We start from the raw sequence: 218,418 nt of genomic DNA on the forward strand, positions 1-218,418 counted from the left end.
ATATCTACCACGTCGAGTTCGACATGCCCGACGACGAGGAGGTGCGCGAGCGACTCGTCCAGCGCGAGGACGACACCGAGGAGACCGTCCGCGAGCGCATCCGCGTCTACGAGGAGAACACCGAACCCGTCGTCGAGTTCTACGACGAGGAAGGCGACCTCGTCCGCATCGACGGCGAGCAGACTCCCGACGAAGTGTGGGAGGACGTGAAGGACGCCATCGAAGCGAACGCCGACGCCTGAACGCCCGTCGGCAGAACGTCCGAATTCACGGTCGCCACTCTTCCGGACTCGCGTTTCTTCACATCTGCTTCCTCGCATCTACTTCTTCGAGTGTCTCGGCAGTGGAGTCGGTCGAATTCTCTCCGAACCCCGGTCTCTCCGGAGTCGGTCAGGCCGACCACGACACGAAGACGTCGCCGTCGGACGAACAGCGCACGGAGAGTTCGCCGGCGGACGCGTCGTCGGGGACCTGAAACACCAGCCATCCGGTGTGGGTCGCTCCCGGGTCGGACTCTGATTCGGGGGCGTAGAATCGGCCATCGACGGGCGAAGCGAGTCCGTCGCCGTCGTCGGACGACTGGTGGAACACCGAGTAGGACTGGCCGCCGACGGCGACCGAGAACGCGCTCGCGTTCGGGAACTCGACCGACTCGGCCGCGGTGTTCTCGGCCGTCACGGAGACGAACGCGAACGTCTTGCCCGGCGGTGCGCGGTACGTCTCGTTCCCGCCCGCGTCGTAGATGTACGAGGCGAGCAGTCCGTCGAAGTGGTCGTTTCCGAGTTCTACGCGGAGGTTCGCTCCCTCCGGCGTCGTGAACGACTCCGTCAGCGCTCGCGTCGCCGGGTGAACCGCCACGCTCGCCGCGGCCGACCCCGGCCGGAGACGATACCGGGCACTGCCGGGTTTCGGCGGTTCGACTTCGGTCGTCCGCGTCGCGCTCGCCCCGGGGGACAGGTCCAGTTCGAGCGTCTCGCTCGGGTGCCAGTCGGTCGCGTCGGCGTATCGGTGTTCGAGACCGCCGCGGTACGTCCCCGCCACCGACCCAGCGTTCTCGACGGTCGCAGTCGCGGTGACCGACTCGCCGAACTCCACGTCGGTAGGCATCCGCAGTTCGGTGACCTCGAACCGCGGAAACTCGACTGGGTCGAACCGCCACCGCGCCTCCGGAATCGGGTCGCCGTCCGCGCTCGTGCCGTCCGCGGTGGTGCTGTCGGCGGTCGTTTCGCTGGCGACCGCCGTTTCGCCGCCGACGGTCGTCTCGCTCTCGTCGGCGTCCTCGCCCGCGGGCGAGACCGTCTCGTTTCGGGTTTCCGACTCGGTTCGCGCTCGATTCCACGCGAACTCAGGTCCCGCGGTCGCCCGCTCGCGGGGGACCTCCGCGAGGAGCCATCCCGTTCGCGCCTCGTCGGGTTCTATCGCCCCCCGGGCCAACGGCCGCCGTCGATGCCGTCGAGGCTCGCGAGGTCGCCTTCGGTCCGGGCGAGGACGGCGATTACCTCGCCTCCAGCGACGGAGAAGTCCTCGGGTGAGACGCGAACGCGGCTATCGCTTCGGTTCTCCACCGATGCCTCGACGGTCACGAGGACCGAGTCGGAGTCCAGTGCGAGGACGGACCGACCGTTCGCGGTGTCGTAGAACAGGCCCGAGTGCGAGGACAACCCCGTGAGGACGACCGCGGGACCGCCGTCGAGGGCGAACTGCTCGCCGCCGCGCAGCGACCGACCCGAAGCCGAGACGAGGTGAGACGCGCCGGTCTCGGCGAGTTTGAATCGGTAGTCTCCGGCGTGCCCGAGCGAGAACGGGCCTGTCTCGACCGTTCTGGACTCCGAGGACGCCACGTCCGAGATTCGGACTCGCGTCCCGGACGCGGCGGCGTCGCCGCCGACGGTCAGCGCGTCGGCGAAATCGCCCGACTGTCCGCCCGCGTTCGTCACCGACACCGACAGCGAGAACCGTTCGCCGACCACGACGTTGTTCGGACCCGACACCGTGACGTCCTCGAACCGAGCAGGATTCTGACGGAGCGCACCGCCGAACGCCTGACAGCCCGCGAGAGACGGTAGAGCGGTCACACCGACGAGGGAGAGTACTTTCCGACGGTTCATACGCCCACGTCTGACAGCCGACGTATAATTCCATTGGCCATCGACGGCGAAGGACGGTCGGCAGGCAGTGAGTCGGCGGTTGGAGTCGGGCACAGAGCGAAAGTTGATTAACCGGGGGATTCCAAATCTGTCACAATGGCACGGACCGCGGACAAGATAGAGTCGCTCATCGCCGACGATTCGGGGATGGCCGACGCCTTAGCGGTCGTCTACGACCGCACCGACGCCGGCTCCGAGCGAATCGCGTGGGCCGACGTGAACGACGAACTCACGAGCGGTCAGTGGGGTCGCCTCATCGAGAAGGACGTCCTCGAAAGCGTGGGCGACGAGTTCCGACTCTCGGACCCCGACGCGGTCGAGGCGGCGCTGGACGACGAACCGACGACCACCGTCACGACGACCGACGTGGACACCGACGTCGCGGACGTGGACGCCGACGAGTCGTCGTGGACGAAGTGGGACAAACTCGCGGCGGTCGGGGCCGGCGGCCTGTTCCTCGGCTACTCTCAGACGTCGGTCCGGGACGTCGTCGGCGGGACGGTCGATATCGTCCTCGGCCCCATCGACGCGGTGGTACCGTTCTACCTCGTCGTGCTGACCGTGGCGCTACTGACGGGGCTGTTCACCACCCTCCTGCAGGCGAACCTGATGGACATGGACAAGATGAGCCAGTATCAGGAGCGCATGAAGGCCATTCAGGAGAAGCGCAAGGAGGCCAAGGAGCGCGGCGACGACGAGGCGCTCGAACAGATTCGCGACGAGCAGATGGACGCCATGGGCGACCAGCTCGGCATGTTCAAAGAGCAGTTCCGCCCGATGGTCTGGACGATGTTCTTCACCATCCCGGTGTTCCTGTGGATATACTGGATGGTGCTGGACGGCCACGTCAGCACGGGCGAGTGGACCATCGTCGCGCCGCTCATCGGCGAGGCGCGGTGGACCTCGAAGATTCTCGGCCCGATGCAGCTCTGGATTGTCTGGTACTTCCTCTGCTCGATGAGCTTCACTCAGCTCATCCGGAAGTCGCTGAACATCCAGACGACGCCGACGTAGACGACTGCTTCCGCGTTCGTTTCTGAGTCGCTCGACGGTGCGGCCCTCTTCTACGGAGTTTCGCGACACGCGGTAGGATTTCGTTCGAAGCGCGGCCGACGCGTCGGCGGCGTCAGTGTCGGCAGTCGGAGGAGGTCGCGTTTCGAGGAACCCGGGGAACGCGACGAGTTCAAAACCTCTTTCATACCTCCACTCGGAGATGAGATATGCTAATTACAGTCTCCGGACCGCCGGGGAGCGGGAAGAGTACGACCGCCTCCAAACTGGCGGACGCGCTCGACCTCGACCACGTCAGCGGCGGCGACATCTTCCGGGAACTCGCGGACGAACGCGGCTACACCACGCTGGAGTTCAACAAACTCGCCGAGGAGGACGACCAGATAGACCGCGACCTCGACCGACGCCTCCGGTCCATCGCGGCCGAGCGCGAGGACGTGGTGCTGGAGTCCCGACTCGCGGGCTGGTTGGCGGGCGAACACGCCGACTTCCGCATCTGGCTCGACGCGCCGCTGGACGTGCGGGCCGAGCGTATCGCCGAGCGCGAGGACAAGTCCGTCGCGGAGACCCGCGAGGAGACCGCCGCGCGGCAGGGGAGCGAGGCCGACCGCTATCGGGAGTACTACGACATCGACATCACCGACCTCACCATCTACGACCTCTCGGTGAACACCGCGCGGTGGAACGCCGACTCGGTGCTGGAGATGCTCGTGACCGCCGTGGGCGACTACGACCCGGCCACCGACGAGGGGAAGTATCCCGTCGAAGCAACCTACGACTTCTGACGCCATGCTCCGCGGACCTCCAGACGAACGAACCCCCGACGAACTGCTCGCCTTCGGCGTCGTGAACCTCGACAAACCGCCCGGTCCCTCGGCCCATCAGGTCGCGGCGTGGGTCCGCGACCGAGCGAGGGTAGACCAAGCCGCCCACGCCGGGACGCTCGACCCGAAGGTCACGGGCTGTCTGCCGGTGCTGACCGGCGCGGCGACCCGCCTCTCGCAGGTGTTTCTGGAGGGCGCGAAGGAGTACGTCGCGGTGCTGGAACTCCACGACGACCCGCCGGGCGACGTCGAGGCCATCGTCTCGGAGTTCGAGGGACCGCTCTACCAGAAGCCCCCTCGAAAGAGCGCGGTGGCGCGCAAGCTCCGCGTGCGGGAAATCTACGACTTGGACGTGTTGGAGGTGAGAGACCGTCAGGCGCTCCTCCGCATTCGGTGTGAGAGCGGGACCTACATCCGGAAGCTCTGTCACGACCTCGGTCTCGCGCTCGGGACCGGCGCGCACATGGGCCACCTCCGCCGGACGGGAACCGACCCCTTCGACGACTCGACGCTGGTGACGATGGAGGACCTCACGGACGCGCTCGCTCGATGGAGAGAGGATGGAGAAGACGACTGGCTCCGGGAGGTCGTCAGTCCGGCCGAGCGCGCGCTGACCCACATCCCGGCGGTCACCGTCGCGCCGAGCGCGGCCGAACAGGTCGCGCAGGGCGCGCAGGTGTACGCACCGGGAGTCATCGACGCCGAGGAGGCCGACGAGGGGCAGTTGGTCGCCTGCTACACGCCGGACGGGGCCGCGGTCTGTCTCGGGACGATGGTCGGGGACCCGGACGCCGAGTCCGGCGTCGTCGTGGAACTGGAACGCGTGCTGGTGTAGTCGGGATTCCGAGTTTCGATTTCTGTGTTCGGAGAGCCGCGCGGAGATAGTTCGAGACGGACTGTAAGTCGGGGGAGACTGTGGGTCGGGGCGGACTGTAGGTCGAGACGAAGACCGACTACGGAGACGGAGGAGTCGTGGAAGCGAGCGTCAGACTCGAAACACGGAGTCGACCGCCCGGCACCGCGACCACGAGGACCTCGCGCCTCCCCAACCGCTTGCGTTGCTCGCTTCGCTGTCGCCGAAAATCGAAGCGTTTTCGGGGTGACGAGGGAGCTTCGCTCTCTCGAACCACGCTACTCAGCCCTCGCGCGATGGGCGCGTCGCCCACAGCGACGCGCCCGCACGCGCCGGGCGGGAGTATCGAACCGGCGTCCGCTTCCCCGGTTCTCCCCTGCCGCCAAACTCAGCTTTTTCACGCCGCCCGGCCACCTGCAAGGCATGCAACTCGGTACCGCCGAATCCGAACCCGGCGAACTCGTCACGGGGTGGCTCGACGCGACCGACCTCCCGACCGGCACCCCCGAACGACTCCCCGTCCTCGTCGCGGAGGGCGAGGAGGACGGCCCGACGCTCTGGATTACGGCCGCCATCCACGGCAACGAGGTGACTGGCCTCGCAGTCGCGCAGGACGTGATGACCGACGACCTGCCCGGCGAAATCCGGGGCACCGTGGTCTGCATCCCGACCCTCAACCCCGCGGGCCTGCGCCGCAACACCCGCACCTCCTACTACGACGACGAGGACCCCAACCGCTACTTCCCGGACCCCGAGACCGAGAGCAGTCGCCCGCCGAGCGTCCAGCAACTCGTGAACGAGCGCGTCTACGAGGCGTTCGCCGACTCCGCCGACGCGCTCGTGGACCTCCACACCGCCCACGTCGGGTCGATGCCGTTCCTGATTCGCGACAGGGTCCTCTACGGGGAGAAGCGGACCGAGGACGAGGCCCGGGACCTCGCGGCCGACCTCGAATCGCTCGTGGACGCCTTCGGGATGCCCGTGGTCAACGAGTACGCCGCCGAGGAGTACACCGAGCAGAACCTCCAGCGCTCGACCGCGGGCGCGGCGCTGAACAACGCCGGAATCCCGGCGTTCACCGCGGAACTCGGCGGTCACGACGTCGTCGAGGAGGACACCCGCGAGGCGGGCGTCGCGGGCGTCCGGAACGTCATGCGCGAACTCGGCGTCCTCCCCGGCGACCCCGACCCGTCCGCGGTCGGTCCCGAGGCGCCGGTCGAGTACCCGGTCAAGCGCGCAGTTCACCCCCATACCGACGCGCCCGGTATCGCGCGCCACCGCGTCGAAGCGGGCGACATGGTGGCCGAGGGCGACGTAATCGCCGACGTCTGCACGCCCCACGGCGACCGGAAGACCGCGGTCGAGACCGACCACGACGGCTACGTCCTCGGTCGGATGCACGGCGTCGCGGTCTACGAGAACGACGCGCTGGCGAGCGTGGCGGTCCGCGACGACGGCGACCTCGTAGTCCCCCGCGAGTCCAGCGGGGATGGGTCGGACGGGAACGAGGCGAAATAGCGATTCGGCGTGTCGGTTCGGAGTGTACTCTATTATACTTCTGCCGGTGCGGTCGATTTGCCGCGGTCCATTCCGAGCGAAATCGCTCGACGTGAAACGAAGCGCTTAACTCAGGGACGGGCTTTTGTGGAAATGCACACGGAGTGCACTGCGGGACCGTGGGGTAGCGGTATCCTCAGCCGATGGGGTCGGTTGGACCTGAGTTCGAATCTCGGCGGTCCCATACCAAACTGAAGGGTAGCGGCGCTCATCGCCGCTTTTTCACTGAATTATGGTGTCAGCGTGAGCCGCGCGTCCGGCTCCGACACCATCTGCGAGTTCTGTGGCTTCGTCATCGACAGACCCGAGAAGGACTGTCCCGCTCTCGCCGACGGGAGGTGCCAGCCGTGAGGCGACACTCTCCAATTTCGGCGATTCGATACTGTGTTCCATCGGGGCGTCTGTAGTTGGTCTTCGCGAAATCCCTTCCTCATAGTTACTTTCATGTGTCCACTCTCCCGAGCGTCTCGTAATCGTGTTCGATATGCGGGCTGTCGCCGTCGTCGGTCTCGTGCTTCTGGCCGGGTGCAGCGGCGCGCTTCAGGAGACGACGCCGACTCCCACGACGGGAGAGACGACTACTTCCTCGGTCGATATCACTGTGACCGAGACGGCGGCGACGACCGCGGGCGCGACGACGACCGCCGAAGCGGAGGACGTCGAGAACCCGTGGGGAAAGCGGAACGTGACGGTCGCGGTGTGGAACACCGTCAACCAGTCCCGGAATATCGCACCGCTCGTGAACCGGACGCTGGCGTACTGGAACGGTAACGGGAGCGAGTACGCGGAGTACGACGTCACGTTCGTCCCCACGACGAACGTGTACGAGGCGGACATCACCGTCAGACTCGTCGCTCGGATTACCGAGTGCGGCGACGGCGGGACGGACTCCACGGTCGGGTGTGCGCCGAAACTCGACTCGTGGGAGACGCCCGACGACCCCGTCCGGGTCGATATCGTCGCGGGCTACTCGAACCAATCGACGAGGCAGATTCTGCGACACGAGTTCGGCCACGTCGTCGGTCTCGACCACGGCGAAGAGCCGATGCCGACGATGCAGGCGATAGCCCGGCACACGTACCTGTCCCAACCCGACGTCGCCGACCGGCCGGTCCCGTGGCGCAACAGCACGCTCTCGGTCCACGTGGACGTCTCGACGCTCCCCGGCCACGACCGCGAGGACGCCCGCGAGCAGATTCAGCACGCGCTCGACTACTACGAGTCGGGTGCGGAGGGCGCGGTCCCGACCAACGTGTCGTTCGTGCGGACGTCGAATCAGTCGGCGGCGGACGTCCGAATCAGCTTCCCGGACGACCCGTTCGACTGTGCGGGCGAGCGCACTCGCGAAGGCTCCTGCGGACTGCCGTGGGTGTACGACACGGACACGGACGACGCGCCCGAGTACTTCTCGGACTACGGAATCAAGCTACGCGGTCTCGACGCGGACGCGGTCGGCTGGCACGTCGGCTACTGGCTCTCGGACGCGATGGGTCTTCGCGGGGACGAGTTGCCCGACCCGTTCGTCGATGGCGGTCGGGGCCAGCGCCAGAGCGACTGGTGGGAGAGCTAGCTGAGACCGCCGAACTCGATGCCCCAGAGTATCGAGACCGAGTCCGACTCGGGACGCGGTAGTCCCGAAACGCTCCGTCACGACCCAGAGTAGGCCGCGAGACTCGCGTCCGTCCGGTCGGCGAGGTACCGCGTGATATCGTCGCGCCGCCAGCCGACCGGCGAGAGGACGCTCTCGGCCGCCCGAAGCAACGCCTCGGCGTAGAACTCCGCGTCGTACGTGGCGGCCTCGCTCGCCAACCGGACTCGGTCGCGCGACCGCTTCGAGTCGTCGGCGACCACGTAGCCGATTCTCTGCCCGGGCGAGAGGTCCCGGCCGCCGTCACCGGCGCGTTCCGCGGCGGCGACGGTGCGCGTCGAGCGGGCGTACTCCTCGGCGCGCTTCGAGGCCCGCTGCTCGACGACCAACTCCTCGGGGGCCACGCTACCGGCACGTAACTGGTTCAACGCCCGTCCTAAACGGTCGCAGACGGCCTCCGGGGACCGATACTCGTCGAAGGTCTCGACCAGCGTCTCCTGCACGTCGGCGACGAACGGCGGGGTGCTCCGCTGGCGGCACTCGACGCCGCGATACTTGTACTCGTCCGCCCCGGCGAGCGACCCGAAGTACTTCGTCAGCGCGCCCACGTCCGAGTCCCGCCGGGGGACGAACGCCACCCAGTCGTACTCGGCCTCGCGTTCGAGGCGAATCCCCGTGTCCGCGGTAATCTCCTCGGCCAGCGCGTCCAGCGACTCCTGTTCGACGCCCTCGCGCGGCGTCACCCAGATGCTGTCCACGATGCCGTGGACGACGCGCCACCCGCCGTCCTCCAGCGCCTCCTTCGCGTCGAGCAGAATCTCCCGGGCGAACGCGTTGATGGCCTCGTGGCACTCGATGCGCCCGAACTTCGCGTTCGAGAAGCCCTGATAGCCGAAACACGAGACGAGAATCCACTTGATGGCCGCGGACCGCCCCTCCAACTCGGCCAGTCGCTCGGGGTCGTCGGTCTCCCGAATCTCGGCCTTGATGTCGTCGCGGTCGTCCACCAGCGGTTGCAGGACGTCCGGCAGGTAGCCGCGCTCGTCGCAGATGCCGTAGCCCAGTCCGGGAACGTCCTCGCGGTCGGCGTGACAGTCGCACCGAACCGTCTCGGGCGAGACGTTGTACTCGCAGATGATGTTGGGGTAGAGCGACGAGAAGTCGAGTTCGTGGACCGCCTCGTGAACCCCCGCGTCCGGCGCGAACGTGAACCCGCCGCGGTCGGCGTCGTGCAGTTGGCTCATCGTCTTGAACCGCTCCGAGCGCCACGCCTTCCAAGGCACCAGCACGTCGCGCGCCAGCGCCTCGCGTATCTGTATCGCGGTGAGGACGTTCCCGATGGACGCCCACGACAGTTCCTGTAAGGGTTTCCCCGACCGTTCGACGAGGTCGATGCATCCGGCGACGTTCGTCTCGTCGTAGAAGAACGTGTTCGAGCGGTCGATGACGACGCGGCCGGGCACGTTGTACCGGGCGGGCGAGTGGCCGACGCGTCCGTAACTGGTGTACGTCGATTCCCGGGCGAGTCGCTGGAAACCGGGCCGCCGACCGAGTCGGAGGTCGTAGCCCAGTCGGTCCGCAAGGTCGTGTAACTCGGCGAGGAGTTGCGCCGAGTCCACGACCAGCACGTCCGGGTCCTCGCGGTCGAGTATCTCCTCGACGCGCGGGAGCGCCATGTCCGGCGACCGCCCGACACGCTCGCCGCCGACCGTCAGCGGCGGAACCTCCCCGTCGCCGAACTCGTGCGCTCGGCCCTCGACCGAGAGCGTCGTCGGGGTCCTCGCGGGCGTCGGCGAGCGACCGCGTTCGAGGCAGTACCGGAACTCCCGTGAGAAGTCCACGTTGAAACACCGGAACTTGCCGGGGTCGCCCCACTCGTGGACCCACCGCGCGAGGCGAGTCACCGACTCGACGCTCGCGCAGTCCACGCGAAGCGTTCGCTCGGCCTCGTGACGGAACCCCGGTCGCCACTCCTCGACGCGCGTCCGAGCGACGGTCGGGAACTGTTCCAGCGTTCGCCGGGCGTCTTCGAGCGATTCGTCGTCGCCTTCGCCGACGCCCACGTAGAACGTGGGCGTGTAGTCCGATACCCGCTCGCTGGTCGCGCCGTCGTCGGTCAGCGACCACTCTACGACCGCACCCTCGACGAAGTCGATTTTGTACGGCATCGGGCGGCGTTACGTCGCCGACCGGTCGTCGGAGTCGTCGGAGTCGGCGCTCGTCGCCGCGGTCCGAGAACCTTCGAGTTCCGCTTCGAGGTCCTCGATGCGCTGCTGTTGGGCGAGGAGCATCGAGAACAGAACCACGACCATGGGGTTCTGATGGTTCAGATAGCCGCCCGCGTCGGCGTGTTCGTGGGCGTCCTCCCAGAGTCGGTCGAACCGGTCTTGGTCGGGACGCCGAAGCGCCCGCCGGTAGTCGGCCCAACTGTCCTCCAGCGACCGGAGCACGTCGCGGAACGTCGGGTTAGTACGCCCCATCGACAGTCACCTCCGGCGTCGGGGTTTCGGCGGCCCCCGGGGCCGACACGCGGGCCTGCAGGACTCGTTTCCAGAAGGCGAGCGTCGTCTGCACCCCGCCGTTCGTCGTCGGGTAGACGAGGGTCTCGAACTCGTCGGCGACGAAGCGCGGACCGAACTTCGTCTGCTCGCACCGAATCGTCTCGTCGGCGGCCGCGGCGAGCGGTTCCGAGAACGAGTCGTGCGTCGAGCGAGTCACGAGGACCGGCACGTCGTGGCGGTGGGCGACGCCCGCGACCGTCGCTAGCGCCCGGAGCAGCAGGTCCTCACCTTCGTCGGCGTACGTTTCGGTCTCGCGGTAGAACCGGTCGAACGCCGGACAGACGACCAGCGATGTGTCGTCGTCTACCTGTTCGGGGAGTTCGCGGACGAGGTCGTAGTGCTGGTGGGCGGTGAACCCGCGGGCGACCCAAATCCGGTCGAGGGTCCGGGGACTCGGCGCGAGCGAGGCGAGCGACTGCGAGACCGCGTGGCCGCCCGCGTCCACCCACACCGCGGTTCCGCCGTTCGTCAGCAGGTGGTCGAGGACGAGCGAGTGTAGCGGCCCGGTCGCTCGTTCTTCGTCCGCCACGTCGAGGAGTCGAACTCCGGACGCTAACTCGGGCAGTTCGGGTTCTGGTCTCCCACCACTCCGTCGGTTTGCTGGCATACACACGACTACTTCGGGTATCCCGATAAGCCTCGGCGCGCGTCTTCCGGAAGTTCCGGACCGAGACCGTTCGTCCATCGAGGACCGCTGTGAACGGTCAGACGGGTACTCGCGGCTACTTCCGGACGTTTCCAGATACGGGTCTGTGAACCCTCGCCCGCGTGGAGGACCGACTCGGCGATGGTCGAGAGTCCGGTTCGACCTGGCAGTTCGTTTTCACTGATGATAATCGTACCACCATAATTATGCGTGGGGATTGTCTCTCACGGCGTAGAAACCGAATGAGCCGGATAGCCGGAGGGAGTATTCGCGTTCTCCACGTCGACGACGAACCTGCCTTCGCGGACACGGCCGCCGAGTTCCTCGAACGCGAGGACGACCGGTTCACCGTCGAGACGGCGAGCAGCGCGGGTGCGGGCGTGGCGCGACTCGCCGAACGGGAGTTCGATTGTATCGTGTCGGACTACGATATGCCGGGGAAGAACGGTCTGGAGTTCCTCGAAGCAGTCCGCGCGGACCACCCCGACCTGCCGTTCATCCTGTTCACCGGCAAGGGGAGCGAGGAAGTCGCCAGCGACGCTATCTCGGCGGGCGTGACCGACTACCTCCAGAAAGAGCGGGGAACCGACCAGTACACGGTGCTGGCCAATCGCGTCCAGAACGCCGTCGAGCGGACCCGCGCCGAGTGGGAGCGCCAGCGCCAACTCGACGCCATCGAAACCGCTCGGGAGGGCATCGGAATCCTCGACGAAGACGGTCACTTCCTCTACGTCAACGAGGCCTACGCCCGACTGTTCGGGTACCAGTCCGAGGAACTGCTCGGCGAACACTGGGAGTTGATATACCCCGACGAGGACGTCTCGCGGGTTCGTGAGGAGATTCTCCCGACGATTACGGAGACGGGTTCGTGGCAAGGGACGACGACCGGGCGGCGCGCCGACGGCAGTACGTTCGTCGCGAACCACACGCTCGCGACGACCGACCGGGGGGAACTCATCTGCACCGTCCGCAAGACGTCCGACTGCGAGGGGTTACAACAGAAACACGAGTTGGTGGTACGAGCCTCGACGGACGCGTTCTTCGACTGGGACCCGGAGACCGACGAGGTCACCCGCAACGACGAGTATCTCGCGCAGTTCGGCTACGACGCGTCCGATATCGAGAGCGACACCGACTGGTGGCGCGACCGAATCCACCCCGACGACCGCGACCGCGTGTTCTCGGCGGTGGAACGGGCCGTAGAGAACCCCGAGATTTCGTACGACGAGACGTACCGCTTCCGGAAGAAAGACGGCACGTACGGCTTTCTCCGCACGCGCGGATACGTCGTCTACGACGAGCACGACGACCCTCAACGGATGGTGGGCGTCCACATCGACGTCACCGACCGTAAGGAACACGAGCGCGACCTCAACCGTCTCCACGACGCGACGAGCGACCTCATACAGGCCGACACTCACGAGGCCATCGCGGAGACTGCGGTCGAGACCGTCCGCGAGGTCCTCGACATGCCCAACAACGCGCTCTGGCTTCACGACGAGACCGACGACACCCTCGAACCGGTAGCCCTCACCGACGAGGCGGCCGACCTCGTGGGCGAACCGCCCGTCTTCGAGCCGGGCGAGAGCCTCTCGTGGGAGGTGTTCCAATCTCAGGAGAGCGAGGTGTTCGAGAACGTCGCCTCACAGCCCGGACGGCACAATCCCGAGACGCCCATCCGCAGCGAAATCATCCTGCCGCTGGGCGACCACGGCGTGATGAACATCGGTTCGACCGCGGTCGGCGCGTTCGACGAGACGGACGTCTCGCTGGCCCGGATTCTCGCGACGAACGTGGAGGCGGCACTGACTCGCGCCGACGGCCGCCGCGAACTGGCCCGGCAACACGAGCGACTCGACGAGTTCGCCAGCGTGGTCAGCCACGACCTCCGGAACCCGCTCAACGTGGCCAACGGACAACTGGACTTGGCCCGGAAGGAGTGTGACAGCGACCACCTCGACGAGGTGGCGGACGCCCACGACCGGATGCAGACGCTGATAGACGACCTGTTGACGCTCGCCCGCGAGGGAGACTCGGTCGTCGAGACGGAACCGGTCGCGCTCCGGGCGATAGCCGACACCTGCTGGGGAACCGTCCCGACGGACGGGGCGACCCTCGTCACCGACGCGACGCGGACGGTCCGGGCCGACCGCGGTCGCCTCGGGCAGTTGCTGGAGAACCTCTTCCGGAACGCCGTCGAACACGGTTCGACGAGTCCTCGTTCACAGGTTCACGAGGACGTTCATCAGACTTCGTCTGATGCAGCCCATCAGAACGCGAAGCGTTCTGAGGACGCCGTGGAGCATGGCTCCACGAGCAATCGTCCACGGGACGATGGCGCCGTCGAACACGGTTCGACGGACGTGCGGGTGACGGTCGGCGGATTAGACGACGGGTTCTTCGTCGCCGACGACGGGCCGGGAATCCCCGAGAGCGAGCACGGCGACGTGTTCCGGCGGGGGTACTCCACCGCGAGGGAGAACACCGGGTTCGGTCTCGCCATCGTCGAGCAGATTGCGGAGGCCCACGGCTGGAACGTCCGCGTCACCGAGAGCGCCGACGGCGGCGCGCGATTCGAGATTACCGGCGTCGCGTGCGTCGAGTAAACGGGACGCGCCCGAAATCGCGCCGACGAACGGATAGGTACTCTCCGGCTACTCCACGTTCTCGAACGTCTCCGAGACCGACCGATACGTCCGGTCTCGACTCGTTCCCTCCGCCCGTATCACGTCGTACTGGTCCATCTTCGAGAGGTAGTTGCGGACCGTGCGGTCGGTCTTGGGGTCGTCCATCCGTTCGCGGTACTCCTCGTACAACTCGCTCGGCGAGACGGCGTCGCGTTCTTCGATGATTTCGTATAGCGTGCGCTGGTGGGGCGTCAGCGTGTCCACGTCCTTCTCGTGGCGCTCCGCGCGCGCTTCCGGAATCGACGCCGCCACGATGTCGTCCGTAATCTGCGACTCGTAGCTCTGGTGGGCCTGTCTCGCGGCGGTCCGGAGGATGCTGAGCGCGACCCGCGCGTCGCCTCCGGCGGCGTCGGCGATAGTCGCGAGTTGGTCGCGGTCGATAGCGCCCTCTTCGAGTCCGGACTTGACGCGGGCGTCCATGATGGAGACGAGTTCGTCCGAGTCGTAGCGGTCGAAGCGCACGCGCTCGCACCCCGTCAGCCGACTGGTGAGGCGCTCGTCGGCGTTTCCGAACAGTTCTCGCTCGCGGTTGGCGACCAGCAGCATCGAGAACTGCGGGAGTTCGTGGAGGTGGTACAACAGACTCTTGTCTTCGAGTTGGTCGGCCTCGTCGAGGATGACGACGCACGGCGGCCCGTCGTACTTGCGGAGACGCTCGTAGAGTTCGTCGCGGGGCGTGGACTGGCGGTGAATGTCCACGGTCTTGCCGAGTCCTTCGAGGATGCGATAGAGGGTGCGGAACTCCGAGAAGTTCTGCCAGCAGTTGACGTACTGGTACTCCACGTCGAGGACCTCCTGACGGAGTTGTTCGGCGGTGTACTTGGCGAGACACGTCTTTCCGACGCCCGAGGGGCCGAGCAGGAGTGTGGTATCGGCGGGGTTGCCGTCGGTGAGCGGGGCGAGGATTTCGGTGAGGTGGGTCACTTCGGCGTCTCGATGCTCGACCTCTCGGGGGACGAAGCCTGTTCGGAGAACGCGAGCATCGGTTATCATTAGTTCCGGTATCAGGCCGACGGGACTTAAAGGAGAAGGCTCGTTTCCGGAAATTCCAGAAGTGGACGAGTCAGGGTTTCGAGCGGCGAACGCTCGGTGCCGAACCTCGCGTCGCTCGTCGCCCGCAACTGTTCGCCGCACGGTAATAGCACCACACCGGACCGACTGCCTGTTATTTTCACTATAGAAAATATTTAAGTATACCGTCGGGGAAGTCGATATGTAATGTCTCCGCATAGGTCGAATTCGGACGCCGATAACGGTCGGCCGGACGGGAAGTCGCTCCACAGGAACCTCTACGACGACCTCTCGTTCGACGAGTTAGAGCCATCGTCGACGTTCACCGAGGAGGTCGCCAAGCAGTTCTTCCCGGTCCACGAGGAGGACCGAATCGAGACGATGGATAGCCCGGTCGTCGTCGAGTGCGCGTATCCGGGGTGGCAACCCGGCGGGGACCACTATCCGGCGGTCCCCGAGTCCAAAGACGAGCAGATTCGGGAACTCGTCGAGAGCGTCGAAGCGGGGGCCGCCGCGGTTCACGTCCACCCGCGCGACGAGGACGGCCGCCCGCAGTGGAACGACAACGACCTGCTGGTGGAGATTCTCGACCCGGTGTTCGAGGAGTGCGGCGACGTGGTGACGTTCAGTCAGGGGTGGACGACCAGTCCCCACGCCGACTACGTGTCGGGCGTCCGCGACCTGCTGGAACGCGGCGACGGCAACAAGTACTGTCAGGGCGGGGTCGTCCTGCCCCCGGGACTGTTCGGCGCGGGGTCGCTCCACTCGATTTCGACCATCAAGGAGGCCGTCCGCTACTACGAGGAGAACGGGGTGAAGCCCATCTTCCAACTGTACGACACCCACGTCCTGCGCGACCTGAAACACCACCTCATCGCGGACGACGAGTTGGAGTGGGACCCATACGTCTTGTGTCTGCGCGCCGGGTCTCACCACTCACAGACCACGACCAACGACCCGTGGTCGTACTTCAAGGTCATCTCCGAGATATACAACGTGCGCCAGTCCGTCGAGGACAGCGTGGTCGGACTCTACCCCGGCGGACGGAACTGGCTTCCGATGCTGATGATGGGCCTAATCGCCGGGGCCAACGTCGTCCGGGTCGGTATCGAGGACGCCTACTGGATGTATCCCCACGAAGACGAACTCGTCCGGAAGAACGCCGAGGTCGTCGAGACCGCCGTCGAAATCGCCGAGATGCTCGGCCGCGAGGTCATCACCGACCCCGACCGCGCGCGGGAGTTCCTCGGCATGAAGTACACGTCGCCGCGCTGACGCGACGAGTCGCCCTCACCAAGACACTTGGAAGGTGCAGGTCGTTCCCTCGCTGGTCTGTTCGACGCGAACGAACGCGCCGTCGTCACTGAACTTCTCGGCGGTCGCCTGAATGAGTCCCTCGTCGAGTTCCGGCGGGTAGGGGTTCTTGCACTCCATCACGCCGCCGGAGTCGCCGGTCTTCTCGAACTCGTAGTAGCCGATTTCGCCGCCGCGGTGGTTCATCTGGTACACGTCGTCGAGCGCTTGCATCGCCGCTTCGACCGTCTCGACGTCCGATGGCCACTCGACGACCTGCGGAATCTCGGACCCAATCTTCGCCACCGTCTTCGGGCCGACCGTCTCGGCGAGTTCGGCGAAGGCGTCGAGGTACGACTGCATCGAGTACCACTCGCCATCGGTCGGGTTGGGCAGGCCGTGGTTGTCGAGGATTTCGAGGACTCGCTGTTCGTACGTGCTGGAGAACTGTCCGACGCCGTCCACGATGGAGCGAACTGACCGTCCGTTGACTTCCGCTTCGGAGTTGAACGCTTCGTACTGAGGCATAGTCACGAGTACGTGTTTATTTTACTTATTCTTACTGTTGTGATTTTATCAATTATGATAATTGATAACCTGAGCCTGAATGAGATTATTATGTTCGGACTCATCGACGCCACCCGTTCGCCAGCCGGCGCTTACCACTTTTCCTAGATTAAATTTATAATGAAAAATATGCATTCGATACGCATGGGTAGTTCCGACAGGTACGCAATCGACGACGTGGCATTCATCGGTCGGACGGTGGCGGAGTACGGGCGCATGTTCGACCTCGACCTCGCGGCGTGGGAGGGGAAGTCGGTCCTCGACTGTCCGGGCGGAGCGTGTGCCTTCGTCGCCGAGGCCAACGCGCGCGGCATCGACGCGGTCGGCGTCGATATGCTGTACGACACTCCGCCCGAGGAACTGCGCGCGCGGTGCGAGGCGGACATCGACACGGCTATCGCCGGATTCGAAGGTGTCGAGGACCAGTTCGTCTGGGAGTTCTACGACGACGTGGCCGACGTGCGCACCCACTGGACCGCCGCCGCCGAGCGATTCGTCGCGGACTACGCCGACCGGTTCGACACCGACCGCTACGTCGCGGCGCGACTGCCGGACCTGCCGTTCGCCGCCGACTCGTTCTCGTTGGTCCTCTCGGCACACCTCCTGTTCCTGTACATGGACGAACTCGGCGACGAGTTCCACGAGCGGTCGCTGCTGGAACTCGCCCGCGTGGCGAGCGAGGAGGTCCGCATCTACCCCCTCGTGCGCTTCGACGGGAAGCGATACCCTCGACTGGACGACCTGCGAGCGACGCTGGCCGACGAAGGGTACGAGACCGAGATTCGGTCGGTCCCGTTCGAGTTCCAGCGAGGGGCCGACGAACTACTGCGCATCGACGTCTGATACTCTCACTCCTGACATTTATTGGTGGTCGATGTGTCGTGCGAACGCAATGTCCGGACCGACCTTCCTCGAAGGCGACCGCGTGACGCTTCGCGTCCCCGACGAGGACGACCTGACCTTCCTGCTCGAACACGAGAACGACCCCGACGTGCGCGCGACCCGGAGCGTCTCCCTTCCCAAGGGTCCCGACGACGTTCGCCGCCGGTTCGGCGGAACGCTCGGTCGGAACGACGACACGCTCGCGCTCGTCGTCCACGCCGACGGCGCGCCCGAGGGCGAGGCGACCGGTTCGCCGGACGACTCCGCCGCCGACAGAGTCGGTCACGTCTACCTCCTCCGCGAGCGACCGAACGACCGGACGTATCGGCGCGCCGAACTCGCGTACTGGGTCGCGCTGACGAGCAGGGGAACGGATACGCCACCGACGCCGCTCGGGCAGTCCTCGACCACGGGTTCGACCGCCTCGGTCTCAACAAGGTGACTGCCGAGCGTTCGCCTCGAACGAGGCGTCCGCTCGGGTGTTGGAGAAACTGGGATTCGCCGAGGAGGGTGTCTTCCGGGAAGAGGCGTTCGTCGGCGGCGAGTTTCGAGACGTGACTCGCTTCGGACTGCTGGCCGACGAGTGGCGCGACACCGAGCGAGATGGCGGGACCTGATGCAGTGCGCTGAGAAGCAGTTCGCGGGACGCCGAAGCGGCCACGCTCGCTCGTCACGTCGCGGAGTTCGGCGTTTCGGTACCTCTCTACTCGTCGCGCTTCACGCCCGGGTTCGTCACCGCACCGTTCGCCGCGGAACCGAACGTCGCGCCGTACTTCGCCAGCACGCCGTTCTGGTAGGACAGTTCCGGCTCCTCGCGGTCGGCGAGGCGCGACTCGATTTCCCCGTCCGAGAGGTCGGCTTCGAGGGTCCGGTCGGGGATGTCGATGGTGACGTGGTCGCCGTCCTCTAACGCGGCGATTGGGCCGCCGTCGAACGACTCCGGGGCGACGTGGCCAATCATCGGTCCCCGGGTCGCGCCCGAGAACCGTCCGTCGGTCACCATCGCCACGTCGTCCTCGTGGCCCGCGCCGACCACCGCGGAGGTGACCCCGAGCATCTCGCGCATGCCGGGACCGCCCCGCGGCCCCTCGTTGCGGATGACGATGACGTCGCCCGACTCGATGCGGCCCTCTTGGACGTACTGCATCGCGTCCTCCTCGGTCTCGAAGACCCGCGCCGGTCCCTCGTGGTGGAAGTCGTCCTCGCCGGTGACCTTCAGAACGCCGCCGTCGGGCGCGAGGTTGCCGGTGAGAATCTTGATGGCTCCCTCCTCGTGGAAGGGGTCCTCGACCGGGCGGATGAACTCGGCGTCGATGTCGTCGTCGGCGGGCAGGTCGAGTCGCTCCAACTCCTCGGAAATCGTCCGGCCCGTCACGGTCGCCGTGTCGCCGTCGAACAGGCCCGCTTCGACCAGTCGCCGAATCACGACCGGGACGCCGCCCTGCTCGTAGAGGTCGAGCATCGTCTTCTGGCCGCCCGGCTGGAGGTTGGCGATTTTGGGCGTACGTCGGGATATCTCGTCGAACTCCTCGATGTCGAGGTCGATACCCGCCTCCGCGGCCAGCGCGAGCAAGTGGAGCACGGCGTTGGTGGACCCACCGATTGCGACCTGCAGCGCGATGGCGTTCTCGAACGACCGCTTGTCGAGGATGTCGGAGGGGCGGCGCTCGTTCTCGATGGCGTCGAGCGCGAGTTCGCCCGCGCGCTCGGCGACCTCGTAGCGCTCGTCGGACTCGGCGGGAGCGCCCGCACTCCCGAGCGGCGCGAGACCGAGCGCCTCCGAAATCGACGCCATCGTGTTCGCGGTGAACATCCCGCCGCAGGACCCCGCACCGGGGCAGGCGTGGCGCTCCAGTTCGTCCAACTCCTCCTCGCTCATCTCGCCTTCGGCGACGGCACCGACGCCCTCGAAGACGTTCTGGACGGTGACTTCGCGGCCGTCGTGTTCGCCCGGCATGATGGACCCTCCGTAGAGGAAGACCGAGGGCAGGTCGGTCCGAATCGCGGCCATCATCATCCCCGGCAGGTTCTTGTCGCACCCGCCGACCGTGACCAGACCGTCCATGCGCTCGCCGAACGCTACCAGTTCCACCGAGTCGGCGATGACCTCCCGCGAAATCAGCGAGGCCCGCATCCCCTCGGTTCCCATCGAGATGGCGTCGGAGATGGTGATGGTGCCGAACTCGATGGGCATGCCGCCCGCCGAATCGACGCCCTCGTACGCCGACGCGGCCACGTCGTCCAGATGGACGTTACACGGCGTGATGTCGGCGGCCGGGTTGGCGATGCCCACCATCGGCGACGAGAGGTCTGCGTCGTCGTACCCCATCGCTCGGAACATCGCGCGGTGAGGTGCGCGTTCGACTCCTTCGGTGACCTCGTTACTCGGGAGGTCGGCCGGTTTCTCGGACATATCCGGGGGTAGCCCCGGAGGGGCTTAAGTTCCCCCACTCGAACAAACGTTGCTGTCTGACTCGAACAGGTTCGGCCGCTGAACGACGTTACTGCCGCGAGGGAGGACCGCCGACTCGGCGCGGCGACTCTCGACGCGGCACGCTGACCTCTCGGTTGGTCAGACGCTTCGACGACTCGTACTTCGTGTTATATAACAGATACGTAGTGTGGTCTGTATTACATGTATCGGCTCCTCGTATCGAATACGAACCCGACGCACGCCGGACGACGATTCGAAGCCTAATCCGCACCGAGCCGACGAAATCCTAGAATAGGAACATACTTTTCGGGCGGCCGTCGAAGGGACGGCATGGACCAGACGGTCGCGTCGCCCACTATCCCGAAGGCGCTGGCCACGCGACTCGCATGCTGGCAGTCGCCCAAGCCTTCGAGGACGCGGGCGCGGAGGTCGTCCTCGCCGGCGGCGGTCCCGGTTCGCGGTTCATCGAACACAACGGGTACGAGGTGTTCCGGGCCGCGCCGGTGGACTACATCGGCGATTACCAGCAGGGGTCGCTCTATCGCGTCCTCACCCGAAGCCTCCCGTACAGCGCCAAGCGCGTGGTGGACCTCGTCAGGTGGCTCCGCCGGGAGGACCCCGCGGCGCTGGTGACCGACGACATGTTCGGGGCGATGGCCGCGTCGCTGACCGGGACGCCGCTCTACGTCGTCACGCACAACGCGGCTTCGTTCTACGACGCGGCCGTCGAACAGGTGTTCACGTGGCTGCTCAACCGCTATCAGTTGCGCACGGCCGAGTCGTTCCTCTACCCTGCGGTGTGGCCGCCCGACGAGGGCGACCCGCCGGGCGTGACTCACGTCCCGCCCATCGCGCTCGACCCCGAGGGGTGTCCGCCGCCCGAGAACGACATCGAGGTGCTGGTCGTTCCGAGCGTCTACTCGACGAACTTCGACGTCCTCGCCGAGACCCTGCGCACCGAGGGTCACGACGTGACGCTCGTGGGCGACGACCGCTGGGAGGCGGTCCCCGCACTCCTGCCGTGGATTCGGGCCGCCGACGTGGTGGTCTGCTCGGGCTACTCCACCGTGATGGAGGCCGCGGTGGGCGGCACGTCCTGCGTGGTGTATCCGTTCACCGACGAACAACACGGCGTGACGCGCGTCCTCGAACGCCGGGGCGTCCGCGGATTTCAGGTCGAACACTCGGTCGCGCACGTGGCCCGTGCGGTCCGACACCCTCCAGAGAACCCCGGCCACGAGAACGGCGTCGAGCGCATCGCGGACCACGTCCTTGCCGACCTGACGTGACCTGACCAGTTTTTGCCACTGTCGGAACGACGAACCCCCTTCCGCGCGAACTCGCGAGCATGGCTCGGGTCTCGGCCGGAGCGCGACTCCACTTCGGCTTCCAGAATCTCTCGTTGGCTCACGAGCGTCTCTACGGGTCGCTCGGCGTCGCGCTCGACTCCCCGCGCGTCGCCGTGACCGCCGACCCCGCGGAGACGGTTCGCTGCGACCACGAGACCGCCCGCGGACACGTCCGACGAGCGGTCGAACTGCTCGGCGTTCCGGGCGCCGACGTGACCGTCGAGCGAACGCTCCCCCGCCACGTCGGACTCGGGAGCGGGACGCAGTTGGCACTCGGGGTCCTCGCCGCGGTCGCACGCGCCTACGACCGCGACCCGCGGGTCCGCGAGCGCGCCCCGAAACTCGGCCGCGGCGGGCGGAGCGGCGTCGGAGTCGCCACCTTCGAGTCGGGCGGGTTCGTCTTCGACGCCGGGCATCCGACCGAGCGGTTCACGACGACCGGCCCCGCGCGGGGAGTGGTCGGTCCCGGAAGTCGTGGCCCGCCACGAGGTCCCCGACGACTGGCGGTTCGTCGTCGTCCTCCCGGACGCCGACCCCGGCCGGAGCGGCGACGACGAGGACGCGAGCATGCGGTCGGTCGTCGAACGCGCCGACCCGGCTATCGGCGACGAAATCGCCGGCGTCGTCACTCGCCGCGTCCTCCCGGCCGTCGCGGCGGGCGACGCCGAGGCGTTCGGCGCGGCGGTCGCGGAGGTCGGCCGACTCAACGGCGCGTGGTACGCCGACGAGCAGGGCGGCGTCTATCGCCCGCCGGTCGGCGAACTCGTCTCGGAACTCGGCGACTCGGCGGCCGTCGCCGGCGCTGGCCAGTCGTCGTGGGGTCCCGCGGTGTACGCCGTGACCCGGGAGCGGTCGGCGGCCGCGGCCCGAGACGCGGCCCGCGAGGCGCTCTCCGCGGTCGGTGTCGGCGGCGAGGTGTCGGTCGCCGAACCCCGGAACCGGGGTGTCCGAATCGAGGCGTCCGATGGCGCAGTCCTCTCGGAGTAGTCGGACTGGCGGTCGCGGGGTGGGCGGTAGCGCCGCGTCGCGGCACCGCCGCGGTGACCGTGCTGACTGACTCGCCAACTATCTGCCCGCAACCGCGCGAAACGTCCAGTCGAGGTTCGTCCCGTCTTCGGCCGTAAACCTTCGCGACGCGAGTCCTGACGACGCTAGTCACCGACGTACCACCGGACGCGAATTATCCCCGGCGCTCCGAAAAATACCTCGCACCGACTCGCGTACCGAAACCCACTTCGGTACGAACGGACAACTCCCCCTTGCGCGAGGGTTGCCCAGCCTGGCCAACGGCGGCGGGCTTAAGACCCGCTCTCGTAGGAGTCCATGGGTTCGAATCCCATCCCTCGCATTTCTCTCGGCGCGCGACACTCCGAACGCCTCGTGCGCTCGTTATCTCACTACGCTCGTTCGCTCACGGCGTTTCGTCGTTCACGGACGAGACGAGTCGGGCGCGATACCGGATGCGCCAGACCCAGTCGAAACCCACATTCCCCCGACCCCCCTACGCACGCCCAATGACCGACGAGCGAGTCGAACGCGCCTTCCGACAGCATCCGCACTTCGAGCGAACCGGAGACGGCGAGTTCGGGACCCCCGAGAAACCCTTCGAGAACGTCGTCACCGTGGCCGACGCCGACGAGGGGTCTCACCGCTACGAAGTCGTCGCCCGAACGCCGATGCTCGACGCCGTGGTCGAAGGCGAGACGGTCGCGGACGTCGTGGAAGACGGTTGGTTCGAGACGCTGGAACTCCGACTGGAGGACGCCCACACCGTCGCCAACGCCGACGCCGCGCCGCCCGAAATCGAACGCGAAGGCGACGAGGTCGTCGCCACGGTCGAGTTCGAGTCCGCGGACCCCGAGCAGGCCGCCGAGGACGCGCTGGCGATAGCCGAGTTCGTGGAAGGGACGTGGGTGCAGGGAATCATCCCCGGGTACGAGTATCGGGAACCGGCCGCGGGCCTGCGCGAGCGCGCCCAGCAGAACTACAACGAGAACGGAGTGGAAGGGGCGGACGGCGCGGGCGGACCCGGTAGCGCGAGTGGGTCGGGCGACGCGGGCGGACCGCCGCGTTAGTCCATCGCGATGTAGGTCTGGGTCCCCTCGACACCCTCGATGCTCTGAATCCCGTTGGCCGCGATTCCCTTCACGTCGGCGGGCGAGTCCACGTCGAGTTTGGCGATGATGTCCACGTCGCCCGCGACGATGTGGGCGTCTACCACGCCGTCGAGGTCGAGAATCGAGTTCTTGAGCCTGTCGGCCTCGCCGGTGTTCGCCTTGACCATGACGTACGCGGTGACCACGTCAGCTCCCCCCTCTCATGGCTTGGGCGCTCGCTCTACTGGCGTCGCCGACCAGAATCCGGCGCACGTCCTCTAACACGTCGAAGTCGGCCAGCACCGCCACCCGGTCGCCTGCCGCCAACGAGTCGTCCGGGAGCGGAATTCCCATCGGTTCGTCGGCCTTCCCGAACGCCAGAATCCGCGAGTCGGCCGGAATCGAGAGTTCGCTGATGGAGTAGCCCTCGACCGGCGAGTCGTCGGTGATGGTGAGTTCCACCACCTGCAGGTTGTGGGCGATGTCGGCGATGGCGCGGATGTTCCCGCCGAGGAGCGCGTTCTTCGCGCCGATGGCTCCGAGTCGCTCGGGGTAGACCACCTCGTCCACGTCGCTGGCGAACTTCCGGTAGATGTCCTCGCGGTAGTCCTCGTCGATGCGCAGGACGGTCCGACAGCCGTAGTGCTTGGCGACCATGCACGCCGCGAAGTTGACGTTGAGGTCGCCCGTGAGCGCACCGACGGCGTCGGCGGACTCGAGGTCGGCCCGATTCAGCGTCTCCTCGCGGCCGCCGTCGCCCTCGACGACCTCGAAGTCGTCGTTGCGAGCGCGCTCGACCTTGTTGGCGTCGCGCTCGACCAGCGTAACCTCGTGGCCCTCCTCTCGCAGGACGCGGGCCGTGCGAAGTCCGACCCGCCCCGACCCAATGATAACGAATCGCATGGTAACGCTTACGCGGCACTACCTGAATAAGTTTTCTCCACCCCAAAGGTTTTTCTCGCATGGTACTATATCACACAGTGCGATGGTTCACGCGTTTATAATGGTGAAAACGGCCGCTGGACGCTCCGAGGACGTGTTAGAGGCGGTCCGGAAACTGGACCGCATCACCGAGGCGCACATCGTCGCGGGGGAGTTCGACGTCATCGCGGAGGCCGACGCCGACGAGGTGTACGACGTACTCCACGCCGCCTCGTCGGACATCTCGGGGATGGACGGGGCCGCCGACACCAAGACGTACATGGCGCTCGACTGAGCGCCAGCATCGATTCTTCGGACCCGCTGTCAGTGGTCGATTTCCTGCACGTCGTGGTCGGCGAGGAACGAGTCCAGCCACGCCTTCTGCTCGCTGAGTTTCGGCGGGAGGTCCTCGTACACCCGGTCGAACACGTCGTGGGGGTCGCCGGGGTCGGCCGACTCCGCGGTCTCGACGGCCTCGTCGAGTTGCGCGTCCACCTCGTCCTCGACTTCCGCGACGAACTCGTCGTCAAGTACGTCCTGCTCGCGGAGGTACTCCTCGTAGCGTTCGAGGGGGTCGGCGGTCCGCCAGTCGGGCAACTCGCGGGCCGCCTCCTCGTACTGACTCGGGTCGTCGCTGGTGGTGTGGGCACCCTGCCGGTAGGTCAGGCTCTCGACCAACACGGGGTCGCCGTCGCGCGCCGAGTCGAGCGCCTCGGCGACCGTCTCTCGGACCGCCAGCGGGTCGTTGCCGTCCACCTGCACGCCCTCGAACCCGTAGGCGTCGGCCTTCTGAGCGATGGTGTCCGAGGCGGTCTGGCGCTCGCGGGGGAGACTGATGGCCCACTCGTTGTTCTCGCAGAAGAAGACGGTCGGCGCGTCGAAGACGCCCGCGAAGTTCAGGCCCTCGTGGAAGTCGCCCTCGCTGGTCGCGCCGTCGCCGAAGTAACAGAGGACGGCCGAATCGTCGTCGCCAGCGCCATCGTCGCGTGCGCCGTCTCCCTTGACGCGCTTCTCGTAGTTCATCGCCATGCCGACGCCCGCGGCGTGGGGAATCTGGGTGGCGATGGGGACCGCCTGCGGGAAGTTTGGCACGTCGTGACCCGAGTGAAACTCGGGCATGCCCCGCCGGAACAGCAGGATGTCGCTCATCGGCACGTCGCGCGCTATCTGCATCGCGTTCGACCGGTAGGTCGGGAACAACCAGTCGTCGTCGGCCATCGCCAGCGCGGCCCCGACCTGCGAACCCTCCTGTCCGCGGTAGGGCGGCCAACTGCTCATCCAACCCCTGCGCTGGAGCGCCAGCGCTCGCTCGTCGAACGCCCGCGCCCGCACCAGTTCGCGGTAGGTCGCTCGCGCGTCGTCGGCGGAGAACGGCGTCTCCGAGAGGTCGCGTTCACCGATGATACGGTTCATGCGCCGCGGTTTGACCGCCCGTCGCATAGTGGTTGCGGAACGAACGAGTCGGGTGCGAACTCGGGTCGTGCGCCCGGCGAACTCGGGGTCGAAAACCCCCGCCGCAACGACCTTATCGGTCGCCGGTGACACGCGAGGACATGAGCGTCATCGCGGAGTTGTCCGTCCCCGTCGAGGAGTTTCCCCTCGGCCGGGCGCTCGCGGCGACGCCCGACATGGAGATAGAACTCGACAGAATCGTCCCGACGGGCGACGGTGTCCTGCCCTTCTTCTGGGTCTGGGGCGACGACGTGGAGACGTTCGTCTCGGAGTTGGCTGACGAGAGCGGCATCGACGAGGTCGCAATGCTGGACCGGGTGAGCGACGGCGCACTCGTGCGCGCGACGTGGACCGACGAACCGGGAATCGTCGAAGCCATCGTCGAGTCCGAGGCGACGCTGCTGGAGGTGGCCCGCCGCGACGAGGTCTGGAAGTTTCAACTCCGGTCGTCCGACCGGGAGTCGGTCGCGGGCATTCAGCGATACGCCGCCGACAACGACATCGACCTCCGACTCGACTGGATTCACACGCTCACGGAGGTCGAAGCGGGCGACCAGTACGGCCTGACCGGCCAGCAGCGCCGGACCATCGTCGCCGCCTTCGCGGCGGGGTACTTCGACGAACCCCGCGGGACGACGCTCGAAGAACTCTCGGAGGAGTTCGACATCTCCCCGCGGGCGGTCGCGAAGCGAATGCGTCGGGGCCTTCGGAATCTCGTCGCGGCGACGCTCGTCGGCGAGGAGTAGCCCCCATTTAAAGACGTTCAGAAACGAACCAGATAGGGTACCTCCCCGGAGTCCTACCTTCAGGTAGCGAATCCTCCCGGAGAGACGTACTCCGCGAGACCGAGTTATTCATGAGCGAGAACCAATCAGCGGCACGTCGCGGGACGGTACTGAGTTACGAAGTGAACGAAGACGAACGGACGAGCGAGGGAGTCGTCGCGGCCGTGGCGGCGGCCGCCGACGCCGACCCGGTGCAGATGGACCCGCTGGCGGCGACCATCGACCCGGACGCGCTGGACGCGCTGTTCGCGAGCCACCACGACGGGACGCCTCGGAACGCCGGGCGCGCCCAGTTCTCCTTCTTCGGGTACGAGGTCGTCGTGAGCGGCGAGGGGTGCGTTACGGTACTCGACCCGACCTCGTAGCCGAACTCCTCTGTCGGCCGCCCGGTCGCCGGTTCCCCAACGGTTATCGCCTCTCCGACGCACGTCTCGGACATGACCGCGGCGGCAGACTACATCTTCACGAACGCGGAACTCCACACGCTCGGCGACCCCGACGAGGTCGCCGAGGCGGTGGCGGTTCGGGACGGCGAAATCGTACGAGTGGCCGACGCCTACGAGGTCGAATTTCTGGAAGGCACCGAGACCGAGGTGGTGGACCTCGGTGGACGGGTCCTCCTGCCTGGTTTCATCGACGCCCACACCCACCTCCAGCACCTCGGGCGCTCGCTGGTGTACGCCGACCTCGCCGAGGCCGACTCGCCCGCCGACTGCGTGGCCGCGCTCCGGGAGTCCGGGGACGACCGCGACGGACCGTCCGACGAGTGGATTCTGGGCTTCGGCTACGACGAGAGTACGTGGGCGGAGTCCCGGTACCTCACCCGCGAGGACCTCGACCAGGTCTCCGAGGAGCGTCCGGTCGCGGCGTTCCGCGAGGACATGCACATCGCGGCGGTCAACTCGGTCGCGCTCGACCGACACGCCGCCGAGATGCCCGACGACGACGTGCGGACCGAGGGCGGCGACCCCACCGGCGTCGTCGTCGAGGAGGCGGTGGACGTAATCTACGAGACCATCGAACCCGACGCCGAGGAGATGCGCGAACTGCTCGACGCCGCCCAGCGCGAGGCCCACCGGAAGGGAGTCACCGGCGTCCACGACATGGTTCGCCAGTCGCGCGCCCCGGCGGTCTACCGCCGGATGGAACTCGACGGTGACCTCGCGCTCCGGGTGCGACTCAACTACTGGTCGGACCACCTCGACGCGCTGGTCGAGACCGGTCTCCGGACCAATCACGGGAGCGAGTTCGTCCGGACCGGCGGCGTCAAGACCTTCACCGACGGGAGTCTCGGGGGGCGGACCGCGAAGCTCTCGGAACCCTACGCCGACGCCGAGGTCGCGGACGAAGACGGTGCGGGCGACCCCGAGGAGGCGACCGGCCAGTGGGTCGTCTCGCCCGAGGAACTCCGGGACCTCGTCGCCGAGGCCGACGGCGAGGGCTTCCAGTTGACCGCCCACGCCATCGGCGACGAGGCGGTGGACGAGGTCCTGTCGGCCTACGAGGCGACCGGCGACCCCGCGAGCGCGCGCCACCGGGTCGAACACGCCGAACTGACCGACGACGAGGGCGTCGAGCGATTCGCCGAGACTGGGGTCGTCGCCTCGGTCCAGCCGAACTTCCTCAAGTGGGCGCGGGAGGGCGGTCTCTACGACGACCGACTCGGGACCGAGCGCCGGAAGCGGTCGAACCGCTACGCCGACCTGCTGGAGGGGGGCGCGAACCTCGCGTTCGGGAGCGACTGCATGCCGCTGGACCCGCTGTTCGGCGTCCACCAGACGGTCAACGCGCCCGAGGAGGGCCAGCGCCTCTCCGTGACGGAGGCGCTCCGCGCGTACACCCGCGGCGCGGCCTACGCCGGATTCGACGAGGACCGACTCGGTACGATAGCGGTCGGGAAGAAGGCGGACTTCACGGTGCTGGAGCGGTCGCCGTGGGACCACTCTGACGACATCGAGAACATCGACGTGGCGCTGACCGTCGTGGACGGCGACGTGGTGTACGACGGGCGGAACTGAGCTTTTCGCGCGCTTCGTCTCTCGGATTCTATCCCTTCGGGGCCTGATTTTTGTCTTTTTTATCTACCACCCAGTGGTAAATAGAGGATATTCAAATTCGGACGCGTTCTTCATCGGCCAGAATTCACTCACAACCAGGTACAAACGCAAATGAAGTTCACCGAGTGGCTATGAAGAGAAAATATTTTCAATACTGTCCGTCGAAGTCTGTGACAACCGCAGGTGGCTTACTGTGCCAAAAATGGAAACGGCGGACATCGAAACCGACCTGAGCCTCTTCAAGTACGACAACCTCGAACAGTTACCCGAGGCGTACCGGGAACTGGAGGAGGGAGAGCGACGGGACCGAATCGAGGCCGCGAAAGAGGAGTTGGGCGACGACCTCGTCGTTCTCGGCCACAACTACCAGCGCCGCGAAATCGTGGAACACGCCGACTTCGTCGGCGACTCCTACCAACTCAGCGTCGAGGCCGCAGAGGCCGACGCGGAGTACGTCGTCTTCGGGGGCGTGACGTTCATGGCCGAGTCCGCGGACATCATCACCGACGACGACCAGACCGTGATTCTGCCCTCGATGGAGGCGTCGTGTCCGATGGCCGGGATGGCCGAGGCCCTGCAGGTGGACGCCGCGTGGGCCGAAATCACCGAGGCCGCGCCCGACGCTGACATCGTGCCAATCACGTACATGAACTCGTACGCCGACCTGAAAGCGTTCTGCGCCGAACAGGGCGGGGCGGTCTGCACCTCCTCGAACGCCCACGAGGTGTTCGAGTGGGCCTTCGAGCGCGGCGACAAGGTGCTGTTCCTCCCCGACAAGCACCTCGGCGAGAACACCGCCCACCGCCTCGGCATGGCCGAGTCCGTCGCCGAGTGGGACCCGTGGGACCCCGAAGGGAAGGACGCCGCGGAGGTCGCCGAGAGCGACATCATTCTCTGGGACGGCTACTGTCAGGTCCACGAACGATTCGGGACCGACCACGTCGAGCAGGTCCGCGCGGAGTACGACGACGCCAACGTCATCGTCCACCCCGAGTGCCGCCGAGAGGTCGTCGAGGCCGCCGACGTGGCCGGGAGCACCGCGACCATCTGCGAGACAGTCGCGGAGGCCGACCCGGGCGAGACGTGGGCTATCGGCACGGAGATTCACCTCACGAACCACCTCCAGCGGTGGCACCCCGAAGTGAACGTCGTCCCCCTCTGCGGGGAGGCCTGCATGGACTGCAACGCGATGCGCCAGATAGACCCCAACTACCTGACGTGGGTGCTGGAGGAACTGGTCGCGGGCCGCGAGCGCAACGTCATCGAGGTCGCGCCCCGCGAGGCCGAACTGGCGAACGTGGCGATGGAGCGCATGCTGGAGATATGACCGGGGAGACGGATACCGCGACGGAGACCGACGTGCTCGTCGTCGGGAGCGGCGTCGCCGGTTGCTCGGCCGCGCTCGCGGCGGCCCGAGCGGGCGCGGACGTGTTGGTCGTGACGAAGGCGACCTGCCCCGAGGAGACGACCTCCCATTGGGCGCAGGGCGGAATCGCCACCACTCGAAGCGACCCCGAGTCGTTCGAGCGCGACGTGCTGGCCGCCAGCGCCGACACCGCCGACCACGACGCGGTCGAGGTGCTGGTCGAGGAGTCGCGCGACGCGGTCGAGGACGTGCTGGTCGAGACTCTCGACGTGCCCTTCGACCGCGAGGGCGGGGAGTTGGACTACGGCCGGGAGGCCGCCCACTCCGAACCCCGAATCCTCCACGTGGACGCCAGTACCGGCAAGCACGTCCTCGGCCCGTTCCTGAACTACCTCGACGACCACGAGCGCGTGACGGTTCGGTCCGACACCGCCGCGCTCGACCTGCTCACCGACGAGGGCAGGGTTCACGGCGCACTCGTAGACGGAGGCGGCGACGGAACCGACCCTGAACCCGTCTTCGCCGGGGCCACCGTTCTCGCCACGGGCGGCATCGGCGCGCTCTACGAGAACTCGACCAACCCCGAGACAGCGACCGGAGACGGCATCGCCATGGCCGCGCTCGCGGGGGCCGAAGTCGAGGACATGGCCTACGTGCAGTTCCACCCCACGGCCTACTCCGGCGACGACCCCTTCCTCGTCAGCGAGGCGGTCCGCGGGGAGGGCGCGATTCTGCTGAACGCGGACGGCGAGCGCTTCATGCCCGACTACCACGAGGACGCCGAACTCGCGCCTCGCGACGTGGTCGCCCGCGCGGTTGCCGACGAACGCGAGCGCACCGGCGAAGTCCTGTTGGACGTCTCCCCGCTCGACTTCGCCGCCGAGTTCCCCGACCTCGCCGAGAAGTGCGAGGCCCGCGGCGTAGACTGGAGCGAGGGGATTCCGGTCGAACCGAGCGAACACTTCCTCTGCGGCGGTATCGCGGTGGACGACCGCGGCCGGACCGACCTCGACCGCCTGTTCGCGGTCGGCGAGTGCGCCCGGACCGGCGTCCACGGCGCGAACCGCCTCGCCTCCACGAGTCTGCTGGAGGGACTGGTCTGGGGCCTCCGCGCCGGGGAGACCGCGGCCGGATTCTCGCCCGAGCGCGTCGAGGTCCCGGACCTGCGCGACAGCGACCCCGACCTCCCCTCGGGGTTCGCCCGCGAGAAGTTCGTCCGCCTGCGCCGAGTGATGGACGAGTACGTCGGCCTGCGCCGGACGCCCGAGGGACTGAAGCGGGCGACCGCGGTCCTGCGGCGACTCAAGGGCGAGGTGGACGCCTACACCCGGACCCGGACGAGTCGCAGTCTCTACGAACTCCGGAACGCCAGCGTGGTCGCCCTGCTGGTGGCCCGCGGAGCGACGGAGGCCGACCCCGTGGGGTGTCACGCGCTGGCTGACGAAGCGCCGGAGACCGACGACGCCGACTCCGAGGAGGTCGATGCCCGTGCGAGTGACTGACCGGAAAGTCGAAGAGTGGCTTCGGGAGGACGTGGGCCACCGCGACGTGACCAACCACGTCCCCGGCGAGACGACGGGGCGACTCGTCGCCAAGCAGTCGGGCGTCGCCGCCGGACTCGACGCCGCGACGGCCGTCTTCGACTATCTCGACGTGGGGTGCGAGGCGACCGTCGCGGCGGGCGACCGAATCGAACCGGGCGACGTCCTCCTCGAAGTCGAGGGGGCCGCGGAGTCGGTCCTCCGGGGCGAGCGCGTCGCGGTCAACGTCACCGGCCACGCTTCGGGCGTCGCGACGAAGACCCGGCGGGCGGTCGATGCGGCCCGCGAAGTCAGCGACGACGTGGCGATAGCCGGGACGCGGAAGACCACGCCGGGCCTGCGCGGGGTCGAGAAGCGCGCCGTCGCCGCGGGCGGCGGCGACACCCACCGCCTGACGCTCTCGGGGATGGTGATGGTCAAGGACAACCACGTCGCCGAGATGGGACTGGAGAGTGCGGTCCGCCGCTTCCGCGCGGAGAAGTCGTTCGCGACGAAAATCGAGGTCGAAGTCGAGCGCCCGGCAGACGGGGTTCGCGCCGCGGAGGCCGGGGCCGACATCGTCCTGCTCGACAACATGCCCCCCGACGAGGTCCGAGAGAGCGTCGAGATGCTCCCGGACGGCGTGCTGGCGGAGGCCAGCGGTGGCATCGAAATCGAAGACGTGCCGGCGTACGCCGCGACCGGCGTGGACGTGATTTCGATGGGGTCGCTGACCCACTCGGCCGACGCGCTCGACCTCTCGTTCCGGACCGGCGAGTAGAACTACTCGGCGTCTTCGTCCGGCCGGTGTAGGTCGGTCTCGGGTGGGTCCTCGGCCGAGCGATAGAGGTTGACGCCGAGACCGACGACGAACGCCAGCAGTCCGGTGACGACTATCCAGAGCAGGTTGGGATGCCCGAAACCGACGTGAAGCGGCGGGAACATACCGCGTTCTTCGAAGTCGATGACCCAAATGCGTTCGGACTCGGACCGGGGGCTGTCGCGCCGCCGACGCGTTCGACTACTCCAGCAGGTTCTCGCCGGTCATCGCTTCGGGTTGCTCCACGCCGACGAGCGACAGCAGCGTCGGCGCGACGTCGCAGAGCGACCCGCCCTCTCGGACGCGCTTGCCGCCGTTATCGCCTTCGGGCGTCAGATAGACGAACGGAACCGGATTGTAGGTGTGGGCGGTGTGGGGGTCCTCCAGGGTGCCCATGTCGTCGGCGTTGCCGTGGTCGGCGGTGACGAGGACGTGCCCGCCCGCGGCCTCGACGGCCTCGACGAGTCGCGCCAACTGGGCATCCACGGCTTCGACCGCTTGCACCGCGGCGTCGAAGTCGCCCGTGTGGCCGACCATGTCGGGGTTCGCGTAGTTGAGGACCAGCACGTCCGGGTCGTCGCTCTCGACGGTGGCGATGGCGGTGTCGGTGACCTCCTCGGCGCTCATCTCGGGTTGCTGGTCGTAGGTCGGCACGTTGGGACTCTCCACGATTTCGCGGCGTTCGCCCTCGAACTCGACCTCGCGGCCCCCGTTCAGGAAGTAGGTGACGTGGGCGTACTTCTCGGACTCGGCGATGCGGAGTTGGGTGAGGCCGCGGTCCGAGAGGACCTCGCCCAGCACGTCCTCGGGTCGGTGGGGCGGGAACGCCACCGGGAGGTCGAACTCTTCGTCGTACTGGGTCATCGTGGCGAGTCGAATCTCCGGGGGGTCCGTCTCGAAGACCCAGACCGGGTCGATGTCCGCGAGTATCCGCGTCAACTGGCGCGCGCGGTCGGCCCGGAAGTTGAAGAAGAGGGCCGCGTCGCCGTCGTCCATCGCGGGGCCGCCTTCCACGAGGGTCGGTTCCACGAACTCGTCGGTCTCGCCGCGCTCGTAGCTCTCTTCGACCGCTTCGACCGCCGAATCCGCGGAGTACTCGGCGTCGCGGTTCACGATGGCCTCGTAGGCCCGACGGGTTCGCTCCCAGTTCTGGTCGCGGTCCATCGCGTAGTACCGCCCCGAGACGGTCGCCACCTCGCCGGTCCCCTCGCGGTCGATTACCTCCTGCAGGTCGCCGAGGAACGCCGCGCCGCTCTTCGGCGGGGTGTCCCGACCGTCGGTGAACGCGTGAGTCACGGCGTCCACGCCGCGCTCGGCGGCCAGTTCGACGAGCGCGTAGAGGTGCTTCTGGTCGGAGTGGACCCCGCCCTCGCTCACCAGTCCCATGAAGTGGACCCGACCGTCGTTCTCGTCGGCGTACTCGAACGCCGAGTCGATGGCGTCGTTCTCGCCAAGTTCGCCGTTCTCGATGGCGTCGGAGATGCGGGTGTACTCCTGTCGGACCACCCGGCCCGCGCCGATGTTGAGGTGGCCCACCTCGCTGTTGCCCATCTGGCCCTCGGGCAGGCCGACGCGCCGCCCGGTCACGTCGAGCGTGCCGTACGCCCCCGCGTCGGCGAACCGGTCGAAGTTCGGCGTGTCGGCGGCTTCGATGGCGTTGCGTCCGCCATCCTCGCTTCCGAGACCCCAGCCGTCGAGGATTATCAACGCGGCCTTCATGGGCGAACGGAAGGCGTCTTGTCGTAACTACTCTTCGCTTGGCGAGAAATCGGCCGGTCGGTCCGAGGGTTCGGCCGGCCAGTCGTCGTCTCGGACGGGCGGCACGTGACAGGAGACGGACAGCCGGAGCGTTCAACAAGACCTTTGGCCGACCGCGGTGAACGCTGTGGTATGAAAGGTGTCGTCGGTGGGGGAATCGCGGGTCTCGCGGCCGCCTACCGCCTCCAGCAACACGGTCACGACGTGCAGGTCTTCGAAGCCAGCGACCAAATCGGCGGTCTCGCCGCGGTGTACGAGACGAAGGGCGACCCGATAGAGAAGTTCTACCACCACCTCTCGGCGACCGAGGAGACCATCGTGGACCTCATCGAAGAGTTGGAACTGGAAGACGACCTCCAGTGGCCCATCGGGAAGAACGCCTACTACACGGACGGAACGGTCTATCCCATGGACAAGCCGTGGGAGATTCTGGCGTTCCCGCCGCTGAGCGTCTACGACAAGTTCCGACTCGGGATGCTCACGCTCGACGTGGACGTGCGCGGCGGCGTCCCGAAGTTCGACACGTACGAGAGTCTGGAGACGTTCGACGACCAGTCGGTCAAGGAGTTCGCCATCGACCACACGACCCGGAACGTCTACGAGAGCTTCTTCGACCCCCTCCTCGACGGAAAGTTCGGCGACCGCAAGGAGGACGTGAGCGCGGCGTGGTTGCTCGGCCGCATCAAGTTCCGCGGCGAGCGCGACATCCTCAGAGGCGAACCGCTGGGCTACCTCGAAGGCGGGTTCGGCCGCTTGCTCGACGCGCTGGTGGAAGCGGTCGGCGAGGAGAATATCACCACGAACGCCCGCGTGACCGACCTCGACCTCGAGGACGGGGCGGTCAGCGAGATGACCGTGGACGTCGCGGACGCTCCGGCCGCCGCGGAAGGGCCGGAGGCCGAAGCGGAGGCCGACGGCGGAGCCACCACCGAGACCCACGATGTGGACGACGTGGTGGTCGCTGCGATGCCCAACGTCCTCGAAGACCTCTGTGGCTACGAGTGTGACATCGACTTTCAGGGCGCGGTCTGCGCGCTGATAACGATGGACGAACCGCTCACCGACACGTACTGGCTCAACATCGGCGACGACGCGCCCTTCGGCGCGCTCGTCGAGCACACCAACTACATGCCGCCCGAGAACTACGGCGGGGACCACCTGCTGTACGTCGCCAGCTACATTCAGGACTACGAGGAGGACCTCTGGCAGATGGACGAGGACGAAGTCGAGGACCTGTGGCTCGGCCACGTCGAGGAGATGTTCCCCGAGTGGGACCGCTCGCACGTGAAGGAGTTCCGCCTCGCGAAGAACCCACGCGCCGCGCCCATCTACGAGCGGGGATACCTCGACATGGTGATTCCCTACGACCTCTCGGCGGACGTCGCGGACGGTCTCTACTACGCCGGGATGGCGAGTAGAGCGCAGTACCCCGAACGGAGCCTGAACGGCGGTATCGTCGCGGGCTACGAGTGCGCCGACCGCATCGCGGGCCGCAAGGAAGTCGTTCGGCCAGAGTAGACCCCCGAGTGGGCCGACCCGGTCGGTCGTCGGAGACGGCGTGGCAATCAGCGTTATGCCCGTCCCGGCCGACGATTCGATATGGCACACGTCACTGTCGAGAAGCCAGGACTCTCGTTAGACGCGCCGACGCTCGTCGACGGGTTGCCCGGCGAAGGGTTAATCGGGAAACTCGTGACCGACCGTCTCGTCAGTGAGTTCGAGATGGAGTACTACGCGGGCGCCTACTGCGAGGGCGTGCCCCCAGTCGCCGCCTACCGGGCGGGCGACTCGGAGGTCCGTCCCGGGATACAACTGTACGCCGACGTCGACCGCGACCTGCTGGTACTCGTCAGCGACATCCCGGTTTCGACCTCCAGCGCCCCGGCGTTCGCGGGGTGTCTCACCGACTGGCTCCGCGACAACGACGTGACCCCGATTTACATCAGCGGTCTCTCGAACGCAGGGACGGACGACGAGGACGGGTCGAGAGCGCTATACGGACTCTCGATAGGAGACGGCGACCGACTGCTCGACGAGGCCGACGTCGCCGAACCGGAACACGCTGGCATGGTCACGGGACCGACGGGCGCGCTCCTCAATCGAACCAGCGACGAGGACATGGACGGGGTGGGACTGCTCGTCGAGACCGACGGCTCGTTGCCCGACTACGACGCCGCACAGGTCGTCCTCGAACGCGGTATCGAACCGATAGTTGGAATCGACGTCGATACGGAGGCGTTCAGCGCCGACGCCCACGAACTGTCGGCGGTCGCCCAGTCGGCGCTCCAACAGCTCGGCGGCGACGGCGACGGGAACTCCCGCGCGCAGCCGACTCCGACGTTCTACTAACGGAAGACGGAACTGACGAAACGGCAGAAAACGGGCGACTATCGGGGCGGTCCGGCCGAGCGTGCGGTGACTGAATCGGCGCGAATCTCGGAGTCGGAATCGGCCGAGCGGAACCGCCACGCCGCCGAAAAGGCCCAGAATACTTTTCCGCGATTTTCACGTATCTTCGCTGGGGAGAACCATGAGTAGTATTCTGTCACAGGAGTCGCAGGAAGGGGGAACGAAACGAACCGGCAGCAGCGGGAGCAGTTCGCTGATGGACGCGTTCGAGGTGAAGATGGAAGAGCCAACCGGACACTCGTCCGGGTCGGGCGGGAACGGCACGGTCGGCCCGTACTTGGTCGTGGACCTCCGTGCGTTACTCGGTCGGATAACCGGGAGCGGCGGCGGCGGCAGTAGCGGAATGAAAGGGACCGTCGAGAGTGCCGCCGAGGAGACGCTCGAAACGGCGGCGAAAGACGCCGTGAAGAAGACCGTCGGAAGTAGCGGCGGCGGTGGAAGCGAGAGCGGTGGCGGCCGAAGTAAAAGGAGCAAAAGCGGAAAGAGTAGCGACGGTGGCGGAAGCGGTATCCTCACGAAACTGTTCCTCGTCGGCGCAGTCGTCGGCCTCGGCTACGTACTGCGAAAGCGGTCGGGGTCGGTCGAAAAGGCAGTCACCGAAGCGACCGACCGCGCCCGCGACGTCGCCGACGAAACGCAGATGCGTTCGGGCGAGGTCGCACAGCAGACCGAGTCGGCCACCGGAGAGGTCGCCGACCAGATTCAGGAGACCGGTGAGACGGTCGCCGACGAGGCCGCCGAGCGAGTGCGCGAGAGCGGGGAGATGGCCGCCGACCGCGTTCAGGAGGGCGGCGAGAAGGCGGCCGAGGAAATCGAGGAGACCGCCGAGACCGCCGAGGAGAAGGCAGAGGAATCCTCGGACGGGTCGAACGAGGGCGGCGAAAATCAGGGGAGCGAGCAGAGCGGACAGTGACGGTCGTCCCGTCCCGGTAATCGAGGCGAACCGGATTTCACCGACCCGACCACGGTTCGGTCGAAGCGACGCTCGTCCGAGTAGCGTCGATTACGCCTCGGCGTCCTCGTCGCTGACGCCCGGCGCGTCCGTGACGTTCACGTCCGTGGGTTCGTCCTGACCGCCGACGTGGACGTTACCCTCCTCGTCCTCGACGTACACGTCGTCGGCGAACCCGCCTTCCGCGTACGGGTGCTCGGGTTCCTCCAGTTTCTCCGGCGTCGAGGGCGCGGCCGGGAGACCGGCGGGCGGTCCGAACTCCCCGAGCGGGTCGTCGATGGTGATGCCGTGGCGCTCGAAGAAGGTCTCGTAGCGGTCGTAGTGGTCGCCGAGTTCGTCCACGGGGAACTCCATCATCTCGGTCCAGCCGTGGTTGTAGAAGTCGAAGTTGGCTTGGACGTGCGTTATCTCGCGGGCCTCGGCCTCGGGCGCGCCCTGCTGGAGCGCCGCGAGGTAGGTGTCCATCGTCGCATCGAAGAAGGCGTCGAGGTGTTCCCGGCGCTCCTCGCGGTGGTCGGGGTCGGCCTTCCCGAGGAAGATGCGGGTGTGCATGTCCACGAGTTTGTTCTTGACGAGGTCCGAGACCACCGGCAGTTCCAGCGCCTTCCGGGACGCGAAGTGGCGGACGTTCTGTTTTATCTTCATCGTGAAGGGATTGGGACGCGACGCCCAAAAGCCCGTCCGTTCGTGAATCGCACCCACGATTTACAGATAGCAACCCACTTTAACCCCGAAGATGAAGTTCCGGTTATGAGCGAGTCGTACGTGATAATCGGTGACGGGGTTGCGGGCAGTTCCGCCGCGGAGACCATCCGCGAGGAGGACCCGGAAGCCGACGTATCCGTCATCACAGACGAAGGTGAGGCGCTGTACAACCGCATCCTCATCAAAGAATTCGCCAAAGGAAAACTCCCCGAAGCGCCGATTTCCATCCACGAAGAGGACTGGTACGCCGAGCGGGACATCGACCTCGAACTCAACACGTTCGTCACGGACGTAGACCCGGACGCTCACGAGGTTCACACCCACGACAGCGGCACGTTCGAGTACGACAAGCTGCTCGTCGCCACGGGTGGCACGCCGACTCAGCTTCCGGTGGACAACAGCGACGCCGAGGGCATCCATCACTTCTGGACGTTTCAGGACGCCCGCAAGATTCAGGAGCACGCGGACGAGGCCGACACCGGCGTCGTCGTCGGCGCGGGCCTGCTCGGCATCGACCTCGCGGCGGTCTGTGCCGCACAGGGCGTCGATGCGAAGTACATCATGCGGGGCAACCGCTGGTGGCGCTACGGCCTGAGCCTCGACGGCGCGGAGATTATCCACGACGCGCTCGAAGAGAAGGGCGTCGAACCGGTCCTCGAGAGCGGCGTCGAAGGCTTCGAGACCGACGACGACGGTCACGTCGTCTCGACCATCGACGCCAACGGCGAGGAGTACGAGAGCGACTTCGTGGGCGTCGCCATCGGCCTGAACTTCAACACCGAGTACCTCCAAGGCACGGGCATCGAGGAGGACAGCGGCATCGTCGTCGACGAGTACATGCAGACCAACGTCGAGGACATCTACGCGGCCGGTGACATCACCCGGTACTACGACACCATCCTCGACCAGTACGCGCAGAACGGGTCGTGGGGCAGTGCCAAAGAACAGGGCCAAATCGCCGCGAAGAACATGGTCGCCGACGGCGAGGAAGAGGAGTTCCGTTGGGTCTCCTCGTACTCCATCACCCACTTCGACTTCCCGTTCCTCAGCTTCGGCTTCCCGACGCTGGGCGACGACGAGTGCGAGCGCAAGTACAGCGACACCGAGTGGCGTCGCCTCGCGTTCAAGGACGGTAAACTCGTCGGCGGCGTCCTCATCGGCGACATCGCGCCGCAGGGCCGGTACAAGGACCTCATCCGGAAGGAGGCCGAGGTCGCCGACCAGAAGGAGGTCCTGCTGGAGAAGGATTTCGACCCCGACGAACTGGCGATTCCGCAGGAACAGTAGGTCGTCCGATACCGCCTCGTTTTTTCGACGTGCTCAGTCGCCCCTTAGCGTCGTGACTCCGCCACCGTCGGCCACCACTACCGTCTCGTCGGCGAGAACGGGTCCAGAAGCGCCGTGTTCACCGATGTCGTGCGCACCGAGTCGTTCGCCGGTCTTCAGGTCGAACCGGAGCAGTCGGGTCGAACCCCGCACTCGCTGGTACTCACAGACGTACGCCTTCTGTCCGGCTATCGTCGGTAGCGACAGGGAGAGCAGTTCCGGCGAAGTCGGTTCGAACCGCCAGCGCGTCGCTCCGGTCTCCGTGTCGATGGCCCACATCGCGTCCGCGTTTTCGAGGTGTCTGGACTCTATCGCCAGCAGGACGCCGTCGCTCAGTGCGCCGGCGGTGAACCACGCTGGGGCGTGAGTGCGTCCGTCCCGTTCGACCAGCGCGGTCCGACTCGACGTCGTCGTCCACTGGACGTCGCCCGACGCCGCGTCGAGCGCGAGCAGTCGTCCGCCGAAGGTCGTGACCAGCACGCGGTCGGCGTCCGCGACTATCCGCCCGCGGACGGCGTCGGTAATTGCCGAGTCGGGAGCGTCGTTGTTCGGATGGAAGTACTCGGACACGTCGCCTCTCCACGCCTCCGCGCCGGTTCGGGCGTCGAGGGCCAGCAGTTCGCCTTCGGTGCCGACGTTGTAGACGAGGCGGCCGCCCGTCACCGCGGGGTCTCCCCGGACAGACCGGGAGAGCGTTCTCTCCCAGCACCGTTCCCCGGTCGCGGCGTCGAGAGCGTAGACGCGCTCCCCGTCGTGGCCGACGTACTCGGTCAGGTGGACTAACCCGGCCGCAATGGTCGGGTTCTCGCGCTCGCCGACCGCGCGGGTCCAGCGTTCGCTCCCGTCGGCCGCGGCGAGCGCGGTGACGACCGTTCCCGACTCCTCGGTGGTCGTCGCGTGAAACACGGAGTCGCCCATCGCCACGGGACTGGTCGAGCGCTCGTCGTTGCGAAATCGGACCTCCCAGTCAGAGCGCCCGTCTCGGATATCGTACGCCCGGACGAACTCGACTTCTGCCGCCCGGTTTCCGGTCGCGAGGAAGACCCGGCCGTTCGCCACCACCGGGCGGGCATCCTCTCGAATCTCGAACGCTCGGTGCCAGCGTTCCACGAGCGGGCCTGTCGGCGCACTCGCGGCGGGGACCGACCGGGTGTTGCCACGGTCGGAGTGGGGCGACGGCCACTCGGTCGGAGCGGCGGTCAGCGGTGTGGGGTCGCAGTCGCCACCGTTCGAGAAGCGCCCGTAGAGGCGACCGCCTGCGAGTCCAAGTCCGGTCGCTCCGCCCCAAAGCGCCAGTAACCGTCGACGCGATAGTTCGACGGTCGAATCTCCGGAGGGCATCGGTTTCCCGCACTAACGTCAGGAGGATAAGTATTTCTCTGTCGTCGTTTCGGCGAGGACTTCCGACTCCGATTCTATCGCGCGAACCACGAATCGTCCGGAATGTCGTACCCCTCTCTCTCGCAGATGTCGCGGCCGAGCGACCGCACCGACTGCTCCTGCGGGAGGGTCTCGGACTTGCGTATCGACCGCTTCAGGTCGTCCGCGAATCGGTCCACCGCCGACTCCCCGCCGAGCGCGCGCATCGCCTCCAACGCCGCTCGGTACTCGTGGTCCTCGGGCGAGGACCCCGAGCGCTCGTCGAGTTTCTCGTCCGCGAGTGCGGCGATACGCCGGAGATGAGTGTCTACGCTGGCCATGCGTCGGCAGACGTCCCGGACGCCCAAATCCTTGGTCGCCGCGCGGTATCGGAAGAGACGGGATAGTCCCCAACGTTGTTGTAGGTGGAACCGTTACCCGACGTACATGCCCCAACTCGAAATCGCCCTGTCGGACGACGTAGACATGCAGATTGACCAACTCGTCTCTCAGGAGGAGTTCGTGGACCGTCAGGAGGCCCTCGAGGAGATACTCTCGCTCGGCATCAAGGAGTACCAGACCACGATGGAGACCGACACCCGCGACGAGATGGAGTTCGCCGACGAGATGATGGAGACTACCGAGCGCTCGCTGGGCGACGAAGACGACGCCTATCGCTTCTGACTCTCCGTTTCGACGTTCTCTTCGGACCGATTCGTTTCTGATGCCCGCGTTCGGGAGGTACATCTATCGACGGCGCCGGTTGGTTCCGCTCGCCAGAAGGTTTAAGATTCTGTGAGTCATTTGGTACCGTGTAGCATAATGTCCTCGAACACGACTTCCGGAGCAGAGGGTGACGGGCGAACCCTCCACCTCCGCCCGACGACGACCGTCCCGCCCGGCGCGCCCGTCCGACACTTCGACGAGTTACCCGAGACCGCCAAGCAGTTGGTAGCCGAGTACGACGACCGAACGACCGTCACGGTGACGCCCGAACTCGCCACCGAGTTCGCGGACGAACCGGTAGTCGTGTTCTCCGAGTATCTGCGGGTCGAACTCGCCTGAGTCCGGACCCCGTCTGATTTCGGTTTCGTCCGCGTCAGAACTCACCCGAGAGTCGCCAGCGGCGGCGACGCAGGTCGGCCCAGACCGAACACGCCACTCCGATTCGAGGTGGTTGACTCCGGACCGAAGGCGTTTTGGCCGCCACGGGCCGAGAAAGGGATATGAACGGAAGCGGCGAGATGACTCTCGCCTTCGAACTCTCGGCGCTGGAGGAGTTGGCCGAACCCGGCACGGTGTTCGACGACGCACGCAGGTGGAGCAAGTACGTCGGCGTCGTCTCGGACAAGCCCACCTACGTCGTGACCAACTTCACCCGGAAGAACCGCATCCGACAGGACTTCTTCTCCGGGCCGAAGGGGAAAGGCGAGAGCCTCGAGAGTGTCCGCGAACAGTTCGACACCGACCGCCACGTCTTCGTCGGGACGACCGATGCGGACCGAGACCTCGCCGAGGACCACGAGTGGGAGTTCCTCGACGTGAGCGAGGCCGCCGAGGCCGCCGACTGGCAACTCGCCGAGGAGACCGACGACGAAAGTGCCGCGGTCGAAGAAGACCAGCGCGACGACTGGCCTTGAACCGGCGACGGTCTCGGGAGTAAACGCCGATTACGATTCCTCGGGACGGGTCCGACTCCGAGATGGTCGCACACCGACCGAGTGCTTTAGTTTCGAACCGGGACGTTCTCACGTAATCGTTCGGTAACTTTCGAACGGTTCGAACGACTGCTGTTGCTTATCCGTCTGACACGACTACGTCGAGTCGGAGTGACCCATGGTAGACAACGACCCGTACGACGGTGACCACGACGAGGACGAAGTCGGTTTCGAAGACGAGGATGCAGAGTACGACGACACGGAGTACGTCGAAACGCTCGACGAGAACCCCGAAGAAGAGGGGAAGTGGACGGCGGGACTCAACGTCCTGCTGGGACTCTGGCTGATAGCCGCGCCGTTCGTGTGGGACGCAATCGTCGCCGGAGAGATATGGGCCGACGGTGCACTCGACGGTGTACTCGCCGCGAACCCGTGGAACGGCATGATAGTCGGCGCGGCGATAGCGGTCCTCGCGGCGTACAACTACTACGAGGCCGCCAACGAGGAGGCCATCAGCGTCGGCGTGGCGTCGCTGGTCGCACTGCTCGGTCTCTGGATGATAGTCGCCGCGTTCTTCTTCGAGACGGTCAGCGTGCTGAGTTTCTGGAACGACGTCATCGTCGGAGCGCTGGTCGCCGCGCTCGCGGGCTACAACATTTACACTGCCCGCGACGTCGAGACGACCACGACGACCGAGACGTGAGGTCGGTCTCGTCCGCTGCCGTCTTCTTCAGTTGCGTTCGGTACCCGCGTCCGAGTCACCGGTAGCGGTAGTCGCGGCCTTTAAACACCCGAGAGCCTAAGCGCCTCGCATGGCAGAACCGCGCGTTCCGGGTGGTCGGGGGGCCGAAATCGACCTCCCCTGTGGTGAGTCAGTACACGTTCACGACCTCGACATGGGCATGCGCGAGTACGAGTGCGCGTGCGGCGAGAGCCACGCGGTCGTGACCGACGTACACCCGCCGTCCCGGTTCGTCCCCGAGTTCCTCGTGGACGTTCTCCGGGCGACTATCGACACCGACGACGATTTGGGCGAGTTCGGCACGCCCCACGTCATGGGCGTCGTGTTGGAGGAGTTCCCCGAGGAGGTCGTCAGCGAGAACGTCGAGGAGGACCAAGACGTGGGCTACACGCTCGTGTGGGTGACCGACTTCGACTCGCGTCGCCTCCACGAAATCGTAGTCGAACTCCTCGTGGAACTGATGGAACACGCCGTCAGTCACGCCGACGACGACAGTGCGATGGCCCAGTTCGAAGACGACATGCTCGACTTCGACGTGACGGAGTTCGTCGAGCAGTACCGGCGCGAACGCGACTTCTCCGGGCCGCACGACCAAGCGGTCTGAGACCGGTGGTCGCCGAATTGTATCAGACTATTCAATCCTCGAATAATCGTCTGACGCTCGTCTGACTGAAGATTAAGTGGTAATCACTCGCATACCGGAACGGACGCATGGCCCACTGCGCGAGGGAATACGACCGGATTCGAACCGTCCTCGCCGAAGCCGACGCCGACGAACCGTTGACCGCGCGCGAAATCCTCCAGTTGCTCGAGGCTCACGGCGAATCGTTCGAGAGTGCCCACAGCGTCGCCACCATCCTCGGACGGCGCGCCCGCGACGGCGACGTGACAGTCATTCGGTCGTCGCCGTATCGGTATCGGTTGGAGGCGTAGCGCGAACGACTGCCGAGATAAGCGTCGGTTACCCTCCTCCGAGTCACGTCTGGATTTGGTGACGACCTCGGAGTCGTCTCCGGGAGGTTAGTTTCGGAGAAATTTACGTACGTACTACACGAATTATCATAAAATTTCGTCTTCGTTTCGGGAGTCGAGCTCGAGTAGCCGCTGATTAACTAACTCTAACCGAGACAATTCTCAAATCGGTCTACACCATGAGACAAACTACGGGAGACGACGCTTCGGACTCGAACCGAAACGACCGCTTGTCGATGGACCGCCGCCGACTGCTACAGGCCGCTGGCGTCGGAATCGGTGGACTGTCGCTCGCCGGATTCGCCGGCGAAGTGGCGACCGCTCAGACCGACTGCGCCGACGGTCCCTTCGAGCGGACGTACACCGGCGCGACGGTGAACCTCGGACAGATTCGGTCCGAGCAGGCACGCGGGGAGACGCCCGGTTCGGTCGCCGCGTCGAGTCCGGGCGGCGACGAGGCCGCGACCGACCTCCGTCGGGCCGCCAGCGACGCAGAGGGACGACAACCGCCCCGGAAGGCCGCCCAAGAGTCGAACGTCGAGGACCCCGGTCCGCTGGGCGTCAGGGCCGAGTACGACGGGGTGAACGCCGGCGAGACGCGGGGCGGCGTCCCCTCGGACTCGCAGGTCGCCGCGGGCGACGGGAAGGTCCTCCACGCCCTCAACCGGCAGGTCGCCATCTTCAACAAGCAGGCCGGGCGACGCGAACACCAGTTCCCGCTCGAACGGCTCTGGGAACCGGTCATCACGGAACCCGAAGGCGGGTTCGTCTACGGCGCACCGTTCGTGTTCGACCCGCGGGCGCGCTACGACCGGGAGTCAGACCGATTCGTCGTGGCCGCGACACAGTACGAACCCGGTCTGACGACCGACGGCGAGATTATCGACCGCGAGGAACTCGAAGAGGGCGAGTTGGAGGACGAACAGGTGAGTCGGCCACCCCGGGGCTGGTGGATGGTCGCGGTATCGGCCACCAGTAACCCGAACGGCGACTGGTACGTCTACCGAATCCCGCCGATTCGCAACGAGGGGCTGGTCGATTATCCGACGCTCGGACTCGACCGCGACGCCGTCTACCTCGCCCAGAACTTCTTCGGCGACGTGTTCGAGGTGACGATGGTCGCGCTGGACAAGGCCGCGATGTACGCGGGCGAGGACGTGACCGGGAACCACTTCACCGGGATGAGCGACCCGAACGCCGACGGCCAGACCTTCACGGTGCAACCGGCGCTCCAACCGTCCTCGGGCGGGAGTTCGGGGACGTACTACCTCGTGAACAGCGACTTCCCCACGCCGAGTTCCGGAACGCTCACGCTCTGGGAACTGACCGACCCGGTCGGCGACCCGACGCTGGAGTGTTTCACCCTCGACGTGGACCCCTACAGCTATCCGCCCGCGGCCCGCCAGAAGGGCGGCGACGAGACGGACTACGTGGACACGCTCGGCACGCGCCTGATGAACGCCGACTTCGACGACGGGTCGCTGTGGACCGCACACACCATCCAGTACGACTGGGACGGCGACGGGCGGGCGGTCGCGGCGATTCGGTGGTACGAAATCGACGTGGCCTCGCGGTCGGTCGTCCAGAGCGGCGTCTACGGCGAACCGGGCACCTCCTACTACATCCCGACGGTCGGGGCCGACGACGGTACGGCGGTCATCGCGCACAACGTGAGCGGTCCCGACACCTACATTCAGTCGGTCGTCGCGGGCCGGACCGAGGACTTCCCGGCGGGGCAACTGGAGGACGCGCTGGTCGTCCAAGAGGGCGCGTCGAACTACGACTTCGGCGAGGGCTTCGGCACCGTGGAGAACCCCCTGCGGTGGGGCGACTACAACGGCGTCTCGGTGGACCCGCAGTCAGGCCGGTTCTGGACCGTCAGCCAGTACTCGCCCGAGACCGAGATTCCGTCGGAGGCCGAGGAACGCGACCCCTATAACACCCGCATCGCCGAGGTGAGCTTCGACGCCAGTTCGAACAGCGGTAACTGAGGACCGTCGAATCCGCCGACGCTCGACTTCGAATCGCTCGTTTTTCGGCCCGTGAAACCGCAGCGGTCGAGAGGCTTCGCCGGTTGGTCGCGCGCGGATTCTCCCCGTTCACCCGGCGCGTGCGGGCGCGGTCTCGTGCCGCGCCCGTCCGCGCGAGGGACGAGCGAGCGACGCGAGCGAGGAGGTTGGGGAGGTACGAGGCCGCGGTTGCGGTGCGTACGCGGCGGTGAGGTAACTCCGTTGCTCAAGCGTGTAGCTAGCTTCTTTCGTCCGACCACATCCGCCTGACCGAATCGTTCGTCTGACCACATCTCTCGTCTGACCACACACCTTCGAACTTCCGATACGTTCGCGGAGCTACGAACTACGCCCTACGAGACGGACAGACGACGAACCTATCCGAGTTTCTCGTCCAGAATCAGTCGCGTCTTCGTGTTCACTACTTCCTCCAGTTCGCGCGCCTTCGTGATGAGTTGGTTCACGCTCTGGGTGTCGGCCGCGTCCACGACCAGCACGATGTCCTCCTCGCCAGAGACCTGCCAGACGAAGTCCACCTGCTCCCAGTCGGCCACGCGCTCGCCGAGGTCGGAGGTGTTGACGTCCACCGCCACGTCGAGTTCTATCATCGCCTTCACGTTGCCGGTCTGGGTAGCGATGGTGAATCGCTCGATGACTCCCTCGTCGGTCATGCGCTCGACGCGATTGCGAACCGTTCCCTCGCTGGTCCCGACCTGCTCGGCGATTTCGGTGTACGGTTTTCGGGCGTCTCGACGTAAGATGCTCAAGATTTCGCGGTCCAGTTCGTCCATCGAGATGCGTAGATAGACGGGGACCCCACTTGACGATTACGAAATTCGTAATCTCGCTACGAAAGCAAGGTTTATACTCCCGTGTTTCGTATGAATCTCGTAATGGTGGCCGCATACGTCGCACTGGAGGGTGGCAGTGTCGTGGAGGCACGCTGTCGCGCTCCGGGCACGTCCCACGGCGAACTGGTATTCACGACCGCGTACACGGGTTACGAGGAGAGTCTGACCGACCCCTCTTACGAGGAGCAGGTCCTGACGTTCTCGTACCCCCTCATCGGGAACTACGGCGTTCGTCCCGAGCGATTCGAGGACGAACGAGTTCACCCCCGTGCGGTCGTCGCGCGCGAACTCACCGACGACGTGGCCGATTGGCTCACCGAAGAGGGCGTCCCCGCGGTGGACAAACTCGACACGCGCGACCTCGTGGGCCAGATTCGGGAGGGCGGAGCGATGAAGTGCGGCATCTCGGCCGGACCCGACGCCTCGCCCGAGGCGGCCAAGGAGGCGCTGGCGGACTGTCCCGGCATGAGCGACCACACCGACATCGGCGCGCAGGTCAGCGTCTCCCAGCGCGAGACCTTCGAGGGCGGGGACGGTCCCGACGTGGCGCTCGTGGACTGCGGCGCGAAGGGGAGCATCACCGACTCGCTGCTCGACCGCGGCGCGACGGTCCACGTCCTGCCGTACGACGTCTCGCCGGGCGAAGTCGCCGACCTCGACCCCGACGTGCTGTTCGTCTCGAACGGACCGGGCGACCCCGCGAACTTCGAGACCGCCCAGTCGCTGGTCGAGGAGTTCGTCGGCGAGATTCCGCTCGCGGGCATCTGTCTCGGCCAGCAGATTGTCGCCCGCGCGCTCGGCGGCACCACCGAGAAGATGGACTTCGGCCACCGCGGCGTCAACCAACCGGTCCGTGACCTCCGGACCGACAGGGTCGTGATGACCACCCAGAACCACGGCTACACCGTCGCCGAACCCGGCCCGAAGCTCGACGTGACGCAGGTCAACGTCAACGACGACACCGCCGAGGGACTAGAGAGCGACGACCTGAACGTCATCACCCGCCAGTACCACCCCGAGGCCAACCCCGGTCCGCACGACAGCCTCGACTTCTTCGACGACGTGCTGGCGATGGCCGGCGACGAGCGTCGAACCCCCGTCGCCGCGGACTGACTCGGGCGACTGCGGCCCGCTTCTGATATTTTCGACGCTTCGAGCGATAGCTTTACCGTCGTGATGCGACGAACCGCGGGTATGATAGAGTTCCTCCTCGGCTTTCTGGTCCTCGTCGCCGGTTCCTACGTCGGCACGATGCTCGCGCTCAGGGCGTTCTTCGGCCGGGACCGGTACGACCCGCCAGCGCGCAACGAGTCGAACGGTCGGTCGGGACCCGGCGACTCGTCGAAGCCAAACGATGCGCAGAGAACGGACGGCGCACAGAGACCGGACGACGTGCCCAGAGCCAACGACGCGACGGACGACACCGAAGACCGGTGAACGGGAGCGCCGAGAGCGGGTGAAGGACACCGCCGTCAACGAGTGCGAACCCCCATCGCCACGGCCGCCTTTTTCACCGTTCGCGTGGTGTGTAGTCGCATGCCGACCGACCTGTTGCTTCCGCAGACGGCCGACCGGGACACCACCGAACTCGGCGTTCGGGCCGAGGAACTGGGCTACGACGGTCTCTGGCTCGGCGAACTCTGGGGGACGAGCGCCGTCGTCCGCCTCACCGACATCGCCGCCCGCACCGACGAGGTGAAGCTGGGGACGGCCATCGTCAACGTCTTCTCGCGCACGCCCGCCGTGCTGGCGATGACCGCCGCCACGCTCGACCGGGTCTCGGACGGCCGATTCCGTCTCGGAGTCGGCACGTCCACGAGGAAGGCCGTCGAGGACCTCCACGGCGCGGAGTGGGAGGACCCGAACCCTGTCCGGCGCGCCCACGAGACCATCGAACTCGTACGGGCCTTCCTCGGCGACGAGGGTCGGGTGAACTACGAGGGCGAGATATTCGAGGTACGGGACTTCCCCTCGCTGGACGCCGACGTGCCCGTCTACCACGCGGCGCTCGGGGAGGCGAACCGGCGCGTGGTCGCGCGTCTGTGCGACGGATGGATTCCGCACAACGTCCCGTTCCCCGACCTCGACGAGAATTTCGCGTACATCCGCGAGAAGATGGAGACGGCCGGGCGGGACGCGACCGTAGACGTCGCGCCGTACGTCCCCGCCGCCGTCAGCGACGACCCAGAAGGGGCGAGAGACGTCATCCGGGGCCACGTCGCGTACTACGTCGGGAACGGCCGGGGGTACCAGCGCGCGGTCGGCCAGCGGTTCCCCGACGCCGCGGACGCGGTCGCCGAGGCGTGGCGGGAGGGCGACCGGGACGCCGCCGCGGCGAGCGTCACCGACGAGATGGTCGCGGCGCTCGGGGTCGCGGGCACGCCCGACCGAGCGCGCGAGCAGTTCGCGGCCGTCGCCGACATCGACTGCGTGACGCGACCGATGGTGACGATTCCGAGCAACGCCCCCGCCGAGATGGCCGAGCGAACGATAGAAGAGTTGGCACCCTCGAATCGGGACTAGTCGGCCGGGCGTAGTCGGCCGACGAACCCTATCGTTCGTCCACCAGCGGCAGGTCCGACAGTTGGGTCTCGACCATCTCGCAGATGTCCGCGCTCCGCTCGGAGTGGTTCTCGGCGAGTTCGCGGGCCTCCTCGACCCCCGTCTCGTCGGCCACGGGAACCAGCCGAAGCGTCGTGCCCGCCGGTCCGACCTCGGCGAGGACGTACGCCTGCGGGAACGACGAGAGCGCGGGACAGACCAGTCCTCGCACATCGCCCCCTCGCTGGTCTCGTCCGTTCGCAGTTCCGGACGTCGCCGCCCCGCTAACGGCGGCGGGCAGGTGGACGTGACCCGAGAGGTGGAGCGCGTCGTGGCCCGCGAGTGCGTCCACGAACGCGGGCGCGTCGCCGACCGGCGGGTGGGGCGCGTAGCCCTCCTCGCCGACGCACGAGTCGAGTCCCGGTAGGTTGTGGTGGCTCACGACCAGCGCGGCGTCGGTCTCGGGGAGCGTCGATTCGAGCCACGCCAGTTGGTCCTCGGAGACGGCACCGTCGTGGGTGGCGTCGAGTTCGCCGTCGGGCGCGGACGCCGAGTTCAGACCCAACACGTCCACGCCGCCGAACCGCTTGCGGAACGGGAACTCGTCGGGCGCGAAGCGCTCGGCGAACTCCTCGACCGGCGGCGTGTCGTGGCTCTTGAACGACTTCGGCACGTCGTGGTTGCCCGGCACCGCGACGAACGGCGCGTCGAGGTCGGCCAGCGCGTCGGCCGCGCCGTCGAAGTCCGCGGGGCGGCCGTCCTCGGTCAGGTCGCCCGCGACCACGACGCCGTCCACGTCGCGGTCGTTGGCGTCGGCGACCGCGGCCCGGAGGCGGTCCTCGGTCCGGTGGTAGGCCTTCCACGTCCCCTCCTTGTCGGTCGAGAGGTGCGGGTCGGCGAACACCGCCAGCGCGGTCTCGGTGTCTGCGCTGGGAGCGGCGAACCGAGCGAGCGTGACCGGTTCCCCCGGCGAACTCCACTCGGCCCAGTCGCCGATTTCGGCGTCCTCTCGTACCGTCTCGTCGGATTTCGATGCGCGACCACGGGACCGCCGAACCCCACTTCCCTCTGTCATTGGTTGGTCGAGCGTAACCGCCTGAAGCCCATAAACGTAGCGCAGAAAGTATATATTTGACACCCAAAAATATATAGATATTGCGGGACCGATGCGTTTTGCGCCACTGCCCGACCCCAAGCAGAAGCTACAAGACACCTCCGCCCGCTGTTTCCGCCGAATGCTCGACCAGTTGCTCGGGCGCGCGGCGTTGAAAGACCGCATCGCCGACCTCGAAGACGAGAAGCGCCACCTCGAACGCCAACTGGAGGCCGAGGAGGAGCGCCGCGCCGAGGCCACTACCGCCCGGCAGGAGGCCGAACAGCGAGTCAACCGGTTGGAGGACCGCGTGACCGAGTTGGAAGACCGGGTCGAACGAACCGAGTCGGGGGACGGCGACCCCGACCTCGACTTCCGTGGCGTCGGCGGGCCGCGCCGGTCCACCGCGGAGTCGGCCTCGCCCGGCGTCGAGACCGTCCGCGGCGACCGACTCGCGGAGGTCCTCTCGCGCCTCGAATCCGTCGAGACAGACTCCGAGGGCGCGCTGACCACGATGGTCGGCGACGACGGCGACCTCCCCGAAGCAGTCGAAACCGCGTTCGGCGACCACGCCGCGCTGGTCGGCCGGGCCGCTCCCTGCCTCGCGGTCACCGACGACGCGGGTCTCGTGAGCGCGGCGCTCGCCCCTCCCGTCGCGCCCGACCCCTTCGCGGAGTGGAGCGACGGCTTTCGCCTCGACCGCGAGTGGTTCCTGCCGACCGGGTCGTTCGCGCTGGCGCTGGTCCGGTCGGACCTGTTCGCGCTCGGCGTCTACGAGGGCCGCGAACGCCGCGACTTCGAGGGATTCGAGAGCGACGTGAAGTCAGACCACTCGAAGGGCGGGTTCTCGCAGGGGCGGTTCGAGCGCCGCCGCGACGCCCAGATAGACGAACACCTCGACGAGTGCGAGGCGGCTATCGAGGCGGCGCTGGCGGACTCGGCCGCCGACCGCCTCTACGTCGTCGGCCAGCGCACCCTCTTGGGGGAGTTCGAGGAGCGCGCCGACGCGACCAGCGCCGTGGACGCGACCGGCGACCCGAGAGACGCCCTCGACGACGCCTTCCACGAGTTCTGGACGACGCGACTCTACCGGATTTAGGCCCGGCGCGCCAGCGCCGTTTCTCTCCTTCCTGTCTTCGGGTTACCGCTCGCGCCGACCCGCGATTCAGGGTCGAACCGCCGAGACGCTCCACCGGCGCGCGACTCGGGCCGCCCGAGTCACGTCGCCGACCGTGCGCCGGGCGACCCCGCGAACGTCGGCGTCGATGGCGAGCAGGACGGTTCCGTACGTCACGAGTCCCGCCGCGGCCAGTCCGGCGAGTCCGTACCACGCGGTCGTCGCCACTGGAACCGCGGTCCGGACTGCCAACACCGCGACGACCAGCGTCGCCCCGGCCGCGAACTGCGAGCGGACCTGCGTCGGCACCCGCGAGACGGTCGCGCCCTCGGCCGCCAGCACGCGGTGGAGGAGCACCCAGCGCACGAGTTCGGCCGCGATGGTGGCCGCCACCGCGCCGAGCGCCGACCCGTACCAGACCAGCGGAACGCCGACGACGATATTGACCGCGAGCGCGATTACGCTCACCCGGAACGTGGCGTCCGGGCGGTCCAGCGCCTTCGCGGCGTCGTTGAGGGGTTCGCGCTGGGTCTGGACGACCCGATAGACGCCGAGACCGGCCACGAACCCGGCGGCGCTCGCGTACTCCGGACCGTAGACCGCGGTGACCGCGGGCCGAGCGAGTGCGAGCGCCAACCCGCAGACGGGAACCGCCAGCAGACTGCTGTAGGCCAGTCCTCGCGTAATCTCCGGCCCGACGTCGCGGTCTAAGCTGGCGAGGTTGCTGACCCGCGCGAGCAGACCGTCGAGGATGACGTTCGAGAGTATGGTCGCGGGCACCGTGAGTTCGAGCGCGACTTCGTAGCCGCCGACCACGCTCGCCGACACGAGCGCGCCGATGAGGAACACGTCGAACCGGGTGTAGGCCTTGCCGGTGAGATTCGTCAGGATGTTCCACCGGGCGTGAGACCACACCGAGGCGGCGGTCTCGCGCGACGGCCACTCCGGCCGGACGCCCAGACAGTAGAGCGTGGCGGGCACGCAGACCGCTGTCGCGGCTATCAGACCGCCAGCCATCCCGGCCGCGCCGAATCCCAGCGCGACCAGCGTCAACTGGAGCGGAAGCCGAACCGCGGTTCGGCCGAGGTCTATCCAGTTGGTCACGCCGACTCTGCCGGTGCCCGCCAGCAGGAACTGCATCGGGACGAACGTCGAGATGGCGACGAACAGCGCCACCGCGAGCAGGGGCGCGTCGGCGACGCCGGTGTACTCCCGGAGCGGTCCGGCGAACGCCGCGGCCCCGACCGCGACGACCGCGCTGTTCAGGCCTATCGTGCCGAGGGTCAGGCCGAGAATCTCGCCGTTTGGGGTGTCGGTCTCGGCGAGTCGCTTCTGGCTGGCACCCGCGAAGCCGTGGGTGAACCGGGCCGCGAACTGCGCCAGCGACAGCAGGAGGTAGAACCCGCCGTACACCGCGGGACCGACCGCCCGCGCCATGTACATCGACCCCGCGAGACCGACGACGAACATCAGGAACTTCGCGGTCGCGCCCTTCAGTACCTCGACCCGGAACGACACCTCGCTGGCGTCCGGGCCGGTCGCGGGGTCCGAGTCCGTCGGGGGGTCCGCGTTCGAGGCACTCGCCGAGTCCGGGCCGGTTCCGCTGTCCGTGCTCGGACCGGTGACGTCGGACTTCGAACCGTCGGCTGTTCGGTCGCTCGATTCGTCGGCCGAGTCGGGTGGGGAGGGTTTCTCGCTCATGGGGACGGGGACGCCGCCCGCCCGCGGTCGGGTCCGCCGCGCGTCTCCGAGACGCGCGGCTACCGACCCCTGTAAACCCGGAGAACGGGCGGGAACGGGCGGGAGAGCGGGCGGCGTCCGGAACTCGTCCGGCGCGTTTCGATACCACCGAGAAAAGAGTACCGTTCACCGTCGGCGGTGGGGCCGGGTGACACGCCGCGTCTCTCCTCAGATGCCGGTCGGCGGGTGGCCCCGAACCTCCCGGAACGCGCCCTGCACGACCTCCGAGAGCGCGGGGTGGACGTGAATCGCCTCCGCGATGGCGTCGGCGTCGCCCCCGGCGGCGACCGCGGTGGCGACCTCGTGGACCAGCATCGAAGCGTGAGGGCCGACGACGTGGAAGCCCAGCACCTCACCGTCGGGGGCCGCGATGGCCTTGGCGAACCCGTCCTCGGCGAGCGCCGACCCGAGCGCGGTGTCGTCGTACTCGAAGGTCCCCACCTCGTAGTCGTCGCGGTCGAGTTCCTCCTCGGTCTTCCCCAGACTCCCGACCTGCGGCGACCCGAAGATGGCGTGGGCCATGCCGGGGTACTCGACCGCCGCGTGCTCGCCGCGGACCGCGTTCCGGACCGCGTACTCGGCCTCCTTGTCGCCCGAGTGCTTGAACATGTAGTTGCCCGCGGTGTTGCCGGACGACGTCCGGCCGCCAGCCAAGCTTTGCTTGGCGATGTCGCCGATGGCCCAGACGCCGTTGGCCGACGTCCGGAGGTACTCGTCGGTCTCCACGAACCCCTTCTCGTCGGTGTCGATGCCCGCCGCCTCGACGTTCCACGAGTCGGAGTTGGGCCCGCGGCCGGTCGCTATCAGCACCTCGTCGCCCCGGAGTTCGATTTCGTCGCCGTCCTCGGACTCGGCCCGGACGAGTTTCGATTCGGTCCCGTCGCCCGCCTCGCCGTCCTCGGCGAGTTCGGTCACCTCGTAGCCGGTGTGGACCTCGTGGCGCTCGGCGTAGGCGTCGGTCACGAACTCGGCCACGTCGCGGTCCTCCCGGTCTACCAAGCGGTCGGCGTGGCCCACGACGACCACGTCGGTCCCCATCGCGCCGAAGAAGTGGCCCATCTCGGCCGCGATGTACCCGCCGCCGACGACCACGAGGCGGTCCGGGCGCTCCCGGAGCGCGAGGGCGTCCGCGCTCGTCAGAAACCCGACCTCGTCGGTCCCGTCGATTGAGTCCGGAATCCGCGGTCGGGACCCGCCCGCGAGGACGACGCGCTCGGCGGTGAGTTCCTCGGTGTCGCCGGACTCGGTCTCGCTCCCATCCCCGCCATCGACCTCGACGGTCCGTTCGTCTACGAATCGGCCCTCAGTCTGATAGAAGGTGATGCGGTCGTTCTCGCGGGCGCGCTCGGCCTTCGACTCGGCCGTCGCGGTCACCGCGGCGTTCACCTCGTCCACGATGTCGGCGAACGCGACACTCTCGACGCTAGCCTCGACGCCGAGCGACCCCGCGGTCCGGACGGTCTCGGCCACGTCGGCCCGGTGAATCAGCTTCTTCGAGGGGTTACAGCCCCGGTTGAGACAGGTTCCCCCGAGTCGCCCGCGCTCGACCAGCGCCACGTCGAGTCCCTCTTCGGCCGCGGCCGACGCCACGATGTTGCCGGTTCCCCCGCCCAAGACGATGATGTCGAACTCGGTCACGCACGTACCGACGCGAGCGAGAGCAAAGAAACTCCCCGCCGGGAGCGCGTCGCGTTCGGTCGCTACTCGTCGAGCAACCGCTCGGCGTCGGACTGCAGCGACTCGTCGAGTCCGCCGTCCTCGGCGAGTGCAGAGAGGACGTCGGCACACTCCGCCCGCCCCATCGCGTTCAGCGCGCGCCGGCGAAGCGGTCCGTCGAGTCCGCTCATCTGGGCGAGGACGGCCAGTTTGTCGCACTCGCCGTCGTCTGCGAGCGCGTCGATGGCGTCCTCGCGCTCGTCTCGGTTCAGGTTCTTGCTGACCGCGGTCTGGAAGTTCTGGCTCGGGGAACTCATCGCGCCACCGATACGGCGTCGCCGCGGATAAGCGTTCGACGTACGGAATCGGACCGTTTCGGACGGCGGACGTGACCCTGCTCCCGAGCAAACACGTTTATTCGACTCCCTGCCGTCGGCTTCCCCATGGCCGAATCACCGCGAACGAATCGCCTCCGCCGTCTCCTCGACGGCGACGACGTGGCGCTCGGCGTCCTCGACAACACGTACAGTCCGACGCTCGTGGAGTTCTACGGCGAACTCGGTCTCGACTTCGTCTGGACCGACCTCGAACACGCCGGGCCGAGTCCGTGGGACGGCGAGCGACTCGACGACCTGCTCCGGGCCGCCGACGCGACGGACATCGAACTGCTGGTGCGGATTCCGTCGCCCGACCCCGCGCTCGTGCGGAAGGCCCTCGACGCCGGCGTCCGCAACCTCTTCGTCTCGCGGGTCGAGACGGCCGAGGAGGTCCGGCGAGCGGTCCGCGCCTCCCGGTTCCGGTACGACGGCGACGCGGGCGACCGGGGGTTCGCCAACCCGCGCGCGAGTCGCTGGGGGACTGCCGACGACTACGTCCGGACCGAGGACGAGGAGACGCTCGTCGGCGTGACGATAGAGAACCGGACTGCGCTCGACAACCTCGACGAGATTCTCGACGTGCCCGAACTCGGCTTCGCGTTCGTCGGCCCGCTCGACCTCGCGGTGTCGTTCGGCCACCCCGGCGAACCGAACCATCAGGAGGTTCAGGACGCCGTGGCGGAGATAGAGCGGGCGAGCATCGACGCCGGAGTCCCGCTCGGCGGACTCGGGTTCGGAATGGCGGACGTGAACGAGAAGGCCGACTCGGGGTACCAAATACTGAACCTCGGTAGTACGACGGGAGCGGTCAAGCAAGTGGTCACGTCGTGGCTCGACGACTACGACGGGTGAGAGCGCGGCCACCACGCGGACGTCGACGGTGAATTTAGCAGTCGGCGACCACCGTCGGCCCGCAGGAATATTGGGTTCGATGTCCAACAGCCGTTGTCCCATATGAGTACACCAGCAGACCACTTCGAGACCGCACTCGACGAGTCGAGCGACGCGGCGGCCCGCGAACGAGCTATCGGCGAACTCGAAACCGCCAACGAGTGCGACAGACTCGCGGACCTCGCCCGCGAGGACGACCTCGACGAGACGTATCGAGAACAGGCGCTCTCCGGTCTCGCACATCCCCAGTGCAAGTCGATGTTGCGCCAAGTCGCCGAAGACGGAGACCTCCCGGAGTCGCTGCGCGACCGGGCCGAGACGCTCCTCGAAGACACGCCGGACGACTCCGGGGCGGGTCCGTAGCGGTTTCTCTGCCGACTGTTTCGGACGACGTACTGAAACGTCGGTACCGGAGTCGTGAATCGTCGCGCGAAAAAGGGAAGAGCGTTCGTTACTTCTGAGACCGGAGCTATCCGAACATCTCGCGCATCATCGGGTGCATCTCCATCAACTGCTCTTCGGCAATCTCCTCGTAGAGCTTGTACGTGATGGAGACCGTCAGCAGCAGGCCCGTTCCGGAGACGCCGCCGATGGTGCCGAGCATGTTCGCCAGCACGGCCAGCAGGCCAACGAGCGCACCGCCGATGACGGTGACCTGCGGGATGTAGCGCTCCATGACCTTCTCGATGACGCCGGTGTTCTGGCGGAAGCCGGGAATCTGCATCCCGGAGTTCTGAATCTGCTTGGCGGTCGCCTCCGGTCCCATGTCGGTGGTCTCCACCCAGAAGACCGCGAAGATGGCACCGCCGACGACCATGAACGTCAGGTCGATGAGGACCCGGAGGATGACCTGCCACGGCTCCTGCCCGATGGTCCCGGCCCACCACATCCATTGGCTCGGTTTCTGAATCGGTGCGAGGTAGTAGAACAGCCCGCCGGTGGGCGTCCCCTGCGAGTACGTCCCGAGCCAGTTGGGCATCCCGCTCGCGCCGAGCTGGTTGTAGAGGATGCGGCCGAGGAACTGGAGGTTGGCCTGGAGCGCCCGGACGAGAATCATCGGCAGGACGCTGGCGTAGATGAGCTTCACGGGGAAGCGACCCCGAGCGCCCTTGACGCGGGCGTGGCTCAGGGGAATCTCGACCCGGACGCTCTCGGCGTACACGACGACGGCGAAGATGAGGACCGTCGTGACGAGCGCGATGACGTCACCGTCGCCGATGAGCAGGTACTGAATCCCGCTCGCTGTCAACAGCGACGGTACGTTCTGAGCGCTTCCGGTAATCAGCCCTATCCACGTCGGGATGAGACCAGTGCGTCCCGGGAGGCTCGGCCACGCGAACAGACCGCCGAGGAGCTTCTGGCTGACCCCGGCGATGATGAATAGACCGATACCACTCCCGACACCCCACTTGCTGATTATCTCGTCCATGAACAGGACGAGGATGCCGCCGACCGCGATTTGGGCGAAGATGAGCCACTTGACGCCCATCGTACCGAACGGGAGACTCTGGGCGACCTGCGGGTCCACCTGCAGGAAGCCGCCGGCGAACACCATCGGCAGGCCCGTCAGGAAAATCATCGCGACCACCAGCACCTTCTGGAGACCCTGATAGAGCACTTGGTCCCGGGGGTCGTCAGTGTCGAGTCCGAGCAGGTCCGCGCCGCCAAGCAACTGGAGGACGATGGATGCGGTGACGATTGGACCGATGCCCAGTTGGAGGACAGTACCCTGATTGCCTGCCAGAATCGAACGGAACTGACCGAAGGCGTCCGGACCTCCGATGTTGACCCCGTACAGGAAGACGTTCGTGAGGAAGAAATACAGAACCAACACGCCCGCGGTCCATCCAAGCTTCCGCTTGAACGGAACGTGGCCCTCCGGACGCCTCACGGATGGCATCCGGGTGAGTACTGGTTCTGCTGCTTCTTTCCAACTCATATATCGCAATACATCGGACGGGGGCTTGTATGTGCTTCGCTTTGAACCACGGCACGAGCGTGACGAAATACCACGGCCGTCCGACGGACGAGGGCGTTTGGCACGCCGTCGGTTCGACCGGATATCGGATGCGAGTGCTTTTCCCGTTCACCGGACCTACCCGAGTTCGTGAACGACATCTGGGACTCGGACGACGACCGAACCGCGGACGACTCGACCGGCGACGGCGAGGACAGGTCCGCCGAGGACGCGGCGACTTCGGAAGACGGTCGGGCCACCGACGACGAACGGAGCTACCGCGTACTGGACGCCCCCGAAGACGGCGGGGTTCGACTGCTTGACCGCCAGACCTTCGAACCGGTCGTCACCGCCGAGACGGGCCACGACGCGCCGGTCGAAGACCTCCGGCCGGGATACCTCGTCGATGCCGACCTCGACTGGACGAGACCGGAGCCGACGGTCCAGTCGCTCTCGGTGCGACGCCCGACGCTGTACGTCTTCGCCGACGGCGTCGAACCGATGTTCGAGGCGGCCCGCGAGACGTGGACCGACGCGCGCGCCGCCGGCGACTCCATGAACAGCCGCGTGACCAGAAATACCGACAACGAGGTCAACGGCGTCCTCTACGTGTTCGCCGAGGACCCGACTAACGGTACGTTCGAGGCGTTCCGAGACGGGACGCGACCGCTCGAACCGCTGGTCGATAGGGTGAACGAGCGCGAGGGCGCTACGTCACGGGAAGTGTTCGTGCTTCGACCCGAAGGCGGGGAGTTCGTCGTCGTCACCATCGCGCTCCAGAAGGGCGGGCAGTTCGCCGACACGCTCCGGGAGACGTACGACGCGTCGCGGCCGTCCGAACCGCTCGAATAGCCGTGGACTGCTCTCGTGACGCCGTGGCTCCACGTCTGGGTCTCGCGCTCCCGCCATCAGTCGTTCCCGAGGAGGACCGCTCCGAGAACCCGACGCTCGCCGCGGCGCAGTATTTCGCTCGCGGTGGACTTGTCGATTTCCAGCGTCTCCGCGAGGTCGGCCAGCGTACACTCGCGAGGCACCTCGAAGTAACCCTCGCGGAGCGCCGCGTTGAGACACTCTCGCTGGCGGTCGGTCAACAGGCCGCCGTGACCGGTTAGCCCGCCCTCGCGGTCGGTCCGACTGTCCGTCTCGTCGCCGGTCTCGACCACTGACAGGAGGTCGTAGTCGAAGGCGCTCTCGTCCAGCGCGGTTCCGACCGCTTCGAACTGCTCGCGGGTCGCGGTCAGGTCGAACTCGAAGCGCCCGTCGGTGACGACGACGGGGAACTCCGGCGGGAGTGACGACCGGCCCAGAAAGTCGTAGAGTCGCTGGTCGGTCACTTCGTACTGGGCGAGCGTGCGCTCGTCGGCGGTGTAGAGCAGGTCGTACGCGACGACGTCTGGGTGGGACCGAATCGCCTCGCTCGCCGACACCGCCTCGTCGCCGACGATTTCGCCCAGTTCCATCGCTCGGTCGTCGACCGGAACGCCGGTGAGCAGTCGAAACGTCGCGTCCGGGAACGACCGCGAGACCGTCGAAATCCAAGAGTCCTCGGGGAGCGCCATCCGGAACCGCCCTCGAATCACGGCGACTCTCCGCTCGTCGTCGCGTCGTTTCGTCGCGCCGCCCCCAACATGTTGGTGCAAGCTCTATCGACCAGCGGCATAAATCCCCGTGTATGACCGATTCGTCTCACGGGACGCCCGACGAGGGCCGAATTCACACCGAGCGAACGACTGCGCAACTGGACGGCGAGTTCGTCGTGTTCGTCATCGGGATGCGGCTCAACCGTCTGTGGAAGGTCCACAAGTGGCTCCCGGTGGCGGCGGCGATGCCTCGGATGCTCCGGGAACTCGACGCCGACCCGGAGTCCGGTCTCCTACACCACGAGAGCCTGTTCGGATGGCGACTCCTCGTCTCGGTGCAGTACTGGGACTCCTTCGAGGAGCTTCGAGCCTACGCGCGGGACCTCGACCGGGAACACGTCCCGGCGTGGGCGTCGTACAACGAGTCGAGCGCCGGCACCGGCGACGTCGGCATCTTCCACGAGACGTACGTGGTCGAGGGCGACGACTACGAGAGCCTCTACAGCGACATGCCGCAGTTCGGTCTCGGGGCGGCCGGACGGCTCCGCTGGGCCGACGACGAGGCCGAAACCGCGGGCAAGCGACTCGGGGTAGCCGACGACGACCTGCTGGTCGGCGACGACGGACGCGTCGGCCAACGCGACCGATAGCTCTCGGCGAGCGAGGTCGGCGACGAGGCTCAGGCGCTACAGACTCTGTGGAGGTCGTCCAGACACTCTATCTCCCACGTGGCCAGACGTTGAGTTCCCAGTCGCGGCGGTGGGGTCGTCGGATGAACGCGGAGTCGATGCCCGCGTTCTCGGCGGCCCGGATGTCGGACTCGTTGTCGCCGACGAACAGCGCCGAGTCGGCGTCCAAGTCCGACAGCGCCCGGTCGATGTAGTGGGAGTTGGGCTTCCGGCGGTCGAGGCTCTTGATGGTCGCCTCGCGGCCGTACGCTGTCTCGAACATGTGCGAGACGTCGAAGTGGTCGAGGAGGAAGTCGACCGTCTCCTGCTGGTTCGAACTCACGATGCCCATCGAGGCGTCGAGGTCACCCAGCGTGTGGATGTCGTCGTAGGGCGTCTTGCGCCCCTCGCGGGCCTCCATCTGCTGGGCGCGCGAGGCGGTGCTGTCGAGGGCCTTCCAGAACGTCTTCGGCGCGAGGTCGTACTCGTTACAAATTTCGTCGACTCTGCCGGGGGTCGCTCCCACGGTCATGTCGTCGACGTGGTCGGGGTCCGGGTCGGTCACGTCGAACTTGGCGAACGTCTCCAGGGTGGCGTCCCGGAGAACATCGAAGCTCGTGCGACCGACGAGGACACCGTCGTTGTCGAAGACGACGGTATCGTAGGTCATAGTTGTTGATAGGGGGGCGGAGTGATAAGTGTTTCAGTCACACCCCAAGTCAGAACGACGCCAACGCCACGCCTCAGGCGGCGAGGGGCGCGTTGCCGGTCGGTTCCCGTCCGACGTACGTCGTCCCGAATCGGAAGAAACCGAGGTCTCCCCTCCGAATGTCGAGATTATCTGATTTCCGTCGGCACATGGACCCGACGCTGTCCGGTCGGAGAACGGAAAAGAACCGCAAAACCGCAGACCGCGATTACTCGTCGTCGTCCGAGTCGGCTTCTTCCTCGTCGGCCTCTTCGGCGCGGTCGCTGAGGACGGCGTCGCCGCCTTCCTCCTCGATGAGTTCGACCGCACTCGCCGAGAACGCGTCGGCGGTCACTTCGAGCTGGTTGCGGACCTGACCGTCGCCGAGAACCTTCACGGCGTCGGCCTCCCAGCCGTCCTCGACCACGTCGCGGGCATCGACGCGGTAGCCGAAGTCGGTCTCCTCGGCGACGCCGTCGGCGGCCAGCAGGGCCGCGTCCTCGTCGAGCTTCTGGACGGTGACGGTCAGAATCTCGTCCTTGACCTTCTCCGGTCGGGAGAAGCCGTGTTTGCCGAGCGGTTCGTAGTTGTGGAACTCGTGTTTGGCGCGACCCGCGCGTCCGCGTCCGCCGCGGTGACCGGCACCGCGCCGGTTCTTGTGACTACCGCCGCCGTGCGTGCGGGAGCCGCGTTGTCGTCGTTTCTTGTCGGTCATGGTTATCGCATCGCCTTCAGGAGCGAATCGATTTCCTCGGTGTCGTGCTTGCCGAGTTGGCCACCCTCCTTGGTGGGGTGCTTGAGTCCGTCGTGGCCGCCCCGCGGCGGGTGAAGACGGAGAACCGGGGAGAGACCCTGCTCGCGCAGCGTCGTCTCTTCGTCCAACAGCGCCGCCGCGAGGTCGGCTACGTCGTCGTAGTCGGTCTCGTCGGCGACCCACTCGTCGTCGATGTCCGCGGAGCCTTCGAGCGGTTCGGCGCGGCGTTCGATGAGCGTCTCCAGGACGTCCTGGCTCGGCTCACCGTACGCGGTGTAGTCGTTGACCTTGGTAATCATCCCGCGGTAGGCGTCGGTGTCCTGAACGAGCGTGGCGTGGTTCACGCGGTGGAGGTTCAGCATCTCCAGCGTGTCCTGCGTATCGCCGCTCATGTCCACCTCACCGCGAATCTGGACGACAGCCTTCATTACTCGGCCACCTCCTCGAAGTCGGACGTCTGGCCTCGCGGGCCGCGCGACTCGGCGGCGTTCTCGAGGGCGTTGTAGGTCGCCTTGGCGAGGTTGAGCGTGGTCCGGGTGTTGCCGTGACTCTTGGTCCAAGCGTTCTCGACGCCGCCCAGTTCCAGAATCTTCCGGACGGTGTCGGTCGCCGCGAGTCCGAGTCCGGTCGGGGCCGGAATCAGTTCGACCTCGACGCTCCCCGCCTTGCCCTTCGTTCGGCGGGCCAGCGAGTGCGGTCGTTCGCTTCGGTCTTCCCACGACCCCGCGCCGCGGTTGACGTGAATCAGATTCAGCTTGGCGATGTCGATGGCCTTCTGGATGGCACCGCCGACCTGGTCGTCGCGGCCCTCGGCGTAGCCGACGTAACCGTCGCGGTTGCCGATGGCGACGACGCAGCGGAACTTCACGCGGCGACCGGAGTCGGTCATGCGCTGGACCATGTTGATGTCCAGCACCTCGTCTTCCAGTCCCGGCAGCAGCTGGTCGACCAGCTCGGACTCCTTCAGCGGGAGTCCGGAGTTGAGGGCTTCCTCCATCGTGTCGATGTCGCCCTCGGCGACTTTGCGGCCGAGACGGGTCTGGGGTTCCCAGCCGTCGTGGTTAGCACACATACGTTAGTCCTCCATGATGGTTTCTCGCACTTCGTCGAAGTGCTCGGGTAGTTCGGTGGCGTCGAAGTCCCCGCTGTAGAGCGGTTCGTCCAACTGCTCGGCGTACTCGGCGATGTGTTCGCCGCGGTTACGCGACCAGTCGGCCAGCACGCTGTCGTTGTGGGGGACGTCGAGTCCTGCGTCGATAGCGCCTTCCTGCACTGCGAATACTTTACCTCCGGGTGTTGCGGTGTTGAGACCGATGTCGAGGACTGCCTCCTCGAGTCCGGCGTCGAGCGCTCGCTTCCCGGCCAGCAGCCCCGTGAGGTACGCACTGGGGAGGTTGCCCGTGGGGGCTTCCCAGCCGTACTCCTCGAGGTCGCCGGAGAAGGCGCTCGCAACAGTCTCGTCGCCGTCGGGACCCATCGTGACCAGCTGCGCCCTGATGTGCTGGTTGCTCTTACGAGCGACCAGCCGGGGCTTGCCCGATTTCAACAGGCGCAACCTCTGATGGTAGTCAGTCCGGACCTCGCGGCGGCGGCGCATCGGCACCGTGTATCGTGGTCCTGTTGCCATTGTTAGTAGTTACTCTCGATGTAGTTCAGCAGGTACTGGACGCTACGGAACTCCCCGCCTTTCGCCTTGTCGTAGAGGTCGCGATACTGCGACTGGGTAATCTCACCCTCGGCGCGGAGTTCGCGGAGCTTCGTTCGCTGCGCGCGAATCGTCTGCTGCCACTGTTCCTTTCGCTGTTGGCGGCCGCCCGACTTCCCCTTGCGGGTGCCAGCGCCGGTCTGGTGACCGTAGTCGCGCTTGGCCTTGCGTTTGCGGGCACGGCCGCGGGAGTTGCCTTTCTTCTCTTCGGCTCGAATCGAGCCGTCGTCGACGAGTTCGCGGATGTCCTCGCGGGTAATCGCCTCCGCGATGGCTCCCTGCGCGTCCGGGTCGAACCAGACGCGGCTCTCGCCGACGTCGAGGACGTCCGACGCGAGTCGCTTCTGTGCGCTCAGGTCAGTCATTCTTCGACCTCCACTTCGACGTAGGTCGGGTTGAGGACGCGAATCCCGTTCTCTTCGGCCTGTTCCTCGATGCGCTCGCGCTTGCGGGCACCGACCTTCGAGGCGATGCGGACCGCTTCGCGGTCGCCGTCGACGCCTTCGAGGTCGTCGGTGTTGTGAACGCGGACTTCCTCGAAGCCGCTGGGGTGCTTGCCGCGCACCGCTTTCGGCGTTCGGAAGCCGGCCTCGACCGTGTCGCCCTTGCCCTTGACGCCGCGGCGCTGCTTCGAGAGCGTCCCCTTGGGACGTCGCCACGACTTCGGCGTGCGCTTCTTCTTGTGGTAGTCCTGCCGGTTGAACTGCGGCTTACCGACGCGCTTGCGCTGCGTGAGGAGTTCCTCTTCGCGCTCGGTGAGGTCGGGGGTCTTGTTGACCAGCCCTCGGGGCTGGAGTTCCGTCTCGACCTCCGTCTCGTCTTCCGCAGCCTCTTCCGGTTCCTCCTCCTCGATTTCGGCCTCGGTCTCCTCTTCGACTTCGAGACCGCCGACGTCGGCCTTGATGCGGGCCGCGAGGGCGTTCCCGATGCCTTCGACCTCGGCGAGATCGTCTTGACTCGCGGCCTTCACGTCCTCGACGGACGAGAGACCGGCGTCGCGGAGTGCGTCGGCTTTGCTCGCGCCGACACCGCTGATGTCTTCGAGTTCTTGGGGTTCGTCGTCTGCCATCCGTTAGACACCTCCAGTCTGGGGCTTCTCGGTGATGTAGACGCCGTCCTGGAAGACGCGAGTGTCCTTGCCCTGCACGCGAGTCAACTGCTCGATGTCCGCGGCCGTCTGGCCAACGTCCTCGATGCTCGGTCCGCGCAGGTGGAGAACTTCGTCGTCCACTTCGACCGTCGTATCGCCGTGAATGTTCGTTCGTCGCGGGGCCTTCTCACCGAGGAAGTTCTCGATGACGACCTCGCCGTCGTCGGTACGGACCTGCATCGGGAAGTGAGAGTAGAACACCTCCATGGTGTACTCCCACCCGTCGGTCACGCCGTGGAACATGTTGCGAACGTGGCTCTCGAACGTGCCCACGGTCGCGTTAGTCTTGGCGTCCTCGACGTCGCTCTCGATGACAACGGTTCCGTCGTCCACTTCGACCGATACGTCGGGGTACCAGAGGCGTCGCGTAACGGACCCTTCGGGACCCTCGACGCTGAGTTCGAGGTGGTCCTTCTCTGCGGTCACGTCGTCCGGAATTTCGAGTTCTGTTCGTGCCATTGTTAGTAGACGTACGCGATGACCTGACCACCGACGCCCTTCTCGCGGGCCTCGTAGTGGCTCATGACGCCGCGGCTGGTCGTGACGACGAGTGCCCCGTAGTCGCGGGCGGGGAGGAATCGCTTCTCCCACTTCTCGAACTCGTCTGCTCCGGCCGAGTACCGGGGCTTGACCGAACCGCACTCGTTTATCGCGCCTTTCAGTTCGACCTCGAACGTCCCGGCTTTACCGTCGTCGACGAACTCGAAGCCGTCGATGTACCCGCGGTCGTAGAAGACCTCGAGTACGCTGCCGATTTCGTTAGAGGCGGGCTGTACCGTATGGTCGAGATGACCCACGCTCTCGGCGTTGTCGATGCCGGAGAGCGCATTGGCCAGCGGATCGTTTCCTGCCATGATTTATCGATACTTCTTGAAGCCCATGCTCCGGGCGACTTCGCGGAAACACTGCCGACACAGGTAGATGTCGTACTTGCCGACGAGACCCTGCTTTCGACCGCAGCGCTGGCACTCTTCGATTTGGCCGGTGCGCTTGGCCGCGTGTTCTCCGGTCGCTTCGGAGTCGGTTTCGCTTTCACTCATTGTTCGACCTCCACGTCGAAGTTCGATTCGAGGTACGCGATGGCGTCCTCGGCGGTCAACTGGTGCCCCGAGGGAATCGACCGAGTCAGCTTGTCGCGCTTGCTGACGCGGTAGCCCGGTCGCACGAGGTTGACCGTCACGTCGAGTCCGTAGATACCGATGTTCGGATCGTACTCCTGACTCGGGAACTCGGTGTGTTCTTCGATACCGAAGCTGAAGTTTCCGGTCTCGTCGAACTGCCGAGCCGAGATGTCGGCCAGCGGAAGCGCCTTCTCGATGAACGTCACCGCCTCGTCGTCGCGGAGGGTGACCTTCGCACCGATGGGGTCGCCCTGCCGGATACCGAACTCGGGCTTGGTGGACTTGGCCAGCGTCCGCACGCTCTGCTGACCGGTCACGTCCTCGAGAATCTCCTCGGCGTCCGCGAGTTCGCGGCCGCCTTCGCCGACGCCCATGTGGACGACGACCTTCTCGACGGTCGGCTCTCGCATCTCGTGGAAGTCGGCGTCCGCTTCGCTCATTCGCCGTCACCTCCCACGAAGTTCTCGTCGATGACGACGACGTACTCTTCGACCGTCTCGAAGGTACCGCCGTCGTCGATGCGCTCGACCACGACGTTGTTCGAACCGCTACCGGGAGTCACCTGAATTTCGGTAATCTCACCGATGTCGCCCGCGTGCGCGCCTCGAACTGCGGTCACGAGACTGCCTTCCTCGTACGGGAAGTGGGCGACGATTTCGTTGTCGTCGTTGTCGGTGACGATGGAGTCACCGGAGCTGTACTCGTCGTCCTCGACGAGGATGTTCTTCCCGTCGTGGAGGTTGAGCTGCGTCCGGCCGCCGGCGACCTTCGTCTTGTCTTCGATTTTGCCCAGCTTGCTACCGGCGGCGTCCGCGTCGATTTCGGTCAGCGTGAGCCGACCGCCCTCGTCGGGGAACACCCGGTAGTACTCCTCGCGCTCGGTGAACGCGACGATGTCGAACATGCCGATGGGTCGGTCCTCGGCGACACCCTCGTCGCCGTTGACCAGCACGCTGCCCTGGTCGAGGGCGTAGCGGGCTTCCTTCCGCGAACCGACGTAGCCCAGCACGTCCCGCAGCAGGATGAGGAGGGGTACGCCGTCCTCGCCGTGCGGGCCGGAGTCGGCCTTCACGGTGAAGGTTTCGGTCTTGCGCTCGACCGGCCAGGACTTCGGAACTGAGAGTCGCTTCTGATGCTTGGTCATTCGTTCTCACCTCGGAGGCGCGCCTCGCGCACGTCGTCCTCGAGGTCGAGGTCGGTCACGCGGAGGTTGCTCGCGTCGAGCGGCCGCGGGACTTCCTCGCCGTCTGCCTTCTCGAGAGTCACGTCCTCGACGTGGACGACTGCGTCGCGCAGGTCTACGTCGACGACTTCGCCTTCTTCGCCGGCGAAGTCTCCGCGCATAACCTCGACGGTGTCGCCCGCGTTGACGCGGACGCTGCGGACGTCGAACTCCTCGCGGAGGTCGTCGGCGAGCGTCGCCTTGACCTGCTCGTGTCGCTCGTGGAGCGAGGCACGCTCGGTCTGATTTCGCTGTTTGCGTGGTTGCTTACTCATACTATCATCGTAGCAGTACTCGCGATACTTCCGAACCGCTCTGCGACTTCCCGCGCGATGGGACCCTTAATCTCGGTCCCGCGCGGTTCCTCGACGTCGTCGATGATGACGGCGGCGTTGTCCTCGAACTTGACGCGAGTGCCGTCCGGACGACGGATGGGTTTTCGCTGGCGGACGATGACGGCTTCGAGTACCTGCCGACGCATTTCGGGGGTACCCTTGGTGACCGAGACGGTCACCTTGTCGCCGATTCCCGCCTTGGGGTGGCGGTTCTTCGCTCCGGAGTAGCCGGAAACACTGATGACTTTGACCTCACGGCGCCGTGTTGTCGGCGCACGTCAGCAGGGAACCTTTCTCGAGACCCTGCGTCACGTCGGCCTTCAGCGCTTCCATTACTCGTCACCTCCTTCCGGAACGACGCCGGTCGATTCCTCGCCCGACGAGTCACTGTGTTCGGTGCCGCCCGCTGCGAAGCTCCGCGTCGTCTCGAACTTCTCGACGACGACGTGGCTCTTCGTTTTCGAAAGCGGTCGGGTCTCTGCGATACGAACCGTGTCGCCGACTTCCAGTTCCATGCAGTCCGGGTGGTGTGCCGGAACGCGGGACCGGCGCTTCATGTGCCGGTCGTACTTCGGAACCGGAACGTCGTACTCTCGCTCGACGATCACGGTTTTGTCCATGTCTGTGGAGGCGACCTCTCCTTCGAGCGTCTGACCGCGCACGGAAAGCGTTCCGTGGAACGGGCAGTCCTCGTCGGAGCAGGTCCCCTCCGGCTCTGATACGTTCAGTCCTATTGCCATTGAGAGTCACCTGCCTTCTCGGTGCGCAATTCGGGTCGTGAGAGCAGCCGCGCGCCATCCACCGTAACGTAGGCCACGCCCTCGCACGGACCAGACTGACCGGAGCGACCTCCGGCAGTTTCCGACCCACGTTTGGACGCGGTCCCCGACCCCTTCGCGAGGTCGGCGGATTCATCTGTGAGCGCGAACTCGAACGTCGTACCCTGCTTTGGCACCTGCCGCACCCGGTCGGCGGACGCGACGCTCACGGTCCCCTGCGTCTCGGCGACGACCCGACCCTCGATTCCTACGAGGTCGGCGTTCGCCGCGTCGGCGACGCGGACGGGGAGTCCGTTGAGTTCGTGTCGCGTCAGCGTCTCGGGTGTGAGTGGCATGGTTCGATTATTCGGCTGCTGCTTCTTCTTCGAGGTCGCCTTCTTCGCGCTGAACCGTCTTGATTCGCGCGATAGTCCGGCGAAGTTCCTTGAATCGGCCGGGGTCCTCCGGTGCGCCACCGGCGGCCTTCACGGCCTTCGCGTTGAGGAGTTCGGTTTCGAGGTCCTCCAGTTCGGCCTCGCGCTCTGCGGGCGTCATGTCGCGGATTTCATCGACGTGAAGGATGGCCATTATTCGTCACCCTCCTCGGAGTTGGGTTCCTCGTCTTCCATCTCGTCCATGAGGTCCTCGGCTTCCTGCTCGACTTCGTCTTCGAGTTCGTCGAGTTCCTCTTCGACCGACTGCTCGGACTCGGTCTCCTCGGCCGACTCCTCGCTCTCGGTCTCGTCTTCGATGACCTCTTCGACGATTTCCTCGTCGATTTCCTCTTCGCCGATGTCCGCAGGCTCTTCGTCTACGTCTTCTTCCTCGCGGAGTTCTTCGAGTTCTTCGTCGGTCGGCTCTTCGAGGAGTTCCTCGACGCCTGCCTGCTCGTTGGCCTCGACGGCCTCGGGGACGACCTCTTCGGGACTCGCGCCCTCCTGAATCTCGAAGTCGTCAGGCAGGTTGGCTCCCGGCGGGATTATCTTCACGTCCACGCCGATGGTGCCGAGCTTGAGGACCGCGACGCCTTGGCCGTGGTCCACGATGTCCTCTGCGGGTTCACCGTTGTGCTTGATGTAGCCACGGTTGAACTTCTCGACGCGCGAACGCGCACCGGTGACCTTACCGGAGAGGACGATTTCGGCGCCGAGTGCGCCGGCGTCCATGATGCGGTCGATGGTGGTGTGACCGGCCTTCCGGAAGTACCAGCCGCGTTCGAGCGCGTTGGCGAGTCGGTCCGCGACGATGCGGGCGTTGAGGTCCGGCTCGTCAACTTCCTGCACGTCGATTTGCGGGTCTTCGAGGTCGAACCGCTCTTCGAGCTGGGTCGTAATCTTCCGGATGTTCTTCCCGCCCTTCCCGATGACCATACCGGGCTTCTCGGCCTTGAGAACAATCTGAGTTCCCATGGGGGTCTTGGCGACTTCCATGCCGCCGTAGCCCGCGCGGCCGAGTTCGTCGGCGAAGAACTCGTCGATTTGGGACCGCTGAAGTCCGTCGTGAATGAACTGTTGTTCGTCTGCCATTATTCCTGCACCTCTTTGAGTACGAGTTCGACGTCTACTTCCGGCGTGTTCCACGCGCTGGCTCGCCCCATCGCTCGGGGCTTGCGGCCCTGCACTTCGCCGATTTTGTGGGCGGCGACGTGCATGATTTCCATCGACTCGCCGTCGAAGCCTTGCTGGTCGGCGTTGTTGACGACGTTCTCGATGAGCGTGAGGAAAGCCTCGCTGGCCTTCTCGGGGTAGCGACCGGCGTCCCAGCCGTCGATGTCGCTTCGGTGGCCGACGCCGCTGTTGTGGGACTTGAACGGAACCGACCGTTCGCCGTCGATGACCTTCTGGAGGTACTCGCTGGCCTCCGCCGCGGTCATGCCCTTGATTTCGCGGGCGATGGCTTTGCTGTGCTTGTGGCTCATGTGCCGCTCCCGGAGCATCCCCTTGGCGGTGGTGTCCGGGTCGGTCTCGACACTGTAACTGATTCCCATGGTTTACTTGAGTGGCACGAACTTCGAGGAGCGGGTCGCGCCGATACCGGCCTGTCCGTGTTCGACCGTGGATCGGGTCAGCTGGAACTCGCCGAGGTAGTGGCCGAGCATCTCCGGTTCCACGTACACGCGCTCGAAGCTCTGGCCAGTGTACACCGCGAACGTCTTGCCGACGAACTCCGGCAGGACCGGCATGTTCCGCAAGTGCGTCCGGATGGGGTCGTTAGCCGACCCTTCCTCGGTGGCCTCGCGGGCTTCCTCCACCAGCTTCTCCTGCTGGGTGGACAGGCCGCGCTCGATGGTTCGCCGCTGACGTGCGGGAAGCAGTTCCGCGACTTCGTCCAGACTCATGTCCTGCAACTCGTCGAGGTCGTACCCGCGGAAGGTGAACTCACCTTCGCGGCCGGTTCGGTATTCGCCTTCGCTCATGGCTCAGTTACCTCCCCGTCCCGTTCGTCGGGACGAGATGTCCCCGACCTTCCGTCCGGGCGGAGCGTTCCGCGAGACGGACTTGGGTTTGCCGGGGTGCTGGCGGCCACCGCCACCGAACGGGTGGTCCACGGCGTTCATCGCCACGCCACGGACGTTCGGCCACTTGGTGCCGCGCGCCTTCATCTTGTGATACTTGTTACCCGCTTTGACGTGGGGCTTCTCGGTCCGGCCGCCGCCTGCGACCACGCCGATAGTCGCCCGACAGTCGGGCGAGAGGCGCTTGACCTCACCGCTCGGCAGTTCCACGACCGCCGCGTTTCGGTCGTGCGTGACGAGGTTCGCGCTCACGCCGGAGGCGCGAGCGAACTTGCCACCGTCACCGGGACTACTCTCGACGTTACACACCGGGACTCCTTCCGGAATCTCGGCGAGCGGCAGCGTGTTGCCCTGCTTGATTTCGGCGGTGACGCCGACCTGGATGGTCTCGCCGACGCCGACGCCCTCGGGCACGAGGACGAGTCGCTGGTCGCCGTCCTCGAACTCGATGGCGGCGACCGGCGCGCTCCGTGCAGGGTCGTGTTCGATGTCCACGACCGTTCCGGAGACTGCGTCCGCTTCTTCGGGTTTCTTGTGTGTGAGATCCGCCTTGTATCGGTGCGAGGGGGCGCGGAACGTCGGTCCGCCCCGACCTCGTCGCTGTCCTTGAATTCGTCGTCCCATTATCAGAACACCCCGATTCTGGAGGCGACTTCCTGCGCATCGTCGTCCTCCGAGAGTGTCACCGTGGCCTTCTTGTCACCGTTCATGGTGACCATCGTGTTCACCTTCTGGATGGTGACGTCGTACTGCGCTTCAATCTCGTCGCGGATTTCCGGCTTGTCGGCGTCGAGGTCCACGATGAACTGGAGTTTGTTCTCAAAGTCCATCTCGTTCATCGCCTTCTCGGTGACCCACGGGTACTCGATGACGCTCATCGGTCCGCCACCTCCTCGACTGCGCTCTCGGTCCAGACGGTGAGTCGGCCGGGATGCGTACCGGGCGCGAGGTCCTCTGCGTTGACCTCCTGCGCGGTCGCCACGTCTGCGCCCGCGAGGTTGCGGGCGGCCTTCGAGGGTTCGTCGCTGGTCACGAACAGGACCGACTTGGGGGTCTTGTACTTGCGACCACGCGTCGTACCCTTCCCGGCACGAACCGTCTTGTTCTCCTCGGCACGCTCGATGTCGGCGTCCACGCCGACGGCTTCGAGGAACGAGACGACTTCCTGCGTCTTCAACAGGTCCTCGAACTCGTCGCTCACGACGAGCGGAAGGTCGAGGTCCTCGTCGAACTGGTGGCCGCGCTCGGCCACGAGGTCGGCGTCGGCCGTCGCCGCGACGGCGCTGCGGATGGCCTTCTTTCGCTCCTTCGTGTTGATGTCGAGCGTGCGGTCTTTCTCTTCTTTCGGCGGGTGGGCCTTGCGACCCCCGACGGTCTGGGGCACTCGCGCGCCCTGTCCGTTCGTCCGGGGGACGTGAGCCATCCCGCGACCACTGCCCGGCGACTCCGCCGAGGTTCGCATCCCGGCGTAGTCGTCGGCACCGTAGTCCTGCTTGCGGTTTGCCTGCGCGGCGAGGACGGCTCGCTTGATGAGGTCCGGCCGGACAGTCTTCGAGAAGACGTCCGGCAGGTCCACGGAGCCGGCTTCCTCGCCGTCGAGGTTGCGGATTGTAGCCTGCATAGTTTATCCTTGGTTCGATTCGGTGCTTACGTACCGCACCTCGGGGTCGAGGCGCGGCTGGTCTTTCGGCCGGATGGCCGGGCGGAAACGCAGGAGGCGCTTGTTCGGACCGGGAACCGAACCCTTGACCAACGCGTAGGAACCGTCGACTTCGCCGTAGTTGACGAAGCCGCCGTCGACGTTGATGTCGTCGCCCTCACCGAGGTCGATGAGGCGCTTGTTGAGTTCGGTTCGCTGGTGGTAGCCGGTCTGGCCCTGCTGGGGAACCGTCGAGCGGACGCGGGACGGGTTCCACGGACCGAGGTTACCGATTCGGCGTCGCCATCCCTGCCGGGCGTGCTTGCCCTTCCGCTTCTGGACGCCCCATCGCTTGACGGGACCCTGCGTACCTTTGCCTTTCGTGACGCCGCTCACGTCCATGTACTCACCCGCGCGAACACGTCGTTCATGTCGTGTTCCCCGCCGTCGGTGAGGAGGTCCAGCGCGAAGTCGACGCGGTCGTCGAGCGACCCGCCGCCGACGCGACTCTCCATCACGTCGGGCTTCTTCTTCGGGACGCTGGGTATCTCGTCCGGAACGGTGTGGGTGACGACACGGAGGTCGGCGACGTCGCCGTTCGAGACTGCTTCGCGCAGCTCGTCCTCGGCGGCGTCGGCGTCGTACTCCTCGGGCACGTCGAGCGTGCGCGAGAGGTCGTCGTGGAATTCGTCGCCCCACACTTCCGTCAGCGGCTTCTTGCCGTACGGCGTGTCTTCGTAGGCTCGCAGAGCGACTGCCCGCATCGGCGGCGTCTCCACGATGGTGACGGGAACGGTCTCCTCCATCCCCTCGCGCGGGGAGTCGGATTCGTCGTTCACCATCACCACGTGGGTCATGCCGACCTTGTAACCCGCGAAGCCTTGGAGAGACGGACTGCCGTCTCCGTCGGGCCACGAGTTGAAACGTGGAACCTCGCTGGTTGCACGCGTGCGGGGGCCGAACCCTAGCGAACCTTTGCGTGGTCTGCTTATATCTGACATCGTATCACTTCTCTCTGAGGTTCAGGCAGCCGAGAGCGGCGAACATCGCTTCTTCCGTTCGCACGACCTCGCTACCTTGATTCGGAACCGCGTTCAGCCAGAGGTCAAACCGGCCGGGTGCGCCCGATTCGACTCCGGACTCCGCGTCCGCCTCGTCCTCCCCGTCGTCGCTCGGCCAGTCGTGGGCGAGCGGTTCGGTGGGGAGGTCGAGCATCTCCGGCAGGCCGCGACCCGGTGAACCGAACACGACGGTCATACCGTCGCGCTCGGTCCGGCCGACCACGTCGGTCAGCCGCCGGGTCGTCAACTCGACCCCGTGACGGGACGTTGCGATTCGAACGCCCGCGTCGTCGCGGTCGAGCGCCGCCGGAAGGTCCGTGCGCGTCACCGACAAACCCGAGAGGGGTTCGTCTACGAGCTTCGCACGGACCGGACTTCGCGAAGAGATCCTGACGGTAACGCGCTCCCCCTCGCCGACCTCCATTTCTGGCGGTACGACGAGTGAGATCGGGTGTTGCAGTCCGCAATTGACCCGAACGCGCCCTTCAGGTCCGACCTCGGTCACGATTCCCTGTCTTAACGACCCCGAACCCTCGGATTCGGAGCCGGTCAGTGAGGGGGCGCGGAGCGGCGGCAGGACGCCCGCGTACTCCAGTTCGTCCCGCTTGCCGAATACCTCCTTTCGGAGGTAGGGCGGCGTCGCGGCGTAGTTCAGTACGGTGCTTACGAACCCGCCACCCCACTTCTCCTCCCCCCCCGGGGTCGGGAAAGACCCCGAGGCGGTCGGCCCGGAACACCGTCGCCGCGCGGGCGACGTAGCCGATTTTGCGAGTCGCCTCGCGCTTGTCTTCGGCCTCCCGGACGAGGGATGACGGAACGAGTACGCTGACAGTCATACCGTGACGCTTCGACGCCCCGTCACTAGACTGTAGCGAATCGTACCGGCTTGGTTCCTAAAAGGGTGCCGCTTCTGTTCCGGGGATGGGAGGCCGTCACAAAGCTCCTGCCGCCGGAAATCGGTGGTTGAAACGTGTCACCGTCTGCCGATTCGCCTCCGTTTCGGAAGCCTTATTTAGTGACCCGGCATTACATGGAAATGCACTCGCAGGGCGCTGGTAGTGTAGTGGTATCACGTGACCTTGCCATGGTCGCAACCGGGGTTCAAATCCCCGCCAGCGCACTTCTCTCAGACGCCAACCGTCGAGCGATGCTTGTATCGCTCGACCGTGGCGTCGTGTGAATGCTTTTCGCGAGGATTTGAGTCTTGCCAGTCGCACGCCCGGACGCGCAACGGAGTGAGCATCCCGGAACGTCTTGCTCCAGTTCAAATCCCCGCCAGCGCACTTCTTCCGTTCACAACATTTCTACTGGAGTCTCCGTTTTCGAACTGCTCTGGGTCCCGAGGATATCGTTACACGACGTGTGAACGACTGGGTACGTCACATCGGATAGCATTCGGTGGGCCGGTTCGGAGCGTGCCAGATAGCGAACAGCGTTCTATCGGAGCGACGAGTCCGACCGCAGCCGTTCGATGGTGGCTGTGAGAACGGGCGACTGTCCCAGAAACGCACCGAGCGACCCGAAGACGAGTGGCGTGAGGACGACGAAAAGGAGCCACCTGCCACCGGGGTAATTGCCGGGGAACAGCACTCTTGCAGATGCAGTCACGGGACCGACTGTGCCTGCGAACACGACCGTGGAAAGCAGCATAGTGAACAGATACCCGGGGGCCATATAGGCTCCCACACCCATCGAGACGGGCGACGAGCGATTCGTTGCGGACACTGCCACCCCGACCAGTAGACACGCTACTATCGGGACGAGTCCGAGCCACCCGGGGAGTATGCCGAGCCACATCCCCCCGTCGGAGACGAAGTTTCCGGTGTCTCGCACGGCGGCGATGTCGATGGAAACGCCGTGGGCGTTCAGCGTGAACCAGCCGACGGCCTGCCACAGCGGACTCCCGGCCGAGTGGTACACGTCGAGGACGGTGACGGCGTCGTCCGAGGCGCGGACCAGATACTGGCCGAGTCGGGGGACGGTCACCAGTCCTATCAGGACGTACGAGACGACGTAGGCGAGCGCACCCGACGCGATGCGATGGAGGGCAGTTCGCATAGTAAAACGGTCTCCCCGATATTCGTATATGTCTTTTGACGCTGGGAACGATGGTATCACTCGAACACTCCCCAGTAACGACGTATTTCTGACACCAAAGCGCTTAGTGGCGGGTACTTGTTGTCGTCGCTATGGAGAAGACGGTGTTCAGACGGGAGAATCGCGGCGACGACGCGGTCGCCGCGACGGCGGTCAGAACGCGACACGCGGACCACGACCGGGTGCAGTTGGACGGCGTCGTCGGTCCTGGTGAGACTCCCAGAGAGCAGGCCGACAGCGTGCTCTCCTTCGCCGACAAGTTCCTCCGCGAGTACTGCGACGGGCGACTCGCCGACGTTACGATGATACGCCACTACGTCCGAGCGGACCTGCTTCCCGAGGCCGAGACGGAAATCGGAGAGGCCTGCCGGGACCACTTCGACCCGCCGGAACTACCGGGGACCGCGATGGTCGGCGTGAGCGACGTGGTCGGCGGTGACCGCGCCGTGAAGATAGAGATGGAGGCGACGATTCCCCACGACCGAACCGAGGTGGAAGTCGTGGAACTGCCGCCGCCACCGGGGTACGTCACCAGCGAGGACCGGACCGAGTGAGAGAACCGACGAGTTCGTCGCCGAACCCCGTTCAGACGAAAGACCCAAGCACCACCGCCGAGACCAACCGAAACGAACCGTCCATGGACCGAGTTCCGTTCGGAGTCTCCCGACTCGACGACATCATCGGCGGCGGTGCCCCGCCCGGAAGCGTCGTGTTGCTCGCGGGCGAGGCCGGGGCCGGTGCCCGCGAGTTCTGCTACACCGCCGCGACCATCAACGGACTGGCCCACACCGACCCGGACCAGTTCGGACTCCACTACGGCGAGGTGTCCGACCGGGCCGCCGTGCCCGAGGGCATCCACTACGTCTCGTTCACCGCCAGCGGCGACGAACTCCGGCGGGAAATCGAGTTCACGATGAGCGAGCGACTGGTCCGCGCGGGCGTCGAAGCCGTGGAGTTCGCCGACTTCAGTCAGGAGTACTTCCAGCTCTCGGCGATTCCCCGGGAGTGGTACACCCGCAAGACGCAGACGATTACCGACCTCGGACAGGGGAGCGACCGCCGGGGCGTGCTGGAGGCGCTGGGCGAGTACCTCAACGAGAACGCCACGGGCAACCTCGTCGTGGTCGATTCGCTGACGGACCTCGCCCGCGCGCCGAACGAACACCTCGACTGGAGCGACATCACCTTGCTCGTCAAGGGACTCCAGAAGGCCTCCCGAGCGTGGGACGGCCTGATTCTCGTGCTGGTCAATCAGGACGCGCTGACCGACACCCAGATGGGGAGTCTCATGGGCGCGGCCGACGGCACCATCGCGTTCGAGTGGGAGACCGGCGGGAACGAGCGCGACCGGGTGATGTTCGTCCGGGAGTTCCGAGGCGTGTTGTCGCGGTTGGAGGCCGAGGACATCATCCGATTCGAGACCGAGATTCACGACGGCGGGTTCGACGTGAGTAACGTCCGGAAGATTCGATAACCTGACTCGCGGGCGTCTGTTCCACTCTCTCGTAGTATTTTGTACGCCGTTCGAGACCGCACGGCGCGAAAAACGAAAAGGTACGCGGGCGAGGAGTTCGTGTTATGCCGTTTCGGTCGTGGTTTCGTTCGCAGCAGTCGTCGTTCCGACCGCGCCGCCGTCCTCGACCCGGACGAACGCCGTGCCCGCTATCGGTTCGTCACCGGGGTCCTGCGTGTACGCCGCGTCGACCTGCTCGGCGGCCGGAGTCGTCGTCGCGTCGGCGGTCTGCGCGGGCGTCGTCTCCACAGTCTCGGTTCGCTCCAGCGCCGGGTCGAACTGCTGGTTACCGTTCGTGTCCCGGTGGAGGACCGCGATTAACGTCTGACTCTCCGTGACTGGCCGGTCGAGTCGAATCGTCACGTTCTCGTTGAGACCGGGTTCGAGGTACGTGGAGTTGCCGACGCGTTGGCCGATTTTCTCTGAATCGACAATCGTCGTGAAGTTGCCCGTCACGTTCTGAGCGAGGTGAACCGTGACGAACCCTCCCTCGGGAAGCACCGCCTGCGTGACGTTGACCACCGTCCCGTTCGACGTCTGGTTGTCGAAGGTGATGTCCGCATCGTCGAGGTTCACGAAGTCCGTCGTGGTCTCCCCACCGGCCGCGGTCGTTTCGGTCGCCGTCGTGGTTTCGTTCTCCTCCTGTACGGCGACTGCGTCCCCCTCGGTCGCGCTCCCGACGGTGTCGGCACCTGTCGCGCTGGTTGCGGCTAGGACGACCGACCCGCAACTACCGACGACGAACAACGCAACCACTACCGTCACCGCGTTCGCCCGTTTCGATGTCATTCGTAATCCCCCGTCCGAGTAGCCGACGAGAGTCAATAAACGCCGACGTCCGTTCGCCCGAGTTCTGGAACTGTCACGTCGGTAATATCGCATACGCTCCTTCCGTCGGGAGTAAACGCTCGCTGTCGGTAAAGGGGCCGACGGGAATCACGAAAGTGGCCTTTTCAACTCGAGATGGAAGTCGTAACACGTCCGGCAGTGTCGGTCCAGAGACGAGGGTCGGACCGACAACGGCAACCGTCGATACGTATCGAGGGCGTTGCCGACGCCGAGTCGCCAGAGCAGTGTAGTCGGGTTACTCGACCGCGTACGCTCCGTCCACTTCCGCTACCAGTTCCAACAGCACGCACCAGTCCAGTAGATACGCCACGCGTTCGCTCCAGATTTCCTCCCACGAGTTCGGATTCTTGTGGTGCTCCCACGTCGGTACCTCGTCGCGGAACTGCTCGAACACCTCGTCGGCCGAGAGCGGTTCCGCCGCGTCGGCCAGAATCGCCAGCACCGCCGGGACGCCGAAGACGTTCTCGCGGAACTGCTCGCGAAGGAACTCGGCGTCCGGGTCCTGTCGCGTCCGCGTGAATCCCGACGATTGCTCCTCGGCGAGACCGAGCGCGCGGAGGAAGGTCAGCCACGTCCGGGCCGCGTCGCGACTCGTCAGGTCGGTCCGGTCGAGCATCCGGGCGCAGCAGTCGTCCTCGCTACCGGGAACCAGCGGGACCGCTCGCTGGGCGTCGGCCACGAAGTCGAGGTCGGCGGGCGGTTCGGGAACCAGTTTGAATTGCATCGATTGTCACCTCCGGTCTCGTTCTCGCGCGGTCTCAGATGTCGAAGCTCTCGGCCAGCAGGTCCTCGTCGCGTTCGCCGACGACGTAGGTGTCGCCCCCGACGACGTTGATGGTCGCCTGCGCGGGCGCGAAGACGCTCTCTTCGACCTCGTAGAAGTCCCAGTCGACCGACTCGAAGATGTCGGCGAAGTGGGTGCCGTACTCGTCGTTCGCTGTCGAGACGATTTCGTCGAAGCGGTCGAACTCCTCGCGGACGGTCAGGTGGACCTGTCCGCCGTAGGCCAGCGCGTCGTTGGTCCGGGCGATGGCGGTCTCCTCGTCTCCGGCCACGGGCGCGACGGGCGCGGACCCCGTGGCGGTCACCACGTCGAGGGGGTCGTAGCCGAGTTCCGAGAGTCGGAAGACCGCCATCTCGGCGGCGCGGGAGGCCACGCTGACGCTCCCGGCCACGCTCGCGGTGGGGACCGAGGGGAGGAAGACGCTGCTCGGTTCGACGCCGGTGAGGTCCGCGACGTGTTCGGCGACCGACTCGGTGGGATAGTCGTCGCTCTCGACGGCCAGCACCGCGAACTCCGACACGTCCTCGTACCCGACGCGGGCGAACTCCTCTTCTTCGGCGACGAGCGCGCGGGCCGGGCCGCTGCCCAGACCCTCGAAGTCGTCGGTCGTGACCTCCCACCCGGCCTTCTGCGAGCAGAGCAGGGCCAGCGCTGGGTGGTCGCTCGTCAGTTCCACGTACTGGAAGGGCGCACCGGCCACCTCGTCCATCCGGGTCTGGACGGTGGCGAGTCCGGCGGTTTGCATCTCGGCGAGCAGGAGTCCGGCCTCGACGCCGCCGTCGAACTCGTGACCGAAGTCGATGACGGTCGCGCCGTTGTCGAGTTCTCGCGCTCCGATGTCCAACTCCTCGGCGAAGTCGAGGGCCTCGTCGGCCAACTCCAAGGCGTTCCGATTGAGACTGTCCATGCGCGTCGATTGGGCGTCCCCTCGTAAACCCTTTATCAGTTTCCACAGCTTCTCCGATACTCCACCTATATAAAATATAGGTAGAAAATTATTTATACATTCGATTAATTAAGACATTTGAAGTGAGGAAATTGAATAACAGAAGGAATGTATTAAAGTCAGTGGCAGCTGCTGGAGCGGCGTTCAGTATACCGAAATTCGGATCTATTCCAGTCGAAGCGACGAGGGAGACGATGGTAACCAACGCGTTGTCAACAAACGCTTCGCGTACCGCCAACTGTACTCCCCGCCTCGAGTCGAAAAACTCCGAGGCGACGGTATCGAACGGTCGATTTGGCCCTTCTCAATCTGGATACGCTCCAAGTATTGAGGGGCCGTCCGGAGAGAACGTTGGTCGAAAGTGGACGTTAGACGCCAATTCGAGCAAGCTCTCATCACCGGTCGTCGGTAACGGCGTCGCGTTCTCGGTAGCGTACCACCCGCAAGCTGAACTCGTTGCCGTGAACCTTCAAACCGGTAACGAACTCTGGACTACTAAGCCCAAAAGCAACGGCCAGTCGGTCGTGGCGAATGCACCACCTACAGTTAGAGGTGCGAACGTCATCGCCGGATTCTCGAACGGAAGCTTACATGCGAACGAGACTCAAACCCAATCTAACGGTCAGACGGTGACGGAGTTATCCGGGCGTGTTACTGCGCTTCGGACCGCGGGTGAGGCAACCATCGCCGGTACGAGTGGGAAGACGACGTCCATCGTCGTCATGAACCGGGCTGGAACAGTCTGTCAGGAGTATCGGCTGAAAAATCCAATAACGAAAGTGACTGGTCTCGCGGTCGCGGACGGTAAGGTGTTCTACTCTGCAGCCGGACAGACCGAAGGCCACCCGACGTTCGGCTCCGTTGGCGCTATTGACGTTGAAACAGGTGATGTTTTGTGGGACGTAATGACGAAGGGACAGGCACGAGGCGTCTCAGTTGCGGGCAAGTCGGCGTTTGTTCGAACTACCGACTACACGCTCACTCTAAATGCGCAAACCGGTGAGCACCGCTGGCACGTCGATACCCACGGTGGAAGTTGGGTTCCTCCGACCGTGGCCGACGGGACTGTCTACTTCGGCGGACACTACGAAGTAGCCGCTATCGACGCGGCGACGGGGAGTGTTGAATGGCGTCACGAGATGCAGGCCATAAACCCTCGCCCAATCGTCGCAGGAGATGCGGTCTTTGTGGCAGCGGACGCTATCGCAGGTCGTCCCGGTATCGTTACCTCGTTGTCCCCTTCGACCGGGGAGACCAAATGGACGGAAGAGATTCCGAAGCGGAACTTGAGCACGCCGATGGTGACCGACGGTACGCTTCTCGTCTCGGCGTATCGGGCAGCGCAGGGTGCACCGGGAACCGAGCAGTATCAACCAAGTACTGGCGAACTTATCGCACTGGAGGGACGGAAATGAGCTACACGTACATGGGTACTACAAGTTCCGGAGCGACGGATAAGAACTGTACACTCGTAGTGTATCTCCTTCAGGCAAGTAGTGGTTACAGCTCAGACATGACGACTGCGCGAGACGCGCTGAGCGAAAGTCTGGCCGACGCGTACAGTTCCGGGTTCATTAGTGGATATCAGATTCACGAGTACGACACGGACGGGACGCTCACGATAGACCCCTCCGGTGCACCGCTTCAACAGATAAATGAGTGGCGCGACACCAATGGCTTCACGGAGAACGCCAACTACATCGGGGTTCATCGGAAATCGACGATCAGTCCCGGTGCGACCGGCGGTGGACTTGCGTGGGAACAACCGGTCCCGACACAGGTTTCGTTCACTCAGGGGAATCCCCCCGTCTCGACTTCTCACGAGTGTATGCATGCCTACATTCTAGGGACCTGCGACTATATATGGAACAGTATGATCTACCGGAGTGATTCCAATGGGAGTCCCAACGAACACGACCTTGGTTCGACCATTGATGTGAATGGAACGATGCTCCACACTCCGTTCGGAGGTGAGGGTGGCTCAGTGCCTTCTGAACACGGGTCATGTTCAGTCAGCGACGCCTCCGTTGGGAATGGTCGGACGCAGAAACTATCTTCGTGTACGAAGAAGGCGTTACAGTACTCGGCTCACCACGTGTTCACCAACCATAGCAGTATTACCGGCGATATCTGCTAAAACTATATACTTTCATATTTTTCATTCGGACTCTTTTCGAATCGCTGTGCCGTTTCCGACTAAGTAGGTAACTGGCTTTCCGATGTAGTCTCCGTGAGTTGTCTTGTCCTCAGAGTAGACGGCTCCACCACAGAGAAGGACAACCCGATACCCGCCGTTGATGGCTTCGGACTTCGTGACGTTACAGCTGACGTTTATATCGGATGCCTCCGTAGTATGCAATCTGTTGTAGATGTGCCGTTCCTCGTACTTGATGGCGTACTCTCTAGCCGTCTTCTCTGTCCACGCCTCCGGAGGCTCCGGGGGCGATTTCGGCCCGTTGGGGAGTTCGTGCCGCTGTTGCGGAAGCACTGAAGTCGTTTCGCCACCAAGGTTCGATGGGGCCGATTCCGGTACTCCGTTACAACCAGCTAGAAGACTTCCGAAGACTCCTGCGGATGCACAGAGGACGTGTCGTCTGGAGGGCATCCTGACAAAGATAGGTGTTATTAGTTATAAAATTTCCCATCCTCGAAAGAATGAGGTGGCGTCGATGGACGTAATCCGAGACAGAAACATCTGACTCCGCTACTTCTCCCGCTTGGCTTCCCGACCCAGCGCCTCCTCGACCGCATCGACCTTCTCGTGCGCGCGTTGCTCGCGCGTGCGCTTGTCGTCTATCTTCAGGACGGTACTCACGCGGTCGCCGTCCACGGCCTCGTGGGCGGCCTGCGCCGCGGCGAACAGTTCGTCCGTCGAATCGGCCTCGATGACGGTCCCCATGGGGTTGGTCTCGTAGGACACGTCGAAGTCGTCCAGCGCGGCCACGGCCTTTGCGACTTCCTCGGACATGCTCCCCTCGACTACCGGTGCCACACTCAGAAGTGCGATTACGGTCATCGGTTGGACCTGACGGGCGGCACACTCTAATGCGTTTGCCGATTAGTTAGAAATTAAACTATTTAACTGTGTCCGTTATTAGATTTGATAATCTAAGTAGAATACAAGTAACTGACGCGTTATCTGTCGGCCAACAGCAACATGAGTGACGAACCGACACGACGAGACGAAGGTCGGACGACCGCACCCGTGACGGCACTGCTCCTCTCGGTTCTCATCTTGAGCGGTGCCGTCGCGCCCGCGTTCGGTCTCCAACCGCAGGACGACTCCCGGCCCGCGGCGGACGTCGTCGCGGACGGAGCGACGCAGGTATCGCATTCGAAGGGCCACCCGGCGACGCTTCCGAGCGCCGAGGTGACGTCGCTGAACGAAACGCCGGCGGACGAAGCGGTCCGGAACGCGTCGCTGCCGGAGAACGCGACGACGAAACGGGTCACGCTTCTCACGGGCCAGACCGTGACCGTCGTCGAGACGGGGAACCGCACCGAGTACCGCGTCTCGGCCGACGTGCGGATGCAGAAGGTCTCGACCGGGAACTCGACGTACGTCTTCCCGGTCGGCGTCGATTTCGGCAAGTTCGACCGCCACCTGTTCGACGTCGAGTTCCTCGTCCAACAGAACCTGACCGACGCCGAGACCGACTCGATTCCCATCATCGTCAGCGAAGACGGTCAGGGAGACTACATCGTCACCGGAGACACGCAGACCACCGACGGGATGCTCGACTCCGTGACCGGCGTGGAGAAGCAGGCCACGCTCGAGTCCATCGACGCCGAGGCGGGTCGAGTGTCGAAGGCGGACGTCGGGCAGGCCTACGCCGACCTGAAGGCCGACGATACCATCGAGAAGGTCACGCTCGACATCAAGTACCGGACGGACCTCGCCGCGACCGACGACGCCGTCTCCGCCTCGCAGGCGCGCAAGGACTACGGTGTCAGCGGTAACAACGCGAAGATTGCGGTGTTGGACACCGGTATCGAGAACAGTCATCCGGCGATAGACGCGTCGTCGCGGAGAAGGACTTCACCGGTGAAGGAGACTACGACGACGACGCCGGTCACGGCACGCACGTCGCGGGTATCGTCGCCAGCGACAACGAGAGTTACACCGGGATGGCACCGAACGCGAGTCTGATGGACGTCCGCGTCCTCACCGACGACGGCTGGGGACGCACGTCGTGGATAATCGACGGCATGGAGTACGCCGACAACAACGGTGCCGACGTCGTCAGCATGAGCATCGGCGGCCCGGTGTCTGCCGAGCGGTCGAACGACCGATACACAGACGCGGTCAATCAGGTCGTCGCGAACGGAACGCTCGTCGTCGTGTCGGCGGGTAACAGCGGCGAGAACGGCTACCGAACGGTGAGCACCCCGGGCATCCAGTCGAAGGCGCTCACCGTCGGCGCGACGGACGCTTATGACGGCGGCATTGCGAGTTTCTCCTCTCGCGGCCCGACGCCGTACGGCTACTACCTCAAGCCCGACATCGTCGCGCCCGGCGTCGGCGTGAAGAGCGCCGACAACGACGGCGGATGGGTTCGGTATAGCGGTACCAGCATGTCCGCGCCCACCGTGAGCGGTATCGCCGCACTCCTGATACAGAAACATCCAGACTGGTCGCCCGAGCGACTCAAGAGCGTCCTCACGACCACCGCGGACCCACTCGGCGGCGAGGACGTCTACACGCAGGGTGCCGGTGAGGTCAACGCCACCGACGCGGTCGGGACGAACGTCGCCGTCTCGCCGGGCACGGTCGATTTCGGCACGTTCGGTAACGACACGACAGCGACACGGACGATTCGCGTCACGAACCTCGGCGAGTCGAACGTGACGCTCGACGCGACTGCGACCGCCGCGAACATCGTGCAGAGCGGCACGGCACCGGCCGAACTCAACCAGAGTTCGGTCACCGTTCCGGCCAACGAGACGGTCCACCTCGGCCTGACGGTGAACACCAGCGTCCCCCACGGTGTCTACTCCGGGCGGGTCTCGTTCGACGACGGGACCTACACGACCATCTTCGGGTTCGTCCGCGCGCACGAGGTGACCGTGGAGAAGGAGAGCGTCGGCACGACGCCCGTGGCCGACGACCTCTCGTGGGTGTTCTCCGAGAACCTCGGCCAGTTCGACATGGTCGGTCGTCGAGGTCTCGACCAGTTCAACGGTTCGAAGGTCACCTACCACGTCGTCGGAGGCGGCGAGTACAACGTCCTCTCACACGGCATCAACGAGAAGAACGGTCAGCCCGTCGTCTTCTCCGAGGAACTGACGGTGGACGGCGACGAACACGTCGTCCTCAACGAGAGCGACACGACGGAGTACACCCTCGACGCTTCGGAAGCCGAGAGCAAGCACGGCGACCTCTCGACCCGGAGTACGCAGGTCACGTACTTCGAGGAGACCTCGTACAACAGGTACGTCGCCAGTCTCTCGGGGTCGGGTGCCGACACCTCGACGGTCCGGTTCGGCGTCGAGGGCGAGTTCGACGCCGGAGTCGAACACCTGTTGGTGCCGACGTCGGCGACCGGTGCGTCCGACAACTTCAGCGGCGAAGCCATCTACCACCTCGCTCACCAACTCGGTGAGACGACCGGAACCACGTTCGACGTGAACCAGAGCGCGTTGACCGAGAAGAACGTGACCTACTACCGGAACCGGCGCGGCGGGTCGTACGACGTCACGCTCTCGGCGACGGCCGAGTTCCCCTACGACTGGCACTACGACCACCTCATTACCGACGGCATCGGCGACCGCCGTCACCAGACCATCTACCTCAACGACGAGGTCGTCAACCACGGCGTCGGTGCCACGTCCGAGGAGAGTGTCACCCCGTCGTGGAACCTGAGTACCAGTTACACCGCGAACTTGGGCGATATCCCGGTCAGCCAGACCGTCAACGAACACCCCTACACCGGACTGATGAGCCTGTTGGCGAGGGACGGGAAGCTGGCGTACTACGTCGAGACCCAACTCGACCAAGGCTTTCACGGGTTCGAGGACGCGGGCGAGGAGACGGTCCGCCTCGCGCTGAACGGAACGACCGTGAGCGAGACGAACACCACGAAACGGTCGGTGTTCAACGTCACGGAGTTCGACCTCAACCCGAACACTGACGTCGAACTCACCGCCGTCGGCCGCAACGACGTGACTCCGCTCTCGACGCGGACGGTGACGACGTACGAGGCGACGTACAACCCCTACGAGGACTTCTCACCGCCGGACGTTGACTCGGCCGACGTCGCCGGACTGACGGCGAACAACACCGCGGACGACACGCTTCGCGTTCGGTTCGCCACCGACGCGGACGCCACGGGCCTGTCGGCGCTGGTGGCGAACGACGCGAGCACCGTCCCGTTCGAGGACGCGACGGGATGGACGAACGCGTCGGTCCAGAAGGTCCACGAGTCCGACTACTCGACCGTCTACGAGGCGACCATCGACCTGAACGAACCCTTCGGCCAGTACGTCGGGCGAATCGACCTCGCGGTGCGTGTCACCGACGATAACGGGAACACGGTCGAGATGACGACCTTCGACGCGGTCCGCGCGGACGCGAAGAAACCGGCGGTGTCCGTCACCGCCGCAGGGTCGGGCGACGCGCCGACCGGCGTCTCGAAGTCGATACACACGAACGGGACGGTGACGTTCGAGTTCGACGCCGACGGGACGCCCGGTAACGCGAGCTTCGTCGGGTCGTCGCTCTCGGCGGACTTCACGAACTTCCGGACGTGGAAGGAAGCGGCGCGGACCGACAGCGGGACGTGGACGGTCACGCACGACCTGACCGACCTCCCGGACGACGGGAACTACACCCTCGGAGCGGTCGCGGCCGACCGACTGTGGAACGTGAACCTCACCGAGACGCCCGTGACGGTCGTCCTCGACCGGAAAGCCCCGGACCTCGGTGCGACCGTCGAGAAGGTCGGAAACGAGGGCGAGGTGACGCTCACGAGCGACGAACCGCTCCGGTCGGACTCGGTCTCGGCGACCGTCCAGAAACCCGCCGGAAACACCGCAGAGGTCTCGCTGGCGCGGAACACGTCCGCGGACGGTTACGTGTGGAACGGGACGTTCGCGCTCGGCGAGGACGGCACGTACAACGTGACCGCGAACGCGTCCGACCGCACCGGCAACTACGGGACGACCAACTCGACCGCCGAGATACGGACGGTCAGCACGAACGGCGACAAGACCGTCACGGTCGTCCTCGAAAAGTCGGGGCTGTTCGTCCGGTTCACGACGAACCAGTCGGGCGTCGACAGCACGGTGTCGCTCACGGAGAGTCGGTCTGCGCTCGCACCGCTCTCCCGGAACCTCGCGGGACTGAACTTCCTGAACGGTGAACTTGGGAAGAACCTGACCCAGCACCTCGACAACGCCACTATCGGCATCCCGGTGAAGGACTCGACTCTCCCGCCGGGCATCGACGAGACGCAGGTGGACATAAGCTACTACAACTCGTCTACCGGCGACTGGGAGGTCCGGAGCACCTCCGTCGAGAACAAGACGGTCAACGGGACGACCGACACCTACTGGGTGACGAACGTCTCGCACTTCTCGACGTACGGTGCCGTGGCCGACGACCAGAAGGCCCCGTCGCTCGACGCCAAGTCGCCCGACGGCCAGACGTTCGATTCGGGGACCACCCACAAACGAGTGACCTTCAACTACAGCGACGACATCAGCGGCGTCAACGCGAGCGCGGTCGAACTCTACTTCGACGGCGAGCGCGTCACCGACGCCGACGCGACGAACGTCACCGGGGAGTACGCGACGTACAACGCGACCAACTTGAGTTCCGACAGTTACCACGCGACGGTTACCCTCGAAGACGAGGCCGGTAACACCAAGAACTACACCGCGAGGTTCACCATCGAGCAGCAGAACAGCGGCGGTGGTGGCGGCGGTGGCGGGGGCGGCGGCGGGAACGTGCCACCGCCGGCGGTTCAGGAGACCGTCACGGAATTGAACGAGACCTACGCCAAGGCGAAGATAACCAGTGCCAGAGCGTCGAGCGGGGGCGTCGTCTCGTTCGACGGCGGTCTGCGGGCCGGAGACGCCACCGTCCGGAAACTGAAGGTGGTCCCGAAGAGCGCCGACGCCGAACCGCGGTTCTTCGTCGAGGCGCGAACGTCCGGGTCCGCGCCGAGCGGGGTCGCGGCCTTCGAGGGAGCGAGCGAGACGCTGGGCTACCTGACGGTGACGCCCACGTACATCAGCGACGACGAACTCGACACCGTCGGGGTCACGCTCGGCGTGGACGCCGCGAGGGTGGACTCGCCGAAGAACGTCGCACTGTATCGCTACGACGACGGCGAGTGGTCGTCGGTACAGACGACGTTCCTCCGCGAGCGCGACGGGCAGTATCGGTACCGAGCGTCGAGCGCTGCCACCGGGACGTTCGCCGTCGGCGTCGAGGCGTCCTCGTTCGAGGTCGTCGAGGCGACGCTCGGCGCGTCCTCGGCGTCCGCGGGCGAGGAGGTGACCGTGTCCGCGACCGTCGAGAACGTCGGTTCGAGCGAGCGGACCTACACCGCCGAACTGACGGTGGACGGTGAGGTCGTCGCGACGAAACAGGTGACGCTCGCGGCGGGCGAGCGGACGACCGTCGAGTTCGCCCGGACGTTCGACGCGGGCGAACACCGCGTCGCCGTCGGTTCGGCGAGCGCGGGCACGCTCGACGTCGCCGCCGAAACGTCTGAAGGGGCGCTCGACGACGGCCAGAATCAGGGCACGAAGGAGGGCGCGAAGAGTTCCGGTTCCGGCGTCCCCGGATTCGGACTCCCCGCGACGCTGGTCGCGTTCCTCGTCGCGGCGCTACTCGCTCGCCGACGCGAGTCCTGAGCGCCGCCGAGAGCGGTAACGACTCCTCTTTTTTGTGCGGTACTCGCGACGGCCAGTTGCTAGCGTTTATGTAGAAAGACGGGACGAATCCCGACCGGACGCTTCGTGCGGTTGCGAGCAGATAGCTGACGAGTCAGTCAGCACTGTCACCGCGGCGGTGTCGCGGCGCGGCGGTACCGCCCCTACCTCGTAACCGCCAGTCCGACTACTCCGAAAGGACTGTGCCGAGAAAGAGCGACGCCGTCAGTCGTGAATCTCGACCGATTCGAGGACCACGTCTTCGTTGGGGTTGTCGTTGTGGTCGGTCGGAATCGAACCGATTTCGCGCACCACGTCCATCCCGTCCACGACCTCGCCGAACACCGCGTGGCGGTCGTCCAGATGCGGTTGGGCGTCGAGGGTGATGAAGAACTGCGAGCCGTTGGTGTCCGGGCCGCTGTTCGCCATCGAGAGGATGCCCGCGCCGTCGTGGCGGAGTTCGTCGTGGAACTCGTCTTCGAACTCGTAGCCGGGGCCGCCGCGACCGGTCTCGGTCGGGTCGCCGCCCTGAATCATGAAGTCCTCGATGACGCGGTGGAAGGCGACGTCCTCGTACAGCGCGTCGCCGCGGACCTCGCCGGTCTCGGGGTCCTCCCACGTGGGAGTGTCCGGGGCGGGGTCGTCGTTCGCGGCGGGGTCGTGTTTCGCCAGTTTGACGAAGTTCTCGACGGTTCTGGGCGCGCGGTCGTCGAACAGTCGAACCTCGATGTCGCCGTGATTCGTGTGGAGCGTCGCGGTCAAATCGTCTGCCATGGTTCCGAGGAGGGTCGCCGGATAGAAAACGGTGCCGGACGCGCCTCGGCGCTCTTTGCGGACCGGAACCCCGCGTAGCTACTGTGACGCGTCGAAGGACAGCGGTCTCACTTCAGGTCCACGTCGGCGGCCGCTTCGAGGCAATCGACGACGCTCGGTGACTCGACCAGACGAACGACCCCGTCGTCGTGTTCCACGATACCGGCCTCCGTCAGTTTCGGCAGGTGAATCCGGAGGAGTTCGGCGTGGGACTTCTCGACTTCCTCGGGCGTGAGGACGGCGGGGGTCTTCTCGGTCGTGGACGCGGCCAACAGTTCGGCGAGTTCGGTCACTGCCATCGGCTCGTCGGCCCGAACGAGGTAGTGACAGACGCATCGCCGGCGGTGGTCCGAGAGCGCCCGGAACACCGAGTCGAGCGACTCGCTCTCGCTGGCGACCGGTAGTACGTCGCTCTCCGAGACGTGCGTTGGGGAGACGGCCCCCCGATTGTGGTCTTGACTCATAACTATCGTGAGGACGCTCGCGGTGTGAACGGCGTCGGTTGTGGTTCTCGTCCACGCGCTCTCCGATTGGAGAGACACACCGGGCGTCGTACCGTAGTTCGACAACGACGTTGACGGAGAAAAGGGTACTGCCCGACTATTCAGGTCGAAGGACAACGCGACCGTCAGTCGTCGGCCGTCGTTTCGGCCGTCTGCTCGTCGTCGAGGGGCGGACTCGACCAGTACTCGTGGTCCTCGACTCGCCGGAAGCAGGCCGCGCGGTGGTCCTCGTCGCCTTCGACTTCGTATCCGTCGGGGTCCTCCTTGGCACAGGCCTCGCGGGCGTACGGACAGCGGGTGTGGAACCGACACCCGGAGGGCGGGTTCCGCGGCGAGGGAACGTCGCCCGCCAGCGTCTCCACGTCGCGGCCCTGCTCGCTCGTGTCCGCGCGCGGGACGCTCTCCAGCAGCGCCTCGGTGTAGGGGTGGCCCGGGTTCTCGAATATCTCGTCCACCGGACCGATTTCGACGATTTCGCCCAGATACATCACCGCCACGCGGTCGGAGATGTGCCGGACGACGCTCAGGTCGTGGGCGATGAACAGGTAGGTGAGACCGAACTCCTCCTGCAGGTCCTCCAGCAGATTGAGAATCTGGGCCTGCACCGACACGTCCAGCGCCGACACCGGTTCGTCGCAGACGACGAAGTCGGGTTCGAGCGCCAGCGCGCGGGCGATGCCGATGCGCTGGCGCTGACCGCCCGAGAACTCGTGGGGATAGCGGTCCATCTGTCCGGCCGACAGGCCCACTCGTTCCATCAGTTCCGCGACTCGCTCGCGGCGCTCGGCCTTCGTGCCCAGACCGTGAACGTCGAGCGGTTCGCGCACGATTTCGCCCGCGGTCATCCGCGGTCGAGACTGGAGAACGGGTCCTGAAAGACGACCTGCGCGCGCTCGCGGAACTCGGTCAGGTCGCCGTTCTCGAAGACGTTCTCGCCGTCGAAGTACACCGCACCGCCGGTCGGTTCGCGGAGGTTGAGCAGGGTCTCGCCGGTGGTGGACTTCCCGCACCCCGACTCGCCGACCAGTCCGAGCGTCTCGCCCTCGCGGACATCGAAGCTCACGCCGTCCACGGCCTGCACGCTCTCGGGTTCCTTGCCGAGCAGTCGGTCCGTGAGGTTGTCCTGCTCGTAGTAGTACTTCTGGAGGTTCTCGACGCGGACGAGCGGGTCAGTCATCCGCGCTCACCTCCTCGGTCCGGGACTCGTCATCGGACTCGGGGGCGTCCTCGCTCCGGAAGTAGTCCTCCGGCAACGCCCGCGAGGGGTCGTACTCGTGCCGGGCGAGGACGCACCGCGCGCCGTGTTCGCCGGTCTGGGTCCTCTCGTCCCGGGACTCGCCGGAGCCGGCGGTTTCACCGCCTCCTTCTCGCGACTCCTCCGGAGTCGCGCCAACCTCGAACTCCGGCGGGTGGTCAAGACACTCCTCCATCGCTTTCGGACAGCGGTCTGCGAAGTAACATCGGTCCTCCATCTCGTCGGCGTAGAGGTTCGGCACGTTGCCCTCGATGGGTTGGAGGCGCGGCGCGGGGTCGTCCAAGTCGGGAATCGACCCGAGCAGTCCCCGCGTGTAGGGGTGGACCGGGTCGTCGAACACGTCTTCGAGCGTGCCGCGTTCGACGATTTCGCCCGCGTACATCACGCCGACTCGGTCGCACATCCGCGCGATGACCCCGAGGTTGTGAGTTATCATCACGATGCTCATCCCGGTCTCGTCCTGCAGGTCGCGCAGGAGGTCGAGAATCTGGGCCTGAATCGTCACGTCGAGCGCGGTGGTGGGTTCGTCGGCGATGAGCAGGTCGGGTTCGCCCGCCAGCGCCTGCGCTATCATCGCGCGCTGGAGCATCCCGCCGGAGAACTCGTGGGGGTACTCGTCGGCGCGCTCGGCGGGGTCCGGGATGCCGACCTGTTCGAGCAGGTCGATGGCCTCGGCGCGACTCTCCTCGCTGACGTACCCCCGAGACGGGAGGACCGTACTCGCGAGCAGGTCGGTCAGGCCGAACCCTTGGGTGCGCGACCGAGTCGTCCGCGGGTTCGAGCGCGCGCGGCGCTGGACCTCGACCGCCTCGGCTATCTGCTCGCCGACGGTCAACGAGGGGTTCAGACTGCTCATCGGGTCTTGGAAGATAGTGCTGAACGACGGCCCGCGGAGCGCCCGCCGGACGTTCTCGGGCACTCGGCGCACGTCCACGAACTCGCCGTCCACGGCCTCTGGCGTGTCGTTCCGGACCTCGTCGGCGAGGTCGGCGTTTCGGTACCAGACCTCGCCGCTGGTGATGCGGCCCGGCGACTCCACGAGGTCGATGACTGAGAGCGCGGTCACGCTCTTGCCCGACCCCGACTCGCCGACGATGCCGAAGACCTCGCCGTCGCGCACGTCGAAGTCCACGGACTCGACCGCGTTGACCTGTCCGTCCTCGGTGAAGAACCGAGTCGAGAGGTCCCGGACGCGGAGGAGGTCGTCGGCCATCAGACGCCACCTCCCTCGCCCTCGATGCCGGGGTCGAGCGCGTCACGGAGCCAGTCGCCCACGAGGTTGATGCCGATGACCGTCAGCACGATGGCGATACCGGGCACCGTCGAAATCCACCACGAGGAGGCCAGATAGTCCCGGCCCTGCGCGATGTCGAAGCCCCACGAGAGGCTGGTCCCCGAGAAGCCGAGGAACGACAGCGCGGATTCGAGCAGGATGATGGCCGCTATCTGGATGGTCGCGAGCACGAGTATCGGCGTCACGCTGTTGGGCAGGATGTGCTTGCGAAGGATGAACCCGTCGCCAGCGCCCACCGAGCGGGCGGCCTTGACGTACTCTTGGCCCTCGATGGAGAGCGCCTCGCCGCGGGCGACCCGTGCGAACCACACCCAGTTGACCAGTCCGACGACGAGGATGACCGTCCCCGGCAGCGCGAAGGTCTCGGGCATGTTCGGCGTGACGCCGAGTTCGACGAGCGGGTCGGGCACCTGCACGACCGCCCTCCCGAACAGGCCGACCAGCGCGACGGCCAAGACGAGCGACGGGAACGCGAGCATGATGTCGGCGCTCCGCATCAGCGCGTCGTCCACTTTCCCGCCGTAGTAGCCCGCGACCAGTCCCACTGTGACGCCGACGCTGGCGGCGATGACCGTTCCGAGGAGTCCGACGAGCAGGGAGGTCCGCGCGCCGTAGATGACCCGCGAGAGCATGTCCCTGCCGAGCGAGTCGGTTCCGAGCGGGTACTTCGGGGTCGCCGAGACCGTGACCGTCTCGTTGACGACCTCGACGGACCCGTTGACCATCTGTGAAGTGGTCTGGGTCGTCGTCTTACTGAACCCGAGAGGCGGCAGTTGGGACTCGTCGAGGTGCTGACTCGTGGGGTTGTGCGGTGCGAGCAGGGGCGCGAACAGCGCCACCAGCACGATTGCGACCACGACGACGATACCGATTTTCGCCAGCGCGCTCTGGCGAAGTTCCTTCCGGAGATTTCGGACGGTCCGCGGAGAGACGCCCCGCTTGAGTCCGTCCCAGAACAGTTTGGCGAGTTCATCGAAAGGCCACATTAGTGAACCACCTGCGGGTTGATGTAGGCGTACAGCGCGTCCACGAAGATGTTGATGACGACGAATCCGGTGCCGATGACGATGAGCGACCCCTGAATCAGCGGCCAGTCGCGGGCGTTGATGGCGTTGATGAGCAGGGTGCCCAGTCCGGGCCACGCGAAGACGGCCTCGGTGATGACCGCGCCGCCGATGAGCGTGCCCAGTTGGAGACCCAGCACGGTGACGACCGGAATCAGCGTGTTCCGGAGCGCGTGCTTGTACCGGACCAGCGTCTCGGGCAGGCCCTTCGCGCGCGACGACCGGACGTAGGGCTTGCCGAGTTCGTCCAGCATGCCGCTCCGGGTGAGGCGCGTGATGAGCGCGGTGAAGTACGTCCCGAGGGTTATCGCCGGGAGCGTGATGTGTGCGAGCCACGTGACGAGTCCGGAGAACTCGAACTCGGTGAACAGCATCGCCACCGCCGGGAGGAACCCGATTCCGCGGCGACTGGTCGGGAACAGGCCGAACTGGACCGACAGAATCAGCACCAGCATGATGCCGAGCCAGAAGTTCGGCGTCGAGATGCCGACCAGCGAGAAACTCGTCGCCGCGTAGTCGGCGGGTTCGTGTCGGCGCGTGGCCGAGACGACGCCCAGCGGAATCGAGATGACGACCGCGACGATGCTCGCGGCGACTGCGAGTTCGAGGGTCGCCGGGAGTCGGGCGAAGATGATGCTGCTCGCTTCGGTGCCGCGGATGTAGGAGTAGCCCATGTCGCCCTGCAACAGGCCCCAGAGGTAGTCGAAGTACTGGACGTAGAACGGTCGGTTCAGACCCAACTCCGTGGCTATCTGCTGGCGTAACTCCTGACTTGCGTCGAGCGGTGCGACGAACGTCACCGGGTTACCCGGCGTGATGTATCGTAACCCGAACACCACGGTCACGACGCCCCAGACGACCAGTATACCCTGTGCGCTACGCTTGAGCAGGAATCGTCCCATCGACATCAGGCATCACTCCGTCGAAACGAAAACATCGGTTGAAGCTTACTGACCTTCGGCCGGTGACATCGCGTAGGCGTCGATGCGCTCGTCGCGGCGCGCCTTCCACTGAACCCGGCTGCGCACGCCGTAGACGCTGTACTGGCGGTTCAGGAATATCCACGGCGCTTGGTCGTGGAGAATCTGGTTGACCTCCTGCAGCGTCTGCTCGCGCTTGCTCTCGTTGCCTTGGTTCTGGGCCTGTTCCATCTTCTTGTCCACCTTGTCGTTGCTGTAGGAGGTCAGCGCGCCGTCGGTGGTCAACAGCGGGATGATGGTCTGGCTCGCGTCGAACGTCGCGTTCCCCCACCCGATGAGGTAGAAGTCCGGACTCGTCTTCAGTTTCCCGTCGGTGAGTTCGCCCGCCAGCGTGGCGAAGTCGCGCTGCTTGACCGAGCAGGAGACGTTCGAGAGCTGGTCTATCTGGTTGGCGACCGCTTGGGCGATTTCCACGTCCTTGAGGTAGCGACCGACCGGCGTGTGGAGCGTGATGGAGGCCCCCGCGTGGCCGCTCTCCTCGACCAGTTTCTCCGCCTTCGACTTGTTGTGCGGGTACGGGTTCACGTCGGGGTTGTAGCCGAAGAAGCCTTCGAGGGTCGGCTGCCCCGTCGGGTCGGCGAAACTCGACAGGACGTTCTTGATGATGCTCTGGAGGTTCACTGCGTGGTTCATCGCGCGGCGGAACTTCGGACTGGAGAACGGTTCCACGTTGTACTTCATCGCGTTGTAGATGATGCGGGTACTCGGGGCCGCGCTGATTCGGGCGCTGCCCGAGTCCTTGACGCGCGGGATGTCCTGCGGCGGAACGTTGACGATGACGTCAGTTTCGCCCTCCAGCAGTTGGTTCACCCGAGTACTCGACTCCTTGGCCGCGCGGAACGTCAGCGTCGAAACCGCGGCCGGGTCCCGCCAGTAGTCCTCGTAGCGCGAGAGTTCGACCTTCACGTCCGACTGGTACTCTTCGAGTTTGAACGGGCCGGTCCCGTTCATCTGCTGGGCTATCTCGGACTTCGACCGGTCCTGCACCCACGACTTCTGCATCACGTCGCAGTACGTGGCGAACAGCGAGAAGACGACGGGGTTGATGCCGTCGGACATCACGTCCACCGCGCGCTGACCGTCTACGACCTTCGCGCCCGTGACGCCGGCGAGTTGGTCAGACTGCGGACTCGCGATGCCGACGCCCTCCTTGACGATGCGGTTGATGCTGAAGGCGACGTCCTCTGGCGTTAGCTCGTCGCCGTTGTGGAACGTGACGCCATTCCGGATGGTGAACCGGACGCGGCCCGGTTCCTGTCGCTCGTACTTGGTCGCGAGCTTCTGGACGATTTTCCCCTTCTGGTCTCGGCCGAGGAGTCCCTCGTAGACGTGCAGAACCACGTTGTCCGTCGGCGTCTCGCGGTGGTTCTGCGGGTCCAGTGTCGAGGGCATCTGGCCCTGCGTGATGGTGACCGGGAACTCCCCCGCGTCCTCGCTCTGGGTCGTGTCGGTCTCTGTTCCGGTGGTTTCGGCCGTCGTCGTGTCCGTCTCGGTCGTCGTCTGCTGTCCGCTCTCGCCGCCGGTACAACCAGCGAACGAAGCGGTCGCGGCCGCCGCCCCGGCGGCCGTCAGAAATTTCCGTCGAGACGTGCTGTCGTCGTGCGCCATATCCACTACAACATCTACTTGGACATAAATATGCTGTGGTGACACACACCATTCGCCGCGCTCGAGGTTCGTTCGTCGGTCCGGAGGGTTCGGGCCGTAAGCTTAAGTTGTCCGGACCCGAAACCGTAAATATGGCCGTTCACGGCCGTTCCTCCCCACTCCGGGCACTGTTCGACGAATCGCCCACGCCGCACATCGCCCATCCGCCGCGGACGCATCACCGCGATTTCTACGTCGCCGCGGACGGTTCCTACGACCTACAGAGCGACGACGGTGGACTCGGCGTCATCATCGAGACGCGAGACGGCGAGCGAGTCACTCGTCTCTCCGTTCCCGACGAGACTGTCGCCGACAACAACATCGCCGAGTACCGAGCGCTTCACCTCGGACTCGACGTACTCGCGGCCCACGCGCCGACGGGGTGTCGCGTCGGCGTCCTCGTGGACCACGACGACCTCGCCGCGAACGTCAACAGCGCGGCGCTGGCGACCCGTCGGACCGACCACACGCCGCCGCGAAAACTCACGGTCCCGACCGCGAGCAAGTACCACTGGCGCGGGATTCGAGCGCGCATCTGCGGGTTCGGCGAGATTCGGGCCGCGGTCGTCGAGAGCGGTCAGAACCCCGCCCACGCGCTGGCCAACTCGCCCGAGGAGTACGCCCACGTCAACCGCGAGACCGACCGGTGTCTCCTCCCCGAACGCCCGTCGTCGAGCGAGGCCCAGATTCCGCCGCCGTCGCGGGCCGACCGGAAAGCCGGCGACTCCCGGGCGAGCGACTGACCTGACAGCCAACCTGTCGCGTAACCGGAAACGATACGGACCGCGGCTACCTCGGGTTCGAACATGAACGCCCGCGACCTGATGACGACCGACGTAGAGACGGTCCACCCCGACGACGAGATAAGCGAGGTGCTGACCCGTCTCGCGACCGCGGACTTCAACGGGTTCCCCGTCGTGGACGACGACGAGCGCGTGGTCGGTATCGTGACCCAGCACGACCTCGTCCACATCTTCCAACCCAGCGACCGGACGCTCTGGATTCCGGTCGGATTCCCGCCGTTCCTCGAAACCCTCGAGTACGCCATCGACCTCTCGTGGGACGACCTCGACACGGAACTCGACCTGTTGAAACACGCCGGAAAGCCGGTCGAGACCGTGATGACCGCCGACGTCGTGACGGTCGAACCCGAGACCGACTTCGACCGCATCCTCGACCTGTTGGCCGACGACGAACGCGACATCAACCGACTCCCGGTCGTCGACGACGACGGCAGACTGCTCGGTATCGTCGCCCGTCAGGACGTGCTTCGAGCGGTCCGCGACGAGCGCCGGACCTCCGGAGAACGCCTCGCGTAAGTCGGTCGAGAAGTCGGTAACCGGCAAACCCTGTCGTCCTTCGAAACGTTGACTCCCCGGCGGCGTCCAGTTCCGTCGTGACCAGATACCGGAACGTCGCGCTGTTCGTCGTGCTTGCCGCCGTCTGGGGGTCGGCGTTCATGGCCATCAAGGCCGGACTCGAATACTTCCCGCCGGTCCTCTTCGCCGCGATTCGGTACGACATCGCGGGCGTCCTGATGTTGGGATACGCCGCCTACGCGACCGACCGCTTGCGGCCGCGCGGTCGGAGCGAGTGGGCGCTCGTCCTCGTCGGCGGGTCGCTGATGATAGCCGCCTACCACGCCTTCCTGTTCGTCGGCGAGGGGTACGCCAGCGTGACGAGCGCTGTCGCGGCGGTCGTCTCAGTCTCAGTCCCGTCCTCACGACCGGGTTCGCGCGCGTCCTGCTCCCGAGCGAACGTCTGACCCCGGCGGGAATCGCAGGTCTGCTGTTGGGTCTCGTCGGCGTCGTGGTTCTGAGCGACCCGAACCCGAACAACCTCGTGAACGCCAGCGTGGTGGGCAAGTCGCTGGTGTTCGCCGCGGCCGCGTCGTTCGCGCTCGGGAGCGTCCTGACCCGCCGCATCGAGACCGAACTACCCATCGAGACGATGGAGGCGTGGTCGATGGTTCTCGGCGCGGCTATAATGCACATCGTCAGCGTCGCCCGGCCGAGCGAGTCGTTCGCCGCGATTCGGTGGACGCCCGAAGCCATCGCCGCGATGGCCTACCTCTCTATCGCCGCGAGCGCTCTCGGGTTCCTCGTCTACTTCGACCTGCTGGACCGCCTCGGTCCCATCGAGATTAATCTGGTGTCCTACGTCGCGCCGGTGTTCGCGGCGCTCTCGGGATGGTGGTTCCTCGGCGAAGGCATCGACCTCACTACCGCCGCAGGGTTCCTGATAATCTTCGCCGGGTTCTGCCTGATGAAACGGAAGGTACTGGCCCGCGAACTCCCCCATCTCAGGGCCGCGGTCACGAGAGAGTGACTCCACAAGGACTTTAGCCACCCGACGAACACCACGCCGCAATGACTGACCGCGGTACCGAGTTCGTGGGTGTCGCCTCCGAGCAAACTCGTCCGGAACCGAATCGGTCGCGGGCCGCCACGGCGCTGTTCGTCGTCGGACTGATGACCGTCGTCGCAAACAGTACGCTGTACTTCTTCGGTGTGGATTCGTTCTCACATCCTGCGGTTTCGGTGCTCGCTCTCTCGTTGCTGGTGCCCCTGTATCTGCAGGAGCGCTGAACGCGGAGGGACCTGACCGAAGTCCGGTCCGCCTCACCCTCTCCGCCGGTCGTCTGGCCACAATCGCTTTTCCTGCAACTCTGGTATAGCACGTACTTCCGATGAAGGCGTTCACCATCACGCACTCGACGGCCCTCGCAGTTGGACTCGGCATCGTCCTCGTCGCGGGTACCGTCGGGGGCGCGCGACGTTCCACACGGAACCGAGCAGCACCGTCCAGCGAACGACCACTGCGGTCGCAGACGGTACGGTCGCGCTTCAGAACGAGAGTGACAACGCCTCGACCGTCCCGGCGAACAAAACCATCGAAGCGATACGGACGGTCGAGAACCGGACGAACGGGACCGTGGTCGGAGCGAGACTTCGCGGTGAGGGAGGCGGGGAACTACAGCGGTCCACGTTCGTCTACGAAATCGACGCGCTGGCGGCTAACGGGACGCTCCTCACGGTGGAGGTGTACGCCGGAAACGCGACGGTAATCGACACGACGCGGGCGAACGAGAGCGGCGGTATCCTCGGCGACCTGTTCGGGTCGAACGACGGGGTGCCAGACGAGGCCCGCAACACGAGTTCACTTCGGTCGGCCGCCGAGGCGGTGGGACTCGCGGTGAACCAGACCGAGTCCGACCCCGCGAACCAGACCGTAACCGAAGTCAAACTCGGAACCCGGAACGACTCGCTAGTTTACACGGTGACGCTGTTCGCACCCGGCGGCGAACCGCGCGAGATAGTGGTGGCCGCGAAGAAGGGGGGCGACGCTGTCGTCACGACTGACCCTCAGTCCGCGCGGACTGTCCCCTGAGTCCGTCACTCCGCCTCGGTCGCTCGCTCGAACTGCTCGTCGGTGAGGTCGATAGTCGCGGTACCACAGGTCGCTGCGCATTGGTCGCCCGTACGCGTCGAACGCGAACTGTCACTAGACGAGGGTTCGAGAAGTTCGGTGGGGAGAGAAGAGATGGAGGGCCGAAGCGTCGTCACTCCCGCTTGTGGCCGTGACCTGCGAGGAGGGCCGCGAGGTTCAGGACGAGGAGACCGACGAAGGTCAGCAGTTCACCCTGCGTCGAGATGCCGGCCAGCAGCAGCGGCACGTAGAGGAACGGGAGGGCGATTGCCGACCAGAAACTGACGACTTCGAGCGGGGTCGTGAGGGCGTGTTCTCGATAGCGGTCAGACAGGGAGGCGAGTCGGCGACTCGTCGCGGTCGTCTCACCGGCGTCTGGCGAAGAACCGACGGCGGACTTGCTTTCGTTTTGGAGGGGTGATTCGGTCATGGGCGTTCCGACCTCGTTCCTTCGTTGGAGGGCGAGGGTCATATAACGGGAAGAGTGTTAGCGCGATTTCAGAATCTTCATCCACTGGACGAACGAAAACTGTACATTTTATAACTGCTTCTAATGGCTTCATAAAATTTAAAACCGAATCTAAGGGTTTTTCACTCATTTTATACGCGTGCAGAAATGCGGGGATAACCGTCGGCGAAACGCGGTAATCAGGTGTTGCCTGTGTCACGTCGCCCCGAAATCAGGGACCCTCCAAACGGGCAGTACGCTTCGAACGGCGGTTTCTCTCTACAGGTAGAAGGACGCAGTCGAGCGCGAGGTCGGCAGAAAAGGATGAAGATGCCGCGCGAGAAACGACCACACATGTGCGAGCAGGGAGATTGGATGCGACCAGAGGACGACCACTTGCTCGCCTTGCTCCGTACCGAGCGTAAGGATACGTTCACCGCCATCGCCGCGCAACTCCCGTTCCCGCGCGAGCGAGTCGCCGAGCGCTGTCGGACGCTGGCGTCGTACGGTCTGGTCGAACACCTCGGCAGCGACATTTACACCATCAGTCCGCTCGGGGAGCGGTATCTCGACGGTGAAGTCGAGGCGGCGGAACTGGAAGAGTGCTGACTCGGACGCAAGTAACCCCGGAGATATTCCCGAACACGTACTGCACACCGGTTACTCCGTTGTCGAGACGACTAAGGCCGAGCAAAATAGTGGACCGAACTGCAACGGTGGTACAGACGTTCGGGAACTCCGAAACGATACGTCCCTAGTTTCGGAGATGGCCGCAACGGTCGAAACCGACCGGAACCGACGGGACTGGTGGCGGTGTTTAGGAGGTCTCCCTGAGTGGAGCGACGTACGAGCGGGCGTCCTCGCCCGCACTCTACCCACCATGGCCGTAACTACGAACCCCGAACACGTGAATCGCGAAACGACGTTCGAACTACTGAGCAATCCCGTCCGCGAGGCGATTATCTCGACCCTCCACGAGTCCGGGTCCGTCGAGCGGGAACGCCTAACCGAGACGCTGACGACCGACACCGACGAGGGCGCTCGTCGCCGGACTCGCATCGCGCTTCACCACAACCACCTCCCGAGACTGGCCGACGCCGGGTTGCTAGTCTACGACGAGGAGACGGTGACTGCGACGAGTCGGTTGGCGGCCGTCGCCGACCGAGTGGCGGCGCTCGACGAACTCGACGACTCCCTCACGCGAGCCGAATAGCGATGGTCGTTCACGCGCTTCAGTGCACGGAGTGTACCGAGACCAGAATCGGCCGCGACACCGAGGACGGCGTTCGCCCAGTCAAGCGTGCGTGTCCGAACTGCGGGTCCACGTCGGCGGTACCGTTGGCGACGACGCAGACGAACTGAGTCGCGCCGGGGGCCTCCTACGACGGGTGACTCGCCGTCGGCGGTGTCACTTCTTGCGGCGGCCGATATGAGGAGGACTATCGCCAGTCTCAGGTCGTGGTATCGCCGTCTCATCGCTCGTCGAGACGGTTCGATACCCGAACAAACGCATTACGTATCCTACAATACGGATTTTAGTGTCCGATAGTTCGTGTCGGGTTCGACGAGTTCATCGCCGAGAACAGAGGCTACCGGAGGAAACAAAATCCTGAGAATGCCCGGGGAGGGCTCCGAACCCTCGATCTCCGCATGACCCAGGTACGAGGCTCGGCGGGCCCCTTGGGCATGGGAGGCTTCCAAGGCCTGAGCACCGAATCTCAGTAACCCTATGAGTGCGGCGCTATGTCCAGCTAAGCCACCCGGGCTCGGTTTCGAGTAGGGCGGTTCTACTCTTTAAAGTTCTCATCTCGAACGGGTTCGCCACACCGAAGCACGGAGGTTCCGGCGGTCGGCGGGAACGTCCGTTGCAGGGCGACGAACCCACGACGACGAACGGTTGGCCGACCGTCACGCTTGCGGACTGAGGCGTGTCACACCGCGTGAATAAACCGCGGCACTCACCCGGCGGATTTAAGCCGGGGGGATAATCATACCTGAGCATGAACGTTCCCGGAATCGTACAGTCCCGACTCGACGGCGAACAGGTCGCGGCGAAGGTGTCCCTCGGCGGTGAGGACGGTCTCTACGTGACCCGCACGCGGACCCTCATCTACCGCGCCGACGGACTCCTGAGCGACGAGTCCGTCGAGGAGTACCCTCACGAGGCCGAGCGAATCGAAATCTCGGAGGGGCGACGCAAGTCGTCGGTCGAACTCGATTACGGTATCGACGGCGAAGAGAAGTTCAAGGTGCCGAGCAACCGACTCTACGAGGCGCTCCACCCCGTGCTGGCGGGCGTGCTGAACGCCGCGGACGTGACCGGACCGGACGAGACGGTCAAGCAGACCTACCAGTTCAGCGAACTCACGCTCGTCATCACCAGCGAACGCGTCGTCAAACACGTCGGCGCGGCGGTCTGGGACCAGGACTACGAGGAGTTCCACTTCGACGACGTGACTGCCCTCGACGTGGAGAAAGGCAGCGTCTCCTCCCAGATAATCATCGAGAGCGCTGGCCGACCCCAGCGCATCAAGACCCCGAGCGACCAGACCCGAGAGGTCCGCGAGCGCATCGAGCGCGCACTGCTCGAACACCACGACAAGGGTTCCTACGAGGAGTTCGCCCGCGAACACGCCGACCCGGACGACCACGCCGAGGCCGAAGGCGAGCAGTCCGCCGAGACCGAGTCCGCGAACGACAGTGACGCCGACCCGCTGGCCGGTGGCGGCGTCGCCCCCATCGACGCTAATCCTCCGGAACTCGACGACGACGGTGCGATTATCGAGAACGAGGAGAGCGTGACGACCGCCGAGCGTGACGACGAGGACGCGGTGAGCGCCGCCGAGGCGAGCGACGCCGCGGCGAAGGCCGCCGCAGCGAGTTCGAACGCGTCGGAACCCGCCGAGCGCACCGACGACGTCAGTTCGACCGAAACGCGGACCGCCGACGGTGCGTCGGCGGCCGACGGCGCAACGCAGTCGGTGGGCACCGACGACGTGGCTCTGACCGACGACCCCGCCGACGCGAGCGGGACTGCCACCGCGACGGCGACCGGCGACGCGGCCGCAAGTTCGGGAGAGAACGGCGAGTCGGTCGGGAGGGCTGACTCCGACGGGATGGCTGGCTCAGACGCCGCGAGTGACTCGGAAGGGTTCGCCGACTCCGGCTTCGAACCGGCGAGTTCGGAGACCGAGCGCGACTCCACCGAGGAGCAACTGGCGGCGTTGACCGAGGCGGTCCAGCGCCAGAACGAACTGCTCGCCGAGCAACAGCGGACGCTCGAGACGCTCATCGAGGAACTCAGTCGCGGTCGGTGAGCGCGGGTCCCCCTCACTTCGGACGCTCAGTCCCGGCCGGTGACCTTCCGGATGCACTCCGGGCCGAACGCGCCGTGTTCTCCCGCGTCGAGTTTGATGAAGTACCCCGTCGAGATGCCCGCACCGCATCGGCGACACGAGAACTCTCCCTCTTTGGTGACGACCTCGCTCTGAAAACTGACGTACCCGCCGCCGGTGGTCTTCACGATACCGTCCTCGCGCTCGATGAAGCCCCGCTTCTCGGCCTCGTCCAGAATCTTCCGCGTGGTCGCGGGGTGTGTCGTGACGGTCTCGATTCGGTCCACGGCCTCGGCGACCGATAACTCGGGGTGTTCGAGCTTCGAGAGGAATTCGACGCCCACCTCCACGGGGTCCGCGTCTCCGTTCTCACGGTCCGCGTCGCTGTCGGAGTCGCCGGGCGCGGCGTCCTCGCCTGCGGCGTCGTCGGCCATCGCTTCGGAGTCGGCCGCGAGACGGATTAAAGGTTGCGCGAGACCGGGTATCGAACGCGACGCCGTCGAAGCCCGACTTCGGTCGAAACTCGCGGTCCGACCCAAAAAGCGGATACCCACCGAACGAAAACCCACGGAGCGATGACCGCCGTCCCGCGCCGCCAAGTGGCAGGGCTCGCCCTCCTCGCCGTCGTCGCGGCCGCGAGCGTCCTCGCCGGACCGGAGTACCTTCTGGCAACCGCCCGACGACTCGCCGACCGACCGCTCCGTTTCGGCGTCCTGCTCGTCGGCGTCTACCTCGTCCGACCGCTGTTCGCGTGGCCGACCACGCTCGTCGCCGTCCTCGCGGGGTACGCCTACGGTCCCGTCGTCGGCTTCCCCGTCGCGCTCGCCGGGACGACCGCGAGCGCGCTCGTGCCGTTTCTCGTCGCGCGCTATCTCGGCGCGGGGTCGGGGCTGGTCGCGCGCCTCGGCGACTCCGGCGAGCGGTTCTTCGCCGCGACGGGCGACCTGCGCGGGATGGTCGCCTCTCGACTCGCGCCCGCGCCCTCCGACCCCGTCTCCGCCGCGGCGGGTCTCTCCGGCGTCTCCACGGGTGCGTTCGTCGCCGGGACGGCCGTCGGCGAGGTTCCGTGGACCGTCGCGGCCGTGCTCGCGGGGAGTTCGCTCGACGGACTCTCGACCACCGGCCTGTCCGCGGTCAGTTGGGAACTCGTCGCCGCGGCGGCCGCGGTGGCGGTCGCGCTGCTCGCCGGTCCGGCCTACCGCGCCGCGAGCGCCCGCCGGTAGTTCGGCCGCGACCGGCGGGCCGTTACCGCCGACGAATTCGGAACGAAATTGGAACGGAGTCGGAACGGACTCCGAACGAAGCGGGTGAGAGTCCGAAAAACTCCTTTTAGGGTGGCTCTCGCCGGTAGAACCATGCGATTCGTAACTCCAGTTACGCTGGCGCTGGTCGTGCTGACAGTCTTCGCCGCACCGATTGCGGCCCAAGAGACGGTGGCCGAGTGCGGCCCGACGACCAACGACGGGATGATGGCCAACGAGACGATGGGTGAGACGACCGAAATGATGGAGAACGAGATGACTGAGACGATGGGCGGCGATTCGACGAACGACTCGACGGGCGAAACGACCGAATCGATGGACGGGACGTCGAACGAGAGCACCACGGAGTCCATGGCCGGTTCGATGAACGACACCACGACCGGGACGATGGACGACTCGACGAGCGAGACGACCGCCTGTTCGGACGAGTCGATGGGAGGCGATTCGATGGCGGACGACACCACAGAGATGGGCGACTCCATGGCCGACGATACCACAGAGATGGACGACTCGATGAACGACACGACCGGCGCGCCCAAGAGCGGGTCGAGCGCGTTCGCGCCCGGGTTCGGAATCGGAGCGGCAATCGCCGCACTGGCGGCGGCGTTGTACGTCGCACGGGGGCGACCGTGACTGACGCACCCGGCGAGTCGGCGGACCGCTCGGACCCGTCTGTCGGGGGCGGTGACCGCCGTACCCTGCTCGAATCGGCCGTCGTCGCCGCCTCGGCGGGCGTCGCGGCCGTCGCCGGGTCGTACGCCGTCGCGGGTCTTACGCCCGCGTTCGTCGCCGCGCCGGTGAGCGACCTCGTGGTCGCCTCGACGCCCGACGCGGTAATCGCGTGGTCCATCCAGACCCTCGGCGACCTCGGGAGCCAACTCGGATTCCTGTTGGCGCTCGCGCTCACGGTGGCACTGTTCGCCCTGACGAGCGCGCTCGGAATCGCGCTCGCCGCCCAGTTCGAGGTCCCGGCGTCGCCGGTCGTCGCCGTGGCTGGCGTCGCCGCGGCGCTGGCGCTCACGGGGTCGGCCGCCTCCACGCTCGCCGCGGGCGCGAGCGCGGGTATCGTCGCGGGTCTGGCGTCGGTCGGCGGTGGCGCGGACGACGCGGGTTCGCCCGCACCGGGAACGGCCCGGCGGCGCGTCCTTCAGGCCGTCGCAGGTGCGTTCGCGGTCGGCGGGGCGGGTGCGGTCCTCGGGTCCGGCCGAGGCGACGAGATTCCGACCCCGGACGACGGGTCGGTCTCGGCCGACGTGGAGTCGCTCCTCGGCGAGGCCGAGGGGCGGTCTCTCGACGTGGAGGGCATCGAACCGCTCGTCAGCGAGCAGTTCTATCAGGTGGACATCAACAACGTGGACCCCACGGTGGACCGCGAGGACTGGACACTGGCCGTGACCGGCGCAGTTGAGGAGGACGTGGAGTTCGGCTACGACGAAATCGCGGGGATGTCGGAGTCGGTCGAACACCGCTTCGTCACCCTGCGGTGCGTCGGGGAGGGACTGAACGGCAAGAAGATGGACACCGCGCTCTGGACCGGCGTGCCGGTGACAGACCTGCTCGACGCGGCCGGTATCGACGCCTCGGGAAACTGCTGTGTCATGCTCCGGGCCGCCGACGACTACTTCGAGGAGTTCCCGCTGTCGGCCCTCCAGAACGGCTTCTTGGCCTTCGAGATGAACGGCCGGAGACTCCCCCGCAGTCACGGCTACCCCGTGCGGGCGCTGATTCCGGGCCACTGGGGCGAGATAAACGTCAAGTGGCTCACCGAAATCGAGGTGCTGGAACGGGAGGCGAAGGGCTACTGGGAGAAGCGCGGGTGGCACGGCACCGGCCCGGTCAACACCGTCGCCAAACTCCACGCCGTCAACCACCTCGACGGGGGCGAGATTCAGGTCGGCGGACACGCCTACGCGGGCACGCGAGGAATCCGGAAGGTCGAGGTCTCGACGGACGGCGGAGCGTCGTGGAGCGAGGCGACCCTCTCGGACCCGCTCCCCGCAGGCACCGGCGAGGCGGGTTCGGCGAGCGGACGGGCGGAGTCGGCCGAGGACGCGTGGCGACAGTGGGAGTACACTTACGAGGCCACGGCCCCGCACGAGGTGGTCGTGCGCGCGACCGACGGCGAGGGGACCCTGCAACCGAGCGAGGAGAGCGAGGCGTTCCCCAGCGGTCCGACCGGATGGGTCTCCAGACGCGTCGAGCCGTAAGTATAAGGGCCGTGACTGATAACCGAGGGACAGCGCGATGGACAAGGCGCTCTGGTACCTGCTCACGGCGACGCGCGGCGGGGAGAACCGCGCGCGCATCATCCGCGCGCTCTCGGAGCGCCCACGCAACGCCAACCAACTCGCGGAGGTTCTGGACGTGCGGTACAAGACGGTCCGCCACCACCTCGATATGCTGGAAGACCACGACGTGGTCGACCCCGGCGACAACGAGTACGGGAAACTCTACTTCCTCACCGACCAGTTCGAGCAGCACCGCGAAGCCTTCGAGGAGATTATGGAACACATCGAATGACACGGAGACGATAACATGAGTACGATACAGTTTGCCAGCGGAATCGCGGTCGTGAACATCCTCCTGCTCGGTCTGCTCACGTCCGTGTGGGTGCGCAACTACCGGAAGTTCCGCACGTCGCTGCTGCTCGGACTGGTCGCGTTCGGGAGCGTCATGCTCGCCGAGAACGTGGTCGCCATCTACTTCTTCTTCAGCATGAAGATGCTCTACTCGGGCGACCCCACCGTCCAGCAGGCCGTACTGGTGCTTCGCGGTCTCCAGTTCGTCGCCGTCGCGTTCCTGACGTGGGTGACGATGAAGTAGGCAGTCCGGACGAGAACCGGTCGGTCAGCGACGATCGAGGGAAGTGAGGGCGGGCGCTCAGTAGAAGGTGTCGGCGCAGTCCATGATGACGCCGTGGTTCGGACAGACGTACTTGCAGTGACGATGGTACATCGACTCCTCGCAGATGGGGCACGGTCGGCCGCCTCGCTCGGCCGTTCCGTCGGCCTTGGCGTCCGAACTACCGCCCGTGTCGCTCATAGCCGACAGTCACGCCGCGAGCGCCATCACTGTTTCCCTAACCCCGCGCGGCCAGAAGGTAGCCCCCGCGAATCCAGAGGACGGCCGCGACGCCGACCGCCAACAGGTGAAGTTCCGACACCCAGAAGGGGAGCGCGACGACGTGGCGAGCGCCCGCGAGGAGCGTCGAGAGGACCGGGACTTTCCGGTCGAAGAGACCCACGTCGGCCGTGTGACTATTACCGTAGGGCGACACCGAGTTCGCGGCCGATTCGCCGTGGGGCAGGCGGTCGGCTTCGTAGGGAAGCGACGGGACCGAGTAGCTCGCCGCGACGCTCCCGTTCTCGCGCACCTCGACCACGCGGTTGTTCCGGCTGTCCGTTATCAGCGTGTTGCCGTTCGGGAGGCGGTCGGCGTCCCGCGGCCAGTCGAGCGGGATGCCGCCGACCTTCGCCACCGACCACGCCTCCTCCCACGTATCGGTCGTGTCGTTCCGGTGGAGTTCGACCACGCGGTGGTTCTCGGAGTCGGCGACGAGGACCGCGTCTTCGCCGAGCCAGTGGGGGTTGTGCTGTTTGTCCAGCACGCCCGAGTCGGGGTTCTCGTTTACCACCTCGACCACACCCGACCCGCGCTCGACGACGAGCAGTTGGTTCATGTTCCGAATCGAGACGAGGTAGCGACCGTCTCCGATGCGGTCCACGTCGTTGAGGTGGAGCCAGTCGGTCGTCGTCGGGTCCTCCGGGCCGCCGTAGTGCTGGCTGGCGTTCCACGTCCAGACCCGGTCACCGGTCTTCGGGTTCAGTACGAAGATGCTCTCGAACTCCATGTCGGCGACGAGGACGTTCCCCGACGGGAGCATCTCGGCGTCGTGAACCTCGCTGTCCTCGCGCGTTCGGACCGGGTAGCTCCACTGCCAGACGACGCGCGGTTCGGGTTCGGGTTCGATGATTCGGACCCCGGTGCGCTTGCAGGGCGAGTCGTAGGGGCCGCAGTTCTGGTAATCGCCGGCCGCGAACGACGCCAACACGGACCCGTTGTCGAGTTGCTGGACGCTCTGGTAGCTGATGATGTCGCCGATGCTCCAGCGCACGTCGCCGCGACCGTCGAGCGCGGTCACGTTCCCGTTCGGTCCCGGTCCCTGCACGCCCACCAGTACCGACGTGTTGTCGCGTCCGCGGCCCCGGAGACGGTCTCGGTGTCGGGCGCGAGCGCCCAACTCGCGCCGAACGCCGCGACCAGCACGACCATCCCGACGACGAGAAACGCCACGCCGCGCCGGAACGAGTCGGTCAGTCCGAACACGGTCGTCCCTCCTGTGCGTCCCGGACGGTCCCCCGTCCCCCGTTCGAGTACATGTCCGACGAGAGTATGCTATCATCTGACGTAACGTCTCCGGCCGAACCGGACGCCGAAAAAGGAATCGCCGATTAGGTCACACCGCGTTCAGCACTCCGACCAGCCGCAGGACTCGCAGGTCTTGCAGCCTTCGGAGTAGTACAGCGACAGCGACCCGCAGTCGGGACACTCGGGACTCTCGCCCGAGTCGATGATGTCCTGCTGGTCGGCCTCCTTACTCGTCGCGACCCCGCCGCTACCGTCGGTTTCGGGGGCCTCGTCCTCGACTTCGGTGAGGTTCTGCTGTTGAGGGTAGGCCTTCTCGACTTCGCCGTCGAGGTACCGGCGCAGCGCCGTGCCGATGGCGTCGGGGATGGAGTTTATCTGCTCGCCCTTGTCCCACGCGACCTTCGGGCTACGGATGCCCTGTAGCTCGTCGGCTATCTCCTCGGGGTCCACGCCCGAGCGGAGCGCCGTCGAGATGGTCTTCGCCAGCGCCTCGGTGAACGAGGCGGTGAAGCCACCGGAGTTGCCAATGTTGGCGAACAGCTCGAAGGGTCGGCCCTGCTCGTCCTCGTTGATGTTGACGTAGAGTTTGCCGTACCCGGTGTCGATGCGCTGGGTGATGCCGTGGAGCACGTCCGGGCGCGGACGCTTCTCGGCGTACGCACCGTCGGCGTCCTCGCCGTCGGCGACTTCGAGGATGGACTCGATTTGCTCGTCGAGGTGAGCCTGAACCTCGTCGCTCTCGACGAAGCCCTCGATGCCGCCGAAGACCTCTCGAATCTGCTCGACCAGTTGCTCGGCGGCCTCGGACTCGTCGGCGAACTCCTTGTTGTCCGCGCGAGTGGTGAGAACCTGCTTGGAGCGGGTGCCGTCGCGGTAGACGGTCACGCCCTTGCCGCCGTTCTCGTAGATGTACTCGTAGACCTCCTGCATGTCCTCCTTACTGGCGTCGTTCGGGAAGTTGCAGGTCTTCGAGATGGCCGAGTCCACGCCCTCCTGACAGGCGCACTGGACCGCGGCGTGGTCCTTGCCCGAGAGGTCGGAGGTCACGACGAACAGTTCGCCGATGGCGTCCGGGACGGTTTCGAGTCCCTCGACGCCGTCGAACTCGTTGTTCGCCATCTGGTCTTGGGCCTCTCGCTTGACCTCCTCGACGTCGATGTCGTTGTCCTCCAGCGTCCGGAGGAAGTAGTCGTCGAACTCCACGAGCATCTCGTCGCCCTGCACGTCGTCGGAGACGTTCTTGTAGTAGGCGACGTTGTAGATGGGTTCGCAACCGCCCGTGGTGTTCCCGACCATCGACGTGGTGCCGGTCGGCGCGATGGTCGTCGTGTTGTGGTTGCGGACCGGGAAGCCGTCCTCCCAGTCGTCGGCGTTCAGGCCGGTCTGCTTCTCGAACCACTCGGCGTACTCGGTGGGGTTCGCGTACTTCGACTTGTCCCACTCCTCGAACGACCCGCGCTCCTCGGCGAGTTCGTGGGAGGTCCACTTCGACTCGTGGTTGATGTAGCGCATCAACTGGCGGGCAATTTCGTTCCCGGCGTCGCTCCCGTACTCGACGCCCAACTGGATGTAGAGCTGGGCCAGTCCCATGACGCCGAGACCGATTTTGCGCATCTCCCGGACCTTCTGCTCGATTTTGTCCACCGGGAAGTCCGACATCGTGACGACGTTCTCGAGGAAGCGCGTGCCGTACTCGATGCGGTGGTCGAAGTCGTCCCACGCCATCGCGTCGGCGAGGAAGGCGTCTACGGCGTCCTCGAAGCTGTCGTACTCGTCGCCGTGGTCGTCGTACCAGACGCGCCAGTCGGGCGCGTCGGTGTCGGCCAGCGTCGAGAGGTTGATGTGGCCGAGGTTACAGGCCTCGTACTCTTCGAGCGGCTGCTCGCCGCACGGGTTGGTCGCCAGAATCCGGTGGTCGGGGTGCTCCTCCACGTCGAACGAGTGTTCCTTGTTGACTCGTTCGAGGTAGATGACGCCGGGTTCGCCGTTCTCGTGGGCACCGTCCACGATGCGGTCCCAGACGAGTTCGGCCGGAACCGAGAGTTCCTCGCCGACCTCGACGTGTTCGCCGAGGTCGAACATCTCGTAGAGTTCCTTGGTGTGTTCGGTGGCGATGTGGGGTTCGCCGGTCCGCGGATTCGTGAAGGTGAACTCCTCGCCGTTCTGCACGGCCTCCATGAAGTCGTCGGTGATACCGACGGAGATGTTGAAGTTCGAGAGGTGACCTTCGGCGGCGTTCCGCAGGTGCTTGGGCACGCGCCCGTCCTCGTCGATGAGTTCGCGGGCCTCTTCGAGGGCCTCCTCGAACGAGTTGTGGGTGTAGTCGTCCGGGTCGTTCAGGCGGAGGGTCTCCGCGAGGCTGACGTCCTTGTTCTTGGCGTGGATGAACTGGATGACGTCGGGGTGCGAGACGCGCATGACGCCCATCTGTGCGCCGCGCCGGGCACCGCCCTGCGCGATGGTCTCGCACATCTGGTCGTAGGTCCGCATGAAGGTGATGGGTCCGGAGGCGATGCCGCCGGTACTGCCCACCGCGTCGCCGTAGGGTCGGAGCTTCCAGAACGCGTAGCCCATGCCGCCGCCGGACTGGAAGACCTGCGCGGCCTCCTTCGCGGTCTGGTGGATGTCGTCGATGTCGTCGGCCGGGGAGTCCACGAAACAGGCCGAGAGCTGCTGGAGTTCGTCGCCCGCGTTCATCAGCGTGGGCGAGTTCGGCATGAACGAGAGGTCTTCCATCAGGGTCTGGAACTCCTCGCGCACGTCTTCGACGTGGGCGCGAATCTCGTCGGGGAGTTCCGGGACGACGGTCTCGTAGGAGAACTTGTTGACGTTGTAGACGGAGAGCGTCGTTTCGACGTCGTCGTCGGCCGTCGTGCCCGCACCGAACACTTCCTCGGCGAGTTCGTCGCGCCGGGGGTGGTCGGGTTTGAGTTGGTCGGGCGTGACCGTGACTTCCTCGTCGCGCTTCTCGGCCTCGTAGACAGCCTCGGCCAGTGCGATGTTCTCGGCGACGCGCGGGAAGAGGTCCTCCTGCTCCTCGATGAGGTTCCCGTCGGCGTTCTTCCGGAGGTAACGCGCCGGGAGGATGTTGTGATAGGCGTTGCTGGTCAGTCGGTCTTCGAGCGTCTCTCCCTCGGTTCGCTTGATGGGGAGCGTGAGTTCGTCTGCCGTGAGTTCACCCGCACCGCTCATGCGTCGGTCACCTCGGGGGTCTGTACGTCGATTCTCGTTTCTCTGCAGGGGGTTGTGCGTTTCATTCGTGACGGAGATTTCGTTCTGAGGCCACCCAGATAAACATTTCTTTAACTTCTGCAAGTTTATTTGGACTGCGATGCCTCTGTTCCAAATTGTACGCTACCGCGACCGACCCGTCCGAGCGGACGGGGTGGATTCACGGCTGTCGGGTTGTCACTAAACGATAGCGTCCGGACCCTAATAAGAGTATGTAGACCTCGGTGAAAGTAGTCAACGAACTAGACGGCCTTCGGGAATGACACTGGTATCGCGCTTCAGCCTCCCGATTTCGGAGTCCGAGACGATGTTCCGTTGCCGATACGTTTACGGTGGTCCGGTCACCTCGATGCTACCATGAATCTCGTACTCGCGGCCGGACTGCTCGCAACGCCGCTGGGGAAACTGCTGGTCGGACTCGTCGCGCTCGCGGCCGTCGTACTCGTCGGCCGAATCCTGTTGAACGTCGCGTGGAAACTGCTCCTCGTCGCTATCGTGGTCGTCGGAGCGCTCTACACGACCGGTGTCCTGCTGTAACGCGACCCGAGGGTTTAGGTGCGAAGGCGGGGCCAATCCTGCTCGGACACGTCGCGCGGTCACGCGAGCGAAGCGAGCGTGGCCTCGGAAGTCGCAGTTCGTGCAGGAAGCGAACGCGACGGAGCAGAACCGACTTCCGGCGGTTGCGGACAGGAAGGTGGCGACTCAGTCACCAGCGTCGATGACTCCGCGACCGCCAGTCCGACTACCCTGAAAAGGCTGTGCCAAGCGACGAACCACCAGCAACACGCTACGCGACGTCGTCGAGGAAGTTCCGAATCACGTCGTGACCGACGGCCGTCAGGACGCTCTCGGGATGGAACTGGACGCAACGAATCGGATGCTCTCGGTGGCGAACGCCCATCACGAGTTCGTCTCCCTCGTGGTCGGTCGTCGCAGTCACCTCGAAGCAGTCCGGTACGTCGGTCGCCACCAGCGAGTGGTAACGACCGGCACGGAACCCCTGCTCCAGTCCCGCGTAGACGCCTCGGCCGTCGTGGTCCACGGGGAACGCCTTGCCGTGAATCGGTTCGGGCGCGCGGCGACCGACCCGCCGTAGGCGTAGACCGCGGCTTCGAGTCCGAGACACACGCCGAGCGTCGGCACCTCGGGACTCACCTCGCGGAACACGTCGAGCGTGACACCCACGTCGCGGTCGTTCTTCGGGTGTCCCGGCCCCGGCGAGACGATGATAGCGTCCGGGTCGGCCTCGCGCACGTCGGCGAGCGAGGCGGTGTTTCGGACGACTTCCGTCTTGGCGAACTCGCTCGTGTACTCCACGAGGTTGTAGGTGAACGAGTCGAAGTTGTCCACGAAGAGGACCTGCAGGTCGGTCGTCTCCGCCTCCGCACCGGCGCTCTCAGTCATCGTCCCACCTCCGGAGCGTCGGCAGCGTCCGCCGCGTCCGACTCCTCGATACGTTCGAGGGCGGTCAGGACCCCGTCCATCTTCTGCTCGGTCTCCTCGTACTCGGCGGCGGGGTCGCTGTCCGCGACGATGCCCGCTCCGGCCTGCACCGTGATTCGGTCGCTACCCGGGTCGCCGACGGTCGCGCGGGACTCGACCGTCGCAGTCCGGATGACGATAGCGAAGTCCGCGTCACCCGACCACGAGTAGTAGCCCACGCCACCGCCGTAGAGACCGCGGGCCGAGAGTTCGAGGTCGTCGATTATCTCCATCGCGCGAATCTTCGGCGCGCCCGAAAGGGTCCCGGCGGGGAACGACGCCCGGGTCGCGTCGAAGGGGTCGGAATCCTCGGCGAGGCGGCCCGTCACCGTGCTCTCGATGTGCTGGACGTGACTGTACTTGAGGACGTTCATGAACTCCTCGACCTGCACGCTCCCGGGTTCGCTGACCCGGCGCACGTCGTTGCGTGCGAGGTCCACCAGCATCGTGTGTTCGGCCCGCTCCTTTCCGTCGGCGAGCATCTCCCCCGCCAGACGCCGGTCCTCGACCGGACTCGACCCCCGTGAGCAGGTCCCGGCGATGGGGTTGGCCATCACCTCGCGGCCCCGGACCGAGACCAGCGTCTCGGGACTCGCGCCGACCACGGTCAGGTCGTCGTAGCCGAGCAGATACATGTACGGCGACGGGTTCACGTCTCGGAGCGCCTCGTAGAAGCCGAGGGGGTCCACGTCCCCGCGGAGTTCGCGCTTTCGAGAGATGACGCCTTGGTAGATGTCGCCGTCGAGGACGTGTTCCTTCGCGGTTCGGACCGCCTGTTCGTACTCGTCTCGCGGCCCGGCGGTCGCCGACTCCCGGACGAACCCGCCCGTCTCGGGGGCGTCGGCCGATTCGAGCAGGTCGGCCACGCGGTCGGCCTCCGCGCGGAGTTCGTCGTAGACCGCACCGGGGTCGTCCTCCGGTCCGACGAGCGGCGTAAACACGAGCGAGACCGTCCCCTCGCGGTGGTCGAACGCGACGGTCTTGGTGTTCAGGACGAACTGGGCGTCCGGGAACCGCGAGTCGGGACGCTCGACGCCGACCTCGTCGAGCCAGAGGTCGTACACCGCGTCGTAGGCCAGAAACCCGACCAGTCCGCCCTCGAAGTGCTGACGGTCCTCGTCGGGGAACCCGCGCTGTACGGCGTCCGGCATGGCCGACCGGAGCGCGTCGAGCGCGTCGCCCTCGTGGTCGGCCGAGACGTACCTCGCGGCCCGGCCGCCGAGCGATTCGACTCGCACGTCTTCGGGGTCTACCGTCACGACCGCCTCGGGGTCGTAGCCGACGTAGGAGTAGCGGGCGTGGCGGTCGCCCGACGCGTCCGGCGAGAACGCCCCGTCGGGGTCGCTGGACGCGGTCTTCTCCGCGCTCTCCAGCAGGAAGGCGTACTCCGAGGGGTCGGTCGCGGTCGAGCGCCCGGTCAGCGCCGCGTAGGCCGACAGCGGAGTCGTCGCTACGTCGAGTTGTGCTTCGACGCGAATCACGGCCGGGTCGTCGTGTCCGGCGAGGTCAGTGAACTGTGCGCGTTCCGGTCTCATGGCGTCGGAGTCGTGCGGGCGTGCTTCGCGGTCGTCACGAACTCGGCGACCGCGTTCGGGTCCTTTCGGCCGGGGATGGATTCCACGTCGTCGGCCTCCACGCCGCTCGCCACGTCCACGGCGAACGGTTCGACGGCGCGCACGGCGTCGGCCACGTTCGCCGGCGTCAGACCGCCAGCGAGGACGACCGGCGAGTCGAGCGTGGCGGCGAGTTCGGCGGTGCGCTCCCAGTCGTGGGTTCGGCCGGTGCCGCCCGCACCGTCGTCGTCCACCGAATCGACCAGCAGTCCGTCGGCCACCTCGTCGTAGCGCCGGGCCTGTTCGGGGTCGGCGGCGTCCACGACCTTGAGTACCTTCGCCTCGACGGTCGCGGTCAGGTAGGCGAGGTCGCCCGCACCCAACTCGCCGTGAATCTGGAGCGCGTCGGGTTCGACCGCGCGGACGAGTTCGACCGCACGCTCGGGCGAGTCGGGCATCGTCACGAGGACGGTCGTGACGAACGGCGGGGTCGCGTCGGCGAGTTCGACCGCGCGCTGAACGTCGATTTCCCGCGGGGAGTCCACCGGCACGTCCACGAGCAGACCGACCGCGTCTGCGCCAGCCTCGACGGCCACTTCGAGGTCCTCGTGACAGGTGAGACCGCAGATTTTCGTCCGCGTCATGCTCTCACGGAGCGACCGAGTTCGTCGAGTTGCTCGGCGGCCGCGCCGTCGTCGATGGCCTTCGCCGCGAGTTCGGCACCGTCTTCGAGGGAGTCGGCCGCCCCCGCCACGTAGATGGCCGCACCGGCGTTGGCGAGGATGATGTCGCGCTTCGCGCCGGTGACCTCGCCTTCGACGATGCCGCGGAGGTCCTCTGCGTTCTCCTCGGGAGTGCCGCCCGCCACGTCGGCCACGTCGTGGTGCTGGAGTCCGAGGTCGTCGGGTGTGATGGTGTACTCCTCGATGTCGCCGTCGTCGAGTTCCGCGACGGTCGTCTCCTCGTGGATAGCGATTTCGTCCATGCCCGACCCGTGGACGACCAGCGCACGCTCGACGTCCATCTTGCCGAGCGAGCGGGCGATGACCGGCACGAGGTCGTCTTCGAAGACGCCGACGACCTGTGCGTCGGCACCCGCGGGGTTCGTCAGTGGCCCGAGGACGTTGAATACGGTGCGCATGCCGAGTTCTCTGCGAGGGCCGATGACGGCCTTCATCGCGGGGTGGAACGCCGGCGCGTGCATGTAGCCGATGCCGTTGTCTTCGATGGTGGCCTCGACCGCCTGCGGGTCCGCGTCGAGGTCCACGCCGACCTCCTCCAGCACGTCGCTGCTTCCCGACGACGAGGAGACCGAGTAATTACCGTGCTTGGCGACCGGCACGCCCGCCGCGGACGTGACGATGGCGCTCGTGGTCGAGACGTTGATGGTGTTGTAGTCGTCGCCGCCGGTCCCGCAGGTGTCCACCAGCGGCGAGCGGTCTGGGTCGATGGTTCGGGCGGCGTCCCGCATCCCCTGCGCGAACCCGGCGATTTCGGTCTCGGTCTCGCCCTTCGCTCGGAGGGCGGTGAGCAGTGCGCCGATTTGGGCCTCGGTCGCGCCGTCGAAGACGGCCGTGGCCGCTTCTCGCGCTTCGTCGAGCGTGAGGTCCTCGCCGTCGGTGACGCGTTCGATATAGTCCTGCATTTGGAATCACCAATGTACTTCTTCGTCTTACAATGAACACAATCGTACATCGACTTAAAGGTGTCGGGGTGGGGAACGGGGCGTCGGTGGGACCGCGCCATCGGTTGTGCGACGGAGTACGCTCAATGCAGATATCTCCTCGGCGTTCGCAGTTGGTATTGACTGGCTATCGGGTACGGAGGTGTCCGAACACCGTGTTTGGTCTCGGGTGTAGCTAGTCTCGCTGAATCGCCCGGCGTACGAGGTGGGAAGCTCCGTCGTCCCAGAGTCTCTCCGGTACGTACGCGGTCCGCCGAGTCTGCCTCACGCCGAAACCGACGACCCTCATCGAAAAATCGCCAGAACGCGTCCGAATCCGAAAGGTTCAATTATCCCCCGGCCAAACGAAGAAATGCGTCCAACGGAGGCCGCACCAACATGGGTTTGTGGTCTAGTTGGTTATGACACCTCCTTGACATGGAGGAGGCCGGCAGTTCAAATCTGCCCAAACCCACTCCGTTTTTCACTTCGCCAAATCTGCAAGCAGTCGCTGCTTCGGTCATGAATCGAATGCCCAGTTTCGACGACGGAGTATCGTCTTCAGTTAGTTGAAGCGGGAGATTTCTGCCAGTCGAACTCCACGAATCACACTCTGCGTTACCCGGGCCGGGGGAAGGCGTTGAACGACAACTCGACCGGGGAGAACGGGTCGTACACCGACTGGTGACACTGGCAGTACACCGCGTCGGTCGCGTCGAACTTCGCGGCGTCTTTCGAGGAGTTGAACCCGGGCGTGCAACAGAAGTGGGTACACTTGTCGAGCCACGCGATGAAGTCCGATTCGGTGGCCGCACGGAGGAAGTCGGGGGCGTCACCTTTCGAGGGGAGGTCCGACACCTTCGGCGAGCGCAGCACCTGCACCGGGAGTTCCTGCACGTCCTGTTCGCCCTCCGACTGCGAGCGCCACGTCGTCTGAGCGGGCTTGCCTGCACCCGCCGACCCGATGTCGTTACTCCACTCCTCGTAGTCGGCGAAGTCGTCCACGTGGAGTTTCTGGCCGGGTTCGTGGTCGGCCTGCCACTCGTAGAGACCGGGCTTGGACCGCAGGAAGTTGTCTTGGTCGGCGTCGGGCCGTAACCCCTGTGCCGACTGGACGCCGCAGTACTGGAACCACCGTCCGGTGTACGTGACGCCGCCGATATCCTGTTCGGTAATCGTGACGGTGCTACCGTCCTTCAGTTCCCGCTCTTTGACCTCGGGCCAGACGCCCTTCAGGTACCCCTCGTCGTCGATGGTGAGGGGGACGAGGGGCATCCCTCGCGGGGCGGGACCGTCGGTGTTCTCGATACCGACGTAGTCCGTCGGCCCGCCGGTTCCACCGGCCACGGAGGTGGCCGAGTTTAGGACGGCGGTGGCACCGGTACCGACGCTGGCGAGCGTCGCCGAACCGACGACGCCTTTCACGAACCGCCGTCGGCCGTCCTCGGGTGGGTACTTGTCTGAATCCATCGGGACCGTTCGGAGGTCCGCCCGATAGTGTTGTATAGGTGATGAATGGTTCCAGACGGCTTGTAACTATAGAAAATTTTAAGTTTAGTTTTCGACTTCAGCGGTAGAGAGGGCACCGCGAACCGCGTAGGCGGCGCCTGAAGTCGCGATAGGGACGACCAACCGACGAGAGGAGAGGGCTACCCGAGTTCGTGCTCCGCGTCGCACATCGCCCGGAGTCGTCCGTAGGTCTCGTCGGCTATCACGTCCGGGTTCGCGCAGTAGACGCCGCGCACGTCCTGCGTACGGACTCGACTGGTCAAGGTCTGGAAAAAGCGACTCACGCGCGCGTCTTCGGTGTACGTGAGGAGGACGCCGAGCGCGTCTGTCAGGACCCACCCGCGACCGGGTTCGACGTACTGCATCGCGTCGGAGAACCGCATGGCCAGTCCGGTCAGGTCGTCGGGATTGACTGGGTCGGTCGTCCAGAGGTCGCCCTCGTACTCGTCGGTCGCGGGAACCACCGGGACGACGCCGACGTTGGCGGGGTCGTGTCCGGCGCGTTCGAGGCGCGTCTGGAGTCGGTTCGGGTGGTCCCGTGCCGAGACCACGAGGAGATTGTCGAACGCGCGGTCGGGCAGGGCGGAGACCGGGTCGGCGTCCGCCGGCGTGCGGACGAGCGTCTGCGTTCCGGCCGCGAGCGGGCCGTCCGTAAGTTCGTCGTCGGCCGTGACTTCGTCGGACCGCACTGCCTCCTCCATGTCTACGAGTCCTGAATTTCCGGCGGCGTCTCGCCCGCTCCGCTCGCGTGGCGCGCGTAGTACGTGTGCGCGACCGCTATGGAACCGAAGGCGGCCACGATGACGGTCGCCAGTACGACGTCGGGGACCGCTCCGAGCGGCGGGAGACCGAGCCACGCGCCCGTGAGGAGACCGAGACCTCCGACGGCGAGTCCCAGATACCAGTTACACCACGGGATATCTGGTCGGGATTCGAGGTCGAGATACACGTCGAGTTGTTCGGCCGCGTCCGAGAGTTCGACGATACCGCGATTCTGGTTGTACTCCACAATGCCCGCGTCGTCTAACTTGGGGAGGTGGGACTGGTACAGCGCAGTGTATACCCGTTTGCGTTCTGCGGCGGAAATCGCGTCTACCGTGATATCGTTCTCCCACGCCGCCACCTGCTCGGCCAACTCGGACAACTGGACCGAGTCGTCCGCGCGACGGAGATAGTGGAGAGCGTACCGTCGTCGTCGATTCTTGAGAACGTCGAAGACGAGATCGCGCGAGAGTTCCTCCTCGGTCTGCTCGTCGTCCTCTGAGTCGACGATATCGGAGACTTGCGATTCCGCGACAGCCGAATCCTGCTGGTCCGGAGTCTCCTCCGGTTCGGTGCTTTCTGTTCCGGATGAGTCACCAATGGTGCTCATTACTATGCCACCCCTTGCTCGTAACCCAGCATGGATAAGACACATCGCCCGGATTAGTCTTTGTTATTCACCATTTACCCGTTAGAAACCGTTGCTTACGAACAGTTGCACGTCCGTTCCAGCCACTCGCCGTCCCGCGGTAACCGCCGCTTACCCCCGGTTTTCGACCGTTCCAGACGACGGATGTCGCTCGTCGGTCTTGCGGAGGGTCTCGTGTATTCCCAGAACGAGCGCCGGAACGACCACCATGAACAGATGTTCCTCTATCGGGATACCGAGGAGTTCTACCCCGGTCCGAAGGGGAATCTCGAACACGCCGATACGGAGGGTGTACCAGTCCCACACGTAGGCGATTGGATAGAGCGCGCCGATAGTCCGGGCGGCCTGAACCAACGCACCGGCCCGGTAAAGGAGTCCTACCGCCACGGTTCCCCAGACGACTTCGGTCAGGAGGTAGGTGTACTGGCCGAACGCGGCACCGATGTCGGGTATCACTCGACCGAGTACGGTCGGCGTCGGCAAAAAACTCCGGTCGGAGGCGGACTCGGCCGTCGTACCCCCGGATTCCCGAACTTCGATAACTCTGCTAAGTTTCATTATCACAGGAGACGTAGGTTCACGTGACGATGGACATCGCTGATATAGCAACGACGGACTTCACCGAGTTAGACGCCGCATCGAACGTCGGCAAGGCCCGGTCCGTCTTCGAAGACGAGAACCCGAAAGGCATCATCGTGACCAAGTCCGGCGAGTACGAGGGGGTCATCACGCAGAAGCAACTGCTCCGCTCTCACATCGAGGACCACACCAAAATCGAGACGCTCACCAAGTCCGCGCCCAAGGTGGACCGAACCGACGACGTTCGGGACGTCGCGCGTTCGCTCGTGGAAGGCGGTACCAAAGTCGCTCCCGTCTTCGAATCGGGGTCGCTCTGGGGAGTCGTCAGCGAGGACCTCATCCTCGAAGCGGTGCTCGAGCATCTCGACTCGCTGACCGTCGAGCAGATTTACACCGAGAACGTGATAACCATCGCCGAGGACGCGACGCTCGGGCAGGCCATCAATCGCCTGCGCGAACACGGCATCTCTCGACTCCCCGTCGTGGACGAGGACGGCTTCCTGACCGGCGTCGTCACCACGCACGACGTCGTGGAGTTCGCCACCCGGAACGTCCAGAAGACCACGCGCGGCGACCGGTCCGGCGAGGGTGACCGACTCCTGGACCTGCCGGTGTACGACGTGATGTCGAGTCCCGCCACGACCACGCAACTGGACGAGACCGTGCGCGCGGCCGTCGAACGCATGTTCGAGAACGACTACTCCGGACTCGTCGTCACGCCGGAGGACGACGACCGAGTCGTGGGCGGCGTCATCACCAAGACCGACGTGCTACGGGCGCTGTCGTACACCGAGGAGGAGGTGCTGGACGTCCAGATTACCAACGTGAACCTGCTCGACACGCTCAGCAGGGAGTCGATTCGGTCGTCCATCGAGGAGATAACCGAGAAGTACGGCAAGATGCAGGTGCGCCACGCCCACGTCCGGTTCCACGAACACAAGGAGCGACTCCGCGGCACACCGCTCATCCAGTGTAAGATTCGCCTCCGGACCAACCGCGGACAGGTCGCGGGGTCGGGCGAGGGATACGGGGCCGAGCAGGCGTTCAACGTCGCTCGCGACAAACTCGAACGCAACGTCCTCGAAGTGAAGGGCGTCGAGAGCGACCGCGAGTATCAGGGGCAACTCCTCCGGAAACTCGGCGAACTGTAGGCCTTCGAACGCTCGGTGAATCTCTCGCACTGAGGACCCGGCGAACGCCGACCGCGAACGTCGGCCGACGCTACTTCTCGGGTCGCGGTGCGGCCTTCTGGAGCGCGGTCTCGGCGATGTTTCCGCCGTAGTCCGCGCTCCGCGACAGCGAGTCCACGACGAGACTCAGGTACTGGGCGCGCTGGGCGTCCATCTCTCGGATGAGGTCGTCCACCGCGCGGGTGTGTTCGTCCACGCCGCGAACGCGCTCGCGGGCCTCGTTTCCGAGGCGCGTCGCCTCCTCTCCGTCCTCTTCGAGCAGCGCGTCCATCGCCATCTCGACGATGTTGGCGGCCTCCTCGTGGAGGTCTTCGAGTGCCTCGGCCACGTCGTCGGGAACCTCGTCGAGGTTGAGGCTCAACTGGCCGATTTTGGCCGCGTGGTCGGCGATGCGCTCCAACTGGCGGGCGCTGGAGTGGTAGTCGAAACACGTCTCGCGGGGCATGCCGATGTCGGCCGCGGTGCTGGGGTTGCGGAGCGCCGACCGGAACACCCGCGAAATCATGAACCAGAGTCGGTCCACGTCGTCGTCGCGTTCGATGACGTCCGTGGCGAGACTGTCGTCGTTTTCGACCAGTGCGGTGACCGCGTCCTGTAGCATCGTGGCCGAGACGAGTCGCATCCGGGTGATGGCGTTGTGAATCGAGAGTTCCGAGGAGTCGAGCAGGTCCTGCAGGACCACTCGGTCGGCCGTCTCTTCGATGACTTCGAGACCCACGAGACCCTGCGTGGCGTCTCGAACCGTCCGGCGCTGGTCTGGCGTCACGCGCGTCGCTTCGAGGTTGATGATGTCGAAACCGCTGACGTACAGCGTGAACACCGTCCGCATGAGTTCCGTCCCTTCGAGGTCGGTGATATCGACCGTCCCCTCGACGGTGTCTTGGGCCGAACGCGGCGAGAGCAGCAGCGAGTCACCTTCCGGGTGGAACTCGATGCGGTCGCCCGCTTCGATGCCGTTCTCCGTCGCCCATCCCTTCGGGATGGAGACCGTGAACGTGGAACCGCCCGTGACCTGGACCTTCCGGGTTTCCATATGTCGATAGCCGAACCGATACACAATAAATCTACTCAAATCTATATACAGGTCGGGCTATTAGACGATATTTCGTGACGGACGTGATTCGGTCTCGGTGCGAACTCGTTCTTCGGTCGTATCACATCGTCTCCTCTCGGCCTGAGGTGGCTAGTCGTGGGGTCTTGTGACAGAACCCGGTCGAACGACACCGGGTGTATGCATGGGTAAGTACGTCTATATAGATATAATAGAAGGGTATTTACTTCGCCTTGGGCAAGTCAATCGTAATGCGGGAAAAACCCTCTATCGACCGTCGAACCGTTCTGCTTGGAGGGGGTGGCGCTATCGCCTCACTGGCTGGATGTATCAGCACGAGTTCGACACCGCCCGGTAGCCGAGGGCGAGCGACGACGTCGGGGGAGACCGACGAGTCGTCCTCGGAGCAACTGAAAGCGGGCGGCTCCTCGACGGTGTACCCGATAACGAGCAAAGCCGCGTCGGTGTGGAACTCCAACCCACCCGCCGACGACGAGGAGTACTGGGGACCGAGCAAGTACGGTATCGAGACCGACGAACGACTGGCGACCTACTGGGCCGGGAAGTACGGGTTCGAGGCGTCCGGGTCCACCCCGCCGTTCAAGGTGAACGTCGGTCTGAGCCACTCGGGAACCGGTCTCGAAAAGCTCAAGAAGGGTCTCGTGGATATCGGCAACGCGAGCGCCCCTGTGAAGGCCGAACTCCCGGACCTGAGCCAGTCGGAGCTGGAGAAGTACACCGACCACGTCGTGGGCGTGGACGCCCAACCTATCGTGGTCAGCAAGGAGATTCGGGAGGCGGGCGTGGACAAACTGACCGCCGAGCAGGTCCGGGGGATATACACGGGTGAGATAGAGAACTGGTCGGAAATAGACGCCTACAGCGGCGAAGACAAAGAGATTCAGGCAATCGGTCGGGCCGAGGGGTCGGGGACCGACACCGCGTTCCGGGTGAACATGCTCGGCGGCCCCGACGCGAAGATGGCGGGCGTGGACGTGCGGAAGGGCCAGAACCAGCAGGTCAAGACCATCGTCGCGCGCTCGAACAACGCCATCGCGTACATGGCGCTGGCGTTCGTCACCAGCGAAGTCGCCGCCATCAAACTGGAGTTCGACGGCAAGGTGTACGAACCCGGGAAGAACCTCGCCGACGAGAACTACCCCCTCTCGCGTGACCTCCACTGTTACACCTACGAGGGCACTTCGGAGAAGGAAGCCGCGTTCCTCCGAATGTTGATAAGCGACTTCGGTCAACAGAACTTCGTCAAGCCGTCGGGGTACGCGATGCTGACGGACAAACGACGGAAGAACCAACTCGGTAAGCTTCCCGACGCTAAATGATAGGAAGCATCGACACCCGCGTTCGGTCCGCCCGCGCGACGGTCAGCGACATGGACCGCGGGGCGCAGTTCGTCGACGGCGCGGCTATCGTCTCGGTACTCCTCACGATGGCGGCGTTCCTCGTCGCGCCCGCGTACACGGTCTTCCCGCTGTTGGCGTTCTTCGCCGTCGCGGCCTACGGGTGGAAATCTCATCAGGCCAACACCGCGAAGCTACTGATGTTCCTGATGACGGCTTCGACTATCGTCATCCTCGGTCTCATCACTGTCTACCTCATCTTACGCGCGGTTCCGGTGTTTCAGGCGATGGGACTCGACCTGCTGTTCCGGACCCAACAACCGCTGTGGAGTACCAGCGAGGGCGTCTACTCGCTTGTGCCGATGATGTGGGGGACGCTCGTGACCACCGTCCTCGCGATGGCAATCGCCGGACCCCTCGGCGTGGCCGGGGCGCTGTTCATCAGCGAAATCGCGCCCCGGTGGGCGCGGGAGGTCATCAAGCCCGGCATCGAGATTCTGGCCGGGGTCCCCTCCATCGTCTACGGGTTCATCGGTTACGTCATCATCAACACGTACATGATGGAGGAGTTGGAGTTGGCGAACTTCGGGAGCCTGTTCGGGGCCGCGCTGGTCATCGGCGTGATGGCCCTGCCGACGGTGGTCTCGGTCGCCGAGGACGCCATCGGGAGCGTGCCCGAGTCGATGAAGAGCGGGTCGCTCGCGCTCGGCGCGACCGACTGGCAGACCATCAAGAGCGTCACCATCCCGGCGTCGTTCTCGGGCGTCTCGGCCGCGGTCCTGCTCGGGGTCGGCCGGGCGGTCGGCGAGACGATGGCCGTCACCGTGATGCTCCCCCACCAGCAGGTCCTGCCCGACCCCATCTACGACGTGTTCCGGGGGACCGAGACGCTCACCAGCCTCATCGCGGGGCAGTACGGCGTCGCCTCCGGGAACCAGATGTCGGCGCTGTTCGCGGCCGGTGTGGTGCTGTTCGTGACGGTCCTCGGACTCAGTATCGCCTCGCAACTCGTGGAAGCGCACATGGAGCGGAAACTCGGGGGTAGCCAATGAGCTACGAGACCACCGATTTAGTCGCCGACGAGTCCTCGCTCGCCGAGCGAGTCGCGTCCGGCGTCGTCGGTCTCGACGTACTGTCGGTCGTCCTCGGCTTCGCGGCCATCTTCCAGTGGACCGAGGTCGAGAGCGAGTTCTTCGGCGTGACCCTGTTCAACCTCTACGGGGCGAGTCTCGTCTTAGCCGGCGTCGGCGTCGTGGCGCTCGGATTCGCGTCCCGGTTCGGGTACGTGGAGACGACGCCCAACCGGAGCGCCGGACTGCTCACCGGGGGTCTGTTCGGTCTCGTCGGCGTGGTCGCCGGCGGACTCGTTGCCTCCCAGACGCTCGGTCTGGGTCTCGTCGGGTGGCTCCCCGCGGCGATACTGGTCGGCGTCGGCGTGGCCGCGGTGACTGTCCTCCCGCGCGAGGACGTCGGGTCCACGCTCCCGGCGGGCGCGCTCTCGGCCCTCGTGGGTGCGCTGTTCCTGACCGACGTGTTGACGACCGAGTGGGAGTGGGCACCCGAGGGCTTCTCGGCTACCTTCACCGGTCCCGTTGTCGGTCCGGTGTTGACAATCTTCGCGGGACTCGTCTGCGCGTGGGCGGCCGCGAAGGCCCACGAGGGCTTCGGCACTCGGGGGCGACAGGCCGGGGCGTACCTGCTCGTCGGCCTGAACGCCTTCGGTATGCTCGGCGTGCTACTACTGCTCGTCCTGTTCGTCGCCGGGAAGGGCTGGTCGCGGATGGTCGAGGGCATCAAACTCGGCCTGTTCAGCGAACCGGCCTTCTGGTTCCACGTGCCCGGGTTCGACCAGTACCTCATCTTCGAGATACCCGGCGTCTGGTTCTACTGGCCGTTCACGATGAACGGCTACTCGCTGTCTCAGGACGTGATGAACGGGGTCCTGCCCTCCATCGTCGGGACGGTCTGGCTGGTCGTCGGCGCGGTGCTGTTCGCGGTCCCGCTGGGCGTCGGCGCGGCGGTGTTCCTCACCGAGTACGCCGAGCAGGGCGGGTTCACGCGTGCGGTCGAGATAGCGACCAACGGGCTGTGGAGCACGCCGAGCATCGTCTACGGCCTGTTCGGCTTCGCGTTCCTCGTCCCGCGACTGGGCAACAGCTTCTCGCTGCTGGCGGGCCAGTTGGTGCTGGGCTTCATGCTCCTCCCGCTGGTGCTCATCACCAGTCGCGAGGCCATCATGACGGTGCCCGACGAGTACCGCGACGCCAGCGCCGCGCTGGGCGTCAGCCAGTGGGAGACCATCAAGAGCGTCGTCATCCCGGCCGCGATGCCCGGCGTCATCACGGGGGTCATCCTCGGCGTCGGCCGCATCGCGGGCGAGACCGCCCCGATTCTGCTGGTAGCGACCGGGTCGCCCCAAGTCACCAGCGGCCCGCAGGTGCTGACGAGCTTCCGGTTCATCTCGAGTCCGCCGTTCGTGGCGAACCCGGCGCTGTTGGACAGCATCACCGCCCTCCCCTACAAACTCTACGCGACCATCACGGCGGGCGTCGTGAGTTCCGACCCCGCGTTCGGATGGGCGACGGCGCTGGTGCTACTCATCGTCGTGCTGTCGTTCTACGCTATCGGCATCGTCTCTCGAATCTACTTCCGGAGGAAACTCGAACAATGAGTAACGCAGAATTCAAGCAGAGCGAACCGAGCGCGGACGAACAGACAGAGAGCCAGACGACGACCGTCAGCGGGGAGAGCCAAGAGCAACTCGAAGACGAGTGGATAGAGTACGAGTTCGACGGCGCGCCCAAGATTTCGGTCGAGGACCTCGACGTGTTCTACGGCGACGACCACGCCATCCACTCGGTGTCGATGGACATCCCCGAGAACAGCGTCACGGCGCTCATCGGGCCGTCTGGCTGTGGGAAATCGACGTTCCTGCGGTGTCTGAACCGGATGAACGACCGCATCAACTCGGCGCGAGTCGAGGGGTCGGTCGAAATCGACGGCGAGGAGATTTATCAAGACGGGGTGAACCTCGTGGAACTCCGCAAGCGCGTCGGCATGGTGTTCCAAGCGCCCAACCCCTTCCCGAAGTCGATTCGGGACAACATCGCCTACGGCCCGCGCAAGCACGGCGACATCAACGACGGACTGCTCGACAGACTCCTCGGCCGGGCCGACGACGAGAAGGAAGACGAACTGGTCGAGCGCTCGCTGCGGCAGGCGGCGCTCTGGGACGAGGTCAGCGACCGACTCGACGACAACGCACTGGGTCTCTCCGGCGGTCAACAACAGCGCCTCTGCATCGGTCGGTGTCTGGCGGTGGACCCCGAGGTCATCCTGATGGACGAACCCGCCTCCGCCTTGGACCCCATCGCCACCGCCAAAATCGAGGACCTCATCGAGGAACTCTCGGAGGACTACACCGTGGTCGTCGTCACGCACAACATGCAACAGGCCGCCCGCATCTCCGACCAGACCGCCGTCTTCCTCACCGGCGGTGACCTCGTGGAGTACGGCGAGACCGACCAGATATTCGAGAACCCCAACAGCCAGCGCGTCGAGGACTACATCACCGGGAAGTTCGGATAGAGCGCTTCGACCGTCTCCGGCGAACGCGAACTCCCCTCCGGCGAGTTCGTATTCGGGGAGACCAGAGACCGGACAGCAATCCGTGTGCCGGGTCGCCGTTCTCCGCTCCGGACGCGCCTCGCACCACCGGCCCGTCAGGTCGTGCGGTCGAAAACTACAACACCCGGACCCGCCCATTCGTAACTATGCCCCGAGAGGACTACCAACAGAAACTCACCGACCTCCGCGAGAACGTCCTCTACATGAGCGAGGTGTGATGGAGCGACTTCGCATGGGACTCGACGCCCTCGAACAGAAGGACACCGACCTCGCGTGGGAGGTCATCGACGGCGACGAGGAGGTCAACCAACTCTACCTCGACCTCGAACAGGAGTGCATCGACCTGCTCGCGCTTCAGCAACCGGTCGCGGGCGACCTGCGATTCATCGCGGCGTCGTTCAAGATAATCACCGACCTCGAACGCATCGGCGACCTCGCGACCAATCTCGGCGAGTACACCCTCGAAGCGAACCACGACGTGTTCCCCGAGGTCGACATTCAGGAACTCGGCACGTTCACCCTCGACATGATAGAGGACTCGATGGTGGCCTACGCCGACGAGGACGCCGACGGCTGTTACGCCATCGCCGAACGCGACGACGAACTCGACAGTCGGTGCGAACGCGCCAGCGAAATCGTGGTCCGTGACCTCATCGAGACCGAACTGGAGGACAACACGGAGGAGGAGGTCGAGCAACTGCTGGAGGACGTCTCCCGCCTGCTGCTGACGGTCCGAGACGTCGAACGCATCGGCGACCACGCGGTCAACATCGCCGCACGGACCCTCTACATGGTCGAGAACGACGACGAACTCATCTACTGAAACTTTTGCTGCGGTCGAGCGCGCCGTAGGCGCGCTCTCACTGGCAAAACTTTCATGAAAAACACGGCGGTCGTCCCGCCACTCGCTTCGCTCGTTCTGGTCCTCCCTTGGTCCGCTCGCTCACTGCGTTCGCTCGCGGTGGCTGCAGGTATCACCCCTCGGGCGGAATCGAAAGACCGACTACGGTACCGTACCGACCGTTGACAATCAGTTTCCGACGCGGCCCCCTCACCGATAGCTTGCTCCATGACCGTGACACAAATCAAGGACCCGGTTCACGGGTACGTCGAACTCGAACAGTCGCTGCTCGATTACGTCGTGGACACCCGCCCGTTCCAGCGCCTGCGGTACGTGCGGCAACTCTCTGCGACGAACCTCGTCTACCCCGGTGCCAACCACACCCGGTTCGAACACAGTCTCGGGGTCTACCACCTCGGGCGCACCGTCTTCGAGAACTTGCGCACCCAGTCGTACTTCACGCACGACACCCCGGAGTCGGCGCTCGACGAGATTCAGCGGACGCTCGAATGCGCCTGTCTGCTCCACGACGTCGGCCACCCGCCGTTCTCGCACCTCGGCGAGCGGTACATCGACACCGGGGACCTCCGAACGCGCCTCGCCGACCGCGGTCTCGTCGCGGCCTTCGAGGAGGCCGGCATCGAGGACCCGCTCGGGTCGGTCAACGCGCACGAACTGCTGGGCTGTCTCATCGTCCTCCGGGAGTACGCCGACGCGCTCCGGGACCTCGGCGTCGACCCCTACGAGGTGTGCGCGTACATTCTCGGGTACAGCCTCCGCTTCGAGCGCGGCGGCCGCTGGCAGTACGGCGTCGGCGCGCAGATTCTCCACTCGCCCATCGACGTGGACCGACTCGACTACATCACTCGGGACAACCAGATGACCGGGGCGGACGTGCTGAGTTTCGACACCGACCGGATGGTCGGCGCGTACACCGCCCACCCCGACGAGGGACTCGCGCTCTCGGACAAGGCGCTCAGCACCGTCGGCAACTACCTCGAAGGTCGCATCGCGCTCTACATGTGGGTGACCCAGCACCACAAGTCAGTCTACGCGAACGTCCTGCTCCGCGCGCTCCTCGACGAACTCGCCGACATCGCCGACGACCCGCCGGTCACCGCCGACGGCGTGCTGGAGGAAGGCATCGACGACAACACGCTGATGGAGCGACTCCGGGTCGAGGCCCGCGACCGACCGGACTCCACGCTGGCGACGCTCTACGACCGCTTCAGGTCGCGACGGTTCCCCGAGTCCTGCTGGAAACACCGCATCGCCTACGCCGACCGAGTGGACGCCGACCTCGACGCGTTCGGCGAGTGGTTGCTCGACCACGACGACCGACTGGAACGCGCGCTCGCCGACGACCTCGACGTGCCGCTCCACGAGGTCTGGATAGAGCAGTCGTACGTCCCCGAGTACGAACCCGCCCAACTCGGGGACATCCCCATCGCGTACGGGGGGACGACCCGTTCGGTCGGCGAGTGGGGACTCTACGGCGACCGGGCGTTCGACAGTCCGATTCCGTTCGTCTTCGTCCCCCACGGCACCGAGAAGCGCGCGACGGGGCTCCTCGTCGAACTGTTCCACGCCGAGCGCGGCGCTCACGACTGAGGGTCTCGGGTTTGACTCTCTCGGGGAAACGTCCCGTTACCACGGAGACGGCGTCTCGGCGTTCGTTCCGAGCATCAACTTGGTGTACCACGCCGAGAGGCGCGCGAGTCCGTTGAGCAGGTGGAGCGAGGCGACCCCGAGCAGGACGCCGAGACCCGCCACGCCGAGTGCGGCCGGGAGCGTCGTGACCTGCCACGCGTCGATGCTGACGACCGTCTCGACGCCGACGAGCAGGTTCCGCCAGACCACGTACAGCGAGGGGTGGAACTGAATCGGCGCGTCGGTCACGATACCGACGTAGACGCCCGGTTGGTCGTAGACGAGGGGAACCGCGAGCATGCTCACCGCGGTCACGAGCAGAACCATGACCGAGACGAAGGCGGCGACACCGATGACCAGTTTCGACCCGAGGTAGACGATGGCCTTCCACGTCCCGAGGTCGGTCACGAGGCGCTTACAGCGTTCGGTTATCGACCCCGAGTCGGTCACGACCCACCCCGGCGACTCCACTTCGATGCCGAGGAGGAGCGTCGCAATCTTCCGTTCGACTCCGGCGAGACCGGTCGAGACGGCCAACACCGCCAGCAGAATCGGAGTCCCGACGACGGTAATGGCGAGACCGACGCCGATTGGGAGACCGACCGAGAGGAAGGTGAAGTAGGCCAGACCGAGCGGAAACGCCAACACCAGATAGAGCAGATTCCGGTAGGTCTGGAGTCGGAAGGGGACGCCGAAGACGGTCCCCAGCGCCCCGGTCAGACTCGTCGCGCGGTGGTCGGTCGTCATCCGAGTACGGCGAACTTCTTGGCCAGTCACAATAAATTTTCGGACACTCGCTCGACGCGCGAGCGTCCGCAGTGCTTTACACGAGGGGGTACGAACCGGACGGTGGACGGCGATGGGACGTTGGTTCGACTCACTCGACGCTCGCCCGCAGTCGGTCTCCCCGCCCCGAGCGCGTCGTGGACGCCCCGGAGACGACGGGAGGTCGTCGCGGTGAGCGACGCCGACGCCAGTGCGATGTTCGACCTGCTCGACGACGAGTACGCGCGCACCATCCTCGTCTCGACCTACCGGGAGCCGATGTCGGCCGACGCGCTCGCCGAAGCGTGCGACGCGTCGCCCTCGACCATCTATCGGCGGGTCGAGCGCCTCCAAGAGCAGCGACTGGTCGAGGCCGAACAGCGCCTCGACCCGGACGGTCACCACTACGAAGTGTACTCGGCCTGCCTCCAGCGCGTCACCGTCGAGTTGACCGAGGACGGTATCGAACTCGACGTGGACCGCGAGGAGGACCCGGCCGACCGATTCACCAGACTCTACGAGGGGTTCAAATGACGGGTGACGTCGCACTCCAGACGACGGTCGGCGGCTCTCGGACGGTCGCACTGCTCGCGCTCGCGGGACTGCTGGTCGCGGCGGTCCTGTCGCTCGCGGTAGTGTACCGACTGGTCGAGGGCTACCGCCGGAACGGCACCCGACCGATGCTGGCGCTCGGCGTCGGACTCGCGTTACTCGTCACCGGTCCCATCTTCCTGCGTCTCGCGTTCGCCAACGTCGTAGACGTCTCGCCCGCGACGCGGTCGGTCACAACGACTGCGTCCGAACTGCTCGGCCTCGCGGCCATCCTGTACGCGATATATGACCCCTGACATCACCACGCTGGCGGCGTCGCTCCCCGCTGCGCTCGGCCTGTTCGTCTCCTATCAGGCGTACCGCGGCTACCGCCGCCACGGCAGCGCGACCATGGGACTACTCGCGGTCGGCATCGTGTGCTTCACCGCGATTCCGTTCGCCCTGCAGGCGCTCCTCGCGCCCGCGCTGGCGTGGTCGGACGCGCTGGCGATTCTGGCAATCGTCGTCTCGTACAACGTCGGGCTGGTGGCGATTCTCTGGTCGCTCCGCGGAGACGGTCGCTAGAACGGCGTTCGAATCCCGACGCCGTTCGAGAGCGACCAGTCGAGGCGTCGTTTGTCGCCGTCGGCGAACGAGAGTTCACAGCTTCCGACGAGCGGAACCTCCCCGCGGTGAAACCCCTCCCACCGCGACCGATAGACCGTCTCGCCGTCGAGTCCCGTCTCGTAGGAGTTTCCCGGGACCGTCACCCTCGCATCCGCGGCCTCGACCCGACCATCCTCCGTAGAGCGCACGCGGTTCGCCGACAGTTGGCCGTCGCGCTCGGCTTCCACCTCGTGTTCGAGCCACGTGAACCCCGGTCGTTCCCGGTAGATACCCCACGGGTCCACTTCGTACAGCCTCCCGAGGAGACGGCCGGCGCTCCAGAGTCGGAGTCGGTAGCGGGCGTCGCCGCTAGCCTCACCGCCGTCCGAACCGTCGTCGAGTCGGTGGACGAGGACCGCTGCGTCCTGCACCGCGAACCGCTCGTCGGGTACCACGTCTGCTTGCCGTGCGTAGGCACCGACGAACTCGCCGGTGAGGGACGTAGGTTTCCGCCACGGGAGCGCGGCGTCGCCGTACTGCTCACGCGTTCGGTCGGCGTAAGCGGCGAACTCGCCGGGCGGAACGAACTCGTCGGAGTCCGGCGATTCGAGGTCGAGCGCACCGCCGAAGTCACCGCCGAGTTTCGTGCGGACGAATCCGACGTCGAGGTGGGCGGCACCGCCGAGGAGCGTTCCGACTGCGGCGACCCCGCCGACTCGACGGAGGAACCTACGTCTGGAGGACATCGTCCCGAACGGGGGCGCGACGAAGCATATACCTTCCGCACCGGTGACACCTCTGGCGGGGCGGAGTCCGATTCGGTCGAGACGCAGTCGTATAAAAATCCTTCCCCGAGTCGCCGCGACAGCGACTCGCCGACCCGGTTTACGGGTCCGTCCGCCGTCTCTCCGGTACGGTGACACACGTGACGACCACGCTCCGAGACGCCGCGACGACGCTCGTCGGCGTCCCCGTGCGCGCACAGACGTATCGAAACCTGATATACCTCGCTCTCGCCTTTCCCCTCGGTCTCGCGTACTTCGTGGGCCTGACGGTCGGGTTCTCGCTCGGCGTCGGTCTCGCGTTCACGTGGGTCGGGATTCCGATTCTGCTGGCGACGCTGGCGGTCGCGAGCGCGCTGGCGAGGGTAGAGGCCGGACTGGCCAACTGCCTACTTGGGACGGACGTTCGAGCGCCCTCACTCGACACCTCCGGGGGCGTCCTCGCGGCGACGAAGCGTCTCGTGACCGACGCCCGGACTTGGGTGGCGGTCGGCTACCTCCTCGTCAAGTTCGGACTCGGCATCGTCTCGTTCGCCGCGCTCGCGGCCCTCACCTCGCTGTCCGTGGGGCTGGTGACCGCGCCGCTGACCTACTCGTCGAACTACTACGTCGGTCTCCGCCTCGGGAACGCCACTGTCGGGCCGTTCGAGTCCGGACGACTCGTCGTGGACACGTTCGGCGAGGCGGTCGGGGTCGCCCTCCTCGGTCTGGTGGTCGCGCTCGCGTCGCTCCACGCGCTGAACGCGCTCGCACGTCTCTGTGGAACGATTACCGAAGAAATACTGGACAGTTCTGGAGCGGCGAGAACGACCGGAGCGACCGACGAGAACTGAGCCGGACCGGGCTATCGCAGCGCCGAGACCCCGACGCTGCCGTTCTCCGTGACGAACCGGAGTTCGGGACCGCCGTCACCGAGCGTCCCTTGGACCAAGTGTTCGTTTCGAATCTCCGCCTCGAAGTTGGGCAGTTCGACGGTGAGGTCTCCGTTGTCGGTCGTGGCAATGAGGGTCGCGTTCATGTCGGGCGCGACCGCCGCGGTCACGTTCCCGTTCTCGCTCTCGACGGTCGTCTGGCCTCGTATCGCGGGGAATTCGACGTCGATGCTCCCGTTCTCGGTCCGCACGTCGCCGACGCCCGAGACGTCCCGAATCGTCACGTTCCCGTTCTCGCTCTCGGCGGTGACGAACCCGTCGATGTCGTGAGCGTCGATACGCCCGTTCTCGGTGACGAGAGTCGCGTCCGACTCGACGCCGCGAACGTCCACGCTTCCGTTCTCGCTTCGGAGTTTTCCGAGACCGACCCCGGAGGGGAGTTCGACGCTGATTTCGACGGAGGGCATCCCGCCGAGCCACGACCCGTTGCCGGTCTGGTGGGGTTCGACGGTGAGTTCTCCGTTCTCGACGCCCATCTCGACGCGCACGTCGTCCAAATCGGCGAACACCGACCCCGATTTCTTGACCGTCCCGACTCGAACGCGGTCGGCGTCGGTCGTCCGGACGCGAACGTCGCCGTTCTGACCGAGCACTGTCACCGAGTCCACCGAATCGACGTCGAAGGTCCGTGCGTCTTCGAGTCGCTTGCCGACGAACGGCGTGGCACCGCTACACCCCGATAGAGTGGCGAGCGCGCCGGTCGCACTCAGTCCGAGGAGGCGACGGCGCCGAGTGTCTACTTTCATCACACGTCGGGATACTGTTCAGTCCACCATAAAGAAGGGAATAGATTCGCAGAGCCAGCGCCCGTCCCGAATCTTTATTACCGGTGACGAACCCTCCCGTGCAGACGCGTTCTCTCGACGTTCGACCGACGTAACGCGGACATTCACCTTCGACCGGCAAATCACGTCCTCCGCGTTCGATTTACACGCCGCGAGCGACCGAGCGCCGTGTCTTCGTTCGAGCTTTTGCGAAGCAGAGGTTCGCCCGCGGCGAATCTTCGGTCGGTAAAAAACGGTCCTCGGTTCTACTGGAAGCCGATACGGCCGCCGCGCCGACCCTGCTGGGGACTGGACGACCCGCCCTTGAACTCGTCTTCCATCTGTTCGTAGTAGTCGAGCAGGTCCTCCGTGATGGTCGGACGGACGTTCTCCATCGCCTGCCGGAAGTGGGTCATGCCGACCTCGGTGGCCTCGTCGTCCTCGCGGAGCGCCTCGATGGCGGCCTCCCGCGCGATGGATTCGAGGTCGCTACCCACGTAGCCGTCGGTGATTTCGGCGAGTTCGCGCAGGCTCACGTCGGGCGAGAGCGGCGTGTCGTCCGTGTGAATCTTCAGAATCTGCTCGCGCCCCTCCTCGTCGGGTTGACCAATCATCACGAGGCGGTCGAACCGGCCCGACCGGATGAGCGCCGGGTCTATCATGTCCGGGCGGTTGGTCGCGCCGATGACCATCACGTCGCCCTTCTCCTCCAGTCCGTCGAGTTCCGTGAGTAGCTGGTTGACCACGCGCTCGGAGACGTTCGACCCCATCTCCTGACTCCGGGAGGGCGCGAGGCTGTCCAACTCGTCGAAGAAGATGACGGTCGGGGAGACCTGCCGTGCCTTCCGGAACGTCTGGCGGATGGCCTTCTCGGACTCGCCGACCCACTTCGAGAGGAGTTGCGGCCCGCGGACCGAGATGAAGTTGGCGTTGGTCTCGTTGGCCACCGCCTTCGCCATCAGCGTCTTCCCCGTACCGGGCGGGCCGTAGAGCAGGACGCCGCTCGGCGGCGAGATGCCCAACCGCTGGAACTTCTCGGGCGAGGAGAGCGGCCACTCGACGCTCTCTTGGACTTGGTCTTTGGCCTCCTCGAGACCGCCCACGTCGTCCCACGATATCTTGGGCAGTTCCACGAGGACCTCGCGCATCGCCGAGGGTTCGACCTCGTTGAGCGCGCCGTTGAAGTCCTGACGCTTGACTATCATCCGGTCGATGAGGCTCGGCGGGATGTCCTCCTCGTCGAGGTCTATCTCGGGCAGGTAGCGCCGCAGGGCCTTCATCGCGGCCTCCTTCGTCAGGCTCTCGATGTCCGCGCCGACGAAGCCGTGGGTGTCGTTCGCCAACGAGTCGAGCGCCACGTCGTCCGAGAGCGGCATCCCGCGGGTGTGAATCTGGAGAATCTCCTCGCGGCCCGTCTCGTCCGGGACGCCGATTTCGATTTCGCGGTCGAATCGGCCGGGCCGACGGAGCGCGGGGTCCACCGAGTCCACGCGGTTGGTCGCCGCGATGACGATGACCTGTCCGCGGGATTCGAGACCGTCCATCATGGTCAGCAACTGGGCGACCACGCGGCGTTCGACTTCGCCGGTCACGTCCTCGCGCTTGGGCGCGATGGAGTCCAGTTCGTCGATGAAGATGATGGAGGGCGACTCCTCGGTCGCGTCCTCGAAGATTTCCCGAAGCTGTTGCTCGGACTCGCCGTAGTACTTGGAGATGATTTCGGGACCCGCGATGGAGAAGAAACTCGCGGAGGTCTCGTTGGCGACCGCCTTGGCGAGCAGGGTCTTCCCGGTCCCCGGCGGACCGTGTAGGAGGACACCCTGCGGCGGTTCGATACCCAGTTTCTTGAATATCTGGGGGTGCTTCATCGGGAGTTCGACCATCTCCCGGACGCGTTGAATCTCGTTTTCGAGTCCGCCGATGTCCTCGTAGGTGATGCCGCCGCCGGTCTTCTCGAAGCCCGAAATCGGCTCCTCGCGGAGTTCGACCTCGGTGTCCTCGGTGATGAGACAGACGCCGTCGGGGTCGGTCTCGACCGCGATGAGCGGAATCGCCTGTCCGGGCGACCGCATGAACGGGTGGTTGGTCGAGGACATCACGGGGACGATGTCGCGCTCGACCACCGGGCGCTTGAGAATCTGGCGCTTGACCATCCCGGCGGCGTCAGAACCGAACTGGACGCTGGCCTCCTCGGGCGGCGCGAGGACCAGTTTGTCCGCCTTCTCGGCCTCTGCCTTCCGAATCTCGACGCGCTCGCCGATACCCACGTCGGCGTTTTGCCGGGTGAACCCGTCGATGCGGACGGTGTCGGTGTTCCAGTCCTGTCGGTCCGCGCGCCAGACTTTCGCGGCGGTCGTGTCGCCGCCTTCGATTTCGATGATGTCGCCCGGACTCAGCTTCAGATGCAACAGCGTGTCCGGGTCGAGTCGGGCGATACCGCGACCCGAGTCGTTCGGGTACGCCTTTGCCACCTCTAGTTGAACTTCATTCATGATTCGATAATACGGGGATTGTTTGTCGGTCCGCGCCCGCGAAGGTTAAGTCCTTTGCTACCGGGGGTACCTCGTGAACCGGCCGACGGAGTCGTCACGACGGGGCGCATGCTATGGGTTTGCATACGGACTCGCGCTACAAAGCCGTTTGGCCTACAGGTGAACTTTGTGGTAGCGACAACGAGATGCGCCCGATTCGATTGACCACCGGACGCGTCGGTTCGACGGATGGTCGCGCCGCGGTCGGGTATCTAGCTCGCCCGAAGCCGTCGTCTTCTCACAGACCGTCACCGACTTCGACCGGCCCGCCGACAATCACCGCCTTTTTCGCCGCGAGCGACCCAGTCTACCGCATGAAGACGCTCGCATTCGACGGTCGGATGGGCGCGAGCGGCGATATGATACTCGCGGCCCTGCTCGCGGCGGGCGCGGACCGCGACGCGCTCACCCCCGTCGAGGACACCCTGCCGGTACGCTACGAGGTCGGCGAGACCGACAAGAACGGGATTTCGGCGACCACGGTCTCGGTCCTGCTGGACGACGAGGGAGACGAAGCGGAAGGCGACGACGAGGCCCCCGACCGCGACAGTTCACACGCAGAAGGCCATTCGAACGACGGAGACGCGCACGGCCACGACCATCACGGCCACGACCATTCCCACGACGAAGACGCACACAGTCACGACCGCGACGACGGAGGGCACAGCCACGACCACGACGAAGACGCCCACGACCACACGCACGCCGAAGGGTCCGGTCCGCTCCGGTCCTACCCCGAGGTGGTCGAACTCGTCGAGTCGATGGACCTGCCCGAGAGCGTCGAACGCGACGCGCTGGCCGTCTTCGAGTTGCTTGGGGAGGCCGAAGCCAACGTCCACGGAACCGACCTCGAATCGACTCACTTCCACGAGGTCGGCGCGGACGACGCCATCGCCGACGTGGTGGGCGCGGCGCTCCTCCTCGACGACCTGCACCCCGAGCGCGTCGTGACGACGCCGCTCGCGACGGGCGGCGGCGACGTCGAGATGAGCCACGGCGTCTACCCGGTGCCGACCCCCGCCGTCGTCGAAATCGCCGAGCGCGCCGACTGGTCGCTCCGGGGCGGTCCGGTCGAGACCGAACTCCTGACGCCGACCGGCGCGGCCGTCCTCGCGCACTTCGCCGAGGGCGTCGAGACCCTGCCGTCGCTCGGCATCGACGCGTCGGGCTACGGCGCGGGCGGGTACGACTTCCCGGACCACCCGAACGTCCTCCGGGCGATGGTCGGCGAGAGCGCGGCGCGAAGCGCCGCGGAAGGTGCGAGTAGCGAGGGACGGAGTCCCTCTAACCATTCGAGCGGGCGAAGCCCGCGAGAAGACGGTGAAACCGCGAGCGAAGACGGCTCCGGAAGCCTCGTCCGCGACGACGTCGCGGTCCTCGAAACGAATCTCGACGACGCCGCGCCCGAGATTCTGGGCGGCCTGCAGGACTCGCTCGCCGAGGTCGGCGCACGCGACGTGTCCGTCGTCCCGCTCACGATGAAGAAGTCCCGACCGGGCCACCTCGTGAAGGTCGTCTGCAAGCCCGACGACGCCGAGACCGTCGCCCGGCGACTCGCCGAGGAGACCGGCACGCTCGGCGTTCGACAAGCCGGGGCGACCCACCGCTGGATAGCCCACCGGGAAATCGAGTCGGTCGTCGTGGACCTCGACGGTGAACGCTACGAGGTGGACGTGAAACTCGCCAGCGACGACTCCGGCGAGGTGTACGACGTGAGCGCCGAGTACGACGACTGCGCGGCGGTGGCGTCGGAGGCGGGGGTACCCGTGCGCGACGTGATGCGCCGGGCAGAGAACGCGGCCCGAAAGTCGTAGAAGACCGTCAGACGCGGATTCGGTTGCGCGACGACTCGAAGCTATTCGTGCTGCTCCGTGGCGTTCCGGTGCCGGTCCTCCTCACCGTTCTGACGCTCGAACTACTCCCCACCGTTTCGATGCTCGTCCATCGCTTCCTCCAGTGTCAGGTCCCCTGCGGCCACGCGGCGGGCCAGTTCCTCGTCGATTTCCCGGTTGTCGTCTGCCCGTTCGCGCGACTTGTTCTTGATGACCTGTAGCTCTCCCGCGGTCGGTTCGATGTCCCGGCCCTCGACGCGTTCGCCCTCCAGTCGGGCGATGTTCACGGCGGCCAGCACGTCGCCCATCCCGCGCGCACCGGTGCCGAGGTAGGGCGTCGTCCCCGTCTCGTCCACGAGTTCGACGGGCGCGTCCTCCAACTCGCGGACGAGTTGCGCTCCCTGCAAGCGCGCGCCGTCGCCGATGCGGACCACGGGGTCCACCGCGTCCTCGACCTCCCGGCGGACCGTCTCGGCCACGTCCGCCAGCGGAACGTGGAACGCCGCGACCACCACGTCGCCCGAGAGGACCGCGATACCCGGCCGCGTGCCGGGGTCGATACCGACGATAGTCCGGCCGTCGCCGCTCCGGAGGCGGGCGAGGGCCTCGTCTACCGCACGCCGGGGATTCTCCGGGTCGGCGACGACCGTCTCCACGTCGGCCCGCGCGTCGGGGTCGTCGGTCACTGCCTCGGGGGTGTCCTCGTCGCTCTCGGCGTGAATCAGCACCGCGGTCCCGTCCGGAAGCGGGTCGTCGGGTTCGACCGTGGTGAAGGTCACGCCCCGGTCGCGCAACTCGTTGACCACGCCGTGATACACCTCGAAGTCCGCTGTGGCGACGACGACTGTCACTGTCCGGTGGTTCGCGTTCGGGGGTCAAAAGTTCAACTGCCTCGACCGCGGCGCACGCGGCCCGTCACGGGCCTGCGAGAGTACGGGCGGGGGCGTGACGGCGAACGGGAAGGTTCATGGGGGCGAGGTCTCAGCGTCTACGCATGAGACGACGCCGCCTGCTCGCGGTCTGTGGCGCTCTCGCCGTCGGGGCCGGGTGTACCGGAACCGACGAGACGACCGAGACCGAACGCTCGACGAGCGCCCGGACGACCGCCGCCCGAACGACGGGCGTCGCGACGACCGCGGACGTGGACGATTACGACGACGACGAGGACGAGGACAACGTCAAGGTGTACAGCCGCGACGGCGAGGTCAAGACCCTCAGCGACGAGGAGAGCGAGGAACTGCGCGAGGAGGTCGTGGAGAAGGCCCACGAGCAGAGCGAGAGCGGCGGGGCGGGCGACTGTAGCGACTACAACTACGACGGCGACTGCGACGGCGACGACGGCGTGGACGGCGACGAAGGCTGACTCGGGCCCGCCTTCGTCGCGGGACACGCGACCGCGAATCCGGAGCCTTTTGACCGGGTAGGCCCAACGCTCGCCCGTGAACGAAGAGGCCATTCCGACCGGGTGCGGGCCGCTCGACGACCTGCTCGACGGCGGGTTCGAGACCGGGACCGTCACGCAGGTGTACGGCCCGCCCGCCGCGGGCAAGACGAACGTCGCGCTGGGCGCGGCGGTCGAAGTCGCCGCCGACGGCGGCACCGCGGTCTACATCGACACCGAAGGGCTGTCGCTGTCGCGGTTCCAGCAGGTCGCCGAGGCCCGCGCGAACGCCGCGGGCGGCGCTGACGACGTCGAGGAACTTACCTCCAGAATCATCATCAAGGAGGCCTACGACTTCGAAGAGCAGGAGGAGGCGGTCCGCGACACCGCCGAACTCGCCGAACGGGCGGACCTCGTGGTCCTCGACAGCGCGACCGGGTTCTACCGACTCGAACGCGCCGAGGACGAGGAGGGCGGCGAGGCGCTCCGCGAAGTCGCGAGTCAGGTCACGCACCTGCTCTCGCTGGCGCGCAAACACGACCTCGCGGTCGTCCTCACGAATCAGGTGTACACGGACCCCGACGGGGACCGCGCCCGGCCGCTGGGCGGGCACACCCTCGAACACTGGACCGGGACGGTCGTCCGCATCGAGCGGTTCCGCGGCGGGAATCGGCGCGCGACCCTCGAAAAGCACCGCGCCAAGCCCGCGGGCGAGAAGGTCCAGTTCCGGATTACCGACTCGGGCCTAGAGGGCGTCGAGGACACTGTCGGCGTCTGAAGGGGAGGCTTCCGTGGAACTCTTCTGTGCGGTTCGACGATACGCGTCGCGCTCGACGGTCACGGCTACGTCTATCGGGGCAGCGTCAGCAGTTCACCGACGAGTTCGGCGAGAGCGCTTCGTACAGTCGCCGAATCGGTCGGCTGTGAGTGAGAAATCGGGTCCGAGTACGCGTTACTCGTCGTCGACGAGGACGGCGTTCACGTTGCCGGTCTGACCGGGACGGGAGGTGACGCGGGCGGTCCCCTCGCTGGTCTCGATGAGCGCGCCTTTGGTGACGATGTTCCGTCGGACGTAGTTCGGGTTGGCGTCGTTCTCCACGACGTCCTCGATTTCGGCCTCGACGGTCTCGCCGTCGATGGCGACGCTGGCGACGTTGGTCGAGAGCGCGCGGATTTTCTGGGTGTTTCCGCGGGAGTCGGTGGTACGGAGTCGGGTCTCGCCGACGGTGGTTTCGGTGGGTTCACGGCCCAGTTCGTGCTTCTTCTTCTTTCGCGAGTGTCGGAGTCGGCCGCCGGTACGCTTACGCGTGGAGCCTCCTTGGTCTTTCATACCCGAAAAATCCGCCACGCGCGTACTTATATCCAACCTTTTGGCCCCGGCTCTGCACCGAAGGGCACTCACCGCCAGCCGCCACTGTTGAAGAGAAAAGTTCTCCAATACACCCGAATGTAGTCTATATCCTCATCTTTAAGTATTGTCGATTGTGAACTACCACAACGGAGAGTCACAGGATGGCAGACGGAGTAACCACGGAAGAACGCGTGACCGTCTCGCAAGTGATGGACCGAATCCCCGTCGGCCGGTTCCACCGGCGCTTACTGGCGATTTGCGGGAGCGCGTGGGCGTTCGACGGCATGGAGGTCATCATCATCAGCTTCACGCTCCCGGTCCTCATCTCGGCGTGGGGACTCTCGGGGCTGAGCGCCGGACTGCTCGGGAGCGCGAGCCTGATGGGGATGATAGCCGGTAACTGGGCGTGGGGCTGGTACGCCGACGAACACGGCCGGAAGGACGCCTTCCAGTGGACGGTCCTGACCTACTCGCTGTTCGCCGGGTTGACCGCGTTCGCCACCGGGTTCTACTCCGGGTTCGCGCTGCGGTTCCTGACCGGCGTCGGTCTCGGCGGCGCGCTCGCGGTGGACACGTCCTACCTCTCGGAGCACCTGCCGACCGAGCGACGCGGGCGCTATCTGGTCTACCTCGACGCGTTCTGGCCGCTCGGCAACGTCCTCGCGGTCGTGCTGGCGTGGCTGTTCCTCTCGGTGCTCTCGACCGGGGGGACCGTCGCGGTCCCCGTCCTCGGCGCTGTCGCCGGGTGGCGACTCCTGTTCGCCAGCGCGGCGTTCCCGGCCCTGCTCGTGTTCGTCATCCGGAGCCAACTCCGGGAGACGCCCTACTACCTCGCCCGGACGGGCGACGTCGAGGGCGCGAACGACCGCATCCGAGCCATCGCAGAGGAGAACGACGAGGAGTTCACCCCCATCACCGCCGAGTCGGTCGAGACCGGCGACTCGGCGGGCTACGCTCGCCTGTTCGAGACCGACCTCCGCAAGCGCACGGTGATGATAGCCGCGGCGTGGTTCGCGGTCAACTTCGGCTACTACGGCGTGTTCATCTGGCTCCCGGACACGGTCGGGGCCGCGGGCGTGGTCGAGAGCTTCTCGGTCGGCGGAGTGACGATAGAGGGTCTCTACGTCTACTTCCTGCTCATCGGGCTGGTCCAGTTCCCCGGCTACTTCAGCGCGGCCTACCTCGTGGAGAAAATCGGCCGAAAGCCGACGCTCGGGAGCTATCTCGTCCTGTCTGGCGTGTTCACCTTCGTCTTCGCGGCGTCGATGCCGGGCGTGTCGCTGTTCGGTGCCGGACTCTCGGGGTTCTGGCCGTTCTTCGGCGGCCTGCTCGCGGCGAGTTTCTTCACGCTCGGCGCGTGGGGAGCCATCTACGCCTACACGCCGGAACTGTTCCCGACCGAAGTTCGGGGCACCGGAAACGGGTTCGCGGGCGGCGTCGGTAAAATCGGCGCGGTCGTCGGTCCGATTCTGGCGGGCGCGCTGGTCGAAGTCGGCTACCTCGCCGCGCTCGCGCCCCTCGCGGTCGCGTTCGTCCTCGGCGGACTGGTCGTCCTCGCGTTCGGCCGTGAGACGATGGGCGAACCGCTGTTCTGAGACGGGGACTCCGCCGGTCCCCCGAGCGACTTACGTCTGGACACCTAACGTCCGGGTATGAGCTGGGTACGAGAGTTCTCCTTCGACCGCGAGCGACTGGCGTGGTGGCTGGTCGCGGTCGGGTTAGCGCTCGCGCTGGGGTACATCGTCGCCTCGTTCCTCGGGACCTTCCTGCTCGGCCTGTTCGTCTACTACGCGACCCGGCCGATGTACCGGCGACTGCTCGACCGGTTGCACCAACCGACGCTGACCGCTATCACCGCGCTGTTCGGGCTGGCGCTGCCCGGACTCGTCCTGCTCGGATACACCGTGGTCGTCAGCGTCCGCGAACTGAGTTCGCTGGCCGGAGTCGGCTTCGAGGAACTCGAAGGCGTCCTCGGAACGCAGATGAACCTGTCGCAACTGCTCGACCCCCAGCAACTGCTGGCACTCCTGCAGACGACCCCCCAACAACTGCAGGCGGACCTCCAGCAGTTCGCCGCCCAGCGCGGGGCCGAGACGGTCCGCGAAATTCTGGGGTCGGTGTTCACCGTGCTCGGCGTTCTCGCCAGCACCGCGCTCGGTATCGTCATCACGCTCGTGGTCGCGTTCTACCTGCTTCGGGACGACTACCGACTCGCGTCGTGGTTCAGCACGGAGGTCGCGGGCGAAGACAGTCCGACGGTGGCGTTCGCGCAGGCGGTGGACGCCGACCTCGAAACCGTCTACTTCGGCAACATCCTGACCGCGTTCGTCATCGCAATTCTGGCCGCAGTGGTCTACAACCTGCTCGACGTAGTGGCCCCGGCCGTGATATCCGTGCCCTCGCCGACCCTCCTCGGGTTGCTGACCGGACTCGCCAGCCTCATCCCGGTGGTCGGAATGAAACTGGTGTACGTCCCCCTCGGAATCGTGTTGGCCGCGGTGGCCGCGCTCAACGACCCGGCCTTACTGTGGTTCCCGGTGGTGTTCCTCCTCGCGGCGTTCGTCGTCGTAGACACGATTCCCGAACTCCTCCTGCGTCCGTACGTCTCCGGCAGGGACCTCCACACCGGTCTCGTCATGCTGGCGTACGTCCTCGGCCCGGTGCTGTTCGGCTGGTACGGACTCTTCCTCGGCCCGCTACTCCTCGTGCTGCTCGTCCACTTCGTGCAGGTCATCGTGCCGGAACTGGTCGAACGCGACGAGTTCCGCGTCGGCGACCGTCGGACGGAGTCCGGCGCGACAGACGAGACAGCGACCGGACCGCAACTCCGAATCCGCGCTCCCGTCGCGGCGTTCGCCCGCCGGGAACGGACTCCCGACGGCGGGTCGAGTCACGGCCCCGAGTCCGGCGGTTCGAGCCACGGCACGGAGGAGTAGGCCGGGCGTCGGCTACTCGCGTCGCTCGAAGATGGGCGTCCCCGAGTTCCCGGTGTCCTCGTACCCTCGTCGCCGAAGAGCGAACAGAACCTCGCTCAGTGCGCACTTCCCCTCCAGAATCGGCTCGCCGCCCTCCGTGAACGCGGCGGTCGCTCGATTCAAGTCGTCGAGCGCGACCCGGCCGTCGTCCGCCGCCTCGGCCAGCGCGTCCCCGACGAGTTCGTCATTGCGGTCCGGTTCGTAGGCGTCCACCTTCTCGGCGACGCGCTCGGCCGCGTCGTCGTAGGTGCGCCGCCCCGACCGCACCGGGTCCCGAATCTCCGCGACGTACTCCAGCATCCGCCTGCTCTCGGCGACCGCCTCGTCCCAGTTCTCGACCGCCCACACCGCGACGTCCGGCAGTTCCTCGATGGTCCCGGCCAACTCGTAGTCCCGCGGGATGGCGTCGTATATCCACGGCTGGTTCCGGGCTATCAGGACCTGCCCGCTCCCGGCCTGCTCGAACCACGTCCGGGCCAGCGTCTCGTACTCGGTCGCCGAGACGCAGAGGTCGCCAGTCCGGAGCGCGGCCTCGAACTCCTCGCGGGACGCCTTCGGATAGGCCTCGACCCACGGCAGGTCGGCGTACTCGTCGGGAATCGCGCTCATGCTCGTCATCACGGTCCGGATGCCGAACCTGTCGTGGAGCAGTTCTGCAATTTCCATCACGGTCCCGACCTGCTTCTTGTCCCAGATGGACCCCGCGACGTGGAGGTACTCGGGTTCGTCGGCGTACTCGGCGTCGAACCGCGAGAAGTCGATGGGACTTCCGGTCAGGACCGCGTCGTCCAGCGCCCGGTCTACCACCGACTCCTGCATGAACTCGTGGCCGTGCTCGCGCATGCCCTCCACGTCGATGGCGGCCTTGAACCACATTCCGTCGCTCAGGACCGCGTCGGCGATTTCGGTCTCGCGCTGGAACTCGTTTCGCCACCCGGTGTTCGCGTACTTGAACGGGAGTTGCAGGTCGTGGACGTTCGCGACGATATCGACCGGGGACGGGTGGCCGACCCGGTGGCCGTCGAGCGCGAGCAGCCACTTGTAGAGGTCCGCCCGTCCCCTGCGAAGTTGGTCCACCACCACGTCCACGTAGCCCAGTTGGTCGTAGGTCACCGCCGCGAGCGCCTCCAGTTGGTCCTCGCTGTACCCCGACTCCGTGAACGCGTTCTGGTGTCGGCGTCCGTGCATGAACGGTTCGGTCTCAACGAGCGTCACGCGCTCGCGGTCGGCCAGCACGTACTCGCGGTCGTAGTCGGCCACCTCGGGCGGTGCGAGCAACCAGTAGACGTGGAGGTCCGGGTCGATATCCAACCACTGTTCGACCCAGACCACCGCGTCGTTGAGCGTGCCGTTGGCGGTGGCGTCGTCGGGTCGGTAGAGTTCGGGAACGATGAGTATGCGCATGCGGAGTCCTCCGAGTGGCACGCAAAACGGGAGACGCGACCTTGAATCTATGTCCGGGCGAGGAGACACGCTCCGCGCTCGGGACTGCTCCTATCTGAACGCGTACACCGTTCCTGCGCGACTCCCGGCGAACACGTTGTCGCCCGCGGGGGCCAGCGCGTCGGTGTCGGCGTCGGTCTCGACGGTCCACCGCTCCGCTCCCGAGTCGGCGTCGAGCGCGGTCACGCCGGGCGTTCCGCGGTTGCCACCGCCGACCAGCAGGGAGTCGCCCGCACCGAACGCGCCCGAGGGCCACCGCGGGAGTCGGGCGGACCACCGGACCGACCCGGTTCGGGCGTCGAGTGCGCGGACGACGCCAACCTCCCGAACGTCGTCGTAGGTGAATCCCGGCGCGAACACGGTGTCGCCGCGCGCGGCGGGCGCGAGCGCGTTCATCTCGACCTTCTGTTGCCACCGCTCCTCGCCGGTGTCGGGGTCGAAGGCGTACAGTCGGCCGGAATTGATTTCGTGCGGACCGTCCGAACCGTCGGGGACCACGACGACGTCGCCGACTCGAACTGGCGCGAGACCGAACGAGGGGCCGCGACTCCGCCACGCGACGCGGGGCCGGTCGCGGGTGAGTTCCCCGAGCAGTGACCGGGATTCGAGCGCGACGCGGACCGGGTTGGCCGACGTACGCCCGGCCGTCAGCCAGCGCGACGGCGTGGTTCCCGAGTCCGTTCGGGAACCGCCAGCGAACGCCCCCGTCGTCGACGGACAGCGCGAGGACCGCACCGTGCGTGCCGACGAAGAGCCACCCGTCCGCCGGGAGGAGGTGGTAGCACCGTTCGAGTCCCCTGTCGAGGGACCACTCGACGCTCCCGTCGGTCGCGTCGAGCGCCCTGACGCTACTGCCGTCGTCGTAGTCGTTCGCCGCGAAGACCGTGCCGCCACGGACCGCGACGGTCATCGCGTCTCGGCCGTGTCGCCAGCGCTCGTTCCCCGTCGCGGCGTCGAGGGCGACCACTTCCTCGTCGCTGCCGACGAATACCGTCTCGTCGGCGACTGCCAACGACCGGACTTCGGTGCCGACGGTTGCGGTCCACGCGGCGGTCGGCGATTCGGTCGGGGGCGTCGCGTCCGGGGCGTAGGCCGCGTTCTTCGGACCGAACCGCCGGGTCGGCCACGTCCCGGTGTCCGGGTCCCACGGGTCCGGCAACCGCCGCCCCGGCAGTGCGCTCCCGGCGGCGGTCCCCGCGAGTCCGGCACCGACCCCCAGACCGACTCCCTTCAGGTAGTCGCGCCGGCCGAGTTCGTCCATCACTCGCCGCGTGGCGTCGGGTACTGATAAATGCTCTGTGAGAGGCCTCCACGCCGCTGAAGGCCGGTCGCGCTTCGGACTACAACAACCGATTTACCACGTCGCGGCGTACCCCCGTCGTGCGACCTGCCATACAACTCTACACGCTTCGGGAGTTGGACGAACCGCTCCCCGACCTCCTCCGGCGCGTCGGCGACACCGCGTTCGAGGGCGTCGAGTTCGCGGGACTCGGCGACTCGGACCCCGACGAGATTCGGAACGCGCTGGACGACGCCGGACTCGACGCCGCCGCGGCCCACGTCGGCGTCGAGGCCCTCGAATCCGACCTCGACGGCGTGGTCGAGAGCTACGAGTCGCTGGACTGCGACCGCGTCGTCGTGCCGTATCTGGACGAGACCCAGTTCGCCAGCGAGGCGGCCGTCACCGACACCGCCCGCAGACTCGAAACGCTCGCGGGCCGACTGGACGAGCGCGGTATCGCGCTGGGCTATCACAACCACGACCACGAGTTCGCCGCCCTCGGCGGCCGGACGGCCTTCGACCTGCTCGCCGACGAGACCGACTTCGACCTCGAACTCGACGTGGGGTGGGCGACCGCCGCGGGCCGCGACCCCATCGACCTGCTCGGACACCTCCGCGGGCGCGTCCCGTTGGTCCACCTCAAGGACGTGGCGGGCGACCGGCCGGTCGAGTTGGGCGAGGGAGACGTGGACGCGGAGGCCTGCGTCCGCGCCGCGCGGGAGGCCGGGACCGAGTGGCTGGTCTACGAACACGACGACCCCGAAGACCCCGAGGCGTCGCTGGCGCACGGCGCAGAGACGCTGGCGGGACTGCTATCCTGAGGCGACGAACACCGGCGTCCCGGGATTCCCCGCGTCCGCGTAGCCGAGCGACCGCAGGGCGTACACGAGGTCGGATATCGGGGTGCCCTCGCCCGCGCGCTCTCGGAGGTCGTCCAGCGGAATCTCTCCGTCGAACTCCGAGGCGGCCGTCGCCACGTCGTCCCGGACTGCGGTCCCGTCGACCGGCGAGATTCGACGTTCGACGCGCTGGGCGAGGTCGCGGTGGGTCCGCCGCCCGCAGCGCTCCGGGCCGCGGACCTCCCGGACGCGCTCGACCATCCGTCGGTTCTCGGCGACCGCCTCGTCCCAGTTCTCGACCGTACGGACCGCGAGGGCTTCGAGGTCCCCGAGGTCGCCCGCGAGTCGGTAGTCCTCGGGCACGCAGTCGTAGGCCCACGGTTCGTCGCGAACGACCAGCACCTGCCCGCTGGCGGCCTGTTCGAAGGGTGTCCGGGGCATCGTCTCGTGGTCCGAAGCGCAGACCGCGATGTCGCCCGTTCGGAGCGCCGTCTCGTAGCGTTCCCGGGAACACTCCGGGTAGGCGTCCACGAACTCGCGGTCGGCCATCCCCTCGGGAATCGGGTCCATGTTCGTCATCAGCGTGCGAATCCCGAACTCCTCGTGGAGGGTCTCTGCCGCGTCCAGTACCACGTCGAGATTCTTCTTGCCCCACCCGGACCCCGCGACGTGGAGTCGCTCGGGGTCGTCGGCGTACGACTCCTCGTACTCGCCGAAGTCGAGCGGACTCCCGGTCTCCAGCGCGTCGTCCAGCAGGTCGTCCAAGAACGCCTCGTCGAGGACGGCGGTCCCGTACTCCCGCATGCGCTCGGCGTCCACCCCGGCCTTGAACCAGAGGCCGTCGGCGTAGGTCGCGGCAGACAGCTCTACTTTCACCGGGGCGTCGTCGGGCATCTCCCGGCCGTGGCGCTTGAAGGGGAGTCGCAGGTCGTGGACGTAGCCGACGACTTCCGTCGGGCGCACCTCGGCCGCCGGACCGCCGCCGAGTCGGTGAAGCCACTTCGAGAGGTCGTACCGGCCCGTCACCTGCTGGTCGATAGCCACGTCTACGTAGCCGGAAACGTCGAAAATCGTCTCCTCGATGGCTCGGAACTGGTCCTCGGTGTACCCCGTCTCGGAGAAGGCGTCCTCGTGTTCGTGGCCGTGCATGAACGGTTCGGCCTCGACGAGCGTCACGCGCTCGCGGTCGGCCAGCACGTACCCATGGTCGTAGTTCGCGGTCTCCGGGGGCGCGAGCAGCCAGTAGACGTGGAGGTTGGGGTCGATGTCGAGCCACTGCTCGACCAGCGCCACGGCGTCGTTGAGCGTGCCGTTGGCGGTGGCGTCGTCGGGCCGGTAGAGTTCGGGGACGAAGAGGACGCGCATTCGTTCCGCACCGACCGACGACGGAAGCTGTCTTTACCGTGACGGCCGGACCGACCTCGACGCCGTATCAACTTTCGGTAACGACACTTCCGTAAACAGTTCTGCTGACGACAGGTATTTCAGTAACGACGTGTGATTTAAAACATCCATGGCCGCGCCGCTCATGGACACATCACCATCCAGCCCCTCACCGGGGCAGTTCACCACTCATGGACGACACAGCAAAATACGTCATTCACGCCGATATCACCGCCGACGGGGTGGTAGAACGGAGTGACGTCGTCGGGGCCGTCTTCGGGCAGACCGAGGGGCTACTCGGCGACGACTTGGACCTCCGAGACCTCCAGCAGTCGTCGAAACTCGGCCGCATAGACGTCGATATCGACAGCGAGAACGGACAGTCGTTCGGCACGATAACCATCGCGTCGAGCCTCGACAAGGTAGAGACCTCCATCCTCGCCGCGGCGTTGGAGACCATCAGTCGCGTCGGTCCCTGCCGGGCCACCGTCTCCGTCGCTAGCATCGAGGACGTGCGCGCCGCCAAGCGCCGCAAGGTGGTCGAGCGCGCCAAGCAACTCCTCTCGGACTCGTTCGACGAGGACGTGATGACCAGTCGGGAGATTCTGGAGGAGGTGCGCCAGAGCGTCCGCGTCGAGGACATCGTAGAGTACGAGGGCCTGCCAGCGGGTCCGCGCGTCGCCGACAGCGACGCCATCATCGTCGTCGAGGGGCGGGCGGACGTGCTGAACCTCCTGAAGTACGGCGTCAAGAACGCCGTCGCGGTCGAAGGCACCAACGTCCCCAACGCGGTGGCCGAACTCACCCAGAACCGCACCGTCACCGTCTTCCTCGACGGCGACCGGGGCGGCGACCTCATCCGGAAGGAACTCGCACAGGTCGGCGACATCGACTACGTCGCGTTCGCGCCGTCGAACAAGTCGGTCGAAGACCTCGCACGTCACGAGGTCATGTCGGCACTCAGGAGCAAACGCTCCTTCGAAGAGTCGATGAACGACGAGTCGTCGCCCGACTCCGACGCGACAGACTCGGGTGCGACCGACCTCGATTCGACCGACCGCGACCCGACGCCGCCCGAGTCGAGTGCGAACGAGGCCGGCCCCGCCGCGACCGACGGGAGCGCGCGTCCCGCACCCGAGAGCGACGAGACCGCGGGACCTGACGGTCCCGTGACGCCAGCCCCGGAGACCGCAGGGCCGGGTGCAGGTGCCGAGAGCGCTGACTCCGCCAGTCCCGACGCCGCGACCGAATCGACAGAGACCGGCCCGGCGGAGGCTCCCGAGGTGACGGACGACGCGGACGAACCGACCGGCGAATCGACAATCGACCCTGCCGTCCGGACTGCTTCGGCGTCGGAAACCGGCGACTCCGACCCGTCGGAGGGAGACGCCGCCGAGGAGGATTCGGAGTCGGGACCGGTGACCCTGCGCGGTCACGTCGAGACCGTCGTGGACGCCGAGACGGGGACCGCTCGCCTGCTGGACGAGTCGTTCGAGACCGTCGCCGAGGTGGCGGCCGAGAACGCCTTCGACGCCGTGGAGAGCGCCGAGGAAGCGCCCTACGCGGTGGTCGTGGACGGGACGCTCGAACAGCGCGTCCTCGACGTGTCGGCCCAGCGCGGCGTTCGACAGGTCGTCGCCCGCGACCTCGGGGAGTTCGTCAAGCAGCCCGCGGACGTGCGGGTGCAGACCGCCGACAAGTTCTGACGGCCCACCGCCGACGCGGACTTCGGAACTCGCTGTTTGTATCGTGTGGTTCGAGAGGACACAGTACGTCGCGACGGACTCGACTCAGAGGTCTCGACTCATCGTTATCGCCTCGCTCCCGTCGTCGTAGTAGTCGGTCTCTCGGCCGACTTCCTCGAAGCCCATCGACGCGTAGAGCGCCCTCGCGGCGTCGTTCTCGGGGTGGACCGCGAGTCGGACGCGGGAACACTCGGCGTCTCGAAGACGCTCGAAGGCGGCCGCGAGGAGACGACGCGCCCGGCCCTCGCGCCGGTGGGACGGTTCGACGGCGATTTCGGCGACGTAGCCCGCCTCCTCGTCGTGAAAGGCGACGAGGTAGCCGACCGGGTCGTCGTCCGGCGCGGCGGAGACGAGGGTGAGTGGGGGGCCGTCGATGGCGTACACCAGCAGCGCCGGATTGGGTTCGCTGAGGTGAGTCTGTACCTCGCGCAGGCGCTCGCGGTCGTCCGGCCGGGCGGGACGAATCACGACAGGACGAGCACCGCGAGACCCGCGCCGACGAGCGCCCCGGTGAGGGTGGCGAGGAAGTTGACGCTCTGGTTGCCGAGGCGGTCGCCCTCCATCGTCGCGCCGAGCAGACTGTCCATCGTCATGCCGCCCGCACCGGCGAGCGTGATGACGGCCGCGCCGGTAGTGCCGACGCTCTCGAACAGCAGGGCCGCGATGCCCGCGACGACCGCCGCGCCCGCGATGCCCGCGAGTTCGCCCTGCCACGTCACCCCGCCGTCGGTGCCGGGTTCGACGCGTTCGAACGTGGTGATGAGCCGCGGGTCGTCGAAGACGCCGCCAATCTCCGACGAGAGCGTGTCGCTCATCGCGGTGGCGATGGACCCGGCGAACGCGAACAGGAAGACGTGGCCCGAGACAGCGAACTTATCGTGGGCGGCGTAGGCGAGGACGGCCACGAGCGCCACCGCCGCGTTCCCGAGGACGTTGCCGCTCCCGCGCGCGCCCTCGTTGTCCTCGGCGACGCCGCGGGCGGCCTTCTGCTCGTACCGGAACTTGGTCGAGAGGCTCCCGATGCTGAAGAAGGCGATGAGGACCGCGAACCAACCGTACCCGCCGAGAACGATGGTCAGCATCGCCAGCAGCGCACCGGTCATCATCCCCGGAATCGACGCGGCGTCGAGCGCCCACGAGACGTAGCCGAACAGCGCGGTCACGGCGATGGCGACCGCGATGCCGTCCACCGTCACGACGACGGTGAGGTCCGCGAACAGCCACAGCAGGAAGGCGACCGACAGCATCACGAGGGGGTCGTCGCGGGCGAACAGGACCGAGCGGAGCAGTCCGGCGAGGAGCGCGCCGCTGGCCGCGAGGAAGACGACTTCGGGGAGCGCGACCGGCACGCTCTCGGCGCGGAGCGCGAGGACTTGTCCGAGGACGGCGGCCACGAGTCCGCCGGTGACGAACGCGCCGGTCCTGAGGATGGGTTCGGCGTCGAACCGCCACGCAATCTGTTGGGCGATGTTGCCGTAGCCGACGACGAGGACGCTGGCGACGAGGACGTGGCTCGGCAGTCCCGCGAACGAGGTCAGGAGCGCGATTGCGGCCGCCGCGAAGCCGAAGGCGGCCAGACCGTGGAGGCGACCCTCCTGCCGGTCGGCAGGTCGGGCGAACAACTCGAACACCGGTCCGTCGGTGACCGAGAGCGCGCCCACGGCGACCGCACCGAACGCGATAGCCGACGCCCACTCCAGTATCGGAGCCGCGAGCGCCAGCGTCGAGACGGCGGCGTACGCCGCCGCACGCCGAACTCTGGTAGTCACGTTAGTCGTCCGTTCCGCCGACGCCCACTTAATCCTCCCGAAGCGAGAGACCGCGTCCGGCGTCGAACCGTCTGACGAGCGTCCGACGACCAGCGAAAGCGGACTCGCCGGAACGCGGCGCGCAGGTCGGAACTCCGTCCGTGACGTTTAGGACGATGGGCCGCGAATCGTCGCCAGTGGGACTGTACGACAGGTATCTCGCCGCCCGCCTCCGGAGACACGAGGCCGACTCGCCCAGTCACGTCGCCGTCAACATCACCGAGCGTGACTTGCTCGAACAGGGCGCGTACACGACGCTCGAAGCCTTCTTCGAGTGGGCGTTCGAGTACGGGGCCGAACGCATCACCGTCTACGTCAGCGTCCTCGACCCCGAAGCGGCCCCGACGCTCCGGCGCGAGTTGGACCAAGTGTCTGCCCCGCGCCAGTTGGCGGTCCGGGGTCCCGACGACACCCAGCGCGCCGACGCCCCGATTCAGGTCTCCATCGGCTTGGGCGGCAAACACGAGTTCGCAGGCGCAGTGCGGAAGATAGCCGAGAACGTCCGCGACGGCGAGTTGACCGCCGAGCAGGTGGACGAGTCCGACGTGGAGGAGCATCTGGTGTTCCCCGAGAACCCCGACCTCGTGCTGAAGACCGGCGCGGAGCGACTCTCGGACTTCATGATATGGCAGTCGGTGTACTCGGAACTCTATTTCACCGACGTGAACTGGCGGGACTTCCGGAAGCGAGAGTACCTTCGGGCGCTGCTCGACTACAAGAATCGCCAGCGACGGTTCGGCCGGTAACTCACTCCACAGACGACCGCTCGCCCTCCACGTCCAACTCCTCGATACCTAACTCCTCGGCCCCCAGTTCCTCGACGTTCGACTCCTCGGGCAGCGTCCCGCGGAATCGGTCGATTATCCGGCGGGCCTCCTCCAGTTCCACGCCGCCGAGTTCCCGGACCAGCGCCAGCGCGCGCTTGGCCTTCGCGCGACGCCACGACTCCTCGCGCGACTCGTAGGTCCGAATGCCTCGGAGGAAGTCCACCTTCGAGAACTCGGGCCAGTAGGGCGTGCAGAAGAAGACCGCCGCCTCGTTGCCGTTGGCGTGCCACGGCAGGAAGTTAGAGGTGCGCTCGTCGCCGCCGGTCCGGATGATGAGGTCCACGTCGCGGACCGGACTGTCGTACAGCCGATTCTCTATCTCGGAAACGTCGATGTCCGCGGGGTCCAACTCGTCGTCTTCGACCGCGCTCGCCACGTCGCGGGTAGCGTTGAGGAGTTCGTTCCGACCGCCGTAGGCCAGCGCGACGTTGAGGGTGAACGAGTCGTAGTCCGCAGTCCGGCCCTCGGCGTAGTCGATGGCCTCCCGGACGCGCTCGGGAAGCGCCTCCCGGTCGCCGATGGCACGGATGCAGACCTCGCCGTCGTGGACGCGGTCGTCGTCGCCGAAGTCGTACAACTTCTCCTCCAGCAGGTCGAACAGCGCTTCGTTCTCGTGGTCGGGGCGGTCGAAGTTCTCGGTCGAGAACGCGTACAGCGTCAACTCCTCGACGCCCATGTCCTGACACCAGTTCAGCACTCGCTCTGTCGTCTGAGCACCAGCGCGGTGGCCGTCGGGCGCGTCTTCGCCCTGCTTGCTGGCGTACCGTCTGTTACCGTCTTGAATGACCGCGACGTGCGTCGGCGCGCCGGATATCTCTCGTCTGAGAAGACGTTCGTATGCGGCCTGAACTCGCCGCTGTACCCACTGGAACATCCGTTGTTGGGACGGACACGACCGAGAGCAATTAGCCTTTTGACCCCGAACCCTCCGGGACGCGACCTGTCGGCCCTATAGCTTCAGCTAGTTGCATACCTTTTTAAGCATGGGGCGACTTGAACCAGAACGCAATGGCGAAAGGTACGGTCGATTTCTTCAACGACACTGGCGGTTACGGTTTCATCGACACTGAGGATGCCGACGAAGACGTGTTCTTCCACATGGAAGACATCGGCGGTCCGGACCTCGAAGAGGGGCAGGAAGTCGAGTTCGAAATAGAGCAGGCGGACAAGGGTCCGCGAGCGAAGAACCTCAAACGCCTGTAAAACGTAACGCGCGAAATTGAGCTTTTATTGACGCAGACCGGATAGCGACAGCGTTATCGGCGAACCGTAGCGCGTTTAACCGGCGGACGGCTTGCTCCACACATGGACGACGCAGTCGACGAGGACCTCTACCGTCGGACCGAGCAGTTACTCGAACCGGGCGACATCGAACTCAACGGGGCCATCGTTCGGACCGACCTCGGCAGCGACGAGGAGACCGAGATGCATCAAGCGACCGTCGATATCGGCGAGATAATCGCCGAACACGCGGGCTACGACTCGAAGGACACGTTCGTCTACTCCGGGACCGACGACACCGACTTCGCCTCGAACCAGCATCAGGGACTGACGCTCGACGACGAGTCGTTCGTCTGGGAGTGCCAGCAACTCCTCCGCGACGGCACCTTCGACGTGGTGTTCTACTACGAGGCCAGCGCCGACCACGAGTCCATCCTCGAAGATGTGCGCGACCTCGGGTTCGACGTCGTCGGTGTCGAGGGGTGACCCGACACTTGCAGATTCCAGCAGAATGTGTCTCGTTTGGAAGGGTTTACGTACCGTCCGAACTTAGCTCCCGACAACAACGGTGCGATGGGTGCATTACAGGGTGAAATCATGAATATCGAACTCTCTCTCTCTGACACACGAACCGGGGGTCGATTCCCGTGAGTGCGGCGACGGGCGTCGTCTCGGGGATTCGTATCAGCCACGACCGCGCGAGTCTGGACGCGGTCGAAGCGGCCTGCCACCCCGACGAAGAGGCGATTCTCCAGCGACTGCTGGACGTGCCGGGCGTCCACGAGGCGTTCGTACTCCAGACGTGCAACCGCTTCGAGGCTTACGTCGTCACCGACGCCGACGCGGCCGGACAGGCGGTATTGGACGATTTCGCGCCCGACGTGGGCGGCCACTCGGTCGTGGAGATGGGCCACGAGCAGAGTCTCCGCCACCTGCTGCGGGTGGCGGCCGGACTCGAATCGCTCGTCCTCGGCGAGGACCAGATTCTCGGACAGATTCGAGACGCCTACACGCTGGCCCACGAGAGCGGCGCGCTCGGCCCGATGCTCGACGTGGCCGTGACCAAGGCCATCCACGTCGGCGAACGCGCCCGGACCGAGACCGACATCAACGACGGCGCGGTGTCGGTCGGGAGCGCGGCGGTGAAACTGCTGGCCGCCGAGTCCGACCTCGAGGACGCCACCGCGCTCGTCGTCGGCGCGGGCGAGATGGGAACCATCGCCGCCCACGCGCTCGCCGACACCGATATCCAGAGGCTCTACGTCGCCAATCGGTCGTTCGACGGTGCTGTCGAGGTGACGGACGTCGTGGACCACGACGACGTCCGCGCGGTCACCCTCGACGAACTCGGCGAGACGCTCGACGCCGCAGACGTGGTGGTCTCCGCGACGGGGAGCGAGAGTCACGTCATCGACGCCGACGACTTCCACGACACGGGCGAAGTGCGGGTCGTAGACATCGCCCAACCCCGGGACGTTTCGCCCGCGGCCAACGCCGTGAACGGCGTGACCGTCCACGGGATGGCCGCGCTGGAGTCGGTCACCGACGAGACCGAGCGCCGACGCCGGGCCGCCGCCGAGTCCGTGGAGGCGATGATAGACCGGGAGTTCGACCACCTGCTGGAGAGTTACAAGCGCAAGCGCGCCGACGAGGTCATCTCGGCGATGTACGAGAGCGCCGAACGCGTCAAGGAGCGCCAGCTCTCGGAGGCGTTCTCGAAACTCGACGCCCACGGCGACCTCAACGACGACCAGCGCGAGGTCGTCTCGTCGCTGGCCGACGCGCTGGTCTCGCAACTGCTCGCGCCGCCGACGAGCAGTCTCCGGGACGCCGCCGCCGAGGACGACTGGGGGACCATCAACACGGCGCTCCAACTGTTCGACCCGGACTTCGGCGAGGACGGGGGACCGCCGGAGTTCGTGCGCGAGCAGTTCGACGACGGCGACGTTCCCGACGAGGTGGCCGAGCAGATGCCCGACGACGTCCGGACGATGATAGCTGGCGACGACGACTGAGGGACGATTCGGCGGTTCCGGGGCCGCGCCGGGGGTACCACGTCACCGAACTTTATCTGCGATAACGCCGAACACCCACGCATGGCAGACCTACTTTCCGACGACGAGATAGCGGCCAAACTACCCGACGGGTGGGAGCGCGTCGACGACGAAATCGTCCGCGTGTTCGAGTTCGACGACTACCTCGAAGGCGTCGCCTTCGCCACCGAAGTCGGCGAACTCGCCGAGGAGGAGTTCCATCACCCCACGATAGAGATTCGCTACGAGGAGGTCGAGGTCCGGTTCACCAGCCACGAGGAGGGCGGCATCACCGACGACGACGTACACATGGCCGAACTGACCGACGACCTGCGCTAACCGGGGCCGAGGCATGGACGCCAGATACGTCTTCGCCGTGCGGTTCCGACTCGAAGCCGAGACCGAGGGCGTCTCGGTCGGACCCGACGAGTTCGAGACCCGTCTCTACCGGGCGGCGGACCCGCCCGGCGAGGACGGGTGGCTGTTCTTCCGCGACAACCTCTGGCGCGGGGAGATAAACGACGACCGTCACTTCCGGCGACTGGTCGAGGAGGAACTGGGCGTGAACGTAGTGTCGGCGGAGTACCGCGCGCTGGAGACCGACGAGGAGTATTTGGCCGCGCTGAAAGACGAGATACGCGACGACCTCGCGACGTTCAAGGCGGACTCCGTCTCGGAGGTGCTGAACAAGTATCTCGGCAGTTCGCTGGAGGTCGATAAGGGGTAGCGCCTCGGGTGAGGCAGTTTGGAGACCGCCGTCGCGTGTCGGGGTTTCGGTGCCGAACTTCGGTTCGGTCGTCCGCGACGGTCGTCCCACGTACCCGGAAAACGCTTAACTTTACCGAGTGCCTACACATCTGTCCCTATGGTCGCCCGCGAGTACGATTACTGGTTGCTCGACTTGGACGGGACGCTCATCGACGTGGACTGGTCGTATCCGCGGTCGGTGTTCGACCGAGTAGGCGACCGTCTCGGTCGGGAGTTCACCGACCGGGAGGCGGAAATCCTCTGGCACGGACTCGGGGGGAACCGCAACGAGCAGTTGCGCGAGTGGGGCATCGACCCAGAGGAGTTCTGGCCCGCGTTCCACGACATCGAGGACCCCCAGCGCCGGGCGGAGGAGACGTACCTCTACGACGACGCGGCGTTCGTGGGCGAGTTAGACTGTCCGGTCGGTCTGGTGACCCACTGCCAACCGTTCCTCGCCAACCCCGTGCTCGACGAACTCGACATCCGCGACTGGTTCGACACTGTCATCTGCTGCGACGAGGAGTTGGGGTGGAAACCCGACCCCGCGCCCCTCCACCACGCGATGGAGCAGATAGGCGTCCATCACGACGGTCACGATGGCGTGTACGCCGGCGACGGCGCGAGCGACGTCGGCGCGGCGTGGAACGCGGGTCTCGACGCGATTCACGTCGAGCGCCACGGTCACCACCGACGCGAGCAGTGCGTCCTCGGCGACTACCGAGTCGAGACGTTCGACGAACTGCTGGCGACCGCCGGCGCGGACTGAGTTCGGCCGTCGTGGTGGTCGTACGCCGCGGGTGAACCGATAACGGTATCTTTTCCCCGTCGCCACGGATACAAACTCAAAAGATGTACATCGTAATCGTCGGCGCTGGCAATATCGGCACGCCGCTCATCGAGATTGCAACGGCCGGTGGTAACGAGGTCGTCGTCATCGAGAAAGACGAGAAGAAGGCCGAGCGGGCCGCCTCGACGCACGATTGTCTCGTTCTCAACGACGATGCGACGATAAAGGACACGCTGGTCGATGCCGGTATCGACCGCGCGGACGCTCTCATCTCTACGACCGACCAAGACGCGACCAACATCATGGTCTCGCTGCTCGGACAGGAACTCGAGGTTCCCAACATCGTCTCGGTGGTTCACGACGCCGACCACATGGAACTGTTCCGCCGAATCGGCGTCCACACGATGCAGAACCCGCAGCGACTCATCGCCGAGTATCTCTACCGGGCGGTCAAGCGACCGTCCATCATCGACTACATGCGCATCGGCGACGAGGCCGAAGTGTTCGAAATCAGCGTGGGTTCGGACGCCGCCATCGCCGGGAAGACCATCCAGCAGGCCGCCACGGAGGGCCTGCTCCCCGACGACATGCTCATCGTCGCCGTCGAACGCGACGACTCGAACAAGCCCGTCACGCCGCGCGGGAACACGGAAGTCCGTGCCGGTGACGTCCTGACGGTGTACTCCGAACGAGGTGCGACGCCGGAAGTGACCGACGTGTTCGGTCACTTCGAGGACCACGATACCCACCCGGACGACGCCTGATATGTCGGCGAACAGAACTGTCCGCCGGATTCCGGCGGACCTCTCCATCATCGCGCGAGACGTGGGTTCGCTGCTCGCCATGGAGGCGGGACTGATGGCCATCAGCGTCGGCGTTGCCCTCGTCTTCACCGAGTGGTACGGCGCGCTGTCGTTCCTCCTCGCCGCCGGTATCACCGCCGCGGTCGGTCTGGGCGCGCGCCGGGCCTTCGCGGACGCCCCCGAACCCCGGATGAAACACGGGATGATAATCGCGGCCACCGGGTGGTTCTGCGTCGCGGTCTTCGGCGCGCTTCCGTTCCTGCTGATGGCGTATCTCACCCCGTCGCAGGTCATGCAGTCGTACGTCTCCTCGGCCCCCGAATCGGCCACCTACGAGGCCGTGACGGTCTTCGGCGCGACGTCGCGCTCCAGTCTGGTCTACTTCAGGAACCCGCTCCACGCCTTCTTCGAGAGCATGAGCGGGTGGACCGGGTCGGGACTGACGATGGCCGTCCACGAACCGACGCTCCCGCGGACGATTCAGTGGTGGCGGTCGTTCATGCAGTGGGTCGGCGGCGTGGGCGTCATCGTCCTCACCACCGCCATCCTCGCGCGTCCGGGAAGCGGGAGCTACGCGCTCTACCGGAGCGAGGCCCGCGAGGAGAAGATTCACCCGAGCATCATCTCGACGGTCCAGACGGTCTGGAAGATATTCGTCCTCTACACCGCGCTCGCGGTCCTCGCCATGTTCGTCGCCATCTCGCTGTCGGACTACGGGTCGCAGTTACCGACGTGGCAGGCGTTCTGGCAGGCGCTCAATCACGCCATGACCGGGCTATCGACCGGCGGGTTCTCGGTCACGGACAACTCCATCGCCACCTACGACTCGCCGCTCATCGAGACGGTGCTGCTCCCGATAATGGCGCTCGGAGCCATCGCCTTCCCGATTCACTACGTGGTCCTCTCGAACCGCGACGCCGAACCCCTGTGGGAGGACCTCCAGACGCGGTGGCTGTTCATCCTGTTCGGCGTCGGCATCGTCGTCCTCTCGCTCCAGAACGCGGCGGCCGTCACGTCGGCGTTCGAAGCGACGAACTACGCCGGACTCCAGACGGTCGGTCTCTCGGCGGCGCAGGCCACCGCAATCCGCGATTCGGTGTTCCAGTGGGTGAGCGCCCTCTCGTGTACCGGCTTCCAGTCGTCGGGCATCGGCGACTGGAAACCCGGCGGAAAGCTCCTCCTCTCGATTGCGATGGTCGTCGGCGGGGCCGCCGGTTCGACGGTGGGCGGTATCAAAATCATCCGCGCGTACACCATCGGTCGCGGTATCGTCTGGCAGTTCTCCCGGGTGTTCCTGCCCGAGAGCGCGGTCGTCACTGCGAACATAAACGGTCGGAACCTCGGTCGAAACGAGATGGAACGGGAGTTCAGCGAGGCGGCCATCGTCAGTCTGCTTTGGATAGGGCTACTGGTCGCTAGTTCCATCGTGCTGGTGAACGTCGCCGACCCCAGTTACGGCCTGTCGGACGTACTGTTCGAGGTGGCGAGCGCGCAGGGCAACGTGGGCCTGTCGTCGGGCATCACCGGTCCCGCCATGCCGTCGCTGGCCGAGGGTATGTTCATCCTCAACATGTGGGTCGGCCGCCTCGAAATCATCCCCGTGCTGGTGTTCGCCCGCTCGATTCTCTACGGGCTGAACCCGCGGTGAGTTCGGTCTCGTTATCCTTCGTCGCTCTCCCTCGCCGGTCTCGGTCTATCCCGTCGATTTCGATTCTCGTCCCGTCACCGGCCGAATCCCGGTAGCGCCGACAGGACTGCGTCCAACTCGTCGTCGAGCGCCGCCGCGAGTTCGCTGACGCCCGGCTTGGACTCGCGGTCGGGGTTCGCCAGCACGCGGACCGTCTCGGTTCCGACGTGGACGAACCCGAGGTCCAGTTTCTCGGCGGTCGCCCGCAGACCGAGTCCGGCGTCGGCCTGCCCGTCCGCGACCTTTCTGGCGGGACTCTCGTGGGCCTTCGCTGCCAGCTCGAACCCCTCGATGGCGTCCACGAGGTCGTGGCGGGTCACGCCGCGCTCGTCGGCGAGGTCGGCGAGCGCCTCGCCGAGACTGGTCCGCAGGCCCGAGTCCGACCCTCGATTGACGAACCGCAGGTCGCGGTCGGCGAGGTCCGCGAGGCCGGAGATTCCCTCGGGGTTACCCGCGGGGACGACCAGCCCCCAGTCGCGCTCGTAGGAGCCGAGTTCCGTCGCCGCGACGCCGCGGTCGTCGTCCGACTCGCCGGTCGTCACCGCGAAGTCGGGGACGCCGTCGCGGAGTCGCCGGAGGCCCTCGCGCGACCCGACCGAGAGGTACCGCGGTCGGTCGAGCGCGTCCAGCAGGCGCGCCAAGGCGGGGTCGTCCTCGCCGACGCCGAGGACCGTCGGCGGGCGCACGTCGGGCGAGAACAACTGGACCTCCACCGTCTCGCCCTCGGCGACGTAGGCGGTGTCGGCCGGGACCTCGACCACGCCGTCGGCCTCCACGAGACTGGTGGTCGCGCCGCTTCCCTTGTCCACGACGTAAGCCAGCAGGTCGTCTTCTTCACCGCCGGTCTCGGTCAGGCCCACGGGCATCATCCGCATCCGGCCCTCGCCGTAGCGTTCCTCGGTCGCCATCCGGGCCTCGACGGTCGCGGTGGCGGGTTCCGGTACCCCCGCGGCGCGACGAATCGCGGGCGCGACGAACGTCCGGAAGATGGTGAGCGCCGAGACGGGGTAGCCCGGCAGACCGACGTAGGCGGAGTCGCCGGAGCTCCGCTCGTCTTCCGAGCCGTCCGAGCGTGGCTCGGAGACGTCGAGTCGGCCGACGAGCATCGGCTTGCCGGGTTTGACCGCCACGCCGTGGACGAGCAGTTCGCCCCGCTCCTCGATGACTTCGTAGATGACGTCCACTGCGCTCGCGCTGGTGGACCCCGACGACAGCACGAGGTCGCACTCCTCGGCGGCCGTCCGGAGGACGCGCTCCATCTCCTCGTAGTCGTCTCCGGCGTGGGGGTAGAGTTCGGGGTCCCCGCCCGCCTCCGCGACGGCAGCGGCGACGGTGTAGCTGTTCACGTCGTAAATCTGGCCCGCCGCGCTGTCTATCTCGTCGCCGGGCCGGACCAACTCGTCGCCGGTCGAGACGATGCCGACCGTCGGCTTGCCGCGGACCGGGACCGACTCGACGCCGAGCGCCGACAGCAGGCCGATTTCGCGGGCCGTGAGTCGAGTTCCGGGGCCGAGCGCTCGCTCGCCCGCGGCCACGTCCGCGCCCGCGAGCATCACGTGGTCGCCCGGCGCGACGGCGGTGCGGACCGCCACGGTCTCGCCGTCGTCTCGCTCGTCGGTTCGCTCGACCATCACCACGCTGTCCGCACCCTCAGGCATCACCGCGCCGGTCGAGATTTCGGCGGCTTGGCCCTCGCTGACCGCCACATCGGGTTCCTCGCCCGCGTGGACCGTCCCGGCGAGTTCGAGGACCGCGGGGTCGGTCTCGTCCGCGCCGAAGGTGTCGCGCGCCCGCACGGCGTAGCCGTCCATGCTCGCACGGTCGAACCCCGGCACGTCGAGGGCGGCGTCGATTCGCTCGGCGAGGACTCGGCCGCGGGCCTCGGCGAGCGGAACCCGTTCCGGTTCGGGAGCGAGGTCGAGCGATGCGATTGCGTCTCTGGCGTCGTCCGGGTCGGCGAGGTCTCTGAACTCCTTTCGGTCGGTCATCGTGTATCAGCTCCTGACGTTCGGAATGTAGTCGGTGATTCTGTGAGTTGTTCGGGGAACACGATAGCCGCTTCTCGCGGCGGACGGCTATTTGGACCGGCAGAAACGAACGAGCTAGCGACAGACTCGAACCTATGAGAACCGCACTGCGACCGCACCGAACTGCGCCTCACACCTCCCCATCCTCTTGCGCTTCTCGGCCTTCGGCCTGCGATGCTCGTCCCTCGCGCGGTTTGGCGCGACACGAGGTCGCGCCTGCACGCGCCGACCATTGGGAGACGATTCACGCCGACCACTCCCAGTCCTGAACCTCGACGGTTTCGCCCTCCGGAATCCCTTCTCGCTCTTCCGGCACCTCGACCCACCCGTCCGCGAGCGCGACGCTCGACAGCACGCCGGACCCGGAGGCCCGGGTCGGCGTGGCGCTCGTCTCACCGTCTCCGCCCTCGTCGTTCTCCAGTTGGACTCGGGCGAACGTCCGAATTCCGGGTTCGCTCCGAATTTTCCGGTCGAGGCGCGCCTCGGTCGTCGGGAACCCCTGTTCGGGAAGTCCGCCGACCCGCTTGAGGGCGGGCCGGAGGAACTGCACCGCGTTGACGATGCAGGCCACGGGATAGCCCGGCAACATCACGACGGGCGTCTCCTCGACCACGCCCACGGCGACCGGGTGGCCGGGCTTGAGTGCGACTCCGTGGAACAGAATCTCGCCGAGGTCCGAGACGACTTCGGGGAGTAAGTCGCGCTCGCCGACCGACGACCCGCCCGTCGTCACCACCACGTCTTTCGTCAGGTCGCGCTGAATCGCCGCCCGGAGCGCGTCCGGGTCGTCGGTCACCACGTCGCGGTAGGTCGCCTCGCCGCCCCACCGCTCGACGTAGCGCGAGACCGTCAGGCCGTTGGTCTCGACGACTTCGCCCGGACCGGGGTCGGACTGGACCAGTTCCTCGCCCGTCGGAATTACCCCGACCGTCGGTCGCTCGCGGACTTCGACGGTATCGACCCCGACCGACTTGAGCAGTCCCAAATCGGAGGGCCGCAGGCGGTGGCCGGGGTCGTAGAGGCGCTGGCCCGACTCCACGTCCTCGCCGACCGGCGCGACGTTCTCGCCCTCGGCCACGGCGTCGAAGACTTCGACCTCGGAACCGAACTCGTCCGTCTGCTCTATCATCACCACGGCGTCCGCGCCCGCGGGGAGTTCGCTCCCGGTGTGGACCCGGACCGCGGCGTTCGGGTGGACTTCGTCCGTGTCTCGAAGCACCTCGGGCGACCGGTCGCTCGCGCCGAAGGTGTCCTCGGCGCGGACCGCGTAGCCGTCCATCGCGGCCCGCGGGTAGTGGGGGACGTTCCGCGCGGCGACGACCTCCTCGGCCAGCACCCGGCCGTCGGCGGCGGCGAGTCGCACCTCCTCGGTCCGGTCGTGGGGCGCAATCGCGTCGAGGAGGCGCTCGCGGGCCTCGGCGACGCGAGTTTTGTCCTTGAATCCGGACTCCTTTCGGTCCGGTTGCTCTTCGCTCATGTCTGGAAATCGGCCGTCCGCGGGCAAAAACGTGTGGGAGTATCCTCTCGACGGAGAAATCACCGACTCTTGACGGCTCGATAGCCGAATATCACGGAGACACCGAGGAAACTGACTATACTAAGAACCATTTCGTCGGTGAGTTCGACATTCTCTACGATGGCGGCGACGACCACGAGAACGCCCGAAAGTGCGAACAATCCCCACTCCTGCGGACCGGTCAGGTGCCGTTCGATTCGGTCACGAAACATCCAGTACACCGAAAAGGCTGCTAGTGTGATGCCGAGGGGGAGACCCCATTTGCCGGGTGTCGCCCCGACTACGACGAATAGAACTACGAAGGCGATTGCGAGTATTATTTGTAATCCGAGTCGGAGTTGCGCTAAACTGTTTCCCCTAGCGCTGTCCTCTTCAGTTGTTTTCATTGACGTATCTCTACTTCTCCACACTATACCATATTTCTGTCGTGCTTCAGCATTCTCGCTATTAGATACTTCATTAATATTATCATCGATTGTGGTTAAAGATTATTTTTCATCATATAAATAGGGGCTTTCATCGTTATAGAAGCGTGAACTATGAGCAATGATAGTTAATTCATAGTCCCAAAATTTAATTTAATATGGTATTTAGCTCCATTTGCACTACGGAGGTAATCAAATGTCGAAGAAAGATAATGGTTCGGATGGTCTAAATCGGCGAAACATGCTCCGGAAGAGTGCTGCAGGTGCAACCGGCGGACTTCTCGGTTTGAGCCAAGCTACGGTAACGTGGGCAAAACCTACTGAGTCAGAGATAGAGCAACTGGAAAGCGAACCGAGTGTCCAAGCCGTTCTCAACAAAATCAATCGGTCAGAACTACCAAGTGATACGGAGAAAGTCTCTGGTACACTTGGAAAAGGTGAAGGTGAAAGTAAAATAGAATTTTGGGAAGGAAGCGTTGAATATGGGACGCTCACCGTCGGCAAAGTGAGCAATCACATCAACGTCATTTTCAGTTTTGATTATGATTCGATTTCGGAAGCCCCAGAACAGTTCCGCTCTATTCCTGCGGGGACGGACCCAATCGTGACCGCTCTTGGAGACAGAGCAATCGTGAAGCGGTCAACAACTGACCGAGAAGAACAGGCGATTCGAGCAACACTTCCCGTGACGGGAAGTGAAATGATTAGCTATACAACTTCCCTCTCCAGAGGATTCCTCGCCGAGGTTTTCACCAACATCGAAGGAGATGACGAACTGAATCGGCGACGGTTTATGATTAGGACTACCAACGCGGGGACTCATCCAGTCTATCAAGAATCCTCTGGAGCAATCGTAGAAGCAGACCCTGCAATCCAAGCAGAGGGAATAATCGATGACGTTGCAGACCTCATCGAGGACGGAGTGAACACCGATGCGGTCGAAGGCATCAAAGGAAGTCTCGGTGTCAAACCCTGGAAGCAGATACCAGATTCGGCGAAGAAAATAGAAAATCTCGGTAAAAGTGGTGTCAAAAGTGTCGTCGCGGCATCTATCCCGATGGCCTTAGATTCCGCCGGTGCTCACTGTGGTGCCGACTGCGCGGATTGTGCCATCTCGATTAAAACCTTGGCAACTGACTGCACTAAGTGTCGTATTTTCCTTACGACCTCAGTCTCAGCAATCGGTGCTGTGTCCGCAGTTCTTCTCATTGTTTGCATGTGGAACTTCTGTAATGTTCCGCGGGCGATAAACAAGTGCGACAAATGTCTTGACTGCGCCACCGAAAAAGTATAGATAATCTCTAAATACAGCTCATACAGATTGTTTTATCGCTTCTTAACCTATCGGGTTATCTTGAGAACTCTTCACGCGTCTTCAACCCGGTCAACTCTACGAGGACACGAGTAGTCGACCACACCCTTTTTCGCCCCTCCGTCCTAACACGCAAGTATGTCAGCGCTTCGTGAGGCCATGCGGGAGTTGCCGGACGCGGTGTTCGCCGACCTGCTGGAGAGCGACGACGCCTACCTGCTGGTCGTCGATCTCCCGGGTGCGAACGAGGAGACGGTGGACGTGAGCGTCACCGACGGGCGACTCGAAATCGAGCGCGCCGGGAGAAGGACGTACCGATGGAGTTCTCGTACCTACAGGAGGAGCGGTCGCTGTTTCTCGACGCCGACCTCCCGTTGCCGCCGGACGCCACCGGTGCGGGTGCGGAAGCGTCCATCGACCGGGGCGTGCTGGAACTGCGCCTACCCAAGCGCGACGCCACCCCGGAGCAGGAAATCCACATCGAGAGTCGGTGACCCCGCGGGGTGGTCACACTGGCTAACCTCCGTGCGTACCGGCGGTTCTTCGTCGTCGCGTACCACTTCCTGCCGCTCCTGCTGAGCTACGCCCGCGACAGACGCCGGTACTTGCTGTTCGGCAGTCCCCGCCGCGTCGATAGTCAGACGCGCATCGAGCGCGCCAACACCCTGCTGGAGTCGCTGCTGACGCTCGGCCCGACGTTCATCAAACTCGGCCAACTCCTCTCGACGCGTCCCGACGTCCTGCCGCCCGAGTACGTGGACGTGCTGTCGAAGCTACAGGACGAGGTGCCGCCAGCGCCGTGGGCCGGGGCGCGGGCCGTCCTCGAAGACGAACTCGGACCGGTCGAGGAACACTTCGACAACTTCGACACCGACGCCATCTCCGGCGCGAGTCTGGGGCAGGTCTACACCGCCGAGATAGACGGCGAGGAAGTGGCCGTGAAGATTCGACGGCCGAACATCGAGGAGTTGGTGAACGCCGACCTGCGCGTGATACGGTGGTCGCTGCCCGTTCTGCTCCGATTCCTCGGTCAGGCCCGGGCGTTCTCGCTGGAGAACCTCGCCGACGAGTTCGCCCGCACGATTCGACAGGAGATGGACTACGAACGGGAGGCCGCCATGCTCGAAGAGATTCGTTCGAACTTCGAGGGCGACGACGCCGTGGCGATTCCGTCGGTCTTCGACTCCCACTCCGGGCCGCGCGTGCTGACGATGGAGTACGTCTCCGGGACCAAGATAAACGACGTGGAGCAACTCGACGCCATGGGGGTGGACCGCCACGAACTCGCGGTCAACCTCCAGCGGGCCTACCTCCAGATGCTGCTCGAAGACGGGGTGTTCCACGCCGACCCGCACCCCGGTAACCTCTCGGTGCGCGACGACGGCACCATCGTCTTCTACGACTTCGGCATGTCGGGCCGGGTGGACGAGTTCGTCCAGAACAAGATTATCGACTTCTACATCGCCGTCGCCAATCAGGACATCGACGGGATTCTGGACGCCCTCGTCGAGATGGGCACGCTCAGTCCCGAGGCCGACCGGGCGACGATGGGGAAGGTGATGGAACTCGCCATCGAGGACGCCCGCGGCGAGGACATCGAGACCTACCGGGTCCAGCAGATAGTCGGACAGGTCGAGGACACCATCTACGAGTTCCCCCTGCGTCTCCCCTCGAACCTCGCGCTGGTCCTGCGCGTCGCCACCGTGGTCGAGGGCGTCTGCGTCACGCTCGACCCCGACTTCGACTTCATCTCGGTGGCGACCGACTACCTGACCGAGCAGGGCTACCGCGAGGAGTCGATAAAGCAGTTCGCCAGCGAGACCGGCGACCAGATTCAGCGGTCGGTTCAGTCGTCGGTCCGCGTCCCGCCGAAACTGGAGAGCGCGCTGGACCGCATCGACCGCGAGGACTTCCACATCCGGGCCGACGTCGAGGACGGGAGCGACGTGTTCGAGGTGCTGGCCAAGCGCCTCGTCTACGGGATGCTGTTGGCCTCCGGCGCGTTCTCGACCGCGTTCCTCTACGCGCTCACGAACGTCGAGGCCGCGGCGGTCGCGGCCGTCTTCTCGGTGGGCGTCGCGGCCCTGCTCTACCGGACCTTCCGCGAGCGCAGGGGAACGCGAGTGACCCCGCAGTTCACGCGCCACGAGATGCGACAGCGTCGGGGCGGGGACTGATGTCCGAGGTCACGGCCGAAACCTCCTCGAACACCGACGCCACCACGGGGACTGCCGACGTTGCAGAGACCGACACTAGCGCGGATACCGACGACAGCGAGACCACTACCGACACCGCCGACTGGTGGTGGACGCTCGTGGCCCTGAACCTCGCGGTGTTCGCCGGGTTGTTCCTCGGGAACCAAACGGCCCTCACGGTTCCGCCGTCGCTCGAATGGGTGCAGTTCCCGCTGAGTATCGTCGCGTTGACCGCTCCGGCGGTCGTCGCTATCGCCGTCCACTTCGACCGGAAGTTCGTCGCCGCGGTGTCCGACTGGGAACCCCGGTCGGAGTACGTCCTGCTCGGCGTGGCGATGTGGGTCGGTATCGGCGTTCCGCTCGCCGCGCTGTACCTCTATCGACGCCGCCAGTACGTCGGCGTCCCGTGATGTAATCGCGTCCTGAACCGTCTTCCGTCGCGGCCCCTCGCACCGTTCTCCGGCGGACCGTTCGGCGGTAGTCGCCCGAGTGAACTCGCCGTCGGTCACGTTATCCACCGGTCGTATTTTTAGGATAGCCAAAAACAGATTCATGTTTTGGAAACTCTTTTTTGCCAGTAGTGGGAATAGTCGCACATGGGACTACTGCAGAACCTCGTGTTGGTGTTCGTCGCGGGCCTCGTGACGGCACTTGCGACGGGACTCGGCGCGCTCCCGTTCTTCGTGGTCGACGACTTCAGTGACCGGTGGAACGTGGCGCTGTGGGGCCTCGCGTCGGGCATCATGGTGTCGGCGTCGCTGTTCGGACTCGTGAACGAGGGGCTGGCCTACGCGTCCGGCGGGTTCCCGACCCTGATGGTCGGCGGCCTGCTCGCGGGCGTCGCGCTCGTAGAAGTCGCCGACTGGGCGCTCGACGCCGTCGATATAGAAGGTAGTGACGAGCGCGGCCACGCCGCGGACGACGAACACGCTCACGAGACCGAAGCGGTCCACACCGACGGCGGTGGTCACGGCCACGACGACCACGCGCTGGAGGCTGAGGCGTTCGCGGAGGGCGACCTCCGGAAACTCGTCCTCATCCTCGGCATCCTGACCGTCCACAGTTTCCCCGAGGGGGTCGCGGTGGGCGTCTCGTTCGCGGAGTTGGGTCTCGAAGGCGGCATCCCCGTCCTCGGATTCTCGGTGCCTCTGCTGGCGGTGTTTATGACCATCGCCATCTCCATCCACAACGTCCCGGAGGGACTGGCGGTCTCCATCCCGATGCGCGCGATGGACGTGAGCAAGTGGCGGATGGTCGGCGCGGCGGTGTTCTCGAGTCTCCCCCAACCCATCGGCGCGGTCGTCGCCTTCGCGTTCGTCCGGTGGGCCAAGGAGTTCCTCCCCTTCGGTTTCGGATTCGCCGCGGGTGCGATGATATATCTGGTCGTCACGGAGTTCGTTCCCGAGGCGCTGGAGACCGGTGAGGAACTTCCGGGCGAGGGGCACAAGGAACTGCTGGCGGGACTCGCTCTCGGCGTCGCGGCGATGGTCCCGCTGATGTACGTCTGAGCCGTCTTCGCCTGCGCTCGCGGCGACGGTGGCCAGCGAGCCTTTTGCCGGAACCGTCGTCGCTGTGAGCATGGAGTTCGATTGGGGACTCGACCGCAATCAGGTCGCGTGGGGACTACTCGGCGTACTCGTGGTGTCCGTACTCGTCATAGTCGTGTTGGAGTTGGTCGGGACGCTGGGGTTCGCGGTGTTCCTATACTACGCCCTGCGACCCGCCGAGGAGCGGTTCGAGGAGCGGTTCGGCGACCACCCGGACGTCCCGCCGACGCTGTCGCTGTTGCTCGTCGGCATCCCGTTCCTGCTCATCGTGGGGTACACCGGACTGGTCGCGTTCCGGGAGGTCTGTCAGGTCATCAACTCCCGCCAGATTCAGTGGGCACAGCAGTACCTCAGACCGTTCACGTCCGGGGCGTCGTGTATCAACATACAGGGGGCCGCGAGACAGCTAATCGGTGTCCCTGCCGGTCAGGGCGGCCCACAGGCCGCCGGGCAGGGCGGCGCGCAAGCTACCGCCGGGTTCACTGATACCCTCAGGCAGTACGCCACGCTCCTATTCAAAATTCTCGTTCGGGTGTTCATCGTGGTGGTCGTGGCGTTCTACCTCCTGCGCGACGACGAGGAGATAGCGGGGTGGTTCCGGAAGAGCTTCGACTACGACGACGCGGTGATGGACTTCACAGAACGGGTGGACCGCGACCTCGAACACATCTTCTTCGGCAACCTGCTCACTATCGTCGTGACCACGGTCATCGCAGTCGCCGTCTACCTCGCCCTCGATATGGTCGTCCCCGCGGGCGACATCGCGCGTCCGATTCTGCTCGGGTTGGCGACCGGCGTCGCCGTCATCATCCCCATCGTCGGAATGAAAATCGTCTACGTCCCCTACGCCGTCTGGCTGTTGATACAGGCGACCGGGAAGGGGAGTGCGATGCCCGTCTGGTTTCCCGTCCTCTACTTCGCGGTCACGTTCGTCGTCGTCGATACAATTCCGGACTTCTGGATTCGGTCGTTCCTCTCGGCGGGCCGACTCACGCTCGGGATGATTATGCTCGCGTACGTCCTCGGCACCGTGGTGTTCGGCTGGTCGGGGCTGTTCATCGGTCCCATCGTCCTCACGGTCGGCTATCACTTCGCCGACGCGGTCTTCCCGAAACTGGTGGCGGGTCACGCGGTGTAACGCGCCCGTCACCGACCCCGGTGCTGCCCCTTTCCGTAACTTTACGCCCTCGGACATCGACTCCCGCCCATGGACATCGCACCGTTCGAACTCGAACGCTGGTTCGCCGAGTACGAACACGAGGCCGACATCATGCTCGCCGAGAGCGGAATCCGGAGTCTGGAGGCCGACCGATTCGACCTCGACCCCGGCAAACTCGACTACGTCATCCCGACCGACGGCGACCCCGAACTGCGGGCCGAACTGGCCGACCGGTACGACAGGGAGGCCGACGAAGTGCTGTTCACCTGCGGGGCGCAGGAGGCCAACTTCCTCGCGTTCCTCTCGCTGATGGGCGAAGACGAGGCGCTCGGCGGTGACGCCGCCGCATCCGGGTCCGCCGAGCAGACTCCCCACGCCGTCGTCGTCACGCCGACCTATCAGGCGCTCCACGCCGTACCGGAGGCCCTCGGCGACGTGAGTCGCGTCTGGCTCGAACCGCCCGAGTGGGAACTCGACGTGGACGCCGTGGCCGACGCGATTCGGCCCGAAACCTCGGTCGTCGTCCTCAACAATCCGAACAATCCGACCGGGCGTTACCACCCCGAGGAGAAGGTCCGGGAACTCTACGACGTCGCGGCCGACAACGACGCCTACCTGCTCTGCGACGAGGTGTACCGACTCCTCTCCGACGACCCGCTTCCGCCGGTCGCGAGCATGGGCGAGTACGGCATCAGTACCGCGAGTCTCACGAAGGCCTACGGTCTCGCTGGCCTGCGGTTCGGTTGGATAGTCGGTCCGGAGGCGGTCGTCGAACGGGCGTGGCAGTGGAAGGACTACACCACAATCTCGCCGTCCATCTTCGGGCAGCATCTCGCCGAGCAGGCGCTCGGCGAGCGCGAGCAACCCATCCTCGACGAGAACCGCACGTTGGCCGCACACAACTGCGAGCGCGTCCGGGAGTTCGTCACCGAGTACGACCTGTCGTGGTACGACCCCGTCGGCGTTAACGGTTTCGTGTCGATTCCGGCCGGGTTCGACGGGAGCAAGGAGTTCTGTCGAACGGTCGTCGAAGAGGAGAGCGTCGTCCTCGCGCCGGGCGACCTGTTCGGCTACGACGACTACTTCCGCATCGGATTCGGGCTGCCGACGGACGAACTCGAAGAGGGCCTGTCCCGCGTCGGCGACTGCATCGAGCGCCACTCGTAGGCCGACCCGACTCTGCAACCGCTGGGATTCGGGAAACGGCCTCAGAACCGATTTTAAAAATTCTAGTCGGTTCTGGTACCTTAATAAAACGTCCTCGCCCCTCCGTGAAACGACGGGAAACCAGGGCGCTGGGAGTAAAACCCGCGAAATATCTCTAACGCTCTCACCGTTATATGGTGTCGGGACGCCAAGGGATGAACAAGCAATGTCGAACGCGCCCTCCCCACTCGGTAACGAACGAACGATTCGGCTTCCAGACGACACTCGCTCCGAACTGCGAAACGGCGTGACGTCCACGCTCGGACGACTCGGCGCTCCGCTCCAGTTCGCGGGGTTCTGGTCCGCCGTGGTCCTCCCGCTGGCGTATCTCCCGATGCTCACTGGCGGTTTCACCGCCGGGGAGCGCTCGACGTTCGCCGTCCTGCTCGCTGTCCACGCCCTCGCACTCGTCGCAGGTCACGGCTACCGAGACGACTGACGACCGACTCCTCCGAGTGGTTGACGGTCCCTTCGCACTCTCACGCCCTCTGCTACATGCAGTGCACTACTGCCCGCCCTGTCTAGGCGACACGTTCCTCGAACTACTGGGTTCTCAACTTTCTGATGCTCTGCGTCGCTGCGACACCCCGTATCCGGGGAAATCCCATTCCAAACGGTTTATACTATCCCGGACGCTATCCGGGCGTATGGCAAAAGAGCAGAAGGAAGTACGGGACCTGCAGGAAGGCAACTACGTGATGATTGACGATGCGGCGTGCGAAATCAACTCCTACAGCACGGCCAAACCGGGTAAGCACGGCAGTGCCAAGGCTCGTATCGAGGCCGAAGGCGTCTTCGACGGCAAGAAGCGAAGCCTCTCCCAGCCAGTCGACGCCAAGATTTGGGTCCCCATCATCAACCGCAAACAGGGTCAGGTCGTCTCCGTCGAGAGCGACAACGTGGCGCAGGTCATGGACCTCGAAACCTACGAGACCATTACCATCAAGACGCCCGACGACGTGGACCTCTCGCCCGACGACGAAATCGAGTACCTCCAATTGGAAGAACAGCGGAAGATTCTCCAGTAGATGTTCCCCGGCGCGTCCGCCGACCGCGAGGAAGCGGCCTACGTGGTGGTGGGTGCGCCGCTCGACGTTTCGACGACGTTCCAACCCGGGACGCGGTTCGGTCCCGACCGAATCCGCCGATTCTCGCGGACGTACGACGACTACGACGCCCGAACCGACCTGTACTTCTCTCAACTCTCCGTCCACGACCACGGCGACGTCCGGGCGTGGGACGACGCCGCGGAGTATCTGGAGTATCTGGAAGGAGTGTTGACCGACGTGCGATGGGACGACGCCGTCCCGCTCACGCTCGGGGGCGAACACACGGTCACGCTCGCGGGCGTCCGGGCGGCCGCCCCCGACACCTTCGTCTGTCTCGACGCCCACCTCGACCTGCGCGAGGAGTACGACGGCAACGAACTCAGTCACGCCACCGTGACTCGTCACGTCCTCGACATCGCCGACGAAGCCGTGATTCTCGGCGTGAGAACCGGGAGCGAAGCGGAGTACGAGCGCGCCGGCGAGTCGGACGTGACGGTCGTCCCGCCGGAAGCGGTGGCCGACTGGACGCCGGCGTTCGGCGACGACGAGTCGGTCTATCTCAGCGTCGACATCGACGGCGCCGACCCCGGTTTCGCGCCCGGGACGGGGACGATGGAACCGTTCGGACTGAACCCCAGAGAGATGCGCGACGTGGTACGCGACGTAGCCGAGACCGGGTCTGTCGCCGGTTTCGACGTGGTCGAGGTCAACGACCGCGACGACGGACAGGCCGCGGCGCTCGCCGGGAAGTTGCTCCGGGAGTTCGTCTTCTCGGACGCCGCGAAGTCGGACGAGTAGGCCCCTCGATTCCGCATGCCAGAAGCCGTCGTAATCGACAGCCGATACGTTTTTCCGACTCTAATCGGCCAACCGGGACTCCTCCTAGTGTGAGACCGTGGCGGAGCGGTGCTGTGCGGTTGCTGTCTCACTGGCTCACGCAATAGCTAGCTCTTTCCACCTATCCACTCGGTCTCCCCTTCGAATCCCAACTACCTCCACAGCACCAACTCCACCTCCGACGACTGGTCGAACGCGAAGAGATACAGATACAAGCCGCTCCGCGACTCACACCGAACCAGACCAATGAACCTCGCCGAACTCACCGCGCGATACGACGACGAGTTACGGACCAGCGACTTCGCCGACGTAGACGCCAGCGCCAACGGCCTACAGGTCGGTCCCGACCACCGCGAGGTCGAGACGGTCGCGTTCGCGGTGGACGCCGCCGAACAGACCGTCGAGGCCGCGGCCGAGCGCGGGGCGGACGCGCTGGTCACCCACCACGGTCTCTCGTGGGGCGGCATCGAGCGCGTGACCGGCCGCCAGTACGACCGCATCGCGCCCCTGATAGAGAACGACGTGGCGCTGTACGTCTCGCACCTCCCGCTCGACGCCCACCCCGAACTGGGCAACGCCGCGGGACTGGCCGACCTGCTCGGCCTCGAAGACCGCGAGCCGTTCGGCCGGATGGGTCCCGAACACGTCGGCCAGCGCGGCCGCGCGCCGGACCCGATTCCGACCGACCGCCTGCGCGAGACGCTGAAAACCGAACTCGACCACTTCGGACAGGGCGTGCGCGTCCTCGACTTCGGTCCCGAGCGAATCGAGGACGTGGCCATCGTGACCGGGAGCGGCGTCGATTGGCTGGACGAGGCGGTCGAGAACGACGTGGACGCCCTCGTCACGGGGGAAGGCAAGCAGAAGGCCTACCACGAGGCGCGCGAGGCCGGACTCACCGTCTTCCTCGCCGGCCACTACGCGACCGAGACGTTCGGCGTGCAGTCGCTCCAGACGCTGGCCGAGGAGTGGGGTCTCGAAACGACCTACGTCGATGCGCCGACCGGGTTGTGACGGCGCGATGAACCTCGATGCGCTCCGTTCGACTCGTCGAGGACGGTGGATGCGGGCGGCGCTGACGGTGGCGCTGCTCGGACTGGCCGCCGCCGTCGCGCTCACGCAGGGCGGCGTCTTACCCGCCTCGCTGGGGGTCGTCCTCGGCCTGTTCGCCTCGGTCGCGCTGTACCGCTATTTGGCCCGGAATCGCGGCGAGTAGCAGTGTCCGAACTGCGCGATACGTGCCCGAACTGAGCGGCGTTCAGGCGCTGTGCCGTTCGAGGAACCGCCGAACCGGCGCGACGAGGTCCGGACCGACCTCCTCGGGGACGAAGTGGCCGACCCGGTCGTAAACGACCCGTGAGGCGTCCGGGAACAGCGCCTCCCACCGCCGGAGAAGCGGTCCCTGAATCGGGTCGCGCGCCCCCCAGAGGAGCAACGCCGGGGTTCCGGTGAGAGCCGACCGGCGGTCCCAGAGGTCGGCGAGCCAGTCGCCCGACGCGAGGAGTTCCCGGAGGAACGTCCACGACCCGACGCGGTCCGCGGGCGACCCCAGCGGCGCGGTGTACTGGCGGTACGCCGTCTCGTCCACGCCGAGACCCGCGATGTGGGGGAGACCGACTGCCGCCCGGGCGAAAGCGTTGTGCCTGAGTACGAGGTGTTTCCCACGGGATTGGCGGCGGTCCGTCCGATAATCCGTGGGAGCAGGCGCTCGCGCGGCCACATCCACGTGTTCATCAGCACTATCTCCGAGACCGCGTCCGGGTTGCGCGTGGCGTAGTCGAGTCCGAGCGGGCCGCCCCAGTCGTGACCGACGACGACCGCGTCTTGCAGGTCCAGCGCGTCGAACAGGCGTTCGACGACCCGGGCGTGGTCGGCCGGGCGGTACGAGAACGACGACGGCGATGGCTTCTCCGAGAGACCGAATCCGAGCAGGTCGGGCACGACGCACCGGTACTCGTCGGAGAGACCGCCGAGGAGGTGGCGATAGAGGAACGACCACGTCGGGTTACCGTGGAGCATCACCACCGGGCGACCCTCCCCCTCGTCGGCGTAGTGGACCCGACCCTCCGGGAGGTCGAGCCAGTTCGCGTCGAACGGATACCGAGTTCGGTCGAGCCAGTCCGGACGGCGGTGTCGGTCGGTCTCGGTCGGCGAGTCGCTCATGCTCTCGCCCATGACGCGGCGAAACAACTCTCTTATCGCTCCGCTCCGACTATCGTCGGCGCTGGTCGCTCGAACTGCTCGACTCCGAACCGGGACGATGTCGGGGAACGACCACGACCCACCCGCAAAGGGATAATATTAAAAGCCCCCCGTTCAACTTGAAATACGTGTCCGCCGGGTTTCAACGACCCGCGAAGGTCGCCGAAGCTACGGTCACGCGACGGTTCTCGGCGGAGACGGGCCGCGGCCAACCGGCCCCGACAGCCGACCCTCGGGTACGGCTAATTGAACCGCCGCTGGCGCTCGACCACCGTCACGCGGGCCCCCGCGGTAGTTGGCATTACAGTTTTTAGCGTACAACCGTGTAAGCTTACACGTGTATACCATCCGACGGGTATCAGACTGCGATTATCAGCGTTGATACGAACACCTACGCTTATTTTTCTACGATTCATATTCGTTTTCGAGAACAACCAAGATGGGACACACATGGCCATTTCTGGGAAAGATACGACGCAGCTACGCACTTAAACTCGCTATCGCACTGGTATCAATCGTCGCAGTTACTGTCGCAGTCGGCGCGCTGGTACAGGCCCAGACCGCCGACGAGGTTCGGGCCGACGTGCAGGAGGAGTTGACGACCCTCTCGAACTCGCGGGCCGACAACCTCGACACTTGGCTGTCGAGCGTGAAGGTACAGACGAAACTGACTTCTCGTGACGCCGCGTTACGGAGCGGCGACACCGACCGCATCCGGGGGCATCTGAAGGGGATGGTCGCCGACGGGAACGTCCCCGATGGCGTCGTCGCTGTCCACTACTACGACGCCGCCGAGGGAACCATCGTGACCAGTTCGAACGACGCAATGGCCGGGGTCAGTCCGGCCGAGCAGGGCGCGCCGTTCGCCGCCGACCCGCCGACGTTCGACGGCCGGAACGACGTGTACGTCTCTAAACCGTTTCGAGTGCCGGTCGTCGATTTCCCGGTCGTCGCGGTGATGTCGCCGGTTCCCAATCAGTCGGACAAACGAGTTATCTACATGATAAACATCGAGAACCGGACCAAATCGCTGACCGGCGGCGTCGAAGGCGGTTACACGGTCGTTCTCAACTCGACCGGCCACTACCTCGCTCACCCCAACGAGAGCAAACTGCTGTCGAGTCACCACGGCGGGGCGGACAACCCCGCGGTGCGGGCCGGTCGCGCCGGGAAGTCCGGATTCACCCGGATGGACGGCGGCATGCTGATGGGGTACTCCCCGATGGAGTCGTCCGACTGGGTGGTCGTCGTCCACGCGCCGGCGAGCGAGGCGTACGCCCTGAGCGACTCGGTCACTTCGAACATCATCGGTCTCATCCTGCTGGCGGTCGTGAGCCTCGCGCTCGTCGGGGTCACCATCGGCAGTAACACCGTCATCGCGCTCCGGCAACTCTCCAGCAAAGCAGACGCGATGGCCGGTGGTGACTTGCAGGTGGACTTGGAGACCAAGCGGCGCGACGAGTTCGGGTCGCTGTACGACTCGTTCGCTCGGATGCGCGACTCGCTACACGAGCAGATACGCGAGGCCGAAACCGCGCGCGACGAGGCCGAAGAGGCCCGAGAGAGCGCCGAGGAGGCCCGCCGAGAGGCCGAGAGTCGCCGCGAGGAGGCCGAGGCGCTGTCGGGGCACCTCGAAACCAAGGCCAACCACTACGAGAACGTGATGGACGCGGCCGCAGACGGCGACCTCAGCGTTCGGGTCGACACCGAGAGCCGGAGCGACGCGATGGTCGCCATCGGTTCCTCGCTCAACGACATGCTGGACGACATCGAGCGGACCGTGGCGAACGTCAAGCGGTTCGCCTCCCACGTCTCGAACGCGGTCGTGGACGTGGAGAGCAGCGCCGAGGAGGTGATGGCGACCGGCGAGGAGGTCAGCGACTCGGTGGGTGAAATCTCCGAGGGTGCGGCCCACCAGACCGAGCAACTCGGCGACGTCGCCAGCGAGATGAACACCCTGTCGGCCAGCGCCCAGCAGGTCGCCGCGACCGTGGACGACGTGGCCGCCACCTCCGAGCAGGCCGCGGCCGCCGGCGAACTCGGCAAGGGGGCCGCCGAGGAGGCGCTCTCGGAGATGGACGCGGTCGAGGCCGCGACCGAGCGGACCGCCGCCGAAATCGAGGAACTCGACGCCGAGATGGAGGCCATCGGCGACATCGTGGAGGTCATCACCGAAATCGCCGAGCAGACCAACATGCTCGCGCTCAACGCCTCCATCGAGGCCGCGCGGACCGACGCCGAAGGCGACGGGTTCGCCGTGGTCGCCGACGAGGTGAAGAACCTCGCGGAGGAGACCAAGGAGTCGGCGGCCGAAATCGAGGGCCGCATCGAACGCGTCCAAGAGAAGACCGCCCAGTCCGTGGAGGGGATGACCGAGACCAGCGAGCGCATCAGCGCCGGGGTCGAGACGGTCGAAGGTGCCATCGACGCGCTGGAGGAGATAGCGGAGTACGTCGAGGAGACCGACAGTCGGATTCAGGAGATTCAGTCGGCGACCGAGAATCAGGCCGAGTCCTCGAGCGCGGTCGTCCAGATGGTGGACGAGGTGGCGTCGATTAGCGAGGAGACGACGAGTCAGGCCGAGTCCGTCTCGGAGGCCGCCGAGGCCCAGACAGAGACGCTGGCGGACGTTCGCGACGACGCCGACGACCTCGCGGAGCGAGCGGCCGAACTCTCGCAGTTGCTCGACGACTTCCGGGTCACGCGCGGGGCCGGGCCGATGGACGACACCGACTTCCAGACCGCGGAGGTGAACGACTGATGATAGAACTCATCGACGTCTGGTTCCTGCTCGGCACGCTCGGCATGACTGTCGGAACCGTCTACCCGCTGTGGCGTCTCGCCACCGAGCGCCGGTACGGGTCTCACTACGCAGTACTGGCTGCCGTGACGGGATTCGCGGCCGTGGCGTACCTCGCGATGGCACTCGGGATGGGGAAGGTACAGGCCAACGGCAGTGCGCTGTACCTCCCGCGGTATCTCGACTGGCTGGTGACGACGCCGCTGTTGGTGCTGTACCTCGGAATGCTGTGTCGGCCCGAGCGCAAGGTCTACGCCGCGCTGGTCGGCGTGGACGTTCTCGTCATCGGGTCGGGCGTGGTCGCGGGCCTGCTCGCGGCACCGTACAACTACGTCGCGTATCTCGTCGGCTGTGTGGCCTACGTGGGTCTGCTCTACCTGCTGCTCAGCGTGCTTCCCCGGCAGGCGACCCTGCACGGGGACCGCGTTGACGCGGTGTTCACGAAGCTACGGAACCTGACCGTGGTGTTGTGGACGCTCTACCCCGTCGTGTGGATTCTCGGCCCGCTCGGGGTCGGCCTGCTCCAGACGGGGACCGAAGTGATGGTCGTCACGTACCTCGACCTCATCAGTAAGGTCGGGTTCGTGTTCATGGCCGTCAACGGGTCGGACGCGCTCGACCAACTCCGGACGGGGGCGGCGCTGGCCGACCCCGCGGACGCGGGCGACGAGCGCGCTCCGGCGGCGGACTGACGGACGCCGTTCGAGTGCGGTCCCTTTCTCGCTGCTTCCGTAATCGCGGCGTTCAAGCGTCTGGACCGACCAGCACTCCACATGACCGACGACCACGACGGCCACGAAGACGGCCACCGCGAAGCGTTCCACCACGACCCCATCGGCCACGCCGAGGTCCGGGCGGGCATGACCGTCGGCGAGTTGGCCGAATCGTACGGCGACGCCGGTATCGGTGCGGCCGACATCCACGAGGCGGTGGACATCTACGCCGAGATGCTGGGCGACGACGACGTGACCAACTTCTTCGGTCTCGCGGGCGCGATGGTGCCGACCGGGATGCGCCGCATCGTCGCCGAACTCATCCGCGACGGTCACATCGACGCGCTGGTGACGACCGGCGCGAACCTGACCCACGACGCCATCGAGGCCATCGGCGGCAAGCACCACCACGGGCAGGTTCACGCCGAGGACAAGACCGAGCGCGAGCACGACGAGCAACTGCGCGACGAGGAGGTGGACCGGATTTACAACGTCTACCTCCCGCAGGAACACTTCGCGCTGTTCGAGAACCATCTGCGCTCGGCAGTCTTCCCCGAACTGGAGGACGAGGACGGCGGTGCGGTCAGCATCCAGCGACTGACGGCGGAACTGGGCCGAGCGAACAGCGAGGTCAACGAGAGCGAGAGTGTCGAGGAGGACGCGGGGGTCGCGGCCGCGGCCTACGAGAACGACGTGCCGATTTACTGCCCGGCGATTCAGGACTCGGTGCTGGGCTTGCAGGCGTGGATGTACTCCCAGACCGCCGACTTCACGCTCGACGCGCTGGCCGACATGACGACCATCACCGACCAGGCCTTCGAAGCCGAGAAAGCGGGTGCGATGGTGGTCGGCGGGGGCGTGCCCAAGAACTACGTCCTCCAGACCATGCTGGTCTCGCCGGAGGCCTACGACTACGCGGTCCAGTTGACGATGGACCCGCCCCAGACCGGCGGTCTCTCGGGCGCGACGCTGGACGAGGCCCGGTCGTGGGGCAAACTGGAGAAGGCCGCGCGCAACGCCTCGGTCTACGCCGACGCGACGATTACGCTCCCCCTCGTGGTCGCGGCGGCCCGCGAGCGAATCGAAGACGCGGAGTGAGCGGACCGTCGCTGTTGGCGGCCAGTACTCAGTCCCGCTCGTCGTCCCCGCCGGGGAGTCGACGGACCGCCTTCTCCCAGCGGTCTCGGGCCGCCTGCCCGGGGTCCGCAAACGGGTCGTACGTGATGTCTTCGGCCGTACCGAGACTAGTCCGCCCGTCGCTGTCCGTCGTCGTCCGCCATAGACCGAACGCGGTCACGGCCGCTAACAACCCGAACAAGGACGCTAACAGGACACTGGCGGAACTATCGAGGGGGAGTACCACGAAGAGCAAGACCAGCAGAAGCGCGGCTAATTGAAACGCGTAGAGGAGGAGACGGAACCAGCCACCGGAGAACTCGATAGTCCGACCCATCTTTCTTTCTGACAGTGGAGTTCCAGACGAATAATCTTTTACGAGCGCGATTCAGCGAGTCGTCCGACACGGTGGCGGCGCAGTCGAGAAGGCCGGACACCGGCGCTCCGGGGAGATTCGACGTCCGGACGCACGCTCGGTTCAAACGGATAAATAGCATCGCAGCGCGCGAGCGGGGACGGCTCAAATCGGGTCGTCGGGGTCGCGCTCCGCGGCGACCCGCGATGCCTCGGCCGCGTACTGCTCGCACTCCTCGGGGTCGTCCACGGTACCGAGGTTGTCCGCCGACACGTCGAGCGCCGCGGTGGTGTCGCGCTCGTCGGTGAAACTGGTGAGCGCCCGCTCCTTGCGGAAGTACCGCTTCCCGTCGGGGGTCGCGTAGACGAGGATGACGAGGTTCTGCTCGTCGTCGGAGTACGTGCGCTCGACCAGCCATACCCGGACCTCCTCGCCGGTCTCGTCGTCCGCGTCGGCGTCTGTTGCCATGACCGACTAGTCGGCGGACGCGAAGTTAGTCGTTCGGGACACTCTTGAGGGAGGCGTTCGTCGGAGTCGCCAAGGAGAGACACGACGTGTCCGAGTCGCGCCGACTCTCGCCCGACGACGACCCCGAGCAGTCCCCGACGGTCCGGGCGCTGGCCCACGCAGAGACCCACGAGGAGTTGATTCTGGGGTCGCGGGCCTACTGCCGGGAGGCGGCCCGCGAGTACGACTTCGACGTCGAGTTCTCGCGGGTCGAGTGGGAGGTCTCGACCCGCGCGAAGCGCCGGGCCGCCGCGGTCAAGCGCCCCAAGATTCCCGACGCAGAGGTGGGCGACCCGATAGACTGGCGCGCGGCGGCCGACCGCGTGGGGTCATCGCCCGAGGACCTCCGGACCTGCACGCTCTCGCTGACGTGGGCCGCGTTCGAGTCGTTCGACGTGGGCGAGTGGACCACGACGCTCCGCCACGAACTGATTCACGTCGAGCAGTTCCAGCGCTACGGAACGACCGACCACGGCTCGGCGTTCGAGACCCGGGCCGAGTCGGTGGACGCGTCGGTCAGGTGCCCACCGTTCGCCGACCCGAAGTACGTCCTGACCTGCGCCGACTGCGGCGCGGTGGTCGGACGCCGCTACCGCGAATGTAAACTGGTCCGCCAACACGACCAGTACCGGTCGTCGTGCTGCGGCGCGTCGGTGGCGTGTTCGGGACCGGACGGGGAGTGACCCGAATGCGAGGCGAACTGGACGGGGAGTGACCCGGTCGCCGTCCGGCGACGGCGGTCGGTCGGAATCGCTCATAGCGTCAGTACTCCGCCCGGAGGCGACGCCAGTCGAGTTTCAGGTAGTGGTACAAGGTCCCCGTCAGCCCGGACCGCGCGATTCGACGCCCGGAGGTCGCCACCAGCACATCCGGGTGGTAGCCGGTCGGCCACTCGCGGCCCAACTCCCGACTGAACGCGGTGTCCTCGTTGGGCACGTCCGGGAAGCCGCCGGTCTCGAAGTAGGCGTCCCTGCGCACGAAGCAGTTGAACCCCGGCAGGACCGGCCGGTCGAGTCGCGGGAACGCGTGGTTGATGGTCGCCTCCATCGCCTTGGCCCGCGCCGGGCCGACCAGCCGACAGCGCGAGGACGCCGCCGCCAGCCCCTCGCGTCGCGCGAATCCGAGCATCGAATCGAGGTACTCCGGACGGACCACCGTGTCGGCGTCCACGAAGGCTATCCAGTCGCCGTCGGCCCGCTCCGCGCCGCGGTGGCGCGCGTCGCCGATGCCGGGTGCGAAGCCAGTCCCCCCGTCGGCGGCGGCCTGTGGCTGGTGAACTACCGCGGCGTCGTATCGCCGGGCGACTGCTGGGGTGGCGTCGTCGCTGTCGCCGTCCACGACGATGGTCTCGTACTCGCGGTCGGTCCGCTGGTCCCGGACGCTCGCCAGCGTCGCGGGCAGCGACGCCTGTTCGTCCTTCGCGGGGACGACGAAGCTCACTGTGGGGTCTGTCATGGTTGACGGGTCGGGCGAGCGCCGTGATACCGGCCGGGGAGTTCACCCGCGAGGAGTAAGGGTCTTTTCGCCGGAGCGGATAGGTCCAAACGGCCGATGACGAGGCGCTTGCTCCGAACTGGTCTCGGCAACCAGTCGTGACGAGCCCTATGAGTGCCGAGGCCTTTCGTACCCGACCGCGATATCGAGAGAACCGGTAGTCGCGACGACCCGTTTTCACTTCTGTATCTAAGGAGTCACCGAGCGCGCGCGAGTCGTTCGACACGGTGTGACTCTCCGTGACAGTTTACCGTACGAACGCCGTTTTCTCCGTATCTCACTTTAAAATTACTTCAGTTTATCATTATTTATTCATCGGATGCCGCCGGCGACATCGAGGTGTCAAGCGACTCCTCGACTTCCGTGCCCGAGAGTATTCAGATTCTAAGCTCCGGATTTAAACAGTATGAATTCCGTAAAAAGAGTCATCCATTGAAGTATCACCGGGCTACCAGCGCCGACTGTAGCATGAGCGAACGCAATCCGACGAGACGGCGATTCCTCCAGTTGAGTGGCGCGACTGTCGCGGCCTCCGCGCTCGGCGCGAGTTCGGCCGCCGCGGAGTCCGCTTCGTGGGAGTCCGTCAAGAGTCCGGTCGACGTGACGCTCTACGACGTCGAGAAGACCGCGCGCAACAACTTCGCGGTCGGCGGTTCCGGTATCGTGGTCGAACGAACTGACGAGGGCTGGAAGAAGGTCCTCGACGGCGGCCCGACGGGGAACGGTAACTCGCTGTTCGGCGCGGACGTGACCGACGACGGCAAGCGCCTCTGGTTCGTCGGGTCCTCCGGCGCGATAGGCGAGTACGACGTCGAGACCGGCAACCTCCAGAGCCACTCCGCGCCCAACGACGCCACGAACAACTTCAACGACGTGGCGGTGACCGGCAACGCGGGCGCGGCGAACGTCTACGTCGCGGGCGACTCCGGAAACGTCTTCTACTCCTTCGAGAACGGTGCCAGCGGGACGTGGAACTACGTCACCGTCGGTCAGGGCGCGGCCATTCGGGCCATCGACTTCTTCGGCGCGCGGAAGGGCCACCTCGTCAACGGCAACGGCAAGGTGTTCTACACGGGCGACGGTACGACGTGGAACCGTATCGGCATCGCCGACGCCGACGTGTCGATGTACGGCATCGACTCGGACGCGAAAGACGACGTCTGGGTCGTCGGCGGTAGCGGCGTCGTCTACCACTACACGCTCGACGCCGAAGGGACGCCCAAGTGGTTCCGGACGAAGGTCGGCAAGCCCGGTCTCCGCGACGTCGAAATCGAGAACGGTGCCGGGTACGCGGTCGGCAACTCCGGTGCCGTTTTCGACCGCGAGAGCGGCGAGTGGACGAGAGACGCCACCCCGGCCGGGCAGAACCTCCGGGCGGTCGTCGAGCAGGAGAACAACGACATCGCCGTGGGTAACTCCGGCACTATCTACGAGACCAACCCGAGCGCCAGCGCCGACCCGGGTTCCGGCGGCGGCGGACAGGATGGCGACGCGGGCCGAATCGCTCGCGCGTCCACCGAGACCTCCGGTTCGAAGAGCCTGACGTTCACGCTGGAAAACGTCGGCGACCAGTCGGTCAGTATCGACCAGTTCGCGCTGGAGACCGACGTGCAGGTCGAGACTATCGCTCGGTCGGGTGCCGAGGTCGAACTCGCCGGTGACGCGGTCGGCACCGCCGACAGCACCGACGGGTTCCCGGTCGACGGGACGCTCCGCGCGCTCGACACCAGTGCGGTCTACGACGCGGGTACGACGGGGCAGGCCGACTTCGGTCTCTACGACGGCGGTAACGTCGCGCTGACGGTCGAACCGGTGCAGGACAAGCCCAGCGGTAACTACCTCTCGGCCACGCTGGTCTACGGCGACGGGACGCAGGAGACGTTCCACTTCAAGGTGACCAACGTCAACTCGTAAACCTCGACCCGCGAGGACTCGTAAGTCCCGAACCGCGAAGGGTCGTCGGTCCCGTGCGGAGAGCGAACCGTTTTTGCCACCGTTGTGCCCAACACACGTCATGGAGAAGCTCCTCGAGTCTCTGCACGAAGCGCCCATCGTGGACAAAGACGGCTACCAGTATCTCGTCCACCCGATAAGCAACGGCGTGCCGATGCTCGAACCCGAACTCCTCCGCGAGGTCGTGGTCGGCGTCACGCAGGCCGCGGACCTCGACGTGGACAAGATAGTCGCGCCCGAGGCGATGGGCATCCACATCGCCACCGCGCTCTCGCTCCAGACCGACGTTCCCCTCGTGGTCATCCGCAAGCGCGAGTACGGACTCGACGGCGAGGTGGCGCTCCACCAGACCACCGGCTACTCCGAATCGGAGATGTACATCAACGATATCGAGGAGGGCGACCGCGTCCTCATCGTGGACGACCTCCTCTCGACCGGCGGGACGCTGGCGGCCATCACCGACGCGATGGACGAAATCGGCGCGGAAATCGTGGACATCGCGGTCGTCATCCGGAAGGTCGGCGAGACCGCCCTCGACGAGACCGACTACGAGGCGACGAGTCTCGTGGACATCTCGGTCGAGGACTACGAGGTCACGATTCACGAGGCCAGAGACTGATTCGTCGCCGTCGATGGCGTCGCCAGCGGCTAGTTCTCTCTCAGTAGTACGACCGGAATCGACGGCGACCACCGGACGAAAAACGCCCGCCGGCCACGCTCGACGCGTAGTTCGCACCGCCGAACGTCTTTCTCGTTCCCGACTCCTCTCGCACAGCGAAGGTGCCGTCGTAGCGCGCCGGAAGGCAACCCGCGTCGCCCGGCCGATTTGATGCACATTCGTGCATATTATGGCCTCTTCTAATCCGGATATGCGCTCGAACGCGAAACTATTATTGGCCGCGACTCGCACCTCCGGGTATAGAATGACGACCGATACGGACGGCGAAATCGAACTCGAATACGAACTCGACGACAAACCGCCGTGGCTGAAGTCGCTGCTGCTCGGGATTCAGCACGTCGCGGTGATGATAGTCCCGGCGACCGCGGTGGCGTACATCGTCGCCGGTGCGGTCGGCCTGAGCGCGGCCGACACCGCCTACATCGTCCAGATGGTTCTGCTGTTCTCCGGACTGGCGACCGTCGTGCAGGCGTACACCGTCGGCCCGGTCGGCGCGCGACTCCCCATCGTGATGGGGACGAGTTTCACCTTCGTCGGCGCGGCCACGAGCATCGGCGCGAGCGCCGGACTCGGTGCCGTCTTCGGCGCGATACTCGTCGCCGGATTCGTCGTCGAAGGTCTCATCGGCTGGCAGTTCGAGCGCATCAAGCCCTTCTTCCCGCCGCTGGTCACCGGACTCGTCGTCGTCATCATCGGTCTCTACCTGATTCCCGTCGCCATCGACTACTCGGCGGGCGGCGTCGGCGCGAGCGACTACGGCGCGATGCACAACGTCGGTCTCGCCGCGCTCGTCCTGTTCGTCTCGGTCGTCCTCAACCTCTTCACCTCGGGCGTCACGCGACTGCTGAGCACGCTCGTCGGCATCACCGTCGGCTACGCGGCCGCGGTCGCGTTCGGTCTCGTGAACTTCGCCCCCGTCGCCGAGGCGTCGTGGGTCGCGGTCCCGCGACCCGGCGCGTTCGGGTTCGCCTTCGAACCGGTCCCCATCGTCACGTTCGCGTTCCTGTTTCTGGTGTCGGCGATGGAGACCGTCGGCGACATGTCCTCGGTCACGGCCGCGGAGGGCCGGACCCCGACCGACGAGGAGTTCCGCGGCGGCCTGTTCACCGACGGACTACTGAGTTCGGTCGGTGCGGCGTTCGGCGCGTTCCCCGTCACGTCGTTCTCGCAGAACGCGGGCATCGTCAACTTCACCGGCGTGATGAGTCGTCACGTCGTCGGCGTCGCGGGCGTCATCCTCGCGCTACTCGGTTTCAGCCCCAAGGTCGGTGCCGCGGTCACCACCATCCCGAGCGCGGTGTTCGGCGGTGCGGTCCTGCTGATGGCCGGGATGGTCGCCGCGAGCGGCGTTCGTCTGGTCTTCTTGCACACCGACCTCGACCGCCGCAACATGGTCATCGTCGGGGTCTCGCTCGGACTCGGTCTCGGCGTCGCCACCCGCCCCGAGGCGCTTCAAGGTCTCCCGTCGGCCGCCCGGACCTTCTTCGGCGAACCCGTCATCATGACCGCGCTGACCGCGCTGGTCCTGAACACGCTCACGCCGGGCGAGCAGAGTCCGCTCTTCGACGCCGCGCCCGACGAGACGCCCGCCGAGTCGCCGACCGTCGCCGCGTCCGGCGAGGACTGAAACCGCCGTTTCGCTCCGGTCTCACCGTCGTTACTGTCCCGCTATCTGAGCGCGTCCGTATCGACCAGTCGCTTCCCGTGATGTTCCCGGAAGTGACGCACGCGGAGTTTCCACGCGTTGTTCTCGTCGGGTGACGGGAGTTCCATCCGACAGAGCGCGCAGGTGTGGGTACCGTCGCGCCGGACGCTCACCAGCGACTCGTCGTGGAGCATCTCGTAGTGGTGGAGCAGCGACCGGACCCGCACGTCCCGAGAACAGCGAGCGCAGGGGTACATCCGGTCGCGGAAGGGCGTCTCGTTCATGCGTGAACGATAGCGCCGCGATTCCAAAAGGGTACCTCGACCCCTCGTCGCCCCGAGAGACCAGTACCGACGCGCCCGCTCGGTCCGTGTGACGGTCGGAACTGGCGCGTCTCGCTACGCGACGAGACCTCGGAGGAACGAAGAGAGTCGGTGGAGCTTCGTGTTCTGCTCGTAGTGTCGCCAGCCCCTGTAGCCGCACGCGAGCGTCGTGGCCTCGTAGCCCCGCTCGTGCAGGTGGCTAGTCGCCTCCTCGGCCACCACGCCGGCCTTACAGACGGTGACGACCTCGACGTCGTCGGGAACGTGGTCGAGAAACGGGTCGAGCGCCTCGGCGTCGCCGTCCCGGAGGTCGTCGTAGACCGGCGCGTTGTGGCTCCCGTCGATGTGGTCGCGCTCGTAGTCGCCGAGCGGCCGGAGGTCGAGGACGAACGCGTCGTCGGGGAGCCGGTCGTCGAGTTCCGACGGTCGAATTTTGTCCATACTATGCAATACTGCCGGGTGCACTTAGACCCCTCGCTCGGCCACGTTCCTGCCGAATCCGACGCTCGACCCCGCCCTACACGTCGTAGATTCCCGCGGCTATCAGCGCGACGGTGCCGACCAGCACGCCCCCGACGAGCGCGAAGTAGGGGCGCGTCGGCGGCGCGGGAAACGGGACCGCCCCGAACCAGAGCGCGACGACGGGAATCAGCGCGAACACGACCACGAACGCGAGGAAGGCGGCCCAGATAACTCTCCCGACGGTCGCGAGTCGGTCGAACAGCGTCGGCGAACTCGACTCGCCTCCGGACCCGGAGGCGGACTCGTCTGACCGGAATTCGGACCTGCCCCGACTCGCGGACCGGGATTCGGCGTTCGATGCACTCGCCATGCGCGAACAGTCGTCGCCCGGACAAATCGGTCTGTCGGTGGCGCTCGGACCCGGCATCGGTGACTCTCCTTCGGCCCACAGTCGTTTTTCGCCCGCGCCCGAACGCCGGGACATGGGGGAGACAGTTCTCGTGACTGGGTGTTCGACTGGCATCGGCCGCGCCACCGCCCAGCGATTCCTCGACGCCGGGTGGACGGTGTACGCCACCGCGCGCGACACGGCGGAACTCCGGGACCTCGCCGAACGGGGTGCGCGGACGGCGGAACTCGACGTGACCGACGACGAACGAGCGACCGCGGTGGTCGAGAGCGTCTTCGCGGAGACCGACCGCCTCGACTGCCTCGTCAACAACGCGGGGTACGGCCAGTTCGGTCCGGTCGAGGACGTGCCGATGTCGGCCGTCTACCGCCAGTTCGAGGTCAACACCTTCGGTCCGCTCCGACTGATTCGGGCCGCGCTGCCGCGGATGCGCGAGCGGGGCCGGGGGACGATAATCAACGTCACCGCGGGAGTCGGCGGTCTCACGGTGCCCGGACTCGGGGTCTACACCGCCTCGAAGTTCGCGCTGGAGTCGCTGACCGACGCGCTCAGACAGGAGGTGGCCGACCACGGGGTGGACGCGGTCGTCGTCGAACCCGGCATCGTCGCCACCGACTTCTACGACCGGGCGCTCGACGAAATCGAGTCCATCGACCACACGGCGGCGTACGACGACCTCTACGCCGTGTTGGACGACATCGGCGTCGTGGAGGCGGGCGGACCGGGCATCAATCCGCCCGACCGCGTGGCCGAGACGATACTCCGGGCGGCGACCGTCGCCAGTCCGGACGCGACGTACCGGGTCGGTCCCGCCGCGACGCTGGGGACCTACGCCGCGGCCGCGGTTCGCGGGCGGACCCGGGACAGGGCCTCGCGACTGGGTCTCGGCGTCCTCTCCGACGAGCGCGCCCAGCGACTCCTCCGGAAGCGCGACCCGGTGGACCGACCGGACGGACTCGAAGCGGGCGACCGACCCGGGAGGCGCGACGCGGAGACGCCGACCGGGGAGCGAGACGCCAGCGACCGAACCGGGGGACAGACCGATGAGTGACCCGTCGCGGCGTGACCTGCTCTCGGGCCTGCTGGCGGCCGCGGGGTGGCGCGCGACGACCGGGGCGGCGGACGCGGCCCGCCGCGGCCCCCAGCAGTCGGCGGTCCCGGACACCGTGGTCACCACTACCGAGCAACTCCATCGAGCGTTCCGGAATCTCTCGCCGGGCGAGAACGTCTGGATAAGCGACGAGGGCGCGCCCTATCGCACGACCGAGTGGTTGGACGTGGACGTGGACGGGGTGACCGTGGACGGGCCGAGCGTCAGGCGACTCGTGATGCCCGCCGACGGCGCGAACGCCGGCGGGATTCGCGTCGGGCACGACAGTCACTGCGAGAACGTCGAGATTCGCGGCGTCGGCTACCACGGGAATCCGGGCGGCCAGCGCGCGAGCGCCAAGCGACTCCACGGGTTCGTCGTCCGCGACGCGAGCGAGATTCTGCTCGCGGGCAACTCCGTGACCCGGACTCATCCGTACCACGAACACAACTCCGGCGGGAGCGGCATCAGCGTCGAGCGCCGGGCGACCGACGTACGGGTGGTGAACAACTACGTCTACGACGTCGGCGACCGGGGAATCCAGCTCGCTGGCGACCGCATCGCGGTGGTCGGCAACACCCTCGTGAACGGGTTCGACCACGCCGTCGCGCTGGACGCGTGGGTGCCGAACGAGCGCCACGCCCGGAACGTCACGGTCCGGGGAAACGTGATGGGCGGCAACCCGGAGGGCGCGCTGGTGGGTGCGAGCGGAGGACGACAGAAGCCGAACGCCGGGTTCTTCGACATCTCGAACAACCTCGGCTTCGGCGAACACAAATCGCTCTGTCTCGTCGGGTTCGGGCAGGCGCTCCGGGGCATCCAGATAGCGGGCAACGTCAGCGTCCAATCGGACAAAGAGAAGTTCTCGGGCATCTCCTTGGAGATAGAGCGCGCCGAGGACGTGACCATCCGGGACAACGACCTCTACGACTACGCCGGACGCGGTATCTTCGTCGGCGGCGGCGTCGAGGACTTCAGCGTCACCGACAACGCGGTCTACGACGCCGGGCAGGCGGGGGTGCGGGTCGCGGGCGCGACCGACGGCGTCGTCCTGAACAACTACGTGGACGGGGCCGCGGGGAGGGCGTCGTCCTCGACGACGCCCGGTCCGTCACAGTCAGCGGGAACCGCGTGCGCCGGGTCGGCGGCGCGGGCGTCGTCTCGCGGAACGCCTCGGACCTCGCGCGCCACGAAATCGCCGACAACTACCTCAAGGAGTTCGGCCTGCGCACCGAGTCGGGCGGCGACGCCGACTCGCGGTCGGCGTCGCCCGGCATCCTCGTCGCGGACTCGGGCGTGAACGTCCGGCAGAACTACGTCCTCCAGCCGGGCGCGCCGGCAATCGTGGAGACCGGCGGCGCGGGCCGGAACCGATACGAGGGCAACTGGGCCGACGGCGACGGGCCGGACCCGTGGCGAATCGGGTCGCCGACCTCGGCGGTCGAGGACCAGACGCCGCCAGTGGACGCCTATCCCGGTCTCACGCCCGGCGGAGACGGGTCGGAGGGCCGGGGGAACCGGACGGTCCGGGTCGAGTTCGACAAGCCCTACGCCGACCCGCCGAAGGTCGCGTTCGGGCGGTGCGGCGGCGGCATCCGGAACGTCGCGTACGCGACCGACGAGAACGGCGACTTCGTGGCCGCGACGGTGACGGTCGCGGAGGGGGACGGCGCGGCGGTGGACCTGTTCGTCGAATCGGCGTAGGAGGGCGTCGCGGACCCCGCCGGACCGCGAACCGACGACTGCCGGGCGGCCACACGACCTAACAGCGCGGCCGCCGACCCTCTATCCATGCCCGACTACGACCGACTCGGCGGCGCGTCAGTCAGCGGCGACTCGCAGGAGCTACCGGTCCCGCAGAAGGCGGTCAACCTCGAACTGGTGAAGTCCGGCGGCGAGGCCTACTGGGGCGTCCGCGAGGCTGACGGCGCGGTCGTCGTCTCACAGCTCTACGACCCCATACAGGACGACCCTGGAATCCGGTTCCTGACCAGCACCGCCATCCCCGACGACAGCCGGCAGTTGCGAGTTCCCGACGCGGTCTACGACCACTGGGACGACGTGGCGGGCGGCGGCACCGGGGTGACCGGCGGCGACCGCCTCGAATTCGTGACGACCGCGGAGATGGCCGAGAACGAGCAGATGATGCTCCTCCCCGAGTGGCAGGTAGACGACGTGTTGGACGGGACCGCAGTGGACGAGGGGTAGCGCCCGGTGTGGTGGTTCACCGCAGGTCCCACAGCGCCCAGAAGTGAATGACTGTTATCCCGACGGGAGCGAGGAGCGCGAACACGAGGTCGTTCGCGTCCTCCTCTCGCTGTCGCAGAAAGCGCTTGTGAAGGTCCAAAACCTCCGGAAACGGGCGTAGAATCGACTCGAAGCTGTCGGAGAAGCGCGTCCGCCCCGTGTAATACGACACGTTGTAGACGCACTTCTTGTACGCCATCGTCGCGTACAGCGCGTTGGGCGTCGCGGTCAGGAACAGCGGAAACTGCAACACGGCCAGCGAGAGCGTACTCGCGTAACTTCGGAGCATCTCGCGGTGGACCCGGTCGCTCGGTCGCCCGACGCGGTCCCACTCGGGCGTCGTCTCATCCCCGTAGACGAAGAGTCCCTCGTCGAACTTCTGCTTGAGAATCGTGCGCCACGGCACGAACAGATACGACAGCGCGCTCTTTCCGAAGATGGCGTGATACGAACCACGGGTCACGTCGTCGGCGCGACAGACGTTACCGTTGCTCACGGAGCCAATCTGGTGCTGGAACCACCGCTCGAAGACGCCCAGCGCCGACCGCTCGGTGAAGTGTTCGTTCTCGATTCGGTGGTGGCGCTCCCTCGCGCGGTCTACCACCTCGTCCGGAACCTCCGGTTCGAGGACGACCAGTACGTCCACGTCGCTGTTCTCGGTCACGCGTTCGGAGACGCTGCTCCCGTATAGCATCACAGCGCGGACGGTCCGGGGGTTCAGAGACTCGGACACGTCCGCGAGGAAATCTTCCGCCGCCGGGGTGAGGTTGTCCGAGACGTCGGGAGGAATATCCAGTTCGACCGCCACGGGAGACTCATACCCACGGTGTAACATAAACGTACCTGATAGTATGGCGGCGGTCGGCCGACTTCGCGATTGGTCCCCGGGTCACGTGCGTGGCGATTCGCTACTGCTCACGGCTCTCGCGCCCCTCTCGGCGCTCGCGGCCGTGGTCACCGCAGAGTACGTCGCCGGTCTCGGTATCGAAGAAGAACTCGTCGCCCGCTTCGATTCGTTCGCCGCCCTCCTCGCATCCGTCCTCGTGGTCGAGGAAGTACTTCCCGTCGGCGCGGCCGGTTTCGAGGCGGTCGGCCTGCCGCGCGAACTTGACGATTCCCTCGCCGATTTGGGTGCGCTCGGCGGAATCGGCCTCCTCGAAGTGGATGACGGGCATGGTTCCGGGTCGGGGGTACCACACCGATTCGGATAAGGTCTCGGCCCGTACCGTCGAGAATTGCGGTCGTCGTCCGGCGTTCGGGCGATGCGAATCCGACCCGTGACCCCCCTACTCGTCGTTCAGACTGAGCAGTTGGATTGCTTCCCGAATCTGGTAGTTCTTCTCGTCGCGTTCTTCGGTCTCCAGTGCTTCCTCGAGAGCTTCGACCGCTCTCTCTCGTTCAGTTACGGGCATCTCTTCGTCGCACGTCGTTCCCCTAGTTGTCATCTGTCGAGATACGAGACGAGAGTGTAGTCTGAGCGAGACGGACGATACGACTGCGTTCGTGTCGGCGCGACTGTCGGACCGCGCCGGAATCGGCGGACGTCCCAACCATTAGGACACCGTAGACTGTCTGTCCGTTTCACCTCTGTTTTTTAGAGTACAACCCTTTTTTTATTGCACCCTCACTCCGGGGGTCGCAGTCCGGACAGCGTCGTCCCGAGTATCGAACTGATTCCGCGGCGGAGTCGGGACGCGACCGCCTGTTGTGAGATATCGAGTTCGTCGCCGAGGTCCGCCATCGTCACCTCGCGCGGCGTGTCGAAGTATCCCCGTTCGTACGCGAGAACCAGCGCCTCTTGCTGGGTGTCGGTGAGCGACGCTTCGGTCTCCGACTCCAACGGCGTGAGCGCGTGGAGTTTCGTCACCGTGATGGGGATGTCGAGTTCCCGACAGCGTTCCTGGAACAGCGCGATGTCTCGCCGGTCGTCGCCGCGGATGTCGAACGTCCACTGTCGGTTCGTCCCGACGGCCTCGATGAGCGCGATTTTCGTCTCGGTCAGCGTGGTCAACACGTCGTCGTACTCCAGCGACCACTCGACGCGCAACAGGTACTGGTCTGCGACGGAATCGACGAGTCGGATGTTCTCCACGCCCGGATGGTCGAGAAACGCGTCCTCGATGTCGTCGACCTCGGTCCCTCGAACCCAGAAGTACGGAATCACGACGTCCTGTGCCGGGATGATTCGCTCCAGTTCGACTGTCACCTCGGGTAACTGCTCGAAGATAGTTCCCAACGGGAACTGGTCGGACGGAACCGTGAATGTCGCCTCGGTAGCCATCGTCCCACCCGTCGAGTTCCGCCAGTAAAGGACTGGCGTCTGCACGAGGAGACCGAGGACGTTCCGGAAAACGGGAACTGGACGGGCCGTACTCACCGCAGACTCTCGGGGAGGGACTTCAGGGACGCCCTCGGCCCAAACCCTCAATCCGGCGCGACTCGTACTCGACTTCGACTACGGGGGTTTCCGTCGCTGGCGACCCCGAAACTGCCCTGCCGGCGACCACACTTCACGATGGATATCGATGCCTACGAACGCCACGACCGAATCGAACGCGTCGAGAACGCCGAAGCGACCGACAACGACCTCGTGACTGTCGCGATTCCGCCGGACAAACCCCTCGGCGAGGCGCTGGAGCGCGTCGAGGAGGACCGGGCCGAGGCCGAGTACCTCGACAGCGAAGGCGAGGATTCGGCGTACATAGACGCCATCGAAGCCGTCCAGCACGCCCTCCAGCACCGCGACTCCACGCCCGAGAACGGACTGGTGGTCTACGCCGGCGTCGTGAACGGCGAGGTGGTCGAGTACGTCTTCGACGACCTGCCGACGCCGGTCTCGGAGTTCGTCTACGAGCGCGGTAACGAGTTCGAGACCGAGGTGCTGGACGCGGCCGACCGCTCCTCGAAGACGTTCGGTCTGCTCGTCGTCGAACGCGGCGGGGCGGCGCTCGGTCTGACCGAGAACGACGAGGTCCGGGTGGTCGAGACGTTCGACAGCGACGTGATGGGCAAGACCAAGGCCGGGGGCCAGTCGGCCCAGCGGTTCGAGCGTGAACGCGAGCGCCAGAAGGAGGAATTCTTCGAGTCGGTCGGCGAGGAGGCCGAGCGCGCGTTTCTGGGCGACCACGACGCGGAGTCGGCCAGCGCGAGCACCGACGTGGACGGTCTGCTGCTCGGCGGCACCTCTGTGACGGTGGACGACTTCCTCGACGGTGACCACCTCGACTACCGCCTCGAAGACCGACTCGTCGGCGACCCGATTTCCGTCGAGTACGCCTCCGAACAGGGCCTTCGCCAGTTGGTCGAGAAGGCCGGCGACCGCATCGAGGACGAGGAGCGACGAGAGATGCACGAGCGACTCGACGAGTTCTTCGACGCGCTGAACGACGCCGGGAGCGACGACGGCGACGACGTGGTCTACGGCCGCGAGCAGGTCGAGGAGGCGCTGGAGTACGACGCGGTGGAGACGGTGCTGGTCTCGGCGGACCTGTCGTTCGACGCAGTCCAGCAGTTCGAGGACCGGGCGAACGAGGAGGGCGGGGACTGTCTGGTCGTTCCCACGGACTTCGACCGCGGCAGGCAGTTCCGCGAGGCGTTCGGCGGCGTGGCGGCCATCCTGCGGTTCCCCATCGAGTAGCCGCCGGTGTCTCCCTATCAAGCGGCCCTCAGTACGTCTGGTAGTTCGCCGACCCGACCTCGACGCGAACCAGCACGTTCTCGGGGTACTCGTCGGCGGTCGCGCCGTACTTCGGGTTGATGCGCTCGGCCGCCTTCCGCGTCTCCTCGTCATCTTCGACGACGGTGGCGGTCCCACGCAGGGTCACGTTCCACCGGGCTTGCCCGCCCTCGTCCTTCTGGACCGACACCGCGACGCGGGGGTTCTCACGGACGTTCGACAGCTTCCGGCCGGTGGTCAGGACCTCGAACACGCCGTCGTCGTAGTGGTACCAGACCGGCGCGACGTGTGGTCTGTCGTCCACGCAGGTGGCGAAGTGGGCCATCAGCGGTTCGCTGGTGAGCAGTTCCTCGGCCTCCGGGGGGACTGAATCGGACACGGGGAAAATCAGGCCCGCGCGGTGGAAAGCGTTTCCGCCCGTTCGAGTCGCTCCGGTCGCCCCGGAGTCGGGACGGCCGCCGACAGCGACGGCCACGCTGTCCGACCTACAGCAACAGCCACGCTATCAGGGCCACGATAATCAGTTTCTTGACGATGATAACCGCGAGGACTAACTGCTTCGTGGTCAGCGTCCGCGAGACACGGGCCAACCGCCGGAGCGCCTTCGGCGACCGGGCCAGTTCACGCGCGAGCAGTCGGAGTTCGGTCAGGAACGTCTCGGCGACCGACCCTTCGCCTTCCACGTAGGAGACGTGCGCCTCGGGCACCCACTCCTCGCCGGTGTAGACGACCGACAGCGTCTCGCCCTCCAGAAACGACACCTGCTCGAAGTCGAACCCCTTCGACTCCGCGAGCGCCTCCAGTTTGAGCACGTCTCGGTCGTCGTCGAGGTCGTAGACGAGTCGCCGGGTGTCGGTCGTCCAGTCGAACCCCACTCTGAGGACGACTCGGTTCTCGCCCACGAAGACGTCCCGGACCGCGGCCCGCTCGGCGTTGCCCCGCCGCTCTTTCTTCTTCGTCCGGAGTCGCTCGTACTCGGTCGGCGTCGCGTCGGACTCGCCCGCGTCGAGTGTCGATTCTCCCGCGGTCGTCGTCCCGTCGCTGGCGGTTCGACTCATCGTTCTCGTGGGAGAGTAGTTGCCCGACTGGCATAAGTGTGATTCGCGGTCGAGCGCGAACGGGACGAACCGACGGACGTCTCGGCCCGAACGCATTCGGACGCCGCGCCCGAGGTTCCGGTATGGCCGACTACTCGGACGACCACATCGGCAAGCGAGTCGTCACGCAGGGCGGCGTCGAAATCGGCACGGTGGACGACGTCCGCAACGGCGACATGTACGTGAGCGTCACCACCGACAGCACGAACGAGACGGTGGACGAACTCGGCTGGGAGGGACCGGTCGAACAGGACGTCCATCACCTCCGCGACCAGTACATCTCGACCATCACGGAGAACACGGTTCGACTCGGCGTTTGAGCGGTCGCCGAGTCCGGTCGGGACGGACTGCCGTACCGAACGGAGAGTATCGACGTTTCTACGCCCGAAACGAATCGGAGAAAGGTCCCGATTGTAGCGACATCAGGCGTCGGCGTTACCCGCGAAGAACTGGTCGGCGTGAATCACGGGGGACTGTCGGTTTCACTCGTCGCTCGACTCGTCTTCGCCGTCGAAGTCCAGCGCGGCCGAGTTGATGCAGTATCGCTTGCCGGTCGGTTCCGGGCCGTCCTCGAAGACGTGGCCGAGGTGGCCGCCGCAGTTCGCGCACACCACTTCGACGCGGTCCATCCCGTTGCTGGTGTCGCGTCGGGTCTCGATGCGGTCGTCGTCGGTGTCGTAGAAACTGGGCCACCCGCAGTTGGACTCGTACTTGGTCTCGGAGTCGAACAGTTCCGCGCCGCACCCCGCGCAGGCGTAGGTGCCGTCGTCCTTGCGGTCCACGTGTTCGCCCGAGAAGGGCCGTTCGGTCCCGGCCTCCCGGAGGACGTGGTACTCCTCGTCGGAGAGTCGTTCGCGCCACTCGTCGTCCGATTCGGGCAGGTCGTCGCGCGCTCTCTCGTCGTGTTCGCTCATACCACCAGTTGGGTCTCGGGAGGGTTAGGGGTTGTGCGTGTCGCGCCGTCGCTACCCGGCCAACACGATGTCGAGGTACAGCATCACCGCGACGCCGAGCATCGTGCCGAGGGTGGCGATGCGCTCGTGGCCGCGGGCGTGGGTCTCGGGGACGATTTCGTCGCTGATGACGAACAGCATCCCGCCCGCGGCGAACCCCATCGCGTAGGGGAGAATCGGCGTGGCGACCCCGACCGCGAGGACGCCGAACACCGCCAGCGGAATCTCGACGAGTCCGGCCCTGACGCCCGCGAGCGTCGCGTAGAACAGCGACCCGAACCCGGCGTTCGCGGCCGCCACCGACACCGCCAGTCCCTCCGGGATGTTCTGGACGCCGATGGCCAGCATCAGCGCGAGCGCATCGCCGAGATTTCCGGACCCGAAACCGACCCCGACCGCGAGTCCCTCGGGCATGTTGTGGAGCGTGATGGCGACGATGAACAGCAGCACCGAGGCGGTCCGGGCGTCGTCTGCGTCGAGTCGCTCGCGGCCGGTCGCGGTGTCGGTCTCGATTCGCGCCTCGCCGCCGGACCGCGCGTCGGCCGCGTCCGCGTCGCTCGCCGCATCAGTACTCGATTCGTCCGCCTCGACGCCCCCTCTACCGGTGATGACCACGTGGATGTGGGGCACCCACTGGTCGGCGCGGTCCAGCAGGAGGACGCCGACCGCGAACCCGACCAGCACCGGGAGTATACCGGCCAACTCGACCCCGCCGACCGAGAGCGCGGGATACCCCGGTTCGGAGGCCGCCTCGATTCCCGGCAGGATGAGGCTGGTGAAACTCGCCGACAGCATCACGCCCGCCGCGAACCCGAGCGCACCGTCGAGCGCGCGGTCGGAGGGGTCGGGCCAGACCACGACCAGCGCGGCCCCGAGGGTGTTCATCAGCGCGATGATGATTCCTCCCGCCAGACCCTGCATCAGCGGGTCGTGACCCACGATTCGGACGAACCACTCGGTCAGCACGGGTCGGTCCCCTCAGTTCGACTGCGGACGCTTCGGATACCCATTACGCGTGCCGTCGAACGACGCGACCAAAAATCCGCCGCTCGCCGACTGTCGCCCGAGAGATTGAAACCTCCGGGCGGCCAAGTCGAATCATGCGCGTCTGCGACATCTGCGAACAGCGGAAACCCGGCGGGACGCGACTGGTCTCGCGCACCGGCGGCGACATGTGGGTGTGTCGGGGGTGCATGATGCAGGCGGTCACCAACAAGGCCGACGAACTCTCGTACCGGGAGTGGTGACTGTCTCCGAACAGCGCCGAACGGACCGGTCGTAGCGCCGCCAGAGAAGTAATAATTCGGACTATTATCGCGTAGATAAATCTCCATAGATTTATGTCGCGAGTGTGTGAATAACTATCGAGGGCATGAGTCAGGCTCCCTACAACTCGGCGGAGGAACAGGCCACGGGAACGTCGTCCGGGGAGGACCGCAGTTCTGACGCGAGGTCGCTCGACCGCATCTTCGAGATTCTCGCGGCGGAGCGCCGCCGCCACGCGCTGTACGTGCTGTTCCGTCGCACCGAACCCATCACGCTCACGGACCTCGCGGTCGAAGTAGCGTCGCTCGAAGCGGCCGACTCCGAGCGCGTCGCCGCCACGCTCCACCACGTCCACCTCCCCAAACTGGTCTCGGCGGACGTGGCCGAGTACGACGCGGCGACCGGGACCGTGCGCATAGCCGACCCCCCGGACCGATTTCGGAAGTATCTCACGTCTGCCGCCGAGGACGAGCATCGACCGCTCCGTCGCGCGTCCCAGAGTACGTCGCTCTCCGAGTTCTAATCCGCTCGCCGAGGTTCTCCTCGGTCGTGCGCGGTTCGGTTCACTACGGCAGTGTGGCCGGTCTGTTTCTCCCCCGATGTCGGTCGTTACACCGCTCCACCGGCCAGCAACTTCGCGCCGAGATACGCCGTCGCGGCGGTCGTGAAGATGCCGAGCGCGAACAGCGCGTAGTTCCAGACCGTGTTGTCGGCGGTGGTCACCGACAGCGTGTAGCGGCGGGACGAAACCGGCCACAGCACCGCCACGCCCATCGGCGTCAGCAGGTCGGCCGCGAGATGTGCGAGGACGGCCAACGCTCCGACTCCGGCCGCGAACGTCGTCACCCCCACCGGACCCACCGCGTAGTTGCTGACGCCGATTGCCGGGCCAATCGCGGCCGTTACCGCGGTCGTAACCGCCCACGCGACGCCACCGACAAGCGCCGCGAACGGCAGGGTGTGGGTCGGCCCGCGGTGGGAGACGAACGGTAACCGACTGTCCCAGTCCGGGAGCATCGTCAGCCAGAGGACGCCCGCGCCGCCCGCGAGAGCGGCGGTCGGATGGCCGAGCGCGAGGAGCCAGCCGCCGACCGGAGCGTACAGCACGAGCGCCACGCCGTAGTGACCCGGTCTGAACATGCCGAACCGTGGTCGGCGCGGCGACGTAACTGTGGCGGAGTCGGCCGTCGGTTCGGGCGTCCCCGACCGCCGGTGCAGAAATTGGTTTGGGGCCGGAGACCCTCGTCGGTGGCATGGACGGACAGACTGCGGTGGTGACGGGGGCGAGTCGGGGTATCGGCGAGGCGGTGGCGCGGCGGTTCGCCGCCGAGGGCGCGCGGGTCGTCGTCTGCGCCCGCGAACGGGACGCGCTGGACCAGACGGTCGAACGCATCGAAGCCGACGGCGGCGAAATCGAGGGGCTACGAGCCGACGTGCGCGACGAGTACGACGTGGAGCGCCTGATGGAGACCGCGGCCCGCGCGAGCGAGGGCGGCATCGACGTAGTCGTCGCCTGCGCCGGTGTCTACCACGGCGACCCCGGGGAGACCCCGCTGGCCGACGACGCCTACTCGGCCTTCGACGATTCGTTTCGGACGAACGCGCGAGGCGTCTTCGCCACGGTCACGGAGGCCCTGCCCCACCTCACCGACGACGCGCGAGTGCTGGTCCCCTCCGGCAGCGTCGCCCGCGAGGCGGACGCGGGCTACGGGTCGTACGCGGTCTCGAAGGCGGCGGCCGAGGCGGTCGTCCGGCAGTTCGCCGCCGAAATCGACCAGACCGCTGGCGTCGTGGACCCCGGCGTGGTCGCCACCGACTTGACCGGCGGGCGGGGCCGGGACCCCGCCGACGCCGCGGACCTCTTTCGCTGGGCCGCGACCGACGCGCCCGCCGAGGAGGTGGACGGCGGCGTCGTCGGCCTGAAGGAGTTCCGGAAGGCGACCGCGTGAGAATCGGCCGCTTCGGAACGCGTGGTCATCCGCCAGACCCCCTACCGTCGGTCGTGTTCTCGGCCACGTAGACGACCGCACTGCTCTTGTGACAACCGCTGTCGTGGAGGTAGCGCTGGACCTCGTGGCGGTCGTAGCCCGACATGTAGCGGTCGATGTCGCTCGCGTTCGCGGACGCCTCGTCGCAGGTCTCGACTCGACCGAGCGCGACGACGACCGGCGGCTTGTCGCCGTCGAGTATCTCGGGTTCGGTCGTGCTATCGACCGCCGCACCGTAGTGCTCCAGATACCACGCGAACGGGAGGCGACCGAACCACCCGCCGTGGGTGTCTGCGTTCGGCGTCCGTAACGCACGCTCGTCGGCGGCGTGGAACGTCGAACCGTAGTACATCACGTCGATTCCCTCGTTCGATTGCACCGCTTCCTGGACCTCCCCGAGGAGGGGTTTCATCTCGCTGGACGACTGGGCGTACTGGACGAACTCGTTGTCCGCGCTCTGCGGCCGGAGGTAGGAGGTGCCGACCGCTGTCGCGCCGACCTGCCCGACCACCACCAGCAGGACCACCGCCGCGGCGGTCGCCGAAATCGCGTCGCCGTCCGCGACGCTCTCAACCCCGAGGCGCGCGACCAGCGCGAGACCGACCGCCGCCGGAATCGCCAGCGGGACGACGACGTGGACGAGTTCCCACGGGAAGGGGTTGTCCACGATGACGGGGTAGCCGAGCAGACTGGCGATTCCCCAGAAGGAGGCGAAGGCCACTACGTCCCGGGGTCGGTCGCGGGCGTAGCGGTCCGCGAGGAACCCGAGCGCGGCGAACGCGAGCACGACCGCGCCGCCCTCGACCAGCGGCGGCCAGAGCGCCTTCGCGGTCCAGAGGTACGAGTGGTCGTTGCCGCCGACCCACTTCCGGGTGAACGCGCGCCACGACCCGAGCGTCGCCTCGCCGACCAGCGCGGGGAGCAGGGTCGGGTCGCGAGCGGTCGCGCCGAGCGTGGGCGACGCCCCCGCGCCCTCGCCGCGAGGCGCGTAGAAGAACACGAAGACGGCGAGGAACTCGACGACCGCCAGCGCGAAGTGAGTCCGCCAGTTCCGGACGCCGCGAGCGATTCGCCCGAGTCGGTCGCGGACCGCTCCCAGCGTGTCGTCCGGTCGCTCGACGAGCAGTCTGCGGTCCCAGAGCAGGACCGCGGCCCCGGCCCAGCAGACCGGGTAGACCAGCGCGTTCTCCTTGGTGGTGAACGCCAGCGCGAGGGCCGCGGTCCCTGCGTAGAGGAAGGCGGGCCGCCGGTGGTCGTACGCCCGGACGAAGAAACCGGACGCGACCAGCGCGAACCCCGCGAGCAACACGTCGTTGCGGTAGAACCGCGAGAAGTAGAGCAGAAGCGGGTTCGCCGCGAGGACGAGCGCCAGCGCCACCGTCTCGGAGTCCCTGAGTCGCCCGCGGAATAACAGCGCCGACAGCGGGAGCAGGCCGCCGACGAGCGCGACCACCAGTCGCATCGTGAAGTCAGAGGCACCGAACAGGCCGAACAGGTGGCCGTCCACGATGGTCAGGAACGGACCGTGGACTACGGGCCGGTACCAGTAGACGCCCGACTCGGCGTATCGGTACGCCCAGTAGGCGACCCGCGCCTCGTCCTGATGGGCAATCCGCACCCCGAGCGCGAACAGGCGCGCCACCAGCGCGAGGAGGGCCACGGCCGCGACGGCGAGGCGGACGCGGTCGGCGCGGTCCGTCACGAACTGGCGGACGGTGGCGGGACGACCCGCCGGCGTGGTCTCGGTGTCGGTCGTCATCGGCGGCCCTCAGCAAATCGCATAGATTATCCGGAGCGACCCGTCTTCCCCGACGGTCGCGTGAGCGTCGCCGTAGCACTCGCTCGTGTCGATTGTCGCGCAGTCCCGGCGCGAGGAGTCCGCGGTCGTCGCGTCCGACCCCGCGTCGGCGACGGACTCGCCGTCGCTGTCGCCGACGGTGGCGGTGGCGTTCCCGACGACACCGGCGGTTTCGGTTCCGTCCTTCCCGACAAGTTCGGCGCAGACCTCGAACGTCTCCACGCCGTCGGGGTTCGCCCGCCGGAGGTCGTACACCGTGAACTCGCCGCCGGGAGAGACGCGCTCGGTCGTCTCGAAGACGGTCTCGCCCGTCGCCCGCCGGACGACCGCGACCCGGAGCGTCCGGGACTCGGACGCTTCGTTCCGGAGCGAAATCGCGTGGTCGGGGTCGGGACTCTTCGAAGCGCGCTCTATCCAGTCCCCGGTGGTGGTGTCCGTAGCCGTGGCCGTTTCGGTAGTCGTCGGTTCGGCGTCCGCCGGTTTCCCGGTCGTCGGTTCGGTCCCATCTCCGCCGGGAGCGTCGGAAAGACAGCCTCCGAGTGCGAGGCTCCCGCCGACCGCTCCGAGGACCGAGCGTCGTGTCTTCTGAGTCACACGTCTGACTCCGGACCAGTCGGGGATAAAGCTTCCAGAGGGTGAAAGGCGTCTTTCAGTCTCGGGAGAGCGCGGTCGGACCCTCCAGACTGGGCGTGAGCGACTTCGTGACCGGTCGAGACGTCTCCGGCCAGTGACAACGGTTTTCTCGAATCGAAGGGAATACCTCGCTGATGAGACGGACCACACTGACCGTCGCCCTCCTCGGACTGGTGTTGCTCTCCGGCTGTAACGCCCTCCCCCTCGATTCGGGACCTCGGTACGACGTGTCCGTCGAGACGGTCACGGCGAACGACTCGCAGATTCGGGTGATAGCCGTCTCGCCCCACGACGGCGAGACGTTACCGAAGGGCGCGACGGTGACCGTCGATGGAGGCTACGTCACCTTCACCGAGATGGCGACGATGCCCCACCGCGACGCGGCGTATCTCACCTACGTCCCCTCCCGGACCAAGTTCGACCTGACCGACCGCGTCCGCGCGGACGACCGCGGACTCGACGCCGCGAACTTCAGCGTCCGCGCGGTCCGCATCTCGGCCGACGGTCGGTCGGAGACCCACGAGTTGTAACCGCCGGTCCCGCGAACCGACGGCCTTATTAATTCGGGCTTTAGTTTTAACAACATGCCCGTCTCCCGTCTCGGACTGGTCGGTCCGCTCGCACTCCTCGTCCTCACCCCGCTCGCACTCCGGGCGGGACTGACGAAGGTCCTCGCCATCGCGTGGATAGCGTTCGCCGCGATGGGCGGCGCGGCGTTCGTCGGCGAGCGCACCGGCGCCACGACCGACGCCGGGCGACTGGTCTGGGGGTACGGTCTCGCCAGCGGCGCGATGATAACCAGCGCGGCCGTGTTCATCGTCCCCGGAGCCATCGACCACCACCCGAAGTTCGGCGGGTTCGGCATCGCGTTCGGCGTACTGGTAGGGTTCTCGGCCCACACGCTGGGCCACCGCGCGATGCACGCCGACCTCCCCTTCGACCACACCGCGGTCGAACTCACCGCCCACTCGCTAGCCGCGGGGTCCATCATCGGTCTGGTGTACGGCAACATGACGGACCTCGGTCTCCTGCTCGGACTGGCTATCGTCTCCCACAAGGGTCCGGCCGGGTACGCCGCGGCCGACCGACTCCGCCGGGCCGACAAGCCGGTCTCGGTCCTGCTGCTCCCGGCCGCGGGCGTCGGTCTCACCGCGATTCCGGCCGCGCTCCTGACGCTGCCCTCCAGCGCCCCCGTGAACGCCGTCGTCTTCGGGTTCGCCGCGGGTATCTTCCTCCATATCGCCATGGACTTCCTGCCGCGGTGCGAACTCGGCGGCGAGGTGTACGAGGTCGCCCAGATAACCGACGACGCCCACGAACTGCTCGACCGCCTCCGCGCGCAGGCCGTCGTGAGTACGGGTCTCGGTGCAGTCGCGGTGTTCGTCGCGTGGATGATTCTACGACCAGGACCGTAGACCGGCCCAGACGCGAGACCGGTCTACCCGGACGATAGTCCGCCTCGATTGGGGTTTACCTCCGCTTCAGTCCGCCCCAACCGATAACTTGCTCTCGCTCGTCTACGAGATAGATGTTCGCAGTCGATTTACACGCCCACACGCGGTTCTTCCACGGATTCCCGAGTCTCGGGCGGGCGTACGACCCGCTCGGCGCGCGACTGCTCGCGCGGACCGCAAAGTACCGCGGTCTCGACGGGGTGGTCACGACCAACCACGACTACTACCGCGAGTTCGACGTCGGCGGCGAGTCGTTCTCGCTCCTGCCCGGCATCGAGGTGACCACGACGAAGGGCCACGTCCTCGTGGTCGGACCGGACCCGCCCGAGCGCACTCCGCAGGGCGAACTCACGCCCGAGCAGGTCGTCGAGATGGCCCACGAACGCGGCTGTGCGGCCATCGTCGCCCACCCGTTCCGCAACAGCACGGTCCGGGAGGCCGACGCCGACTTCGACGCCATCGAGGTCAACGGGAAGGGCACCGACCCCGCCGAGTGGGTCGAGCGGTTGGCCCGCGACCGGGGACTCCCGCTCGTCGGCGGGAGCGACGCCCACTACCCGGTCGAAGTCGGCCGGGCCTACACGCGGGTCGAGACCGACGAACTCACTCCCGAGGGCGTCGCGGCCGCGATTCGCGACGGACGGGTGGAACCGCACGTGGACCGGAGTCCGTCCCAACAGGTGCTTCGCCGGGCGTACAAAGCGATTCACGGGCAGAAGGGGTGGCTGGAACACCCCGCGCCCGAACCGCCGGGACTCGGTATGCCCCCGGGCGAGGACCAGAACGCGCCGCCGCCCCGCGGACCGGAGACCGGCGACTCCGGGCGGCCCTGAATCGTGACCAGAATCGTCGTCACGGTCTAACGAATGGGAGAGAGCGAGAGACAGTCGTCCGAGGTCGAGACCGAGACCGAGGGCGGCGAGGAGTCGGCCGACGTGGAGTCGGACCCCTTGGAACTGTTCTTCGACCTCGTGTTCGTCTTCGCGTTCACGCGGGTCACCGCCTTCGTCTCGCACCACCACTCGTGGGCCGGACTGATTCGCGGCGTCGCGCTGCTCGCGGCGCTGTGGTGGGCGTGGGTCACCTACTCGTGGCTGATGGACACGGCCCCCACCGAATCGGTGCTGTCCGAGCGAGTCGTCGTCCTGACCGCGACCGCGCTCATGTTCGTCGCCGCACTCGCCGTTCCGCAGGCGTTCGGGGACACCGCGGTCCTGTTCGGCGTCACGTACTTCGTGGTCCGGGCGCTCCACGTCGGTCTCTCGGTGCGCACGACCCACGGCCGAGCGCGGAGGCGATTTCTCGGTCTCGTCCCCGGGTTTCTGGGCGGTCCGGCGCTGCTCGCGGCCGCCGGGTTCGCGGGCGAACCGCTACGCTCGGGACTCTGGGTCGCCGGCATCGGGGTGGATTACGGCGCGCTGGCAATCGGCGGCGTCGCCAAGTTCGACGTCCACGTGGAGCACTTCGTGGAGCGATACCGCGGCATCGTCATCATCGCGCTGGGCGAGTCGATTCTGGCGATGGGGTTCACCGTGGCCGAGACCGACCCGCAACTCCCGCTCCGAATCGTCGTCGCCGCCTTTCTCGGCATCGTCTACGTCGCCGCGCTGGGGTGGCTCTACTTCGACTACGTCACGCTCGCCGCCGAGGAGTACTTCGTCGGTCTGGAGGAGTACGAGCGCGGCGTCGTCGCCCGAAACTCGTACGCTTACCTCCACCTGCCGATAATCGCGGGCATCATCTTCGTCGCGCTCGGTCTCGAAGAGACGGTCGCCCACGTCTCGGAACCGCTTGGCCCGATTTCCGCCGTGGCCCTCTACGGCGGGACCGCGCTCTACCTGCTCGGGCAGAACGCCTTCCGCGTGTTCGACGTGGGGAGCGTCAGCGTCCTGCGCCTGCTCGTCGCGGGCGCAGTCTGCCTGTCGATTCCCCTCGCGGCAGACGTCCCGGCGCTGCTCGCCCTCGTCGGTCTCGTGGTACTCGCGATTACACTCGTCGCCGTCGAGACGCTGTACTCACCGCTCCGGCGGGCCGTCCTCGAAGACTGAATCGCCGTGCGTGGCGTGCGGGGGTGCAGGACGTGCGTGGCGTACAGGGCATGCCGGGCCGACGAGTCGTGCAGGGAGACAGGGTCGCGGAAGAATCGCGTCACGGCGTTACTGTCGGACCCCTCGACCGCGTTACCGACACACCGAGATTTATACCCCCGTATCGCCTCGCTCTATCCATGAACGTCGCCGTACTCGCTCACGAGAAGTTCCCCGACCGCGCGAAGACCGCGGTCGGCCTGTTGCGCTACGCGGACTACGAGGTCGAGGCCGTGCTGGACCGCGACAACGCCGGGAAGCGCGTCTCTGACCTCGTGCCCGACGTGCAGGACGCCCCGATAGTCGCCGAGATGGCCGACGCGCCCGAGGTGGACGCCCTCGTCATCGGCATCGCGCCCATCGGCGGCGGGTTCGACGAGTCGTGGCGCTCGGACGTGACCACCGCCCTCGAACGCGGGTGCGACCTGATTTCGGGACTCCACTACTTCCTCGAGGACGACCAGGAGTTCGCCGAGCTCGCCGCCGAGAACGACGCCGACATCTGGGACGTGCGCAACCCGCCCGAGGACCTCACGGTCGCGCAGGGCGTCGCCGACGAGGTGGACGCCGAGGTGATTCTCACCGTGGGCACCGACTGCTCGGTCGGCAAGATGACCGCCACGCTCGAACTGCTGGAGGCGCCCGCGAGCGCGGTGCCGACGCCGGGTTCGTCCCCACGGGCCAGACCGGCATCATGATAGAGGGGTGGGGCAACCCCATCGACCGCGTCGTCTCGGACTTCACCGCCGGTGCGGTCGAGGAGATGATTCTGGAGCGAGGCGACGACTACGATTACCTGTTCGTTGAGGGGCAGGGAAGCATCGTCCACCCCGCCTACTCCGCGGTGACCTGCGGCATCCTCCACGGGTCGATGGCCGACAAACTCGTGCTCTGTCACGAGGCTGGCCGCGAGGCGGTCCACGGCTACGAGGAGTTCGACCTCCCGCCGGTCGCCGACTACGCGGCCCTCTACGAGGACCTCGCCCGGCCGGTCCACGAGACCGAAATCGTCGCCGGGGCGCTCAACACCAAACACGTCGAGGACGACGACGCCGCCCGCGACGCCGTGGCGACCTTCGCCGACGAACTCGACGCGCCGGCGACCGACCCGGTGCGCTTCGATGCCGACGAGGTGGTGGACGAACTCCTATGAGTCTCGCGACCGACTTCGAGCGGGTCTCGCTCCCGCTGGAGAACGCCTTCACCATCGCGCGCGGGACCCAAGAGACCGCCGAGAACGTCGTCGTCCGAATCGAGGACGAGGACGGCACCGAGGGTATCGGCGCGGCCGCGCCCTCCGCACACTACGGCGAGACCGCCGACACCGTCGAGGCCGTCCTGCCGGACCTGCTCGAAGCGGTCGAGGACGTGGGCGACCCCCACCAACTCGACCGCATCGAGCGCCGGATGGCCGAGACCGTCGAGCGCAACCCCGCCGCCAGATGCGCGGTCAGCGTCGCGCTCCACGACTTGGCGGCCAAGCGCGCCGACCTGCCGCTGTATCGCTACTGGGGACTGGACCCCGAAGCGGCGGTCTCGACCTCCTACACCATCGGCATCGACTCGACCGAGCGGATGGCCGAGAAGACCGAGACCGCGGTCGAACGCGGCTACTCCACGCTGAAGGTCAAGGTCGGCACCGACCGCGACGAGGAGATAATCTCGACGGTCCGCGACCGCGCGCCCGACGCTACCATCCGCGTGGACGCCAACGAAGCGTGGTCGCCCCGCGAGGCGGTTCGGAAGATAGACCGCCTCGCGGCGTACGACCTCGAATTCGTGGAGCAACCCGTCCCGGCCGCCGACCCGGAGGGCCTGAAGTTCGTCCGGGACCGGTCGGCGCTCCCCATCGCGGCCGACGAGTCGTGCGTGACCCTCCCCGACGTGCCCCGCATCGCGGACAAAGCCGACATCGCCAACCTGAAACTGATGAAGTGCGGCGGCCTGCGCGAGGCCAAGCGGATGATTCACACCGCCCGCGCCCACGGACTTGAGGTCATGCTCGGGTGCATGATAGAGACGAACGCCGCCATCTCGGCGGCGGCCCACCTCGCGCCCCTGCTGGACTACGCCGACCTCGACGGGTCGCTGCTGCTCGCGGAGGACCCCTACGACGGCGTTCCGATGCCCGAGGGCGACATCGACCTCGCCGGACTCGACCGGGCCGGAACCGGCGCGCGACGCGAGTAGGCTCTCCTTACTCCGCGACTCCGCCGTAATCGCTTTTGCCAATCGCTGAGTCGTTGTAGTACAGATGGGGCAAGGGGAGTCACCAGCGGGGGCGGCCCGCGATACCGGCGAATCGCTCTACGACGGACTGCTCAGCGTCGTCGTCACCGGAATCGCCGTCATCGTCCCGCTCGTCGTGACCGTCTGGGTACTGGCGACGGTGGTCGAGTTCATCGCGGGTGCGTTCGCGCCCCTCGTCGCGGTTCTGGAGTGGACCGGCGCGGTCGCGTTCCTCCGGTCGCTGTGGCTGGCAGAGTTCTTCGCCGGGTTGGGCATCTACAGCGCGGTGTTCGAGTACGTCCCGGAACTGGTCGCCGGGACGATTCTGGTGGGGAGCATCGTGGCTATCGGGAGCCTCGCACACGTCAGATACGGCGAGCGCCTCGTGGTCGCGGTGGACTCCGCGCTGGCCGAGATACCGGGAGTCGGAACGGTGTACAAGAGTTTCCGGCGGGTCGGCGACGCGATGCTCGGGAGCGAGGCCGAGAACTTCGAGGACGTGAAGGTCGTCGAGTACCCCCGCGAGGGGTCGTACATCCTCGGCTTCGAGACGGCCGACTCCCCGGCGGCCATCTCCGAGGCGGTCGGCGAGGACGACCTCGTGGCGATGTTCCTCCCGTTCGCGCCCAACCCGGTGATGGGCGGCTATCTCGCTCACATCCCGGAGGACCGGGTGTACGACGTGGACATGACCGTCGAGGAGGGCGTCCGGACAATCATCACCAGCGGCATCGCGACCGGGGAGGACGACGACGAATTCGCCGTGGGCAACATTCCGGGAGTGGAACACGAGAAGGACAGTCCGGCGAAGGCCGACTGAGGGAGTCGAATCCCGCGGACGCTCAGTCGTCGGCCGACGCGGCCGCCGACGATTCGGGGGTGTCCTTCGGTGTGGTGGCGCGTCCGGTAAGCGCCATGGCGAACAGGACGAGCGGCGAGAGGAAGGCGAAGAAGTAGTACGGGAAGTACGCCATCGTCGAGACGCCGAACACCGAGGCCATGTAGACCCCGCCGGCGTGCCACGGGATGAGCGCCCCCGTGGGCGTCCCCGAGGCCTCGACCGCTCGGGAGAGGTCGCTGCTTTCGAGGTCGTACTCGTCGTAGAGGTTCCGGAGCGTCATCCCCGGAATCACGATGGCCATGTACTGCTGGGCGCTGAACAGGTTGACCAGAATCGCGGAGACGCCGGAACTGACGACCAGTCCGGTCCTGCTCCGGATTCCCTCCGCGAGGTGGTGGGCCAGCACCGCGAGGATGCCGAGTCCCTCTAACAGGCCGCCCAGCGAGAGCGCGGCGACGACGACGGTGATGGTCCACGCCGACCCCGAGAGACCCCCGGCGGCCAGCAGGTCGTTGACCAGTTGGGTTCCGGTCTCGGGCGCGGTGCCGTTGAGGAACACGTCCCACGCGGCCGTGAAGCCGGCGCCCTGCACGACGATGGTGGTGAACACGCCCGCGAAGACCCCGGCGACCAGCGAGGGGAGCGCGGGGTAACCGTAGAGCGCGAGACCGAAGGTGACGACCAGCGGGAGGAACACGAGCGGCGAGAGGTTGTAGGTGCCCGCCAGCGCGCCCTGAATCTCGGCGACCCGCCCTTGGGGAATCGCGCCGCCCGCCCGGAGACCGAGCAGGGCGTAGAGGACCAACGCGATGCCGAGCGCGATGGCGGTTCCCGTGCGCATCGCTCGGATGTGGTCGTAGAGGTCGGTGTTCGTGACCGCGGCCGCGAGGTTCGTCGTGTCCGAGAGCGGCGACTGCTTGTCACCGGCGTACGCCCCGCTCAGAATCGCACCGGCGGTCATCGGTTCGGGGATGCCGAGACCCGACCCGATTCCGATGAACGCGACGCCGAGCGTCCCGGCAGTCGTCCACGACGACCCGATGGAGAACGCGACCACCGCGGCGAGTATCGCGGTCACGGGCAGGAAGACCGTGGGCGTGAGAACCGACAGGCCGTAGTACATCAGGCCGGGAATCGTCCCCGCGCTGACCCACGTCGCGATGAGCGCGTAGATGGTGAATAGGATGAGCAACGCCTGCAGTCCCATCAGCAGACTGTTGGCCATGCCGTCGTACAGGTCGTCCCACGAGAGGTCCATCCAGTAGTAGCCGACGAGTCCCGTCAGCACGATACTCCAGAGTAGCGGGCCGTGGGGCGCGAGTTTGAGATACCCCGACCCGATTCCGAGGAAGACGATTACGCCGAGTACGGGCACGAGCGCCTGTGCGAGCGTCGGCCGTCGCTCCGGCGACAGTTCTCCGTACGTCAGCGGTTCGAAGTCGAGCGAAGCCATTGACGTCCCCAATTATTACCTCGAAGTATTAAACTGGAGCGATTTTATTCGTGTAGAGAATATTCAAATTGCGGTTTGGTATCGGCAACCACGACTAGACGGCATCGACAGCGCCTCAAACGGTGAATCGGAGAAACGGCCGGGAACTGAGTCGCGGTCGGGAGGCGGAGCCTATCAATCGGAGAAAGTGGGATGCCATCAGCCGGAGAAAGTCGGACGCTATCGCCCGGTGAAACGAGGGTGTTTGCTGACGTGTTTCGGCAGATAGCGTCGCTTCTTCGGCAGGTCGCCCACGTCTTCGAGGACTGCCGCTCGCAACTCCTCGAACTCCATCTCCCGCTCCTCGCCCTCCCCGCGAACGCTGACCTTGAGACCTTCGGAGTCCCCCTCGGTCTCGCGGTCCCCGACGACCGCGTAGTAGGGCACCCAGTCGGTCTCGGCCCGGGCGATGCGCTTGCCGACCGACTCCTCGCGCTCGTCGACGTCGGCCCGGAGGCCCGCCGATTCGAGGTCCTCGGCGAGGGCGTCGCAGTACTCGACGTGTTCCTCGCCGACCGGGACGAATCGGACCTGCGTGGGCGAGAGCCACGTCGGCAGTCGCGGCGTCTCGCGCCCGGCGGCCGTCTCCAGCAGGGCGGCCAGCACGCGCTCGATGCCGCCCGACGGCGAGTAGTGGAGAATCGGCGGGTAGTGGGACTCCTCGCCGGTGTCGTAGGTGATGTCGAATCGCTCGGCGCTCTCGACGTCTATCTGGACCGTGGGGTTCTCGATGGGGCGGCCCAGTCGGTCGATGGCCGCGAAGTCCACCTTGGCCGACCAGTAGTGGTGGCGCTCGGGCAGGATTTCGAGGAGTGCAGGGTTGCCGAGGTCCTCGACCAGCGACTCGACCCACGCCTCGTTGTCCTCGTAGAATCCGCGGGTCACTCGGACGACGGGTTCGTAGTTCACGTCGAGGTCCTCGCTCGTCCCGAGGGCGAGTTTCGCCTGCGCCCGGAGTTCCTCCTTGGCCTGCTCCACGTCTCTGGTCGCGGTGTGCATGTCGGGCATGGTGAACGCGCGCTGGCGCTTCAGGCCCATCACCTCGCCGCGCTGTTCGCGCCGGAACGAGTAGGTGGACATCTCGTAGATGCGGAGCGGCAAGTCGTTCTCCGAGACGTGCATGTCGCGCATGATGGAGAACTGGCCGAAGCAGGCCGCGAACCGCAGCATCATCCGGCGGTCGCCCGACTCGAACCGGTACTGGCGCTCGCCGAACTCGTCGGCGTGTTCCCGGACCGCCCGGACCCCGAGGTCGTACATCACTGGCGTCTCGACCGGCATCCCGCCATACTCGACCGCGAGGTCGTTCACGTACTCCATTAGCGAGTCCCGGACCAGTTTTCCGCGGGGGTACCACCGCAGGTTGCCGACGTCGCTGAGTTCGTCGTAGCCGACCAGTTCCTTCTCACGCATGAGTTCGACGTGGGCCGGTTCGTCGCCCTCGCTGGCGGTCTTCCCCTCCACTTCGTCGGCGACGAGGGCGCGCATGTCGTCGCTCACGCGGTCGGCGTCCTCGGCGTCGAGCGTGTTCAATGCGTCCCGCTCGGGGAGGGCCGCGGTCCCGCCTTCGGGGAACAGGAGTTTCCACTCGCTGGGCGCGCGGTCGGCGGTCTCCGCGTCCGCGTCTCCCTCGCCGCGGTCGGGCGTGACGTGCCGGGAGAGTTCCGAGAGCGGGTGGCCCTTACACGAGACTTCGAAGGCCTTGTACCAGCCGAAGGGTGCGCGCAGAACGTCGTAGTCGGCGTCGAGTTCCGACTCGAGATTTTGGAGGGCGGTCTTGGCGCTGTCCGGCGACGCGAGGTCGTCGCTCAGGTGGGCGTACGGGTAGAGGACGACCTTCCGGGTGTTGAGTCGGCCGGTCACGTCCCGGAGTTCGTCGGCGGCGTTCTCGACCACCGCGTCGAGGTCGGTCTCGTCCTCGCGCTCGACGCTGACGAACGCGGTCACGCAGTCCTCCATCCGGCCCTCCATCGGGACGCCTTCGGTCTCGGCGAGTCCCGCTCCGGCCTCCGTGGTGGTTTCGAACTCGAGGTGGTCGGAGTGGACGAACAGGAGTCGCATGGACGGAGTGACCGCTCGGTCGGTGAAAAGTGTACGGGGGTCCGTGCGCGACGCGGTGTCGGTCGATTATCGGCCCGGGAGTATCCAGTCGCAAGGGGCACCTAAAGGGTTTTACCGCGTGAACGTCTATTCAAAGACAAGAACGAACCGATGTCAAAACGCGTACTGATTGCACTCCTACTCATCCCGCTGCTAGACGCGTTGTTCCTCGTCGTCGTCGCGACGCAACTCGGGGCCGTGCTCACGGTCGCACTGGTCGTCCTGACCGCGTTGGTCGGCACACTGTTCGTCCGCGCGGAGGGCCGCCACACCATCCGGCGACTCCAAGAGGCCGTCGGAAACGGCGAGGTCCCGGCCGACGAACTCACCGACGGCGCGCTGCTCATCGCGGCGGGCGCGTTCCTGCTCACGCCCGGTCTGGTTACCGACGCGGTGGGCTTCCTGCTGGCGTTCCCGCCCACGCGCATCCTCGTGCGTGAGGCGGTCCAGAAGTGGGTCGTCACGCCTTATATCGAGAAGAAGACCGGCGGATTCGCCACCGGGAACATCTACACGTTCGGGTTCCCGAACGCGGAGGACGTGAGCGGAACCGGTACAGGCGCAAGTGGCGCTGGCGGGTCGGCGTCGCGGAGTCAGTCCGAATCCTCGGACGACACCTACCGCGTGGACGACGACTCATACGACATCGAGTTCGAAGACGACGAGAAGTAGCGAGCGACGACGCGCCTTGAACGGCCGGGCGTAGTGCCGCGCGACGGTGAGGCAGACCCGGACGATTCCGCCGCAAAACTCCGTGAGGGCGTCCCGAAGGAGAGTCGAAAGGAAACGCTTAAACATTCATGGCCGCAAGCAGTGAATGCACTCACTCGGGCCAATAGCTCAATCAGGTTGAGCGCTCGGCTGATAACCGGGAGGTTCGCGGTTCAAATCCGCGTTGGCCCACTTCCTCGTTTCTACGGGAACCGATAGTCGGGGACCGAGATACCTCTGAATCGCGGTGACTCGCAGTTGAAGAGAGACCGTCTCGATTCGTGCCTAGTTACCCTGCAGCTGACGGCCCATCCACTCTGCCCCCGCCCTCGATTTCATCTCCTCCCAGTCGCCGAAGTCGGTGTTGTTCGCGACGTGCTCGTCGAACTCGTCGGTCGGAACTGCGTCGAGGTCGTCTTCCGATTCGATATCCCACTCACTATCGTCGAAGAACGCCTGTAACGAACCGTAGTTCGTGTACTCTTCCATGAACGCGGCGGGAAAGACGTCGTCTGCCGTGATTTTGTTCTCCTCCGACCGGCCGCCGTCTAACCCATCTAGGGAGTTCTCTAGTTCGTCGAGGTCGTCCGTACCCATACCATATTTTATGTTCTATTTATTATTAATTCTTTGTGGTCGTCGGATAGAACTCAATCCTCGCTCAGCTCACGCACCGTCCACGAGATTCCGATGGCCGATACCAACAGCACCACCAAGTTGAACGCCATTCGGAACAGCGGCCGATACTCGTGAGCGACGAACGTATTGATGCTCGCGTTCGCGCTGGTGTACAGTTGGACCACCGCGACCACGGCTAGCAGGACGAACAGGCCCAGTGCGGCCCGGTAGAGGTTCGTCCGTATCTCGAAGTCAGTGGTCGATTCCTCGGGCATCTCGGTGTCGGTGTTTGCTTCACTCATGCGTGCCTCCGTGCGAGGAGTAGCGCGCCGACCAGTGCGAGGGCGGCCACGCTGGTTCCGAATCCGGGTACGCCACCGGCAGACGCCGCCTCCTCGACGGTCGTCTCGGGCGCTCCTCGGCCGCCCGTCGGGCCGTTCTCGAAGTCGCCGACCTCCAGTCCGACCTCTCGGACCGTCTCGTTCGCTCGGACGGTCTCGGTCGGGTTCAGGTTCGCCACGCTCCGGGCGGTGCCGACGATGACGCCGTCCTTCCACAGCACCGCGTCGAGGTAGTAGTTGTAGCCGTCGGGGACCGCGAGTTCGACGTTCGGGGTGACGGTCCGCCCGGGTCGGACGGTGCCGACCTCGACCGACGCGCGGTCGGCGACGATGTTCGAGTCGGCCTGCCTCGCGGTGAACACGACCCGTAACTCCTCGGACGGCGCGTCACCCTCGTTCGTCAGGAACGTCGAAACGTCGAGGGTCGTCCGGTTGCCCGTCGTCTTTCCGATGGTGTACTCAATCGGCGGCAGACCGTCGTCGCCCTGCCAGTGGAATCGAACGCTGGTCCGGGCGTACTCCGGCGTCAGGGTACCCACGCCCCGGACCTCTTTGCTGCCCTCGGCGATACGGACACCGTCGCGGAAGACGACGGTCTCGACTCGGTACCCGCCCGAGCGCTCGACCGAGAGGTTCTGGACGACCGACACCTCGCGCTCGCCCGAGATAGTCGGGACGGCCGTCCGCTTCGTCGTTTCGACCAGTCCGGATTCGAGGTGGACCGCCCGAACGAGGACGGTCACGTTCTCGGATTCGCCCCTCGAATGGGAGAGCCGGGAATCGACTCGGAGAGTCGCAGTGCCGCCGGATACCGTCCCGGGCGCGATGGACACCTCTTGGATGTCGAGGTGGCCGGGCCGGACCGGGTCCGACTCGGACTCGGCTATCGTCCCGGGGACCACGGCGACGGCGAGGACCGACACCGCGACGACGAGCGCGATTCCGCCCGCCAGTATCCGCTCACGGTTCATATTCCGAAGCTCACAGGTGCGTATAAAGTGTCTTGTGGTCGGTAGGTGGCGACCGGTCCTGCGAACCGACGGCACGGCGCTTCCGGCGGCGGACGGAAACACTGTCCGAGGGTAGACAGAATCTTAATCCTCCGGACCGAACGGTCGGCGAATGCCCATCAGAAGCGTCGTCCTCGACGTAGACGGCACCCTCGTTCGCGGCGACGAACCCGTTCCCGGCGCTATCGAGGCGGTGGACCGACTCCGCGAGCGCGGTCTCGACCTCCTCCTGCTGTCGAACAACCCGACGCGGCCACCGGCCGACTACGCCGACTGGCTTGCGGGTCTCGGCTTCGCGGTCGGTCCCGGCGACGTGGTCACCTGCGGGTCGCTCACGGCGGACTACGTGGCCGCCGAGTACCCCGATAGCCCGACCTACCTGCTCGGCGAAGCGGGTCTGCGCGAGATGTTGACGGCGCGGGGCGTTCCGCTGGTCGCTGACCCAGACGCCGCCGAGGTGGTCGTCGCCTCCATCGACCGGGATTTCACGTACGACCGCCTCCGAGACGCGCTCTGGGCGCTCGACGGCGCGGCGTTCGTGGCGACCGACCCCGACCGGACGATTCCGGCGGCCGACCGTCCGGTTCCGGGGTCGGGTCCCATCGTCGCCGCCGTCGCGGAGGCCGCGAACCGCGACCCCGACGCGATGCTCGGCAAACCCGGTCGGACCGCGGCAGAGGCGGTCGAGTCGCGAGTCGCGGGCCGGGGACCGGAGTGTCTGGTCGTCGGCGACCGACTCGACACGGACATCGCGCTGGGCGAACGCGCGGGGCTGACGACCGCACTCGTTCTCTCGGGCGTGAGCACCCGCGCGGACGCGGAGCGTTCGGACGTAGCCCCGGACCACGTCCTCGATTCGGTCGCCGACGTGGAGTCGCTCCTCCGAGCCTGAGACGCTTCGACAGCTACACGTCGTCCGTCGGATGCAGGAACGTCTGGAACTCCACGGTTCGCCCGTCAGGGTCCGTCGCGAAGAACTGGTAAATCTCGTACGTCTCGTTCTCGTGGGGTTCGTCGCGGGCGCGGTCGGCCAACGTCTCGTACATCGCGTCCACGCTCTCCCGGTCGGGGTAGACGAAGGTCACGATTCCCTCGGTGTCGGCCTCCTCTCGCTCGCAGAAGCCGAGCAGTTGGTTGTCGTACTTCAGAATCGTGCAGTCGGGTTGTTCGAGCCACACGTCCGCGCCCACGGTGTCGGTGTAGAACTCGACGACGCGCTCCGAGTCGGTCGTTGCGAAGAACGTAATCGCGCTCACGAACGCTCCATCGCGGAGCGACGGCAAAAAACCGCCGCTCAGACGAGGTGTCCCGCGACCACGGCGACGACCCACAGCACCGCACCCGCCCGGAGCGCCGGTGTCCACTTGTCCCCTGACGAAGCAGTGATTTCCGAGTCGTCCGACCCCGCCCCGGCCGCGATGAGTCCGACGGCGACCACCACGACCGCCCG

Annotated in this window: 228 protein-coding genes, 6 tRNA genes and 14 pseudogenes (2 of these 248 only partly in view); 130 read left to right on the plus strand and 118 right to left on the minus strand. The window is 66.1% G+C overall.

Translation table 11 applies throughout. From position 1 onward, the window contains the following. A protein-coding gene (locus tag FXF75_RS03445; protein WP_163520141.1) for an adenylate kinase crosses the window boundary here: on the plus strand, positions 1 to 242 show its final stretch. 397 nt of this gene lie to the left of the window's left edge; only the last 242 of its 639 coding nucleotides appear in the window; its start codon lies off the left edge, out of view; it ends in the stop codon at positions 240 to 242. 148 nt (positions 243 to 390) lie between these two features. Here FXF75_RS03445 and FXF75_RS03450 read toward each other — a convergent pair whose 3' ends face one another. Together FXF75_RS03450 and FXF75_RS03455 are read right to left on the minus strand one after the other, a co-directional pair. Then, a complete protein-coding gene (locus FXF75_RS03450) occupies positions 391 to 1,434 on the minus strand; it encodes a DUF4352 domain-containing protein (protein ID WP_163520142.1) in 1,044 nt (347 codons plus the stop codon). Beyond that, the gene (locus tag FXF75_RS03455) at positions 1,416 to 2,108 is read right to left on the minus strand and encodes a hypothetical protein (protein WP_163520143.1); all 693 of its coding nucleotides are present in this window, start codon (positions 2,106 to 2,108) and stop codon (positions 1,416 to 1,418) included. The genes FXF75_RS03450 and FXF75_RS03455 overlap by 19 nt, the downstream gene beginning before the upstream one ends. A gap of 135 nt (positions 2,109 to 2,243) precedes the next feature. Between FXF75_RS03455 and FXF75_RS03460 the strand changes: the two genes are divergently transcribed. The 6 genes from FXF75_RS03460 to FXF75_RS03485 all read left to right on the plus strand — a co-directional run bounded on the left by FXF75_RS03460 (position 2,244) and on the right by FXF75_RS03485 (position 7,962). Then, positions 2,244 to 3,161 (plus strand): DUF106 domain-containing protein, encoded by a 918-nt coding sequence (locus FXF75_RS03460; protein WP_163520144.1) that lies wholly within the window; start codon positions 2,244 to 2,246, stop codon positions 3,159 to 3,161. Positions 3,162 to 3,367: 206 nt separating this feature from the next. Beyond that, positions 3,368 to 3,943: a (d)CMP kinase gene (gene cmk / locus FXF75_RS03465; RefSeq protein WP_163520145.1), complete on the plus strand. Its 576-nt coding sequence runs from the start codon at positions 3,368 to 3,370 to the stop codon at positions 3,941 to 3,943. Positions 3,944 to 3,947: 4 nt separating this feature from the next. After that, positions 3,948 to 4,817 (plus strand): RNA-guided pseudouridylation complex pseudouridine synthase subunit Cbf5, encoded by an 870-nt coding sequence (locus FXF75_RS03470; protein ID WP_163520146.1) that lies wholly within the window; start codon positions 3,948 to 3,950, stop codon positions 4,815 to 4,817. A gap of 441 nt (positions 4,818 to 5,258) precedes the next feature. Further along, a complete protein-coding gene (locus tag FXF75_RS03475) occupies positions 5,259 to 6,353 on the plus strand; it encodes a succinylglutamate desuccinylase/aspartoacylase family protein (protein WP_163520147.1) in 1,095 nt (364 codons plus the stop codon). Between the two features lie 152 nt (positions 6,354 to 6,505). Beyond that, positions 6,506 to 6,576 (plus strand) — tRNA-Pro (locus FXF75_RS03480). Positions 6,577 to 6,876: 300 nt separating this feature from the next. Then, entirely contained in the window at positions 6,877 to 7,962 is a 1,086-nt protein-coding gene (locus FXF75_RS03485) for a hypothetical protein (RefSeq protein ID WP_163520148.1), read from the plus strand. A gap of 77 nt (positions 7,963 to 8,039) precedes the next feature. Here the strand turns inward: FXF75_RS03485 and FXF75_RS03490 are convergent, their stop codons facing one another. From FXF75_RS03490 to FXF75_RS03500, 3 genes are read right to left on the minus strand one after another with little or no spacing between them, the layout of a single operon-like run. Beyond that, positions 8,040 to 10,148, minus strand: coding sequence for a type B DNA-directed DNA polymerase (locus FXF75_RS03490; protein WP_163520149.1), 2,109 nt, complete (start codon positions 10,146 to 10,148; stop codon positions 8,040 to 8,042). A gap of 9 nt (positions 10,149 to 10,157) precedes the next feature. Further along, positions 10,158 to 10,460 carry a hypothetical protein gene (locus FXF75_RS03495; protein ID WP_163520150.1) on the minus strand — a complete coding sequence of 101 codons (303 nt, stop codon included), beginning with the start codon at positions 10,458 to 10,460 and terminating at the stop codon, positions 10,158 to 10,160. After that, on the minus strand, positions 10,447 to 11,148 hold the full coding sequence (locus FXF75_RS03500) for a hypothetical protein (protein ID WP_163520151.1): 702 nt from the start codon (positions 11,146 to 11,148) through the stop codon (positions 10,447 to 10,449). Before FXF75_RS03500 ends, FXF75_RS03495 begins: the two co-directional genes overlap by 14 nt. Before the next feature lie 281 nt (positions 11,149 to 11,429). On the opposite strand from FXF75_RS03500, the gene FXF75_RS03505 reads away from it, so the two are divergent. Continuing rightward, positions 11,430 to 13,793, plus strand: a complete 2,364-nt coding sequence (locus FXF75_RS03505; RefSeq protein WP_163520152.1) for a PAS domain-containing protein — start codon at positions 11,430 to 11,432, stop codon at positions 13,791 to 13,793. A 48-nt stretch (positions 13,794 to 13,841) separates the two neighbouring features. Here the strand turns inward: FXF75_RS03505 and FXF75_RS03510 are convergent, their stop codons facing one another. Then, positions 13,842 to 14,867: a Cdc6/Cdc18 family protein gene (locus tag FXF75_RS03510; protein WP_163520153.1), complete on the minus strand. Its 1,026-nt coding sequence runs from the start codon at positions 14,865 to 14,867 to the stop codon at positions 13,842 to 13,844. Between the two features lie 225 nt (positions 14,868 to 15,092). Here FXF75_RS03510 and FXF75_RS03515 point away from each other — a divergent pair, with 225 nt between their 5' ends. Then, positions 15,093 to 16,160: a 3-keto-5-aminohexanoate cleavage protein gene (locus tag FXF75_RS03515; RefSeq protein ID WP_163520154.1), complete on the plus strand. Its 1,068-nt coding sequence runs from the start codon at positions 15,093 to 15,095 to the stop codon at positions 16,158 to 16,160. Between the two features lie 15 nt (positions 16,161 to 16,175). Here FXF75_RS03515 and FXF75_RS03520 read toward each other — a convergent pair whose 3' ends face one another. Further along, entirely contained in the window at positions 16,176 to 16,706 is a 531-nt protein-coding gene (locus FXF75_RS03520) for a hypothetical protein (protein ID WP_163520155.1), read from the minus strand. A gap of 183 nt (positions 16,707 to 16,889) precedes the next feature. Between FXF75_RS03520 and FXF75_RS03525 the strand changes: the two genes are divergently transcribed. Genes FXF75_RS03525 through FXF75_RS23425 form a run of 3 tightly spaced genes read left to right on the plus strand, consistent with a single transcriptional unit; the run spans position 16,890 to position 18,185 of the window. Next, positions 16,890 to 17,588, plus strand: a complete 699-nt coding sequence (locus tag FXF75_RS03525) for a hypothetical protein (protein ID WP_240334485.1) — start codon at positions 16,890 to 16,892, stop codon at positions 17,586 to 17,588. Positions 17,589 to 17,637: 49 nt separating this feature from the next. After that, on the plus strand, positions 17,638 to 18,069 hold the full coding sequence (locus FXF75_RS03530; RefSeq protein WP_205427153.1) for a GNAT family N-acetyltransferase: 432 nt from the start codon (positions 17,638 to 17,640) through the stop codon (positions 18,067 to 18,069). Beyond that, positions 17,973 to 18,185 carry a GNAT family N-acetyltransferase gene (locus FXF75_RS23425; protein ID WP_375335525.1) on the plus strand — a complete coding sequence of 71 codons (213 nt, stop codon included), beginning with the start codon at positions 17,973 to 17,975 and terminating at the stop codon, positions 18,183 to 18,185. The genes FXF75_RS03530 and FXF75_RS23425 overlap by 97 nt, the downstream gene beginning before the upstream one ends. A 145-nt stretch (positions 18,186 to 18,330) precedes the next feature. On the opposite strand, the gene ilvD is transcribed toward FXF75_RS23425, so the two are convergent. After that, positions 18,331 to 20,040 (minus strand): dihydroxy-acid dehydratase, encoded by a 1,710-nt coding sequence (ilvD, locus tag FXF75_RS03535; protein ID WP_163520157.1) that lies wholly within the window; start codon positions 20,038 to 20,040, stop codon positions 18,331 to 18,333. Positions 20,041 to 20,447: 407 nt separating this feature from the next. Here ilvD and FXF75_RS03540 point away from each other — a divergent pair, with 407 nt between their 5' ends. The 4 genes and pseudogenes from FXF75_RS03540 (at position 20,448) to FXF75_RS03555 (ending at position 23,485) form a co-directional block, all read left to right on the plus strand. Beyond that, positions 20,448 to 21,350: a glycosyltransferase gene (locus tag FXF75_RS03540; RefSeq protein ID WP_163520158.1), complete on the plus strand. Its 903-nt coding sequence runs from the start codon at positions 20,448 to 20,450 to the stop codon at positions 21,348 to 21,350. A 59-nt stretch (positions 21,351 to 21,409) separates the two neighbouring features. After that, positions 21,410 to 22,397 (plus strand): annotated as a pseudogene (locus tag FXF75_RS03545) (beta-ribofuranosylaminobenzene 5'-phosphate synthase family protein). Between the two features lie 276 nt (positions 22,398 to 22,673). Further along, a tRNA-Leu gene (locus FXF75_RS03550) sits at positions 22,674 to 22,758 on the plus strand. 166 nt (positions 22,759 to 22,924) lie between these two features. Further along, complete coding sequence (locus FXF75_RS03555) at positions 22,925 to 23,485, plus strand: DUF5813 family protein (protein ID WP_205427157.1); 561 nt, start codon at positions 22,925 to 22,927, stop codon at positions 23,483 to 23,485. On the opposite strand, the gene FXF75_RS03560 is transcribed toward FXF75_RS03555, so the two are convergent. Next, positions 23,482 to 23,712 (minus strand): Lrp/AsnC family transcriptional regulator, encoded by a 231-nt coding sequence (locus tag FXF75_RS03560; RefSeq protein WP_163520159.1) that lies wholly within the window; start codon positions 23,710 to 23,712, stop codon positions 23,482 to 23,484. The genes FXF75_RS03555 and FXF75_RS03560 overlap by 4 nt on opposite strands. A 1-nt stretch (position 23,713) precedes the next feature. Further along, the gene (locus FXF75_RS03565; protein ID WP_163520160.1) at positions 23,714 to 24,409 is read right to left on the minus strand and encodes a TrkA family potassium uptake protein; all 696 of its coding nucleotides are present in this window, start codon (positions 24,407 to 24,409) and stop codon (positions 23,714 to 23,716) included. An 82-nt stretch (positions 24,410 to 24,491) separates the two neighbouring features. Here FXF75_RS03565 and FXF75_RS03570 point away from each other — a divergent pair, with 82 nt between their 5' ends. Then, positions 24,492 to 24,722, plus strand: a complete 231-nt coding sequence (locus tag FXF75_RS03570; RefSeq protein ID WP_163520161.1) for an Lrp/AsnC ligand binding domain-containing protein — start codon at positions 24,492 to 24,494, stop codon at positions 24,720 to 24,722. 29 nt (positions 24,723 to 24,751) lie between these two features. On the opposite strand, the gene FXF75_RS03575 is transcribed toward FXF75_RS03570, so the two are convergent. Then, positions 24,752 to 25,840 carry a thiamine pyrophosphate-dependent enzyme gene (locus FXF75_RS03575; RefSeq protein WP_163520162.1) on the minus strand — a complete coding sequence of 363 codons (1,089 nt, stop codon included), beginning with the start codon at positions 25,838 to 25,840 and terminating at the stop codon, positions 24,752 to 24,754. A gap of 140 nt (positions 25,841 to 25,980) precedes the next feature. Between FXF75_RS03575 and FXF75_RS03580 the strand changes: the two genes are divergently transcribed. The 6 genes from FXF75_RS03580 to nadC all read left to right on the plus strand — a co-directional run bounded on the left by FXF75_RS03580 (position 25,981) and on the right by nadC (position 32,388). Continuing rightward, complete coding sequence (locus tag FXF75_RS03580; RefSeq protein ID WP_163520163.1) at positions 25,981 to 26,625, plus strand: bacterio-opsin activator domain-containing protein; 645 nt, start codon at positions 25,981 to 25,983, stop codon at positions 26,623 to 26,625. Between the two features lie 110 nt (positions 26,626 to 26,735). Beyond that, on the plus strand, positions 26,736 to 27,029 hold the full coding sequence (locus FXF75_RS03585; RefSeq protein WP_163520164.1) for a HalOD1 output domain-containing protein: 294 nt from the start codon (positions 26,736 to 26,738) through the stop codon (positions 27,027 to 27,029). 72 nt (positions 27,030 to 27,101) lie between these two features. Next, complete coding sequence (locus tag FXF75_RS03590; protein ID WP_163520165.1) at positions 27,102 to 28,682, plus strand: amidohydrolase; 1,581 nt, start codon at positions 27,102 to 27,104, stop codon at positions 28,680 to 28,682. A 232-nt stretch (positions 28,683 to 28,914) separates the two neighbouring features. Further along, positions 28,915 to 30,048, plus strand: a complete 1,134-nt coding sequence (nadA, locus tag FXF75_RS03595) for a quinolinate synthase NadA (protein ID WP_163520166.1) — start codon at positions 28,915 to 28,917, stop codon at positions 30,046 to 30,048. Further along, on the plus strand, positions 30,045 to 31,589 hold the full coding sequence (locus FXF75_RS03600) for an L-aspartate oxidase (protein WP_163520167.1): 1,545 nt from the start codon (positions 30,045 to 30,047) through the stop codon (positions 31,587 to 31,589). Before nadA ends, FXF75_RS03600 begins: the two co-directional genes overlap by 4 nt. Beyond that, on the plus strand, positions 31,576 to 32,388 hold the full coding sequence (nadC, locus tag FXF75_RS03605) for a carboxylating nicotinate-nucleotide diphosphorylase (RefSeq protein ID WP_375335517.1): 813 nt from the start codon (positions 31,576 to 31,578) through the stop codon (positions 32,386 to 32,388). The genes FXF75_RS03600 and nadC overlap by 14 nt, the downstream gene beginning before the upstream one ends. A gap of 2 nt (positions 32,389 to 32,390) precedes the next feature. Here the strand turns inward: nadC and FXF75_RS21970 are convergent, their stop codons facing one another. Both FXF75_RS21970 and gpmI read right to left on the minus strand, forming a co-directional pair. Beyond that, positions 32,391 to 32,552 carry a hypothetical protein gene (locus FXF75_RS21970; protein ID WP_205427159.1) on the minus strand — a complete coding sequence of 54 codons (162 nt, stop codon included), beginning with the start codon at positions 32,550 to 32,552 and terminating at the stop codon, positions 32,391 to 32,393. Positions 32,553 to 32,628: 76 nt separating this feature from the next. Further along, on the minus strand, positions 32,629 to 34,146 hold the full coding sequence (gpmI, locus tag FXF75_RS03610; RefSeq protein ID WP_163520169.1) for a 2,3-bisphosphoglycerate-independent phosphoglycerate mutase: 1,518 nt from the start codon (positions 34,144 to 34,146) through the stop codon (positions 32,629 to 32,631). A gap of 171 nt (positions 34,147 to 34,317) precedes the next feature. Between gpmI and FXF75_RS03615 the strand changes: the two genes are divergently transcribed. The 3 genes from FXF75_RS03615 to FXF75_RS03625 all read left to right on the plus strand — a co-directional run bounded on the left by FXF75_RS03615 (position 34,318) and on the right by FXF75_RS03625 (position 37,507). Further along, complete coding sequence (locus FXF75_RS03615) at positions 34,318 to 35,703, plus strand: NAD(P)/FAD-dependent oxidoreductase (RefSeq protein WP_163520170.1); 1,386 nt, start codon at positions 34,318 to 34,320, stop codon at positions 35,701 to 35,703. A gap of 81 nt (positions 35,704 to 35,784) precedes the next feature. Beyond that, the gene (locus tag FXF75_RS03620; RefSeq protein WP_163520171.1) at positions 35,785 to 36,534 is read left to right on the plus strand and encodes a proteasome assembly chaperone family protein; all 750 of its coding nucleotides are present in this window, start codon (positions 35,785 to 35,787) and stop codon (positions 36,532 to 36,534) included. 181 nt (positions 36,535 to 36,715) lie between these two features. After that, a complete protein-coding gene (locus FXF75_RS03625) occupies positions 36,716 to 37,507 on the plus strand; it encodes a hypothetical protein (RefSeq protein ID WP_163520172.1) in 792 nt (263 codons plus the stop codon). A 90-nt stretch (positions 37,508 to 37,597) separates the two neighbouring features. On the opposite strand, the gene FXF75_RS03630 is transcribed toward FXF75_RS03625, so the two are convergent. Next, the gene (locus tag FXF75_RS03630) at positions 37,598 to 38,191 is read right to left on the minus strand and encodes a DUF6149 family protein (RefSeq protein WP_163520173.1); all 594 of its coding nucleotides are present in this window, start codon (positions 38,189 to 38,191) and stop codon (positions 37,598 to 37,600) included. Positions 38,192 to 38,296: 105 nt separating this feature from the next. On the opposite strand from FXF75_RS03630, the gene FXF75_RS03635 reads away from it, so the two are divergent. Then, a complete protein-coding gene (locus FXF75_RS03635; protein WP_163520174.1) occupies positions 38,297 to 39,538 on the plus strand; it encodes an NAD(P)/FAD-dependent oxidoreductase in 1,242 nt (413 codons plus the stop codon). Between the two features lie 33 nt (positions 39,539 to 39,571). On the opposite strand, the gene FXF75_RS03640 is transcribed toward FXF75_RS03635, so the two are convergent. Together FXF75_RS03640 and FXF75_RS03645 are read right to left on the minus strand one after the other, a co-directional pair. Continuing rightward, entirely contained in the window at positions 39,572 to 40,918 is a 1,347-nt protein-coding gene (locus FXF75_RS03640; RefSeq protein ID WP_163520175.1) for a PQQ-binding-like beta-propeller repeat protein, read from the minus strand. 74 nt (positions 40,919 to 40,992) lie between these two features. Continuing rightward, positions 40,993 to 41,277, minus strand: a complete 285-nt coding sequence (locus FXF75_RS03645) for a hypothetical protein (RefSeq protein WP_163520176.1) — start codon at positions 41,275 to 41,277, stop codon at positions 40,993 to 40,995. 106 nt (positions 41,278 to 41,383) lie between these two features. On the opposite strand from FXF75_RS03645, the gene FXF75_RS03650 reads away from it, so the two are divergent. The 7 genes from FXF75_RS03650 to FXF75_RS03680 all read left to right on the plus strand — a co-directional run bounded on the left by FXF75_RS03650 (position 41,384) and on the right by FXF75_RS03680 (position 46,299). Next, a complete protein-coding gene (locus FXF75_RS03650) occupies positions 41,384 to 41,620 on the plus strand; it encodes a cell surface protein (protein ID WP_163520177.1) in 237 nt (78 codons plus the stop codon). Positions 41,621 to 41,758: 138 nt separating this feature from the next. Continuing rightward, positions 41,759 to 42,001 carry a hypothetical protein gene (locus FXF75_RS03655; protein WP_163520178.1) on the plus strand — a complete coding sequence of 81 codons (243 nt, stop codon included), beginning with the start codon at positions 41,759 to 41,761 and terminating at the stop codon, positions 41,999 to 42,001. A 161-nt stretch (positions 42,002 to 42,162) separates the two neighbouring features. Then, the gene (locus FXF75_RS03660) at positions 42,163 to 42,576 is read left to right on the plus strand and encodes a hypothetical protein (RefSeq protein ID WP_163520179.1); all 414 of its coding nucleotides are present in this window, start codon (positions 42,163 to 42,165) and stop codon (positions 42,574 to 42,576) included. A 196-nt stretch (positions 42,577 to 42,772) separates the two neighbouring features. Continuing rightward, a complete protein-coding gene (locus tag FXF75_RS03665; RefSeq protein WP_163520180.1) occupies positions 42,773 to 43,297 on the plus strand; it encodes an SPW repeat protein in 525 nt (174 codons plus the stop codon). Between the two features lie 109 nt (positions 43,298 to 43,406). Beyond that, positions 43,407 to 43,940, plus strand: coding sequence for a DUF5815 family protein (locus FXF75_RS03670; protein WP_163520181.1), 534 nt, complete (start codon positions 43,407 to 43,409; stop codon positions 43,938 to 43,940). A 107-nt stretch (positions 43,941 to 44,047) separates the two neighbouring features. Then, entirely contained in the window at positions 44,048 to 44,269 is a 222-nt protein-coding gene (locus FXF75_RS03675; RefSeq protein ID WP_163520182.1) for a hypothetical protein, read from the plus strand. A 218-nt stretch (positions 44,270 to 44,487) separates the two neighbouring features. Then, complete coding sequence (locus tag FXF75_RS03680; RefSeq protein ID WP_163520183.1) at positions 44,488 to 46,299, plus strand: hypothetical protein; 1,812 nt, start codon at positions 44,488 to 44,490, stop codon at positions 46,297 to 46,299. A 395-nt stretch (positions 46,300 to 46,694) separates the two neighbouring features. Here the strand turns inward: FXF75_RS03680 and FXF75_RS03685 are convergent, their stop codons facing one another. Further along, on the minus strand, positions 46,695 to 47,108 hold the full coding sequence (locus FXF75_RS03685) for an Lrp/AsnC family transcriptional regulator (protein ID WP_163520184.1): 414 nt from the start codon (positions 47,106 to 47,108) through the stop codon (positions 46,695 to 46,697). Positions 47,109 to 47,210: 102 nt separating this feature from the next. Between FXF75_RS03685 and carA the strand changes: the two genes are divergently transcribed. The 3 genes from carA (at position 47,211) to FXF75_RS03700 (ending at position 49,691) form a co-directional block, all read left to right on the plus strand. Continuing rightward, the gene (carA, locus tag FXF75_RS03690) at positions 47,211 to 48,281 is read left to right on the plus strand and encodes a glutamine-hydrolyzing carbamoyl-phosphate synthase small subunit (protein WP_163520185.1); all 1,071 of its coding nucleotides are present in this window, start codon (positions 47,211 to 47,213) and stop codon (positions 48,279 to 48,281) included. A gap of 81 nt (positions 48,282 to 48,362) precedes the next feature. Further along, on the plus strand, positions 48,363 to 48,605 hold the full coding sequence (locus tag FXF75_RS03695; protein WP_163519531.1) for a hypothetical protein: 243 nt from the start codon (positions 48,363 to 48,365) through the stop codon (positions 48,603 to 48,605). Positions 48,606 to 48,704: 99 nt separating this feature from the next. Then, positions 48,705 to 49,691: an LLM class flavin-dependent oxidoreductase gene (locus FXF75_RS03700; protein ID WP_163520186.1), complete on the plus strand. Its 987-nt coding sequence runs from the start codon at positions 48,705 to 48,707 to the stop codon at positions 49,689 to 49,691. Positions 49,692 to 49,719: 28 nt separating this feature from the next. Here FXF75_RS03700 and FXF75_RS03705 read toward each other — a convergent pair whose 3' ends face one another. Next, entirely contained in the window at positions 49,720 to 50,784 is a 1,065-nt protein-coding gene (locus tag FXF75_RS03705) for a metallophosphoesterase (protein WP_163520187.1), read from the minus strand. Positions 50,785 to 50,944: 160 nt separating this feature from the next. On the opposite strand from FXF75_RS03705, the gene FXF75_RS03710 reads away from it, so the two are divergent. Beyond that, positions 50,945 to 51,901, plus strand: coding sequence for a Vms1/Ankzf1 family peptidyl-tRNA hydrolase (locus FXF75_RS03710; protein WP_163521082.1), 957 nt, complete (start codon positions 50,945 to 50,947; stop codon positions 51,899 to 51,901). A 66-nt stretch (positions 51,902 to 51,967) separates the two neighbouring features. Here FXF75_RS03710 and FXF75_RS03715 read toward each other — a convergent pair whose 3' ends face one another. From FXF75_RS03715 to FXF75_RS03725, 3 genes are all read right to left on the minus strand, one after another. Then, complete coding sequence (locus FXF75_RS03715; RefSeq protein WP_163520188.1) at positions 51,968 to 53,620, minus strand: oligosaccharide flippase family protein; 1,653 nt, start codon at positions 53,618 to 53,620, stop codon at positions 51,968 to 51,970. A gap of 207 nt (positions 53,621 to 53,827) precedes the next feature. Then, positions 53,828 to 55,297 carry an NAD(P)/FAD-dependent oxidoreductase gene (locus tag FXF75_RS03720; RefSeq protein ID WP_163520189.1) on the minus strand — a complete coding sequence of 490 codons (1,470 nt, stop codon included), beginning with the start codon at positions 55,295 to 55,297 and terminating at the stop codon, positions 53,828 to 53,830. A gap of 62 nt (positions 55,298 to 55,359) precedes the next feature. Next, entirely contained in the window at positions 55,360 to 55,632 is a 273-nt protein-coding gene (locus FXF75_RS03725; protein WP_163520190.1) for a hypothetical protein, read from the minus strand. 126 nt (positions 55,633 to 55,758) lie between these two features. Here FXF75_RS03725 and FXF75_RS03730 point away from each other — a divergent pair, with 126 nt between their 5' ends. Next, entirely contained in the window at positions 55,759 to 56,544 is a 786-nt protein-coding gene (locus tag FXF75_RS03730; RefSeq protein ID WP_163520191.1) for an HpcH/HpaI aldolase/citrate lyase family protein, read from the plus strand. A 102-nt stretch (positions 56,545 to 56,646) separates the two neighbouring features. Beyond that, on the plus strand, positions 56,647 to 56,946 hold the full coding sequence (locus FXF75_RS03735) for a hypothetical protein (RefSeq protein WP_163520192.1): 300 nt from the start codon (positions 56,647 to 56,649) through the stop codon (positions 56,944 to 56,946). Between the two features lie 106 nt (positions 56,947 to 57,052). On the opposite strand, the gene secY is transcribed toward FXF75_RS03735, so the two are convergent. Continuing rightward, positions 57,053 to 58,522 (minus strand): preprotein translocase subunit SecY, encoded by a 1,470-nt coding sequence (secY, locus tag FXF75_RS03740; RefSeq protein ID WP_163520193.1) that lies wholly within the window; start codon positions 58,520 to 58,522, stop codon positions 57,053 to 57,055. 168 nt (positions 58,523 to 58,690) lie between these two features. On the opposite strand from secY, the gene FXF75_RS03745 reads away from it, so the two are divergent. Next, positions 58,691 to 59,392: a DUF6663 family protein gene (locus FXF75_RS03745; RefSeq protein WP_309221748.1), complete on the plus strand. Its 702-nt coding sequence runs from the start codon at positions 58,691 to 58,693 to the stop codon at positions 59,390 to 59,392. Between the two features lie 56 nt (positions 59,393 to 59,448). On the opposite strand, the gene FXF75_RS03750 is transcribed toward FXF75_RS03745, so the two are convergent. Continuing rightward, the gene (locus FXF75_RS03750; RefSeq protein ID WP_240334486.1) at positions 59,449 to 60,180 is read right to left on the minus strand and encodes a helix-turn-helix domain-containing protein; all 732 of its coding nucleotides are present in this window, start codon (positions 60,178 to 60,180) and stop codon (positions 59,449 to 59,451) included. 32 nt (positions 60,181 to 60,212) lie between these two features. Between FXF75_RS03750 and FXF75_RS03755 the strand changes: the two genes are divergently transcribed. Beyond that, entirely contained in the window at positions 60,213 to 60,770 is a 558-nt protein-coding gene (locus tag FXF75_RS03755) for a DUF4188 domain-containing protein (protein WP_163520194.1), read from the plus strand. Between the two features lie 29 nt (positions 60,771 to 60,799). Here the strand turns inward: FXF75_RS03755 and FXF75_RS03760 are convergent. From FXF75_RS03760 to FXF75_RS03880, 25 genes and pseudogenes are all read right to left on the minus strand, one after another. Beyond that, positions 60,800 to 61,458, minus strand: a pseudogene (locus FXF75_RS03760) (HAD family hydrolase). 247 nt (positions 61,459 to 61,705) lie between these two features. Next, positions 61,706 to 62,191, minus strand: a complete 486-nt coding sequence (locus FXF75_RS03765; protein ID WP_163520195.1) for an uL15m family ribosomal protein — start codon at positions 62,189 to 62,191, stop codon at positions 61,706 to 61,708. Between the two features lie 2 nt (positions 62,192 to 62,193). Beyond that, positions 62,194 to 62,658: a 50S ribosomal protein L30 gene (rpmD, locus tag FXF75_RS03770; RefSeq protein WP_163520196.1), complete on the minus strand. Its 465-nt coding sequence runs from the start codon at positions 62,656 to 62,658 to the stop codon at positions 62,194 to 62,196. Continuing rightward, the gene (locus tag FXF75_RS03775) at positions 62,658 to 63,302 is read right to left on the minus strand and encodes a 30S ribosomal protein S5 (protein WP_163520197.1); all 645 of its coding nucleotides are present in this window, start codon (positions 63,300 to 63,302) and stop codon (positions 62,658 to 62,660) included. The genes rpmD and FXF75_RS03775 overlap by 1 nt, the downstream gene beginning before the upstream one ends. Positions 63,303 to 63,305: 3 nt before the next feature. Then, entirely contained in the window at positions 63,306 to 63,857 is a 552-nt protein-coding gene (locus FXF75_RS03780; RefSeq protein WP_163520198.1) for a 50S ribosomal protein L18, read from the minus strand. A 2-nt stretch (positions 63,858 to 63,859) separates the two neighbouring features. After that, positions 63,860 to 64,300 (minus strand): 50S ribosomal protein L19e, encoded by a 441-nt coding sequence (locus FXF75_RS03785; RefSeq protein ID WP_163520199.1) that lies wholly within the window; start codon positions 64,298 to 64,300, stop codon positions 63,860 to 63,862. Further along, positions 64,297 to 65,004, minus strand: coding sequence for a 50S ribosomal protein L32e (locus FXF75_RS03790; RefSeq protein ID WP_163520200.1), 708 nt, complete (start codon positions 65,002 to 65,004; stop codon positions 64,297 to 64,299). The genes FXF75_RS03785 and FXF75_RS03790 overlap by 4 nt, the downstream gene beginning before the upstream one ends. Before the next feature lie 3 nt (positions 65,005 to 65,007). Beyond that, positions 65,008 to 65,544, minus strand: a complete 537-nt coding sequence (locus FXF75_RS03795; RefSeq protein WP_163520201.1) for a 50S ribosomal protein L6 — start codon at positions 65,542 to 65,544, stop codon at positions 65,008 to 65,010. A gap of 2 nt (positions 65,545 to 65,546) precedes the next feature. Further along, positions 65,547 to 65,939, minus strand: coding sequence for a 30S ribosomal protein S8 (locus FXF75_RS03800; protein ID WP_163520202.1), 393 nt, complete (start codon positions 65,937 to 65,939; stop codon positions 65,547 to 65,549). A gap of 3 nt (positions 65,940 to 65,942) precedes the next feature. Beyond that, positions 65,943 to 66,125 (minus strand): 30S ribosomal protein S14, encoded by a 183-nt coding sequence (locus tag FXF75_RS03805; protein WP_137284894.1) that lies wholly within the window; start codon positions 66,123 to 66,125, stop codon positions 65,943 to 65,945. After that, on the minus strand, positions 66,122 to 66,646 hold the full coding sequence (locus FXF75_RS03810) for a 50S ribosomal protein L5 (protein WP_163520203.1): 525 nt from the start codon (positions 66,644 to 66,646) through the stop codon (positions 66,122 to 66,124). The genes FXF75_RS03805 and FXF75_RS03810 overlap by 4 nt, the downstream gene beginning before the upstream one ends. Next, the gene (locus tag FXF75_RS03815; RefSeq protein ID WP_163520204.1) at positions 66,643 to 67,350 is read right to left on the minus strand and encodes a 30S ribosomal protein S4e; all 708 of its coding nucleotides are present in this window, start codon (positions 67,348 to 67,350) and stop codon (positions 66,643 to 66,645) included. The genes FXF75_RS03810 and FXF75_RS03815 overlap by 4 nt, the downstream gene beginning before the upstream one ends. Next, entirely contained in the window at positions 67,347 to 67,703 is a 357-nt protein-coding gene (gene rplX / locus FXF75_RS03820) for a 50S ribosomal protein L24 (RefSeq protein WP_163520205.1), read from the minus strand. Before rplX ends, FXF75_RS03815 begins: the two co-directional genes overlap by 4 nt. Continuing rightward, positions 67,700 to 68,096: pseudogene (locus tag FXF75_RS03825) on the minus strand (50S ribosomal protein L14). The gene rplX and the pseudogene FXF75_RS03825 overlap by 4 nt, the downstream one beginning before the upstream one ends. Then, complete coding sequence (locus FXF75_RS03830) at positions 68,096 to 68,503, minus strand: 30S ribosomal protein S17 (protein ID WP_163520206.1); 408 nt, start codon at positions 68,501 to 68,503, stop codon at positions 68,096 to 68,098. The pseudogene FXF75_RS03825 and the gene FXF75_RS03830 overlap by 1 nt, the downstream one beginning before the upstream one ends. Next, entirely contained in the window at positions 68,494 to 68,877 is a 384-nt protein-coding gene (locus FXF75_RS03835; RefSeq protein WP_163520207.1) for a ribonuclease P protein component 1, read from the minus strand. Before FXF75_RS03835 ends, FXF75_RS03830 begins: the two co-directional genes overlap by 10 nt. A gap of 7 nt (positions 68,878 to 68,884) precedes the next feature. Further along, positions 68,885 to 69,109, minus strand: coding sequence for a 50S ribosomal protein L29 (rpmC, locus tag FXF75_RS03840; RefSeq protein WP_163520208.1), 225 nt, complete (start codon positions 69,107 to 69,109; stop codon positions 68,885 to 68,887). Next, positions 69,109 to 70,047, minus strand: coding sequence for a 30S ribosomal protein S3 (locus FXF75_RS03845; RefSeq protein WP_163520209.1), 939 nt, complete (start codon positions 70,045 to 70,047; stop codon positions 69,109 to 69,111). Before FXF75_RS03845 ends, rpmC begins: the two co-directional genes overlap by 1 nt. Next, entirely contained in the window at positions 70,047 to 70,508 is a 462-nt protein-coding gene (locus FXF75_RS03850; protein WP_163520210.1) for a 50S ribosomal protein L22, read from the minus strand. Before FXF75_RS03850 ends, FXF75_RS03845 begins: the two co-directional genes overlap by 1 nt. Before the next feature lie 3 nt (positions 70,509 to 70,511). Then, a complete protein-coding gene (locus tag FXF75_RS03855; protein WP_163520211.1) occupies positions 70,512 to 70,937 on the minus strand; it encodes a 30S ribosomal protein S19 in 426 nt (141 codons plus the stop codon). Between the two features lie 3 nt (positions 70,938 to 70,940). Next, on the minus strand, positions 70,941 to 71,660 hold the full coding sequence (locus FXF75_RS03860) for a 50S ribosomal protein L2 (RefSeq protein WP_163520212.1): 720 nt from the start codon (positions 71,658 to 71,660) through the stop codon (positions 70,941 to 70,943). Between the two features lie 2 nt (positions 71,661 to 71,662). Next, entirely contained in the window at positions 71,663 to 71,914 is a 252-nt protein-coding gene (locus tag FXF75_RS03865) for a 50S ribosomal protein L23 (RefSeq protein WP_163520213.1), read from the minus strand. Then, positions 71,911 to 72,657, minus strand: coding sequence for a 50S ribosomal protein L4 (rpl4p, locus tag FXF75_RS03870; RefSeq protein ID WP_163520214.1), 747 nt, complete (start codon positions 72,655 to 72,657; stop codon positions 71,911 to 71,913). Before rpl4p ends, FXF75_RS03865 begins: the two co-directional genes overlap by 4 nt. A gap of 3 nt (positions 72,658 to 72,660) precedes the next feature. Further along, positions 72,661 to 73,676, minus strand: a pseudogene (locus FXF75_RS03875) (50S ribosomal protein L3). 4 nt (positions 73,677 to 73,680) lie between these two features. Further along, positions 73,681 to 74,572: pseudogene (locus FXF75_RS03880) on the minus strand (putative RNA uridine N3 methyltransferase). A gap of 213 nt (positions 74,573 to 74,785) precedes the next feature. On the opposite strand from FXF75_RS03880, the gene FXF75_RS03885 reads away from it, so the two are divergent. After that, positions 74,786 to 74,856: transfer RNA gene (locus FXF75_RS03885), tRNA-Gly, on the plus strand. 317 nt (positions 74,857 to 75,173) lie between these two features. On the opposite strand, the gene FXF75_RS03890 is transcribed toward FXF75_RS03885, so the two are convergent. Further along, positions 75,174 to 75,794: a hypothetical protein gene (locus tag FXF75_RS03890; RefSeq protein ID WP_163520215.1), complete on the minus strand. Its 621-nt coding sequence runs from the start codon at positions 75,792 to 75,794 to the stop codon at positions 75,174 to 75,176. A 131-nt stretch (positions 75,795 to 75,925) separates the two neighbouring features. On the opposite strand from FXF75_RS03890, the gene FXF75_RS03895 reads away from it, so the two are divergent. Beyond that, positions 75,926 to 76,387 carry a RidA family protein gene (locus FXF75_RS03895; RefSeq protein ID WP_163520216.1) on the plus strand — a complete coding sequence of 154 codons (462 nt, stop codon included), beginning with the start codon at positions 75,926 to 75,928 and terminating at the stop codon, positions 76,385 to 76,387. Between the two features lie 83 nt (positions 76,388 to 76,470). Beyond that, entirely contained in the window at positions 76,471 to 77,307 is an 837-nt protein-coding gene (locus FXF75_RS03900; RefSeq protein WP_163520217.1) for an HTR-like protein, read from the plus strand. A 102-nt stretch (positions 77,308 to 77,409) separates the two neighbouring features. Here the strand turns inward: FXF75_RS03900 and FXF75_RS03905 are convergent, their stop codons facing one another. From FXF75_RS03905 to mch, 3 genes are all read right to left on the minus strand, one after another. Next, positions 77,410 to 78,135, minus strand: coding sequence for a hypothetical protein (locus tag FXF75_RS03905; RefSeq protein ID WP_163520218.1), 726 nt, complete (start codon positions 78,133 to 78,135; stop codon positions 77,410 to 77,412). Positions 78,136 to 78,430: 295 nt separating this feature from the next. Further along, complete coding sequence (locus tag FXF75_RS03910; RefSeq protein ID WP_163520219.1) at positions 78,431 to 78,919, minus strand: hypothetical protein; 489 nt, start codon at positions 78,917 to 78,919, stop codon at positions 78,431 to 78,433. 34 nt (positions 78,920 to 78,953) lie between these two features. Beyond that, positions 78,954 to 79,886, minus strand: coding sequence for a methenyltetrahydromethanopterin cyclohydrolase (gene mch, locus FXF75_RS03915; RefSeq protein ID WP_163520220.1), 933 nt, complete (start codon positions 79,884 to 79,886; stop codon positions 78,954 to 78,956). Positions 79,887 to 80,047: 161 nt separating this feature from the next. On the opposite strand from mch, the gene FXF75_RS03920 reads away from it, so the two are divergent. Beyond that, positions 80,048 to 81,340, plus strand: coding sequence for a PQQ-binding-like beta-propeller repeat protein (locus FXF75_RS03920; protein WP_163520221.1), 1,293 nt, complete (start codon positions 80,048 to 80,050; stop codon positions 81,338 to 81,340). Then, positions 81,337 to 82,062: a hypothetical protein gene (locus FXF75_RS03925; protein ID WP_163520222.1), complete on the plus strand. Its 726-nt coding sequence runs from the start codon at positions 81,337 to 81,339 to the stop codon at positions 82,060 to 82,062. The genes FXF75_RS03920 and FXF75_RS03925 overlap by 4 nt, the downstream gene beginning before the upstream one ends. 21 nt (positions 82,063 to 82,083) lie before the next feature. On the opposite strand, the gene FXF75_RS03930 is transcribed toward FXF75_RS03925, so the two are convergent. Further along, complete coding sequence (locus FXF75_RS03930; protein ID WP_163520223.1) at positions 82,084 to 82,530, minus strand: hypothetical protein; 447 nt, start codon at positions 82,528 to 82,530, stop codon at positions 82,084 to 82,086. 99 nt (positions 82,531 to 82,629) lie between these two features. Beyond that, the gene (locus tag FXF75_RS03935; RefSeq protein WP_163520224.1) at positions 82,630 to 82,941 is read right to left on the minus strand and encodes an MTH1187 family thiamine-binding protein; all 312 of its coding nucleotides are present in this window, start codon (positions 82,939 to 82,941) and stop codon (positions 82,630 to 82,632) included. A gap of 141 nt (positions 82,942 to 83,082) precedes the next feature. Here FXF75_RS03935 and FXF75_RS03940 point away from each other — a divergent pair, with 141 nt between their 5' ends. The 3 genes and pseudogenes from FXF75_RS03940 to FXF75_RS22395 all read left to right on the plus strand — a co-directional run bounded on the left by FXF75_RS03940 (position 83,083) and on the right by FXF75_RS22395 (position 88,787). Then, the gene (locus tag FXF75_RS03940) at positions 83,083 to 84,075 is read left to right on the plus strand and encodes a hypothetical protein (protein WP_163520225.1); all 993 of its coding nucleotides are present in this window, start codon (positions 83,083 to 83,085) and stop codon (positions 84,073 to 84,075) included. After that, positions 84,009 to 84,575 (plus strand): annotated as a pseudogene (locus FXF75_RS22390) (S8 family serine peptidase); the annotation flags it as partial. The gene FXF75_RS03940 and the pseudogene FXF75_RS22390, both read left to right, overlap by 67 nt. 1,890 nt (positions 84,576 to 86,465) lie before the next feature. Then, the gene (locus tag FXF75_RS22395; protein ID WP_240334540.1) at positions 86,466 to 88,787 is read left to right on the plus strand and encodes a CARDB domain-containing protein; all 2,322 of its coding nucleotides are present in this window, start codon (positions 86,466 to 86,468) and stop codon (positions 88,785 to 88,787) included. Between the two features lie 243 nt (positions 88,788 to 89,030). On the opposite strand, the gene FXF75_RS03950 is transcribed toward FXF75_RS22395, so the two are convergent. The 7 genes and pseudogenes from FXF75_RS03950 to FXF75_RS03980 form a co-directional block, all read right to left on the minus strand. Further along, a complete protein-coding gene (locus FXF75_RS03950) occupies positions 89,031 to 89,579 on the minus strand; it encodes a peptidylprolyl isomerase (protein WP_163520227.1) in 549 nt (182 codons plus the stop codon). A gap of 107 nt (positions 89,580 to 89,686) precedes the next feature. Beyond that, on the minus strand, positions 89,687 to 90,160 hold the full coding sequence (locus FXF75_RS03955) for a helix-turn-helix domain-containing protein (protein ID WP_163520228.1): 474 nt from the start codon (positions 90,158 to 90,160) through the stop codon (positions 89,687 to 89,689). Positions 90,161 to 90,246: 86 nt separating this feature from the next. Further along, positions 90,247 to 91,298: pseudogene (locus FXF75_RS03960) on the minus strand (ABC transporter ATP-binding protein). Next, positions 91,291 to 92,589, minus strand: coding sequence for an ABC transporter ATP-binding protein (locus FXF75_RS03965; RefSeq protein WP_163520229.1), 1,299 nt, complete (start codon positions 92,587 to 92,589; stop codon positions 91,291 to 91,293). Before FXF75_RS03965 ends, FXF75_RS03960 begins: the two are co-directional and overlap by 8 nt. Continuing rightward, the gene (locus tag FXF75_RS03970; protein WP_163520230.1) at positions 92,589 to 93,656 is read right to left on the minus strand and encodes an ABC transporter permease; all 1,068 of its coding nucleotides are present in this window, start codon (positions 93,654 to 93,656) and stop codon (positions 92,589 to 92,591) included. The genes FXF75_RS03965 and FXF75_RS03970 overlap by 1 nt, the downstream gene beginning before the upstream one ends. Next, positions 93,656 to 94,642, minus strand: coding sequence for an ABC transporter permease (locus FXF75_RS03975; protein ID WP_163520231.1), 987 nt, complete (start codon positions 94,640 to 94,642; stop codon positions 93,656 to 93,658). The genes FXF75_RS03970 and FXF75_RS03975 overlap by 1 nt, the downstream gene beginning before the upstream one ends. 39 nt (positions 94,643 to 94,681) lie before the next feature. Next, positions 94,682 to 96,322 (minus strand): ABC transporter substrate-binding protein, encoded by a 1,641-nt coding sequence (locus FXF75_RS03980; RefSeq protein WP_240334488.1) that lies wholly within the window; start codon positions 96,320 to 96,322, stop codon positions 94,682 to 94,684. Positions 96,323 to 96,453: 131 nt separating this feature from the next. Here FXF75_RS03980 and FXF75_RS03985 point away from each other — a divergent pair, with 131 nt between their 5' ends. The 5 genes and pseudogenes from FXF75_RS03985 (at position 96,454) to FXF75_RS04005 (ending at position 99,751) form a co-directional block, all read left to right on the plus strand. Beyond that, the gene (locus FXF75_RS03985; RefSeq protein ID WP_163520232.1) at positions 96,454 to 97,104 is read left to right on the plus strand and encodes a reverse transcriptase-like protein; all 651 of its coding nucleotides are present in this window, start codon (positions 96,454 to 96,456) and stop codon (positions 97,102 to 97,104) included. Positions 97,105 to 97,167: 63 nt separating this feature from the next. Then, positions 97,168 to 97,680: an HPP family protein gene (locus FXF75_RS03990; RefSeq protein WP_163520233.1), complete on the plus strand. Its 513-nt coding sequence runs from the start codon at positions 97,168 to 97,170 to the stop codon at positions 97,678 to 97,680. A gap of 77 nt (positions 97,681 to 97,757) precedes the next feature. Beyond that, positions 97,758 to 98,689 (plus strand): annotated as a pseudogene (locus tag FXF75_RS03995) (DMT family transporter). Between the two features lie 41 nt (positions 98,690 to 98,730). Continuing rightward, entirely contained in the window at positions 98,731 to 98,949 is a 219-nt protein-coding gene (locus FXF75_RS04000) for a hypothetical protein (protein WP_163520234.1), read from the plus strand. Positions 98,950 to 99,295: 346 nt separating this feature from the next. Then, entirely contained in the window at positions 99,296 to 99,751 is a 456-nt protein-coding gene (locus tag FXF75_RS04005; RefSeq protein ID WP_163520235.1) for a hypothetical protein, read from the plus strand. Positions 99,752 to 99,923: 172 nt separating this feature from the next. Here FXF75_RS04005 and FXF75_RS04010 read toward each other — a convergent pair whose 3' ends face one another. Further along, positions 99,924 to 100,220, minus strand: coding sequence for a hypothetical protein (locus FXF75_RS04010; RefSeq protein ID WP_163520236.1), 297 nt, complete (start codon positions 100,218 to 100,220; stop codon positions 99,924 to 99,926). Positions 100,221 to 100,613: 393 nt separating this feature from the next. Between FXF75_RS04010 and FXF75_RS04015 the strand changes: the two genes are divergently transcribed. Then, on the plus strand, positions 100,614 to 100,847 hold the full coding sequence (locus FXF75_RS04015) for a MarR family transcriptional regulator (RefSeq protein ID WP_163520237.1): 234 nt from the start codon (positions 100,614 to 100,616) through the stop codon (positions 100,845 to 100,847). 157 nt (positions 100,848 to 101,004) lie between these two features. After that, complete coding sequence (locus tag FXF75_RS04020; protein WP_163520238.1) at positions 101,005 to 101,451, plus strand: hypothetical protein; 447 nt, start codon at positions 101,005 to 101,007, stop codon at positions 101,449 to 101,451. Between the two features lie 403 nt (positions 101,452 to 101,854). Here the strand turns inward: FXF75_RS04020 and FXF75_RS04025 are convergent. Further along, a tRNA-Met gene (locus FXF75_RS04025) sits at positions 101,855 to 102,004 on the minus strand. 234 nt (positions 102,005 to 102,238) lie between these two features. Between FXF75_RS04025 and FXF75_RS21975 the strand changes: the two genes are divergently transcribed. Continuing rightward, positions 102,239 to 103,555, plus strand: a complete 1,317-nt coding sequence (locus FXF75_RS21975) for a hypothetical protein (RefSeq protein WP_205427161.1) — start codon at positions 102,239 to 102,241, stop codon at positions 103,553 to 103,555. A gap of 26 nt (positions 103,556 to 103,581) precedes the next feature. Here FXF75_RS21975 and FXF75_RS04035 read toward each other — a convergent pair whose 3' ends face one another. After that, positions 103,582 to 104,007 carry a DUF5830 family protein gene (locus FXF75_RS04035; protein ID WP_240334489.1) on the minus strand — a complete coding sequence of 142 codons (426 nt, stop codon included), beginning with the start codon at positions 104,005 to 104,007 and terminating at the stop codon, positions 103,582 to 103,584. Between the two features lie 165 nt (positions 104,008 to 104,172). Between FXF75_RS04035 and FXF75_RS04040 the strand changes: the two genes are divergently transcribed. The 5 genes from FXF75_RS04040 to FXF75_RS04060 all read left to right on the plus strand — a co-directional run bounded on the left by FXF75_RS04040 (position 104,173) and on the right by FXF75_RS04060 (position 107,658). Beyond that, the gene (locus FXF75_RS04040) at positions 104,173 to 104,796 is read left to right on the plus strand and encodes a VTT domain-containing protein (protein ID WP_309221749.1); all 624 of its coding nucleotides are present in this window, start codon (positions 104,173 to 104,175) and stop codon (positions 104,794 to 104,796) included. Between the two features lie 132 nt (positions 104,797 to 104,928). Then, positions 104,929 to 105,468 (plus strand): hypothetical protein, encoded by a 540-nt coding sequence (locus FXF75_RS04045; protein ID WP_163520240.1) that lies wholly within the window; start codon positions 104,929 to 104,931, stop codon positions 105,466 to 105,468. Positions 105,469 to 105,533: 65 nt separating this feature from the next. Beyond that, complete coding sequence (locus FXF75_RS04050; protein ID WP_163521093.1) at positions 105,534 to 107,042, plus strand: molybdopterin-dependent oxidoreductase; 1,509 nt, start codon at positions 105,534 to 105,536, stop codon at positions 107,040 to 107,042. A 37-nt stretch (positions 107,043 to 107,079) separates the two neighbouring features. Continuing rightward, entirely contained in the window at positions 107,080 to 107,355 is a 276-nt protein-coding gene (locus tag FXF75_RS04055) for a winged helix-turn-helix domain-containing protein (protein WP_163520241.1), read from the plus strand. Between the two features lie 15 nt (positions 107,356 to 107,370). Continuing rightward, positions 107,371 to 107,658, plus strand: a complete 288-nt coding sequence (locus FXF75_RS04060) for a hypothetical protein (protein WP_163520242.1) — start codon at positions 107,371 to 107,373, stop codon at positions 107,656 to 107,658. Between the two features lie 57 nt (positions 107,659 to 107,715). Here FXF75_RS04060 and FXF75_RS23430 read toward each other — a convergent pair whose 3' ends face one another. From FXF75_RS23430 to FXF75_RS04070, 4 genes are all read right to left on the minus strand, one after another. Then, positions 107,716 to 107,877: an HVO_2523 family zinc finger protein gene (locus FXF75_RS23430; RefSeq protein WP_205427164.1), complete on the minus strand. Its 162-nt coding sequence runs from the start codon at positions 107,875 to 107,877 to the stop codon at positions 107,716 to 107,718. 37 nt (positions 107,878 to 107,914) lie between these two features. Beyond that, on the minus strand, positions 107,915 to 109,003 hold the full coding sequence (locus FXF75_RS04065; RefSeq protein WP_205427166.1) for an arylsulfotransferase family protein: 1,089 nt from the start codon (positions 109,001 to 109,003) through the stop codon (positions 107,915 to 107,917). Continuing rightward, on the minus strand, positions 108,973 to 109,161 hold the full coding sequence (locus tag FXF75_RS21985) for a hypothetical protein (protein ID WP_205427168.1): 189 nt from the start codon (positions 109,159 to 109,161) through the stop codon (positions 108,973 to 108,975). The genes FXF75_RS04065 and FXF75_RS21985 overlap by 31 nt, the downstream gene beginning before the upstream one ends. Before the next feature lie 141 nt (positions 109,162 to 109,302). Continuing rightward, positions 109,303 to 112,395, minus strand: coding sequence for an adenosylcobalamin-dependent ribonucleoside-diphosphate reductase (locus tag FXF75_RS04070; protein WP_163520243.1), 3,093 nt, complete (start codon positions 112,393 to 112,395; stop codon positions 109,303 to 109,305). 396 nt (positions 112,396 to 112,791) lie between these two features. Here FXF75_RS04070 and FXF75_RS04075 point away from each other — a divergent pair, with 396 nt between their 5' ends. After that, on the plus strand, positions 112,792 to 112,971 hold the full coding sequence (locus FXF75_RS04075) for a hypothetical protein (RefSeq protein ID WP_163520244.1): 180 nt from the start codon (positions 112,792 to 112,794) through the stop codon (positions 112,969 to 112,971). 250 nt (positions 112,972 to 113,221) lie between these two features. Here the strand turns inward: FXF75_RS04075 and trpG are convergent. From trpG to trpD, 4 genes and pseudogenes are all read right to left on the minus strand, one after another. Beyond that, positions 113,222 to 113,838, minus strand: a pseudogene (gene trpG, locus FXF75_RS04080) (anthranilate synthase component II). Next, the gene (gene trpE, locus FXF75_RS04085) at positions 113,835 to 115,451 is read right to left on the minus strand and encodes an anthranilate synthase component I (protein WP_163520245.1); all 1,617 of its coding nucleotides are present in this window, start codon (positions 115,449 to 115,451) and stop codon (positions 113,835 to 113,837) included. Before trpE ends, trpG begins: the two are co-directional and overlap by 4 nt. Further along, positions 115,448 to 116,113, minus strand: coding sequence for a phosphoribosylanthranilate isomerase (locus tag FXF75_RS04090; protein ID WP_163520246.1), 666 nt, complete (start codon positions 116,111 to 116,113; stop codon positions 115,448 to 115,450). The genes trpE and FXF75_RS04090 overlap by 4 nt, the downstream gene beginning before the upstream one ends. Continuing rightward, entirely contained in the window at positions 116,110 to 117,114 is a 1,005-nt protein-coding gene (gene trpD, locus FXF75_RS04095) for an anthranilate phosphoribosyltransferase (protein WP_163520247.1), read from the minus strand. Before trpD ends, FXF75_RS04090 begins: the two co-directional genes overlap by 4 nt. 419 nt (positions 117,115 to 117,533) lie before the next feature. Here trpD and FXF75_RS04100 point away from each other — a divergent pair. Further along, a tRNA-Val gene (locus FXF75_RS04100) sits at positions 117,534 to 117,607 on the plus strand. 143 nt (positions 117,608 to 117,750) lie between these two features. Here FXF75_RS04100 and FXF75_RS04105 read toward each other — a convergent pair. The 4 genes from FXF75_RS04105 to FXF75_RS04120 all read right to left on the minus strand — a co-directional run bounded on the left by FXF75_RS04105 (position 117,751) and on the right by FXF75_RS04120 (position 120,508). Next, entirely contained in the window at positions 117,751 to 118,602 is an 852-nt protein-coding gene (locus FXF75_RS04105) for a ubiquinol-cytochrome c reductase iron-sulfur subunit (protein ID WP_163520248.1), read from the minus strand. Positions 118,603 to 118,781: 179 nt separating this feature from the next. After that, positions 118,782 to 119,342 (minus strand): hypothetical protein, encoded by a 561-nt coding sequence (locus tag FXF75_RS04110; protein ID WP_163520249.1) that lies wholly within the window; start codon positions 119,340 to 119,342, stop codon positions 118,782 to 118,784. A gap of 2 nt (positions 119,343 to 119,344) precedes the next feature. Beyond that, positions 119,345 to 120,013 (minus strand): hypothetical protein, encoded by a 669-nt coding sequence (locus FXF75_RS04115; protein ID WP_205427170.1) that lies wholly within the window; start codon positions 120,011 to 120,013, stop codon positions 119,345 to 119,347. Between the two features lie 150 nt (positions 120,014 to 120,163). Beyond that, positions 120,164 to 120,508 (minus strand): lycopene cyclase domain-containing protein, encoded by a 345-nt coding sequence (locus FXF75_RS04120; protein WP_309221750.1) that lies wholly within the window; start codon positions 120,506 to 120,508, stop codon positions 120,164 to 120,166. A gap of 131 nt (positions 120,509 to 120,639) precedes the next feature. On the opposite strand from FXF75_RS04120, the gene FXF75_RS04125 reads away from it, so the two are divergent. Continuing rightward, positions 120,640 to 121,782 carry a CBS domain-containing protein gene (locus FXF75_RS04125; protein WP_163520251.1) on the plus strand — a complete coding sequence of 381 codons (1,143 nt, stop codon included), beginning with the start codon at positions 120,640 to 120,642 and terminating at the stop codon, positions 121,780 to 121,782. A gap of 70 nt (positions 121,783 to 121,852) precedes the next feature. On the opposite strand, the gene FXF75_RS04130 is transcribed toward FXF75_RS04125, so the two are convergent. After that, positions 121,853 to 122,854: a phosphate uptake regulator PhoU gene (locus FXF75_RS04130; protein WP_163520252.1), complete on the minus strand. Its 1,002-nt coding sequence runs from the start codon at positions 122,852 to 122,854 to the stop codon at positions 121,853 to 121,855. Positions 122,855 to 123,123: 269 nt separating this feature from the next. On the opposite strand from FXF75_RS04130, the gene FXF75_RS04135 reads away from it, so the two are divergent. From FXF75_RS04135 to FXF75_RS04160, 6 genes and pseudogenes are all read left to right on the plus strand, one after another. Continuing rightward, a complete protein-coding gene (locus FXF75_RS04135) occupies positions 123,124 to 124,212 on the plus strand; it encodes a PstS family phosphate ABC transporter substrate-binding protein (RefSeq protein ID WP_163520253.1) in 1,089 nt (362 codons plus the stop codon). After that, positions 124,209 to 125,282 (plus strand): phosphate ABC transporter permease subunit PstC, encoded by a 1,074-nt coding sequence (gene pstC / locus FXF75_RS04140; protein ID WP_163520254.1) that lies wholly within the window; start codon positions 124,209 to 124,211, stop codon positions 125,280 to 125,282. Before FXF75_RS04135 ends, pstC begins: the two co-directional genes overlap by 4 nt. After that, on the plus strand, positions 125,279 to 126,901 hold the full coding sequence (pstA, locus tag FXF75_RS04145; protein WP_163520255.1) for a phosphate ABC transporter permease PstA: 1,623 nt from the start codon (positions 125,279 to 125,281) through the stop codon (positions 126,899 to 126,901). The genes pstC and pstA overlap by 4 nt, the downstream gene beginning before the upstream one ends. Continuing rightward, positions 126,898 to 127,818 (plus strand): phosphate ABC transporter ATP-binding protein PstB, encoded by a 921-nt coding sequence (gene pstB, locus FXF75_RS04150; protein ID WP_163520256.1) that lies wholly within the window; start codon positions 126,898 to 126,900, stop codon positions 127,816 to 127,818. The genes pstA and pstB overlap by 4 nt, the downstream gene beginning before the upstream one ends. A 185-nt stretch (positions 127,819 to 128,003) precedes the next feature. Further along, positions 128,004 to 128,680, plus strand: a pseudogene (phoU, locus tag FXF75_RS04155) (phosphate signaling complex protein PhoU). Between the two features lie 246 nt (positions 128,681 to 128,926). Then, on the plus strand, positions 128,927 to 130,309 hold the full coding sequence (locus FXF75_RS04160; protein ID WP_163520257.1) for an HD domain-containing protein: 1,383 nt from the start codon (positions 128,927 to 128,929) through the stop codon (positions 130,307 to 130,309). Positions 130,310 to 130,345: 36 nt separating this feature from the next. On the opposite strand, the gene FXF75_RS04165 is transcribed toward FXF75_RS04160, so the two are convergent. After that, positions 130,346 to 131,095: a sensor domain-containing protein gene (locus FXF75_RS04165; RefSeq protein WP_163520258.1), complete on the minus strand. Its 750-nt coding sequence runs from the start codon at positions 131,093 to 131,095 to the stop codon at positions 130,346 to 130,348. 234 nt (positions 131,096 to 131,329) lie between these two features. Between FXF75_RS04165 and FXF75_RS04170 the strand changes: the two genes are divergently transcribed. From FXF75_RS04170 to FXF75_RS04180, 3 genes are read left to right on the plus strand one after another with little or no spacing between them, the layout of a single operon-like run. Beyond that, complete coding sequence (locus FXF75_RS04170; protein ID WP_163521097.1) at positions 131,330 to 131,647, plus strand: winged helix-turn-helix domain-containing protein; 318 nt, start codon at positions 131,330 to 131,332, stop codon at positions 131,645 to 131,647. Continuing rightward, a complete protein-coding gene (locus tag FXF75_RS04175) occupies positions 131,644 to 131,961 on the plus strand; it encodes a hypothetical protein (RefSeq protein ID WP_163520259.1) in 318 nt (105 codons plus the stop codon). The genes FXF75_RS04170 and FXF75_RS04175 overlap by 4 nt, the downstream gene beginning before the upstream one ends. Next, entirely contained in the window at positions 131,951 to 132,229 is a 279-nt protein-coding gene (locus FXF75_RS04180; RefSeq protein ID WP_163520260.1) for a hypothetical protein, read from the plus strand. Before FXF75_RS04175 ends, FXF75_RS04180 begins: the two co-directional genes overlap by 11 nt. On the opposite strand, the gene FXF75_RS04185 is transcribed toward FXF75_RS04180, so the two are convergent. Further along, entirely contained in the window at positions 132,226 to 132,996 is a 771-nt protein-coding gene (locus FXF75_RS04185) for a hypothetical protein (protein ID WP_205427174.1), read from the minus strand. The genes FXF75_RS04180 and FXF75_RS04185 overlap by 4 nt on opposite strands. A gap of 170 nt (positions 132,997 to 133,166) precedes the next feature. Here FXF75_RS04185 and FXF75_RS04190 point away from each other — a divergent pair, with 170 nt between their 5' ends. Continuing rightward, a complete protein-coding gene (locus FXF75_RS04190; RefSeq protein ID WP_163520261.1) occupies positions 133,167 to 133,865 on the plus strand; it encodes a sensor domain-containing protein in 699 nt (232 codons plus the stop codon). Between the two features lie 11 nt (positions 133,866 to 133,876). Here the strand turns inward: FXF75_RS04190 and FXF75_RS04195 are convergent, their stop codons facing one another. Both FXF75_RS04195 and FXF75_RS04200 read right to left on the minus strand, forming a co-directional pair. After that, complete coding sequence (locus FXF75_RS04195) at positions 133,877 to 134,710, minus strand: DUF4097 family beta strand repeat-containing protein (RefSeq protein ID WP_163520262.1); 834 nt, start codon at positions 134,708 to 134,710, stop codon at positions 133,877 to 133,879. A 284-nt stretch (positions 134,711 to 134,994) separates the two neighbouring features. Continuing rightward, positions 134,995 to 137,220: a CDC48 family AAA ATPase gene (locus FXF75_RS04200; RefSeq protein ID WP_163520263.1), complete on the minus strand. Its 2,226-nt coding sequence runs from the start codon at positions 137,218 to 137,220 to the stop codon at positions 134,995 to 134,997. A 353-nt stretch (positions 137,221 to 137,573) separates the two neighbouring features. Between FXF75_RS04200 and larC the strand changes: the two genes are divergently transcribed. After that, entirely contained in the window at positions 137,574 to 139,073 is a 1,500-nt protein-coding gene (gene larC, locus FXF75_RS04205) for a nickel pincer cofactor biosynthesis protein LarC (protein ID WP_163520264.1), read from the plus strand. Positions 139,074 to 139,174: 101 nt separating this feature from the next. Here larC and FXF75_RS04210 read toward each other — a convergent pair whose 3' ends face one another. After that, a complete protein-coding gene (locus tag FXF75_RS04210; RefSeq protein WP_163520265.1) occupies positions 139,175 to 139,942 on the minus strand; it encodes a hypothetical protein in 768 nt (255 codons plus the stop codon). A gap of 143 nt (positions 139,943 to 140,085) precedes the next feature. Here FXF75_RS04210 and FXF75_RS04215 point away from each other — a divergent pair, with 143 nt between their 5' ends. Together FXF75_RS04215 and radB are read left to right on the plus strand one after the other, a co-directional pair. After that, positions 140,086 to 140,454 (plus strand): hypothetical protein, encoded by a 369-nt coding sequence (locus tag FXF75_RS04215; RefSeq protein ID WP_163520266.1) that lies wholly within the window; start codon positions 140,086 to 140,088, stop codon positions 140,452 to 140,454. Between the two features lie 76 nt (positions 140,455 to 140,530). Then, positions 140,531 to 141,250 carry a DNA repair and recombination protein RadB gene (radB, locus tag FXF75_RS04220; protein WP_163520267.1) on the plus strand — a complete coding sequence of 240 codons (720 nt, stop codon included), beginning with the start codon at positions 140,531 to 140,533 and terminating at the stop codon, positions 141,248 to 141,250. A 174-nt stretch (positions 141,251 to 141,424) separates the two neighbouring features. Here radB and FXF75_RS04225 read toward each other — a convergent pair whose 3' ends face one another. Further along, positions 141,425 to 141,802: a 30S ribosomal protein S8e gene (locus FXF75_RS04225; protein WP_163520268.1), complete on the minus strand. Its 378-nt coding sequence runs from the start codon at positions 141,800 to 141,802 to the stop codon at positions 141,425 to 141,427. 182 nt (positions 141,803 to 141,984) lie between these two features. On the opposite strand from FXF75_RS04225, the gene FXF75_RS04230 reads away from it, so the two are divergent. Continuing rightward, entirely contained in the window at positions 141,985 to 143,418 is a 1,434-nt protein-coding gene (locus tag FXF75_RS04230) for an MFS transporter (RefSeq protein WP_163520269.1), read from the plus strand. 57 nt (positions 143,419 to 143,475) lie between these two features. Next, the gene (locus FXF75_RS04235; protein WP_163520270.1) at positions 143,476 to 144,759 is read left to right on the plus strand and encodes an AI-2E family transporter; all 1,284 of its coding nucleotides are present in this window, start codon (positions 143,476 to 143,478) and stop codon (positions 144,757 to 144,759) included. 12 nt (positions 144,760 to 144,771) lie between these two features. Here FXF75_RS04235 and FXF75_RS04240 read toward each other — a convergent pair whose 3' ends face one another. The 3 genes and pseudogenes from FXF75_RS04240 to FXF75_RS23435 all read right to left on the minus strand — a co-directional run. Continuing rightward, positions 144,772 to 146,202 (minus strand): glycosyltransferase family 1 protein, encoded by a 1,431-nt coding sequence (locus tag FXF75_RS04240; RefSeq protein WP_163520271.1) that lies wholly within the window; start codon positions 146,200 to 146,202, stop codon positions 144,772 to 144,774. 90 nt (positions 146,203 to 146,292) lie between these two features. Beyond that, entirely contained in the window at positions 146,293 to 146,976 is a 684-nt protein-coding gene (locus FXF75_RS04245) for a PQQ-binding-like beta-propeller repeat protein (protein WP_163520272.1), read from the minus strand. Between the two features lie 7 nt (positions 146,977 to 146,983). Next, positions 146,984 to 147,502 (minus strand): annotated as a pseudogene (locus FXF75_RS23435) (PQQ-binding-like beta-propeller repeat protein); the annotation flags it as partial. A 119-nt stretch (positions 147,503 to 147,621) separates the two neighbouring features. On the opposite strand from FXF75_RS23435, the gene FXF75_RS04255 reads away from it, so the two are divergent. Continuing rightward, entirely contained in the window at positions 147,622 to 148,344 is a 723-nt protein-coding gene (locus FXF75_RS04255) for a sugar phosphate isomerase/epimerase (RefSeq protein WP_163520273.1), read from the plus strand. On the opposite strand, the gene FXF75_RS04260 is transcribed toward FXF75_RS04255, so the two are convergent. After that, a complete protein-coding gene (locus FXF75_RS04260) occupies positions 148,336 to 149,727 on the minus strand; it encodes a glycosyltransferase (RefSeq protein ID WP_163520274.1) in 1,392 nt (463 codons plus the stop codon). The two genes, FXF75_RS04255 and FXF75_RS04260, sit on opposite strands and share 9 nt — an antisense overlap. Positions 149,728 to 149,936: 209 nt before the next feature. Between FXF75_RS04260 and dnaG the strand changes: the two genes are divergently transcribed. Further along, positions 149,937 to 151,451 (plus strand): DNA primase DnaG, encoded by a 1,515-nt coding sequence (gene dnaG, locus FXF75_RS04265; RefSeq protein WP_163520275.1) that lies wholly within the window; start codon positions 149,937 to 149,939, stop codon positions 151,449 to 151,451. Positions 151,452 to 151,535: 84 nt separating this feature from the next. Here the strand turns inward: dnaG and FXF75_RS04270 are convergent, their stop codons facing one another. Further along, positions 151,536 to 151,958 (minus strand): N-acetyltransferase, encoded by a 423-nt coding sequence (locus FXF75_RS04270; RefSeq protein ID WP_163520276.1) that lies wholly within the window; start codon positions 151,956 to 151,958, stop codon positions 151,536 to 151,538. Next, positions 151,955 to 153,259 carry a TIGR00297 family protein gene (locus tag FXF75_RS04275; protein ID WP_163520277.1) on the minus strand — a complete coding sequence of 435 codons (1,305 nt, stop codon included), beginning with the start codon at positions 153,257 to 153,259 and terminating at the stop codon, positions 151,955 to 151,957. The genes FXF75_RS04270 and FXF75_RS04275 overlap by 4 nt, the downstream gene beginning before the upstream one ends. A 176-nt stretch (positions 153,260 to 153,435) precedes the next feature. Between FXF75_RS04275 and FXF75_RS04280 the strand changes: the two genes are divergently transcribed. Then, positions 153,436 to 154,044, plus strand: a complete 609-nt coding sequence (locus FXF75_RS04280) for an undecaprenyl diphosphate synthase family protein (RefSeq protein WP_163520278.1) — start codon at positions 153,436 to 153,438, stop codon at positions 154,042 to 154,044. 1 nt (position 154,045) lies between these two features. Here FXF75_RS04280 and uppS read toward each other — a convergent pair whose 3' ends face one another. Next, complete coding sequence (gene uppS / locus FXF75_RS04285; protein WP_163520279.1) at positions 154,046 to 154,999, minus strand: polyprenyl diphosphate synthase; 954 nt, start codon at positions 154,997 to 154,999, stop codon at positions 154,046 to 154,048. Positions 155,000 to 155,133: 134 nt separating this feature from the next. Here uppS and FXF75_RS04290 point away from each other — a divergent pair, with 134 nt between their 5' ends. The 8 genes from FXF75_RS04290 (at position 155,134) to FXF75_RS04325 (ending at position 161,367) form a co-directional block, all read left to right on the plus strand. After that, the gene (locus tag FXF75_RS04290) at positions 155,134 to 155,328 is read left to right on the plus strand and encodes a cold-shock protein (RefSeq protein WP_163520280.1); all 195 of its coding nucleotides are present in this window, start codon (positions 155,134 to 155,136) and stop codon (positions 155,326 to 155,328) included. 102 nt (positions 155,329 to 155,430) lie between these two features. Continuing rightward, entirely contained in the window at positions 155,431 to 155,832 is a 402-nt protein-coding gene (locus FXF75_RS04295) for a DUF5778 family protein (protein WP_163520281.1), read from the plus strand. A 161-nt stretch (positions 155,833 to 155,993) separates the two neighbouring features. Further along, entirely contained in the window at positions 155,994 to 157,361 is a 1,368-nt protein-coding gene (hemA, locus tag FXF75_RS04300; protein WP_163520282.1) for a glutamyl-tRNA reductase, read from the plus strand. An 81-nt stretch (positions 157,362 to 157,442) separates the two neighbouring features. Continuing rightward, positions 157,443 to 157,718, plus strand: coding sequence for a 4a-hydroxytetrahydrobiopterin dehydratase (locus FXF75_RS04305; RefSeq protein ID WP_163520283.1), 276 nt, complete (start codon positions 157,443 to 157,445; stop codon positions 157,716 to 157,718). A 13-nt stretch (positions 157,719 to 157,731) separates the two neighbouring features. Further along, on the plus strand, positions 157,732 to 158,106 hold the full coding sequence (gene lwrS / locus FXF75_RS04310) for an LWR-salt protein (RefSeq protein WP_163520284.1): 375 nt from the start codon (positions 157,732 to 157,734) through the stop codon (positions 158,104 to 158,106). A gap of 138 nt (positions 158,107 to 158,244) precedes the next feature. Then, on the plus strand, positions 158,245 to 158,895 hold the full coding sequence (locus tag FXF75_RS04315; RefSeq protein ID WP_163520285.1) for an HAD family hydrolase: 651 nt from the start codon (positions 158,245 to 158,247) through the stop codon (positions 158,893 to 158,895). Positions 158,896 to 158,978: 83 nt separating this feature from the next. Next, complete coding sequence (locus tag FXF75_RS04320; RefSeq protein ID WP_163520286.1) at positions 158,979 to 159,680, plus strand: TrkA family potassium uptake protein; 702 nt, start codon at positions 158,979 to 158,981, stop codon at positions 159,678 to 159,680. 1 nt (position 159,681) lies between these two features. Next, positions 159,682 to 161,367, plus strand: a complete 1,686-nt coding sequence (locus FXF75_RS04325; protein WP_163520287.1) for a TrkH family potassium uptake protein — start codon at positions 159,682 to 159,684, stop codon at positions 161,365 to 161,367. Positions 161,368 to 161,441: 74 nt separating this feature from the next. On the opposite strand, the gene FXF75_RS04330 is transcribed toward FXF75_RS04325, so the two are convergent. The 3 genes from FXF75_RS04330 to FXF75_RS04340 form a co-directional block, all read right to left on the minus strand. Next, complete coding sequence (locus FXF75_RS04330; RefSeq protein WP_163520288.1) at positions 161,442 to 163,394, minus strand: molybdopterin biosynthesis protein; 1,953 nt, start codon at positions 163,392 to 163,394, stop codon at positions 161,442 to 161,444. A gap of 283 nt (positions 163,395 to 163,677) precedes the next feature. Next, positions 163,678 to 164,910: a gephyrin-like molybdotransferase Glp gene (gene glp, locus FXF75_RS04335; protein ID WP_163520289.1), complete on the minus strand. Its 1,233-nt coding sequence runs from the start codon at positions 164,908 to 164,910 to the stop codon at positions 163,678 to 163,680. Positions 164,911 to 164,969: 59 nt separating this feature from the next. Beyond that, positions 164,970 to 165,335, minus strand: a complete 366-nt coding sequence (locus tag FXF75_RS04340) for an aminoglycoside phosphotransferase (protein ID WP_163520290.1) — start codon at positions 165,333 to 165,335, stop codon at positions 164,970 to 164,972. 235 nt (positions 165,336 to 165,570) lie between these two features. Here FXF75_RS04340 and FXF75_RS04345 point away from each other — a divergent pair, with 235 nt between their 5' ends. The 12 genes and pseudogenes from FXF75_RS04345 to FXF75_RS04400 all read left to right on the plus strand — a co-directional run bounded on the left by FXF75_RS04345 (position 165,571) and on the right by FXF75_RS04400 (position 175,895). Next, the gene (locus tag FXF75_RS04345) at positions 165,571 to 166,668 is read left to right on the plus strand and encodes a hypothetical protein (protein ID WP_163520291.1); all 1,098 of its coding nucleotides are present in this window, start codon (positions 165,571 to 165,573) and stop codon (positions 166,666 to 166,668) included. A 156-nt stretch (positions 166,669 to 166,824) separates the two neighbouring features. Beyond that, positions 166,825 to 167,180, plus strand: a pseudogene (locus FXF75_RS04350) (Hsp20/alpha crystallin family protein). Positions 167,181 to 167,189: 9 nt separating this feature from the next. After that, positions 167,190 to 168,863, plus strand: coding sequence for an AarF/ABC1/UbiB kinase family protein (locus FXF75_RS04355; RefSeq protein ID WP_163520292.1), 1,674 nt, complete (start codon positions 167,190 to 167,192; stop codon positions 168,861 to 168,863). Then, positions 168,863 to 169,291 carry a hypothetical protein gene (locus tag FXF75_RS04360; protein ID WP_205427178.1) on the plus strand — a complete coding sequence of 143 codons (429 nt, stop codon included), beginning with the start codon at positions 168,863 to 168,865 and terminating at the stop codon, positions 169,289 to 169,291. Before FXF75_RS04355 ends, FXF75_RS04360 begins: the two co-directional genes overlap by 1 nt. A gap of 186 nt (positions 169,292 to 169,477) precedes the next feature. After that, the gene (locus tag FXF75_RS04365) at positions 169,478 to 170,389 is read left to right on the plus strand and encodes a ZIP family metal transporter (RefSeq protein ID WP_163520293.1); all 912 of its coding nucleotides are present in this window, start codon (positions 169,478 to 169,480) and stop codon (positions 170,387 to 170,389) included. Positions 170,390 to 170,459: 70 nt separating this feature from the next. Then, positions 170,460 to 171,566, plus strand: a complete 1,107-nt coding sequence (locus FXF75_RS04370; protein ID WP_163520294.1) for an AI-2E family transporter — start codon at positions 170,460 to 170,462, stop codon at positions 171,564 to 171,566. A gap of 69 nt (positions 171,567 to 171,635) precedes the next feature. After that, positions 171,636 to 172,754 (plus strand): aminotransferase class I/II-fold pyridoxal phosphate-dependent enzyme, encoded by a 1,119-nt coding sequence (locus tag FXF75_RS04375; RefSeq protein WP_163520295.1) that lies wholly within the window; start codon positions 171,636 to 171,638, stop codon positions 172,752 to 172,754. 205 nt (positions 172,755 to 172,959) lie between these two features. Then, a complete protein-coding gene (locus FXF75_RS04380; protein ID WP_205427180.1) occupies positions 172,960 to 173,232 on the plus strand; it encodes a hypothetical protein in 273 nt (90 codons plus the stop codon). Between the two features lie 208 nt (positions 173,233 to 173,440). Continuing rightward, positions 173,441 to 173,821, plus strand: a complete 381-nt coding sequence (locus tag FXF75_RS04385; RefSeq protein WP_163520296.1) for a translation initiation factor IF-5A — start codon at positions 173,441 to 173,443, stop codon at positions 173,819 to 173,821. Continuing rightward, on the plus strand, positions 173,822 to 174,640 hold the full coding sequence (gene speB, locus FXF75_RS04390) for an agmatinase (RefSeq protein ID WP_163520297.1): 819 nt from the start codon (positions 173,822 to 173,824) through the stop codon (positions 174,638 to 174,640). Positions 174,641 to 174,925: 285 nt separating this feature from the next. After that, on the plus strand, positions 174,926 to 175,693 hold the full coding sequence (locus tag FXF75_RS04395) for a Nif3-like dinuclear metal center hexameric protein (RefSeq protein WP_163520298.1): 768 nt from the start codon (positions 174,926 to 174,928) through the stop codon (positions 175,691 to 175,693). A gap of 7 nt (positions 175,694 to 175,700) precedes the next feature. Next, complete coding sequence (locus tag FXF75_RS04400) at positions 175,701 to 175,895, plus strand: hypothetical protein (protein WP_163520299.1); 195 nt, start codon at positions 175,701 to 175,703, stop codon at positions 175,893 to 175,895. Here the strand turns inward: FXF75_RS04400 and FXF75_RS23440 are convergent. Continuing rightward, positions 175,868 to 176,854 (minus strand): alpha/beta fold hydrolase, encoded by a 987-nt coding sequence (locus tag FXF75_RS23440; RefSeq protein WP_375335526.1) that lies wholly within the window; start codon positions 176,852 to 176,854, stop codon positions 175,868 to 175,870. The two genes, FXF75_RS04400 and FXF75_RS23440, sit on opposite strands and share 28 nt — an antisense overlap. 466 nt (positions 176,855 to 177,320) lie before the next feature. Here FXF75_RS23440 and FXF75_RS04410 point away from each other — a divergent pair, with 466 nt between their 5' ends. The 3 genes from FXF75_RS04410 to FXF75_RS04420 all read left to right on the plus strand — a co-directional run bounded on the left by FXF75_RS04410 (position 177,321) and on the right by FXF75_RS04420 (position 181,492). Continuing rightward, positions 177,321 to 179,642 (plus strand): methyl-accepting chemotaxis protein, encoded by a 2,322-nt coding sequence (locus tag FXF75_RS04410; protein WP_163520300.1) that lies wholly within the window; start codon positions 177,321 to 177,323, stop codon positions 179,640 to 179,642. Beyond that, positions 179,642 to 180,373 (plus strand): bacteriorhodopsin, encoded by a 732-nt coding sequence (locus FXF75_RS04415; RefSeq protein WP_163520301.1) that lies wholly within the window; start codon positions 179,642 to 179,644, stop codon positions 180,371 to 180,373. The genes FXF75_RS04410 and FXF75_RS04415 overlap by 1 nt, the downstream gene beginning before the upstream one ends. An 81-nt stretch (positions 180,374 to 180,454) precedes the next feature. Beyond that, on the plus strand, positions 180,455 to 181,492 hold the full coding sequence (locus FXF75_RS04420) for a deoxyhypusine synthase (RefSeq protein ID WP_163520302.1): 1,038 nt from the start codon (positions 180,455 to 180,457) through the stop codon (positions 181,490 to 181,492). A gap of 28 nt (positions 181,493 to 181,520) precedes the next feature. Here FXF75_RS04420 and FXF75_RS04425 read toward each other — a convergent pair whose 3' ends face one another. Both FXF75_RS04425 and FXF75_RS04430 read right to left on the minus strand, forming a co-directional pair. Continuing rightward, complete coding sequence (locus FXF75_RS04425; protein WP_163520303.1) at positions 181,521 to 181,847, minus strand: hypothetical protein; 327 nt, start codon at positions 181,845 to 181,847, stop codon at positions 181,521 to 181,523. A 183-nt stretch (positions 181,848 to 182,030) separates the two neighbouring features. Further along, positions 182,031 to 182,333, minus strand: a complete 303-nt coding sequence (locus tag FXF75_RS04430; RefSeq protein ID WP_163520304.1) for a hypothetical protein — start codon at positions 182,331 to 182,333, stop codon at positions 182,031 to 182,033. Positions 182,334 to 182,482: 149 nt separating this feature from the next. Here FXF75_RS04430 and FXF75_RS04435 point away from each other — a divergent pair, with 149 nt between their 5' ends. After that, positions 182,483 to 183,055 (plus strand): SprT-like domain-containing protein, encoded by a 573-nt coding sequence (locus FXF75_RS04435; RefSeq protein ID WP_163521103.1) that lies wholly within the window; start codon positions 182,483 to 182,485, stop codon positions 183,053 to 183,055. Between the two features lie 79 nt (positions 183,056 to 183,134). On the opposite strand, the gene FXF75_RS04440 is transcribed toward FXF75_RS04435, so the two are convergent. Beyond that, positions 183,135 to 183,827 carry a glycosyltransferase family 2 protein gene (locus FXF75_RS04440; protein WP_163520305.1) on the minus strand — a complete coding sequence of 231 codons (693 nt, stop codon included), beginning with the start codon at positions 183,825 to 183,827 and terminating at the stop codon, positions 183,135 to 183,137. A 507-nt stretch (positions 183,828 to 184,334) separates the two neighbouring features. Here FXF75_RS04440 and FXF75_RS04445 point away from each other — a divergent pair. The 3 genes and pseudogenes from FXF75_RS04445 to FXF75_RS04455 all read left to right on the plus strand — a co-directional run. Next, positions 184,335 to 185,300 (plus strand): annotated as a pseudogene (locus FXF75_RS04445) (twin-arginine translocation signal domain-containing protein); the annotation flags it as partial. A gap of 580 nt (positions 185,301 to 185,880) precedes the next feature. Further along, complete coding sequence (gene hpt / locus FXF75_RS04450) at positions 185,881 to 186,438, plus strand: hypoxanthine/guanine phosphoribosyltransferase (RefSeq protein ID WP_163520306.1); 558 nt, start codon at positions 185,881 to 185,883, stop codon at positions 186,436 to 186,438. 304 nt (positions 186,439 to 186,742) lie between these two features. After that, positions 186,743 to 188,125 (plus strand): uracil-xanthine permease family protein, encoded by a 1,383-nt coding sequence (locus tag FXF75_RS04455; protein WP_163520307.1) that lies wholly within the window; start codon positions 186,743 to 186,745, stop codon positions 188,123 to 188,125. Positions 188,126 to 188,166: 41 nt separating this feature from the next. Here the strand turns inward: FXF75_RS04455 and FXF75_RS04460 are convergent, their stop codons facing one another. The 3 genes from FXF75_RS04460 to FXF75_RS04470 all read right to left on the minus strand — a co-directional run bounded on the left by FXF75_RS04460 (position 188,167) and on the right by FXF75_RS04470 (position 189,298). Beyond that, positions 188,167 to 188,427: a hypothetical protein gene (locus FXF75_RS04460; RefSeq protein ID WP_163520308.1), complete on the minus strand. Its 261-nt coding sequence runs from the start codon at positions 188,425 to 188,427 to the stop codon at positions 188,167 to 188,169. Between the two features lie 114 nt (positions 188,428 to 188,541). Continuing rightward, positions 188,542 to 188,907, minus strand: a complete 366-nt coding sequence (locus FXF75_RS04465) for a rhodanese-like domain-containing protein (RefSeq protein WP_163520309.1) — start codon at positions 188,905 to 188,907, stop codon at positions 188,542 to 188,544. A 76-nt stretch (positions 188,908 to 188,983) separates the two neighbouring features. Then, a complete protein-coding gene (locus tag FXF75_RS04470; protein WP_163520310.1) occupies positions 188,984 to 189,298 on the minus strand; it encodes a hypothetical protein in 315 nt (104 codons plus the stop codon). 112 nt (positions 189,299 to 189,410) lie between these two features. Between FXF75_RS04470 and FXF75_RS04475 the strand changes: the two genes are divergently transcribed. The 4 genes from FXF75_RS04475 (at position 189,411) to FXF75_RS04490 (ending at position 192,635) form a co-directional block, all read left to right on the plus strand. Then, a complete protein-coding gene (locus tag FXF75_RS04475) occupies positions 189,411 to 190,388 on the plus strand; it encodes an SDR family oxidoreductase (RefSeq protein ID WP_163520311.1) in 978 nt (325 codons plus the stop codon). Continuing rightward, the gene (locus tag FXF75_RS04480; protein WP_163520312.1) at positions 190,381 to 191,727 is read left to right on the plus strand and encodes a right-handed parallel beta-helix repeat-containing protein; all 1,347 of its coding nucleotides are present in this window, start codon (positions 190,381 to 190,383) and stop codon (positions 191,725 to 191,727) included. Before FXF75_RS04475 ends, FXF75_RS04480 begins: the two co-directional genes overlap by 8 nt. Further along, entirely contained in the window at positions 191,724 to 192,131 is a 408-nt protein-coding gene (locus tag FXF75_RS04485) for a hypothetical protein (RefSeq protein WP_163520313.1), read from the plus strand. The genes FXF75_RS04480 and FXF75_RS04485 overlap by 4 nt, the downstream gene beginning before the upstream one ends. Positions 192,132 to 192,218: 87 nt before the next feature. Next, a complete protein-coding gene (locus FXF75_RS04490; protein WP_163520314.1) occupies positions 192,219 to 192,635 on the plus strand; it encodes a hypothetical protein in 417 nt (138 codons plus the stop codon). Between the two features lie 16 nt (positions 192,636 to 192,651). Here the strand turns inward: FXF75_RS04490 and FXF75_RS04495 are convergent, their stop codons facing one another. The 4 genes from FXF75_RS04495 to FXF75_RS04505 all read right to left on the minus strand — a co-directional run bounded on the left by FXF75_RS04495 (position 192,652) and on the right by FXF75_RS04505 (position 194,955). Then, entirely contained in the window at positions 192,652 to 193,482 is an 831-nt protein-coding gene (locus FXF75_RS04495; RefSeq protein WP_163520315.1) for a nucleotidyltransferase domain-containing protein, read from the minus strand. A 100-nt stretch (positions 193,483 to 193,582) separates the two neighbouring features. Beyond that, complete coding sequence (locus FXF75_RS04500) at positions 193,583 to 193,849, minus strand: hypothetical protein (protein WP_163520316.1); 267 nt, start codon at positions 193,847 to 193,849, stop codon at positions 193,583 to 193,585. Positions 193,850 to 193,960: 111 nt separating this feature from the next. Beyond that, positions 193,961 to 194,086, minus strand: a complete 126-nt coding sequence (locus FXF75_RS23020) for a hypothetical protein (RefSeq protein ID WP_275897376.1) — start codon at positions 194,084 to 194,086, stop codon at positions 193,961 to 193,963. A gap of 212 nt (positions 194,087 to 194,298) precedes the next feature. After that, positions 194,299 to 194,955 (minus strand): helix-turn-helix domain-containing protein, encoded by a 657-nt coding sequence (locus FXF75_RS04505; RefSeq protein ID WP_163520317.1) that lies wholly within the window; start codon positions 194,953 to 194,955, stop codon positions 194,299 to 194,301. Between the two features lie 234 nt (positions 194,956 to 195,189). On the opposite strand from FXF75_RS04505, the gene FXF75_RS04510 reads away from it, so the two are divergent. Further along, positions 195,190 to 196,311, plus strand: coding sequence for a Vms1/Ankzf1 family peptidyl-tRNA hydrolase (locus FXF75_RS04510; protein ID WP_163520318.1), 1,122 nt, complete (start codon positions 195,190 to 195,192; stop codon positions 196,309 to 196,311). Positions 196,312 to 196,339: 28 nt separating this feature from the next. Here FXF75_RS04510 and FXF75_RS04515 read toward each other — a convergent pair whose 3' ends face one another. Together FXF75_RS04515 and FXF75_RS04520 are read right to left on the minus strand one after the other, a co-directional pair. After that, positions 196,340 to 196,729 carry a pyridoxamine 5'-phosphate oxidase family protein gene (locus FXF75_RS04515; protein WP_163520319.1) on the minus strand — a complete coding sequence of 130 codons (390 nt, stop codon included), beginning with the start codon at positions 196,727 to 196,729 and terminating at the stop codon, positions 196,340 to 196,342. A 106-nt stretch (positions 196,730 to 196,835) separates the two neighbouring features. Then, positions 196,836 to 197,408, minus strand: coding sequence for a hypothetical protein (locus tag FXF75_RS04520; protein WP_240334493.1), 573 nt, complete (start codon positions 197,406 to 197,408; stop codon positions 196,836 to 196,838). A gap of 122 nt (positions 197,409 to 197,530) precedes the next feature. Here FXF75_RS04520 and FXF75_RS04525 point away from each other — a divergent pair, with 122 nt between their 5' ends. Then, entirely contained in the window at positions 197,531 to 197,767 is a 237-nt protein-coding gene (locus FXF75_RS04525) for a hypothetical protein (RefSeq protein ID WP_163520320.1), read from the plus strand. A gap of 162 nt (positions 197,768 to 197,929) precedes the next feature. Here the strand turns inward: FXF75_RS04525 and msrB are convergent, their stop codons facing one another. Together msrB and FXF75_RS04535 are read right to left on the minus strand one after the other, a co-directional pair. Further along, positions 197,930 to 198,361 (minus strand): peptide-methionine (R)-S-oxide reductase MsrB, encoded by a 432-nt coding sequence (gene msrB / locus FXF75_RS04530; protein WP_163520321.1) that lies wholly within the window; start codon positions 198,359 to 198,361, stop codon positions 197,930 to 197,932. A gap of 51 nt (positions 198,362 to 198,412) precedes the next feature. Further along, entirely contained in the window at positions 198,413 to 199,321 is a 909-nt protein-coding gene (locus tag FXF75_RS04535; protein ID WP_163521105.1) for a ZIP family metal transporter, read from the minus strand. A 179-nt stretch (positions 199,322 to 199,500) separates the two neighbouring features. On the opposite strand from FXF75_RS04535, the gene FXF75_RS21990 reads away from it, so the two are divergent. Then, positions 199,501 to 199,647, plus strand: coding sequence for a hypothetical protein (locus tag FXF75_RS21990; RefSeq protein ID WP_205427186.1), 147 nt, complete (start codon positions 199,501 to 199,503; stop codon positions 199,645 to 199,647). A gap of 125 nt (positions 199,648 to 199,772) precedes the next feature. Then, a complete protein-coding gene (locus FXF75_RS04540; RefSeq protein WP_205427188.1) occupies positions 199,773 to 200,189 on the plus strand; it encodes a hypothetical protein in 417 nt (138 codons plus the stop codon). An 86-nt stretch (positions 200,190 to 200,275) separates the two neighbouring features. Here the strand turns inward: FXF75_RS04540 and FXF75_RS04545 are convergent, their stop codons facing one another. Then, positions 200,276 to 200,806, minus strand: a complete 531-nt coding sequence (locus FXF75_RS04545; protein WP_163520322.1) for a metal-dependent hydrolase — start codon at positions 200,804 to 200,806, stop codon at positions 200,276 to 200,278. A gap of 113 nt (positions 200,807 to 200,919) precedes the next feature. Here FXF75_RS04545 and FXF75_RS04550 point away from each other — a divergent pair, with 113 nt between their 5' ends. Then, entirely contained in the window at positions 200,920 to 201,615 is a 696-nt protein-coding gene (locus tag FXF75_RS04550; RefSeq protein WP_163520323.1) for an SDR family NAD(P)-dependent oxidoreductase, read from the plus strand. Positions 201,616 to 201,640: 25 nt separating this feature from the next. Here FXF75_RS04550 and FXF75_RS04555 read toward each other — a convergent pair whose 3' ends face one another. Both FXF75_RS04555 and FXF75_RS04560 read right to left on the minus strand, forming a co-directional pair. Further along, complete coding sequence (locus FXF75_RS04555; protein ID WP_163520324.1) at positions 201,641 to 203,413, minus strand: flippase activity-associated protein Agl23; 1,773 nt, start codon at positions 203,411 to 203,413, stop codon at positions 201,641 to 201,643. Between the two features lie 9 nt (positions 203,414 to 203,422). Next, positions 203,423 to 204,046, minus strand: a complete 624-nt coding sequence (locus FXF75_RS04560; protein WP_163520325.1) for a hypothetical protein — start codon at positions 204,044 to 204,046, stop codon at positions 203,423 to 203,425. A 173-nt stretch (positions 204,047 to 204,219) separates the two neighbouring features. On the opposite strand from FXF75_RS04560, the gene FXF75_RS04565 reads away from it, so the two are divergent. From FXF75_RS04565 to FXF75_RS04595, 7 genes and pseudogenes are all read left to right on the plus strand, one after another. After that, positions 204,220 to 204,615, plus strand: a complete 396-nt coding sequence (locus FXF75_RS04565) for a hypothetical protein (protein WP_163520326.1) — start codon at positions 204,220 to 204,222, stop codon at positions 204,613 to 204,615. Between the two features lie 54 nt (positions 204,616 to 204,669). Beyond that, positions 204,670 to 205,500: a ZIP family metal transporter gene (locus FXF75_RS04570; RefSeq protein WP_163520327.1), complete on the plus strand. Its 831-nt coding sequence runs from the start codon at positions 204,670 to 204,672 to the stop codon at positions 205,498 to 205,500. A 113-nt stretch (positions 205,501 to 205,613) separates the two neighbouring features. Next, a complete protein-coding gene (locus FXF75_RS04575) occupies positions 205,614 to 206,372 on the plus strand; it encodes a CehA/McbA family metallohydrolase (protein ID WP_163520328.1) in 759 nt (252 codons plus the stop codon). A 33-nt stretch (positions 206,373 to 206,405) separates the two neighbouring features. Further along, on the plus strand, positions 206,406 to 207,587 hold the full coding sequence (locus FXF75_RS04580; RefSeq protein WP_163520329.1) for a low temperature requirement protein A: 1,182 nt from the start codon (positions 206,406 to 206,408) through the stop codon (positions 207,585 to 207,587). A 179-nt stretch (positions 207,588 to 207,766) separates the two neighbouring features. Continuing rightward, positions 207,767 to 208,779 (plus strand): annotated as a pseudogene (locus FXF75_RS04585) (DUF1611 domain-containing protein). Continuing rightward, a complete protein-coding gene (locus FXF75_RS04590; protein ID WP_163520330.1) occupies positions 208,776 to 209,816 on the plus strand; it encodes a dipeptide epimerase in 1,041 nt (346 codons plus the stop codon). The pseudogene FXF75_RS04585 and the gene FXF75_RS04590 overlap by 4 nt, the downstream one beginning before the upstream one ends. A gap of 64 nt (positions 209,817 to 209,880) precedes the next feature. Further along, the gene (locus FXF75_RS04595; RefSeq protein ID WP_163520331.1) at positions 209,881 to 210,675 is read left to right on the plus strand and encodes a DUF502 domain-containing protein; all 795 of its coding nucleotides are present in this window, start codon (positions 209,881 to 209,883) and stop codon (positions 210,673 to 210,675) included. 22 nt (positions 210,676 to 210,697) lie between these two features. On the opposite strand, the gene nhaC is transcribed toward FXF75_RS04595, so the two are convergent. Both nhaC and FXF75_RS04605 read right to left on the minus strand, forming a co-directional pair. Further along, the gene (nhaC, locus tag FXF75_RS04600) at positions 210,698 to 212,149 is read right to left on the minus strand and encodes a Na+/H+ antiporter NhaC (RefSeq protein ID WP_163520332.1); all 1,452 of its coding nucleotides are present in this window, start codon (positions 212,147 to 212,149) and stop codon (positions 210,698 to 210,700) included. 219 nt (positions 212,150 to 212,368) lie between these two features. Then, positions 212,369 to 214,249, minus strand: a complete 1,881-nt coding sequence (locus FXF75_RS04605; RefSeq protein ID WP_163520333.1) for a threonine--tRNA ligase — start codon at positions 214,247 to 214,249, stop codon at positions 212,369 to 212,371. Positions 214,250 to 214,399: 150 nt separating this feature from the next. Between FXF75_RS04605 and FXF75_RS04610 the strand changes: the two genes are divergently transcribed. Together FXF75_RS04610 and FXF75_RS04615 are read left to right on the plus strand one after the other, a co-directional pair. Further along, positions 214,400 to 214,960, plus strand: coding sequence for an FxsA family protein (locus tag FXF75_RS04610; RefSeq protein WP_163520334.1), 561 nt, complete (start codon positions 214,400 to 214,402; stop codon positions 214,958 to 214,960). Positions 214,961 to 215,117: 157 nt separating this feature from the next. Beyond that, positions 215,118 to 215,191: transfer RNA gene (locus FXF75_RS04615), tRNA-Ile, on the plus strand. A 93-nt stretch (positions 215,192 to 215,284) separates the two neighbouring features. Here the strand turns inward: FXF75_RS04615 and FXF75_RS04620 are convergent. Genes FXF75_RS04620 through FXF75_RS04630 form a run of 3 tightly spaced genes read right to left on the minus strand, consistent with a single transcriptional unit; the run spans position 215,285 to position 216,929 of the window. Further along, entirely contained in the window at positions 215,285 to 215,596 is a 312-nt protein-coding gene (locus FXF75_RS04620; RefSeq protein ID WP_163520335.1) for a hypothetical protein, read from the minus strand. A 53-nt stretch (positions 215,597 to 215,649) separates the two neighbouring features. After that, positions 215,650 to 215,919 carry a hypothetical protein gene (locus FXF75_RS04625; protein ID WP_163520336.1) on the minus strand — a complete coding sequence of 90 codons (270 nt, stop codon included), beginning with the start codon at positions 215,917 to 215,919 and terminating at the stop codon, positions 215,650 to 215,652. Next, the gene (locus FXF75_RS04630) at positions 215,916 to 216,929 is read right to left on the minus strand and encodes a PGF-CTERM sorting domain-containing protein (RefSeq protein WP_163520337.1); all 1,014 of its coding nucleotides are present in this window, start codon (positions 216,927 to 216,929) and stop codon (positions 215,916 to 215,918) included. The genes FXF75_RS04625 and FXF75_RS04630 overlap by 4 nt, the downstream gene beginning before the upstream one ends. Positions 216,930 to 217,080: 151 nt before the next feature. Here FXF75_RS04630 and FXF75_RS04635 point away from each other — a divergent pair, with 151 nt between their 5' ends. Continuing rightward, entirely contained in the window at positions 217,081 to 217,860 is a 780-nt protein-coding gene (locus FXF75_RS04635; RefSeq protein ID WP_163520338.1) for an HAD-IIA family hydrolase, read from the plus strand. A 13-nt stretch (positions 217,861 to 217,873) separates the two neighbouring features. Here the strand turns inward: FXF75_RS04635 and FXF75_RS04640 are convergent, their stop codons facing one another. Further along, positions 217,874 to 218,224, minus strand: a complete 351-nt coding sequence (locus FXF75_RS04640; RefSeq protein WP_163520339.1) for a VOC family protein — start codon at positions 218,222 to 218,224, stop codon at positions 217,874 to 217,876. 38 nt (positions 218,225 to 218,262) lie between these two features. Then, a protein-coding gene (locus FXF75_RS04645; protein WP_163520340.1) for a hypothetical protein crosses the window boundary here: on the minus strand, positions 218,263 to 218,418 show its 3' end. The gene runs 1,134 nt beyond the window's last position; only the last 156 of its 1,290 coding nucleotides appear in the window; its start codon lies off the right edge, out of view — the gene reads right to left on this strand; its stop codon occupies positions 218,263 to 218,265.

It is taken from the genome of Halorussus sp. MSC15.2 (assembly GCF_010747475.1).
Taxonomy (GTDB): Archaea; Halobacteriota; Halobacteria; order Halobacteriales; family Haladaptataceae; genus Halorussus.

Excerpts from the sequence above, each read along its gene's own strand:
- FXF75_RS23020 (WP_275897376.1), bottom strand. The coding sequence starts at position 194,086 with ATGCCCGTAACTGAACGAGAGAGAGCGGTCGAAGCTCTCGAGGAAGCA.
- FXF75_RS04525 (WP_163520320.1), top strand. The coding sequence starts at position 197,531 with ATGGCCGACTACTCGGACGACCACATCGGCAAGCGAGTCGTCACGCAG.
- FXF75_RS03685 (WP_163520184.1), bottom strand. The coding sequence starts at position 47,108 with ATGGACGAACTGGACCGCGAAATCTTGAGCATCTTACGTCGAGACGCC.
- FXF75_RS04130 (WP_163520252.1), bottom strand. The coding sequence starts at position 122,854 with ATGGAAACCCGGAAGGTCCAGGTCACGGGCGGTTCCACGTTCACGGTC.
- FXF75_RS04010 (WP_163520236.1), bottom strand. The coding sequence starts at position 100,220 with ATGACCGAATCACCCCTCCAAAACGAAAGCAAGTCCGCCGTCGGTTCT.
- FXF75_RS03985 (WP_163520232.1), top strand. The coding sequence starts at position 96,454 with ATGGCCGTTCACGGCCGTTCCTCCCCACTCCGGGCACTGTTCGACGAA.
- FXF75_RS04610 (WP_163520334.1), top strand. The coding sequence starts at position 214,400 with ATGTCAAAACGCGTACTGATTGCACTCCTACTCATCCCGCTGCTAGAC.
- FXF75_RS04235 (WP_163520270.1), top strand. The coding sequence starts at position 143,476 with ATGAGCTGGGTACGAGAGTTCTCCTTCGACCGCGAGCGACTGGCGTGG.
- FXF75_RS03455 (WP_163520143.1), bottom strand. The coding sequence starts at position 2,108 with ATGAACCGTCGGAAAGTACTCTCCCTCGTCGGTGTGACCGCTCTACCG.
- FXF75_RS03695 (WP_163519531.1), top strand. The coding sequence starts at position 48,363 with ATGATAGAGTTCCTCCTCGGCTTTCTGGTCCTCGTCGCCGGTTCCTAC.
- FXF75_RS03730 (WP_163520191.1), top strand. The coding sequence starts at position 55,759 with ATGGCCGAATCACCGCGAACGAATCGCCTCCGCCGTCTCCTCGACGGC.
- FXF75_RS04375 (WP_163520295.1), top strand. The coding sequence starts at position 171,636 with ATGGACATCGCACCGTTCGAACTCGAACGCTGGTTCGCCGAGTACGAA.
- FXF75_RS03570 (WP_163520161.1), top strand. The coding sequence starts at position 24,492 with ATGGTTCACGCGTTTATAATGGTGAAAACGGCCGCTGGACGCTCCGAG.
- glp (WP_163520289.1), bottom strand. The coding sequence starts at position 164,910 with ATGAGCGAAGAGCAACCGGACCGAAAGGAGTCCGGATTCAAGGACAAA.
- FXF75_RS04200 (WP_163520263.1), bottom strand. The coding sequence starts at position 137,220 with ATGAATGAAGTTCAACTAGAGGTGGCAAAGGCGTACCCGAACGACTCG.
- FXF75_RS04595 (WP_163520331.1), top strand. The coding sequence starts at position 209,881 with ATGGGGCAAGGGGAGTCACCAGCGGGGGCGGCCCGCGATACCGGCGAA.
- FXF75_RS04125 (WP_163520251.1), top strand. The coding sequence starts at position 120,640 with ATGGACATCGCTGATATAGCAACGACGGACTTCACCGAGTTAGACGCC.
- FXF75_RS03795 (WP_163520201.1), bottom strand. The coding sequence starts at position 65,544 with ATGGCACGAACAGAACTCGAAATTCCGGACGACGTGACCGCAGAGAAG.
- FXF75_RS04505 (WP_163520317.1), bottom strand. The coding sequence starts at position 194,955 with ATGGCTACCGAGGCGACATTCACGGTTCCGTCCGACCAGTTCCCGTTG.
- FXF75_RS04565 (WP_163520326.1), top strand. The coding sequence starts at position 204,220 with ATGAGACGGACCACACTGACCGTCGCCCTCCTCGGACTGGTGTTGCTC.
- FXF75_RS04360 (WP_205427178.1), top strand. The coding sequence starts at position 168,863 with ATGTCCGAGGTCACGGCCGAAACCTCCTCGAACACCGACGCCACCACG.
- FXF75_RS03755 (WP_163520194.1), top strand. The coding sequence starts at position 60,213 with ATGACCGATTCGTCTCACGGGACGCCCGACGAGGGCCGAATTCACACC.
- FXF75_RS03615 (WP_163520170.1), top strand. The coding sequence starts at position 34,318 with ATGAAAGGTGTCGTCGGTGGGGGAATCGCGGGTCTCGCGGCCGCCTAC.
- FXF75_RS04090 (WP_163520246.1), bottom strand. The coding sequence starts at position 116,113 with ATGACGCGGACGAAAATCTGCGGTCTCACCTGTCACGAGGACCTCGAA.
- FXF75_RS03715 (WP_163520188.1), bottom strand. The coding sequence starts at position 53,620 with ATGAGCGAGAAACCCTCCCCACCCGACTCGGCCGACGAATCGAGCGAC.
- FXF75_RS03650 (WP_163520177.1), top strand. The coding sequence starts at position 41,384 with ATGCCCCAACTCGAAATCGCCCTGTCGGACGACGTAGACATGCAGATT.
- FXF75_RS03800 (WP_163520202.1), bottom strand. The coding sequence starts at position 65,939 with ATGGCAGGAAACGATCCGCTGGCCAATGCGCTCTCCGGCATCGACAAC.
- FXF75_RS04550 (WP_163520323.1), top strand. The coding sequence starts at position 200,920 with ATGGACGGACAGACTGCGGTGGTGACGGGGGCGAGTCGGGGTATCGGC.
- FXF75_RS04420 (WP_163520302.1), top strand. The coding sequence starts at position 180,455 with ATGACCGACGACCACGACGGCCACGAAGACGGCCACCGCGAAGCGTTC.
- FXF75_RS03540 (WP_163520158.1), top strand. The coding sequence starts at position 20,448 with ATGCTGGCAGTCGCCCAAGCCTTCGAGGACGCGGGCGCGGAGGTCGTC.
- dnaG (WP_163520275.1), top strand. The coding sequence starts at position 149,937 with ATGGACGACACAGCAAAATACGTCATTCACGCCGATATCACCGCCGAC.
- FXF75_RS03475 (WP_163520147.1), top strand. The coding sequence starts at position 5,259 with ATGCAACTCGGTACCGCCGAATCCGAACCCGGCGAACTCGTCACGGGG.
- FXF75_RS03675 (WP_163520182.1), top strand. The coding sequence starts at position 44,048 with ATGGCCCACTGCGCGAGGGAATACGACCGGATTCGAACCGTCCTCGCC.
- FXF75_RS04440 (WP_163520305.1), bottom strand. The coding sequence starts at position 183,827 with ATGACAGACCCCACAGTGAGCTTCGTCGTCCCCGCGAAGGACGAACAG.
- FXF75_RS04240 (WP_163520271.1), bottom strand. The coding sequence starts at position 146,202 with ATGCGCATACTCATCGTTCCCGAACTCTACCGACCCGACGACGCCACC.
- FXF75_RS04175 (WP_163520259.1), top strand. The coding sequence starts at position 131,644 with ATGACGGGTGACGTCGCACTCCAGACGACGGTCGGCGGCTCTCGGACG.
- ilvD (WP_163520157.1), bottom strand. The coding sequence starts at position 20,040 with ATGTCCGAGAAACCGGCCGACCTCCCGAGTAACGAGGTCACCGAAGGA.
- FXF75_RS04115 (WP_205427170.1), bottom strand. The coding sequence starts at position 120,013 with ATGAGCACCATTGGTGACTCATCCGGAACAGAAAGCACCGAACCGGAG.
- FXF75_RS04425 (WP_163520303.1), bottom strand. The coding sequence starts at position 181,847 with ATGGGTCGGACTATCGAGTTCTCCGGTGGCTGGTTCCGTCTCCTCCTC.
- FXF75_RS03470 (WP_163520146.1), top strand. The coding sequence starts at position 3,948 with ATGCTCCGCGGACCTCCAGACGAACGAACCCCCGACGAACTGCTCGCC.
- FXF75_RS04630 (WP_163520337.1), bottom strand. The coding sequence starts at position 216,929 with ATGAACCGTGAGCGGATACTGGCGGGCGGAATCGCGCTCGTCGTCGCG.
- FXF75_RS04575 (WP_163520328.1), top strand. The coding sequence starts at position 205,614 with ATGTTCGCAGTCGATTTACACGCCCACACGCGGTTCTTCCACGGATTC.
- FXF75_RS04165 (WP_163520258.1), bottom strand. The coding sequence starts at position 131,095 with ATGACGACCGACCACCGCGCGACGAGTCTGACCGGGGCGCTGGGGACC.
- FXF75_RS03505 (WP_163520152.1), top strand. The coding sequence starts at position 11,430 with ATGAGCCGGATAGCCGGAGGGAGTATTCGCGTTCTCCACGTCGACGAC.
- FXF75_RS04635 (WP_163520338.1), top strand. The coding sequence starts at position 217,081 with ATGCCCATCAGAAGCGTCGTCCTCGACGTAGACGGCACCCTCGTTCGC.
- FXF75_RS03600 (WP_163520167.1), top strand. The coding sequence starts at position 30,045 with ATGACCGGGGAGACGGATACCGCGACGGAGACCGACGTGCTCGTCGTC.
- FXF75_RS03895 (WP_163520216.1), top strand. The coding sequence starts at position 75,926 with ATGGAGAAGACGGTGTTCAGACGGGAGAATCGCGGCGACGACGCGGTC.
- FXF75_RS04415 (WP_163520301.1), top strand. The coding sequence starts at position 179,642 with ATGATAGAACTCATCGACGTCTGGTTCCTGCTCGGCACGCTCGGCATG.
- FXF75_RS04035 (WP_240334489.1), bottom strand. The coding sequence starts at position 104,007 with ATGGCCGACGACGCCGCAGGCGAGGACGCCGCGCCCGGCGACTCCGAC.
- FXF75_RS04520 (WP_240334493.1), bottom strand. The coding sequence starts at position 197,408 with ATGAGTCGAACCGCCAGCGACGGGACGACGACCGCGGGAGAATCGACA.
- FXF75_RS04590 (WP_163520330.1), top strand. The coding sequence starts at position 208,776 with ATGAGTCTCGCGACCGACTTCGAGCGGGTCTCGCTCCCGCTGGAGAAC.
- FXF75_RS03785 (WP_163520199.1), bottom strand. The coding sequence starts at position 64,300 with ATGACTGACCTGAGCGCACAGAAGCGACTCGCGTCGGACGTCCTCGAC.
- FXF75_RS04365 (WP_163520293.1), top strand. The coding sequence starts at position 169,478 with ATGGGACTACTGCAGAACCTCGTGTTGGTGTTCGTCGCGGGCCTCGTG.
- FXF75_RS04185 (WP_205427174.1), bottom strand. The coding sequence starts at position 132,996 with ATGTCCTCCAGACGTAGGTTCCTCCGTCGAGTCGGCGGGGTCGCCGCA.
- FXF75_RS03890 (WP_163520215.1), bottom strand. The coding sequence starts at position 75,794 with ATGCGAACTGCCCTCCATCGCATCGCGTCGGGTGCGCTCGCCTACGTC.
- FXF75_RS04540 (WP_205427188.1), top strand. The coding sequence starts at position 199,773 with ATGAGTCAGGCTCCCTACAACTCGGCGGAGGAACAGGCCACGGGAACG.
- FXF75_RS03635 (WP_163520174.1), top strand. The coding sequence starts at position 38,297 with ATGAGCGAGTCGTACGTGATAATCGGTGACGGGGTTGCGGGCAGTTCC.
- FXF75_RS03520 (WP_163520155.1), bottom strand. The coding sequence starts at position 16,706 with ATGCCTCAGTACGAAGCGTTCAACTCCGAAGCGGAAGTCAACGGACGG.
- lwrS (WP_163520284.1), top strand. The coding sequence starts at position 157,732 with ATGGACGCCAGATACGTCTTCGCCGTGCGGTTCCGACTCGAAGCCGAG.
- larC (WP_163520264.1), top strand. The coding sequence starts at position 137,574 with ATGAAGACGCTCGCATTCGACGGTCGGATGGGCGCGAGCGGCGATATG.
- FXF75_RS04480 (WP_163520312.1), top strand. The coding sequence starts at position 190,381 with ATGAGTGACCCGTCGCGGCGTGACCTGCTCTCGGGCCTGCTGGCGGCC.
- FXF75_RS03905 (WP_163520218.1), bottom strand. The coding sequence starts at position 78,135 with ATGACATCGAAACGGGCGAACGCGGTGACGGTAGTGGTTGCGTTGTTC.
- FXF75_RS04345 (WP_163520291.1), top strand. The coding sequence starts at position 165,571 with ATGTCGAAGAAAGATAATGGTTCGGATGGTCTAAATCGGCGAAACATG.
- FXF75_RS22395 (WP_240334540.1), top strand. The coding sequence starts at position 86,466 with ATGACGACCTTCGACGCGGTCCGCGCGGACGCGAAGAAACCGGCGGTG.
- FXF75_RS03645 (WP_163520176.1), bottom strand. The coding sequence starts at position 41,277 with ATGGCCAGCGTAGACACTCATCTCCGGCGTATCGCCGCACTCGCGGAC.
- FXF75_RS04510 (WP_163520318.1), top strand. The coding sequence starts at position 195,190 with ATGGATATCGATGCCTACGAACGCCACGACCGAATCGAACGCGTCGAG.
- FXF75_RS04325 (WP_163520287.1), top strand. The coding sequence starts at position 159,682 with ATGTCGGCGAACAGAACTGTCCGCCGGATTCCGGCGGACCTCTCCATC.
- FXF75_RS03630 (WP_163520173.1), bottom strand. The coding sequence starts at position 38,191 with ATGAAGATAAAACAGAACGTCCGCCACTTCGCGTCCCGGAAGGCGCTG.
- mch (WP_163520220.1), bottom strand. The coding sequence starts at position 79,886 with ATGGACAGTCTCAATCGGAACGCCTTGGAGTTGGCCGACGAGGCCCTC.
- FXF75_RS04305 (WP_163520283.1), top strand. The coding sequence starts at position 157,443 with ATGGCAGACCTACTTTCCGACGACGAGATAGCGGCCAAACTACCCGAC.
- FXF75_RS03940 (WP_163520225.1), top strand. The coding sequence starts at position 83,083 with ATGAGTGACGAACCGACACGACGAGACGAAGGTCGGACGACCGCACCC.
- rpl4p (WP_163520214.1), bottom strand. The coding sequence starts at position 72,657 with ATGCAGGCTACAATCCGCAACCTCGACGGCGAGGAAGCCGGCTCCGTG.
- FXF75_RS03990 (WP_163520233.1), top strand. The coding sequence starts at position 97,168 with ATGAACGCCCGCGACCTGATGACGACCGACGTAGAGACGGTCCACCCC.
- FXF75_RS04370 (WP_163520294.1), top strand. The coding sequence starts at position 170,460 with ATGGAGTTCGATTGGGGACTCGACCGCAATCAGGTCGCGTGGGGACTA.
- rpmC (WP_163520208.1), bottom strand. The coding sequence starts at position 69,109 with ATGGCCATCCTTCACGTCGATGAAATCCGCGACATGACGCCCGCAGAG.
- FXF75_RS04490 (WP_163520314.1), top strand. The coding sequence starts at position 192,219 with ATGCCCGACTACGACCGACTCGGCGGCGCGTCAGTCAGCGGCGACTCG.
- FXF75_RS03530 (WP_205427153.1), top strand. The coding sequence starts at position 17,638 with ATGTCCGGACCGACCTTCCTCGAAGGCGACCGCGTGACGCTTCGCGTC.
- FXF75_RS03950 (WP_163520227.1), bottom strand. The coding sequence starts at position 89,579 with ATGGCAGACGATTTGACCGCGACGCTCCACACGAATCACGGCGACATC.
- FXF75_RS04020 (WP_163520238.1), top strand. The coding sequence starts at position 101,005 with ATGGCCGCAACGGTCGAAACCGACCGGAACCGACGGGACTGGTGGCGG.
- FXF75_RS04625 (WP_163520336.1), bottom strand. The coding sequence starts at position 215,919 with ATGAGTGAAGCAAACACCGACACCGAGATGCCCGAGGAATCGACCACT.
- FXF75_RS04330 (WP_163520288.1), bottom strand. The coding sequence starts at position 163,394 with ATGACCGACCGAAAGGAGTTCAGAGACCTCGCCGACCCGGACGACGCC.
- FXF75_RS04180 (WP_163520260.1), top strand. The coding sequence starts at position 131,951 with ATGACCCCTGACATCACCACGCTGGCGGCGTCGCTCCCCGCTGCGCTC.
- FXF75_RS04605 (WP_163520333.1), bottom strand. The coding sequence starts at position 214,249 with ATGCGACTCCTGTTCGTCCACTCCGACCACCTCGAGTTCGAAACCACC.
- FXF75_RS04160 (WP_163520257.1), top strand. The coding sequence starts at position 128,927 with ATGACCGTGACACAAATCAAGGACCCGGTTCACGGGTACGTCGAACTC.
- FXF75_RS03670 (WP_163520181.1), top strand. The coding sequence starts at position 43,407 with ATGGCAGAACCGCGCGTTCCGGGTGGTCGGGGGGCCGAAATCGACCTC.
- FXF75_RS04535 (WP_163521105.1), bottom strand. The coding sequence starts at position 199,321 with ATGCAGGGTCTGGCGGGAGGAATCATCATCGCGCTGATGAACACCCTC.
- FXF75_RS04290 (WP_163520280.1), top strand. The coding sequence starts at position 155,134 with ATGGCGAAAGGTACGGTCGATTTCTTCAACGACACTGGCGGTTACGGT.
- FXF75_RS04170 (WP_163521097.1), top strand. The coding sequence starts at position 131,330 with ATGTTCGACCTGCTCGACGACGAGTACGCGCGCACCATCCTCGTCTCG.
- FXF75_RS04055 (WP_163520241.1), top strand. The coding sequence starts at position 107,080 with ATGGACAAGGCGCTCTGGTACCTGCTCACGGCGACGCGCGGCGGGGAG.
- FXF75_RS04570 (WP_163520327.1), top strand. The coding sequence starts at position 204,670 with ATGCCCGTCTCCCGTCTCGGACTGGTCGGTCCGCTCGCACTCCTCGTC.
- FXF75_RS03970 (WP_163520230.1), bottom strand. The coding sequence starts at position 93,656 with ATGTGGCCTTTCGATGAACTCGCCAAACTGTTCTGGGACGGACTCAAG.
- FXF75_RS03580 (WP_163520163.1), top strand. The coding sequence starts at position 25,981 with ATGAGCGTCATCGCGGAGTTGTCCGTCCCCGTCGAGGAGTTTCCCCTC.
- FXF75_RS03500 (WP_163520151.1), bottom strand. The coding sequence starts at position 11,148 with ATGCCAGCAAACCGACGGAGTGGTGGGAGACCAGAACCCGAACTGCCC.
- FXF75_RS04295 (WP_163520281.1), top strand. The coding sequence starts at position 155,431 with ATGGACGACGCAGTCGACGAGGACCTCTACCGTCGGACCGAGCAGTTA.
- FXF75_RS04260 (WP_163520274.1), bottom strand. The coding sequence starts at position 149,727 with ATGCGCGTCCTCTTCGTCCCCGAACTCTACCGGCCCGACGACGCCACC.
- FXF75_RS03860 (WP_163520212.1), bottom strand. The coding sequence starts at position 71,660 with ATGGGACGACGAATTCAAGGACAGCGACGAGGTCGGGGCGGACCGACG.
- FXF75_RS03525 (WP_240334485.1), top strand. The coding sequence starts at position 16,890 with ATGGGTAGTTCCGACAGGTACGCAATCGACGACGTGGCATTCATCGGT.
- FXF75_RS04340 (WP_163520290.1), bottom strand. The coding sequence starts at position 165,335 with ATGAAAACAACTGAAGAGGACAGCGCTAGGGGAAACAGTTTAGCGCAA.
- FXF75_RS03705 (WP_163520187.1), bottom strand. The coding sequence starts at position 50,784 with ATGACAGAGGGAAGTGGGGTTCGGCGGTCCCGTGGTCGCGCATCGAAA.
- FXF75_RS03710 (WP_163521082.1), top strand. The coding sequence starts at position 50,945 with ATGCTCGACCAGTTGCTCGGGCGCGCGGCGTTGAAAGACCGCATCGCC.
- FXF75_RS03700 (WP_163520186.1), top strand. The coding sequence starts at position 48,705 with ATGCCGACCGACCTGTTGCTTCCGCAGACGGCCGACCGGGACACCACC.
- FXF75_RS04215 (WP_163520266.1), top strand. The coding sequence starts at position 140,086 with ATGAGACGACGCCGCCTGCTCGCGGTCTGTGGCGCTCTCGCCGTCGGG.
- FXF75_RS03765 (WP_163520195.1), bottom strand. The coding sequence starts at position 62,191 with ATGACCGACAAGAAACGACGACAACGCGGCTCCCGCACGCACGGCGGC.
- FXF75_RS04465 (WP_163520309.1), bottom strand. The coding sequence starts at position 188,907 with ATGGACAAAATTCGACCGTCGGAACTCGACGACCGGCTCCCCGACGAC.
- pstB (WP_163520256.1), top strand. The coding sequence starts at position 126,898 with ATGAGTAACGCAGAATTCAAGCAGAGCGAACCGAGCGCGGACGAACAG.
- FXF75_RS21970 (WP_205427159.1), bottom strand. The coding sequence starts at position 32,552 with ATGTTCCCGCCGCTTCACGTCGGTTTCGGGCATCCCAACCTGCTCTGG.
- FXF75_RS03460 (WP_163520144.1), top strand. The coding sequence starts at position 2,244 with ATGGCACGGACCGCGGACAAGATAGAGTCGCTCATCGCCGACGATTCG.
- FXF75_RS03855 (WP_163520211.1), bottom strand. The coding sequence starts at position 70,937 with ATGAGCGAAGGCGAATACCGAACCGGCCGCGAAGGTGAGTTCACCTTC.
- FXF75_RS03590 (WP_163520165.1), top strand. The coding sequence starts at position 27,102 with ATGACCGCGGCGGCAGACTACATCTTCACGAACGCGGAACTCCACACG.
- FXF75_RS04430 (WP_163520304.1), bottom strand. The coding sequence starts at position 182,333 with ATGGCAACAGACGCCGACGCGGACGACGAGACCGGCGAGGAGGTCCGG.
- FXF75_RS04545 (WP_163520322.1), bottom strand. The coding sequence starts at position 200,806 with ATGTTCAGACCGGGTCACTACGGCGTGGCGCTCGTGCTGTACGCTCCG.
- FXF75_RS03665 (WP_163520180.1), top strand. The coding sequence starts at position 42,773 with ATGGTAGACAACGACCCGTACGACGGTGACCACGACGAGGACGAAGTC.
- FXF75_RS03780 (WP_163520198.1), bottom strand. The coding sequence starts at position 63,857 with ATGGCAACAGGACCACGATACACGGTGCCGATGCGCCGCCGCCGCGAG.
- secY (WP_163520193.1), bottom strand. The coding sequence starts at position 58,522 with ATGAGTTGGAAAGAAGCAGCAGAACCAGTACTCACCCGGATGCCATCC.
- FXF75_RS04060 (WP_163520242.1), top strand. The coding sequence starts at position 107,371 with ATGAGTACGATACAGTTTGCCAGCGGAATCGCGGTCGTGAACATCCTC.
- FXF75_RS04385 (WP_163520296.1), top strand. The coding sequence starts at position 173,441 with ATGGCAAAAGAGCAGAAGGAAGTACGGGACCTGCAGGAAGGCAACTAC.
- FXF75_RS04015 (WP_163520237.1), top strand. The coding sequence starts at position 100,614 with ATGCGACCAGAGGACGACCACTTGCTCGCCTTGCTCCGTACCGAGCGT.
- cmk (WP_163520145.1), top strand. The coding sequence starts at position 3,368 with ATGCTAATTACAGTCTCCGGACCGCCGGGGAGCGGGAAGAGTACGACC.
- FXF75_RS03655 (WP_163520178.1), top strand. The coding sequence starts at position 41,759 with ATGTCCTCGAACACGACTTCCGGAGCAGAGGGTGACGGGCGAACCCTC.
- FXF75_RS03980 (WP_240334488.1), bottom strand. The coding sequence starts at position 96,322 with ATGGCGCACGACGACAGCACGTCTCGACGGAAATTTCTGACGGCCGCC.
- FXF75_RS03660 (WP_163520179.1), top strand. The coding sequence starts at position 42,163 with ATGAACGGAAGCGGCGAGATGACTCTCGCCTTCGAACTCTCGGCGCTG.
- FXF75_RS03935 (WP_163520224.1), bottom strand. The coding sequence starts at position 82,941 with ATGACCGTAATCGCACTTCTGAGTGTGGCACCGGTAGTCGAGGGGAGC.
- uppS (WP_163520279.1), bottom strand. The coding sequence starts at position 154,999 with ATGTTCCAGTGGGTACAGCGGCGAGTTCAGGCCGCATACGAACGTCTT.
- FXF75_RS04070 (WP_163520243.1), bottom strand. The coding sequence starts at position 112,395 with ATGAGCGGTGCGGGTGAACTCACGGCAGACGAACTCACGCTCCCCATC.
- FXF75_RS03680 (WP_163520183.1), top strand. The coding sequence starts at position 44,488 with ATGAGACAAACTACGGGAGACGACGCTTCGGACTCGAACCGAAACGAC.
- FXF75_RS03775 (WP_163520197.1), bottom strand. The coding sequence starts at position 63,302 with ATGTGTGCTAACCACGACGGCTGGGAACCCCAGACCCGTCTCGGCCGC.
- FXF75_RS03565 (WP_163520160.1), bottom strand. The coding sequence starts at position 24,409 with ATGCGATTCGTTATCATTGGGTCGGGGCGGGTCGGACTTCGCACGGCC.
- FXF75_RS04225 (WP_163520268.1), bottom strand. The coding sequence starts at position 141,802 with ATGAAAGACCAAGGAGGCTCCACGCGTAAGCGTACCGGCGGCCGACTC.
- FXF75_RS03620 (WP_163520171.1), top strand. The coding sequence starts at position 35,785 with ATGGCACACGTCACTGTCGAGAAGCCAGGACTCTCGTTAGACGCGCCG.
- FXF75_RS04230 (WP_163520269.1), top strand. The coding sequence starts at position 141,985 with ATGGCAGACGGAGTAACCACGGAAGAACGCGTGACCGTCTCGCAAGTG.
- FXF75_RS03900 (WP_163520217.1), top strand. The coding sequence starts at position 76,471 with ATGGACCGAGTTCCGTTCGGAGTCTCCCGACTCGACGACATCATCGGC.
- FXF75_RS04455 (WP_163520307.1), top strand. The coding sequence starts at position 186,743 with ATGACGACCGATACGGACGGCGAAATCGAACTCGAATACGAACTCGAC.
- FXF75_RS04045 (WP_163520240.1), top strand. The coding sequence starts at position 104,929 with ATGCGATTCGTAACTCCAGTTACGCTGGCGCTGGTCGTGCTGACAGTC.
- FXF75_RS03485 (WP_163520148.1), top strand. The coding sequence starts at position 6,877 with ATGCGGGCTGTCGCCGTCGTCGGTCTCGTGCTTCTGGCCGGGTGCAGC.
- rplX (WP_163520205.1), bottom strand. The coding sequence starts at position 67,703 with ATGAGTAAGCAACCACGCAAACAGCGAAATCAGACCGAGCGTGCCTCG.
- FXF75_RS03850 (WP_163520210.1), bottom strand. The coding sequence starts at position 70,508 with ATGGGAATCAGTTACAGTGTCGAGACCGACCCGGACACCACCGCCAAG.
- trpD (WP_163520247.1), bottom strand. The coding sequence starts at position 117,114 with ATGCAGGACTATATCGAACGCGTCACCGACGGCGAGGACCTCACGCTC.
- FXF75_RS23430 (WP_205427164.1), bottom strand. The coding sequence starts at position 107,877 with ATGAGCGACACGGGCGGTAGTTCGGACGCCAAGGCCGACGGAACGGCC.
- FXF75_RS03815 (WP_163520204.1), bottom strand. The coding sequence starts at position 67,350 with ATGACCAAGCATCAGAAGCGACTCTCAGTTCCGAAGTCCTGGCCGGTC.
- FXF75_RS03925 (WP_163520222.1), top strand. The coding sequence starts at position 81,337 with ATGAGCTACACGTACATGGGTACTACAAGTTCCGGAGCGACGGATAAG.
- FXF75_RS03810 (WP_163520203.1), bottom strand. The coding sequence starts at position 66,646 with ATGAGCGAAGCGGACGCCGACTTCCACGAGATGCGAGAGCCGACCGTC.
- FXF75_RS04580 (WP_163520329.1), top strand. The coding sequence starts at position 206,406 with ATGGGAGAGAGCGAGAGACAGTCGTCCGAGGTCGAGACCGAGACCGAG.
- FXF75_RS03575 (WP_163520162.1), bottom strand. The coding sequence starts at position 25,840 with ATGAACCGTATCATCGGTGAACGCGACCTCTCGGAGACGCCGTTCTCC.
- nhaC (WP_163520332.1), bottom strand. The coding sequence starts at position 212,149 with ATGGCTTCGCTCGACTTCGAACCGCTGACGTACGGAGAACTGTCGCCG.
- FXF75_RS04555 (WP_163520324.1), bottom strand. The coding sequence starts at position 203,413 with ATGACGACCGACACCGAGACCACGCCGGCGGGTCGTCCCGCCACCGTC.
- hpt (WP_163520306.1), top strand. The coding sequence starts at position 185,881 with ATGGAGAAGCTCCTCGAGTCTCTGCACGAAGCGCCCATCGTGGACAAA.
- FXF75_RS03625 (WP_163520172.1), top strand. The coding sequence starts at position 36,716 with ATGAGTAGTATTCTGTCACAGGAGTCGCAGGAAGGGGGAACGAAACGA.
- FXF75_RS21990 (WP_205427186.1), top strand. The coding sequence starts at position 199,501 with ATGCGCGTCTGCGACATCTGCGAACAGCGGAAACCCGGCGGGACGCGA.
- FXF75_RS03910 (WP_163520219.1), bottom strand. The coding sequence starts at position 78,919 with ATGCAATTCAAACTGGTTCCCGAACCGCCCGCCGACCTCGACTTCGTG.
- FXF75_RS04475 (WP_163520311.1), top strand. The coding sequence starts at position 189,411 with ATGGGGGAGACAGTTCTCGTGACTGGGTGTTCGACTGGCATCGGCCGC.
- FXF75_RS03930 (WP_163520223.1), bottom strand. The coding sequence starts at position 82,530 with ATGCCCTCCAGACGACACGTCCTCTGTGCATCCGCAGGAGTCTTCGGA.
- FXF75_RS03830 (WP_163520206.1), bottom strand. The coding sequence starts at position 68,503 with ATGGCAATAGGACTGAACGTATCAGAGCCGGAGGGGACCTGCTCCGAC.
- FXF75_RS03725 (WP_163520190.1), bottom strand. The coding sequence starts at position 55,632 with ATGAGTTCCCCGAGCCAGAACTTCCAGACCGCGGTCAGCAAGAACCTG.
- FXF75_RS23440 (WP_375335526.1), bottom strand. The coding sequence starts at position 176,854 with ATGGGCGAGAGCATGAGCGACTCGCCGACCGAGACCGACCGACACCGC.
- FXF75_RS03735 (WP_163520192.1), top strand. The coding sequence starts at position 56,647 with ATGAGTACACCAGCAGACCACTTCGAGACCGCACTCGACGAGTCGAGC.
- speB (WP_163520297.1), top strand. The coding sequence starts at position 173,822 with ATGTTCCCCGGCGCGTCCGCCGACCGCGAGGAAGCGGCCTACGTGGTG.
- rpmD (WP_163520196.1), bottom strand. The coding sequence starts at position 62,658 with ATGAAGGCTGTCGTCCAGATTCGCGGTGAGGTGGACATGAGCGGCGAT.
- FXF75_RS21975 (WP_205427161.1), top strand. The coding sequence starts at position 102,239 with ATGAACGTTCCCGGAATCGTACAGTCCCGACTCGACGGCGAACAGGTC.
- FXF75_RS04110 (WP_163520249.1), bottom strand. The coding sequence starts at position 119,342 with ATGGAGGAGGCAGTGCGGTCCGACGAAGTCACGGCCGACGACGAACTT.
- pstA (WP_163520255.1), top strand. The coding sequence starts at position 125,279 with ATGAGCTACGAGACCACCGATTTAGTCGCCGACGAGTCCTCGCTCGCC.
- FXF75_RS04315 (WP_163520285.1), top strand. The coding sequence starts at position 158,245 with ATGGTCGCCCGCGAGTACGATTACTGGTTGCTCGACTTGGACGGGACG.
- FXF75_RS03975 (WP_163520231.1), bottom strand. The coding sequence starts at position 94,642 with ATGTCGATGGGACGATTCCTGCTCAAGCGTAGCGCACAGGGTATACTG.
- FXF75_RS04460 (WP_163520308.1), bottom strand. The coding sequence starts at position 188,427 with ATGAACGAGACGCCCTTCCGCGACCGGATGTACCCCTGCGCTCGCTGT.
- FXF75_RS04380 (WP_205427180.1), top strand. The coding sequence starts at position 172,960 with ATGTCGAACGCGCCCTCCCCACTCGGTAACGAACGAACGATTCGGCTT.
- FXF75_RS04620 (WP_163520335.1), bottom strand. The coding sequence starts at position 215,596 with ATGGGTACGGACGACCTCGACGAACTAGAGAACTCCCTAGATGGGTTA.
- FXF75_RS03495 (WP_163520150.1), bottom strand. The coding sequence starts at position 10,460 with ATGGGGCGTACTAACCCGACGTTCCGCGACGTGCTCCGGTCGCTGGAG.
- FXF75_RS04075 (WP_163520244.1), top strand. The coding sequence starts at position 112,792 with ATGAATCTCGTACTCGCGGCCGGACTGCTCGCAACGCCGCTGGGGAAA.
- msrB (WP_163520321.1), bottom strand. The coding sequence starts at position 198,361 with ATGAGCGAACACGACGAGAGAGCGCGCGACGACCTGCCCGAATCGGAC.
- gpmI (WP_163520169.1), bottom strand. The coding sequence starts at position 34,146 with ATGAAGGCCGCGTTGATAATCCTCGACGGCTGGGGTCTCGGAAGCGAG.
- carA (WP_163520185.1), top strand. The coding sequence starts at position 47,211 with ATGGTGGCCGCATACGTCGCACTGGAGGGTGGCAGTGTCGTGGAGGCA.
- FXF75_RS04500 (WP_163520316.1), bottom strand. The coding sequence starts at position 193,849 with ATGCCCGTCATCCACTTCGAGGAGGCCGATTCCGCCGAGCGCACCCAA.
- FXF75_RS03585 (WP_163520164.1), top strand. The coding sequence starts at position 26,736 with ATGAGCGAGAACCAATCAGCGGCACGTCGCGGGACGGTACTGAGTTAC.
- FXF75_RS04470 (WP_163520310.1), bottom strand. The coding sequence starts at position 189,298 with ATGGCGAGTGCATCGAACGCCGAATCCCGGTCCGCGAGTCGGGGCAGG.
- FXF75_RS03805 (WP_137284894.1), bottom strand. The coding sequence starts at position 66,125 with ATGAGTGAAAGCGAAACCGACTCCGAAGCGACCGGAGAACACGCGGCC.
- FXF75_RS04195 (WP_163520262.1), bottom strand. The coding sequence starts at position 134,710 with ATGAAAGTAGACACTCGGCGCCGTCGCCTCCTCGGACTGAGTGCGACC.
- FXF75_RS03965 (WP_163520229.1), bottom strand. The coding sequence starts at position 92,589 with ATGGCCGACGACCTCCTCCGCGTCCGGGACCTCTCGACTCGGTTCTTC.
- FXF75_RS04105 (WP_163520248.1), bottom strand. The coding sequence starts at position 118,602 with ATGGATTCAGACAAGTACCCACCCGAGGACGGCCGACGGCGGTTCGTG.
- FXF75_RS04400 (WP_163520299.1), top strand. The coding sequence starts at position 175,701 with ATGAACCTCGATGCGCTCCGTTCGACTCGTCGAGGACGGTGGATGCGG.
- FXF75_RS03865 (WP_163520213.1), bottom strand. The coding sequence starts at position 71,914 with ATGAGCGTCATCGAGTACCCGTGGGTCACCGAGAAGGCGATGAACGAG.
- FXF75_RS03790 (WP_163520200.1), bottom strand. The coding sequence starts at position 65,004 with ATGGCAGACGACGAACCCCAAGAACTCGAAGACATCAGCGGTGTCGGC.
- FXF75_RS04000 (WP_163520234.1), top strand. The coding sequence starts at position 98,731 with ATGACTGACCGCGGTACCGAGTTCGTGGGTGTCGCCTCCGAGCAAACT.
- FXF75_RS03640 (WP_163520175.1), bottom strand. The coding sequence starts at position 40,918 with ATGCCCTCCGGAGATTCGACCGTCGAACTATCGCGTCGACGGTTACTG.
- FXF75_RS03835 (WP_163520207.1), bottom strand. The coding sequence starts at position 68,877 with ATGCCACTCACACCCGAGACGCTGACGCGACACGAACTCAACGGACTC.
- FXF75_RS04320 (WP_163520286.1), top strand. The coding sequence starts at position 158,979 with ATGTACATCGTAATCGTCGGCGCTGGCAATATCGGCACGCCGCTCATC.
- FXF75_RS03490 (WP_163520149.1), bottom strand. The coding sequence starts at position 10,148 with ATGCCGTACAAAATCGACTTCGTCGAGGGTGCGGTCGTAGAGTGGTCG.
- FXF75_RS03555 (WP_205427157.1), top strand. The coding sequence starts at position 22,925 with ATGACCGACGAGCGAGTCGAACGCGCCTTCCGACAGCATCCGCACTTC.
- trpE (WP_163520245.1), bottom strand. The coding sequence starts at position 115,451 with ATGAGACCGGAACGCGCACAGTTCACTGACCTCGCCGGACACGACGAC.
- FXF75_RS04410 (WP_163520300.1), top strand. The coding sequence starts at position 177,321 with ATGGGACACACATGGCCATTTCTGGGAAAGATACGACGCAGCTACGCA.
- FXF75_RS03845 (WP_163520209.1), bottom strand. The coding sequence starts at position 70,047 with ATGGCAGACGAACAACAGTTCATTCACGACGGACTTCAGCGGTCCCAA.
- FXF75_RS04395 (WP_163520298.1), top strand. The coding sequence starts at position 174,926 with ATGAACCTCGCCGAACTCACCGCGCGATACGACGACGAGTTACGGACC.
- FXF75_RS04135 (WP_163520253.1), top strand. The coding sequence starts at position 123,124 with ATGCGGGAAAAACCCTCTATCGACCGTCGAACCGTTCTGCTTGGAGGG.
- FXF75_RS03515 (WP_163520154.1), top strand. The coding sequence starts at position 15,093 with ATGTCTCCGCATAGGTCGAATTCGGACGCCGATAACGGTCGGCCGGAC.
- FXF75_RS03510 (WP_163520153.1), bottom strand. The coding sequence starts at position 14,867 with ATGATAACCGATGCTCGCGTTCTCCGAACAGGCTTCGTCCCCCGAGAG.
- pstC (WP_163520254.1), top strand. The coding sequence starts at position 124,209 with ATGATAGGAAGCATCGACACCCGCGTTCGGTCCGCCCGCGCGACGGTC.